The organism is Acidovorax sp. 62 (genome assembly GCF_002754495.1).
GTDB lineage: Bacteria > Pseudomonadota > Gammaproteobacteria > Burkholderiales > Burkholderiaceae_C > Acidovorax.
Window position 1 is genome coordinate 1 of sequence record NZ_PEFJ01000001.1, and the last position, 228,440, is coordinate 228,440.

Below are 228,440 nucleotides of genomic sequence, written 5' to 3' on the forward strand. Positions count from 1 at the left end.
CATCGTGACCCGTAGCATTGAGTCGGCTCAGCGCAAGGTGGAAGCCCGCAACTTCGATATCCGCAAGCAACTGCTGGAATACGACGATGTGGCCAACGACCAGCGCAAGGTGATCTACCAGCAGCGCAACGACATTTTGGACGCATCGGACCTGGCGGACGTGATTGCTGCCATGCGCGAAGACTCCATGACCGACTTGGTGCGCTTGTACGTGCCTGTTGAGTCGGTCGAAGAACAGTGGGACCTGCCGGCACTGGAGAAGGCGCTCAATGAAGAGTGGCAAATCGCCGTGTCGTTGCAAGACATGGTTGCCCAATCAGAGTCCATCACCGACGAAGAAATCCTGGAGCGCGTGGTCAAGCTGGCCCATGCCGCCTTCGATGCCAAGGTGGAGCTGGTGGGGCGTGAGAACTTCACCCAGTTTGAGCGTGCGGTCTTGCTGCAGAGCTTTGACTCCAACTGGCGTGACCACTTGAGCTCTTTGGACTACCTGCGCCAAGGCATCCATTTGCGTGGCTATGCCCAAAAGCAACCCAAGCAAGAGTACAAGCGCGAAGCCTTCGAGCTGTTCCGCCAGTTGATCGACAGCGTCAAGAACGAAGTCACCAAGATTTTGATGACGGTGCAGGTGCAGTCGCCCGCGCAACTCGACGAAGCCGCTCAGCAGTTGGAAGCCCGTGCCGAACACATCTCCAATGTGACCTATACCGCCCCCACTGAAACTGGGGAAGCCCAGACCGTCCCTGAAGGGCAAGCGCTGGGTGGTGATGAAGGGGCTTTTGAAGGCCTGCGTGTGGGCCGCAACGACCCATGCCCCTGCGGTAGCGGCAAGAAATACAAGCAGTGCCACGGCAAGCTGGCCTGATCGCTGATAGGACGGAAACACGGGCTGCGGCCCGTGTTTTCATTTGGATGCCATGTCTTTGCGCATAATCTTCCGCAGTTTTTCTGAAAGAGCACTCTATGCCCGTAAATCTTCTGGCCCCTGTGGCCGCTGACCTGCATCCGATTGCAGGCGTTCGTATTGGCGTGACTGAAGCGGGCGTCCGCAAGGCCAACCGCAAGGACCTGACGGTGTTTTTGCTGGACGAGGGGGCCAGCGTGGCAGGGGTCTTCACGCAAAACCGTTTTTGTGCGGCGCCCGTGCAGGTCAGTCGTGAGCATTTGGCTACTGGCAAAGGCGTCCGCGCCATGGTCATCAACACGGGTAACGCCAATGCCGGTACGGGGGCAGATGGCTTGGCCCGCGCTCGCTCTACCTGCAAGGCGTTGGCTGACTTGTTGAACGTGGCCCCCGAGCAAGTGCTGCCTTTCTCCACCGGCGTGATCATGGAGTCACTGCCCACCGATCGCATTGAGGCAGGGCTGCCTGCCGCGCTGGCCGATGCGCAGACAGGCCACTGGGCCCGCGCCGCAGAAGGCATCATGACGACCGACACCTTGCCCAAGGCTTTCAGCGCGCAGGCTTCGGTGGGTGGTGCCACTGTGTCGATCACTGGCATCAGCAAAGGTGCGGGCATGATCCGCCCCAACATGGCGACCATGCTGGGCTTTTTGGCCACGGATGCATGCGTGGATGCGTCGGTGGTGCAGCAACTGGCCCGCCATCTGGCAGACCGCTCGTTCAACCGGGTGACCATTGACGGCGATACCTCGACCAACGATTCCTTTGTGGTGGTGGCCACCAACAAGGCCGCCCATGCACCGATCACGTCGCTGGACAGCGCTGACGGGCAAGCCCTGTTGGCCGCCATGTTGGGCGTGGCCCAAAAGCTGGCCCAGGCCATTGTGCGCGACGGTGAGGGGGCAACCAAGTTCATCACCGTGCGGGTAGAGGGCGGCAAGACCGGCGAGGAATGCCGCCAGGTGGCCTATGCCATTGCCCATTCGCCACTGGTCAAAACCGCTTTTTACGCCAGCGACCCAAACCTGGGCCGCATTTTGGCGGCTGTGGGCTATGCGGGCATTGCAGACCTGGACCAGACCCGCATCGACCTGTACCTGGATGATGTGCACGTGGCTGTGAGCGGTGGGCGCAACCCCGCTTATCGTGAAGAAGATGGCCAGCGCGTGATGAAGCAAAGCGAGATCACGGTGCGGGTGGTTCTGGGGCGCGGTGAGGCATCAGACACCGTGTGGACCTGCGACTTCAGCCACGACTACGTGACGATCAACGCTGACTACCGTTCTTGATTTGAGACTGATTTGCTATTGATTTGATAGCTTGCTGCGCTTATCTATCAGGCGCTAGGTGCCCATATGAATGAAAAGTTTGAACGGTTGATGGAGCGGGCCGAGCAGCTCATCGGCCGCATCGAATCGGTGCTGCCGCAGCCGCTGTCGGCGCCAGACTGGTCGCAGGCCATTGCTTGGCGTTACCGCAAGCGCAGCAGCGGGCATGGCACGCTGGAGCCTGTGCGGCATGTGGGGGCCATGCAGTTGGCGGACCTGAAGGAAATCGACGGGCAAAAAGAAAAGATCGAGCGCAATACGCTTCAGTTTGTGCAGGGCAAAACGGCAAACAACGTCTTGTTGACGGGGGCCCGGGGCACGGGGAAGTCCTCGCTCATCAAGGCTTGCCTGAATGCCTTTGCCAGCCAGGGGCTGCGTCTGATCGAGGTGGACAAAGCCGATCTCGTGGATTTGCCGGACATCGTGGATGTGGTCTCTGAGCGGCCCGAGAAATTCATCGTGTTCTGCGACGACCTGAGCTTTGAAGATGGCGAGCCAGGCTACAAGGCACTCAAGTCGATTCTGGACGGTTCGGTGGCTGCGGCCACGCCCAATGTGCTGATCTATGCCACCAGCAACCGCCGCCACCTGTTGCCTGAATACATGGCGGACAACCTGACCTACACCCACACCGAAGACGGTGAGGTGCACCCCGGTGAGGTGGTGGAAGAGAAGATCTCGTTGTCGGAGCGCTTTGGTCTGTGGGTGAGCTTCTACCCTTTCAGCCAGGAGGAGTACCTGACCATCGTTGCCCAGTGGCTGGCATCGCTGGGCGTGTCTGCCGCGGCCATTGCTGCAGCGCGCCCCGAGGCGCTGGTATGGGCGCTGGAGCGTGGCTCGCGCAGCGGGCGCGTGGCCTACCAGTTTGCGCGCGACTATGCGGGGCGGGCATGAGGTGCATTCTTCTGGGCCGCTTCGCAGTGCCCAGCAGTCGGCGTGGTGCCATGCTCCCAACGAACGTCGAGGTGAGCCAAGATGAGTGAGACACGCAAACACACCGAAGTGGCGGTTGGCATCTTGCTGCGCAGCGATGGCGCCATGCTGCTATCGACCCGCCCACCGGGCAAGCCTTATGCGGGGTACTGGGAGTTTCCAGGGGGCAAGCTGGAGGCCGGCGAGACCGTGGAACAGGCCCTGCGCCGCGAACTGGAAGAAGAGTTGGGCATCACCATCGGCCCGGCCCAGGTCTGGAAGGTGACCGAGCACGACTACCCGCACGCTTTGGTGCGCCTACACTGGTGCAAGGTGCGCGAATGGACGGGCGCCTTTGAGATGCGCGAGGGCCAGGCCATGGCTTGGCAGCAATTTCCACTGACCGTGGACCCTGTGCTGCCGGGTGCATACCCGGTGCTGGACTGGCTGGAGCAGGAGCAACTCGGTTAATTTGCTCCTGAATTGATAGCTTCTTGCGCTTTGTTGATGGGCGCTAGAGGCTATTTTTTATGAAATTCAGTGCTCTACCCGAGGATCGCCGTATTGCGCATCCAGCGGTGGGGCTTCGGTGGGCATACGGAAGTCTTCACTGGCCCAGGCGCCCAGGTCAATCTGTTTGCAGCGCTCGCCACAGAAGGGGCGGTACCGATTGGCGGGGCTGTAGAGGCTGTCTCCGCCGCAGGTCGGGCACACCACGGTGCGTGTGGCAGAGGGCTGAGGGGCGGTGTTTGGCGGGGTGTCGGCAGCCATGGCGTGCATTTCCAATAGGGGTGGCTTGGCGCTCACGCGCACAGCGTCAATTCGAACGCCGCATCGTCGGTGCACGCATGCAAGCGTTCGTCGGCACCTTGCTTCATCAGCCGCACTGACACGATCAAACGGTTCCCGCTGATTTCAGGGATCAGCTCCAAAGCCGGGTCGATGCGAAGCCGCAGCAGCTGGAAGGTGCGGCCCGCTGGGAGGTTTTGCTGAAATTGGCCGCGCTCAGCGGCCACTTTTTGCGGTACGCCAGAGTCACGCAGCAGCTTGAGCAACACGTAGATGGACTCGGCCAGCGGCGCCAGGGTGGAGGCCCAGTTTTGCAGCGCCTCTTGGCGAACGGCTGCGTCTTTGTGTTGCCAGGCGTAGTACGCCGGAAGGTCAAATCCGCAGGTGCCACCCGGGATGCCTACGCGACTGCGAATGCTCATCAGCCAGTCGTTTTCCGTCAGCGTATGCCCTGCCTTGCCCGATTGCGTGTTGAGTGCGGTGAAGCAGCGGTCCAGCTGTGCGATCACCGCATCCAGGGCCGCTTCCGAGATGGAGGGGTTGCCCCGGTAGCCGTCGAGCTGGTGCTTGTGCTTTTCAATGTCCTTGAGAACATCCGATTTGAGATCGGCGCGGGCCGCCACGTCCATGATTTCAAAGACGGTGACCAGCGCAAAATGGTGATCCAGCGGGTGTGCTCTGGGGATCAGCTCCCCCAGCCGACGGAACAACTGCTCCAGTCGGAGGTAGGTTCTGAGTCGTTCGTTGAAAGGGTATTCGTAGAGGATCACGCTGGCAGGTTCCTGGGCGCAGTGAAATGGGCCTGGCGCTGATGTCGGGGAAGAACGGGCTGGCCAGTGCTTCTAGGGATTGAGGCGCATCATAGCCCGAACAGTGCGGCTGTTTCTGTGGCCAACTGTTGCAAGTCGGCAAGCGCGCAATTATCGCCATTGTCGATCACGATATCGGCCGAAGCCCGCCGAATCCGCCGAGGGGCCTGGGCTGCCAGGATCGACTCCACCGTGGCGCGCTCCAGCCCGTTTCGCGCCATCACACGCTGTATCTGCAGGTGCTCTGGGCAATCCACCACAACGATCGCATCCAGTCTTTGCGCCCATCGGCCAGACTCCACCAGAAGCGGGACATCGAACACGATGACGCGTGCCCCTGAAGCCTCTGCGGCTTGCGCTTGCTGGCTGCTGTGCAGACTGACAAGAGGGTGAACGATGGCTTCCAGTGCAGACTTGGCCTGGGGTGTGCTGTAAGCCAGTTGGCGCATGCGTGCGCGGTCCAGCGCTCCCGTCTCGTCCAGGTACTCCCGCCCAAAGGTCTGGGCTATGGCGTCCATCGCGTCGCCACGGGGGCCTGTGACTTGTCTGGCGATCTGATCGGAGTCAATGATGATCGCGCCATGGATTTTGAGCAGCAGACCGAACGTGGTCTTGCCGCTGCCAATGCCACCTGTCAGTCCGATATGGCGAGCGGATCGCCCCATCTTCAGAGTCCAAATCCACGCAACACGGTGTCCAGTATGGCCTTGGGCCCAGCAATCATCGCGGTGAGACCTGCCCCCACCAAAAAGGGCCCGAAGGGCACATACCCACCTTCGCGCAGGCGGCTGAAGACCTTCATGCCAATGCCCATGATGGCGCCGATGACCGACGACATCAAGATAATGGGCACCAGGGCTTCCCACCCAAACCATGCGCCGAGGGCAGCGAACAGTTTGAAATCCCCGTACCCCATGCCTTCTTTGCCCGTCGCTAGTTTGAATGCCCAGTACACCAGCCACAGCGAGAGATAGCCGGCCGCCGCGCCCATCACCGAGGACGCCAGCGGCACCTGGGTCCACTGCAACACCGACGCCAGCAGCCCCGCCCAAAGCAATGGCAAGGTCAAGTCATCCGGCAACAGCGTCGTATCCCAATCGATAAAAGCCAGTGCGACCAAAACAGCGGAGAAACCGCACCAAGCCAAACCTGCAGGCGTCAGTCCCCAGTGCTGCACGCACCAAAAGAACAGCCCGCCTGTGAGCAGTTCAACCAGCGGATACCGGGGGCTGATGCGGGTGCTGCATTCAGAGCACTTGCCACGCAAAAAGAGGTAGCTGACAACGGGAATGTTCTCGTACCACGCCACTAGATGACCACAGGAGGGGCACCGTGACCGGGGTACCATCAAGTTGAATGCCCCCTGTTGAGCCGGTTCCGTGTCACTGCCAGCCTGCTCGGCCTGAAAGGCTGCAGCTTCTGCAGCCCATTGCCGCTCCATCATTTTGGGCAGTCGATAAATGACAACGTTCAAGAAACTGCCAATGAGAAGCCCAAACAGCGCAGCCAGCCCTGAGGCTGGCAAAGATTCCAGCTCCATTAAACGACCTGACCCAGTTTGAAAATGGGGAGGTACATCGACACCACGATGCCGCCAATCAAGCTACCCAGGAACACGATGATGATGGGCTCCATCAGGCTGGAGAGGCCAGCCACCATTTCGTCCACTTCGGCCTCGTAAAAGTCTGCGGCTTTGCCGAGCATGTGGTCAATAGAGCCGGATTCCTCGCCAATGGCGCACATCTGGATCACCATGGAGGGAAATACCTTGGCGTTGTCCATTGCGACGGTAAGGCTGGTGCCGGTGGAGACTTCTTGCTGGATTTTCTCGGTCGCCGTGGAGTACACCGAGTTGCCAGAGGCACCACCGACGGAGTCCAGCGCTTCCACCAGTGGAACACCTGCTGCAAACATGGTGGCCAAAGTTCGCGTCCAGCGGGCCACGCAGGACTTGTCAATCAGTGCGCCAAAAATGGGCATTTTGAGCAGGAAGCGGTCCATGAATTTCTGCATTTTTTCACTGCGCTTCCAGGCCTGCATGAAAAAATAGAAACCACCGCCAATGATGGTGAAAATCAACCACCACCATTTAACAAATACCTCGCTGATCGCCATCACAAACAATGTGGGTGCGGGTAAATCAGCACCAAAAGAGGTGAAAACCTCTTTGAATGCGGGGATCACGAAAATCATGATCACAGTCACCACCACAAAGGCAACAATGACCACCGAGATCGGATACATCAGAGCTGATTTGATCTTGGATTTGATCGCCTCTGTCTTCTCCATGTAAGTCGCAAGCCGGTCCAGCAGCGCTTCAAGAATACCTGCCGCTTCCCCGGCTTCCACCAAGTTGCAATACAGGCTGTCGAAGTACATGGGGTGCTTGCGAAACGCGGCGTTCAATGAGGTGCCGGTCTCAACATCGGTACGAATGTCATTCAACAGTTTGGTCACGCTGGCGTTGGTGTTGCCACGCCCGACAATGTCAAAAGATTGCAGTAGTGGAACACCGGCCTTCATCATGGTGGCCAATTGCCGGGTGAAGAGTGCAATGTCTTTGGGCTTGATCTTCTTGCCTGAGCGGGTACGCCTCTTCTTGATTTTGGTCGGAAAAACGCCTTGCCGGCGCAGCGTGGCCTGAACCTGGTTTTCGCCGACAGCCCGAATCTCCCCACGCACTACCTTGCCTGCGCGGTCCTTGCCTTCCCATTCAAAGACAAACTCTTTGATGTCTCTCGATGCTGCGGTTGCCATGCTGTTCCCTGTCTATATGTCTGTTATTCGTTGGTCACGGCGAGCACTTCTTCCAGCGAAGTAAGGCCGAGTTTGGCCTTGTAGAGGCCTGATGCGCGCAAGGACCGAACGCCCTCGTTGCGTGCTTGTTCTGCAATTTCGAGGGCGCTTCCATCGCGCAAGATAATGCGTTGAATCTCCTCAGAGATGGGCATCACTTGGTAAATGCCCACGCGCCCTTTGTATCCGTTATTGCACGCGGAGCAGCCCACGGGTTTGTAGGTGATCCAGGATCCATCAATTTCTTCTTCTGTGTATCCGGCCTCCACCAAGGCTTCATGGGGTACATCCGCAGGGGCTTTGCAGTTGGCACAAAGGCGTCTGGCCAAACGTTGGGCAGTGATCAAAATCACACTCGACGCAATATTGAAAGGCGCAATCCCCATGTTGCGCATCCGCGTCAATGTCGTGGGGGCATCGTTGGTGTGCAGTGTGGATAAAACCAAGTGGCCTGTTTGAGCCGCTTTGATGGAAATATCAGCGGTTTCCAGGTCTCGAATTTCGCCCACCATGATGATGTCCGGATCTTGGCGCAGGAAAGATTTCAAGGCCACCGCAAAAGTGAGGCCTGCCTTGTCGTTCACATTGACCTGATTGACCCCTGGAAGATTGATTTCAGAGGGGTCTTCTGCCGTCGCAATGTTGACGCCCGGTTTGTTGAGCAGGTTCAGGCAGGTATATAGAGACACCGTTTTTCCGGAGCCTGTGGGGCCTGTCACCAAAATCATGCCATAGGGGCGACCAATTGCAGACAGGAGGCGCTCTTTTTCCTCAGGCTCATAGCCCAGCGCATCAATGCCCAGCTTGGCACTGCTGGGGTCCAGAATACGGATCACGATTTTCTCGCCAAACAAAGTGGGCAAGGTGCTGACCCGGAAGTCAATCACACGGTCCGGTCCCACCTTGAGCTTCATTTTTCCATCTTGAGGTACTCGTTTTTCGGAGATATCCATGCGAGATATCACCTTGATACGGGAAGCGAGTTTGTCTTTGATCGCAATGGGTGGCGACGAAATTTCCTTGAGCTCCCCGTCAACACGGAAGCGTACGCGGTACTGGTGCTCGTAGGGTTCAAAGTGCAAATCGGATGCCCGCATATTGAATGCATCGAGCAGCATTTTGTGCAAAAACTTAACGACAGGGGCGTCTTCGACCTCATTGGCACCTGCATCAATGGATTCCGGAACCTCCTCCGTAACCGACTCGTCAAAATCGAATTCACCACTGGTCAGGCTCTCCATCGACTCCGTCGTGGACTTTGTGCTCGTTTCGACCAAACGATTGAGCTTATCGTATTCGGCAATGATCCAGTCCACTCCCATTTGGGTTGTGAACTTGATCTTTTCTGCTGCTTCTTGATCGGTGGGGTCTGCGGTGGCGACAATCAGTCGGTTGTTTCTCTTACTGAGAACGACAACCTTGTACGACTGGCAGATTTTTGCATCAAGCAGATCTTTGGGGAGCCGTTGGGGATCAATAGCCTCCAAGTCCAGCAGAGGGGCGCCAAAAACTGCAGAAACCGTGTGCGCCAGATCTGACGCAGAAACGACGCCGGAGCCGGTCAATTCTGCAATAAAGCTGGTGCGATTATTTTGTGACTTTTGGTAAATTTCCTCTGCGGCTTTTTGTGCCAGCTTGCCCGCAGACATGAGCGCCCGCCCCAACCCGGGAAGGGCAATTGCAGAAGCGTCTTTAGGAGCGGTGTCAACAGCAGCCATGTAACCAATAGAGCATTAATGTGAACAGCGGCTCATCCTATCATCGCCCATCGGTTTTGGGCTGTATGGGGGGCTGTGTTGGTGGCTCTACCGCAACGGTGGTGTGTCGCCTGGCTGGGGTGAGCTGTGCCGCTGAAATGCGAGAACTCGGTTGGGGTCTTGTCGGTAATCTGCGCGTCCCCCTCTCGTGATGGGGCCGGTAGATCCGCGCGCTGGCGACTGCGTGCTTTGAGTGGATGCGGAGGCCGTAGGTTGTCCTCGTGCGTGCCCTGATCAAGCCCGGCGCTCGGTCAGTTGGTTTGCCAGTGCGCGCATGCCCTCAGAGTGAGGTGTTGGTGGCAATGTGGCAATGGCCGCAATGGCGCGATGGGCTTCATCGGAGGCTGCTTGGCGTGCGACCTGTAGAGCACCTGTTTGTTTGACGATATCGATGATGGCGGTCAGTTGCTCCGTTGAGCCTTGCTCAATGGCGTGGCGGATGGTTTGCGCTTGTTCTGGCGTGCCGCGTGCCATGGCTGCAATCAATGGAAGGGTGGCTTTGCCCTCGCGCAGATCATCGCCCAAATTTTTACCCATCTCTGAGGCATTGCCGTCATAGTCGAGGACATCATCAATAATTTGGAATGCGGTGCCGAGCGCTTGTCCATAAGTGGCGCAGGCCTCCTCAATCTGTGTCGTGCTTTCGGCCAGAACTGCGCCTAGGCGTGCGCTGGCTTCGAACAGCTTGGCTGTCTTGGAGCGGATGACTTTGAGGTAGTCGGTTTCAGTCAGTGACGCATCGTGCATGTTCATCAATTGCAGGACTTCGCCCTCCGCAATGATGTTGGTCGCCTCGGAGAGAATCTCCATCACCCGCATGCTGCCTGTTTCAACCATCATCTGGAAGGACCGGGTGTGCAGGAAGTCGCCGACCAGCACACTGGCAGGGTTGCCGAAGGTCTCGTTGGCGGTGGCGCGGCCTCTGCGCAGGGTGGATGCATCCACCACGTCGTCATGCAGGAGCGTGGCGGTATGGATGAGCTCTACCACGGCCGCCAAAGTGTGGCGGTGCCTACCCTGGTAGTTCAGTGCCCCACACACCATCAGCAACAAAGCTGGCCGCAGGCGCTTGCCGCCTGCAGCAATGATGTACTGTGAGATTTGCCCCACCAGAGGCACCGTGGACGTCAATCTTTGTCCAATGACTCGATCGACTTCTCGCATGTCCTCTGCAACCAGTGAGAGGGGGGCGCTTGTGGTGGTGGTGGTGGGGATGTTGTCAGTCAAGATGGCGGCTACCGAGAGTGCCCTGAATTATAGGAATGGCTGGACTCGCGCGCGGCGGCTTTGTGGCGGGGGTGATACTTTTTGTGGTCTATGGCATAATCTAAGGCTCTGCAGAAATAGGTCTGCAGAACTCAATTCAAAGAGGCTCACATGTACGCGGTCATAAAAACCGGCGGCAAGCAGTATCGCGTTGCTTCCGGCGAAAAAATTAAAGTAGAACAGATTGCTGCGGACGTAGGCCAGGAAATTGTGATCGATCAAGTTCTGGCAGTCGGCAACGGCGCAGAATTGAAGATCGGCACACCCCTGGTGTCCGGCGCAACCGTGAAAGCCACTGTTGTGGCGCACGGCAAGCACGACAAAGTGCACATCTTCAAGATGCGCCGTCGCAAGCACTATCAAAAACGCCAAGGCCATCGCCAGCAGTTCACTGAGCTGCAAATCGGTGCGATTGCTGCTTAATCAGGAGTCAATGTCATGGCACAGAAAAAAGGCGGCGGCTCTACGCGAAACGGTCGTGATTCCAAGCCAAAGATGCTGGGTGTCAAGGCCTTCGGCGGTGAATTGATCAGCGCTGGTTCCATCATCGTGCGTCAGCGCGGTACCCGTTTCCACCCCGGCAGCAACGTCGGTGTGGGCAAGGATCACACTCTGTTTGCGTTGGTTGACGGGCATGTCTCGTTCGGCACCAAGGGTGCACTGTCCAAGCACACAGTCAATGTGACCCCAGCCTGAGCTTAGCCTCTGGTTGAAGCCAAAGCCCCGCACTGTCGGGGCTTTGTCGTTTTTTGTTTTCGCATTTGGCTGTTCTGGCAAGATGCGCGATTCTCTGATGCGGTCGGCCCCTTGGGGGTTGGATGTTGCGCATCTTTTGGCTGCTGGTATGCCTCTGGTCTTGCCCCTTCTGTGGTGATGGGGTGGGGCCTGGATCTTCTTTGTGTAGGAAGGTCAATCGCACCTAGCCTCTTTTGTAAACTGGATATCCCATGAAGTTCGTCGATGAAGCCTATATTGACATTGCCGCAGGCGATGGTGGCAATGGCTGTGTGTCATTTCGCCACGAAAAATACAAGGAATTCGGCGGGCCCAATGGAGGCGATGGTGGGCGCGGTGGGCATGTTTTCGCTGTGGCGGATCCCAACCTGAACACGTTGGTGGATTTTCGTTACTCACGCCGGCATGATGCCAAGCGGGGTGAGCATGGTATGGGCTCGGACATGTTTGGCGCGGCGGGGGATGACATCACCCTGAAGATGCCTGTCGGGACCATCATCACGGATGCGGAAACGGGCGAAGTGCTTTATGAATTGCTCAATCCGGGTGAAGTGATCACCATCGCCAAGGGCGGGGATGGTGGTTTTGGCAATATGCGTTTCAAAAGCGCCATCAACCGTGCGCCACGCCAGAAAACGCCAGGCTGGCCTGGTGAGAAAAAAAATCTCAAGCTGGAGTTGAAGGTTCTGGCAGACGTGGGGCTGCTGGGGATGCCTAACGCTGGCAAATCGACCTTCATCACCGCAGTCTCCAACGCACGCCCCAAGATTGCGGACTACCCCTTCACGACCTTGCACCCGAACCTGGGTGTCGTTCGCGTGGGGCCTGAGCAGAGTTTTGTGGTTGCTGACATCCCCGGCTTGATCGAGGGCGCCTCGGAGGGGGCGGGGCTGGGGCACCAGTTCTTGCGCCACTTGCAGCGTACCCGTTTGTTGCTGCACGTTGTGGATCTGGCGCCGTTCGATGACGCGGTGGACCCCGTGGCCCAGGCCAAGGCCATTGTGGGTGAACTCAAGAAATACGATGCGCAGCTCTACGAAAAGCCCCGTTGGCTGGTGTTGAACAAGCTCGACATGGTGCCGACGGAGGAGCGCGAGGCGCGAGTCAAGGACTTTGTGAAGCGCTTCAAGTGGAAGGGCCCGGTGTTCGAGATTTCTGCGCTGACGCGAGAGGGTTGCGAGCCTTTGATCCATGCGATCTATCGCCACGTCAAGGCGGAGCAGATGGTCGAAAACACCCCGGTGGAAGTCGATCCTCGTTTTGCGGATGATGCTTCGTCCTGATTTGCTATAAATTTTGTAGCTTGCTGCGCTTATAGATTAAGCGCTTACGGATAAAAAGACCTTCAACATGGTTTCTAGCGTATTGCGTGATGCCCGCCGTATCGTGGTCAAGGTAGGCTCCAGCTTGGTGACGAACGAGGGGCGGGGCCTGGATGAAGCGGCCATTGGCGAATGGAGTCGCCAGCTCGCGGCTTTGGTGCGTGGCGAAGGGGGGGCGCCACGCGAAGTGGTGATGGTGTCGAGCGGGGCTATTGCCGAAGGGATGAAGCGCCTGGGTTGGGTGTCGCGCCCGCAGGAGATCCACGAGTTACAGGCTGCCGCGGCCGTTGGGCAAATGGGTCTGGCCCAGATGTACGAGACCAAATTGCGTGAGCAAGGCATGGGCAGTGCTCAGGTGCTGCTCACGCATGCCGACCTGGCTGACCGTGAGCGGTATTTGAATGCCCGGTCCACCCTGCTGACGCTGCTGCGACTGGGGGTGGTTCCTGTGATCAATGAAAACGACACGGTGGTCACCGACGAGATCAAGTTTGGTGACAATGACACGCTGGGCGCGCTGGTGGCCAATCTGGTGGAGGCCGATGCCCTGGTCATCTTGACCGATCAAAAGGGCTTGTACACCGCAGACCCGCGCCGTGATCCCGCCGCACAGTTTGTGCACGAAGCCAAAGCCGGTGACCTTGCGCTCGAAGCGATGGCGGGCGGGGCTGGGTCCAGCATTGGCAAGGGGGGCATGATTACCAAGATTCTGGCGGCCAAGCGCGCTGCGGGGTCGGGGGCCTCGACCGTGATTGCCTGGGGGAGGGAGCCGGACGTCTTACTGAGGCTCGCGGGTGGCGATGCTCTGGGCACTTTGTTGGTAGCCCAAACCCAAAAGACGCAGGCGCGCAAGCAGTGGATGGCCGATCACCTGCAATTGCGTGGGGCGGTGTTGGTGGATGCAGGCGCCGCTTCCAAGTTGCGGGAGGAGGGGAAAAGTCTGCTGCCCATTGGCATGACCAGTGTGGAGGGTGATTTTTCCCGGGGCGATGTGATCGCTGTGCGAGACCCTGCGGGCATGGAGATTGCCAGGGGTCTGGCCAACTATGCGGCGGCGGAGGCCCGATTGCTGTGTCGCAAGCCGTCCACCGAATTTGAGCGGTTGCTAGGTTACACCGCAGAGGCGGAGATGGTGCATCGCGATAACTTGGTTTTGTCCGCAGTCTGAATTTCGCAAGGGTTCAAGCGAAGTATGGCTCACATGCAAAAGGCCGCCCCCGAAGAATCTCCGGGGGCGGCCTTCTGTCCGTCTGGCGTCTGTTTGGCTCTTGGTCGGTGAAGGTGTGCTTCCCGCTCTCAACTGGGCTGAGACTTTGATGGTGAGATGGACATTGCCAAGGGCGGAATGGCCTCCAGCTCTGCTGGCATGCTGTTTTGCGGATCGGGATCGAAGCTCGCGCCGGGTGGCAATTCCATGCCAGGGTGCAGCAACAGTGAGCCCGTTCTGAACATTGCTGGCGCTGCCTGTTCCGAGTCCCGTGCCCGCATTCCGCTGCGCAGGTAGCGATTGCGTTGGTCGTGCCGGGGCAGGAAGCGGGCCAACTCGGTCAGCGCCATTTCATAGACGCCCCGCTTGAACTCCACCACGACATCCAGTGGCACCCAGTAGTCGTTCCAACGCCATGCGTCAAACTCCGGGTGGTTGGTGGCGCGCAGGTTCAAGTCCCAGTCGTGTCCCACGAGTTGTAGCAGATACCAGATTTGTTTCTGGCCCTTGTAGTGTCCGCGCGCATCGCGGCGGATGTACCGGTCAGGCACCTCATAGCGCAACCAATCCCTTGTGCGGGCAACCAAGCGCACATGGTTGGGCAATAATCCCACCTCCTCGTGCAGTTCCCGAAACATGGCTTGCTCAGGGGTTTCGCCCCGGTCAATGCCGCCTTGTGGAAACTGCCAGCTGTGGGTGCGGATCCGCTTGCCCCAGAACACTTGGTTCTTTTGGTTGAGCAGGATGATGCCGACGTTCGGCCGAAAGCCGTCCCGGTCAAGCATAATCGAACCCCAATTTTTTAAACTGTGTCCATTATGCACGGCGCTATGCGGCCGACAAGAGGACCGGTCTGAATAGACTGAAATCGCTCCGATGAAAGCCTCTCAATTCTTTATCTCCACCCTCAAGGAAGCTCCGGCCGACGCCGAAGTGGTCAGTCACAAACTCATGATGCGGGCGGGGCTGATCAAGAAGCTGGGCGCAGGCATCTACAACTACATGCCCATGGGCCTGAGGGTGATCCGCAAGGTTGAAGCGATTGTGCGTGAGGAGATGAACCGGGCAGGGGCGGTGGAATGCGCTATGCCGGTGATCCAGCCGGCTGAGCTTTGGCAGGAAACGGGGCGTTTTGAAAAGATGGGTCCCGAGCTGTTGCGCATCCGCGACCGCCATGGTCGTGACTTTGTGGTGCAGCCCACCAGTGAAGAGGTAGTGACGGACATTGCGCGGCAGGAACTGCGCAGCTACAAGCAACTGCCCAAGAATTTTTACCAGATTCAAACCAAATTCCGCGATGAACGCCGCCCCCGCTTTGGCTTGATGCGTGGCCGCGAATTCATCATGAAGGACGCGTATTCGTTCGACCGCGACCAGGTGTCCGCCAAAGCCAGCTACCAAGTGATGGCTGCCGCGTACCGCCGTATTTTTGACCGGTTTGGTTTGACCTACCGCGCCGTGGCGGCCGATAGCGGCGCCATTGGTGGGGACCTGAGCGAAGAGTTCCAGGTGATTGCCGCCACAGGCGAAGATGCCATCGTTTACTGCCCTGGCAGCGACTATGCCGCCAACCTGGAAAAGGCCGAGGCCTTGGCCCCACAAGGCCCGCGCGCAGCGGCCGCCCAGGCGCTCGCCAAGACACCAACGCCCGGCAAGAGCACCTGCGCCGACGTGGCCGACCTGCTGGGGCTGCCCCTGCAGCGCACCGTGAAGTCGCTGGTCCTGGCCACCGACACCACCAACGAGCAAGGCGAGATCGTCAAAACCCAGGTGTGGCTGCTGCTGCTGCGCGGCGATCACGACATGAACGAAATCAAGGTCAACAAAGTGCCGGGGCTGGAGAACTTCCGCTTTGCTACTGTGGCCGAGATCGAAGATCATTTTGGCTGCAAGCCCGGCTACCTGGGCCCCATTGGTCTCAAAAAGCCCCTGAAGCTGGTGGTTGACCGCGAAGTCGCCGCCATGGCCGATTGGGTGTGCGGCGCCAACGAGGTGGATTTCCACATCACCGGCGTGAACTGGGAGCGTGATTTGCCTGAGCCCGATGTCGTGGCCGATTTGCGCAACGTGGTGGCTGGCGACCTGTCGCCGGATGGCAAGGGCGAGCTGGCGATTGAGCGCGGTATCGAAGTGGGCCACGTGTTCTATCTGGGCACCAAGTACAGCCGTGCGATGAACGCGACCTTCCTGGACGAAAACGGCAAACCGCAGCCATTGGAAATGGGTTGCTATGGCATCGGTATTACCCGTTTGCCAGCGGCCGCCATCGAGCAAAATCACGATGAGCGGGGCATCATTTGGCCCGACGCGATTGCGCCTTTCACCGTGGTCATTTGCCCCATTGGCATGGACCGCAGCGAAGAGGTAAAGGCCGCCGCTGAAAAGCTGTATGCCGAGATGCTGGCCCAAGGCGTGGATGTCTTGCTGGACGACCGGGGTGAGCGCCCTGGCGCCATGTTTGCCGATTGGGAACTGATTGGTGTGCCACATCGCGTGACTATTGGCGACAAGAGCCTCAAGGACGGTGTGGTCGAATACCAGCACCGCCGCGATGCGGCCGCCACCAAAGTGGCTGTGGCAGACGTGTGGGCCCATGTGAAGGGCCGCATGGCGGTATGACGATGGAGGGTGATGGTGTGCGTGGGGATGTGAGTTTGCAGAAGGAATGGCCGCTGGGCGTGTCGCGCCGGGCTTGTTTGATGGCGGCTGTCGCCCCTGCGGGGTGGCTGGCTGCGCCAGGGCTGGCCCACGCGGGCGGGCAGCTTGAAGAGCCTTTGATGGATTCTGTGCGCACTGCCTTGAGTTCTGCCATTGCCAACCAGGCTCCCCCGGAGCCAGAGTTTTTCTCTACCGAATCGCGCTTGGGCTACCTGCGCTGGCTGGGCACGATGAGTGACCGCCTGCGCAAGCGCAAGCCCGAGTGGGAGGTGCGTCGCGACTTTCTGCAAACCGTGTGGTACGAGTCCAAACGGGCTGGTCTGGACGTATCGCTGGTCATGGGCCTGATCCAGGTCGAGAGCGCGTTCCGCAAGTTCGCTGTTTCTAGCGTGGGGGCCCGGGGCTACATGCAGGTCATGCCGTTCTGGACGCGGGTGATCGGTGATGGAGATGCTGGCAAGCTGTTCCACATGCAGACCAACCTGCGCTTTGGCTGCGTCATCCTGCGCCACTACATTGACCGGGAGCAAGGCGATCTGTTCATGGCCTTGGGGCGCTACAACGGCAGCCGTGGCAAGCCGCCTTACCCCAACGCTGTTTTCTCGGCCCAGCGCAATTGGGTCATGGACGCCAAGACCGCTCTTGGTTGATGGGCAGGCAGGATCAGACCGCGATGGTCTGATCTTCAGCCGTTGCTGTGTGCGCTGCCCGCTTCCGTGCTGGGCTGGCGCGACACCATGACCTGGTCGATGCGGTAACTGTCCACGTCCAGCACCTCAAACTTGAAGCCCCCCCAGGTCACGCTGTCCGTGCGCCGGGGCACACGCCGCAGCATCACCATCAAGAAGCCCGCCAGGGTTTCGTACTCGCCCGCATGGGGCGGCTCGTCCAGGGCCAGCACGCGCAGTACGTCGCTGATGGGGGTCACGCCGTCAATCAACCACGAGTTGTCGTCGCGCTGAACAATCTGCTCTTCGTCGGCAGGGCCCACCACCAGGTCGCCCATCACCGTGCTCATCACATCGTTCAGCGTCACCACACCAACGACCAGGCTGTACTCGTTCACGATCACCGCAAAGTCTTCGTGCACCTGCCGGAACTGCTCCAGCACTTCAGACAGCGTGAGCCGGTCTGGCACGATGAGCACCTTGCGCACCAAGCTGTCATCGGCCAGCGAAATCGGCTGGTTGTTCAGCACCCGCTGGAACAAATCCTTGGCGTCCACATAGCCCACCACATGGTCGATATCGCCTTCGCACACGGGGTACGTCGAAAACGGCTCCGCAGCAATGCGTAGGCGGATGACGGAGTCGGGCTCGTCGCGCAGGAAGAACGCGACCCTATCGCGCGGTGACATGGCGCTGGACACCGTGCGCGTGTCCAGCTCGAACACATTGGTGATGACCTGCTGCTCGCGTGCGGCCAGCACGCCAGCCCGGGCACCTGCTTCCATCATGGCCAGGATGTCATCGGAGGTGATGCGTTCATCGCGCAGCGACGACAGGCCCAGCAGCCTGAACAAGGCATCGGCCCCCCGGCTGTAAAACCACACCAGTGGGCGCAGCAGCGTCATGCACCATGCCATGGGCTGTGCCAGCCGCACGGCCAGGCGCTCGGGCTCGGCCATGCCCAGGCGCTTGGGGAACAGGTCGGCAAACAGAATGAACAGCGAGGTGATGATCAGGAACGAGACCATGAAGCCCGCCGTCTGCGCGGTGGACTCCGCCATCCAGACCTCAAACAGTGCGCTGAAGTGGGGGCTCAAGGCCCCTTCGCCCACGATACCGCCCAGAATGGCCACGGCGTTTTGCCCCACCTGCACCACGGTGAAATAGTCGCCGGGTTGCTCTTGCATGCGCAGCACCCGCTCAGCACGGGGGTCACCCTCATCGGCCATCTGGCGCAGGCGCAGACGCCGCGCTGCGGCCAGCGAGATCTCGGCCATGGAGAAGAAAGCACTGGCTGCGATCAGCAGCACGATGACGAGAAGGCTTTGGGTCATGAATGGTGACAGAGCGTGGCGCTATGGCACACCGGCCCTTGGAGTGTATCTGCCCGTACATGGCCTCCAGCCCGTGGCCAGAGTGCCCCGGACTGGAGGATCGTGCGCGGCGCAGCCATCACCCGCGTACGGGCTGCTCCTGGCGCGTCGCAGAGGTGCGCTTACTGCACAAAGCCCATGCGCCCCCGTGCTGTGGCTGCTTTGGGCAGGTCGCCCACTTCCACGGCCGATCGCCGGTCCAATCGGGCGTTGCCAAAGCCCGTCATCCATGCCCGGCGCATTTCGCGCGGGGGCATGCGGGCCAGGCAGTCCAGCACATCGTCCAGTGGTTCGGGGTCCAGCAGGCGGCCCCAGTCGTGGCTGTGGCGAATGCTTTGGTACAGGTTCAGGGCAATGGTGCGCGCTTGCTCCAGCGAGGGTGCCTCCACCTCAAACACGTTCATGCGGTTGAGGATGGGGTCGGGAATGCCGCGCGTGTCATTGGCCGTGGTGATCCAGATGACCTGGCTCGCATCAATGGCCACTTCGGCAAACTCGTCGGTAAAGCTCTGCGCCGTGTCGTGCTCCAGCAGGCTGTAGAGCGCACCCAGTGGGTCGTACTGTGCATCGCTGCTGGCCTTGTCGATCTCGTCCACTACGATCACGGGGTTGGCGTATTCGCCCTCGATGAGGGCTTCAAACACCTTGCCGGGGCGTGCGCCCTTCCATTGTGCGGACGAGCCCGACAGCAGCCAGCCTGCCGTCATGGAGCTCATGGGCAGCAGGTTCATGCCGGTGCCCAGCAGGTCGGCCAGGTGCTTTGCAAAGTGGGTTTTGCCAATGCCGGGGGGGCCTAGCAGCAGCATCGGGGTCACTTCCAAGCCATCGCTGCTGTCCTGTGCCAGCGCAACGTGGCGTTTGATGTCGTCCAGCACCTCGGTGAAGTTGGGCAGCAGCTCGTACAGGCCACTCATGTCGGGCACGCCCGAGGGCTTGACGTGAAAGCGCTCGGGGCCGCGCTCCAGCATGCGTTCGTAGACGGTGCGCAGGTTTTCGTATTCGCGCTGGCTGCCAGCATCCTGCAGCCGTGCGAGCTTGCGCTCGACATCGCCAGGGTGGAACACATTGCGCATCTGGGCCACCGGCAGGTGCAGTGCGGGGCTTTGGGGAACAAGGCTATGGCTGGTCATTGCATGCTCCTGTGATGTGGGTCACGCACCCATTCAAGCACACAACATGCCGCCCCTCAACGTGGGATAAGCCCTGTGTTGGTGCCACTGTTGCAGGCATGCTGCACGGGGCTCTGCGCAGGCTGCCGCTGTCATGGGGCGCGCCAAAAACAAAGGCCGCCCCAAAGGGCGGCCTGTCTGGCGGCAAAGAGGCGCTGCGGCCTCGGAGGCATCAGCCCTCGGTGCCCAGCACTTGCTTGAGTTCGCCCGATTCGTACATCTCCATCATGATGTCCGAGCCGCCGATGAACTCGCCCTTGACGTACAGCTGCGGGATGGTGGGCCAGTTGCTGTAATCCTTGATGCCTTGGCGGATGGCGTCGTCTTCGAGCACGTTCACGGTGACCACGGCCTTGGGGTCCACGCCGCAGGCCTTCAGGATCTGGATCGCACGGCCGGAGAAGCCGCACATCGGGAAGCTGGCGCTGCCCTTCATGAACAGCAGGATGTCGCTGGATTTGACGAGGGCGTCAATGCGTTGTTGGGTGTCGCTCATGGTGTCGGTTCCATTGGGTTCAAAGCGCAAAAGCGCGATAGCCCACATTATCGTTGTTCGCAACCCAGGCTGCCTGCAGGGCTTTGGGGCCTGCTGCCGTGCCTCCTGGCAAAGCCCTTGGGCTTTACAGCTTGCGCAGCTCGGACTCCAGCTTGTTCAGCGCTTCCACCTCTTTAACCATCTTGGCAGAAATGGCATTGACCTGGTTGAGCAGGCGCTGGCTGGAGACCTGCGTCATGCCGCCCACCGTGGTGATTTCTTTCGGGTGCTGGTCTGCCAGGGCCAGCAGTTCCAACGATGCCGTGAAGATGTTCTGCAGCGCAGGCAGTATGCCCAGCATCAGCTCGCTGTGGCGGGTGACGTACTTTGCATACACCTTGTCGTACACCGGTTTCAGGTCCTCGGGCTGCTTCAATTCAGCCTTGGCTTTGTCGGCTGTAGCGACCAGCGCCCGGATGTCTTGCAGCGCCTGTGGAATGCCGTTGCTGATGGCCGTGATCTGCTCGCGGCGTGCCTTGAGCTGCGCGAGTGACGTGGTCATGCCCACGTCCTGGATCTGTTTGGCCAGGGGCAGGGCTTCCATTTTTTCGATGAACTGGACCACCACGTCGTAGTGCTTGGCATAGTCACCAAACGTTTGGCGCTTGCCTTCGTTGGGCACGGGGTAGGACATGCCACGCGCAGAGAGCACTTCTTTTTCCAGAAACTCAATGAACGCCTTGCGTTCCTTGGGTTCGGAGAAGCAGCCCGTCAGCAGCAGGGTGGGCGCTGCGCACAGGGCGCCAAAGCCGAGCAAGGCGCGACGCCGTGAGGGGTGAAGGAGGGCGGTATGGGCCATGGTGTGGTGCCTTGATGTGAAGAAATCGGGGCTTTGCCGAAGACCTGCACGGCACGTGCAGCGGGGGGGGGGGCAAAGCGATGGCGTCACTGTATGAAAAAAAGCGCACCAGACCCGCGCAGCTCGCTCTTTCAAGGCGCAGGGATCGGCATTTTTTGGCAAATGTGGCCACCTCGATGCCCCGTGTGTGGGGCGCTGCCGACACTGGCAGCCCGCAGAACCCGGGGGCAAGCGGTTGTGGACAGAGGAGACGGTGGCGCGGTAGCGCTAAGCCATCCAGCAGCCGCCTGTGCAGCGGTCCACGCCCGCCAAGTCTGTGCGGCTTTGGACTTGGCGAAACCCCTGCGCCAACAGCAGCGCCTGCACGGCCTGGGCCTGGTCGTAGCCATGCTCCAGCAGCAGCCAGCCCCCAGGCCGCAGGTGGGCGGGGGCCTGGGCGACGATGGTGCGGATGTCATCCAGCCCATCGGTGCCGCTGGCCAGTGCTTGCAGGGGCTCGTGCGTCAGCGCGGCCAGGTGGGGGTCGGCGTTGGCGATGTAGGGGGGGTTGGAGACGATGGCATCGAACACGCCCTGCACGCCCTCCAGCCAGTTGGCCGGCTGAAACTGCACGGGCAAGCCCAGCCGCTTGCCATTGGCCTGCGCCACGGCCAAGGCATCGGCGCTGGCATCCACCGCCAGCACCTGGGCGTCGGCGCGCTGGCTTTGCAGCGCCAGGGCGATGGCGCCGCTGCCGGTGCCCAGGTCCACCACGCGCGGCGATGTCAGCGGGGCAATCACCTCCAGCGCCCAGTCCACCAGCGTTTCGGTGTCGGGGCGCGGGTCCAGCACGCGCGCATCCACCTGCAGCGGCAGGCCATAGAACTCCTTGCGGCCGGTGAGGTAGGCCACCGGCTCGCCCGCCAAACGGCGCTGGCACAGAGCGATGAACTGGGCGTGCACGCCCTCGTCCATCGCATCCGTGTCGTGCGCCAACAGCCAGGCGCGGCCTGCGTCGGGGCGGCCCACGGCGTGCAGCAGCAGCAATTGCGCGTCGATGCGCGCCAGGCCCAGGGTGTGGGCCTGGTTCAGTGCCTGGGCCAGGGTGGGGTTGGTATGGATCACTATGATATTGATAGCTGCTTGCGCTTATCTATCAAGCGCTAGAAGGTAATTTGATTCAAATCTGGTTGGGAGTTAGCCCGTGGTGCCCATCTCCAGCTCTTCGAGCTGCTCGGCTTCGCGTGCGTGGGCCAGGGCCTGCAGCACGTCGCCCAGGTCGCCTTCCATCACGTACAGCAGTTTGTACAGCGTGAGGTTGATGCGGTGGTCGGTGAGGCGCCCCTGTGGGAAGTTGTAGGTGCGGATGCGGTCGCTGCGGTCGCCGCTGCCAATCAGGCCTTTGCGCAGCGCCGCTTCCTTGGCGGCGCGCTCGCTGCGTTCTTTCTCCTGGATACGCGCCTGCAGCACCTGCAGCGCCTTGGCCTTGTTGGCGTGCTGGCTGCGGCCGTCTTGGCATTCGGCCACGATGCCGGTGGGCAAGTGCACCACGCGCACGGCCGAATCCGTCTTGTTGATGTGCTGGCCGCCCGCGCCGCTGGCGCGGAAGGTGTCGATGCGCAGGTCGGCCGGGTTGAGCTTGATGGCCTCGTGCTCGTCGGGCTCGGGCATCACGGCCACGGTGCAGGCGCTGGTGTGGATGCGGCCCTGTGTTTCGGTGGCGGGCACGCGCTGCACGCGGTGGCCGCCAGACTCGAACTTGAGGGCGCCGTACACGCCGCTACCGGAGGGGCCGGACCCTGGCGCGCCTTCAAAGCGCAACACGATTTCCTTGTAGCCGCCCAGCTCGGCCGCGTTCTCACTCACCACCTCCACCTTCCAGCCTACGGTGGCGGCGTAGCGGGTGTACATGCGGGTCAAGTCGCCTGCGAACAGGGCCGATTCGTCGCCGCCCGTACCCGCGCGGATTTCGACAAACGCGTTGCGCGCGTCGTCGGGGTCTTTGGGCAGCAGCAGGCGCTGCAGCTCGTCTTCCAGTTGCAGCAGCTCGGCTTCGGCGCTGGTGATTTCTTCTTGCGCCATCTCGGCCATGTCCGGGTCGGCCAGCATCTCGCGGGCACCGGCCAGGTCGGCTTCGCGCTGCTGGTAGCGGGCGTAGCGGCCTGCAATCTGCGTGACTTCGGCGTGCTCGACGGAAATGCGCCGGTACTGCGCCATGTCGCTCATGATGTCTTCGCGCGAGAGCAAAAAGTCCAGCTCGCCCAAGCGCTGTGCATAGCGCTCCAATTGGCTTCGGAGAAAGGGTTTCATGGCAATTCAGGAAATAGGTTTGCTACGAAATTTGTAGCTGCCAGCGCTTTTTAATCAAGCGCTAGAGGCCGATTTTGTTTGAAATCGGAGTGGCGAGTGAGCAGGCGGGCGCCGCTACTGGCCGTTTTTGCTTTGCGAGCGCAGGAACAGGCGCGAGACGGTCTGGGCCGTCTGGGCGCGCATTTCGGCATCGCCTGCGCGCAGTTCGGCCAGGGTGCCGTGCAACATCTTTTGTGTCAGGCCGCGCGAGAGCGCTTCGAGCACGGCATCCACGTTCTCGCCCTTGGCCAGCAGCTTCTTGGCGCGTGCGATCTCGGCGGCGCGCCACTCGTCCGTTTGGGCATTGAGCTGCTGGATCAGCGGCACCACACCACCGGCCTGGCCGACGGGGCTGCGCAGCTCCATCCAGTGCATGAAGCTTTGCACACCGGCGTCGATGATGGCCTCGGCCTGGGCCACGGCGGCTTGGCGATTGGCCTGCGCGGTTTGCACCACGGTGGCCAGATCGTCTACGGTGTACAGGTACACGTCGCCCAGCGCTTTCACTTCAGGCTCAATGTCGCGCGGCACGGCCAAGTCCACCATGAACATGGGGCGGTGGCGGCGCTTCTTCAAAGCGCGTTCCACAGCACCCAGGCCAATGATGGGCAGGCTGCTGGCGGTGCAGCTGATGACGGCATCGAACTCGTGCAGGCGCTCGGGCAGGTCGGCCAGGCGCATCACTTCGCCGCCAAAGCGGGTGGCGAGCTTTTCGCCGCGCTCCAGCGTGCGGTTGGCAATGGCAATGGCCTTGGGGTTCTTGGCGGCGAAGTGCGTGGCGCACAGCTCAATCATCTCGCCCGCGCCGACAAACAAAATCTTGGTCTCGGAGATGTCTTCAAACAGCTGGCCTGCCAGGCGCACGGCCGCCGCCGCCATGCTGATGCTGTGCGCGCCGATCTCGGTGCTGGTGCGCACCTCTTTGGCCACGGCAAAGCTGCGCTGAAAGAGCTGGTTGAGCGTGGTGCCCAGGGCGCCAGCCGTTTCGGCCGCGCGCACAGCGTCTTTCATCTGGCCCAGGATCTGCGCCTCGCCCAGCACCATCGAATCAAGCCCGCTGGCCACACGGAAGGCGTGGCGCGCGACGAGGCTGTCTTCCAGCGTGTAGGAGTGCGAGCGCAGCAACGCGGGGCTCACGCCGCCGCTGTGGGCCAGCCAGCCCAGCGTGTGGTCCAGCGCAGGCTGCTGGCCAGCGCAGTAAATTTCGGTGCGATTGCAGGTGGAGATAATGGCGGTCTCCACTCCCGGGTGGCTGCCAGAGGTGCCCAAAGACTGGCGCAACCCGTGCAGCGTGGGGGCGATCTGATCGAGCGCGAACGCAAACCTGCCGCGCAGATCGAGCGGCGCGGTGGTGTGGTTGATGCCGAGGGCCCAGACTGCCATGGTGGCGGATTATAAAATCCTTACCTAAACTGCGGCGCCCAGCCTGGGTAAGCCTTGATCTGGGTCAACTGCACACATGGGTCCGCTCGACAGCCTCAACCATCTCCTCAATTTTCTGGCCCCCGCCTTCTGGATGGCCGTGGCCATGGCCGTGCTGGGGCGGCTGGTGCTGCGTGGGCGCGCTACGGGCCTGGGGCGGGGCATGCAATGGCTGTTGGATTTTGGTGTGTGCGCGCTGGTGTTGCTGGCGGGCCTGTGGTTGACGGGGCGCGACGGCAAGATGGCCACCTACGCGGCCCTGGTGCTGGCCTGCGCGACATCGCATGGGCTGGGCCAACGCATCTGGCGTGCCTGAGCGCTTGAGCGCCTAAGCCTTCGGCGCTGTTGCCCAGCCGGGCAGGGTGTTAGTCTTTTGGTTCACACCACCATAACAACCGGAGACACCCCATGAAGCCCCTTGCCGTCCTGCTGACCGCCGCAGCCCTGGCCTGCGCCACGGCTGCCACAGCCCAGACCTTTCCGACCAAGCCCATCCGCATCGTGGTGGGCTTTCCGGCCGGTGGCCCTCTGGACCAGCATGCGCGCCTGCTGTCTGACAAGCTGCAAACCGTGCTGGGCCAGCCCGTGGTGATGGACTACAAATCGGGCGCTGGGGGCACGGTGGGTGCACAAGAGGTGATGAAGTCACCGGCCGACGGGCACACCATCATGCTGGCCAACACGGGGGTGATGGTCATCAACCCTGCGCTGTATAGCAAGCTGTCCTACGCCACGCTCAAAGACTTTGTGCCCGTGGCCCGCACGGCCATGCAGCCGCTGGCCTTGCTGGTCAACCCCAACGTGCCTGCCAAGAACCTGCAGGAGTTCATGGCCTACGCCAAGACACGCCCAGGCCAGGTCAACTTTGGCTCCGCGGGCAACGGCGGCATCAGCCATTTGGTGCCCGAGATGTTCAAGTCCGCCACGGGCCTGTTCATGGTGCACATCCCCTACCGTGGCAGTGCCCCTGCGTTCACCGACCTGATGGCCGGGCAGGTGCAGTTCATGGCCGAGAGCATTCCGCAGGCCGCCTCGTACCACAAGCAGGGCAAGGTGCGCGCCCTGGCCGTGACGAGCCGCGAGCGCAACCCCGCGTTGCCCGATGTGCCCACCGTGATCGAGAGCGGCATCAAGGGCTTTGAGGTGGTCGGGTTCTATGGCTTTTTGGCCCCGGCAGGCACGCCCAAGGAGGCGGTGAACAAGCTCAGCGATGCCTTCAAACAGGTGCTGCAAATGCCGGACGTGAGGAACCGCATGGTCAGCCAGGGGGCAGACCCCGCCTTCATGGGCGCCGATGATTTTGCGGCCTTCCTGGCCGCTGAGATGCCGCGCTGGGCCGAGGTGGTGAAGAAGTCAGGCGCGAAATTGGACTGACCCCCTGAGGCGCTGCGCGCCGTCCCCCCGGAAGGGGGACGCCGCCGGTGGCCCGGCAAAGCCGGTTCCACGGTGGCGCTGGTTTTAGGTGGGGCGTTCAGAGTGCCGCGGGCGAAAACAGGTCTACGCGGTCGGTGATGATGCCGTCGGTGCCCAGGTCGATCAGGCGCTGCGCGGCCCATTCGTCGTTGACTGTGTAGCTCAGGGTGCGCATGCCCAGGGCCTTGACCTGGGCGACCAGCGCCGCGTCCCACAGCGCGTGGTTGCACACGATGGCCTCGCAGCCCAGGCGGCGGGCTTCGTCCAGGCTGCCGTCCCACAGTGCATCGATCAGCAGGGCGCGTGGAATGTGCGGGGCTGTGGCTTGCGCACCAGCCAGCGCCTCGGGCTTGAAGGACGAGAACAGCGGCGGCACGGCCTGGCCTTGCCACAGGCGCGTGGCCGTCTCGCCCACCACGCGGCCGGTGCGTTCTTCATGGCCCGGTGTGGGCTTGATTTCGATGTTCAGAAAGTAGCCGTTGGCGATGCAAAAGCGGGCCAGCGCTTCCAGCGTAGGCACCGCCTCGCCCGCATAGGCGCGTGAGTGCCAGCGGCCTGCATCGAGCTGCGCCAGTGCGCCCAGGCTCAGGTCGCTGCCCGTGCCTTGGCCATTGGTGGTGCGCTCCAGCGTGGCGTCGTGCAGCAAGAAGGGCACGCCGTCGCTGCTCAACTTGGCGTCGCACTCGAACATGCGATAGCCGTGCTGCGCGCCCAGGCGGAAGGCGGCCATGGTGTTTTCAGGGGCCAGCTTGCCTGCGCCACGGTGGGCAATCCAGCGGGGGTAGGGCCAGGAGGGGGCGGTGATCGCGGTCATGGGCAAAGGGTGAAGCGTGGGGCTCAGGCGGGTTCGCCAAACTTGAGCAGGTTGCCGTGGGGGTCGATGACGTAGAACTCGCGCATGCCCCAGTCGCGCAGCTGTGGTGGCGCTACCTGCAGGCCGCGCTGCGCAAAGTCGGCGTGCAGCGCGGCGGTATCGCCCCGCACGTAGCACGAGGTGTTCTCGGCGATGTGGCGCTCGGTGCAGTGCCACAGGTGCAGCTCGCAGCCGTCACGCCGCAGCATCAGGTAGTCGGCCGAGGCATGCAGGCAGTCAAAGCCCAGCCGTTCGGTGTAGAACAGCCGGGACTCTGCCAAGTCCAGCGATGCCAGCACCGGCACGGTGGCGTGGATGCCTGCCATGGGGGCTGTGGGCTCTGTATGGGGGCTCAGAGCCGCTTGCCGGTTTCGGCGTTGAACCAGTGCAGGCGGTCTTCGCGTGGGGCCACGCGGATGGTGTCGCCGGGCTTGGGCGAGGGGCGGCCCTCGTCAATGCGCACGATCATGTTGTCTTCGCCCATGGAGGCGTACACCAGGCGCTCGGCACCCAGCAGTTCGATGGTGTCCACGCGCACTTCCCAGCCGTCGTTGCCAATGTCCATGTGCTCGGGGCGGATGCCCAGGATGGTGCCGGGCTTGCTGTTCGGTGCGTGCTTGAGCAGGTTCATCGGTGGCGAGCCGATGAAGCTGGCCACGAAGGTGGAGGCGGGCGTGTGGTAGACCTCTTCGGGCGTGCCGAACTGTTCCATGTTGCCTGCGTTCATCACGATCATGCGCTGCGCCAGCGTCATGGCTTCGACCTGGTCGTGCGTGACGAACAGGCTGGTGATGCCCAGCTCGCGGTGCAGCTTCTGGATCTCCAGGCGGGTTTGCGCGCGCAGCTTGGCGTCCAGGTTGGACAGGGGCTCGTCAAACAAAAACACCTGGGGCTGGCGCACGATGGCGCGGCCCATGGCCACGCGCTGGCGCTGGCCGCCCGAGAGCTCGCGCGGCTTGCGCTCGAGCAGGTGCGACAGCTCCAGGATCTTGGCGGCCTTGTCCACGCGGGCCTTGATTTCGTCCTTGGGCACCTTGGCGATCTTCAGGCCATAGGCCATGTTCTCGTAGTTCGTCATGTGCGGGTACAGCGCGTAGTTCTGGAACACCATGGCGATGTCGCGCTGGGCAGGTTCCAGGTCGTTCACCACGCGGTTGCCAATGTGCAGCTCGCCGCCGGAGATTTCTTCCAGCCCGGCCACCATGCGCAGCAGCGTGGATTTGCCGCAGCCCGAGGGGCCGACGATGACGACGAATTCGCCGTCCTTGATTTCAGCGTTCACGCCATGGATGACCTGGTTGGCCTTGGGGCCGTGGCCATAGCGCTTGATGATGTTGCGAAGAGAGATGGATGCCATTTTGCTCTTAAATTAATAGCTGCTAGCGCTTGATTGGTAGGCGCTAGCGGCAGATTTTGTTTATTTTTCCGTGTCCACCAGGCCCTTGACGAACCAGCGCTGCATGAAGACCACCACCAGAGCGGGGGGCAGCATGGCCAAGAGGGCCGTGGCCATCACCACGTTCCATTCGTTGCCGGTGTCGCCGCCCGCAATCATGCGTTTGATGCCGATCACCACGGGGTACATGTCTTCCGAGGTGGTCACGAGCAGCGGCCACAGGTACTGGTTCCAGCCATAGATGAACTGGATCACGAACAGCGCCGCGATGGACGTTCGCGACAGCGGCACCAGGATGTCTTTAAAAAAGCGCAGCGGGCCCGCACCGTCGATGCGCGCAGCCTCCACCAGCTCGTCCGGCACCGTCAGGAAAAACTGGCGGAACAGGAAGGTGGCTGTGGCCGAGGCAATCAGCGGCACCGTCAGGCCCGCATAGGTGTTGAGCATGCCCAGGTTGGACACCACCTGGTAGGTGGGGCCAATGCGCACTTCCACGGGCAGCATCAGGGTGATGAAGATCAGCCAGAAGCAGATGCCCTTGAAGGGGAAGCGGAAGTACACGATGGCGAAGGCCGACAGCAGCGAGATGGCGATCTTGCCCACGGTGATGACCATGGCCGTCACGAAGCTGACCCACATCATGTGCGCCACCGGGGCGCTGGAGCCGGGGCCCGTGCCGCCGCCGAACAGGGCGGTTTTGTAGGTCTCCCAGAAATTGCCGCCGGGCAGCATGGGCATGGGCACCTGCACGATGTCCTGCGCCGTGTGGGTGGATGCCACAAACGCCAGGTACAGCGGAAAGCCCACGATGATGACGCCCAGCACCATGATCAGGTGCGAGAACGCCTTTAAGAAAGGACTGCGTTCAACCATTTCAATACTGCACTTTCTTTTCAACGTAGCGGAACTGGATCACGGTGAGCACCACCACGATGGCCATCAGCACCACCGATTGCGCAGCCGATCCGCCCATGTCCATGGCCTTGAAGCCATCGTGATAGACCTTGTAGACCAGGATCGAGGTGTCCTGTCCAGGGCCGCCCTGCGTGGTGGAGTCCACGATGGCGAAGGTGTCGAAGAAGGCGTACACCACGTTGATCACCAGCAGGAAGAACGTGGTGGGCGACAGCAGCGGGAACTGGATGCTCCAGAACCGGCGCCAAGGGCCTGCACCGTCAATGGCGGCGGCCTCGATCAGCGATTTGGGGATGGATTGCAGCCCCGCCAGGAAAAACAGGAAGTTGTAGGAGATCTGCTTCCACACCGCCGCAATCACGATCAGCGTCATGGCGTGGTCGGAATTGAGCAAGTGGTTCCAGTCCATCCCCGATTGGCGCAGCAAATACGCCACCACGCCCAGCGAGGGTGAGAACATGAACATCCACAGCACGCCCGCTACCGCAGGGGCCACGGCGTAAGGCAGCAGCAGCGCGGTTTTGTACACCAGCGCGCCGCGCACGATGCGGTCGGCAAAGATCGCCAGCACCAGCGAGATGCTGATGCCCGACACCGCCACCGCGATGGAGAAGAAGGCCGTTGTCTTGAACGAGGCGAGGTAGCCCGGGTCTTCAAACAGGGTGCGGAAGTTATCGAAGCCCACCCATTCGGTGGACATGCCAAAGGCATCCTGCATCTGGAACGACTGCACCAGGGCCTGGCCCGCCGGCCAGAAGAAAAAGATGCTGATCACGGCCAGCTGGGGGAGCAAAAGCACCCACGGCAGCCATGCAGAGCGAAATAGAACGCGTTTTTCCATAGGGTATCCGTCTGAACAAAACAGCCCGCAGCCCTTGCAAACCGGGGTTTGCGGGGGTGCGGGCCAACGATGAAGGCAAGGGATTCAGGCGCGGGCCTGGCTCCTTCGCCCCATCAAGGGGGTAGCGCTAACGCTTAGCGGTTGGCGCGGGCAAAGCGCGCCAGTTGCTCGTTGCCACGGGTCACGGCGTTGTCCAGAGCTTCCTTGGAAGTCTTCTTGCCGGACCAGATTTGCTCGGTTTCCTCGTCGATGATGGTGCGGATCTGGGCAAAGTTGCCCAGGCGAATGCCGCGTGACTTGTCGGTGGCCTTGCGGATCATCTGCGTCACGGCCACGTCGGTGCCGGGGTTCTTTTCATAGAAGCCCGAGGCCTCGGTCAGCTTGTAGGCCGCCGTGGTCACAGGCAGGTAGCCGGTGCGTTGGTGGCTGGCGGCCTGCACCTTGGTGTCGTTCAGGAAGTTCAGGAAGTCGGCCACGCCTTTGTACTCTTCAGACTTCTTGCCGGCCATGATCCACAGGCTGGCGCCACCAATGGCGGTGTTCTGCGGGGCACCCTTCACATCGGCGTAGTAGGGCAGGGCCGAGATGCCGTAGGCAAACTTGGCTTCCTTGGCCACGCGGGCGTACAGGCCCGACGAACCGGTGATCATGGCGCACTCGCCCGATGGGAACGAGGCGTCGGCGGTGTTGCCACGGCCCTTGTACACAAAGCTGCCTTCCTTGGAGGCCTTGGCCAGGTTCTCAAAGTGGCGCACGTGCAGCGGGGTGTTGATTTGCAGCTGCGCGTCGGTGCCGTCAAAGCCGTTGTTCTTGCTGGCGAACAGCGTGTTGTGCCACAGCGAGAAGCTCTCGAGCTGCGTCCAGCTGATCCAGCTGGTGGTGAACGGGCAGCTGTGGCCGCTGGCCTTGAGCTTGGAGGCGGCTTCAAACACTTCGGGCCAGGTCTTGGGTGGCTTGTTGGCGTCCAGGCCGGCCTTCTTGAAGGCGTCCTTGTTGTAATAGAAGATGGTGGTGGAGCTGTTGAGCGGGTAGCTCAGCATCTGGCCATTGGGGGCGGTGTAGTAACCGGCCACGGCAGACACGTACTGGGTGGGGTCGAACTTGAAGCCACCGTCGGTCAGCACCTTGCCTGCAGGCACGATGGCGCCCTTGCTGGCCATCATGGTGGCGGTGCCCACTTCAAACACCTGGATGATGTGCGGTGCATTGCCTGCGCGGAAGGCGGCAATACCGGCTGTCATCGATTCGTCATACGTGCCTTTGTAGGTGGGCACGATCTTGTACTTGGTCTGGCTGGCGTTGTATTGCTTGGCCAGGTCGTTCACCCAGTCGCCCAACGCGGCGCTCATCGAATGCCACCACTGGATCTCGGTCTGGGCGTGCGCAGGAACGCAGGCGCCCAGGGCGATGGCGGCAGTCAGGGCCAGTTTCTTCAGTTGCATAAATGTTTCTCCAAGGATGGCGTTGGGCACAAAGCGGCCGATGCTAGGCGCGCTGTGTGTCAAACATGTGTCGTTGTCCCATGGTTGCCCGGGCACTCACAACGGTGAAAACCCGTTGCGGCCCTGGCGGTGTGTCCAATTGTGACGCTTGTGTGACTGTCTTGAGATGGATTTGCCCAGACTTGCAAGGTTTTGTGCATTGCACCATGCTTGTCGACCAGCCAGTGCGCGCTGCCCCAGCCACCCCATTTCACTCCACAGGGATTTTCATGACCACCAATTCGCTGGACAAAAGCAAGATCAAATTTTTGTTGCTCGAGGGCATCCACAGCTCTGCCGTAGAGATCCTTCGCGCCGCTGGCTACACCCAGATCGAAACCGTGTCTGGCGCGCTGCCGGACGATGAACTCCAGCGCAAGATCGCTGACGTGCACTTCCTCGGCATCCGTTCGCGCACGCAGCTCACCGAAGCCGTGTTTGCGCAGGCGCACAAGCTGGTGGCCGTGGGCTGCTTTTGCATTGGCACCAACCAGGTCGACCTGAATGCCGCGCGCGAGCGTGGCATCGCAGTGTTCAACGCGCCGTACTCCAACACCCGCTCCGTGGCCGAGCTGGTGCTGGCCGAAGCCATCTTGCTGCTGCGCGGCGTGCCCGAGAAAAGCGCCGTGGCCCACCGGGGCGGCTGGCTCAAGTCGGCCGACAACGCGTACGAGATTCGGGGCAAGACGCTGGGCATCGTGGGCTATGGTTCCATCGGCACGCAGCTGTCGGTGCTGGCCGAGGCCTTGGGCATGCAGGTGGCCTTCTTTGACGTGGTGAGCAAGCTGCCCCTGGGCAATGCGCGCCAGGTGCACAAGCTGCACGACTTGCTGGCGCAAAGCGACATCGTCAGCCTGCATGTGCCCGAGCTGCCCTCGACCGAAGGCATGATCGGCGCGGCCGAGATCGCCGCCATGAAGCCCGGCGGCATCCTCATCAACGCCGCGCGCGGCACGGTGGTCGATATTGACGCCCTGGCCGCAGCGCTGAAAGCCAAGAAGCTGCTGGGTGCGGCCATCGACGTGTTCCCTGTGGAGCCTCGCACCAACAAGGACGAGTTCCAGTCGCCCCTGCGCGGGCTGGACAACGTGATCCTTACACCCCACATCGGCGGCTCCACCATGGAGGCGCAGGCCAACATTGGCACCGAGGTGGCAGAAAAGCTGGTGAAGTACAGCGACAACGGCACCAGCACCTCGTCGGTCAACTTCCCAGAAGTGGCGCTGCCCGCCCACCCTGGCAAGCACCGCCTGCTGCACATCCACCGCAACGTGCCGGGCGTGCTGTCCGAGATCAACCGCATCTTCTCGGACAACCACATCAACATCGCAGCCCAGTACCTGCAGACCAACGAAAAGATTGGCTATGTGGTGATCGACATCGACGCGGCCTCGTCTCCGCTGGCGCTGGACAAGCTGGCGGGCGTGGCGGGCACCTTGCGCAGCCGGGTGCTGTTCTGAGCGTACCCCGGGCGGGGGCAACGGTGGCCCAAGGTTAAAATCCGCGCCACCCCCAAGGCGCCGTCGCCGCAAACCGCTGGATTCGTCCGGTTTTGCGTGGCGGTGTCTTTCTCCCAGCCCCTTCAAGGCCGCCGCCCCGTCTGGCGTTGGCCTGCATGTGCAGCCCGGCCTCCGTGAGGGCCGTGGCGCGCACAAGCGCACAAAGGGGGCGATACACAAGGAATTTCCATGAGCCTCAAATGCGGCATCGTGGGCCTGCCCAATGTGGGCAAGTCCACCCTCTTCAACGCGCTGACCAAGGCGGGCATCGCCGCCGAGAACTACCCGTTCTGCACCATTGAGCCCAACACCGGCGTGGTGGAAGTGCCCGACCCGCGCCTGCAGCAACTGGCCCAGATCATCACCCCCGAGCGCATCGTGCCTGCCATCGTGGAATTTGTGGACATTGCCGGCCTAGTGGCGGGCGCCAGCAAGGGCGAAGGCCTGGGCAACCAGTTCCTGGCCCACATCCGCGAGACCGACGCCATCGTCAACGTGGTGCGCTGCTTTGAAGACGACAACGTGATCCACGTCGCAGGCCGCGTGGACCCGATCGCCGACATCGAAGTGATCCAGACCGAGCTGTGCCTGGCCGACCTGTCCACCGTGGAAAAGGCGCTGAACCGCTACAGCAAGGCGGCCAAGTCGGGCAACGACAAGGAAGCCGCCAAGATCGTTGCGCTGCTCACGCCCATCCAGGCCGCGCTGGACCAAGGCAAGCCCGCCCGCACCGTGCCCGTGAGCAAGGAAGATGCGCCGCTGCTCAAGCCGTTCTGCCTCATCACCGCCAAGCCCGCCATGTTTGTGGGCAACGTGAGTGAAGACGGCTTTGAGAACAACGCGCTGCTCGACCGCCTCAAGGAATACGCCGCCGCTCAGAACGCCCCCGTGGTCGCCATCTGCGCCAAGATGGAATCCGAAATGTCGGAAATGAGCGACGAAGACCGCGACATGTTCCTGGCCGAGATGGGCCAGGACGAACCCGGCCTGAACCGCCTGATCCGCGCTGGCTTCAAGCTGCTGGGCCTGCAAACCTACTTCACCGCTGGCGTGAAGGAAGTGCGCGCCTGGACCATCCGCGTGGGCGACACCGCTCCGCAAGCGGCTGGCGTGATCCACGGCGACTTCGAGCGCGGCTTCATCCGCGCCCAGACCATCGCGTTTGAAGACTTCATCCAATACAAGGGCGAGCAAGGCGCCAAGGATGCGGGCAAGATGCGCGCCGAAGGCAAGGAATACGTGGTCAAGGACGGCGATGTGTTGAACTTCTTGTTCAACGTCTGACGGGATTTACCCCACAGGTTTCTGTCGAAGAGCGTTTGCCTCAACCAAACACAAAGCCCCGCCGATGCGGGGCTTTGTGTTTGCGGCGCCAAGTTAATGCGCAAGCGTGCCTCACATCCGCCCGCTCGGCCGCTCCAGCAGGGGGATGTTGCCTTTTTTGGCCTGGTGCGCAGCGCGGTGCAGGTGCGCCATGAGGTGGCGCAGCACGGCCGAGGGGACGGAGTCGCTGCGCAGGATGGCGCCGACGCGCACGGGGTAGCCGCCTTCTTCCAGCTCGATGGTGGAGAGAAACTGGGAGACAAACGGCAGCCGTGCAATTTGCAGCGGCATCAGCGCCACATAGTCTCCTGAGCAGGCCAGCGACAGCAGGGCCAGGGTGGAATTGACGGTGGCGCCCACAGCGGGGGCGCTGAGGCCGTGGCGCTCAAACAGCAGCTTGGCGTAGCCGGATTCGCTGGTGGAGCCGGTGTACACCCACTGGGCCGATTGCAGGTCTGACAGGCGTCTCGCCTTGGTCCAGGGGCTGCCTTTGCGCACGGTGGGCACCATGGTGGTTTCCATCAGGGGCTCTACATAAAACTCGCCCGTGGGCAGGTCATCGGGGATGCCGCCAATGGTGATGTCCACTTCGCCTGAGCGCAGCTTGTGCAGTTGTGCCACGTACAACTCTTCGCTCACCCGCAGCTTGATGCCCGGAAAGTCGCGCACAAAGGTGCGCAGGGTTTCGGGGATCAGCAGCATCACCGCCACGGGCACGGCGCCCAGGTGCAGCTCGCCGACCAGGCGCCCGTCCATCTGGTGGATTTCATCGACGGCCGCGCGCAGTTCGCGGTGGGCCCGCACGGCACGCTCGTACAGCACCTTGCCCTGGGCTGTGGGTTGCACTCCGCGCGAGGTGCGCATCAGCAAGGTGGCCTCCAGCTCAATCTCCAGCTCGCGGACCATTTTGGTCAGCGCGGGTTGCGATACCCCCACGCGCCGGGCAGCGCCCCGCAGGCTCCCTTCTTCGATCGCGGCCACCAGGGCATTGAGTGTGGTGAGTTTCAAAAGTGTCTCCTGCGCAGTGCTGCCTTGACGTGAGGCAAGCGTTTATGCCCTGACTTTATCAATCACCACAGGTTATCGCGCATGGTGGCTGGTGATCGCCTTGTGGGTGGGGTTTTGCGCTGCTTGGGCTGGGCTTGCGTTGGCTCAAACACAGTGGCGCTCACAGGGGTGAAAACGGGCGGGCCGTCTGCGTTGCATCAAGGCGTATGTCAGCGCGCTTTGATAACGCAGGGTTATCTCGCGCGGCTTCGCAGCATCTGGCTGAAAGCGGCGGTGCTTAGCAGAATGCGCCCTCTCTTGCGGCCCCTGCGGGCTGCGCTAACCACACCTTCAGCGAGACACAACATGGCACGAATCATTGGTGCGATTGCCACGTCACACACGCCAACCATCGGGTTTGCGTTGGACCAAAAAAAAGAGAACGACCCCGTCTGGGCGCCCATTTTTGAAGGCTTCCAACCCGTACAGCGCTGGCTTGCGGAGCAAAAGCCCGATGTGCTTTTCTTCATCTACAACGACCACGTGACCTCGTTCTTCTTCGACCACTACTCGGCCTTTGCGCTGGGTGTGGGCGAGAGCTACCCCGTAGCCGACGAGGGTGGGGGTGCGCGTGACTTGCCCCCGGTGGCAGGGCACTCCGCGCTGGCGCGGCACATTGGGCAGTCGCTGGTGGCCGATGAGTTCGACATGTCTTTCTTTCAGGACAAGGCGCTGGACCACGGCTGCTTTTCGCCACTTTCCATGCTGTGCCCGCACACACCCAGCTGGCCGGTGCAGATCGTGCCGCTGCAGGTGGGGGTGCTGCAGTTTCCGGTGCCGTCGGCACGCCGCTGCTACAAGCTGGGGCAGGCACTGCGCCGCGCCATTGAGAGCTACCCCGAGGACCTCAAAGTGGCTCTGGTGGCCACGGGCGGCCTGTCGCACCAAGTGCATGGCGAACGTGCAGGTTTCAACAACCCCGAGTGGGACCAGCGCTTTCTGGATCTGATTGAAAACGACCCCGAGCGCCTGGCCGACATGACCCAGGCCGAATTTGCGACGCTGGGCGGCATGGAGGGGGCTGAGGTCATCATGTGGCTGGTGATGCGCGGCGCCCTGTCGGCGCGTGTGCGCAAGGTGCACCAAAGCTACTACCTGCCGTCCATGACGGGCATTGCGACGGCCATTTATGAGAACCAGGCCAGCGCGCCCGTGCAGGGCGAGGTCGAGCGCCACCGCGCGCACATGGCCACGCAGTTGCACGGGGCGGGGGCGCTCGCTGGCACGTACCCGTTTGATTTGGCCCGTAGCGTCAAGGCCTACCGCCTGAACTGCTTCTTGCACGGCCTGATTGAGCCCGCGGTGCGCGAGCGCTTTTTGCAAGACCCCGAAGGGGCGTTCGAGGCCGCAGCGCTCACGCTGCAAGAGCGCGAGCTGGTGCGCCAGCGTGACTGGCGCGGCCTCATTCACTACGGCGTGATCTTCTTCATGCTGGAAAAGCTGGGCGCGGTGGTGGGGGTGTCCAACCTGCACATCTACGCGGCCATGCGCGGCCAGACGCTGGAAGCCTTCATGCAAACGCGCAATGCGCCAGGGGCGCTGTATTCCGTGGCAGGCAAGAGCGACCAGAAGCTGGAGTGGAACCGCTGACGGGCTGACCCCACGGCCCCCGCGCAGACCTTTGCACTGAGGCGCGCGGGGAAGCGCTGAAGGGCGCTGAAAAACGCTTTGTCCCATCTTTGCCAACGCATGGGCCACACGTGGCCCGGTGCTGGCGCAGCGATCACCGATTCATCACACCAACAGAGGGGCCACAGGCCCCCGGAGACAAATACCATGCAAACCGCTACCGCACCGGGCCTGCCGGACGCGTCCCACACGCTCGACGTTCGGGCTTTCATCAATCAACGCGCCCTCTCGCGCAACCAGTGGATTCTGGTGTTGCTGTGCTTTCTCATCGTGGCCGTCGATGGCATGGACGTGGCCATCATGGGCTTTGTGGCGCCGTCCATCATTCAGGACTGGCAGATTTCGCGGCTCGCCTTCGGCCTGGTGATGGGGGCTGCCCCCATGGGCCTGGCCGTAGGGGCTTTGCTGGCCGGGCCGTCGTCAGACTGGTGGGGGCGGCGCAAGGTGCTGATCGGCTCGGTGCTGGTCTTTGGCCTGTGCACGCTGTTCACGGCCTGGACGCGCAACACCACTGAAATGGCGGTGCTGCGCTTTCTCACCGGCCTGGGCCTGGGGGCGGCCATGCCCAACACCACCACGCTGTTGTCTGAATACGTGCCCGAGCGCCGTCGCGCCTTCCTGGTGGCGGCCATGTTCACGGGCTTCAACCTGGGCTCGGCCCTGGTGGGCTTTGTGGCAGCGGCGCTGATTCCGCGTTTTGGCTGGCAGTCGGTGCTGGTGCTGGGCGGTGTGTTGCCGCTGGTGCTGTTGCCTTTGCTGTTGGTGTATCTGCCAGAGTCGGCACGCTTTTTGGTGGTGCGCGGCACCGAAACGGCCAAGGTGGCAGGGGTGCTCTCGCGCATGTGTGGCGCCTCGCTGCAAGGGGTGGTGAAGTTTGTCTCTGGCGAGTCCGAGGTCAAGTCGCGCCAGCCCATGGCGGTGCTGTTCTTGCCCGAGTACCGGCTGCGCACGCTCACGCTGTGGGTCACGTACTTCATGGGCCTGCTGGTCATCTACCTCACCACCAGCTGGCTGCCCACCATGATGCGTGACGCGGGCATGTCGATTGACCGCGCCGCCAATGTGACTGCCATGTTCCAGCTCGGTGGCACGGTGGGTGCGTTGGTGGTGGGCTGGCTCATGGGGCGCCTCAACCCCAACCGGGTCATCGCTGGCGCGTATGTGCTGGGGGCGGTGGCGCTGGTGGTGATGGGGCTCAATGGCCTGAACTCGCTCTGGGTGGTGGCCTTCGTGGTGGCTGTGGGCTTTTTCCTGAGCGGTGCGCAGACCGGCCTCAATGGCTTTGCCCCCAGTTGCTACCCCACGCTGGCGCGGGCCACGGGCGTGAGCTGGATGCTGGGGGTGGGGCGCTTGGGCAGCATCCTGGGCTCGTCCATCGGGGGCGTGCTCATGACCATGGGGTGGGGCTTTGAGGGGATCTTCATCGCGCTGGCCGTGCCCGCGATCCTGGCTGGGGGCGCGATTTTGCTCAACCGCCGAGCCGGGGAGTGATTGGCTTTAGCCAAAATGGCCTCTAGCGCTTTTTCTGTAAGCGCTGGCAGCTATCAAATAAATAGCATTTTGGCGGGGCGTACCGGCTTGCCCCCTTTGAACAAGCCCTACAGCCCCACCTGCCCCGGCATGAAGTACAGCAGCACGCTGGTCATCACCAGATAGCGCAGGAACTTGCCCACCGCCATGTACGCCAGGCAGGGCCAAAAGGGCAGTTTGAGCCAGCCTGCCACGGCGCACAGCGGGTCGCCCACGCCGGGCAGCCAGCTCAGCAGGCAGGCGGGGGGGCCAAAGCGGCGCAGCCAGTTCAGGGCGCGCACCTCGGTGGCGCTGCCTCGGGCCCGGTCTACCGCCTTGTGGGCACCCAGGCCCATCCACCAGCTCACGGCGCCGCCCAGTGTGTTGCCGATGGTGGCCACGGCAATGGCGGGCCAGAACAGGTCGGGGTTGAGCTTGATGAGCCCGAACACCGCAGGCTCTGACCCCAGTGGCAGCAACGTGGCCGAGAGGAACGAGACCACGAACACCGTGCTCAGCCCAAACTGCGGCAGGGCCAGCCATTGCAGCAACTGGTGCATCCATATTTCCATAGGCTGGGAGTGTAGGGGGCTGCTGCGGCGGCAACGTCCGAGGACATCGGTGACCCTTGGGGCCTTCTGAAATATTCCGTTGCGTTTTTCATTTGCTGAAATTTTGAGCAGGTACAATCCTGCCTCCTTTTTCAGCATTCGCTGCCCAACCCCTCCCGCACACCCTATGCACATCGGCCAGTTTTCTTTGGCGAATCGCCTGTTCGTCGCCCCCATGGCGGGCGTGACGGACCGGCCTTTTCGCCAGCTGTGCAAGGCGTTGGGGGCGGGCTATGCGGTGAGTGAGATGGTGACCTCGCGCAAGGACTTGTGGAACAGCCTCAAGACCTCGCGCCGGGCCAACCACGAAGGAGAGCCGGGCCCCATTGCCGTGCAGATTGCCGGCACCGAGGCGCAGATGATGGCCGAGGCGGCGGTCTACAACGTAGAGCGCGGCGCGCAGATCATCGACATCAACATGGGCTGCCCGGCCAAGAAGGTATGCAACAAGTGGGCGGGCTCCGCCCTGATGCAGGACGAGGCGCTGGCCGTGTCCATCGCCCAGGCGGTGGTCGAGGCCTGTGCGCCGTTCAACGTGCCTGTCACGCTGAAGATGCGCACTGGCTGGTGCCAGCAGCACAAGAACGCTGTATCCCTGGCGCGTCAGTTTGAATCCATCGGCATCCAGATGCTGACGGTGCACGGCCGCACGCGCGAGCAGGGCTACAAAGGCCAGGCCGAGTACGACACCATCGCCGCCGTGAAAGCGGCGGTGAAGGTGCCCGTGGTGGCCAATGGCGACATCACCTCGCCCGAAAAGGCGCGCGATGTGCTGGCCGCTACCGGTGCCGACGCCATCATGATTGGCCGCGCGGCCCAGGGGCGGCCGTGGATCTTCCGCGAGATCGCCCACTTTCTGGACACAGGCGAGCACCTGGCCCCACCCCTGGTGGCCGAGGTGCGCCGCCTGCTGCTGGACCATTTGCACGACCACTACAGCTTGTATGGCGAGCTGACCGGCGTGCGCAGTGCCCGCAAGCACATTGCGTGGTACCTGCGCGCTCTGCCGGGCGGCGAGGCCTTCAGGCAGCACATCAATACGATAGAAGACAGCGCCACGCAGTGGCAGGCGGTGGCGGATTTTCTGGAAGCCCTGGGCACCCAGATGGACCGCATGCCCGCCGCTACGGCGGCGCTGGTTGAAGCAGAAGAACAAGAGGGATTGCCTGCATGAGCAAACAACATATAGAAGAGTGCGTCCGTGAAAGCCTCCAGGGCTACTTCCGCGACCTGGGCGGTGAAACGCCCGACGGCATGTACGACATGCTGGTGCGCGTGGTCGAGAAGCCGCTGCTGGAGGTGGTGATGAGCCACGCCGAGAACAACCAGTCCCGCGCGGCCGAATGGCTGGGCCTGAACCGCAACACCTTGCGCAAGAAGCTGGTGGAGCACAAACTGCTCTGAGCCGTACCGCAGGTGCCCTCAGGGTCGATTGCTATAAAAAATATAGCTTCTAGCGCTTGTCAGGTAAGCGCTAGAGCCCGATTTAACTTCAAACTTTACCTCCACCATGGCCATGAACGCACTTCTTTCCGTATCCGACAAGACCGGCATTGTTGACTTTGCCAAAGCCCTGCATGCGCTGGGCATCAAGCTGCTGTCCACCGGTGGCACCGCGCAGCTGCTGGCCAAAGAAGGCCTGCCCGTGACCGAGGTGGCCGAAGTCACCCAGTTCCCCGAAATGCTGGACGGCCGCGTGAAGACCTTGCACCCCAAGGTGCACGGCGGCCTGCTGGCCCGCCGCGAGTTGCCTGCCCACATGGCGGCCCTGAAGGAACACGGCATCGACACCATCGACCTGCTGGTGGTCAACCTCTACCCCTTTGAAGCCACCGTGGCCAAGGCCGGCTGCACACTGGCCGACGCCATCGAAAACATCGACATTGGCGGCCCCGCCATGGTGCGCAGCGCCGCCAAGAACTGGGCCGACGTGGGCGTGATCACTGCCGCCGACCAATACGACGCCGTGCTGGCCGAGCTGAAGGCCAACGGCAAGCTGAGCGACAAACTGCGCTTCGCCCTGTCGGTGGCCGCGTTCAACCGCATCGCCCAGTATGACGGCGCCATCAGCGACTACCTCTCCTCCGTCGCGTTCGACGAAGCCAAGCTGTCGGAAACCTACGTGCCCGAGCGCACGCAGTTCCCCGGCCAAAGCAACGGCGCCTTCATCAAGGTGCAAGACCTGCGCTATGGCGAAAACAGCCACCAGCAAGCCGCGCTGTACCGCGACCTGCACCCCGCACCCGGCTCGCTGGTCACAGGCGTGCAGCTGCAAGGCAAAGAACTCAGCTACAACAACATCGCCGACGCCGATGCCGCGTGGGAATGCGTCAAGAGCTTTGACGCCGCTGCCTGCGTCATCGTCAAGCACGCCAACCCCTGCGGCGTGGCCGTGGGCCTGGACGCCCTGGACGCCTACAGCAAGGCCTTCCAGACCGACCCCACCAGCGCCTTCGGCGGCATCATCGCCTTCAACCGCGCGGTGGACGGCGCCGCCGCCGCCCAGGTCAGCAAGCAGTTTGTGGAAGTGCTGATGGCCCCCGACTTCACTGCCGAGGCACTGGAAATCTTCAAAGCCAAGGCCAATGTGCGCCTGCTCAAAATTGCACTGCCCGCCCACGGCGGCACCACGCACTGGAGTCGTGGCCGCAACGCCATGGACGCCAAGCGCATCGGCTCGGGCCTGCTGCTGCAGTCGGCCGATAACCACGAGTTGTCGCTCATCGACCTGAAGGTGGTGACGCACAAGCAGCCGTCGCTGGAGGAAATGTCTGACCTGCTGTTTGCCTGGAAGGTGGCCAAGTACGTCAAGAGCAACGCCATCGTCTTCTGCAAGGGCGGCATGACCATGGGCGTGGGCGCAGGCCAGATGAGCCGCCTCGACTCGGCCCGCATCGCCAGCATCAAGGCCAGCCATGCCAACCTGTCGCTGCAAGGCACCGTGGTGGCCAGCGATGCCTTCTTCCCCTTCCGTGACGGCCTCGACGTGGTGGTGGATGCAGGCGCCACCTGTGTCATCCAGCCCGGCGGCTCCATGCGCGACCAGGAAGTGATTGACGCTGCCAACGAACGCGGCGTGGCCATGGTGTTCAGCGGCGTGCGCCACTTCCGCCATTGATCTGCGCACCGCAAAGCATCCCTGGATTGCTCCATGCATCCAGACGATGACACCCCACCGCCCCGGCCGCGCTGGCTGGGATGGGCGCTGATCGCCTTCGGGCTGCTGATCACCTTGGGCATGCTCAATCTGGGCGTGCGCATGGTGCTCACAGCCAAACCGCCGCAGGCCGAAGCACCGGGGGACGTAGCACCCCAGCCACCGGCCTCAGCAAACCCTACAGCTCCTACGGTTCCTGCAGCCGGGGCTTCAGGGGCCGCAGTAGCCCCCCAAACCACCTCACTCGCCGGGCAAGCCTTGGTGGAAGCCAGTGATTGTTTGCGCTGCCACGGCATGGACCGGCGCTACGTCGGCCCATCCTTCCGCCAGATTGCGGCCCGCTATCAAGACCGCCCCGACGCCGCCGCCTACCTCGCTCGCAAGATCCGCGAGGGCAGTGTGGGTGAATGGGGGCGCACTGTGATGCCTCGGCATCCGCAGGTCACTGAAGTGCAGGCGCATGCGATGGCGCTTTGGGTGCTGGGGTTGCCGATTGCGGAGGGTGGGAGCTCTGCTACCCAGCAGTAATGATCCGGCTTACCTGCGGAGGGATACCGCAGTGCTTGACGATGTCCACTACTAGCAGTGGTGATCGGCTTGTCTACATGGGTCTTTTCACTTCGTTTTCGCGCGACAGAATTGGGCCGCAAGCGGGGCTAGAAGGAGCTCTGCGATTTCAGGGTCCTAGCAAAGAGCAAGTGTTAGGACCGCGGTGAAGCCATGCCCCTTGTTGGCGTCCCCTGGACCTAAAGGTTAGCCTCCGTGCTATTTGCGCGCCAAGTATCTGTGCTTGCCGATGCCGGGAGAGTGAACCACTATTTCTTCGGATGAGAGATCACCGGCGTGATCGCCAAGGAGGTGCTTTCGCACTTGCATGATCACTGTAAGTTCGTTCTGTGTTTCGGTTCTGAGGGTGAGAGCTTGGCCCATTGAGCGATACACATCGGTTGGGAGCCAGAGAGCAAGCTCCCAGGAGAGGCGGTTCAACTGCGCGTACCGCTCAGGCGGATCGGTTTCGGCTAGGTTCGCGGTGGCCGACATGTATTCAGCGACTTTGGCTGCCTGTTCACGTACTCTAACTTCCCATTTCATGGCCTCTAAGACCTTGGCATTCTCAAGTTGCAGTTGCGACTTAAGTCTCTCTGCGATCCAAAGCGAGAGAAGAAACTGGACTACTGCGAGAGCTCCGGCAATTGAGAAGATCGTCTCGATGGAGAAAGTCGCTGGCATTGGTTTCCTTCTGTTGACGGCGGCGGTTAATGTGATATTTCCGCAAAACCTGCGGATGAACTGAGGCGTGGAGGATATTTTGGCGTTTGGTTCGCGGCGCGCTTCTTTGATGAAGCAGGTCTCGCAATAAAAATAGCCTCCTGCGCTTAAAGATAAAGCGCAGGAGGCTATGGTTTTAGTAGCGGTATGGCGCTAAATCAAGCACCAAAATTCATCGGCAACCCCACATAGTTCTCCGCCAGCGAGCGCGAAGCAGCCTCCGAATTCACCAGGTAGTCCAGCTCCGCTTCCTGCATCTTCTGGCCAAAGGCGCCGGTTTCTGGGAAGTGGTGCATCAGCGAGGTGAACCACCACGAGAAGCGCTCAGCGCGCCACACGCGGCGCAGGCACCGGTCGGAGTAAGTGTCGATGCCTGCGCGGGATTTGTCGTTGTAGAAGTCGGCCAGCGCATTCCATAAATAACCCACGTCGCTGGCGGCCAGGTTCAGGCCCTTGGCGCCTGTGGGGGGCACGATGTGGGCGGCATCGCCCGCCAGGAACAGGCTGCCAAAGCGCATGGGCTCGGCCACAAAGCTGCGCAGGGGGGCGATGCTCTTTTCGAGCGAGGGGCCGGTGGTCAGGTGCTCGCGGGCTTCGGGGTCCAGGCGGTTGCGCATCTCGGCCCAGAAGGCGTCGTCGCTCCAGTTCTCCACCTTGTCGGTCAGCGGCACTTGAAGGTAGTAGCGGCTGCGGGTGGCGCTGCGCATGCTGCACAGCGCAAAGCCCCGGTCGGTGTGGGCGTAAATCAGCTCGTGCGCCACGGGCTTCACATCGGCCAGCAGGCCCAGCCAGCCAAAGGGGTAGACGCGCTCGTAGGTGCGGATGGCGCCTTCTGGCACGCTGGCGCGGCACACGCCGTGAAAGCCGTCGCAGCCTGCGATGAAGTCGCAGGTGAGGGTGTGGGTCTGGCCGTCTTTCTCGTAGGTCACACGCGGCGTGGCGCCGTCAAAGTCGTGCACTTTTACGTTGGCGGCTTCATACACGGTGGTGAGGCCTGCGGCGGCGCGGGCGTCCATCAGGTCTTGCGTCACTTCGGTCTGGCCGTAGACCATGACGCGGCTGCCGCCGGTCAAGGCATGCATGTCAATGCGATGGCGTTTGCCTTTGAACAGCAGCTCAAAGCCGTCGTGCGGCAGGCCTTCGGCATGGGCGCGGGCGCTCACGCCAGCCTGGTCCAGCAGGTCCATGGCCACTTGTTCCAGCACCCCGGCGCGGATGCGGCTGAGCACGTAGGCGGGGCTGCGCTGCTCGATGATGATGGCGTCGATGCCGGACTTGTGCAGCAACTGGCCGAGCAGCAAGCCGGCAGGGCCTGCACCGATGATGGCAACTTGGGTTCGCATGTCTCTGTACCTCGTTATGGATCTTGGAAATCAACGGGGTTGAGCGTAGGTTCCCAGGCGTTCTGCGGCCAGTGGCTGGGCTCGATAGCGTGCGATGATCGGTTGCGTTGTGCGATCATCGCGCAGTAATTGACATGTGTCATGAAGCCTGTAGCGGGCTGCTCCCGTTGAAGTGACGGGTGGTCGCGCAGCCGTATGTGGCGTTTTATGGCGCAGGCATCTTTGAACTTCAACGATCCGTTCGGGCTGAGCTTGTCGAAGCCCTGCGCCGCGCTTCGACAAGCTCAGCTTGAGAGGTTTAAGGGGGTTCATGCCGGATCAATAGCGCCTCCGTAGGGGGGCTGTGCAAGGCATCAAGGCACCCCAGCAACTGTAGGAATTCATCCATGGCCACTTTTCCCATCGCCAAGTCCGACCTCATCGAAGGCATGGCCAAAGGCATGGCGGTGCTGGAGAGCTTTGACACCGAGCGCCAGCGGCTCAATGCCACGCTGGCCGCGCAGCGCACGGGCCTGACGCGGGCGGCAGCGCGCAGGCATTTGCTCACGCTGGCGCACCTGGGCTATCTGGAGACGGATGGCAGCTACTTTTGGCTGGCGCCCAAGGTGCTGCGGTTTTCGGGTAGCTACCTGGCATCGGCCCGGCTACCGCGCGTGCTGCAGCCCACGCTGAACCGGCTGGCGGCGCAGACGCAGCAGTCGTTCTCTGCCGTGGTGCTGGACGGGGACGAGGTGGTGATCGTGGCGCGCAGCGGGGTGTATGGCGCGCCATCGCGCACCATGGCCTATGGCCTGCACCTGGGGGCGCGACTGCCTGCGCACCCCACATCGACGGGGCGGGTGCTGCTGGCCGCGCTGCCGGTGGCAGAGTTTGCGCAGTGGCTCAAGGGCTGCACGCTGCAGCGGCTCACGCCCCACACCCTCACGCAAGTGGGCGCCCTGCGCAAGGTGGTGGCCCAGGCGCGGCGCGACGATTTTTGTCTGGCAGTGGAAGAGCACGAGCTGGGCGTGCACGCCCTGGCCGTGCCGCTGCGCAACCTGCAGGGGCAGACGGTGGCGGCCCTCAATGTGGTGGCATCACCCCAGCAAATGCAGGCGCAGACGCTGCAGCGCGACATGCTGCCGCTGCTGCAGGAGGCCGCGCGCGAGCTGCGGGGGCTGCTGTAGCGGCGGGGTGTTGCCTGGCATCGTGTTGGCGGTCCATCCAACCGCCATCAGAACCCAGCCAGAACCCCCACCGTTCGGGCTGAGCCAGTCGAAGCCGAGGCTCAGGCTGCGACGATGCGCCCCACACCCGCAGCGCCCGCCACCACCTTGAGGGACTTGTCCGTGCTGGCGGTGTAGCTGCGGCTGGTGATGGTGCTCACGTACACCCAGTCGGCCCGGCATTCGGTGGCCGTGGCGGTGACCACCATGTAGCCGCGGCGTGAGGTGTCGCAGTATTGCAGCGGGCCAATCAGCTGCTCCAGCGCGCCTGCCAGTGTGGCGGGCTTTTCATTGGGCAGGTATTCCTCAAACCCGGGCGAGGTGACGGACGAGGTGGCGAACTCCACGCCCACGGCCTTGCCGTTCATGTCCAGCAGCTCGTTGGCCCAGGCGTTGTGCGTGTCGCCCGCCAGCACCACCAGGTTTTTGCCCAGGCTGCGCGAGGTGGCCAGCACCGTTTCGCGTGCGGCCTGGTAGCCGTCCCAGGCGTCCAGGTTGTAGGGGATGGAGGGTTGCGCCAGGATGGCCTGCTCTGCGGGCGTGAGGCTGCTGGGGTTGCTTTGCGCACGGGCCACCAGGGCTGCGTACTGGCTGACGCTCACGCCTGCGCCGGGCTGCAGGGTTTCCATGAGGATGGGCGCAGGGATGTTCATGCGTCCCATCAGCACCTGCTGGCCCAGCACCTGCCAGGTGGCGGTGGATGCGGCCATTTGCTGCTGCAGCCACTGCGTTTGGGTGGTGCCCAGTAGCTGGCGGGTGGGGCTGCCCACGGCCGCCGTAAAGCCTGCCGCATCCAAGCCGCTGGCGGTGAAGAACTTGCTGTAGCTCAGTTGCTCGTCGCGGGCGATGACGCGGGTGTCGAGCATGTGCAGGGCCACCAGGTTGCCAAAGGCAAAGCTGCGGTAGATGAGTTCGGGCTGTGCGTTGCGGGTGGGCATCCACTCGTGGTAGGCCTGCATGGCGGCGGCCTTGCGGGCGCTGAAGCTGCCTTCGGTGGCGCTTTGGTGGTTTTCTGCGCCGTCGCGCCAGGTGTCGTTGGCGACTTCGTGGTCGTCCCAAATGGCAATCATGGGCGCGGCGGCGTGCAGGGCTTGCAGGTCAGGGTCGGTCTTGTACTGGGCGTGGCGCTGGCGGTAGTCGGCCAGGCTCAGGATCTCGTTGGCAGGGGCAGACAGGCGGCCCATGGCGCCCGCGTTGGCCGATGCGTAGCCGCCCTGGCCGTATTCGTAGATGTAGTCGCCCAGGTGCACGGTGGCGTCCAGGTCGTTGCGCTTGGCGGCGTCGGCGTACACGTTGAAGTAGCCCGCAGGGTAGTTGGCGCACGAGAACACCGCCAGCTTGACCTGCGCCACGCTGCCCGTGGGCAGGGTGCGGGTGCGGCCGGTGGTGGACGTGGCCGCATAGGCCTTGAAGCGGAAGTGGTAGGCGGTGGCGGCCTTCAAGCCGGTGGCGTCCACCTTGACGGTGAAGTCCTTGCTGGCCAGCGCCGTGGTCTGGCCCTGCGCTACGAGGGTGGTGAAGGTGCTGTCGGTGGCCACTTCCCAATCGACGGGGATGTCGCTGGTGTGGCCTGCGGGGGGCGTCACCCGCGTCCACAGCATCACGCGGTCGGCCAGCGGGTCGCCACTGGCAATGCCGTGGGCAAACTGCACGGCGGGCACATCGTCGCTGCCGCCGCATGCGGCCAAGGGCAGGGTGCCCAGGGCAGCGGCAGCCAAGCCCATCTGGCGCACAAATCGGCGGCGGCTGGGGTGGGCCTCGGCGGCGTCGCGCAGCGGGTGGGGGGAGGAGAGGAGTTTGTCGGTCATGGCGCAGGGCGGAGGGGTAAAGCCCCCGAGACTGCCTGCGCCGCATGACGATGGTGTGAACCGGGCAGAGGGGCTGTCGCCTCTGCTACAGGTTGAAAGAAAATAGGGCTCTAGCGCTTATCCAATAAGCGCTAGAAGCTATCTTTTTTATAGTGTTTTGAACACTTCGCGCGCAGCGGCCACTGTGGCGGCAATGTCGTCGGCCGTGTGGGCGCCGCTGACAAAGCCAGCTTCGTACAGCGCAGGGGCGATGTACACGCCGCGATCGAGCAGGCCGTGGAACAGCTGGTTGAACCGGGCGCTGTCGGTCTTGAGCACGGCGGGGTAGTTCTGGGGCAGCTCGGGCAGCAGGAAGAAGCCGAACATGCCGCCTTCGCAGTCGGCGCTGAAGGGCACGCCTTCTTCCTTGGCAGCTTGCGCAAGACCATCGACCAGCGAGCGAGTGGAGGCCGACAGCGCATCGAAGAAGCCGGGCTTCTTGATCTCGCGCAGCGTGGTCAGCCCGCAGGCGGTGGCCACCGGGTTGCCCGACAAGGTGCCTGCCTGGTACACGCCGCCCAGCGGGGCCAGGTGTTCCATGATGGCGCGCGGGCCGCCGAAGGCCGCCAGCGGCATGCCGCCGCCAATCACCTTGCCCAGCACGGTGATGTCGGGCTTGAAGCCGGGGATGCTCTTGGCGTACACGCTTTGCGCGCTGCCCAGGGCTACGCGGAAACCCGTCATCACTTCATCGAGCACCAGCAGCGCGCCGTATTCGGTGCACAGCTCGCGGCAACGCTGCATGAAGGGCACGCTGGCGCGCACAAAGTTCATGTTGCCCGCGATGGGCTCGATCATCACGCAGGCCAGTTCCTTGCCGTGCAAGGCAAAGGCTTCTTCGAGCTGGGGGATGTTGTTGTATTCCAGCACCAGGGTGTGCTGCACCACTTCGGGCGGCACGCCCGCGCTGGTGGCATTGCCAAAGGTGGCCAGGCCCGAGCCGGCCTTGACCAGCAGCGAATCGGCATGGCCGTGGTAGCAGCCCTCGAACTTGATGAACTTGCTGCGGCCGGTGGCGCCACGGGCCAGGCGAATGGCGCTCATGCCCGCTTCGGTGCCCGAGCTGACGAGGCGGATCATCTCCATCGATGGCACCAGGCTCAGGATTTCTTCGGCCAGTTCCACTTCGCGCTCGGTGGGGGCGCCGAAGCTGAAGCCTTCGAGCGCCGCCTTTTGCACGGCTTCGAGCACCGCAGGGTGGCCGTGGCCCAGGATCATGGGGCCCCAGGAGCCGATGTAGTCAATGAAACGCTGGTCGTTGGCATCCCAGAAGTAGGCGCCTTGCGCGCGCTTGACGAAGCGGGGCGTGCCGCCCACGGCCTTGAAGGCCCGCACCGGCGAGTTCACGCCGCCGGGGATCAGCGCCTTGGCGCGTTCAAACAGGGGAATATTGAGATCAGTGCTTGGTGTCATGGGGGGGCATTACAAAGCCTTCGATGGCCTGTGTTTCGTCAAGGGAATCTGCTTCGCTGTCTTCTGACTCGTCGTCATCGGGCTGGGCCCAGAACATGCGGTCGGGAATGATGTGGCCCATGCCGGGACGAAAGCCTGCGTCCAGGCAGCGGTCCAGGTAGTTCAGGGCTTCACTGGTGGCCTCGCCCAGGTCGTTGCCGCTGCCCACCAGGGCCGTGAGCGCGGCCGAGAGGGTGTCGCCCGCGCCGGAGAAGGTGGCGTCAAACAGCTCGAACTTGCCGCTGCCCAGGATGGTTTGGGGCGAGGCGAGCACGTTTTCGACAAACTGCTCGGGCAGTGGAATGCCGGTGACCAAGGTGTAGGGCACGCCCATCTCGGAGGCCGCACGGGCAATGTCGCGGGCGGTGGGGCTGCGGTCGCTGCTCCAGTCGGGCAGCAGCCAACGCCACAGCGTGCTGTGGTTTCCAACCAACACTGAAGTCTGCGGCAGCAGCAGCTCGCGAAAGGCATCCAGGTACTCGTCAATCAGCTCTTCGCGCCACCAGGACAGGTTGGGCATGTAGGCAATGACGGGCACCTCGTCGTAGTCGGTGGTGATCTCGGCAATGGCGCTGATGTTCTCGGGGCTGCCCACAAAGCCGACCTTGATGGCTTGCACGGGCATGTCTTCCAGCACGGCACGGGCCTGCTCGGCCACGGCCTCGTCATCCAGGCAGAAGTGCTCGAAGATCTGCGCGGTGTCACGTGCGTAAGCGCCCGTGACCACGGCGATGGCGTGACCGCCCACGGAAGAAATGGTGGCAATGTCGCCCGTCAGGCCGCCTGCGCCGCTGGGGTCGCTGGCATTGAAGACCAGAATGCAAGCCGGGCTGGATTCGTCCGATGCGTCGTCACTGTCCAGGTCGTCGGGCGCGGGGGGGAGGGGGTTGTGAGTTGTCATGATCCAGTTCCTGCATCAATGGTGGCATAGAAGCAGCAGCCCGCAGAGATGACTAGATACAATCGTTGCATTCTATGTGAAGGCCCATTAAGCTGTGATCGACTCTAAGACGTGGATGTGTTTGATCTGTGGTTGGATCTATGACGAGGCGGCTGGTTCGCCCGAACATGGCATCGCACCCAACACGCCTTGGGACCAGGTCCCCATGAACTGGACTTGTCCAGAATGCGGAGCACGCAAAGAAGATTTTGAGATGGTGCAGATTTGAAGCGCGGCTCCTGCTGCGGTGTTTATTTTTTCCATCGGGAGCAGTAACAATTGACTACAACAGGCGCATCTTTCAAGGTGCTCGTGGTGGATGACAGCAACACCATCCGTCGAAGCGCCGAGATTTTTCTCAAGCAGGGGGGGCACGAAGTCTTGTTGGCTGACGACGGCTTCGATGCTTTGGCCAAGGTGAACGACTATCAGCCTCAGCTGATTTTCTGTGACATCCTCATGCCGAAGTTAGACGGGTATCAAACCTGCGCGATCATCAAGCGCAACGCCCGTTTTGCAGATACCCCGGTGGTGATGCTTTCTTCCAAAGACGGTGTGTTCGACAAGGCCCGTGGCCGCATGGTCGGCTGCCAGGAATACCTCACCAAACCCTTTACCAAAGACCAGTTGCTGCAGGCTGTGCAGCAATTTGGCAATTCCCAACTAGGAGCGATGTAATGCCCATCCAGAAAGTGCTGGTCGTCGACGACTCGAAGACCGAGTTGATGTTTTTGACAGACCTGCTGCAGAAAAAAGGCATGCAAGTGCGCACGGCAGAAAACGCCGAAGAAGCTTTCCGTCGTCTGGCTGAAGAGAAGCCAGACCTGATCTTGATGGACGTTGTCATGCCTGGCCAAAACGGCTTTCAACTGACCCGTGCCATCAGCCGCGACCCGCTGTATGCCGATGTGCCCATCATCATGTGTACCAGCAAAAACCAGGAAACAGACCGCGTCTGGGGGATGCGCCAAGGTGCCCGTGGCTACATCACCAAGCCGGTGGACCCGGCTGAGCTGCAGTCCAAAATTGACGCACTGAACTGAGGCAGCGGCGCGTTCATGGCCAATCGCGAAGCCCTCCGGGAGCTCCAGGTACGTCTTGCCGGCCGTTTGCAGGCCGCGAGGGTTGAGGGCTTGTCCGTGTCATCCTGGCTGGCAGTCGAATCTGCTGGCCAGTCTTATTTGTTGCCTCTGGCGCAGTCGGGCGAAATTTTCCCCTGGGTTGCTGTGCAGCCTGTGCCCTACACCCAGGCGTGGTTCCTGGGAGTTGCCAATTTGCGCGGTGGCTTGGTGGGGGTGGTCGATCTGGCTGGCCTGCTGGGCTCGTCCGTGCAGCGGACCGAGCAAATGCTGTCGGAGTCCAGTCTGCTGGCGTTCAACGCCGTATTGGATGTCAATGCGGCGCTGCTGGTGGACCGCCTGGCTGGCTTGCGCGGCACGGATGCCTTTGTGTCGTCCGAGGCGCCTCCTGAAGATGCTCCTGCCTTTTTCGGCACTGTCTATGTCGACGCGGGTGGCGTTCGCTGGCAAGAGCTGAATCTCCAAATCCTGTCCCAACATCCCGCATTCCTGAGCATCAGTGCTTGAGTTTTTCTGTAAGGCCGCACCATGTCCGTCGTCAATCAATTTGGAAAACTGTTCAACCGCAAGCCTGCACCGCAAGATGCAGAGCCGGGTGCTGACGGCAACAACGATTTGCTGTCTGCTGGCACCTCCGATGGGGGCACATCGCGTGACCCCTATCAGGTGGATGCCATGAACAGTGTTCAAGGCGAGGGTGACTCTTACTCTCCTGAGGCCGATTCGGCCGACGCCCTCGGCGTTGAAGCAGAACAGATTGTTTTGCCTGTGCTGGGCAGTGCGACAGCGGCTGCGCACCAGCGACGTTTGCTGGCATTGCTGGCCGTGGGCGTGGTGACCCTTGGTGTGATTGCCGCATGGGTGCTGCGCCAAGCCGACCAGTCTGCGCAGCAACTGGCTGCGACCGGGCAGTCCTTGATGCAGTCGCAGCGTTTGGCCAAATCGGTTTCGCAGGCGCTGGTGGGTAGCCCCCAAGCGTTTCCGGACGTGGTGGAAAGCTCGGGCGTGTTGGCCCGTAACATCCGCGCTTTGACCGGTGGTGATGGCGAGTTGGGCGTGCCTGCGCTGGGCGAGCCCTACAAGCCGGAACTGGATGCTGTGAACCCCATGATGGAGCGCGCTGAGCGCAACGCTGGCGTGGTGATGGGCCAGCAAAAGATCCTGACCCAGGTGGGTGACGCTCTGCGCACCATCAACCGCCAGTCGTCCGACCTGCTGGAAATCGCTGAAACAGTGTCTTCCTTGAAACTGCAGCAAAACGCTCCAGCCTCTGAAATCTCTGCAGCGGGCCAGCTGGTGATGTTGACCCAGCGTATCGGTAAGTCTGCCAACGAATTCCAGACCATGGAAGGCGTGAGCCCTGAGGCCGTGTTCTTGCTGGGCAAGGACTTGAACTCGTTCAAGGAAATCGCACAAGGCATGTTGGACGGTAGCCCTGAACTGCGTTTGGCTGCCACCAAGGACGCGCAGACCCGCGAGCAATTGGACGGGCTGGTGAAGCTGTACGAACAGACGCGCACACAAGCCAGCGCGATTCTGGGCAACCTGCAAGGTCTGGTGTCTGCGCGTGAAGCCCAGTCCGCCATCATTGCAGACAGCGAACCACTGCGTCGCCAACTGGAAACGCTGCAAAGCAAGCTGTCTGCCCAAACCGGTGTGGGCGCCGGCCAATTGGCTGCCCTGGTGCTGGCCAGCGCGTTCTTGCTGGTTTGCGGTTTCTTGCTCTCGCGTGTTCAGCTGCTGGACAGCCGTAACCGCCAACGCACTGCGGAAGTTCAACAAAAGGACGCCAAGCGCCAAGAACAGGAAGCCAAGCGCGTCAATGACGCCAACCAGGCCGCTATTTTGCGTTTGATGAACGAACTGCAATCGGTGGCTGAAGGTGACTTGACCCAGGAAGCCACGGTGACGGAAGACATCACCGGCGCTATTGCCGACTCGGTGAACTACACGGTGGAAGAGTTGCGCCAGCTGGTGGGCAGCGTGCAGAACACGGCGACCCGAGTGGCCCAAACAACGGCCCAGGTGGACAGCACTTCGACCGAACTGCTGGCGGCTTCGACCGAGCAGCTGCGCGAAATTCGTGAAACCGGCCGCTCGGTTCTGGACATGGCGACCCGTATTAACGAAGTGTCTACCCAAGCCCAAGAGTCTGCTACGGTGGCCCGCCAATCGCTGCAAGCCGCTGACTCCGGTCTGCAGGCCGTGCAAAACGCCATCGGTGGTATGAACTCCATCCGTGACCAGATCCAGGACACTTCCAAGCGTATCAAGCGCCTGGGTGAGTCCTCGCAAGAGATTGGTGAAATTACGGAGCTGATTTCTGACATTACCGAACAGACCAACGTGCTGGCGCTGAACGCAGCTATTCAGGCCGCATCTGCCGGTGAAGCCGGTCGTGGCTTCTCTGTGGTGGCGGAAGAAGTGCAGCGTCTGGCGGAACGTTCCGCTGATGCGACGCGCCAGATTTCTGCGCTGGTGAAGGCCATTCAGACCGATACCCAAGACGCTGTGGCAGCTATGGAGCGTTCCACGCAGGGTGTGGTGGAAGGTGCGCGTCTGTCTGACTCTGCTGGTACCGCGCTGTCTGAAATTGACCGCGTGTCGCGCCGTCTGGCTGAACTGATCGAGCTGATCTCGTCTTCGACATCCCGTGAAGCCGTTTTGGCCAACGAAGTGGCCGACAACATCCAGCACATTTTTGCGGTGACCGAGCAAACGGGTGAAGGTACCCGCACCACGGCACAACAGGTTCGTGAGCTCTCGCATATGGCCGAAGAACTGCGCCAATCGGTGGCACGTTTCAAGATCGCCTGACGCTAGTCATCAACCAGCTGGCTCTTTGCAGCCGGGGACGAATCCATGTCATCTATTGATGTCAATAATGCACCGGCCGCAGAGTGGACCCACGGAGATCAAGATCTCGGGCCACTGGCTTGGGTGCTTGACGAACTGCGTAAATCCCTCGGCGGGGCCGTCAAATCGATGCGCCGCTTTGTGCGCGATGCTGAACAAGCCCATGAATCGGATCTGGCTTCTCTGGACGCTGGTTCTTTGCGCATTGCAAGGCAGCAACTGCACCAAGCCAGTGGCGCCTTGGAAATGGTGGGCATGGGCCCTACGGCCTTGGTTTTGCGTGCCATGGAATCCGCTGTCCAGAAGTTTGTACAGCGCCCTGAACTCTGCACTGACGATGCTGCTGCCACTATTGAGCGGGCCAGCTTTGCGCTGATCGAGTACCTGGAAAGCGTTCTTGCGGGCAAGCCTGCTTCACCTGTCGCGCTGTTTCCGCAGTACCGCGATGTCCAGGCTCTGGCTGGCGCGGACCGTGTGCATCCGGCCGATCTGTGGCCGGTGGAGCGACGCTTCAGGGAGCCCGACCTGACGGTCACGGCCACCCCCTTGCTCTACGGCGCAGATGCGCGTGCGCGTCTGGATGCAGCGGTTCTGAAAATTGTGAAAACGGGCGACCTCAAGGCCGCTCGCAGCATGCGTGATACCTGCCTGGGGTTCGTGGCAGCACAGCAGGATCGCCAAGCCCGCGCTTTCTGGAAGATCTGTGCAGGCTTCTTCGAAGCCTTCACGGAAGGCCTGTTGCCGCCCGATGTGTACGTGAAGCGTGTCGCGTCGCGCGTGCTCATGCAGTACGCCACGTTGGCCAAGGGTGACACCACCATTGCAGACCGTTTGGTCCAGGACTTGCTGTTCTTTTGCTCGCAAGCCAAGCAATCTGAAAGCGCACAAACGCCTGCACTGCAAGCGGTTCGGCACGCGTTCGCGCTCGACCGCTTCAAGCCCGTTGACTATGAAACTGTGCGGTTTGGTCGTTTTGACCCCGCCTTGCTGGCCCAGGCGCGCAAGCGCATTGCGGCCGCTACGGAGACATGGTCTGCCTTGGCTGGAGGGGACCGTAACAAGGTCAAGCCCGCAGCAGACCAGTTCAGTTTGGTCTGTGATTCGTTGCGCAAACTCAACCCCGGCAGCGAAAGCCTGGCAGTTGCCTTGACGCAAACGATGGAGTCCGTCACCCGCACGGGTGAGCCTCCTTCTGCGGCCCTGGCGATGGAGGTGGCCACCTCGGTGTTGTACCTGCAGGCCGCTTTTGAAGAACTGGACGCAGCCGACGAACAGATGGTGCAGCGCGCCGATCGCCTGGCTGAACGTTTGGCCGCAGTGGGCGCCGGCGCAGAGCCAGAACCTCTGGAACTCTGGATGGAAGAGCTGTACCGCCGTGTCAGCGACAACCAGACCATGGGCAGTGTGGTGGACGAGTTGCGTGCCACCTTGGCCGAGGCCGAGAAGGCCATGGACCTCTTTTTCCGCAGCCCACAAGATACTTCTTTGCTGGCTGCCGTGCCGGGCTTCATGGCGCAGATGCGCGGTGTGCTCTCGGTGCTGGGCCTGGACCAGGCTTCGTTGGCGGTGGTGCGCATGCGCGACACCGTTGAACGTTTGCTGATCAACGAAGTGCCCGAAGACGAAAAGCCCGGCGCCTTTGAAAAGCTGGGCAGTAGCCTGGGGGCCCTGGGCTTCCTGATCGACATGCTCAGCTACCAGCGCGCCATGGCGCGCAAGCTGTTCGTTTACGACGAGGAGTTGGGCGAGCTGCGCATTCTCACGGGCAAGGTGCGTGGTCGCGCCTCGGATGCGCGTGAAGAAACACCTGCCAAGCTGGAAGAACGCGCACCGCTGCCGTTGCCAGACGTCATTCCGCGTTTCCAGGTGGAAGAGCCCGATGGCGTGCCGACCGATTTCTCGCCTTTCCCTGGCGCGATGGACGAGGCACCGGTGCTGGAATCCCCGGTGGAGGCACCGCTGGCCCCCGAGATTTCTTTCGACACAGCCCCCGCGCCTGTGGCCGCTCCGGTTGCACAGCCCGCGCCTGTGGTTCTGGCAGTCAAAGAGCCTTTGGCTGTTGAGGATGAACTGCTGGAAGTCTTCCTGGAGGAAGCCCGTGAAGTCGTGGTCAATGGAACGACGGCGATTGCGGCGCTGAACGACGAACCCGGCAACCTCAGCGAACAAACCACGTTGCGTCGCGCGTTCCACACCCTCAAGGGCAGCTCGCGCATGGTGGGGTTGAATGATTTCGGTGAAGCTGCCTGGTCGATGGAGCAATTGCTCAACGCCTGGCTGGCCGAGCAAAAGCCGATGCAACCTGCCTTGTTGCAGCTGTCATCCGATGCACTGCAGGCCTTTGATCGATGGGCCAGCGACATTGCGACAGGTGCGACAACGCCGTGGCAGTCGGATGCGTTCCGCCGCTCTGCCGACGCCATGCGTCTCGAAGGCGCAGTGGTGCCGTTGGCCCTGCCTGGAGCGGCCGTTGCTGCGGAGCAAGCGTTGCCAGATGCTGTTGCGGCAGCGCCCATTCAGGCTATCGTGCCTGAAGTGCCTGAAGTGCCTGAAGTGCCTGAAGTGCCTGAAGTGCCTGAAGTGGTGGAGGCGGTACTGCCACTCCAGGACTTCCAGTCCACCGAAATTGCCGCAGATGGTTTGCTGCTGAGCGAAAGCGACGAAGTCTTGTTGCCAGAGCCTGTGACGGCCACCGAGGCGGAAGAAATCGACTTCTCTGCGTTCACCTCGGCACTGTCTGAATCTGAACAGCCAGCCTCGACACCTCCAGCCGAGATTGTCTCGGCCCCTGCGGTTGCCGCAGAAGCTGCCAACGATGGTCTTCTGGATTTGTCATTGCCAGACCTTGGCTTCATGGACGCCTCGGCGGCCCCTGCGGTGGCAGAGGAGCCAGCGCTTCCAGAGTTGGAGGCAGTGGCTGCTGAAGCCTTGCCTGTGGTCGAGGAAACGCTCCCTGCGCTGGACATTGAGTTGGTCGAAGCTGCGGCTGAACCCGCAGTGGACGTGTTGTCTGTCGAAGAGACACCGTTGGATCTCACGGTTCCGGACATCGCGGAAGAACCTTTGGTGGTGCAGGACCTGCCTGTTGCCGAAGTGGCAGAGCCTGCCGCCGTGGTGCCCGACGAGGCCAGCGATGCAGATCTGGCCATGGAAGATGTGGCCCGTGAAGAAGCGGTCAAAGTCATTGAGACCCTGCGCATCGGCTTGCCGCTGTACAACGTGTACCTCAACGAGGCCGATGAATGGTCGCGCCGTCTGGTCACCAGCCTGCAGGAATGGGCACTCGAACTCCACGAGCCTGTGCCTGACACCGCTGTAGCCTTGGCGCACTCGCTGGCTGGCAGTTCGGCCACGGTGGGCTTTACGGCGTTGTCCGACATGGCGCGGGTGCTGGAACATGCGCTGCAGCATGTGCAGCTGCAATCCCGTGGTACCGAAGAGCAAGCCGCTGTGTTCATGGCGGCCGCCGAAGACATTCGTCGCTTGCTGCACCAGTTTGCTGCGGGCTTCCTCAAAGAGCCCAGTGCCGAGGTGGTCGAGGCCTTGCGCCAGATTCTGCAGACGGAGATCAACAACACCTTGTCGCCCCCTGACGATGATCTGGAAGACATGCACACGCAGTTGCATGCCGAGCCAGAGTCTGCAGAGGCCGAGGCTGTGTTGGACGATGTCGTGCCGGCGCCAGAAATGGTGGAAGAGCCGGTCGCCGGAGTGCCGGTCGTCCAAGAGCCGGTGGCGCCCGTGGTGGTGCCTCGCCCGGTGGCGCCCGCACTGTCGGTCGTCAAGCGCGATGCCACGCCTGTGGTGATCAGTACCGATGTGGACGACGACATTGATGTGGTCGACGTCATTGATCCTGACCTGTTCCCGATCTTCGAGGAAGAGGCTGCCGAACTGCTGCCCCAATTGGGTGGTGCCCTTCGTCAGTGGGCTGCCCGGCCCGACAATCTCAGCGCGCGCAGTGAAGTTTTGCGTGCCTTGCACACCCTCAAGGGCAGCTCCCGCTTGGCCGGGGCAATGCGTCTGGGTGAAATGGCCCACCGCCTGGAGTCGGCGATTGAGCAGATCGACGTGGAAACGGTCACTGCCGATCAAGTCGAGCCCTTGCAAGCCAGCTTCGACGGACTGGAAGCCAACTTCAACGCCTTGAGTGCCAATGGCGGTCAAGTGCCAGACACTGAGGCAGAGCAACCGGTATCGGACACAGCCGCTGCCCACGCTGCACAGTCGGCTGCGGTGCCTACTGCTGCAAGCGAAGCGATGCCTTCCACGCCTGCGGTGCGCCTGCCTGGCCCGTCGCAGTTGGCGCCCTTGCGTGTGGCGGCTAACCAGTCGGTGCGCGTGCGTGCCCAGCTGCTGGACCGCTTGGTCAACCAAGCGGGTGAGGTGATGATCAGCCGCTCGCGCCTGGATGTGCGCTTGGGCCAGTTCCGCAGCTCGCTCACCGATCTGTCAGGCAACCTGGACCGCTTGCGCCAACAACTGCGCGACATCGAGGTGCAGGCTGAGTCGCAGATGCAGTCTCGCATGGCGCTGGCCAAAGACTCTGCCGCAGGGTTTGACCCGCTGGAGTTCGACCGTTTCACGCGGGTGCAGGAATTGACGCGCATGATGGCCGAGTCGGTGAACGACGTGGCTACGGTGCAGCGCAATTTGCAACGCGCCATGGAAGGTGCCGAAGACGACCTGATCGCTCAGGGCCGCCAAGCGCGTGAGTTGCAGCGTGACCTGCTGCGTACCCGCATGGTGGAGTTTGAAGGCATCGCCGAGCGTTTGTACGCTGTGGTTCGCCAGGCCTCCAAGGAAACCAGCAAGCAAATCAAGCTGGACATCACCGGCGGCTCCATTGAAATGGACCGTGGCGTGTTGGACCGCATGACACCGGCCTTCGAGCACTTGTTGCGCAACTGCGTAGCCCACGGGATTGAAGAGCCCGAAGCCCGCCTGGCTGCGGGCAAGCCGGCCACCGGGACGATCACGGTGGATCTGCGCCACGAAGGCAACGACGTGTCGGTGGAGTTCCGCGATGACGGTGCCGGCCTGAACTTGCCTCGTATCCGCGAGAAGGCTTTGGCCCAAGGGCTGATGGAGTCCGGGGATGAACTGAGCGACGAAGTTGCCGCCAACCTGATTTTCATGCCGGGCTTCAGTACGGCCACCGAAGTGACGGGTTTGTCCGGTCGCGGGATTGGCATGGACGTAGTGCGTGCAGAAATCAACGCCCTGGGCGGCCGTATCGAAACATCCACCCAGGCTGGCCAAGGTGCGGCGTTCCGGATGGTGCTGCCCCTGACCACGGCGGTGACGCAGGTGGTGATGCTGCGCGCGGGTGACCTCGCTGTGGGCGTGCCTGCCAATCTGGTGGAGATCGTGCGCCGCACCTCCGCGCAGGATCTGGAAGAGGCCTATCGCACGGGCTACTTTGACGATGGCCTGGAGCGTGTGCCGTTCTTCTGGTCGGGTGCATTGTTGCAATCGTCTGCCCGCAGTAACGAGCCCGCAGGCAAGACCCGCCCGGTGGTTGTTTTCCGAAGCGCCTCGCAACGCATCGCCATGCACGTGGACGAAGTGCTGGGCAACCAGGAAGTGGTGGTGAAGAACCTGGGGCCACAACTGTCGCGTCTGCCAGGCTTGGCGGGTATGTCGGTGCTGGCGTCGGGTGCGGTGGTCTTGATCTACAACCCAGTGGCGTTGTCCACGGTGTATGGCGATCAGGTGCGTGCGGCCAGTGCAGGGGTGTCCATGCTGGTGGAGACCGACAGCCCTGGTGCACCGAAGGCGCCCACCTCGTCGATGATGGCCGGGCCGAGCCAGGTGCCGTTGATTCTGGTAGTGGACGATTCCATCACGGTGCGGCGTGTGACGCAGCGTTTGCTGCAGCGCGAAGGCTACCGTGTGTCGTTGGCCGCCGATGGTTTGCAGGCGCTGGAACGCTTGCAAGAAGAACGCCCTACCGTGGTGCTCTCCGACATCGAAATGCCCCGCATGGATGGCTTCGACCTGGCCCGCAACATCCGCGCCGACAGCGCACTGCGTGACCTGCCCATCATCATGATCACCTCGCGGATCGCTGAAAAGCACCGCGAGCATGCGATGGAACTGGGTGTGAACCACTACCTGGGCAAGCCTTACTCGGACGAGGAGCTGCTGAGCTTGATTCAGCACTACGCGCGCCTTGCGGCTGCGACTGCCGAGGTGTAAAACCAAGGCCGCCAGTGGCGGTCTTGATGCACCACGCACAAAGGGCGCCCTGCGGGGCGCCTTTTTCATGGGCGGGATGCGGCTGGTGTGGGGCTTTGCCCCACCTGCCGCCTTCGCGGACTCTAGGACGTCGCTGCTTTCACTACTGCATAGCGCTCCAGCGTCCGCTGACGCGCCTCGTCGTGCTGCACGATGGGGTAGGGGTAGGTGTGGCCCAGGCTCACCCCGGCTTCTTGCAACTCCAGCGGCTTGGCCTCCCAGGGGGCGTGCAGCGCGGCGTTGCGCAGGTGGGCCAGCTGCGGCAGATAGCGGCGTATGAACTTGCCGTCCGGGTCAAATTTTTCACTCTGGCTGACGGGGTTAAAGATGCGGAAGTAAGGCTGCGCATCACATCCGCTCGAGCTGGCCCACTGCCAGCCGCCGTTGTTGGCAGCCAGATCAAAGTCATTGAGTTGCTGTGCGAAATACTGCTCGCCCCAGCGCCAGTCAATGCCCAGGTCCTTCACCAAAAAGCTGGCCACCACCATGCGCAGGCGGTTGTGCATGTAGCCGGTCTGGTTGAGCTGTGCCATGGCCGCATCGACCAGGGGGTAGCCTGTTTGCCCATTGCACCAGGCTTGGAACAGCACCTGGGCTGCCTCGCCTTGCTCCCATGCAATGGCGTCGTAGGCGGGCTTGAAGCTGTGCTCCACCACATGCGGGTGGTGGTAAAGGATCTGAAAGTAAAAATCACGCCAGATCAGCTCGCTCAGCCACGTGGTAGCGCCTGGATTGCCCTGCAGTGCCAAGGCGTGCGCGGTGCGGGCCAGCAAGCGGGGCGAGATGGTGCCAAAGCGCAAATGCACGCTCAGGTAGCTTGGTCCCTTCACGGCCGGAAAGTTGCGCGTGTCCTCGTAGCGCTCGATGCGCTGCAGAAAATCGTCAAACAATTGCTGCGCCCCCCGGCTGCCGGTGGGCAGCTTCAGTTGCGCCAGCGCCGTGGGCTCAAAGCCGATATCGCCCAGCGTGGGCACGGGTTGCGCATGGGCCGCAGGCCGGGGCGCTAGGCGGTGCGCGTGGCGCTCCACCGGGTAGCTTTTCAGGTAAAACGCGTTCACCTTGCGCAGCCAGGCATTTTTGTAGGGGGTGAACACGCTGTATGGCGTGCCCGACTGGGTGAGCACCTCGCCGCGCTCCAGCACCGTGTGGTCTTTGTAGGTGTGCAGGGCCATGCCGCTGCGCGCCAGCTGGGTGCGCACCGCGCTGTCACGCTGCAGGGCCTGGGGCTCGTCGTCGTGGTTGGTGAAGACGGCTTGGGCGCCCAGGGCTTGGGCCAGCTGCGGCACCGCATTGGCTGCCGCCGCGTGCAGCACGATGAGGCCTCCCTGGCCATGGCTGCTCAGCTCACGCAGGTGTGCGTCCAGCTCCACCAGCGATTCAAGGATGAACTCCACGCGCCGGTCGGCACGGGGCAGGGGGGCAAGAATGTCGGTATCGAAAACAAACACGCAATGCACTTGCTGGCATTGGGTCAGTGCGTGGTACAGGGCGGCATGGTCCAGTGCGCGCAGGTCGCGTCGGAACCAGACAAGGCCGGTGGCGTAAGAAGGCTCCATGTTCACCGTTAAAATTGGGCAATGTCTTCCGATTCTGCGCCCATCAATCTGACGCATCATTTTTTGATCGCCATGCCCGGTCTTGAAGATGAGTCTTTCGCGCGCAGTGTGGTGTACCTGTGCGAGCACAGCGAACGCGGTGCGCTCGGGCTCATCATCAACAAACCCTCCGATATCACCCTCAAAGGCCTGTTTGACAAGGTCGATCTGTCCTTGCGCCGCGATGACCTGACCCAGACGCCCGTGTTCCAGGGCGGCCCGGTGCAGACCGAGCGCGGTTTTGTGCTGCATGAGCCCATGCTCGCAGGCAGCGAGGCAAACGATGAGTCGGCCTACGCGTCCAGCATGGCCATCCCAGGCGGCTTGGCGATGACCACGTCCAAAGATGTGCTGGAGGCTCTGTCCACCGGCGCGGGACCGCGCCGCGTGCTGGTCACGCTGGGCTATTCGTCCTGGGGTGAGGGCCAGCTGGAGTCTGAACTGGCCGAAAACGCCTGGCTCACCGTCGGCGCGGATTTGTCTGTGATTTTTGACACCCCCGTGCCCGAGCGCTATGACCGGGCCCTGGGTTTGCTGGGCCTGCAGGCCTGGATGCTCTCTCCTGAGGCGGGGCACGCATGACCGGGCTTCCCGTTCAGCCCGCCGTTCCCGCGCAGTTTCAGACTTTTCTTGCTTTTGATTTTGGGCTCAAGCGCACGGGGGTGGCCTCGGGCAACCGACTGCTGCGCACCGCCAGCCCGCAAGAGACCATCAAGGCCGAGGGCGATGCCCGCTTTGCCCAGGTGGCCCTGCGCATCAAAGAGTGGCAGCCTGACGCGCTGGTGATTGGCGTGCCCTACCACCCCGACGGCGCCAGCCACGAGAACACGCAGCGTGCCCTGAAGTTCGGCCGCCAACTGCGCGGGCGCTTTGGCCTGCAGGTGTTTGAGGTGGATGAGCGCTACAGCACCACCGAAGCCATCGCCAGTGGCGCCAAGGACGCCGACGCCGCCTCGGCCTGCATCATCCTGGAACAGTTTTTGAGGAACCTCCCATGACGACTTCTCCTGCCGGCCAGGCCGGCAGCCTCGTGCTCGACGCCGAGGCCCTGTACCGCGAGCTGCTGCGCGGTGTGCGCAGCATGCTGACCCCCACCACGCGCCTGGCGGGCATTGCCTCGGGCGGCGCCTGGCTGGCCGAACGCCTGCAAAAAGACCTGGGCCTGGAAGGGCCCGCCGGGGTGCTGTCTTCGGTCATGCACCGCGATGACTTTGCCCAGCGAGGGCTGGCCGCTGGTGCGCAAACGGCGCTGCCCTTCGACGTGAACGGCGCCAATGTGCTGGTGCTCGACGACGTGCTCTACACCGGCCGCACCATCCGCGCCGTGCTCAACGAGCTGTTCGACTACGGCCGCCCCGCCAGCGTGCGCCTGGCCGTGCTGGTGGACCGGGGCGGGCGCGAGCTGCCCGTGCAGGCCGACTTTGCCGCCGCCCGCGTGGCGTTGCCGGGCAGCCAGTCGCTGGCCCTGGCGCGCAATGACCAGGGCACTTTCCAGTTCCAAGTCCAGGAGGCGTGACCGTGCTGCACAAGCGCAACCCCCAACTCAACAAGAACGGCGAGCTGATCCATCTGCTCTCCATCGAAGGCCTGCCGCGCGACATCGTCACGCACATCCTCGACACCGCCGCCAACTTCGTGAGCGTGAACGACCGCGAGGTCAAGAAGGTGCCCCTCTTGCGTGGCAAAAGCGTGTTCAACCTGTTCTTTGAGAACAGCACCCGCACGCGCACCACGTTCGAGATCGCGGCCAAGCGCCTGTCGGCCGACGTGCTCAACCTCGACATCGCGCGCAGCTCGGCCAGCAAGGGCGAGTCGCTGCTCGACACCATCGCCAACCTGTCGGCCATGGCGGCTGACCTGTTCGTGGTGCGGCACAGCGAGTCGGGGGCACCGTACCTGATCGCCCAGCATGTGGCGCCCCATGTGCATGTGATCAACGCGGGCGATGGCCGCCATGCCCACCCCACGCAGGGGCTGCTGGACATGTACACCATCCGCCACTACAAAAAAGACTTTTCAAACCTCACGGTGGCCATCGTGGGCGACGTGCTGCACTCGCGCGTGGCGCGCTCCGACATCCACGGCCTCACCACCCTGGGCTGTGCCGAAGTGCGCGTGGTGGGCCCGCGCACGCTGGTGCCCAGCGACATGGCGCAGATGGGTGTGCGCGTGTGCCACACGCTCGAAGAAGGTATCAAGGACGCGGATGTGATCATCACCCTGCGCCTGCAGAACGAGCGCATGAGTGGTGCGCTGCTGCCATCGAGCCAGGAGTACTTCAAGAGCTTTGGCCTCACACAGGAGAAGCTGCAGCTGGCCAAGCCCGATGCCATCGTGATGCACCCCGGCCCCATCAACCGGGGGGTCGAGATCGACTCCGCCGTGGTGGACGGCAAGCAGAGCGTGATCCTGCCGCAGGTGACGTTCGGTATCGCTGTGCGCATGGCGGTCATGTCCATCGTTGCCGGAAATGAAGCCTAACCCCCTGAGCCGCTTCGCGTCTTCCCCCAAGGGGGACGCCCCCAGTGGCCCGGCGAAGCCGGTTCCACGGGGGCACTGGCATTCGGTCGGCTGTGGTGCGAATAGCCGGGCAAAATGTTGAGCGGTATGAATGCTATGTATTTAATAGCTGCTAGCGCTTATCCATCAAGCGATAGCGGCCAATTTGGCTTGAAATCATGAAAATCCTGATCCAGAACGGCCGTGTGATCGACCCCGCCTCGGGCCTTGACCAGATTGGCGACGTCGCCGTGGCGGCGGGCCGCATCGTGGGCCTGAACCGCACCCCGGCCGATTTCGCCCCCACCCGCACCATCGATGCGTCGGGCTGCATCGTCCTGCCCGGTTTGGTGGACTTGGCTGCGCGCCTGCGCGAGCCCGGCCATGAGCACGAAGGCATGCTCGAATCCGAAATGGCCGCCGCCGTGGCCGGGGGCGTGACCAGCCTGGTCTGCCCGCCCGACACCGACCCCGTGCTCGATGAGCCCGGCCTGGTCGAGATGCTCAAGTTCCGCGCCGAAAAGCTGCACCAGTCGCGCCTGTTCCCACTGGGCGCCCTCACGCGCAGCTTGACAGGCGAGGTGCTGACCGAGATGGCCGAGCTGACCGAGTCCGGTTGCGTCGGCTTCGGCCAGGCCGAAGTGCCCTTGGCCAGCACCCAGGTGCTGCAGCGCGCCTTGCAGTACGCCGCCACCTTTGGCTACACCGTCTGGCTGCGCCCGCAAGAGATGCACCTGGGCAAGGGCGTGGCCGCCAGTGGCCCGCTGGCCACGCGCCTGGGCCTGTCGGGCGTGCCCGTGGCAGCCGAGACCATTGCGCTGCACACCATTTTTGAACTGCTCAAGACCACCGGCGCTCGCGTGCACCTGTGCCGCATCAGCAGCGCTGCCGGTGTGGAGCTGGTGCGCCGCGCCAAGGCCGATGGCCTCAAGGTCACGGCCGACGTGAGCATCAACTCGCTGCACCTCACCGACGTGGACATCGGCTTCTTTGACAGCCGCGCCCGCCTGTCGCCCCCGCTGCGCCAGCAGCGCGACCGCGATGCGCTCAGCGCTGCGCTGGCCGACGGCACCATCGACGCCCTGGTGTCCGACCACAACCCCGTGGACGAAGACGCCAAGACCTTGCCTTTTGCCGAGGCCGAGCCCGGCGCCACTGGGCTAGAGCTGCTGCTGTCGCTGGCACTCAAGTGGTCGCAAGACCAAGGCGTGCCGCTGCCGCGCGCGCTGGCCGCCATCACCGCCGAGCCCGCCCGCGTGCTGGGCACGGCTCTGGGCACCCTGCAAGCCAGCGTGGGCCAGCTCGTGGAAGGCGGTGTGGCCGACCTGTGCGTGTTCGACCCCCAGGCCGCATGGACGGTGCAGGCCGATGCCCTGCGCAGCCAGGGCAAGCACACGCCCTTCTCGGGTTACGAGCTGCCCGGCAGCGTGCGCGCCACGGTCGTCGGCGGGCAAGTGGCCTTTGAGCGTGAGCCAGGCTGAGTTGGGATTGCGGCGGTGTAGGCAACCCGCAGGCAGGCCCGCACCATGAAGGCCTTGCGTGCCATCTGGCGCATGCTGCGCCTGCTGGGCCATTTGCTCAAGGGGCTGTGGGTGGTCACCCTGCAATTCCCCCGGCTGACGCCCGAGCAGCAATACATCCGTGTGCAGGCCTGGTCGCAGCAGATGCTGGCCTGCGTGGGCATTTCGCTGCGGGTGCAGGGCCAGCCGCCGGTCGGTGGGCCCGTCATGCTGGTGGCCAACCACATCTCGTGGCTGGATATTCCGGTCATGCACGCTGCGCGCCATTGCTGTTTCATCTCCAAGTCAGACGTGCAAGGCTGGCCACTGATTGGCACCCTGGCCACGGCGGCGGGCACGCTGTACATCGAGCGCAGCTCGCGCCGCGACGCCATGCGCATGGTGCGCACCATGCAAGAGGCCCTGGAGCGGCACGAGGTGCTGGCGGTGTTCCCTGAAGGCACCACGGGCGACGGCCGCACCATGCTGCCGTTCCATGCCAATTTGCTGCAGGCTGCCGTGGTGGCCAATGCGCCGGTGCAGCCTGTGGGGCTCCGGTTTGTGGACCTTGCCAGCGGTGCCACGAGTTTTGCGCCCAGCTACATCGGCGACGAAACCCTGCTCGGCTCCATCTGGCGCACGCTCAGCGCCCCCGCCATCGAGGCCGTGGTGACTTACGGCGAGCCCGAAACCCCTCAGGGCCGTGACCGCCGCGCATGGGCGCTCCACCTGCAGGCTGTGGTAGACGGGCTGCGCCAGCAGGGTTGACGCACACCTTCCTGCGCACTTTTACACGGTTTTGCCAACGCACTGCGGCAACCCGTGTGCTTTTGCGGCCAACGTCCACTATCGTCCGCGCTTCCTGTCGCCAGCTTGCGGCGCAGGCCCATTGCACCCGTTCAGCCCTTGTCCCGCGCCCCGCGCAAAGACCAGGCGTCCGTGGCATGAGTCTGTGGCGCTGCTTGCGGTGTGTTTCTTCATTCGCCTGAGGCCCTGTGGTGCCTCCTCGCGAGCCAACCCAGGGCCTGCACATGCCATCCATCATTGACCGCGCCAAGCACCTTCTGCTCCAGCCCCAGCAAGCCTGGAGCACCATCGAGGCGGAGCCCACCGATACGCTCAGCCTGTTCAAGGGCTATGTCATGCCGCTGGCGCTCATCCCCGCACTGTGTGGCTTTGTGGGGATGTCGTTGATTGGTTTCAGCGTGTTCGGGGTGTCCGTGCGCGTGCCCCTGGTCTCAGGCCTGGTCAACATGGTGCTGTCGTATGCGCTGAGCCTGGTGGGTGTCTTTGTCCTTGGGCTGATCATTGATGCGCTGGCACCGACTTTCGGCGGGCAAAAGAGCCAGATCCAGGCCCTCAAGCTGGCGGCCTACTCCATGACCGCCGCCTTTGTGGGCGGTGTTTTCACCCTGCTGCCTGCGCTGTCCATGCTCGGCCTGCTGGCGGCCTTGTATTCGTTTTACCTGCTCTACACCGGCTTGCCGGTGCTGATGAAAAGTGCCCCGGACAAATCACTGGCCTACACGGCCGTGGTGGTGGTGGCCGCCATCGTGATGGGGCTGTTGATGATGGGGGTCAGCTCCCTTTTCACGCGCTCGCACGGCCCCTCGGTGGCGCTTGGCGGGGCTGGGGGCATGACGGTGAGCACCCCTTCCGGAAAAGTCTCGGTGGATGTCGCAGGCTTGGAGGCAGCCAGCCAGAAGATGCAAGAGGCGGCACGCCAGATGGAGAAAGCGCAAAACAGTGAAGCGCTGCCCGCACAGAGCCTGAAAGCGGCCTTGCCACAGCAATTGGGTGGCATGCCGCGCACTGCACTGGAAGTGCAAGACGGCGCCGCATTGGGCCTGCCCACAAGCCACGCCAGCGCCACCTACACCCAGGGTGACCGGCAAGTGAAGGTGGAGATCACCGATGCAGGGGCGCTGGGCCAGATGGCCGCGATGGCTGCAGGCATGGGCCAGTCAGAAAAAGAAGACGAAGTGCGTGTGGAAAAGACCTGGCAAGAGGGCGGTCGCACCTTGCGTCAGCGCTATCACAAGGACAACAGCCACGCAGAGTTCGATGTGGTTCTGAAGAACGGCGTCGTGCTCAGTGCGCGTGCCGACTACATGGATGTGCAGGCGCTGCAGGCCTTGCTGGCGCAGGTGAGCTGGTCTGGCATTGAAGCCCTGGAGCGCAAGGCAAAGTCCTGAACAGCGTGCTGGGTCCTGCGAACTCACATGCGGATTGGCCCACGCATCCGTGGACGGAGCGTGGGTTTGCAGTGGGTCCTGCGCATGGGGCTTGTGCTGGACGTGCCCGCTGGGCTGTCCGCGTTCAAGGCCTTGGCAGTGCGGGCAGCCCGTTACGTATCTGATTGCGCAACGGATCGCGCATCTGAAGCGGCTCGGCCCGCTCCGCAGGCAATACAAACTGGCTGATCAGGTGCGTCAGGTCATTGGCCTGGTGGCGCAGCCCTTCCGATGCGGCAGCAGACTCTTCCACCAGGGCCGAGTTTTGCTGCGTCATCTCGTCCAGCCGCGCCACGGCGGTGTTGATGTCGTGGATGTCGCGGGTTTGCGAATGGGTGGCGGCGCTGATGTCGCTGATCATGCCCGCCACGTTGCGGATCGACTCCACGATATGCCCCATGGTGTGGCCCGCGCCGTTGACCAGGGTGGTGCCGGCTTCCACGCTGTGGGCTGATGAGGCGATCAGCCCTTTGATCTCGCGGGCGGCAGCGCCCGCACGCATGGCCAGCTGGCGCACCTCGGCCGCCACCACGGCAAAGCCACGGCCTGCCTCGCCAGCGCGGGCGGCTTCCACGGCGGCGTTCAGCGCCAGGATGTTGGTCTGGAAGGCAATACTGTCGATCACCCCCGTGACCTCTTCCACCTTGCGCGATGACCGCTGGATGCCCTGCATGGTCTCGATGATTTGGGCCATTGCAGCGCCGCCTTCCTGGGCCACGGCCGATGCCTGGCTGGCCATCTGCTCTGCGCGCTGGGCGGTTTCGGTGGATTGCTGCAGGCGCTGTGTCACCTGCTCCAGCGCGGCGGCCGTCTGTTGCAGGCTTGATGCCGTGCCCTCGGTGCGCTCCGACAGGTCGGCATTGCCCTGCGCCATTTCGTGGGCTGCCAGGCGCACGTTGTGGGCCGATTGGCGCACCTGCGTCACCAGCGTGCGCAGGGCTTCTTGCATGGTGTTGAGCGCCAGCAGCAGCTGGCCCGCTTCGTCCCGTTCGTGGCCCGCAATGTCTTGGCGCAGGTCCAGGCTGGAGACCCGCTGCGCCGTAGCGCTGGCCACGCCGATGGGGCGCGAGATGCTGCGCACCAGCCACCAGGTCAGCACGCTGCCCAGCAACAGCGCCGCCGTGCAAAACAGGGCCAGCGCCCACTGGGCGTTGTGGCTGCGCTGGGCGATGTGGGCGCCTGCGGCGTCAATGGCGTTGCGCTGCGATTGGGCCAGTTGCTGCAAGGCGCCCAGCAGGGCGGCGGCGCTGGGCTCAAAGCGCTCGGCAAACACCTTGCGGATGCGCTCGGTCAGGCCAAAGTCGCGGGCGGTCACCAGCTCCTTCACGGCGACCTGAAAATCCTGCGCTTTGTTCTGGGTGTCGGTCAGCAAGGCCTGCTCAGCAGGGGCCTGTAGGCGGCTGGCCAGTTGGGCAATCAGGTCGCTGTACTGGGCCTGGGTGCGGCCAATGTCGGCCGCCAGAATCTCGCCCACTTCAGGCTCGGAACTCAAGGCCATGGCCTTGTAGCGCTCGGCATTGATGGACTGCAGTCGGTAGGCGTCGGCCACCAGGCGCTCGGTCACCACGTTGTCTTCGATGGCGTGGCGGGTGGCCGCATCGACCGTGCGCAGCGACCAGATGCCTATGGCCGAGCCCGCCAGCGTGAGCAGCAGAACAGCAATGAAAGTGGCCAGCAGGCGGCGGCCCAGGATGTTGGTGGTGCGTGGACGGGTGTCAACAAAAGCGGTCATGGCAGGTGCTTTCGCCCCTTTGTGGCGCATTGCTCAGCCGCTGGTGGCGGCAGGCTGGGCGCCAGCACTGCGGTGCGCAGGTAGGGGGCTCAACGGGCAACATCGCCCAGAGGTATTGGGCCTGCCATTTGTGACAATTTGTTTGCTTTTGAGGCGGGTGTGTGGTGTTTTGCTATTGAAAATATAGCTTTTAGCGCTTGTGTATCAAGCGCTAGAGCACTATTTGATCGTGAACCGCTAGTGCCAGTCAGGCCCCGCGCGCAAACGTCACCACATGGTCCACCTGCGCCTTGATGCCGATCCACTCGCCCACGGCGTGGTCGTGGTGGCTGGGCACATGGGCCATCACCTGCAGGCCGCTGCTCAGCTGCAGGGTGTACAAAAACTCCGAGCCGCGGAACGCCTTGCGCACGATTTGCGCCTGCACGGGGGCCTGGTCGTCGTGCACGATGTCGTCGGCGCGCAGCAGCACATCGCACTCGCCGCCGGGGTAGCTGCTGGGCAAGGGGCATTCGGCCAGGTCGGTCAAATCACCCAGGGGGGTTTGTGCCACTACGTTGCTGCCGCGCTGCACCAGTGTGGCCGGGGCAAACACACCGTGGCCGATGAAGTCGGCCACAAAGCGGGTGGCCGGGCGGTGGTACAGGGTGTAGGCGTCGTCCCACTGGTGCAGGTGGCCTTCGTGCATCACGCCAATCACATCGCCAATGGCAAAGGCCTCGAACTGGTCGTGGGTGACGAACAGCGCGGTGGCCCCGGCCGCCTTGAGGATGCCGCGCACCTCGTGCGCCAGGCGCTCGCGCAGGTCTACGTCGAGGTTGGAGAAAGGCTCGTCCAGCAGCATGAGCTGGGGGCGGGGCGCCAGCGCTCGGGCCAGGGCCACACGCTGCTGCTGGCCGCCCGATAGCTCGTGGGGATAGCGGTTTTCGCTGCCTGCCAGGCCCACCAGCTCCAGCACCTCGGCCACGCGCGCCGCTTGTTGGGCACGCGGCAATTGGTGGATGCCAAAGGCCACATTGCGGCCCACCGAGAGGTGAGGGAACAGTGCGTAGTCCTGAAACACCATGCCAATACGGCGCTGTTCGGGCGGCACGCTGCGCGTGGCGCTGCCCACCACTTCCTTGGTCAGCCGGATCTCGCCGCCCGAGACGGGCTCCAGCCCCGCCACAGCGCGCAGCAGTGTGGTTTTGCCGCAGCCGGAGGGGCCAATCAGCACGCCAATATCGCCTGCATGCAGGCCCAGCGAGACGCCTTGGACAGCCGCCTGTGCGCGGCCCGCGTAGCGCACATCGAGTTGGGAGACCTCTAAAAACATGCCGCCATTCTAGGTGGCTGGGGGCGAATGCTTAAAATTCGCATTTGCATCCTTGCCGTTGCGGTGCTCACACGGGCCTTGCCGCGCACACGGGCGGCTATTGCCGCTGCCTTCTTACCTCGCTTCCACAGATTGTTTGCTTTGCGCCGCAGCCCCTTTGCTTTACGTTCCCTGGCTTTGATCCTACTCGCTGGCGTGCTCGCCTTGCCGGTGCTGGCTGTTTTGGCGTCCTGGTTGCCTTTTGGGCAGGGCGACGCACAGGCGGGCGGCATCCTGCGCGAAATGGCCGCCACCGTGTTGCCGGGCTATGTGCTCACCACGCTGTGGCTGAGTGTGATGGTCGCCCTGGGCGCGGCCGTGGTGGGCACGGGCGCCGCGGCGGCGGTGACGCTGTTTGATTTTCCGGGGCGCCGCACGTTTGAATGGCTGCTGCTGCTGCCCTTGGCCATGCCAGCCTACGTCACGGCCTACGCGTACACCGACTTTTTGCAGTTCAGCGGCCCGCTGCAGGTGGGCCTGCGCAACGCCTTTGGGCTGGAGGGGCGCCTGCTGCCCGAGGTGCGCAGCCTGGGCGGCGCGGTGTGGGTGTTCATCTTTGCGTTGTACCCCTATGTGTACTTGCTGGCGCGCACGGCGTTGGGTGAGCGCGCTGCGCAACTCATGGAGGCTGCCCGCCTGTTGGGCGCGCCGCTGCCGCGCCGCATCCGCGCTGTGGCCCTGCCCCTGGCCCGCCCGGCGGTGGCGGCGGGGGTGGCACTGGTGCTGATGGAAACCCTGGCCGACTTTGGCGTGGCCAGCTACTTCGGCATCCAAACCTTCACCACCGGCATCTACAAAGCCTGGCTGTCGATGGACAACCGCCTGGCGGCAGCGCAGCTGGCCACCATGCTGCTGGTGGTGGTGCTGGCCCTGCTGCACCTGGAGCACCGGGCCCAAAAACGCATGCGCTTTGCCGCCGGGGGGGTGGGGCGTGCGGGCTCATCCGAGGCGCAGCCGCTGGTGCTGCGCGGCGGCTCGCGCGTGCTGGCCTGGGTGGTGTGCGTGGTGCCTGTGCTCATGGGTTTTGTGGCACCCATCGTGTTCATGCTGCGCCCGCTGGCGGCCGATTGGTCGGTGCTGCCGTGGGATCGGTTTGTGGAGTGGGCCTGGCACAGCGTGCGCCTGGGGGGCATCACGTCCGCCATCGCCGTGGCCCTGGCCCTGGTGCTGGCCTTTGCTGTGCGCCGCCGCCCCGATGGAGTGACGCGTGGCGTGGTGCAGCTGGCCAGCCTGGGTTATGCCGTGCCGGGCGCTGTGATTGTGGTGGGCTTGCTGCTGCCCGTGGGCTGGCTGCAGGCGGCGGCGCCGCAGTGGGGCATTGGTGCCCTGGTCACGGCCACGGCGGTGGGCATTGTGTGGGCGTACCTGGTGCGCTTTTGTGCTGTGGCGCTGCAGTCGGTGCAAAGCGGCTATGCGCGCATACCGGCCAGCCTGGACGACTCCGCCCGCATGCTGGGCATGGGGAGTGTGGGGCTCATGGCGCGGGTGCACTGGCCCTTGCTGCGCCGCTCTACCGCTGCCGCCGCGCTGCTGGTGTTTGTGGACGTGATGAAAGAGCTGCCTGCCACCATGGTGCTGCGCCCCTTCAACAGCGACACCCTGGCCGTGGTGGCCTACCAGCTGGCGCGCGACGAGCGCCTGGGTGAGGCCGCATTGCCCTCATTGGCGCTGGTGGCCGTGGGGCTGGTGCCGGTGATCTTGCTGAGCCGTACGTTGCGCAGCAAGGGGTGAGTGGCTGATTTTTAAGCTGCTGTTTGGGGCGCACACCCGCGCAAGGGCTTGGTTGCCACGCCCAATAAAAAAGCTGCCATGGGGCAGCTTTTTTATTGGGCACAGGCGCCGGGGCACCGTGGCGCTTACTCGCTCCAGTCAGAGTGCTTTTCGCACAGCTTGTTGGTTTCCTTGCCTTTGCGGGTTTCCGCAAACTTGACCAAATTGCCCTTGAAGTCATCAGGGGTCTCGTTCCACATGCAGGTGCACCAAGCCTGTGCCTTGGTTTGACCTTTGACAGGGCTTGGCTCATTGCCTCCCTCGTACAAACGGTCAGCGTACGTCAGGCACTGGGCATATTGCTTGTCTCCTGCGGGTGGGCGGTTGTAGCCACCCTGGGCGATGGCAACGCCCGCTGCCAGGGTCATGAGCACGGCGGCTGTGAAAGTTGTGGTTTTTTTCATCGTGTTTTTCTCTGATGGATGAAGCCTGGGGCTTTGGACTGTGGGGCAGACGCCCTGGCACCGGGGTGCGTGGACGAGCCGGCCGCAGTGTAACCATTGGAAACACTTTTGGTAAGCAGAAAACTCCCAGGGTTTCGCCGTGGCAGGCTCCAGGTACGCAACTTGAGCCTCAGTCTTCGCCAGCCCACCACCACACCGGTCAGGCTCAGGGCCGCACCACCCAGGCACAACAAGATCATCACGGCGTCCCACAAGGGGCGGCGCTCCAGCAGGGGCAGCCAGTCCCAACTGTGCAGCATGCCAAACAGCCAGCGGCTGGTGCGTCGGTGGCTGTCGGTGCGGCCCAGCACGGCGCCGGTGTGGGGGGCAATGTGCACCCAGGTGGCATGCGCATCGGCAAACACCACGCGCAGCACCGGCAGGGGCTTGTCGGTGCCGCCGGTCATGGTGTGTGCGGCGCGGTCGTAGTAATGCAGGTCGTAGTCGGTCAGGGTTTCGATGCGTTGTATCGGTGCATCCAGCAAGCGCGCGGCGGCGGCGGCCAGGGCTTCGGGCTCCAGGGTGTAGCGCCGTGCGGTGGTCGCATGTAGCACGGTGGGCGCGCCCGCAGACCCCCAGGCTTGCACCAGGGTGTGGCCTGCGGTGCGCACCCAGCGCAGTTCACGGGTATTCGGGGTGGCGTTGGCCAGCAGGGCCTGCACCGAAGCCAGCGGCGTGTTTGCCGCAGTGCTGATCTGCAGCGCTCCACCGTGCATGGCCGCAGTGCGCAAGGCGGGGGCGCCGCTGTCAAACACCTTCCAGGGGTTCATGGACAGGAGGCCGCTGAAGATCCAGGTGATGGTCACCAGCGCAAACAGCAGGCCCACCGTGTGGTGCCAGCGCAGCATGGCGCCGGGGTAGGGTGAGCGTGCCCCGCTTTTGTAGCGCGGGCCTGCAAAGCGCCAGCGCAGCACGCCAACCACCGTGCCGGTGAGGGCCAGTACCGTGCCGGCGATGGACAGCCAGTTCACGATGTCGGCCCAGTAGGCGTTGAAGGCGTTGCCGCGCAAGGGGTAGAGCCAATGGATCCAGCTGCCGACATAGTTCCACAGCCGCTCGGTGCGCGGTGCATCGCGTACCACCTCGCCCGTGGTGCCTGACACGTAGAGCCAGGTGCCTGCCTCATCGGGCAAGGCCAGCACATGCAGAGGGCGGTGCATGTCCAGCGCCCGTGAGTGGGTGAAGGCGTCCTCGTCCATCTGCCCCAAATGGCGTGGCCCGGCCCCGCCTGCACTGGCCTCAGCAAAGGCTTGGGCCGAAGCCATGGCGTGCTCGGCCGTTACCTCGCGCAGCACGGCGCCGGTGTTGGCATCGATGACCACCGGGGCTGCATTGCGGGTGCGTTTGCCTTGCGCGCCCTCGTCGGGCGCTGCTGGCGTGGCCAGGTACACCGCCCGCCCGCCGCTGGCCACGGCCAGGCGCAACTCCTGCAACGGGCCTGCCAAAGCGGCCGCTTGTAGCGCCTGCGCGGGCTCCAGCGCCACAGGCACGCCGCGCAAGGGCGGCAGGTGTTCCAGGCGCTCGGTGTGCGTGAGCTTGGGGTAGCCCACGTACATCATCACCAAGCCGGAGATGAACCACATGGCAAAGAAGCTGCACAGCAGCACCCCCAGCCAGCGGTGAACCAGATAGAGCCAGCGTTTGGCATGCCGCATGGTGAGCCTCTGCCTCTAAAACGCGGTGTGCAGCGTCACGTCCAGCGTGCGTGGTGCGCCCAGGTAGACCTGGTCGCGTGTCTCTTCTGCGTAGAGGCGGTCGGTGGCATTGCGCACGCGGCCCGTGAGGGTGGTGGTCTTGTTGATCTTCCAGGCCAGCCCCAGGTCCAGCAGCGTGTACGACGGCCAGAACTTGGTATTGGCCGCGTTGCCATACACCTTGCCTATATGGCGCACCCCTGCGCTCGCCGTGACGGTGGGTGTGATGGCATACGACGCCCACAGATTGGCCACTTGCTGCGGCACCAGCTGCGGCACGTTGCCTGCACGCGAGACGGCGCCTTGCACAAAGTTCTCATACCGCGCGCGGATCAGCGACAAATTCCCCTGCAGTTGCCATTGCGGCGTGGGGCGAATGCCCGCTGCCAGCTCGATCCCTTTGGACGACTGCTCGCCCACGAGCACTGTCAGGTTCGGGTTGGATGGGTCTTGCGATGCGATGTTTTTGCGGCGGATGTCAAACACTGCCACCGTGGCGCTGCCCTTGCCACCCCAGAAGTCGAACTTGCTGCCCACCTCGACCTGGCGGCCTGTGGTCAGCTCACTGTTGTTGCGCACATCGGCAAACGACGCCGAAGCCAGCGAGCCCGACGGTGGATCGGCGGCGTTGGAGGCTTGAGCATACAGGTTGGCGCCGGGAGCAATGTCCCACACTGCAGCCAGACGGCCCGTGGTGGGGCTGTAGCTACGGCTGAACGTTGAGGGCGCAGTGGCTGTGATGGCGCGGCGATTCACCAGGTCCAGCGCGATGCGTTCATGCCGCAGTGCGGTGACCAAGTTCACCCCCGACGTAACCAGAGTGCGGTTTTCCAGATACAGCGCGGTGTTGGTGATCTTGTTGTCTTTGTCAGGGGACAGGGCGGGCGACATGCCAGGAATGTCGAAGAAGTTCTCGGTGGTGAAGTTGTACGGATTGACTGTGCTCACGGTGACCGAGGGGCCGAACGGAAAACGCGTCTGCTTGTTCACGCTCACGTCCATACCAAACGCCCAGTCGCTTTTCTTGCCTGCCCACTGGCCTTGGTACGTGCCTTCCAGTCGGTCACCCACCAGCGTCTGGTCGTGCCGCTGCAGGTAAGGCGAGGTGCGGGTGACGGCGGTGTTGGCGGCGTTGAAGGTGTAGATCTCGACGTTGCGGTAGTCGCGCAGCGCGTCGTACACATAGAACGTGTTCTTGAGCTGTAGCGCATCGGACATGCGCCACTGCGCGACAGAGCGCAGCCACTGCACGCGATGCTCATACATGCCGTCAGCGCTGTTGTAGTTCTGAAAGCGCGTTGCAGGGTCAATGGCCAGAGCGCCCACAGCGGGGTTCAGTACCGGGGTGCCCCAGTACGGGCGATCCACATGGTCCTTCTGGTACTCGTAGGCCAGCGTGTGGGTGAGGCCGCCGCCCAGGTCCGACAGCAGCGAGGTTGCCAGCTGCGTGGCCTGGGTTTGGGTACCGTGGGTCCAGCTACCTGCGTCGCGGTGGTTGATGTCGACGCGTGCATAGTGCGCAGGGCTCGCGCTTTGTTCGCCGCCTGCGATTCGGCGGTTCAGCCCCACGGACACCTCTTTCAGGCCGTACGAGCCTAGGCGCAACTGTCCTTCTGCAAAGTCGCTGCGCTCGGCCGTCTTGGTGATGTAGTTGATGGAGCCGCCCACGCCGCCCGAGCCGTACAGGAAGCTGGATGCCCCGCCAATGGCCTCCACGCGGTCGTAGATCCAGCTGTCGACAGCGCGCGTGGCGCTGCCGTACTGCGGGTTGATACCGTTGTAGAGCTGGGCCACCGAGTTGGCGGTGAAGCCCCGGTAGTGCGCAGCCATGGAGCCGGGCGCGTTGTGCGCCACCACGCCAGGGATGGCCCGCAGGATCTCTTGCGTGTTCTGCGCGCCGCGTGCATCGATGGTGGATCGGTCCACCACGGTGACGGAGGCTGGGTTCTCACGCGCCGTCAGGCCCAGACGGCTGCCCGTGTCCACAGGGGTGTCCAGATGGAGTTTGCCGTTGGCCGTGGCGCCGCTGCCCATCACCTCCACCACAGGCAGGGCCGGGAGGGGCTCTGCCGCCGTGGCGTTTTGGGCCTGGGCTGTGGGGGTTGCCAGCATTGGCAACAGGGCCAGTGCCGCCGAAAGGCAGGCACTGAGGGGGCTCAATGGGCCCGGGGAACTCAGGGAGCTCCGTGGGTTGGGAGGCTCCTTGCGGGTGCAAAGGGGGGCATTCAAAAGGGGCAGGCGCACAGCGGCACCCAAGGCCGCAGCGCGGCGCGAAGCAGTGGAAGACATGAATAAGGCACTCTGAAAACGGCAGTGCAGCCACCAGCGGCGCCCAGGATGGCTACTGGGATTGCTGTGGGGGTCTGCCGTGCAAACGAACGAAGGCCTGCGTACCCCACGGCAATGCCGTCAGGCGCACGCAGAAAGCGAACGGATCAGAGGAGAGAGGGTGGGCCGCGCGCTGGCAGCGGCGCCGCTGTGGCTGCAGCGATGCGCGCTGCGGGCACAGGTTGCACTGCGTGGGCCAGCGTGCTGGTGGGCAGCGGGGGCTGGGCAGGGGACGGTGGCGGGGCCCCGTTGGCCTGCGCGCACAGAGGGCAGTCCATGCTTGTCGCGCCCATCTCGACCGCACCGTCGTCGGTTTGCAGCAGCCATTTGATGGCGCCCGAGCCCGAGCAAATGACCTCGAGCGACTGCGGATGCACCAGCGGTGATGCCACCGCCGCGCCGATGGAGGCAACGAACCACGCCAGCACCCACAGGCGCACAAGGCGCAAGAGGAAGAAGGTGCGTGGCAGTGGCATGGCGGGCGATTATGCCGGGCGCTTGGCACGCTGCTTTGCGCTGGCGCAGGGGCTCAGTGCTTCAAAGCGCTTATCGCGCGAGCTCCTCACGCACCGCCGCCACTTGCCGGCGCGATACCGATAGCACCTCTGTGGAGCCTTGCAGGCGCACGGCCCAGCCTTCGCCTTCTTCGGGGTCGTAGTGCTTCTCCAGCGCGCGCAACGCACGGCGGGCCACCAAGGCGTTGCGGTGAATGCGCATGAAGCGTGTGCCGTAGCGCGTCTCCAACTCGCTCAGCGAACCATCCATGATGAAGCTGCGGGTGGCAGTGCGCACGGTGACGTACTTTTGTTCGGCTTTGAAGTACAGCACTTCGGCCAGCGCCAGCCGCTCGGTACGTCCCCGGTCCTGAATGACCAGGGTCTCGCCCTCGGGCACGGTGGAGATGGCGGCCGGGGTGGCAGGCCGCTGCAGGCGCTGCACCTTGGCCAGTGCCTGTTGCAGGCGTTCGCGGCGCACGGGCTTGGTGAGGTAATCCACCGCGTCCAGCTCAAAGGCGCTCACGGCATGGTCGGCGTGGGCGGTGACGAACACCACGGCGGGTGGCTGCGGCAGGGCCTGTATGGCGTGGGCCAGGCACAGGCCGTCTTGCCCTGGCATGTGGATGTCCAACAGCACCACGTCAAACCCGCGCCCCCCTGTGGGGCTGAGCAGGCCCAGGGCTTCGCCCGTGTTGCTGGCCTCGGCCACGGTGGTACGCAGGGTGTCGGCGCAGTCGCTCAGCAGCGTGCGCAAGCGGCTTCGGGCCAGGGCTTCGTCGTCAACGATCAGTATGTTCATGGCGCAGGGCTTTTGGAGGTGGGCCTGGGGGCGGGGCGGCGCGGTTTGCGTTGTGCCTTGCGTGCGGCCAGGGCTTGCTCGGCTTTCAGGGCACGGCGCATGGTGCCTTCTACGGGCAGAGTGATGCGCACTTGGTAGAGGCCATCCTGCACCCCGGCGGTGAATTCGCCCTGCACATCGTGCAGCAGCGCCAGGCGGGCGCGCACATTGGCCAGCGCAATGCCGTGGCCACGCGACATTCCCTCTGTCTTGATGTGCGACGGCGGCAAAGTGTTGGTGATGCGCACCACCACGCGGCTACCGCGCAGTTCGGTCAACACCCGCAGCTTGCCGCCGCGCGGGCTCAGCTCGACCCCGTGCTTGACCGCGTTTTCCACCAGCGGCTGCAGCAGCAGTGGTGGCAGTCGAGCGGCATCGGTGCGTGGGTCCAGGTTCCATTGCACTTGCAGGCGGTGGCCAAAGCGCACTTCTTCAATGGCCAGATAGCGCTTGGCCAGGGTGATTTCTTCGGCCAGCGTGACCGATTCGCCCTGCTCGACAAGCGCATGCCGGAACAGGTCGCTCAGATCCTCCAGCAGCGACTCGGCCTTGGCGGGCTCTTCGCGTACCAGGGCAATGGCGCTGTTGAGGGTGTTGAACAAAAAATGCGGGCGAATGCGCGACTGCAGCTCCGTGAGGCGCGCTGTGGTTGCTGCGGGTGTGCGGCCCCGTGCGCGCAGCACCAGCGCTGCCACCAGCATGGCCGCCAGCAGTGCCCCAGAGGCCGCGCTCGCCAGCCAGGGCGAGGTGCCTGGGGCCACCCCAGCGAGCTTGAGCATGGCGCAGGCATAGGCCCCTGCCAGCGCCCCCAGCAACACCCCCGCGGTGTACTGGTGGGCGGTGCTCAGGCGCTGCAGCATCGTTTTCATGCTGCAGGCCGTGCCCAGCCAGGCCAGCGTGGCGGGCAGGGCCCCGCCAGTAATCAGGGCCACATTGGCCAGCCACTGGTAAAAGGTCTCGGCCCCGAACATGGTGCCCACACCCACCACGGCTTCCACAAACAGCACGGCGCGCAGGACCACGCCCAGTTGGCAGGCGTCAAACACCAAAGCCCGTCCCGCAGGTGCTTTGCCCCCTTGCGCAGACGGCTGCGCAGGCCCAAAAGAGGGCGCTTGTGCCGGAGCGGGGGGCGGGGTCGATAAAATTTGGGTGTTTTGCATTGCGGCATCCGGGCAGTCCGGGTGTCTGAACCATCCAATTATTGCCCTCCCATGTCCTCCAGCCAAGCCAACAACGCCGCGTCTGCGCCATCCCACAACCAGCTTGACACCAAGGCCCAGGCCTGGTCTGCGTTGTTTTCCGAGCCCATGAGCGACCTGGTCAAGCGCTACACCTCCAGCGTTTTCTTTGACAAGCGCCTGTGGCAGGCCGACATTGCAGGCAGCCTGGCGCATGCAGAGATGCTGGCGGCGCAGGGCATCATCTCTGCCTCCGACCATGCCTCCATCCAGCGCGGCATGGCCCAGATCACGTCGGAAATCGAGTCCGGCGCCTTCGAGTGGAAGCTGGACCTGGAAGACGTGCACCTGAACATCGAAGCCCGCCTGACCCAGCTGGTGGGCGATGCGGGCAAGCGCCTGCACACCGGCCGCAGTCGCAACGACCAGGTGGCCACCGACGTGCGCCTGTGGCTGCGCGGCGAGATCGATTTGATTGGCGACCTGCTCAAAGAGCTGCAGGTGTCGCTGGTCGATGTGGCCGAACAAAACGTCGAGGTGATCCTGCCTGGCTTCACCCATCTGCAGGTGGCCCAGCCCGTGAGCTTTGGCCACCACATGCTCGCCTATGTGGAAATGTTCAAGCGCGACGCCGAGCGCATGGCCGACGTGCGCCGCCGCACCAATGTGCTGCCCCTTGGGGCAGCTGCCCTGGCGGGCACCACCTACCCGCTGGACCGCGAGCGCGTGGCCAAGACCCTGGGCATGGTGGATGCGAACGGGTCCCCCATGGTGTGCCAGAACAGCCTGGACGCCGTGAGCGACCGCGACTTCGCCATCGAATTCACCGCCGCCGCCAGCCTGTGCATGGTGCATGTGAGCCGCCTGTCCGAGGAACTCATCATCTGGATGAGCCAGAACTTCGGCTTCATCAAGATCGCCGACCGCTTCACCACCGGCAGCTCGATCATGCCGCAGAAGAAGAACCCCGACGTGCCCGAACTCGCACGCGGCAAGACGGGCCGCGTGGTCGGTCACCTGATGGGCCTCATCACGCTGATGAAGGGCCAGCCCCTGGCCTACAACAAGGACAACCAGGAAGACAAAGAGCCGCTGTTCGACACCGTGGACACGCTCAAAGACACGCTGCGCATCTTTGCCGAAATGGTGGGCGGCCAGCTGAACCCCGCCACCGGCAAGAAGGAAGGTGGCATCACCGTCAACGCGCCTGCCATGGAGCAGGCCGCGCTCAAGGGCTACGCCACCGCCACCGACCTGGCCGACTACCTGGTGAAGAAGGGCCTGCCGTTCCGCGACGCGCACGAAACCGTGGCCCATGCCGTGAAAGCCGCCACCTCGCACAACTGCGATTTGTCCGAGCTGCCCCTGAACGTACTGCAGGGCTTTCACCCGCAGATCGAAAAGGACGTGTATGAGTGCCTGAGCCTGCGCGGCTCGCTCAATGCCCGCAACACGCTGGGCGGCACGGCCCCGGCCCAGGTGCGCGCCCAGTTGGTCCGCCACCGCGCTCGTTTGGCTTGATTTTTGCAAAGCGACACTACCACTTCGGGAGCCTTTGCATGACATCCTTCCTCTCGCGCCGCAGCGGTTTGCTGCGTGCTGCCCGCGCCACTCTGGTGCTGGGTGCCGCCCTCTCGATGGGGCTTGCGATGGCCCAATCTGCCCAGTCGGCCAAGCCGGTGCGCATTCTGGTGGGTTTTCCGCCCGGCGGCGGTACCGATGCCATCGCCCGCCTGCTGGCTGAAAAGCTCAAGGACGAGCTGGGCATGCCCGTGGTGGTGGACAACCGCCCCGGCGCGGGCGGCCAGATTGCAGCCCAGGCGCTCAAGGCATCGCCCGCCGACGGCCACACGCTGTTTCTGTCGCACGACCACACCATCTCCATCCTGCCCCAGGTCATCAAAAACCCCGGCTACGACCCGGTGCATGACTTCGTCTCGGTGGGCGGCTTTGCCACGTTTGTGAACGCGTTCGCTGTCTCGGGCGGCACTCCTGCCAAATCGTTCAACGACTACGTGGCCTGGGTCAAGGCGCAGGGCAAGGGCAAAGGCGCGGTGGGCATCCCGGCCCCGGCCTCCACGCCCGAGTTCCTGGTCAAGCTGGTGGGCGAGAAGTACCAGATCGACCTGGTCTCTGCCCCCTACCGGGGCAGCGCCCCCATGATGGCTGACATGCTGGGCAACCAGATCAGCGCGGGCGTGGCCTCGGTGCAGGATTTCATCGAGAACCACAAGGCGGGCAAGGTGCATGTGGTGGCCGTGCTGGGCACCAAGCGCCAGGCCGCCATGCCCGATGTGCCCACGTTTGACGAGCTGGGCCTCAAGGGTTTTGAAGACCTCCCGTACTACGGCATCTACGCCCCCGCAGGCACGCCGCAGAAGTTTGTGGTCGATTTCTCTAACGCGCTGGCCAAGGTGGTGGCCATGCCCGAGGTGAACAGCCAGCTCACCACCATGGGCCTGACGGTGGGCTACATGACGCCCCAGCAGCTGACCACGCGCCAGAACGCCTACACCCAGGCCTGGTCGCGCATCATCAAGAGCAGCGGGTTTGTGGCGCAATAAGGGCGGCGCCCGCTCATCTTGTCGCGTCTTTGTTATGTCCGCAGTGTGTGCTCTCTGCAACAGGCCGGCGGGGCAGAGGTGCTCCGTCCGCTGAGGTCTGCGGCACAGGTGTCCGCTTTGGTGATTGGTGTGGTCAGACGCGCACTGTGCGCAGTGCGGCTGCCCAGCGGTATCCATGTTTGAATGCAGGGCCGGGGTGCGTGAAGAGGCTTGCGGCGCCCCGGACTTTTAGTCGGTCTTTGTCACCATAGAAAGCTTGCATGCCCACCCACCGCTTGCCTGCCAACTGGATTCAGCATCGCTTCCTGCCTTTGGTGGTGGGCCTGTGCAGCGCCGCGCTGGCCGCAGCGCTGGCGTGGCTGGTCATTGATATATCGCACACCAAGGCGCGCACCGAGATCATGGCGCAGGCCCAAAGCCAGCTGCTGCAAATTCGCGATCGGCTGGACCGCCAGTTGCAGAGCACCCTTTCGGTGCCTGAGACGGTGTCGGCCTTCATTGCTGCGCAGGGGGGCATGTCGCCAGAAATCTTTGCCACCGTGGTGGGGCGACTGCTGGAGCACCAACGTAACATCCGCAACCTGGCTCTGGCGCCTGACAACGTCATCAGCGACATCTACCCCCGTCTGGGCAATGAGCGGGCGCTGGGCTTGCGCTACATGGACAACCCCCAGCAGCGTGGTGCTGTGGAGCGTGCCATCCAGACCCGTCGCACCGTGGTGGCCGGGCCCATCACCTTGGTGCAGGGCGGGCTCGGCATTGTCAGTCGCACGCCCGTGTTTCTCGCCTCCATTCCACAGCCCGCTGTGGTGGCCGAGCCTCGCTTTTGGGGCATCGTCTCCCTGACGGTGAATGCCGACGCCTTGTTTGCTGATGCCGGGTTGAACACCGAGCAGATGGGTTTTCAGATCGCTGCGCGCGGGCTCGATGCCATGGGCGCCCAGGGGGCCGTATTCATGGGCCGCCCGCAAATTTTTGACGAGGCACCCGCCACCTTGGATGTGCCCTTGCCAGGGGGCGGCAACTGGATTTTGGCCGCTGTGCCTGCGGGTGGCTGGCATGCTGCTGGGCGGGTTCCCGCCCTGGTGGTCATGCTGTCGTATGCGTTTGCGCTGTTGCTGGGCTTGCTCAGCGCACGGCTGGTGCGCGCTCACCAGCAGGTGCTGGCCCTTGCCAGCCACGACCGGCTCACCGGCCTGCCCAATCGCCGCCTGTTTGACGACCGCCTTTCGCAGGCCGTACTGACGGCACACCGTGATCAGCGGGCGGGAGCATTGCTGTTGGTGGACCTGGACGGCTTCAAAGGCATTAACGACAGCCTGGGCCACCGCGCAGGGGACCAAGTGCTCGAACGCGTGGCCCAGCGGCTGGCCGGGCTCGCCCGCGCCAACGACACGGCAGCGCGGCTGGGGGGCGATGAGTTTGCCATGGTGTTGAATGCCGTCACGACCCCAGAGATCGCCATGGATGTCGCCGACAAGGTGCTGCTGTCGCTGGTGGCCCCCATTGGTCTGGACGATGGCCAGTACGTGCTTGCCAGCGCCAGCATTGGTGTGGCCTTGTTCCAAGGCGACCCCACGGAGCCGCTCACCGCACTCATTGACCGCGCCGACCGCGCCTTATACGCCAGCAAACGCAACGGTAAAGGCGTGGCCTCTCTGGCCGAGGCGTTTGGCACAACACACCCGGCGCCTTAGACCGCGCATTCAACGGCTTTGCATCGGCTGCGCAAAATGCCCGCAAAATCGCCCGATGTTTTACGCCATACCCCTGGAACACCGCCCCACTTGGCGCAACCCGCCGTGGATGACCGTGCTGTTGATCGTGGTCAACATGATCGTGTTCTGGGGCCCCCAGCGCAGCGAAGAAAATGCCCGCGACCGCGCTGCCACCTACTACGTTTCCAGCCCCTTGCCCGCCATTGAGGTGCCCCGCTTTGTGGCCTGGCTGGAGGAAACCCGCGACAAGCACCTCAAGGAGGCCCGTGCGCTGCAAAAGGCGGGCAACTACCGCATGTTGTTGCGCTGGATGGAGCAGGAAGACGGCTTTCAGCAGCGTCTGAAAAGTCCGGGCTTTGTGCCCTTGCAGGACGCGCACTACATGGACTGGAAGTCCGCCCGCACGCAGTACGAAGGCCGGCTGCCCGCTCCCTTCACCCGCAAGTGGGCGCAAAGCTATGCCAAAGATGCTGAGCTGCGCCCGGTCACCTGGCTCACGGCCACGTTCTTGCACGGCAGCAACGGGCACCTCATCGGCAACATGGTGTTTTTGTTTCTGTTCGGTTTCTCGGTCGAACTGGCGCTGGGGCGCGGCCTGTACCTGGCGTTCTATCTGCTGGGCGGCCTGGGGGGCTCTCTGCTGGCGGGCTGGGCCTATGCGGGCATGGGCAGTTATGGCTTGGGCGCCTCGGGGGCGGTATCTGCCCTGATGGGCATGTATGCCGTGCTGTACCGCTTGCGTCGGGTGCGGTTTTTCTACCAGCTGTTTTTCTACTTCAACTACGTCACGGCCCCTGCGTTGTTGCTGCTGCCCGCGTGGATTGCGAACGAGTTGCTGCAGCACTGGCTCAGCGGCAAGGGCGTGGCCTACATGGCCCACTTGGGCGGCTTGCTCGCCGGGGCTTCGCTCATGGCGCTGGTCATGCTGGTGCGCCGCAAGCCGCTGGAGGTGCCGGTGACGCAGGAGGAGGCCGATGCCGCAGCCGACGATGGCTTTGACGCCCACGTAGCCAGCGCCCAGCGCCTAGCCCAGGGCATGAAGTTTGAACAGGCCTTGGGCCAGTGGCGCGCAGCGGCCAAGCTGCGCCCGCAAGACCAGAAGGTGCTGAGCGCGTGGTTCAAGACGGCGTCGCTGTGGCCCGACAGCGAGGACTTTCACCGCGCTGCGCGGCGCATCTTCCGCCTGCAGGCGCATGACGAGCAGACGCTGCAGTTTCAGCACGCGAGCTATCGCACGTATTTTGAGAAAGCCAAGCCCGGCGCCCGTTTGCAGCCGGAAGACATGGCCCGCTTGTCCCGCCGCTTTGCCCGTGCGCACCAGTGGGGCGATGCGGAGAAGCTGTTCAACGCTTTGCACAAGACGGCGCCTACGCATCCGGAGTTGGGTGAGACGCTGGGCATGTTGGTGTCTGCCCTGTGCCATGCGGGGCGGCGGGAGCAGGCGGCTTTGTTAGGGCCGCAGTTGCAGCAACTGGCACCGGGGAGTCCGGCGTTGCAGGTGTTGGGTGGGGTGTAGGGGGTGGATTGGGGTTGAATTTGGCTCTAGCGCTTGTGGAATGAGCGCTGGCAGCTATTGAATTGATAGTGATTGCGTGCGGCATCTTTCACCCGTTCGGGCTGGGCTTGTCGAAGTCTGGGCTTGCTCGCTGATCTGGTGGCATGCTTGTGCTGAGGGCGGGAGCCGGGGAGTGCGCCCGGCGGCGCAGTAACTTTCTTTCGCGTCGCCGAAAGAAAGTCACCAAAGAAAGGGCGACCCCAAGTCTGCGACCCCTGCGCTTTGCGAAGGGGCAAACCTGCGTCGTGGCGGTTGCGGGGTGCGCCGTGGAACTCGCTTTGCTGCTGCGCAGCGCCGCTCGGACAGCCACGGCGAGTCAGATGACGAAGCATGGGCGCTTCGACGCCCATGCCACCCCGCAACCGCCCCGACGCAGGCGCAGCCACAGGGGGTGGATAGCCAAACAGCCGAACATCCAAACAGCCGTTCGGGTCGTCGCTGCGCTCGACCTGATCGGCCCAGCGCGGAGCGCGTGCGCCCGCGAAGTGGGGCCGAGCGCAGCGATGGCCCGAATGGATGTTGGCTGCCCAGCCCCTCTGTATGCGCCGAGGAGCGCAGCGGCCAGCGGATCAGGGCTCGCGACTGTTTGAGCGCAGTGAAACGAAGCGAGTTTGAGCGAGACCCCGCTGGACGCGAGCACCGCAGGTTGCCCGAAGCGAAGCGCAGGGACGCAGACAGTGGGGTCGCCTTCTTTTGCCTTCTTTTCTTGGCGACGCAAGAAAAGAAGGTGCCCCGCCGGGGGCACATCCCGGCACCCGCCCTTGGCACAGGCATGCGTCCAAACCAGCCCATAAGCCCAGGCTTCGACGGGCTCAGCCCGAACGGGCCGGGGCGTCCAGGCAATCACTATCAATTCAATAGCTGCTAGCGCTTATTCCATAAGCACTAGCGCCTAATTCCACTATCAACCCCCCGCAGCCCCCTGCGGCAAATGGTTACGCAGCAACCAGCGCGTCTCCCGTGTCGCTTCCGCATCCGGGTGGCGGGACTCCAGTGTGGCCAGCACGCGCAGGGCCATGTCGGTGCGGTTCAAGCCCTGCAGCAGCACACGGGCGACCAGCTCGTAGGCGGCGGGCACGCTGTCGTGGTCCTTGAAGCGGCGGTCAAAGCCCTGCAGCACCGCCAAGGCCAGCGAAGCGTCGCCTGCATTCCAGGCGGCCTTGGCCAGGTTCAGGGTGGCGGCGGCGTCTTGCAATACAAAATCGGCATCCTTGCTGCGGCAGGTCTGGAAGGCTTTGATGGCGTCGCTGCTCTGGCCCGAGCGCAGCAGCAGCGGGATGTAGCGCTGCGCGTGGTCCAGCAGCGTGGCGGTCTTGCCTTCGGCCAGCGCCAGCACGCGGTGGTAACGGCGCTGCGCGGGCACTTCCTCGCCCCGGGTGCGCTGCTCTTCGTAGGCCATGGCCACGGCGGCGGTCACGTTGCCTGCGGTGACCAACTCGGCCACCTGGGCGTCGATGGCGTCTTGCTCGATCTGGCGGGGGGTGCGGCGGTCCACCGGGGTTTCGTCGTCGTCCAGGCCTGCGCCGGGCAGCAGGTCAATGCCAAATGCCTCGTGGTTTTGGTACATGGCATAGCCCAGCAGGCTGGCCATGACCCAGCTGAAGTAGATGAGCACCCAGTTGACGATGGGCAGCAGGATCCAGCCCTTGAAGAGCGGCAGCAGCATGCCCAGCGCAATGAAGGTGCCCTGGCTCAGCAAGAAGAGGAACAGGCACAGCAGCAGGTACGTCCAGCCAATGGTGCGCACGGCGTTCCAGGCGTTGGCGGGGTTCAGGGTTTCCGTAAAGCTGCAGGTTTGCACCAGCACGATTTGCGTGGCAGGCAGCAAGAAGCACACGGCCAGCCAGGCCAGGGTGCCCAGGGTGGGGCTCAGGCGCTGCAGCCAGCCCACGACGAAGCCTTGCACCATCAGGATGGCGAACAGCTTCCAGGGCAGGTTTTTCCAGTCGGGGTCCAGCTCGGAGGGGTAGTCCTCGGCCTTGTAGATCCCGCGCGAGCCCAGCGCCGTGACTTTGAAGCCGTAGCGCGAAGCGGCCAGCAGGATGCCGATCTCCAGGATCAGGATGCCCAGCGCGTCGGGCAAAAAGACAATCACCTTGAACAGCATGCTGGACAGCGCCAGCAGCAGGCTGTACATCAGCGGCTTGGATTGCAGCGGAAAGGTGAAGAAGGTGTTGAGCCGCTGCCAGAAAGGCGCGGGCCGTTTGGCGGGCTGGGCAGATGGATCGATGCCCGTTGGACGTGTGGCCATGGTGGTGCTCCCGCCTCCCTGCGCGGGGTGCGCTGCCTGTGCGGGCCCTGTGTGGTGCCCTGGCAGCGCCAATTGTTGCGCGGGAGTATAGGGTGCACACATGTGCTGGCATCTGCAGCACTTTCTCACACATTCACACTCTGGACAGGCGGCGCAGGGTGGCGCCTGAGCGGGTGTATCGGCTACGCTCAGAGCCCTTGCAGGCAAGAGCAAAAAGCACAAATGAAGACACTTTGGAGGAAAGCCCCGGTCAGCGCACTGCTGCTGGGCGGGTTGTTGTGGGCCGCCCAGGCGCAGGCGTTGCAGATCGTCAGCTTCAGCCCGCAGGGCGAGGTGGCGCGGGTGCGCCAGGCGGTGGCCAAGTTCGACGCGGCAGCGGTGAATTTTGGCGACCCCAAGGCGCCCGCGCCCCTGGCCATCAGCTGCAACGACGCTGCAGCCTCCAAGGGCACGGGCCGCTGGACCAGCGAGCGCGAGTGGGTGTTTGACTTTGAAGCCGACCTGCCCCCCGGCATGCGCTGTACGGCCACCGTCAAGCCTGACTTCAAACCAGCCTCTGGCGCCGCATTGACGGGTGCTAAAAGCTATCAATTCAATAGCGGCGGGCCGTTCGTGCAAAGCGTGCGTCCCAATACCTACGAGCAGATCGACGAAGAGCAGTTCTTCGTGCTGCAGCTCAATGGCCCCGCCACCACCGAGAGCGTGCAGGCCAACGTGTGGTGCGCGCTGGACGGGGTGGGCGAGCGCGTGCCCGTGCGCATGATCGAAGGCGCGCAGCGCAGCGACATCCTCAAGTCGCTGGGGCTGGACAAGCGGGCGGCCAAAGACCCGCTGCAGTTTCCGGCACTGGCGTGCAACCGGCGGCTCACCTCGGGCTCGCAACTGCAACTGGTGTTTGGCAAGGGCGTGGCCACGCCCAGCGGCGTGGCGAATGCGGTGGAAAAGCGCTTCACCTACAAAGTGCGCGAGCCGTTCTCGGCCGAGTTCAATTGCGAACGCGAAAACGCCCAGGCTGCCTGCCTGCCGCTGCGGCCCATGGTGCTGTCGTTCAACGCCCCGGTGCCGCGCAAGTTGGCGATGGCGATTCGCCTCAAGTCCGCCAAGGAGACGCTCAAGGCGGTTGCGTATGGGCGCGAAGATGGGGGTGACAAGGATGCCGATGCCTTGGTCAACGGCATTCAGTTCGATGCGCCCCTGCCCGAGCAGACCTCGTTCACCGTGGAGTTGCCCAAGGACTTCAAGGACGCCGCAGGCCGGCCGCTGCGCAATGCCGCCAGCTTTCCGCTGAAGGTGGCTACGGCGGGTATGCCGCCGCTGGCCAAGTTTGCGGCCGCGTCCTTTGGCGTGGTCGAGCGCTTTGCCGAAGGGGCCGACGGCCCGGCCTTGCTGCCTGTGACCTTGCGCAACGTGGAGGCGGGCCTGAAAGTGCAAGGCCTGCAGCCGGGCGGCATGGTGGCGCCGACATCGCTCACACCTCCTACGGGCAAGGTGAGCACGCTCAAGCCGTCCACCGATGCAGACATCATTGCCTGGTTCCGCAAGGTGGCCCGCTACGACAGCTACAACGTCCAGCGCCGCGTGGCCGCCCGGGATGTGAAGGGCCCGCTGCCCAAGGTGGTGGACGATGACCGCGACTACGTGCAAACGCGCATGCTCTCGCTGCTGGCGGGGCAGGGCGGCGTCAAGACGCTGGATCTGCCGCAGGTCACCGGCAAAGAGCTGCGCCCGTTCGAGGTGGTGGGCATTCCGCTGCCACCGGGCTTCCATGTGGTGGAGATCGCCTCGCAAAAGCTGGGCGCCTCGCTGCTGGACGAGCGCCATGGCGAGGGCCGCACCATGTACGTGCGCACCTCGGCCCTGGTCACCAATCTGGGCGTTCACTTCAAGCTAGGGCGTGAAAACGCCGTGGTCTGGGTGACGTCGCTGGACAAGGGCAAGCCCATGCAGGGTGCCAAGGTGCGGGTGTCGGACTGCAACGGGCGCGAGCTGGCCCAGGCCATCACCAACGAGCAGGGCGTGGCGACCATCGAAGGCTTGTCGCCCGTGCCGCCCTCGTGCAACACCAATGAAGACTACGCCCAGGGCTCGTCGGCCTATTTCGTGAGCGCCCGCCACACTGAGGGCGGTGTGGAAGACATGGCCTTCACCTGGAGCGACTGGCAAAAGGGCATTGAGCCCTGGCGCTTCAATGTGCCCACCAGCAGCCAGGCCCAGCCCGACCAGCGCGCCCACACCCTGCTCGACCGCGCCCTGTTCCGTGCGGGTGAGACGGTGTCGATGAAGCACTTCTACCGCCACGAATCGCGCAAGGGCCTGGAGACTCCCAAGTCCGGCCCTGGCACCCTGCTCATCACCCATGTGGGCAGCGGGCAGCAGTTTGAGCAAGCCGTGCAGTGGCGCCGCACGCCCACGGGCGGCTTGAGCGCGATGAACAGTTTCGCCATTCCGCCTGCGGCGAAGCTGGGCCAGTACACCATTGAGCTGCGTGACAATGACAACGACCGGGGCACCATCGCCACCGGCCAGTTCCGGGTGGAAGAGTTCCGCCTGCCCGTGCTGGAAGGGCGCATCGCCCCGTCCGACAGCAAGCCGCTGGTGCGGGCCCGTGCGGTGCCTACCGATGTGCAGATCAACTACGTGGCCGGTGGTGGCGCGGCCAACCTGCCGGTGCGCGTGTCGGCCCTGGTGCGTGACAAGGCGCTGCAGTACCCCGACTACGACATGTTCAGCTTCAACCCCCCGCGCCAGAAGGGCGCTGCGGGGGCATCGGCCGGGGCCGGTGATGACGAGGAAGCCGCCGTCAGCCAGGACGCCCGCGTGGTGGCCGACAAGCTGCCGCTGACGCTGGACAAGAACGGCACAGGCAAGGTGAGCATCGACAACCTGCCCCAGGCCCGCCGCCCGCAAGACCTGCTGCTGGAGGCCACCTACGCCGACCCCAATGGCGAGGTGCAAACCCTGCGCAGCACCCACACCCTGTGGCCAGCGGGCGTGGTGGCTGGGGTCAAGACCGAGGGCTGGGCATCGGCCAGCCAGAAGATCCGCTTCCAGGCCCTGGCCCTGCAGCACAACGGCCAGGCTGCGCCGGGCACGGCGCTGCAGGTGCAGGCCGTGGCGCGCATCACCACCACCACGCGCAAGCGCATGGTGGGCGGCTTCTACAGCTACGACAACCAGACATCGACCAAAGACCTGGGCACGGTGTGTACGGGCAAGAGCGACAGTCGGGGCCTGCTGCTGTGCGAAGCCAAGCTGGACGAGGCGGGCGAAGTGGAGCTGGTGGTGACCGCCACCGACCGCGATGGCAACACCAGCGAAGCCGCTTCGTCCGTGTGGGTCACCCGCCAGGGCGAGCTGTGGTTTGGTGGCGAGGACCATGACCGCATTGACCTGCTGCCTGAAAAGAAGAGTTACCAGGTGGGCGAAACCGCCAAGTTCCAAGTGCGCATGCCGTTTCGCTTTGCCACCGCCTTGGTGGCGGTGGAGCGTGAGGGCGTCATCGAAACCCATGTGGTGCAGCTCAATGGGCAAGACCCCACCGTGAGCCTCAAGGTGCAGTCGGACTGGGGCCCCAACGTGTATGTGAGCGTGCTGGCACTGCGCGGGCGCCTGCGCGAGGTGCCTTGGTACAGCTTCTTTACCTGGGGCTTCAAGGCGCCCACCGAGTGGTGGAGTGCCTTCTGGTACGAAGGCAAGGAATACCAGGCGCCCACGGCGCTGGTCGATTTGTCCAAGCCCGCTTTCCGCCTGGGCCTGGCCGAGATCCGCGTGGGCACCCAGGCCCACCAGATCGATGTGAAGGTGACGGCTGACAAGGAGAGCTACCCCGTGCGCGGCAAGGCGCAAATCACCATCACCGCCACGCTGCCCGGCGGCAAGCCTGCGGCCAATGCTGAGGTGGCGCTGGCCGCCGTAGACCAGGCCCTGCTGGAGCTGATGCCCAACACCAGCTGGAACCTGCTGGAAGCCATGCTGCAGCGCCGTAGCTGGGGCGTGCAGACTGCGACCGCGCAGTCTGAAATCATTGGCCGACGCCACTACGGCAAAAAGGCTGTGCCCGCAGGCGGTGGCGGTGGCCGCTCGCCCACGCGCGAGCTGCTCGACACGCTGCTGCTGTGGAACCCCAATGTGCAGCTCGATGCCAACGGCCAGGCCAAGGTGACGGTGCCGCTCAACGATGCCCTGACCACCTTCAAGATCGTGGCGGTGGCCGATGCGTCTGCGGGCCTGTTTGGCACCGGCAGCACCAGCATCCGGGCGACGCAAGATTTGCAGATCATCAGCGGCCTGCCGCCACTGGTGCGCGAGGGCGATAGCTTCCGTGCGCAGATCACGCTGCGCAACACCACCAAGGCGGCCATGAAGGTCGAAGTGGCACCGCGCGCCACGCTGCTGGAGCTCAAGCCTCAGACCATCGACATTCCTGCCGGTGAAGCCCGCGAGGTGGCTTGGGATGTGACCGCACCCGCGCAGCTGGCGCAGACCCGCGCCGAAGCCATCCTGTGGGAAATCCAGGCGCGCGACACCACGGCGGGCGCCACCGATGCCTTGAAGGCCCGCCAGCGCATCGTGCCTGCTGTACCGCTCACGGTGCAGCAGGCCACGCTGGTGCAGGTGGATGGCAAGTTCGCACTGGACGCTGCCCCGCCCGCAGACGCCATCCCCGGCCGGGGTGGGCTGAAGATGTCGCTGCAACCCAAGTTGGCCGAAGGCCTGCCCGGTGTGCGCGACTGGTGGGCTGCCTACCCGTTTGCCTGCCTGGAGCAAAAGACCAGCAAGGCCGTGGGCTTGCGCGATGGCAAGTTGTGGCAGACCGTGGTGGCGCAGCTGCCCACGTACCTGGACAGCGACGGCCTGGCCAACTACTTCCCGCCACGCAGCGGCGATGCCAACACCGGCAGTGACACGCTCACCGCCTACGTGCTGGCTGCCACGCACGAGGCCGCAGCCATCGACCCCGCCTTTGCTCTGCCCGACGAAGCCCGCGCACCGATGGAGCGAGGCCTGATCGCCTTCATCGAGGGCCGCATCCAGCGCAACTTCTGGAGCCCGCGCAAAGACCTGGACATGCGCAAGCTCGCTGCCATCGAAGCACTGTCGCGCTACGGCAAGGCCCAGGGCCGCATGGTCAGCAGCATCACCATTGCGCCCAATCAGTGGCCCACGCACTCGGTCATCGACTGGGTGAATGTTTTGAAGCGCGTGGCCGATGTGCCCGAGCGCGACAAGCGTTTGGCCGAGGCCATGCAGATCCTGCGTGCGCGCCTGTCGTTCCAGGGCACCAAGCTCATCTTCAGCACCGAGCAGGACGACTACTGGTGGTGGCTGATGCAAAACGGTGATGTGAACACTGCACGCCTGATGCTGGCCGTGATGGACGACCCCACCTGGAAGGACGACATGGGCCGCCTAGCCAACGGCTTCATCAGCCGCCAGCAGGCTGGTGCCTGGCACACCACCACCGCCAACCTGTGGGGCGGCCTGGCGTTGGAGAAGTTCAGCGCCAAGTTTGAAGCCACCCCCGTGGCGGGCGCCACCAAGGCGACCATGGGCGGCAACAACGCCAGCGTGGACTGGAGCAAGGTCGAGCGCATCAAGGCCACCGACGCCAGCGGCGCCACCCACCAGACCACTTGGTTTGGCGCGCCCGCAGCACCGGGCAACCTGAAGAACAACAGCATGTTCCTGCCCTGGGGCAAGGCCGGTGGCAAAGAGGCACTGGAGGTGACCCACCAGGGCACAGGCAAGCCCTGGCTCACCCTGCAGTCGGTGGCAGCGGTGGAGTTGAAGGCGCCGTTTGCGGCGGGCTACTCCATCAAGAAGACCGTGACCCCCGTCGAGCAGGCCAACAAGTCGCTGCCTGCAGGCCAGTACACCCGTGGCGACGTGCTGCGCGTGAAGCTGGAAGTGAACGCCAGTGCCGACATGACCTGGGTGGCCATCACCGACCCGATCCCGGGCGGCGCCACCATCCTGGGCAGCGGCCTGGGCCGTGACTCGGAAATCGCCACGCAGGGCGAAAAGCAAAGCGGCAGCGGCTGGGCCGCGTTTGAAGAGCGCAGCTTTGAGTCCTTTCGCAGCTACTACCAGTACCTGCCCAAGGGCACCGTCACCATGGAATACACCGTGCGCCTGAACAACGTGGGTGACTTTGCCCTGCCCCCCAGCCGGGTGGAGGCCATGTATGCGCCCGAGATGTTTGGCGAATACCCGAATGCACGGGTGAAGGTGGGGGCCGCGAAGTGATAGCCCGCGCGCCCATGTCCAGCAGTTTGCAGCGGCTTGAACCGGCCACTACGGAGACCGTATCGCCATGATCGATCACATCGGTATCACCGCCACGGACTTTGCCAAAAGCCGCGCGTTCTATCAGCAAGCGCTGGCGCCCCTCGGTTATGCGCTGGTGATGGAGGTTTCTGCGGCCCAGACGGGTACCACAGACCACGCGGGTTTTGGTGTTCCGCCCAAGCCGGATTTTTGGATCACCGGCAGCGCGGTGCCACCCACCCGCGTCCATGTGGCATTCCGTGTGGACAGCCGGTTGCAAGTGGACCAGTTTTACGCGGCCGCCCTGGCGGCAGGCGGTCGGGACAACGGCGCGCCCGGTATCCGGGCGCATTACCACCCCCATTACTACGGCGCTTTCGTGCTGGACCCGGACGGGCACAACATCGAAGCGGTGTGCCACGCTCCCGCGTGAAGCCAGAACACGCTGCCCAGGCGTTGCACAGGCAGGCCGTGGCGCCAGTGTCTGCCCGCCGTGCCTGCGCCACATGGCCGCGATCTGGTGCGTGGCTGGTTGTGCTGCTCGCCAGCCTGGTGGTGGCCCCTGTGGCTTGGGCGCTGCCTACCTATGACGAGGTGCGCGCCGACTTCCGACCCTCCGACACGGTGATCCTCTCCGCCGAGGGTGAGGTGCTGCAGCGCCTGCGCACCGATGCCACGGTGCGCCGGGGCCAGTGGGTGCCGCTGGCCGATGTGTCGCCCGCATTGCGCACGGCGCTGGTGCTGAGCGAAGACAAGCGGTTTTTTGAGCACAGCGGGGTGGACTGGCGCGCGGCATCGGCCGCCGCCTGGGGCAACCTGTGGAACCAGCGCACGCGGGGTGCCAGCACCCTCACCATGCAGCTGGCCGGGCTGCTCGATGGGGACTGGCGCCAGGGGCCGGGCGGGCGCTCGGTGGTGCAAAAGATCGGGCAGACGGTGGCGGCGCAGGTGCTGGACCGGCGCTGGCGCAAGGACCAGATTCTGGAGGCCTACCTGAACCTGGTGCCGTTTCGTGGTGAGGTGGTGGGCATTGATGCGCTGAGCCGCACCCTGTTTGGCAAAGCCGCCCATGGCCTGGACGACCGCGAGGCTGCGGTGGCTGCGGCCCTGGTGCGTGCCCCCAATGCCAAGCCTGCGCTGGTGGCGCAGCGGGCCTGCGGCGTGCTGCGTGCCATGCAGCCTGCCACAAAGACTGCCATAGCCCAGCCGCGTGCTGCGCAAACCGACTGCGATGCGCTGGAGCTGTTCACCACCGCTGCCGTGCAGCGCCGTGCCTTTGATGCGACCGAGGGCATCGCACCGCACTTTGCGCGCTACGCGTTGCGCCAACAGGCTGCGAAGGCAACCCAGGCCTCCAGTGCCGGGAACGCTGCTGCCATGGGCACCCCTGCCCAGCAGGTGCTGCGCACCACAGTGCGCGCGCCCTTGCAGCGGTTTGCGGTACAAAGCCTGCAGCAGCAACTGCGCGAGTTGCATGGCCGCAATGTGGAAGATGGCGCCGTGCTGGTGCTGGACAACGCCACTGGCGCGGTGCTGGCGTGGGTGGGCTCATCGGGCGCCTTGAGCCAGGCCAGCGAGGTCGATGGCGTGCTGGCCCTGCGCCAGCCGGGCTCCACGCTCAAGCCGTTTTTGTATGCGCAGGCGATTGCAGAGCGGCGGCTCACAGCGGCGTCGCTGGTGGACGATTCATCGGCGCAGATTGCGACCTCTGGCGGGTTGTACATCCCGCAGAACTACGACCGCCAGTTCAAGGGCTGGGTGTCGGCGCGCACGGCACTGGCGGCCTCGCTCAATGTGCCTGCGGTGCGCACGCTGGTCATGGTCACGCCCGATGCGTTCCACCGCCAGCTGGGGGCACTGGGGTTGCCACTGCGCGAAAGCGGCGACTACTTTGGCTACAGCCTGGCGCTGGGCAGCCCCGAGGTGCCGCTGCTGCAGCTCACCAACGCGTTCCGCTCACTGGCCAACGGGGGGCACTTCAGCCCCACCACGGCCTTGCCGCCCAGCGCCCGCCCGGTGTTCACGACAGCGCTTGATCCGCGTGCCGCCTTCATCGTGGGCGACATTTTGTCGGATGGCAACGCCCGCGCCCGCACCTTTGGCACCGACAGCGTGCTGGCCACCCGCTTTTGGACGGCGGTGAAAACCGGCACCAGCAAAGACATGCGCGACAACTGGGCGGTGGGCTGGTCAGAGCGCTACACCGTGGGCGTGTGGGTGGGCAACGCCAGTGGCGCGGCCATGCACGATGTGAGCGGTACCAGCGGCGCGGCCCCGGTGTGGGCGGCGGTGATGGGCTTTTTGCACGCCCGCCAGCCCAGCCGTGCACCCCGGGCCCCCCAGGGGCTGGTGCAGCAGGCGGTGCGCTTTGGCGCGTCGGGCCCTGCAGAGCCAGGCCGTCGCACGCCCCCCATGCCGCTGGAGGCTGCGCGCCAGGAGTGGTTTGTGCAGGGCACGCAGCAAGCGTTATTTGCTATAAATTATGTAGCTGCTAGCGCTTATTCCATAAGCGCTAGCAGCAAAAATAGTCTTAAATCTGCGGAGATGGCGCCCGAGGCTGCCCGTATCGCGATGCCGGTCCAGGGCACGATCATTGCGCTGGACCCGGACATCCCTCCCCAGGCCCAGCGCCTGCGCCTGAAGGCGAGCGACGACGCGGGCGCCCGCGTGGCATGGCGCATGGATGGCAAAGCGCTGGGCCGGGGGCCGCTGCTGGAATGGCTGCCCTGGCCGGGCCGCCACACGCTGGAGCTGACCGACGCGCAGGGGCGGGTGCTGGACACCGTGCGCTTTGAAGTGCGGGGCGCTGGCGTGGCACCGGGCGCAACCCAGGCAGCGGCACAGCGCGCGCGCTGACCGTTTGCGCGGCGGGCAAAAAACCGACAAAGCCCGAAAAGCCCTCCGAACGAGCCTGCTGACGGCCTCGCAGGGGAATTCGCTCCAACCCTTCGGGCACGGGGCTTTGCGGGCGGTCTGCTGCGCTGCGGTGCTTGCCGGTGGCCGAGCTGAGGGCGGCACTCCGGGCCTCGCATGCCATTGCGCAAAGACCGGTGCGCGACCCTTGGGGGATCGTCCGCAGGCTCTGGGCCTCTCGTGTGCGCAAGCGCCTGAACCGGTGCGCGAAGCCGGTGTTTGCCTGCCAATTTGCACCGATGTGGCGTGGCCTGCTCACTACAATGGGGCATCTCTTCTGTGCGCGGCACCGCCTCTCCATGCCTTTCAATCAGCGTCGTTCTTGCCAAGGCTGCACTGGCGTTTTGTGCAGCACCCTGCAGGTGCTGCGGGGCACGGCTGCAAGCTAGTCAGGCATGCTGCAGTCTCGCAAGTCCCTCTCTCACCGCCTGCTCTGGCTGGCCTTGTTGCTGTCCCTGGGCATTGGCGCCCTGACGGTGCGTACCCTCTGGACGCTGCGCAACGACGAGTGGAACTACGCCCTGCAGGCCAATGCCAACCTGGTGGGCACCCTGTCGCGCTCGCTGGAGTGGACGCTGGACGCTGTGGACCAATCTTTGCTGAGCGTGGCTTCGGAGCTGGAGCGCGTGAAGGACCTGTCTGCGACCGCGCAGTTGCGCCAGCAAGTGCGTTTTGAAGGCCTGATGCGCCTGCAGGGGCTGGGTGATGTGCTGGTGCTCAACGCCCAGGGTGACATCATTCTGGACTCGGGCTTCAGCGAGCCGCGCAAGGCCAATTTTGCAGACCGCGACTACTTCCGCGCCTTCAAGGACGGGCGGCATGAAGGCCTGTTCATTGGCAAGCCGGTGCCCTCCAGGGTGTCGCAGCTGAACTCGCTGCCCATGGCGCGGGCCTATCACACGCCGGACGGTGCCTTCGCTGGCATTGTGCTGAGCGCGGTGCGCTTGAGTTATTTCAACGAGCTTTTCGCTTCGGTGAACCTGGGCGACAACAGCGGCGTCAACCTGTTCCGGGCCGACGGCATCATCGTGTCGCGCTTTCCCTATGGTGATCTGGACGTGGGCAAGAGCATTGCCGGTTCGGCCAACATGCTGCGCTTTCAGCAAGAAAACCAGGGCTCGTTTGTCGGCCTGGCCGAGCTGGACGGCGTGGAGCGCTCTTACTCCTTCACCCGTGTGGGCCGCTTTCCCCTGATTTTGAATGTGGCGCAGGCCCGCTCCACCATCGAGAGCAAATGGACCCGTTCTGCCTGGGGCCTGGGCATGTTCACGCTGCTGCTGATGCTGTCGTGCATGGCGCTGGCCGTGCTGTTCAGCCGCGAGTTGCAGCGCCGCCAGGCGATCAGTGCCCGGCTGCTCCGGGCCGAGCGGGACATGAGCACCATCTTGCACAGCATTCCGTCGGTGGTGGGGTCGTGGGATGCCAACCTGTACAACCGCTTTGGCAACCAGGCGCATGAGATATGGTTTGGCGTGCCGCTGGAGAAGCTGCGCGGCATGCACATGAGCGAGATGCTGGGCTCCAAGCGTTTTGGCTACACCGAACCCCTGCTGCGCAAGGCGCTGGAGGGTGAACCCCAGGTGTTTGAAACCACGTTGACCGACAAGCAGGGCATGGCGCGCCACGTCATCGTTTCCTACACCCCCGAGCGCGATGGCGAGCAGGTGCTTGGCCTGTTCATCCAGCTCACCGACATCACCGACCGCAAGCACATGGAAGACCAGTTGTTTGAGGAAAAGGAGCTGATGCGCCTGACCTTGCAGTCGATTGGCGATGCCGTGGTGTGCTGCAACGCCGCAGGCCACGTGACCTATCTGAACCCCGTGGCCCAGCGGCTGACCGGCTGGCAAGGCTTTGATGCGGCAGGCCGTGATGTGGACGAAGTCATTCGCCTGCTGCCCAGCGATGCGGAGGTGGAGCTGGACAGCCCCCTGCGCACCGCCATGCAGAACGACCGGCCCATGGCGGCCACGCGTGGTGTGGTTGAGCACCGCGCCACCCACCAGCGCTTTGATGTGGAGCTTTCGGCCAGCCCGATTGCCGACCGCCATGGCCACGTGACGGGGGCGGTGGCCGTGTTGCGCGACGTGACGCAGGCCGTGGCCATGGCCGCACGCATGGCGCGGCTGGCGCACTATGACGCGCTGACGGACTTGCCCAACCGGGTGCTGCTGCAAGACCGTGCCCAGCAAGCCATTGCCCAGGCGCAGCGCGATGGCAAGCATGTGGGGGTGTTGTACCTGGACCTGGACGGCTTCAAACAAGTCAACGACGCCATGGGCCACGATGTGGGTGACCAACTGCTGGTGCAGTGGGCGCAGCGCTTGCAGGCTGCTGTGCGCCAGACAGACACCGTCTGCCGCCAGGGGGGCGATGAGTTTGTGCTGCTGCTGCCCGGCATTGGCAACGCGCAACAGGCCACAGTGGTGGCCCGCAAAATCATGGCGCAATGCGAGGCACCGTTCATGCTGCAAGGTGTGGCTGTGCCCATGGGCCTGAGCGGCGGGATCAGCCTGTACCCCGAACATGGGCGCGACCTGGACGAGCTGACCCGCCACGCTGATGCGGCCATGTACGCGGCCAAACAGGCTGGCCGCAACCAGGTGCGCTTGTACGAAGGCACAGGCCAGCCGCCCAGGCTGGTGGTGCAGCAGGCGGCCTTGGCCTGAGATCTTGTTGATGTGACTGCGTACCCGCCGCACGGGTCTGCAGGTGCGTCCTCGGCTTTGGAAATTTGTTGCAAGGCCCCGCAAATAATTTTGATGGCCTGGTGCGGTGGCTGCGTCTACCATGCTGCGCTGTCCCCTTACACGGAGTGAGAGCGTGCCTGACCTGTCCAAAATCACCTGTATCGAAGACCTGCGGGTCGTTGCCCAGCGCCGTGTGCCGCGCATGTTCTACGACTATGCGGACTCGGGCTCATACACCGAAGGCACTTACCGCTCCAATGAGGCCGACTTTCAGGGCATCAAGCTGCGCCAGCGCGTGGCCGTCAACATGGAAGGCCGCAGCACCCGCACCACCATGGTGGAGCAGGAGGTGGCCATGCCCGTGGCCATTGCGCCCACGGGCCTCACCGGCATGCAGCACGCTGATGGCGAAATCCTCGGCGCCAAGGCGGCCAAGGCGTTCGGCATCCCGTTCACGCTGTCCACCATGAGCATTTGCTCCATCGAGGACATTGCCGAGCACACGGGCCGCCACCCGTTCTGGTTCCAGGTGTATGTGATGCGCGACCGCGACTTCATCAACCGCTTGATCGACCGCGCCAAGGCCGCCAACTGCTCGGCCCTGCAGCTCACGCTGGACCTGCAGATCCTTGGCCAGCGCCACAAGGACATCAAGAACGGCCTCTCGGCCCCACCCAGGCCCACCCTCGCCAACCTCATCAACCTGGCCACCAAGCCGCGCTGGTGCCTGGGTATGCTGGGTACCAAGCGCCGCAGCTTCGGCAACATCGTGGGCCACGCCAAGGGTGTGGGCGATTTGTCTTCGCTGTCGTCGTGGACGGCCGAGCAGTTTGACCCGCAGCTCAACTGGGGCGATGTGGAGTGGATCAAGAAGCGCTGGGGCGGCAAGCTGATCTTGAAGGGCATCATGGATGCCGAAGACGCGCGCCTGGCTGTCAACAGCGGTGCCGATGCGCTCATCGTCAGCAACCACGGTGGCCGTCAGCTTGACGGCGCACCATCGTCCATCGCCGCGCTGCCTCACATTGCAGAAGCCGCGGGCAAAGATATCGAGGTGTGGATGGACGGCGGCATTCGCAGCGGGCAAGATGTGCTTAAAGCCCGCGCGCTGGGCGCGCAGGGCACGCTGATCGGCCGCAGCTTTCTGTATGGCCTGGGCGCGTATGGCGAGGCGGGTGTGACGCGCGCGCTGCAGATCATCCAGAAAGAGCTGGACATCACCATGGCGTTTTGTGGCCACACCAACATCAACAACGTCGACAGTAGCGTGCTGTTGCCGGGCACCATTCCTCGCCTTTGACTTGATTGAGAAGGCGATGGCGCCGTTGACAAGCCGCCCTGCTGCAAGCCTCGCTTAAAGCGGGGCTTGTGCTTTCAGGCCCCAGTCAGGGCGATGCGGCCCACAGGGCTTGTCAAGACGCGGCCTTCCAGAGGATGTAGTCGGCCTGGTACTTCACCACTTGCTTTTGCCCCGCATTGCCAGCAGCGCAAGCCATGGCGGGTGCCACGCCGCCCTGTGTGGCCACGCGCTGGATGTAGGTCACGCCCTGCATTGCACCCATGCCCATGGCGGGGTTGGCCTTGACCAGTTGGAGCGGGATGTTGCCCGCACCTGCGGGGGCCACTGCCACCTGCGTGGCCGTGACCTTGGATCCGTCGTTGCTCTCCCAAGTGGCCGGTGGGCCAAAGTAGCGGCCAATGGCTTTGCCTGCGCGGTCCATCAGCTTGGCATCTGGCCCCACAAACACCCACTCAAAGTCGCTGGGCATGTCTTTCTTGGCGCGGCACTCGTAGGTGATGTCGCCCGCCCCCACGGTTTCCATGGCAACGCGTTGGCCTGCGGGCACTTGCACCGCTGCGGGCAGTGTGCTTTGGTTGAATGCGGGCATGGAGGTCATGGGGGCCATCGAGCCGCAGGCCGTCAGGGCGGCGGCTGTGGCCAGCAGGGTCATGGTGATCAAAGGGGTGCGTGCTTGCATGGTGCTTCCTTGGGACGGGTTGGGACAGGGCGCACCGAAATTGCGCTGCAGGCTGGGCGGTCCATACGCTCGATGCGAGCCCTGCAGCTTTTCTTGCGGTGACCAAGGGCTATACGCAGGCCGATGGACGGTGGATTCAAAAAGTTTTTCTTTCTGAAAATTGTTTGGGAAAGGCGGTGTGGGGAGCTCGCAGCCTTGAATCCAAAGGGGCGCTGCAACCGTATTCTGTGTGCAGGCATTGGCGGGGCGGGGTGATGCATCTGTGTGCCCCAACCCCACAGTGCGCGCGGCAGTTGTGCCTGCAACGGCCCATATCCAAGACAATGGGCGCATGAGCACCCTCCACCCCGATCGCGAACTCATGGAACTCATCGACCGCGTGGCAGCGCAAGACGACTCGGCCCTCAAGGCCCTGTATGAGCGCACTTCGTCCAAACTGTTTGGTTTGGCGCTGCGCATCGTGCGCCAGCGCGATGCCGCAGAAGATGTGCTGCAGGACGCCTTCGTGGCCATCTGGCGCGGGGCGGGCAGCTACCGCGCGTCGCTCAGTCCGCCCATGGCCTGGATGGGGCTCATCGTGCGCAGCCGGGCACTGGATGCCCTGCGCAAGCGCACAACCGACCGCAGCGATGTGACCGATGAACTGGACGACCTGCTGTCGGACACGCTGGAGGGCGACGGCGCCAACCCCATGGACGTGACCGAGGCCAGCGAGCAGGCCTTCGCGCTGCACCAATGCCTTGCCAAGCTCGATGGCAAGCAGCGCGAAGTCGTCAGCCTGGCGTATCTGCGCGACCAAAGCCATGGCGAGCTGGCCGAGCAGCTCAAGCTGCCGCTGGGCACCGTCAAGACCTGGATACGGCGTGGGCTGGACCAGTTGCGCAACTGCATGGCGCGTTACGTGTGAGAGGCCCTCTGCTGTGAACATCACCCAACACCCTGAACTGCTGCAGCGCCTGGCGGCCAGCTACGCCCTGGGCACGCTGCGCGGCGGCGCGCGCCGCCGTTTTGAATCCCTGGCCCGCGAACACGCCAGCGTGCGCGCTGCAGCGCTGGTGTGGCAAACCCACTGGTCCGGCCTGGCCGAGCTGCAGCCGGGCAGCACGCCAGACCCGGCCGTGTGGGTGCGCATCCATAACCTGGTGCAGGCCGACAAAGCCCTGCACGCCATGGCGGCAGCACGCATGGAACGCACGGCAGGCCCTGAGCCCGTGGGCTGGTGGCGCACCCTGTGGGTGTGGCGCGGCGCGGCTTTGGCAGGGGCCGTGGCCACACTGGCGGCGGTGGTGGTGGGCCTGCAAGCCCATGGCGGCCTGCAGGCCACCACCAGCGCACAGATTGCCGCCTTGCAACAACAGCTGCAAGCCACGCCGCAGATCCAGTACGTGGCGGTGCTGGCCGACGACAAGGCCGATGCATCCATGTTGGTGACCTTCGATCCGACAAACCACAAGCTGGTGTTGCAGAGGGTGGGGGGCTTTCGGGAAGGTGCGAACCAATCTTTGCAACTGTGGGCACTGCCCCCAGTGGGCGGTCCACGCTCGCTGGGTGTGCTGGGGCATGAAAAGTTGCTTACCCTCACGGCGGGAGAGAGGGACGTTCAACAGGTTCCCACCCTGGCCATCAGTCTGGAGCCCAAAGGGGGCGTACCCAGCGAGACCGGCCCCACTGGGCCGGTGCTGTTCAAGGGCGCGCTCATTCAGCGTGTGCTGTAGCGCGGCCTGAGGGCAAGGTACTTGCCCGAACCGGCAAAGACTGTCGGCAGGTGCTTAGAGCGGCTAAAAAACTCAGCGAAGCGGCTGTGGCTAGGCGTTTCGCCGCAGGCAGTACAAGTAGTACGACGAGGCGAGACAACGACGCCAGGGGAGTTTTTTGAGTCGCTCTTACCGCAAGAGCGGCAGCGACGGCGGCATGTCCGACACCTTGAACACCGCCACCACCCGCACCAGGTCAGATGCCCGCTGGCGCAGGCCATCGGCACTGGCGGACGACTCTTCCACCAGGGCTGCGTTTTGTTGGGTGGAGTGGTCGATGCTCTCCAGCGCCTGGCTCAAGGCCTGCACGCCACTGGCCTGACGGGTGCTGGCGTCGTTGATCTCCGCCATGATCTGGTCCACGCGCTGCACCGCGTCCACGATGTGCGTCATGGTGTTGCCTGCCTGGGTGACCAGGGACGAGCCCAGTTGCACATGGGCCGAGCTGGCCTGGATCAGCGCACCAATCTCCTTGGCTGCCTGGGCACTGCGCTGTGCCAGGGCGCGCACCTCGCTGGCCACCACCGCAAAGCCCCGGCCTTGTTCGCCTGCGCGGGCGGCTTCCACCGCAGCGTTCAGCGCCAGGATGTTGGTCTGGAAGGCAATGCTGTCGATGACCGCAATGATGTCGGTGATCTTGGCCGAAGCGCTGGCGATGTCCGACATGGTGGTCACCACCCGCTTGACCACATCGCCCCCTTCTTGCGCTACGCCGGATGCCCGGCCTGCCAGCTGCTTGGCCTCGTTGGCGCTTTCTGCATTGCGCTGCACCGTGGTGTTGATGTCTTCCATGGTGCCCACGGTTTGCTGGATGGAGGTGGCTTGTTGTTCCGTGCGTACGGACAAATCCTGGTTGCCAGCAGCAATCTCGTGGCTGGCGTTGGAAACCCCTTCCGCTGACATCCGTACCTTGGAGACTACGTCCGTCAACGAGCGCCCCATTTCTTGCAGGGAGAGCAGCAGTGGGGTGAATTCGTCATTGCCCGTATCGCTGGCGTGGGTGGTCAAGTCCCCGTTGGCTGCTCGCTGTGCAATCGCACTGGCTGCACCAACGCGCTTGTGCAGCAACTTGCGCAGCCACCAGGCAAAGCCACTGAGCAACACCACAATGGCACTGAGCGCACACAGCTGTAACCTGAGCGTCAGGTTGACCGCGTCATGGATGCTTTGGATGTCTTCTGTCAGTGCTTCAGTCTGGTACGCCACCGCGTTTTCCAGCCCACTGAGCAAGGCATTGCGCGCCGGAATCGTCTCTTTCACCAGGAAATCAAACGCCTGGTCCTTTTGCCCTTGGGTGATGAGCTGCACATTCTTCTCGCCCACGGCCCAGAACGCATCGTTCAGTTGGGGGATGGCCTTGAACACTGCACGCCCCTTGTCTGAGAAAAGGCGGCGTTCGTAGTCGCGCAGCAACTCGTTCACCATCGTCCGCTTTGCGGCCACGTCGTCCAAGGCTGTTTGCTGTTCAGCAGGGGTGCGCGCCAGCATGGCATGGCGTAGCTGCAAGGATGCGCGCGTGATGTTCAGCTCAATCGCACCGGCCACACGCAGTTGCTGTACGCGGCTGTCTTTGGTGTGCTGCGCGGTCTCTTCCACGGCCGTGAGCTTGGCGTAGCTGAAACCGCCAAAGGCGATCACGGTGCTGGCAAGCCCCGCAATCATCCAGCCAAGTCGTTTTGTGATTCCCATGGAGGCTCCGTACTGCAATCTGTGGAATGATGGCAAATGATAGATGTATTAGGTTTAAAATGCAATCATTGTTATAAATATGATAATTTTGAAATGTGTTGCCTTGGGCTAGCGATCCATAGCAAGCCGCTGAAAGTGCTTTGGGCGAACCGAGCGGTACGCGTTTGCGGGGCGAAATCTGTAGCCCCAGCTTGGGCCAGGCACTGCTGACTGGATGTGTGTAGGGACGTATGACTATGATGTGGACACCGTTACAAACGGTAGTGAATGGGGCGATCTGACATGGTGCTGCCTGTAACTCCTGCTTTCTCCTGCCAGAGGGGCGTTTGTGCGGCGTGGGGGCTGTTGCCCGCGCCCCATCGGCGTCTGTCCTTGCCGCCGAGGTGTGCTGCATGAGCCAAAGCATTCTGATCGTGGACGACAACACCGGCATGGTCCAGCTGATGGCGCGCATGCTCAAAGGGGTTGCCCGCCTGCGTTTTGCCACCCGGGGGGATGAGGCGCTGAAATTGATGCGGGAGTCCGCCCCCGATTTGGTGTTGCTGGACGCAGAGATGCCGGGCATGAGCGGCTATGAAGTGTGTGAGGCCATCCGCGCTGACGCCACGCTGGCCGATATCCCGGTCATTTTTGTGACGGGCCATGGCGAGACCGATGCCGAAGTGCGCGGGCTGGAGGCGGGGGCGGTGGATTTCATCACCAAGCCGGTGAATGAAGCGCTGCTGCTGGCCCGTGTGCGCACGCAACTGCGTCTGAAGTCCATGGCCGACGAATTGCGCAGCATGGCCACCACCGATGGCCTGACCGGGTTGGCCAATAGGCGCCATTTTGATGAGTTGATGCGACGCGAGTGGCAGCGCTGTGCCCGTTCCGGCAGTTCCATTGCGCTGCTGATGGCGGACATCGACCATTTCAAACGCTACAACGACAGTTATGGACACCCCGGCGGGGATGCCTGCCTGCAGGCGGTGGCCAAGGCCTTGACCTTGGTGGCCCGGCGCCCTGCGGATCGGGTGGGGCGTTTGGGGGGCGAGGAGTTTGTGGTGCTGTTGCCTGACACCGATGTGGCCGGAGGGCAGGAGGTGGCCGAGCATGCCGTCAAACTGATACAGGCTTTGGCGTTGCCGCATGTGGCCTCGCTCACGGCGGAGCACGTCACCATCAGTGTGGGCGTGGCGGTGTGCACCGGACAGGACATGGCCCGGCATGACCCGCAGTCGCTCTATAGCGCGGCCGACCATGCCTTGTACGCCGCCAAGGCGCAAGGGCGCAACCGCTGGGCCGCTCAGGTCATGGGCTGAGCCATGATTCGCTACCGGCGCGACACCGTCGCCACGCCCATGGGGTCTGTGGACCGGACGATTCTGATGTCCACGATGGTGCTGTGCCTGACCCTTGCTGTGGCGGCTTTCGCCTACATCCACCAGCAACAGCAAAACATCCAGGAGGTGGGTGAACGGTTTGACCGCCTCAAGAACCGTGTGCTGGGGGAGGTGGGTTTGCGCATGCGGCTGTATGAATATGGCCTGCAGGGCACGCGCGGCATGATGGCTGCGGTAGGGGAAGACCTGAGCTGGTCCTCTTTTGCCCGCTACAGCGCAAGCCGTGATTTTGAGAGCGAGTTTCCCGGAGCCCGCGGCTTTGGCTTTATCCGCAAGGTGACGGCGGACGACCGGGCGCACTTTATGCGCCGGGCCCGAGACGAAATGGGGCCTGACTTTGAGGTGCGGCAGTTGCAACCGCATGTGGGTGACAGCTACATCATCCAGTACATCGAGCCCATGGAGCGCAACCTGCGGGTGTTGGGCCTGGACATTGCTTCCGAACCCGTGCGCAGGGCCACCGCCGTGGCGGCCATGCGGTCGGGTAAGACCACCCTCAGCGCGCCTGTCAACCTGATGCAGGACACGCAGGTGGGCTCTTCGGGGCTGTTGCTGGTGTTGCCGATGTACCGCTATGGCATGCCCACCAACACCGAGGCTGGCCGCGAACTGGCCTTGCTGGGCTGGGTGTATGCACCCTTGCAAATGGATGAAGTGCTGCGCAACCTGGATGCCGAAGAGGCCTTCTATTCCATGTCGCTGCGCGATCGCCTGGCCTCATCGGATGCGTGGCTTTACGGCGGAGAGCTGGCACCCGTGGCAGGCTTCCCCAAGCAGCCGCTGGCGTTGTTGGAGCTGTTTGGCCGGGAGTGGGAAGTCAACCTGCAGCCCACCCAGGAGTTTGTGGACTCTTTGCATTTGCAAGAGCCACAGCGCAAGGCAACGGAGGCTGGCCTGTTTGCCCTGTTGGCCTCGGCCCTGGTGGTCTCGATGGTGTACCTGGGGCAACGCAAGCGGGTGCAGCGGCTGGAGCAGGCGCGCCGCGCAGCGATTGTGGAGGGGTCAGACGACGCCATCATTGTGCAAACCCTGCAAGGCGTGATCACCGACTGGAACGACGGTGCCCGCAGGTTGTTTGGCTACGCTGCAGGCGACGTGCTGGGGCACACGGCGCAAGAGCTGCTGGTGCCTGTGCACCTCAAGGCCGAGGACGAATCCATGCTGGCACGGGTGGCCCAAGGCGAGCATGTCAAAGCCTACGAAACCGTGCGCAGCCACCGCGACGGTAGCTTGGTCGAGGTCTCGATTTCGGCCGGGCCCATTGTGGATGCCGATGGCCGCGTGGTGGGCCTTGCCAAGACCTTGCGCGATGTGCGCGAATCGCGGGCCGCGGCGCGGCGCGTGGCCGAACTCAATGCCACCCTGGAAGACCAGGTGCGCGAACGCACGGGCGACCTGGAGACGGCTCGGCATGCCCTGCAAACGGTGCTGGACGCCATGCCCTCGCAGATCGGGTACTGGGGCCGCGACCTGCGCAATCAGGTGGCGAACCGCGCTTACGGCGACTGGTTTCACATTGACCCTGCCATGGTGCATGGCATGCACCTGAGCGAGCTGATTGGGCAGGACATGTTTGCCATTTCGCTGCCCCACGCCGAAGCCGCCTTGAGCGGCGAAGCCCGCAGCTTTGAGCAAACCCGCCCAGCCACTGCCACCGAGCCCGCCCGCCACATGCTGGTGCACTACCTGCCTGACACGCAGGACGGTGCCGTCAAAGGTTTTTATGCCTTTGTGCATGACGTGACCGAGCTGACCGAAAGCCGCATGCAGTTGGCAGCCGCCCAGCGCGATAACGTTGCGCTGCTGCAAACACTGAACCAGCACGCGATTGTGTCGGTGGCCGACCGCACGGGCCGCATCATCGAAGTGAACGATGCTTTCTGCCACATCTCGGGTTTCCACCGGCAAGAGCTTCTGGGGCAGAACCACTGCATCGTTAACTCGGGCGAGCACGACCGCGCCTTCTGGGTCAGCATGTGGCGCACCATCAGCAGCGGCCAAAGCTGGCGCGAAGAGGTTTGCAACCGTGCCAAGGACGGCATGCTGTACTGGGTAGACAGCGTGGTGGCGCCGTTCATGGATGCGCACGGGCGGGTCGAGAAGTACGTCTCCATCCGCACGGACATCACCAACCGCAAACGCACCGAGCTGGAGCTGCAGCGCACTTTGGCCCTGTTGCGCGCGGTGCTGGAGGCTTCGACCCAGGTGGCCATTGTGGCCACAGACCCCCGGGGCGTGGTGTCGCTGCTCAACCGAGGGGCAGAGCTTTTGCTGGACACGCACGCCGACAAAGTGGTTGGGCAAACGAATGCGCTGGCCTTCTTTGAAGCCGATGTCCTTGCGAAAGATGCCCAGCCCATGGGCGACGAAACGGATGGCGCAGGCGAGTTTGGAGCGCTGCGCCGTGTGGCCCAGTTCCACCAGGCCACGCAGGACCCGCAGACGCAGTGGTTCATGCGGCGGGCCGATGGCGTGCGGGTGCCCGTGTCGCTGGCGGTGACGCGCATGCAGGACGCCAACGGCCAGTTCACCGGCTACCTGGGCATTGCCTCAGACATCCGTTTGCGGCTGGAGCAAGAGCAGTCGCTGCGCGTGGCCATGCAGCAGGCCAACGCGGCCAACGAAGCGAAGAGCCGTTTCCTGGCTAACATGAGCCATGAAATCCGCACCCCCATGAATGCGGTGCTGGGCCTGTCGTACCTGCTGGCGCGCACCGCGCTGGACGAAGAGCAGCAGGGCATGCTTCGGCGTGTGCAGGTGGCCAGCAAGGCCCTGCTGGCGGTCATCAACGACATCCTGGACCTCTCCAAAATCGAGGCCGGCGAGATGGCCCTGGAGCGGGTGCCTGTGGACGTGAACCAGGTCGTGCGCGATGTGGCCGCCCTGATTGACATGCAGGCCCGCGAAAAGGGCGTGGCCTTTGTGGTGGACGTGAACGAACCCGTGCCCCAGCCGCTGGAGGGAGACAGCACCCGCTTGCAGCAGATCCTGATCAACCTGCTGAGCAACGCCATGAAGTTCACCGAGCGTGGCGAAGTGCGCCTGACGGTGCGCCACGAAGCGTTGGGCAGCGGCACCTTCCGGGTGCAAATGAGCGTGAGCGACACCGGCATTGGCATTGCCGAAGACGCTTGCAAGCGCCTGTTTGCCCCTTTTGTGCAGGCCGATTTGTCGACCACCCGCCGCTATGGCGGCACTGGGCTGGGGCTGTCCATCGTCAAGCAACTGGTCGAGATGATGCATGGCACGGTGGAAGTGCACAGCAAGGTAGGCCAGGGAAGCCGCTTTGTCGTCACGTTGCCCATGCACCGGAGCATGGGGCTGCTGCTGCACCGCGAAGCAGCGCCCTCTCTGCCCATGGGGCAGGGGCTGCCGGGCGTGCGCTTGCTGGTGGTGGACGACAACGAAACCAACCAGGAAATTGCGGCCCGCATCCTGCAGGCAGAAGGCGCCGAGGTGGGTGTGGCAGGGCATGGCCAGGCCGCGCTGGATTTGCTGCTGGCCCGCCCGCAGGGCTTTGATGCCGTGCTGATGGATGTGCACATGCCCGTGCTCAATGGGCTGGATGCCACCCGGCAGATTCGCTCCACCCCGAGCCTGGCGGGCTTGCCCGTCATCGGGCTCACGGCTGGGGTGTCTTTGTCGGAGCAGACCGAGGCCATTGGTGCGGGCATGAACGCGGTGGTGGGCAAACCGTTTGACCCGCCCGTGCTGGTGCGGACCCTGTGGCGCTGTCTGCCCGGGTTGGCGCAGCGCGCGGGCGTGGCGGCCGATGCCAATCCGCCCGCCAGCCCGCAGCCCGTGCCCCCTGACTGGCCCACGCTGCCCGGCGTATCGGCTGCACAGTCGCATGCGCGGCTCAAGGGGCATGCACCGCTGCTGTGGCAACTGGTCCGGCGCATCGTGGCCTGCGTGGGCGGCCTGCCCGCGTTGTCCGATGCACCCACCCCGCAGGAGATAGACGCCTTGAAGCTGCCCTTGCACGATCTCAAGGGCATGGCAGGCTCGGTGGGCGCGCAGGCGCTGCACGCCCTGGCATCGCAAGCCGAAGACGCCGCGCGCCAGCAGCAGCCCGAGGTGCTTGCCAAGGTGCTTGCGCAGCTGCAGCCCGCATTGCAGGGCTGGGAGGCGGCGTTGGCGCAGTCCCAGCCCGAGGTGGCCCATGCGCCTGCCCGCCAGAGCGCCGACACGCCTGCTCTCGACCCCGCCACGCTGGCGCGCATCGGCTCGCTGCGCGCCGCCTTGCAACACCGCGACCTGGCCGCGCTGGACGAGTGGGACGCCCTGGCCCCCGCCTTGGCCCATGTGCTGGGCCCCGAGCGGCAGGCCGCACTGCAGCAGCACCTGGATGCCCTGGCATTTGATGAAGCCCTGGCCCTGCTGGACAGCGCCTTGCCTACCGAAGACCTATCGGCTTTCTGAGGCGCTGGCGTTATTTTTTTGCGCCCCGTTGAATCCATGCCGCGCTGGCTTGCGTATTCAAGAGGTGTGCCTAGTGTCCTGCGTTGGAAGTTCGTTGATGAAATAAAGAGGTCGAAATCGTCGTCAGGCAAGGCGCAAACCGCAGCGATAGCCGTAGCGATCGCGAGGATTTGCAACGCAGCATGGCGGCGATGCTCGGCATCTTTATGAAACGAATCTCCAACTCGGGGCACTCGCATGTGCAGTGCCTCTTTCCTGCTTTGGTTCAACCTGTCTGCCCTTGCTTCAGGAGCTTTTCGATGAAAAAACACCTTCTCCCCCTGCTCCTCACTGCCGGTGCACTGGCAGCGGGCGCCGCCCAGGCCGACACGGGCAAGCTGCTGCTCACCGGGGGCGTCAGCTCCATCACCGGCAGTGCTGGCGGCGGCATCACGCCCTGGGCGGTGATTGGCACCAACGCCACAGAGGGGGAGCTGGGCGTGAGCAGCTACGCCACGCGTGCGGGCACGCAGGACTACGCTCTCACCAGCTATGGCGTGGCACTGGGCTACAAAGACCGGGTGGAGCTGTCGCTGGCACGGCAAGACTTTGATGCCGCGCCCGCCTTTGCCTTGAACGGCATTGCCCCCTTTGGCGTGGTGCCGGGCCAGCATATCCAGATGGATGTGCTGGGCCTGAAGGTGAAGCTGGCGGGCGACGCTATTTTGGATGCCGACACCTGGATGCCGCAGATCGCCGTGGGGCTGGAGCACAAACAGGTGCGCCCGGGTTCGCTGCAATCGGTGCTCGACTTTTTGGGCACCCAAACCAGCGGCACCGATGTGTATGTGAGCGCCACCAAGCTGCTGCTGGGGCAGGGCCTGCTGCTCAACGGCACGCTGCGCTACACCAACGCCAACCAAAACGGCCTGCTGGGCTTTGGCTCGGCAGCGCCTGGCAAAAACCGCCGCAGCCTGCAGCCCGAGTTCTCCATCGCCTACCTGCTGCGGCCCAACCTGGCCGTGGGGGCCGAATACCGCTTCAAACCCAACAACCTGCAGGCGCTGGGCGCTGCGGCAGGCCTGGGTGCTGCGCTGCGCGAGGACGACTGGAAGGACCTCTTCATCGCCTGGGCGCCTAGCAAGAACGTATCGCTCACGCTGGCCTACGTCGACCTGGGCCGCATCGTGCCCGGCGTCACCCGTGACCGGCGCCAGACGGGTTACTACCTCTCGGCCCAGGTGGCGTTCTAGCCGCTTTCGCTCGCTTTGCCATCCACGCGACCCCACCTTCGGAGCACACCATGAACACCCACCATTCCCCCTGGGTTTTGGCCACAGCCCTGCTGCTGGCCTTGCCCGCCACCGCCCAACAATCGTCCGCCACACTAGCCATGGCACGCGCCGCCGCGCCTGCCCCCGCCGGGCTGTACCAGGCGCTGGGCGAAAAGCCTGGCATCGCCCGGCTGATGGACGACTTTGTGGACCGTGCCGTCCAAGACCCGCGCATTGGCGCGCACTTTAAGGACACCAAGCCCGCAGCCCTCAAAGAGAGCCTCACAGACCAGATCTGCCAGATCAGCGGGGGGCCTTGCCAATATGAAGGCGCTGACATGAAATCAGCCCATGCCGACATGGACATCACCAAGGGCCACTTCAATGCCTTGGTGGAAGTGCTGCAAGCCGCCATGCACGCCCAGGGCATACCGTTCGCTCAGCAAAACCGCCTGTTGGCGCTGCTGGCGCCCATGCACCGCGACATCATTACCCAGCGTTGACACCATGAAAATATTGTCTATTGCTATGTTTTTTGTAGCTGCTAGCGCTTGTGTATCAAGCGCTAGCGCCGGAAATGTTCAAGTCCAGGTGCTGGACAGGGATGGCAAGCCCGTGCCCGATGCCGTGGTGGTGCTGTACCCCGCAGCGGGCGGCAGCGCGCCCAGCCTGTTGCAGGCCAGCCCCACCATCGAACAAGAGCGCATGCGCTTTGTGCCCGCTCTCACGGTGGTGGCGCCGGGCACCACCATCCGCTTCACCAACCAGGACCGGTGGGACCACCATGTGCGTGGAAACGCCGCCGGGCCTGTGCCCACCGGGGCTGCGGCCAATGAAGGGTTTGAACTGCGGCTGGCGGGCAAGCAAGACGGCCAGCCTGCCCAGTCAGCGGATGTTGCGCTGCGCAGCCCCGGCGTGTTCTTGCTGGGCTGCCACCTGCACGGCTCCATGCGTGGGCATGTGTTTGTGACCGACTCGGCCTGGACGCTGAAGACCGATGCCGACGGCATTGCCCGCTTTGCCAGCGTGCCCGACGGGGCCGCCCAGCTGCGCGTGTGGCATGCCGAGCAGTTGGTGGATTTGCCCCGCAAGGGCCTGCAGGTGCAGGCCGCCCCGGTGCTTGAAACGATGCAGCTGAGCGTGGTGCCGCGCCCACGCCGCCCCGCGCCAGCCCCGGCTGCGGCGGTGCCGAGTGGCAGCGGCACGGCGCCGCATGCGCATTACTGAAAGGGATTGCTGGCCACCACGCGCCGCGCTGTAGCCGCTGCAGGGCCGGTGATGGCGATGGTGATGGCGCTTAGCGGCCGTCGGCGGGTCAGCGCTCGATGGTCTTGTTCCAGCGCGCGTTCCAGGCGGGGCGGTTGGCGTTGATGCTGTCCCAGTCCAGCGTCACGGCGTTCTTCATCCACTGGTTGATCTTGCCCACCTGTTCGGCGCCATCACCCACCACGGGCGCTTGCGGGTTGGTGGGGATTTGGGCGCCAAACTGCAGCACATTGGCCTGTGCCAGGGGGCTCAGCAAAAATTCCGCCAGCTTCTGGGCCAGTTCGGGCTCGCTGTTCTTGGCGATCACGCACTGGGCCGTGAGCAGCACCACCGAGCCCTCCTTGGGCTGGGCGTACTCCACCGGAATGCCCTTGATCTTGAGTGCCGCCACGCCGGTGGGGGTGAGTGGGAAGAGGGCCGCTTCACCCGTTTGCACCATCTCCGAAATCTTGGCCGAGCTGGGGATGTACTCCAGCACATTCGGGCCAATCGTCTTGGCCCAGTTGTTGAAGCCTGGCTCCACGTTCTTGTCGTTGCCGCCCTGGATGCGGTTGAACATCAAAAAGCCGTGCAGCCCGAACGACGACGACGGCATGGACTGGAACACCACCTTGCCCTTGAACTTGGGGTCCCCAAAGTCCATCCACGAGGTGGGCGCTGGCCAACCCTTTTCGGCAAACATCTTGGTGTTGTAGGCAATGCCCGTCATGCCCAGGCTCACGCCGCTGGCCAGGTCGTCCTTGAAGCGCGCGGCGGGGTAGATGTCGTTCAGGTGCGGGTTGGGCTTTTGCTTTTCGCACAGGCCCATGCCCATGGCGCGCACCATGATGCCGTCGTCCAGAAACATCACGTGCATCTGCGGCTTGTCCTTGTTGGCCTGGGCCTTGGCCAGGATGTCGGACGAAGTGCCCGGCACCACCACCACCTTCGCACCGTGCAGCTTTTCAAACGCCGGGAACACGTACTGCGTGTACGCCTTCTCCATCGTGCCGCCATTCATGCCGATGTACAGCGTTTTGGTCTGCGCGGTGGCGGTGCCTGCGGCGGCCACGGCGGTCAGTGCGGCGGCCGTCACAAGGGCGCGGCGGGTGCGGCTGGCAAAGCGGGGGGAGAAGGTCATGGTGGTTTCCTTTCTGGTGGGGAGGGGAGTTTTGTCGGTGGCAAACGGGGTCAGTGGGCAGCGGCAGTGCTGGCCACGTCAGCCACCGTCGTTGGGAGAAATCGCTCAATCGCAAAGGCATCAATCGGCGTGGTGCTGCGGCCATCGCGGGCCAGCTCGGCCAGCACCTCACCCACGCCGGGGCCAATCTGAAAGCCCGCACCGGCAAAGCCAAAGCCATGGATCAGGCCGGGCGTGGTGTGGCTCTTGCCCAGCACCGGCTGGCGGTCAGGCAGATAGCCTTCGGTGCCGCTCCAGGTGCGAATGAAGTGCGCGTTCTTGAGGGCGGGCAGCAGCTCCACCGCCTGCACTGCCAGGGTCGCGATGGCGCTGCGCTCGGAGCGGGCGCGGTCGGCATCCAGCGCCACACCTGCGCCGCCGCCCAGCACCAGATTGCCGCGCGCCACCTGTCGGCAGTAGATGCCGCCGCCCTCCACACCCAGGCTCCAGTGCATGAAAAAGGGCAGGGGCTCGGTAACCGCCATGGCGGGGTGGCCGGAGTGAATGGGCACGGCCTCGCCAAACTGCGCGGCCAGCGCACCGGCCCAGGCACCAGCGCAGTTGATGAGCACGGGCGCACGCACCGCCACGGTGGTGCCCGAGCGCACGGTGAACAGCTGCCCGTCGTGCTCCACCGAGGTCATCGGTGTGCGCTCCAGAATCTGCGCACCCGCGCGCCTGGCCGCCAGCGCAAACGCGGGCGACACCAGGCGCGGGTTGGCTTGACCGTCGTCGGGGCACAGCGAGCCACCCACGGCGCGCCCGCCCAGCCAAGGGCAGCGCTCGCGCAGCGTGGCGCCCGAGATGAGCTGGATGCCCAGGTCAAAGTCGCGGCTCAGGTTGGCGTAGGCTTCCAGCGCGGCCATGTCCGCTTCGCTCCGGCCAATCTTGAAGTGCCCGCTGCGCTGGTATTCGCCATCGGTGCCAATCAGCGCGGGCAGGTCGGCCCACACCTGGTGGGCGCGCTGCGCCAGCGGCAGCTGGCTCACAGGGCGGCCCTGGCGGCGCACGCCGCCGTAGTTCACGCCGCTGGAGCGCGAGCCGCACAGGTCGCGCTCCAGCAGCACCACCGCCACACCTTTGCGGCGCAGTGCCAGTGCGGCCGATGCACCCATGATGCCGCCGCCCACAATGGCAACGTCGGTGTCGATGGTTCGGGTGGCGGTCATGCGCTGGCCTCCGCCTGGGCTTGCAGGTGGATGGGAATAGGCTTGATCGGCGCCTGTCCGCGCAGCCGTCCTACCGTGTCAATCGGCTTGCCTGTGGCGTGGGCCAGGATTTCTGCAGCGGCCACACCGCACATGCGGCCCTGGCAGCGGCCCATGCCCACGCGGGTCTGGGCCTTGAGTCGGTTCATTTCGTCGGCCCCCGCATCGTGGGCGCAGGCGCGTAGCTCGCCTGCCGTGATGTTCTCGCAGCGGCAGACCACCAGCGCATCGGGGGCGTGCGTTGCCCAATCTGTGGGGAAGGGGAAGGCGCGCTCCAGCCCTTGCCGGAAGGGCATCAGATTCGTCAGTTTGCGTTCCAGTTCCGCCGCGCGTGCAGTGCCCACCTTCACACTGTGGTCGGCCAGCAGCGCCAGCGCAGCGCGCTCACCCGCCCATTCGGCCGCATCGGCGCCCATGATGCCCGCGCCATCCCCCGCCAGGTACACGCCGGCCACGCTGGTGCGCCCTGCGCTGTCGCGCTCGGGCAGGTGGGCGCGGTGCATGGGCGCCCAGGCAAAGCGGCAGCCCAGCAGGTCTGCCAGTTGGGTTTCGGACCGCAGGGCGTAGCCAAAGCCCACGGCATCGCAGGGCACGGTGTGCTCGTTCTGGCCGTCGGTCCACACCACGGCATTGACCCGTGTTTCGCCCTCCACGCGAACAGGCCGCACGCCGGTGTGCACCGCCACGCCGTGCGCGCGCAGCCAGCCCACGTAGTACATCCCTTTGGCCAGCACGGCAGGCTGCGTCAGCATGCCGGGCAGGGCGGCCAGTTGGTCGGCAAAGCGGGCGGTGTCCAGCACTGCCGCGACCTTCACCCCAGCCTTTGCACCCGCCTTGGCATATTGGTAGGCCACCAGATACAGCAGCGGTCCGGTGCCCATCAGCACCACGTTGCGGCCGATGGTGCAGCCCTGGAACTTCAGCGCCACTTGAGTGCCACCCAGCGTGTACACGCCAGGCAGCGTCCAGCCTGGCACGGGCAGCACGCGGTCGGTGGCACCGCTGGCCACAATGAGCTGGCCGTAGGGCACCGTATGCGTGGTCTGCGTGGGGCCGTGCAGCACGTCCAGCAGGCCGCTCTGGGCGTTCCACACCAGGCTGTCGGGTTGGTAGTCGATGTGGGCGCGCAGTCCATCGAAGCTGCTGTGTAGCGCCGTGGCGCGTGATGCTTCGGTGCCGTACAGCGTTTGCGCGTTGCGGGCAAAGTGGGCCGGTGGGCGGCGGTAGATTTGCCCGCCGCCACGCGCGGCCTCGTCCATCACCACGGGCCGCACGCCATGCGCCACCAGGGTTTGCGCGGCGCGAATGCCCGCAGGGCCTGCGCCCACAATCACGGGTTGCAAGGTGGGGGCGGTCATGCGGGCGCTCCGGTGGTCAGCTGCATGCCTGCCTGGATGAAGGTGGCGCAAGACCGTAGGCGTTCGCCCGTGGCGGTTTGCACCCAGCAGTCCTGGCACGCGCCCATCAGGCAAAAGCCTGCGCGCGGCTCATGGCTGAACTCGTTGCGGCGCAATTGGGCGCGGTGGGTGAGGATGGCCGTGAGCACCGTGTCGCCTTCGAGCGCCGTGGCGGTCTCCCCATCGAGCAAGAAGGGCACGGGCGCGCGGTCTTTTTCGGCCACGCGGTGGAGCAGAGGTTGGCTGGAACTCATGGTTGCGGTGCTCATTTATTTCCGGCCGACCAGAACGCGATCGAGTCCATACACCCGGTCGAGAATCACCATCGCGCAGGCCGTCAGGGCCACCATCAGTGCCGAGACCGCCGCCATCAGCGGGTCAATCGACTCGGTGGCGTACATGTACATGCGCACCGGCAGCGTCACCGTGCTGGGTGAGGTGACAAAGATCGACATGGTCACTTCGTCAAAGCTGTTGATGAAGGCCAGCATCCAGCCGCCGGTCACGCCGGGCAGGATCATCGGCAACGTGATGCGCGTGAACACCGTGGCCTGGCTGGCGCCCAGCGACAGGGCTGCATGCTCGGCACTGCGGTCAAACCCCACCAGTGCCGCCACCACCAGCCGCAGGGTGTAAGGCGTGACGATGAGCGCATGCGCAAACACCAGCCAGCCAAAGCTGCCCGTGCCGCCCAGCAGCGCAAACAGGCGCAGCAGGGCCACACCCAGCACCAGATGCGGAATGATCAGTGGCGACAGAAACAGGCCGTTGAGAAAGCCGCGCCCCGCAAACTCGTAGCGCGTGATGGCAATGCCCGCAGGCACGGCCAGCACTGTGGCCAGCGTGGCCGATGCCAGCGCCAGCCACAGGCTGTTCCAGAACGACTGCACAAAGTCCGAATGCTCGAACACCGCCTTGAACCAGCGCAGCGAGAACTCGGTGGTGGGCAGCGTCAGCGTGTTGTGCGGCGTGAACGCCACGATGCACACCACCAGCAAGGGGGCGAGCATGAAGGTGATGACCAGCGCGTTGAATGCGAGGGCGAGAGGGCCGTTCTTTTGCATCGTGCTCACCCGAGAGATTTTTTGTAGCGGCCTTCAACCAATCGGTTGTAGCTCAGCATGACCACCAGGTTGGCCACCAGCAGCGTCAGCGCAATCGCGGCGCCCAGGGGCCAGTTCAGTTCGTGTAGGTACTCGTCGTACACCACCGTGGCCACCATCTTCAGCCGCCGCCCGCCCAGCAGGCCGGGAATGGCGAACGAACTGGCCGCCAGGCCGAACACGATGAGGCTGCCGGACAGGATGCCAGGCAGTACCTGCGGCAACACAATGCGCCGCAGCGTGGTGAAGGGCGAGGCCTGCAGAGACAGTGCCGCGTTTTCCACACCCGGGTCCAGCTTCTGCAGCGAGGTCCACACGGGGATCACCATGAAGGGCAGCATCACATGCACCAGGGCGATGACCACCGCGATCTCGGTGTAGAGCATCTTTACCGGGCCGATGCCAACAAGCTGCAGCGCGCCATTCACCAGCCCCTCGGGGCCCAGCAGCATGCTCCAGCCAAAGGCGCGCACCACCACCGACACCAGCAGCGGTGCCAGCACCACCAGCAGCAGGATGGAGCGCCACGGGTTGCCCATGCGGCTCAGGATGTAGGCCTCGGGTGCGCCAATGGCCACGCAGATCAGCGTGACCAGCCCCGCAATCCAGAACGTGCGCCAGAAGATCGTGTGGTAATACGAATCGGTGAACACATGGGCGTAATGCTCCAGCGTGAACTCACCCGCCTTCACCCCGGTGGCCGGGTCGAACGCGTTGAACGACAGCACGGCCGTGAGCGCCAGCGGCACCAGCAGCAACACCGTGAACAGCACCAGCGCCGGGCCGGACAGCCACCAGGGCGCAGCCTTTTTGTGCAGCAAGGTGGTGGCCAGGCTCATGGCGCCACCTCGGCGGCGGTGTCTTCGGCCTCCAGCTCGGCCAGGGCGGTTTCATCGGCGGGCAGCAGGCGCATGCAGTGGTCGGGCCAGTCCACGCCAGTGCGCTCGCCCTCGGCCAGCGCGGCGCGGCCGTCGTTGGGTGCCAGCACCATCAGGTCGCCCACGGGCGTGCCCACGCGGTACAGCCACTGGCTTCCCAAAAAGAAGCGCTCGCACACCTCACCATCGAGCCGGCCCTGCACGGCGGGTACCAGTTGCACCTTTTCAGGCCGCACGCTCAGCAGCACGGCGGCGCCGGGGCGGTAGCGGGCACCGTTGATTTCCACCGTCAGCCCACCCACGGCCACATGCGTGTGGGTGCCATTGGCATGCGTTACCTTGCCCGGCAACAGGTTGGCCTTGCCCACAAAGGTGGAGATAAAGCGCGTGCGCGGGTGTTCGTACACGCGGTGGGGGTGGTCGATCTGCGTGGCGCGGCCGGCCTCCATCACCACCACACGGTCGCTGATGGACATGGCCTCGCTCTGGTCGTGCGTGACCATGATGGTGGTGGTGCCCACCTTGCGCTGAATCTGCCGCAGCTCAAACTGCATCTCCTCACGCAGCTTGGCGTCGAGGTTGGACAGGGGCTCGTCCAGCAGCAGCACGGGCGGCTCGATCACCAGCGCACGTGCCAGGGCCACCCGTTGGCGCTGGCCGCCCGACAGCTCGCGGGGGTAGCGCGTGGCGTGCTTTTCCAGGTGCACCAGGGCCAGCGCCTGGGCCACGCGCTCGGCGCGCTCGGCCTTGGGCACCTTGCGCATTTCCAGCCCAAAGCTCACGTTGGCCGCCACCGTCATGTGGGGGAAGAGGGCATAGCTCTGGAACACGATGCCCAGGCCGCGCGTGTTGGCCTTGGCGTGGGTGATGTCCTTGCCATCGAGCTCAATGCGCCCGCTGGTCACGGGCTCAAACCCCGCCACCATCTGCAGCGTGGTCGTCTTGCCGCAGCCCGAGGGCCCGAGCAGCGACACAAATTCACCCTTTTGCACCGTGAGGTTCATGGCCTGCACCGCGCAGGTGCTGCCATAGAACTTGGTCACATCCGTGAGCTTGAGAAACGACATGGCGAAAGCCTTTCCGGTGGTGGCATCGCACGGGTTGCCTGGGGGCGGTGCGTGCCACCTGCTGTGGAGTTGCATGGAGGGGCTGCGGGCCTTTGGGGTGTTTGCACCGGGGTGGTGCATGCACTGCACAAAGATTGAAGCAGCCGCTTGTTTCAATTGAATCTATTGCAATAAACAAACCAGAACGCTTCGGGTATTCCATTAAACGGAAGTTTTATTGAATTTATTCCGTTCAATGAAATATGATGCCTTTAGTTTGAACAAGCAATTCCACAGGAGCGAGGTATGGAAGCAGCATCAACCGCACCCATCGCTTCAGGCGGCGTACCCCGGGTGTTTGCCGTCATCCGGGCCCTGTCGGCCTTGCAGGCCGAGGGCGGGCGAGTCACCCAATTGGCGCGTGCCGTGGGCCTGACGCAGGGCACCACGCACCGTTTGCTGCAATCGCTGGTGGCAGAGGGCATGGTCGAGCAGGACGAGCGCAGCAAGCTCTACCGACTGAGCATGGACTTCTTCGCATTGGCCGCCAAAGCAGGCAACCCTGGCGACCTGCGCAGCCTGTGCCGCCCCGCGCTGCTGCGCCTGTGCGCCAGCCTGGGCGACAGCATCTTTCTCTTGGTGCGCAGCGGGTTCGATGCCGTGTGCCTAGACCGCAGCGAAGGCCCGTTCCCCATCCGCTCGTTCACCGGCGACATTGGTGGCCGCGTGGCCCTGGGCATGGGGCAGGGCGCCCTGGCCATCCTGGCGTTTTTGCCCGAGGCCGAGCGCGAAGAGGTCATCCGCTTCAACTTGTCGCGCGTGCGCGAGTACGGTGTGTTTGACGAGGTGTACCTGCGTACCGAAATCGAGCGGGTGCGCCAGCTGGGCTACGCGGGCCGCAATACCGGCTTGCTCGAAGGCATGGCCGGTGTGGCCGTGCCGATCTTGGACCGCGAAGGCCGCGCGGTGGCGGCGCTGAGTGTGGGCACCATCTCAGCGCGCTTGAACGATGATCGCTTGCCGACGGTGGTGGAGCTGCTCAAGCGCGAGGCCGCGGCAATTGGGCCGAAGATCAATCCGTTTGATGCGACGCTGCGGCGGCCTGCGCAAAGCCTGTCGAGCGTGCGCTCCGATCACGCCATCCAGCCCGCAGGGCAGGAATAAATAAGCGAAACGCTGGCCCAGCACACCATGACCATGACAACAACGCTGACCATGCCCACCGCAACGATGCCCGATTCGCCCTCTTTGATAGCCCACCCCCACGTCTGCGCAGCACTGGCCGAGGCGCTGTTGGACGACCCTTTCTACCAAGCCGTCACCATCGACCACGCTACTGATCCTGATCGTCGTTTGCAGGTGCTGGCCCACTACTGCGCGCTGGCCATGGATGAAGCCCGTGCCGTGGGCGATGTGCAGGTGGCTGACCCCCACGGCGCCGCGCTGTGGATCACGCCTCACGCGTCAGCCGCAGACAGGGCACATCACAGCGCGGTGCGCACCGGCAGCCTGCGCCAGCTGCTGGGCCCGCGCGGGTTTGACCACTACGAGCGCATCTGCGCCGCCATGGAAGCGCAAGTGCCCGCCGATTTGCACAACGCGTGGTATCTGTCCATATTGGGCGTGCACTCCACCGCGCGCGGCCAGGGGCTTGCACAGCGGCTGTTGTCGTCCACCCTGGCCAGGGCAGACCATGCGGGCGCCGCTTGCTATCTGGAAACCTTCAACCCGCTGAGCGTGCCGTTCTACCGCCGCCTTGGTTTCACCCGTGTGGTGGAGTGTGTGGAGCCGACCACAGGGCGCATCTACCAGCTGATGGTGCGTGCTGCGGCTGCGCACGGTGCCTAGCGCGCGGACCTGTGTCTTGCGCCGCCAATGCCAAGGCCGGGTAACCTAGCGCCCACCAACGCAAGCCTGTTTTGGCTTGCTGTTTTATTGCGCACCCAGGGAGGCCACCTTGACCCGCACCACCACGCCTGCATCTATCGAGTCCGACCTGCCCTATAGCTTTGGCAACCCCGTGCCGCTGACCACGCGCAGCAGCGCGCAGTTGTGGGCCGCCAGCGCAGCGGCCTTTGCGCTGTTGGTGGCAGTGCCCCGCTGGTTGCCGGACCTGTGGGGTGGCGCTTTGGCCGCGCTGCTGTTTGTGGGCGTGCAGTGGGCGGGGCTGCGATGGGCGGTGGGCCCGGCATGGGTGGCGCTGTTCAGGCGACCCCGCTGGCGCGATGTGGCGCTGGGGCTGGCCGCGGTGCCGCTGGTGATCGGCTTGCCCGCGCTGGTGGCGCTATACGCGTTGGGTGAATCGCACCTCAGTGGCAACCCAGGCCTCAACACCCTGGCTACTCTGCCTCTTGGGCAGCTGATAGCGCACCTCGCCCTGGTAGCCGTGCAACTGCTGGGCGAAGAACTGGTCACCATCCTGCCCCTGCTGGCCACCGTGGCCTTGCTGCACCATGCTGGCATGCCCGCCCGTTGGGCCGTGGCCGCGGCATGGGTGGTTACGGCGCTGGTATTTGGCGCACTGCACCTGCCCACCTACCAATGGCATGTGGGCCAGGCCCTGCTGGTCATTGGCACTGCGCGCCTGGTGCTGACGGCAGTCTTCATCTACACCCGCAACCTGTGGGCCAGCACCATCGCCCACATTGCCAACGACTGGACCATCATGGCCTTTGTGCTGGCCTCGGCCCGCAATGCTGCCTGAGCCATTGAACCTGCCCACCGCCGCAAGGAGCTCCTGTGGACTTTCTCAAGATCCTCAAGTCATTTGAAGACTTTGTGTACGAGGCACTGATCTGGCTGATCTTGCTGCCCAAAACCCTGTTGCGCATTCTGCTGCGCCCGCGCCAGATGGTGGCCTACGTACGGGCCGAACAAACCCGCGAAGGCGACGACCGCTACGGCGACGCCATCAGCCCGCCACTGCTGCTCATCCTGTGCGTGCTGGTGTCCCATGTGTTCGACCTGGCCCTGCGCAAACAGGGCAACGCAGAGATGGGCAGGCTGGCAGGCGCTCTGCTCAACTCCGAGCAAAACCTGCTGCTGTACCGCACCATGGCGTTTGGAATCTGGTCTTTGGCGGGCGCCGTCTGGTACATGCGCCACAGCCGCCAGCCCATCCACCGCGTCAACCTGCGCAACCCGTTTTATGAGCAGTGCTACCTGGTGGCACCGTTTGCAATGGCCATGTCGATCAGCACCACGTTCGCACTGTCGGGTGGGCTGCTCTCCGCTGCCGGAGTGGGGCTTGCACTCCTGGCGTTGCTGTGGTTTTTTGTCGCCGAGTGGCATTGGGTGCGCGAGCGCGCGGGGTTAGGCGCGGGTCGTGCAGCCGTGGTGGCTGGAGGGCTGGTGTTGGTGGGGCTGGTGGCGAATACCGGGTTGGGGTATTTGTTGAGGCATTTGTGAGGGGACGTGGCGACCCACGTTGGACGGAGGGGACGGTGCGGAGCGAAAGGGAAGGAACCGGGTATTGACTGCAGCAGGGTGCGGATGGGCTATGTCTGGCGGCCAAATACCGCATCACCTGATGCTTTGCGCGGTTTCCGCAGGCACGTCTCGTCGGCGATAGGAAAATCCCGCGAAGAGAGGAGTTTTTATGAGTTACGTCATTCACCTGTGGGATCAACCCACCCCGGCTACCTGGATGGAGGCGCAGGCAGTCCTGGCTCGGCAGGTCGATCAGCCCGCTCCATCTAACCCGCGGTTTGTAGAGCTTGCGCGACGCATTCACGCCTTCATGCCGGAACTTGCGTCTCACTGGACGCTGGATGCGCCGAATGGTGTTCTTGACGAAATGGTCTGGTCGTTGGGGCTGGCCAGCACATTGCCTGACAACTTCTATCCGCACCTGATCGATGAGGCGGTGGCTTTGGGGCTGAGCGTTTATGACGAGCAGGCCGGGGAGTGCTTTGTGCCTGGGCCCTGGCGGCTTTCCGAGGCGGGCCGTGAGCGCCTGGTTCATCGGCCGATTGCTGCGCCGCCCGTGCCGTCGGGGTTGATCGACGTGCAAGGGCGCTTTCGGGCGCTTGTTTTGCCTCGATTGCAGCCCCATGGTTTTGTTTTGGAAACGCCACCGCCGCGCGGTAATCAGGTGCTGACGCAGCTGGTACGGCACACGCTGTTGGGCGAGCAGTGCATTTTGGTCGAGTGGAGGGGGGACGCGGCCAGCGACTATGTTGCGAGTTTGTTTTGCAGCATTACGCCAGTGTTGCCCGAGCCGGTGGCCAAAATCTGTGCGCCGCAGACCCGCATTCCCTTCGAGGTTGTGGACACTCCGCAAATAAACGCCTTCCTGCACCGCTTCTCGCCTGCGAAGCCGACATCTCGCGGCTACCTCGCCTCGGGGGTGGCCGGACTGGACCGCTTTTTGTCCGCGCTGGCTAGTTGGCTGCAGGCCGAGTTGGTGCCTGTTCTCGATCAATGCAAAACGCGGGAAGATTTCCTCGCGTATGACCTGGCAGAGCCTCGCCATCCCATCTATGTCAGGGCCTATCTCGCCAATCTCGCCTTGGCGCATTGCGCCGGGGTGCCCGATTTGGATGCGCGATTCGATCAGCTCATGCTGCGACGCCGCGCGCAAGGGATGAATCCTGCTCAAATGGCTGCAGCTTTTGAAGCATTGCGTTCGCTTCGCAATACTTGAGGACTCTGTAGCGGGTACCCGCATTGTTTCATCGGCGCCTCACCCCGCGGCGCTGGATGGCCTGACTTACGCCGCCTGCCTTTGCCCCCCACACTCCCCCACCACCCAATCCCTGAACGCCTTCACCAACGGCGTCTGTGCGCGTGTCTCCGGGTACACCAAGTAGTACGCGTCGTCGCTGCTGGTCAGCACGGTGGTCGATAGCTCTACCAGGCTGCCTGCGGCCAGCTCGGGTTCGATCAGGAAGCGGGGGAGCAGGGCGGCGCCCAGGCCGGAGACGGCGGCTTGGGCGATCATGGCGAACTGTTCGGACCGGGGGCCGCGCAGTGCCAGGTTGGTGGGGGCGCCCACCCGTTCAAACCATTCGGCCCATTGGGTGGGGCGGGTGCTTTGCTGCAGCAGCACCACGCGGGCGATGTCTTGCGGGGTGTGTATGCCGTGCTGGTTTTGATAGCCGGGGCTGCACACGGGCACCACTTCTTCGTGCATCAGGTATTGGCACACGGCGCCCGCCCAATGCGGCGCGCCGAAGTGGATGGCGGCGTCGAACGGGGTGCCTGCAAAGTCAAAGGGCTCGGTGCGGGCAGAAAAGTTGACTGTCACGTCCGGGTGCAGCGCCATGAAGCGCGGTAGGCGCGGGATGAGCCAGCGCGTGCCCAGCGTGGGCAGCACGGCCAGGTTGAGCAAACCGTCGGCGCTGGAAAACGCCATGGCCTTTTGTGTGCTGGCCGACAGTTGCTGCAGCACGTTTTGCACATCGGCCGCGTAGACGCGGCCCGCGTCGGTCAGCACCACGCGCTGGCGTACGCGGTGAAAGAGTGCGGTGCCAATCTGCTCCTCCAGTTGGCGGATCTGGCGCGACACGGCACTTTGGGTGAGGTGCAGCTCTTCGGCCGCACGCGACACGCTCTGGTGGCGGGCGGCGGCCTCAAAGGCCAGCAGGTCGGCGGTGGAGGGTAGGAAGGTACGGCGCAGCAGGGTCATGTGGGGTGATTGCGTGGATCATGCGCAGGGGGAATGAGCGGCGTGTGCGGCCTGTGCACTGTTTTGGGTCGCAGCGCTCATGTATCAAGCGCTGGCAGCTCTGCAATTTTCAGGCACTTCATTCTGAATTGTGATCAAGTAGTTCCATTTTTTTGCTATCCAGCCCCCTGGGATTGGCGGATATTGGCGCATTCTTTGCGTAGGTTCTCTTGCGCTGATCTGTTTTTCTGCACCCCCTTCACCTTTGCGAGTCGCCATGTCTGCCACCCTTGCCATCACCCCTCTTGTGTCTGAAGTCGATCAACTGCTGCAACGCCTGGGCGTGCCCCGCGCCGCCTACACCGGCGGCACGCTGGCTGCACGTTCGCCGATCACGGGCGAGGTGCTGGCCCAGGTGCCACAGCAAAGCCCGACCGATGCCACCGCTGCCATCGGCCGTGCGCATGCGGCCTTTTTGGCATGGCGCAATGTGCCCGCACCGCGCCGGGGCGAGCTGGTGCGCCTGCTGGGCGAAGAGCTGCGCGCCGCCAAGGCGGACCTCGGCCTGCTGGTGACCATCGAGGCGGGCAAGATCCCGTCCGAAGGCCTGGGCGAGGTGCAGGAGATGATCGACATTTGCGACTTTGCCGTGGGCCTGTCGCGTCAGCTATACGGCCTGACGATTGCCACCGAGCGCCCCGGCCACCGCATGATGGAAACTTGGCACCCGCTGGGCGTGTGCGGCGTCATTTCGGCCTTTAACTTCCCTGTGGCCGTGTGGTCGTGGAACGCCGCGCTGGCGCTGGTGTGCGGTGATTCGGTGGTGTGGAAACCTTCTGAGAAGACCCCGCTCACCGCCCTGGCCACGCACGCGATTGCGCAGCGCGCAATCGCCAAGTTCGCACGCTTTGGCGCCGACGCACCCGAAGGCCTGCTGGAGCTGATCGTGGGCCAGCGCGACATTGGCGAGGTGCTGGTGGATGACGCCCGAGTGCCAGTGTTGTCGGCCACGGGCTCCACCGCCATGGGCCGCGCCGTGGGCCCGCGCCTGGCAGCGCGGTTTGCGCGCGGCATTCTGGAGCTGGGCGGCAACAACGCCGCCATTGTGGCGCCCACGGCCGATTTGAACCTGGCCCTGCGCGGCATTGCGTTTGCCGCCATGGGCACGGCGGGCCAGCGCTGCACCACGCTGCGCCGCCTGTTTGTGCACGAAAGCATTTACGACCAGCTGGTGCCTCAGCTGGCCAAGGTGTACGCCAATGTGCAGGTGGGCAACCCGCGCACGCCCGGAACGCTGGTGGGCCCGCTGATCGACCGCATGGCTTTTGACGGCATGCAAAAGGCGCTGGAGCAAAGCCGTGCGCTGGGTGCCACAGTGCACGGTGGTGGCCGCGTGGAAGGCATCGGCGGTGCCGATGCGTACTACGTGCGCCCCGCGTTGGTGGAGCTGCAAAAACACGAAGGCCCCGCACTGCATGAAACCTTTGCGCCCATCCTGTACGTGGTGCGCTACAGCACGCTGGACGAAGCCATCGCCATGAACAACGCCGTGGGCGCGGGCCTGTCGTCGTCCATCTTCACGCTCAATGTGCGCGAGGCCGAGTTGTTCATGTCTGCCGCAGGCTCGGACTGCGGCATTGCCAACGTGAACATTGGCCCCAGCGGCGCCGAGATTGGCGGCGCGTTTGGCGGTGAGAAGGAAACGGGCGGCGGGCGCGAAGCGGGATCGGACAGCTGGAAGGCCTACATGCGCCGCGCGACGAACACCATCAACTACTCCACCGCACTGCCGCTGGCACAGGGTGTTACGTTTGACGTGTGAGGGCTCTTGGTTTGAGTGCCAACGCCGTTCGCCCTGAGCTTGTCGAAGGGCTGCGCAGGCACACGCCCTGGCTTCGACAGGCTCAGCCTGAACGGGTGGGGTGTGGTTGGGGCGGGTGGTGTCGCATCCCCCGTTCGCCCTGAGCCTGTCGAAGGGCCGTTGCACCGCGAGATCTTTGAATGAACTCTGATTCTTCCCCCATCGTCATCATCGGCGGTGGTGTCATCGGCAGTGCCATTGCGTACTTTCTCACGCTGCAGCAACCGGGCTGCGAGGTGGTAGTGGTCGAGCGCGACCCGACCTATGCACGTGCATCGTCGGCGCTGTCGGCCAGCTCCATCCGCCAGCAGTTCTCGACGGACATCAACATCCAGATCTCGGCGTTTGGCATCGGGTTTTTGCGCAACGTGGGCACGCTGCTGGCCTGCAACGGCGATGTGCCCGACATCGGTCTGCACGAAGGCGGCTACCTGTACCTGGCCACCCAGGCGGGCGAGGCCACGCTGCGCGAGAACCATGCGTTGCAAAAGCAGTACGGTGCCGATGTGGCGCTGCTCAGCCCGCAGCAACTGGCCGAGCGCTTTCCTTGGCTGGCGCTGCAGGACGTGGTGCTGGGCTCGCTGGGCCTGTCGGGCGAGGGCTGGTTTGATGGCTACCTGCTGTTGACCGCGCTGCGCAAAAAGGCACAGAGCCAGGGCGTGCGCTATGTGGCCGACGAGGCGGTGGGCCTCGACACGGCTGCCAGCGACGGCGTGTTGCATGTGAACGCGGTGCGCTTGCAAAGCGGCGCCGTGCTGCCTTGCCGCTACGCTGTTAACGCCGGTGGCCCCTGGGCGGCCGCCATTGCGGGCTGGGCGGGAATTGATTTGCCCGTGGTGGGCAAGCGCCGCACCGTCTTCAACCTGGCCAGCCCTGCGGCGCTGCCGGGCTGCCCCCTGCTCATCGACACCAGTGGCATTTGGCTGCGGCCCGAGGGCAAGGGCTTCATCTGCGGCTTTGCGCCCGACGCAGACAACGACGCCGACTTTGCCCCGCTGGAGCCCGAGTACGACGCGTTTGACAACCACATCTGGCCCGCGCTGGCCGAGCGCATCCCTGGCTTTGAGGCGCTGCGCATGCAGGGCGCCTGGGCGGGCTACTACGAGATGAACACCTTTGACCACAACGCCATCGTGGGCCTGCACTCGGCGTGCGACAACCTGGTGTTTGCCAACGGATTTTCGGGCCACGGCCTGCAGCAGTGCCCTGCGGTGGGGCGTGGCCTGGCGGAGTGGATGTTGACGGGCGGCTACCAGAGCCTGGACCTGTCGCCGCTGTCCATCGAGCGCATTGCGCGCAACGCACCACTGCTCGAAAAGAACGTCATCTGAGCACCATCGGTACCGCCAGTTTTCCCTCACCCCTTTCTCAACCTGCCAACCACAAAACATACGGAGACAACGACATGGCAATTTCCCGCAAGACCTTCACCGCGCTCGCCGCAGGCCTGGCCCTGGCCTGCATGGCCACGGCCCCCGCGCTGGCGCAGACGGTCACCCAGCCCACGCTGGAGAAGATCAAGGCATCTGGCAAGGCCGTGCTGGGCGTGCGCGAGACTTCGCCGCCCATGGCCTACGCGTTGGGCGCCAACGAAAAATACGTGGGCTACCACGTGGAGCTGTGCGAGCGCGTGCTCAAGGAAATCGCGCCCGACGCCAAGCTCGAATACATGGCCGTGACGGCGCAAAACACCCTGCCGCTGGTGCAAAACGGCACGCTGGACATCGGCTGCGGCCCCACCACCAACAACACCGCGCGCCAGCAGCAGGTGGCGTTTGCGGTGACCACCTATGTGAGCGAAGTGCGCATGGCGGTGCGCAAGGATTCGGACCTGAAGTCCATCAGCCAGCTCGCAGGCCGCACCATTGCGGCATCCACCGGCACCACCGCCGTGCAATTGCTGCGCAAGCAAGAGCGCGCGCTGGGTGGCGCGCCCATCAAGACTGTGCTGGGCAAGGACCACCATGAGAGCTTCTTGCTGCTCGAAACAGGCCGCGCCGACGCTTTTGTGCTCGATGACAACCTGCTGGCCGGGATGATTGCCAACTCCAAGGACCCCTCGGCCTACCGCATCGTGGGCGAGCCGCTGGGTGCCGAGCCCATTGCACTGCTGTTCCGCAAGGACGACCCCACCTTCAAGGCTGCGGTGGATGGTGCGTTAACCAAGCTGATGCAAAGCGGCGAGATGGAAAAGATTTACACCAAGTGGTTTGTGAACCCCATTCCGCCCAAGAACATGAGCCTGAACCTTCCACTGGGCACCACGCTGCGCCAGCTGTTCGCCACCCCCAACGACAAGCCCCTGGAGACCTACCAGCAATGAACGCTGCCATCCCCGCCACAGCCTTCCGCGCGGCCGACCGCCTGGGCGCCATCGGCGTCTCGGAAATCGTGCGCCTGACGCAAGAGGCCAACCAGCTCAAGCGCCAGGGCCAGCCCGTGATCGTTCTGGGCCTGGGCGAGCCCGACTTCGACACGCCCGCACACATCCTGGAGGCCGCGCAGCAGGCCATGGCGCGGGGGGAGACGCACTACACGGTGCTGGACGGCACGGCCGAACTCAAGGCCGCCATCCAGCACAAGTTCAAGCACGACAACGGGCTGGACTTTCAGCTCAACGAGATCACCGCAGGCGCGGGTGCCAAGCAGATCCTCTACAACGCGCTGATGGCCTCGGTGAACCCTGGCGACGAGGTGATCCTGCCCGCGCCGTACTGGACCTCGTATGCCGACATGGTGCTGATTGCAGGCGGTGTACCCGTGGTGGTGCCCTGCACCGAAGCCAATGGCTTTCGCATCACACCCGAGCAGTTGGAGGCCGCCATCACCCCGCGCACGCGCTGGGTGTTCATCAACTCGCCCTCCAACCCCAGCGGGGCCGCCTACAGTGCCGAGCAGCTGCTGCCCGTGCTGGAAGTGGTGGAGCGCCATCCGCAGGTGTGGCTGCTTGCGGACGACATCTACGAACACATCCTGTACGACGGGCGCGCATTTGCCACGCCCGCTGCCGTGCTGCCCTCGCTGCGCGATCGCACGCTGACGGTGAACGGCGTCTCCAAGGCCTATGCCATGACGGGCTGGCGCCTGGGCTACGGCGCAGGCCCCAAGGCGCTGATTGCAGCCATGGCGGTGGTGCAGAGCCAGGCCACGTCGTGCCCTTCGTCCATCAGCCAGGCAGCGGCCGTGGCGGCGCTGACGGGGCCGCAGGACGTGGTGCGGGAGCGCTGCCAAGCTTTCCAGGACCGGCGTGACCTGGTGGTGGCGTCGCTCAATGCATCGCCCGGCCTGCGCTGCCGTGTGCCGGAGGGCGCGTTCTACACCTTTGCGAGCTGCGAAGGCGTGCTGGGCCGCACCACACCAGGCGGCATGCTGCTGCGCACCGATGCCGACTTCTGCGCCTACCTGCTGCGCGAGCACCATGTGGCCGTGGTGCCCGGCGGGGTGCTGGGGCTGGCGCCATACTTCCGCATCTCTTACGCTGCGTCCACGGCTGACTTGCAAGAGGCCTGCGCACGCATCCAACGCGCCTGCCAGGCCCTGTTCTGATTCTGAATTTCTGACCCGATACCGTTGATATGAACACGTCCTCACTCACCCCACGCACCGGCGGCCAGATCCTGGTGCAGCAGCTCATCACCCACGGTGTACAACAACTGTTTTGCGTGCCTGGCGAAAGCTACCTGGCTGTGCTCGATGCCCTGCACGATGCCGACATCGGCGTGACCGTGTGCCGCCAGGAAGGTGGCGCGGCCATGATGGCCGAGGCGCAGGGCAAGCTCACCGGCCAGCCCGGTATCTGTTTTGTGACGCGTGGGCCCGGCGCCACCAACGCGTCGGCCGGTGTGCACATTGCGCACCAGGACTCGACGCCCCTGATCCTGTTCGTAGGTCAGGTGGCGCGCGGAGCGATGGGGCGTGAGGCGTTTCAAGAGCTGGACTACAGCGCGGTGTTCGGCACCATGGCCAAGTGGGTGGTGCAGATTGACGACCCGGCGCGCGTGCCGGAGCTGATCTCGCGCGCCTTCCATGTCGCCACCTCGGGCCGCCCTGGCCCCGTGGTGGTGGCGCTGCCCGAAGACATGCTGACCGAGGCCGCCACTGTGGCCGATGCGTTGCCCTACCAGGTGGCGGAGACCCACCCCGGCGCAGCGCAGATGGCCGAGCTGGCGCAGCGCCTGCAAGCCGCCAAAAATCCCGTGGCCATCCTGGGCGGCAGCCGGTGGTCTGAGCAGGCGGTGCGCGATTTCACCGCGTTTGCCGAAGCGTGGTCCATCCCGGTGTACTGCTCTTTCCGCCGCCAGATGCTGTTCCCGGCCACACACGCTTGCTACGGCGGCGACCTGGGCCTGGGCGTCAACCCCAAGCTGCTGGCGCGCATCAAGGCGTCCGACCTGGTGCTGGTGGTGGGTGGGCGGCTGTCTGAAGTGCCGTCGCAGGGCTATGAGCTGTTCGATATTCCCACCCCCGCGCAGCCCCTGGTGCATGTGCATGCCGATGCGGACGAGCTGGGCAAGCTGTATCGCCCCACCCAGGCCATCCACGCCACGCCACAGGCTTTCACTGCTGCATTGAATTCTGTGCGGCCCACGGCGGCAGTGCCCTGGAAGGCGCACGCTGAAGCGGCCCATGCCGAATACCTCGCCTGGAGCGACCCGGCCCCCATCCGCATCCCTGGCAACCTGCAAATGGGCCAGGTGATGCAGCACCTCAAAGACGTGCTGCCCGCCGACACCATCTTCTGCAACGGCGCAGGCAACTTCGCCACGTGGATCCACCGCTTCTGGCCCTTCACCACCTACGCGAGCCAGCTGGCGCCCACCAGCGGGTCGATGGGCTACGGCCTGCCCGCGGGCGTGGGTGGCAAGCGCCTGTGGCCGCAGCGCGAGGTCGTGATCTTTGCGGGTGACGGAGACTTCCTGATGCACGGCCAGGAATTTGCAACCGCCGTGCAGTACGGCCTGCCCATCATCGTGGTGCTGCTGGACAACGCCATGTACGGCACCATCCGCATGCATCAGGAGCGCGAGTACCCGGGCCGCGTGAGCGCCACGCAACTGAAGAACCCCGACTTCAAGGCCTACGCCCAGGCGTTTGGAGGCCACGGCGAGCGGGTGGAGCGGACGGAAGACTTTGCCCCCGCTTTGGCGCGCGCCCGTGCCAGCGGCTTGCCCAGCGTGTTGCACTGCCTGATCGATCCCGAGGCGATCACGCCCACCGGCACGCTGCAGGGCATCCGCAGCGCGGCGCTGGCCAAGCGATAAATTGATTTATAGAAGTTTGAAAATTACTGATTAATCAACTTCTATGAATAATTTGCCGATGCCAAAATTTGGCTTGATTGGTGTTTTTGATTGAAAATATTCATAGATTTGCTTTAAAAGTGAATTTTGCTACCATCTATGAATGCCAAAGAAAAACACCAGCCCTGCCGAGTACCCGCAGGCCGTCCTGCAGCAGATTGAACGGCTAGGCCAGCACATCGCCATCGCCCGCAAGCGGCGGGGCGAGACGCAGGCCCAATGGGCGCGGCGGCTGGGAGTCTCTCAGCCCACCATGGCACGCATTGAGCGGGGTGATCCGTCCGTGGCCATGGCCAGCTATGTGATGTGTATGTGGCTGGTGAACCCGGCGGTGGCGGTGGCCGATGTGATTGCGCCGCAGAACGACCATGCCGCGCTGGAGCGGGAGGTCACGCGCGTTCGTGGCACGCGCAAAACAGCCAAAGATGCAGCGCGCCCCGGCGCCAGCACAGCAGCCACGCCTGTGCCATCTCGCCCCGTCCCGGCTGCGGCAGTCGGGCTGGCTGCGCTCATGCAACCTCGCCCTGCCAAGGCCCCGCGATGAAGCCGGGCGTGGGGGTGAATGCCCGCAGCTATGTGCCGCAAGACCAGCTCTATCTCTGGGCGTTGGTGAACCCCGCGCAGCCCACCCTGGTGGGCGAGTTGCGTTTGTCCCAGCTCGTGGCCGACTGCGCCACCTTTCGCTATGCCGAAGGCTGGTGGCACTTTCCGCTGAGTGAGGACTTGCCCTTGGTGCCAGGGCAGGCGTTCACCGCAGGTGAGCGAAGCAGTGCGCCCGGCGCCATTGACGATGCCCGGCCCGACCGTTGGGGCGAGCGCATCATCCGCCATGTGGACCGGCCCGCGCGCCTGTCCATTCTGGAGATGCTGCTGTTTGCGGGCGATGACCTGTTCGGCGCGCTGGGTGTTTCGGTCTCTGCAGATCGGTACGTGCCTCGCGCCTTGGGCCCCTATCCCCAACTGCGGGACCTGGCGCAGTTGAGCGCCGCCATGGAAGACCTGCAAACCCAGGCCCCGGTGACCGCTGAGATGCAGCGCCTCATCCAGCCCGGTGTGACGCTGGGCGGCGCGCGCCCCAAGACCCTGCTGCAAACCGATGCGGGGCCTTGTGTCATCAAGTTCAGCGAGCAGGATGATGCGGTGGACACGCCGCTGGTGGAACACGCCACCATGACGCTGGCTGCGCAGGCAGGCATCCGCGTGGCGGCCACCGGCGTGCTGCCTATCCCAGCCCGGCATGGCAAGGCGCGCCATGCGTTGACCATTGAGCGTTTTGACCGTGTGGATGGCTACCGTCTGCATTGCCTGTCTGCCCGCACGGCGCTGCGAGCTGCGCGGCTGCCCGAGAGCTACAGCGCGCTGGCCACGGTGCTGCTGCGCCTGGCCCACCCCGACACGCAGGTGGCGCAGCGTGAAGAGCTGTTCAAGCGCATGGTGTTCAACATCCTCATGGACAACACCGACGACCATGAGCGCAACCACAGCCTGCGCCTGGGGCTGGATGGCTACTATGAACTGACCCCTGCCTACGACGTAGTGCCCACGCTGCAAAACCTTGGCTACCAGGCAATGTCTGTGGGCTTTGCTGGCGCGGAGTCCAGCCTCGAAAATGCGTTGACTGTGCTGAGTGAATTCGGCCTCAAGCGCGCGCGGGCTGTTGAACTCATCCAGCAGGTGGTGCGTGTGGTCGATGGTTGGCTAGCCCACTTTGCACGGCAAGGCGTGGGCCGCGCCGACATGGAGCTGCTGCAGGCCAGCATTGACCGAGAGGCACTGCGGGCCCAACGCAGGGCCTTTGCTTGAGCGCCTGTTCGCGGTTTGCAAGGGGCGTGCGCCGGGTGGTTCGAGCCGGTGCAAGTTGGGTAGGCTAAGCGGGCAAGATGCCCGATGGCCGCAGCGTCTGCACCAGCAACGCCTGCAGCCGGTCTACGGCTTTGGCTCCGCGCGAGGCGCGGCTGCGGTACACGGCGACCTCCATGGGGGCCAGTGGCCCCAGGCCATGTTCGGTGCCCAGCACCTGTAACTGCGGCGGCACGCTGCAGTGGGTGAGGGCGGCCACCGCCAGGCCGCTCTCCACCGCTGCAATCTGTCCGGCCAGGCTGGAGCTGTGATAGACCACCTTGTAACGCCGCCCTTGCTGTGCCAGCGCCTGGATGGCCCCGCGCCGCGCCAGGCTGGCGGATTCGTACACGGCAATGGGCAGCGGGTCGCGCGCCCACACATCGAACTGCGCTGAGCCCACCCACACCATGGGTTCGTGAAACAGCAGCATGCCCCGGCGTGCATGGTCGCGCGAGATGAGGGCCAGGTCCAGATCGCCGTTGGCCACGCGTGGGATCAGCGCGGTGGACTGCTCGCAGTCCAGCTCAATCTCCACCCCGCTGTGGCGCGGTGCAAAGCGCTGCAGCACGGGTGTGAGGTAGCGCGCAGCGTAGTCATCGGGTACGCCCAGCCGCACGCGGCCGGTGAGGGGCGCGCCGTGCATGGCGTCCTGTGCTTCGGCGTGCAGTGCCAGGATGCGGCGCGCGTAACCCAGCAGGGTTTCGCCCTGTGGTGTGAGGTGCTGTTTGCGTGCGTCACGCTCCAGCAGGCGGTGGCCTACGGCGTCTTCCAGCTTTTTGAGCTGCATGCTGACGGCGGATTGCGAGCGGTGCACCTCAGCGGCTGCGCCCGACAAAGAGCCCGCGTCCACCACCGCCACCAGGCATTGCAGCCAATCGAATTGCAGGTCTCGGTATGTCATGGGATGTATTCGATATTCGAACGGATGGGTTTTGAATAATGCGCTTTGCTGGCGATGATAGGCGGCCCACACTGCCGCCATGCGTTCATTGGCCTCTCGTCTCTTGGCTGTGTCTGACCGCCCTGGCTCCCTTGGGTTGCCTTCGGTGGTGTCGGGCACCTTGTGGTTCCTGCTGGGCAATGCGTTGCTGGGCAGCATTGGTGTTTTTGTGCACGAGGCGCAGGCTGCGCCACTCACCACCACCTGGTTTCGGTGTGCCTTTGGTCTGATTGGGCTCACGCTGTGGATGCTTTGGCGTGGGGCGTGGCGCGACCTGTGGGTGGGTTGGCGCGCATTGCCTTGGGTGTTGTTGCTCAGTACCGGCATGTTGGCTAGCTGGTGGCTGTTTTTTACGGCCATGCACCATGTGCCTACGGGCATGGCGGTGGTGCTGTTCCATGTGCAGCCCTTGTGGCTGCTGTTGCTGGGGGCCTGGTGGCTCAAAGAGTCGGTATCGCGCCAGCGCTTGGCTTCTGTGCTGTGCGCCATGGTGGGGCTGGTGTTGGCCACGGGCGTGCTGCAGGGCCAGGCCGCTGCCAGCCCGGGCAGCTATGGGCTGGGTGTGGCGCTGTGCCTGCTGGGGGCGCTTTTCACCGCAGGCGTGACCTTGGTGGCCAAGCGCTTGCAGGCCCTGCCCCTGGGTGTGTTGGCCTGGTGGCAATGCGCGCTGGGTACTGCGGTGCTGTGGCTAGAGCCCTGGCAGCAGGGCTGGCCCGCCTGGGGGGCGGCCTGGGGGTGGTTGGCTGGGCTGGGTTTGGTCCACACGGCGTTAGCCTATACGTTGATGTATGTCGGCATGGCCCGCTTGCCCACAGCGCGTGTGGCGGTGCTGCAGTTTGCCTACCCTGTGGTCGCCATTTGCATGGATGCGGTGTATTTTGATGAGCCACTGCGTGCGCTGCAGGTGCTGGGTGTGGCACTGATGCTGGGTGCCATGGCCCTGGGAGAGCGGCGCAACGCAGCGCGTTGACCGTTGCAGGCCCATGCGTTGGGATGTCAGCAGCCTGTCTTGCCTCCGCGCAAAATAGATGGCGTGACCGCTGAACCCTCCGCAAAGCCCACTGCCGATACCGCTCCTACTGACGCCCCTGCGCCCGTCGGGCGCCGCCGCATTGCGCACCTGGACATGGATGCGTTCTACGCCTCGGTAGAGCTGTTGCGTTACCCGCAGCTCAAGGGCCTGCCCGTGGTGATTGGGGGCGGGCGGCGCAAGGTGGACGACTTGCTGTTGCAGAACCCCGATGGCTCGGGGCCCAGGGAGCCATGTTTCATTCCTGTGGAGGACTTTCCGCTGCTCAAGGACTATGTGGGCCGGGGCGTGATCACCACGGCCACGTACGCGGCGCGGCAGTTTGGTGTGGGCTCGGCCATGGGCATGATGAAGGCAGCCAAGCTGTGCCCGCAGGCGATTGTGCTGCCGGTGGATTTTGAAGAGGTGCGCAAGTATTCGCGCACCTTCAAGAGCGCCATCACCGAGATCGCTCCGGTGATGCAGGACCGGGGCGTGGACGAGGTGTACATCGACTTCACCGATGTACCCGGTGGCCAGCGCGAAGGCGGGCGGGTGCTGGCGCGGCTCATCCAGAAAAGCATTTTTGAAAAGACGGGGCTGACCTGCTCCATTGGCGTGGCGCCCAACCGGCTGCTGGCCAAGATGGCCAGTGAGTTCAACAAGCCCAACGGCATTTCCATCGTTTACGAGGAGGACCTGCAGAGCAAGGTCTGGCCGCTCAATGTGCGCAAGATCAATGGCATTGGCCCCAAGGCGGGCGAGAAGCTGGCGCGGCTGGGCATCGAAACCATCGGTCAATTGGCGGAACAAGATGAGCAGTGGTTGATAGGCCACTTTGGCAAGTCCACCGGGGCCTGGATGCACCGCGTGGCCTGGGGCCGCGATGACAGCCCGGTGGTGACCGAAAGCGAGCCCGTGAGCATGAGCCGCGAAACCACGTTTGACCGCGACCTGCATGCCGTGCGCGACCGGGCCGAGTTGTCGCGCATCTTTACCGACCTGTGCCAGCGCGTGGCGCAGGACCTGCAGCGCAAGGGCTATGTGGGCAAGACGATTGGCATCAAGCTGCGCTACGAAGACTTCAAGACCGCCACGCGAGACCATACGCTGCCCGTGGCCACCAGCGATGCGGCCCTGATCCGGCGCACGGCGGGGCAGTGCCTCAAGCGCGTTCCGCTGGACAAACGCCTGCGCTTGCTGGGGGTGAGGGTGGCCACCTTGCACGCGGCGGGTGCCGCTGTGGATGTGGACGGCCCACATACCCAACCAGATGCAGTTGCACAGAGCCGCAAGGCACGGCAAGCCGACATCCACACTGGATCACTTTTTGAACTGTGAAAACAATGTGAAAAGAAGGCTGTGTGGTGGTTAAACTTGATTGGTATCAAACCGTAACGTCGGCAGTGGGGTAGCTGCGGTGCGCTGAACCAGCGTTTGGCGTGGTGGAGGGCGTATGCGGCAATAACTATGAAGGGGACAGTTGCATGCGCATCAACTTGCCGATCACGCAACAGAATTACGATTTCCCAGGCGATGAGCTGCTGGTTTCTTGTACCAACACCAAGGGTGAGATCACGCACTGCAATGCGGCCTTTGTGCGGGTAAGCGGCTACAGCTATGAGGAGCTGATCGGGCAGCCCCACAACATCATCCGCCACCCCGATATGCCTGCGCCGGCCTACAAGGACATGTGGCGCACCATTGGCCGTGGAGAGCCCTGGACCGGGCTGGTCAAGAACCGCCGTAAAAACGGCGACCACTATTGGGTGCGCGCTAATGTGACCCCCATCATGGAGGCTGGCCACCCACGCGGCTACATGTCAGTGCGCACCAAGCCCAGCGCGCAAGAGGCGGCAGCGGCCGAGGCCTTGTATGCGCAAATGCGGGCAGAGGCCGCATCGGGCCGTGCCAGCCTTCGGCTGGAGGCGGGCGCGCTGCGCAGTGTGGGGTGGCGCGGCGTGGTCCAGCGGCTGGGGCAACTTCCACTCACCCAACGTATGGCCTGGATGCTGCTGTGGTTGGTTCTGCTGGCCATGGTGCCTGACCTGCTGGGCATGCAGGGCACTGCAGCCACGGCTGCAAGGGTGGGGCTTTTGTTGCTGGCTGCGGGCGCGGTGCTGTGGCGCTTTCAGGTGGCGGTGGTGCAAGGCATTGGCGAAGCCAGTCGTTTTGCTGCCGATTTGTCGGGATGCAACCTGACCTCGACCATGCGGGCCGACTGCCCCGAGCCGCTGCGCAGCCTGGTGCACCGCCTGCAGCAAACCCAGGTGAACTTGCGCGCAGTGGTGGGTGATGTGCGCACAGAGGTGCGCCACTTCACCGAGGCTGCTGCAGAGATTGCGCAAGGCAGCCACGATCTGTCTGCACGCACCGAGTCGCAAGCGAGCAGCCTGCAAGAGACTGCGGCATCAATGGAGGAGCTGGCCAGCACCGTGCGCCAGACGGCCGACACTGCGGCCAAGGTGTCGCATGAGAGTGAGCAAAGCAGCCAGATCGCTACCAGCGGCGGGCAGGCCGTGCATGAGCTGGGGACGTCCATGCGGCAGATGCAGCAGTCTTCGGCCAAGATCAATGAGATCGTGGGGTTGATTGAGGGCATTGCGTTTCAGACCAATTTGCTAGCGCTCAACGCCGCCGTGGAGGCGGCACGCGCAGGTGAGCAGGGCCGTGGCTTTGCGGTGGTGGCGGGCGAGGTGCGGGCCCTGGCGCAGCGCAGCGCTGGTGCGGCCAAAGAGATCAGCGGCCTCATCCATGTCACCGTCAACCAGATTGCCAGCGGAGCGCAGCAGATGGACCATGCGGGCGCCACCATTGGAGGGGTGGTGGACGCGGTGCAGCGCGTCAGCACGCTGGTGCAGCAAATCACTGCTGCCACCAAGGAGCAGGCCATTGGCATTGCGCAGGTGAATGAGGCTGTCACGCAGCTCGACACCGTGACGCAGCAAAACGCCGCGTTGGTGGAAGAGTCCACCGCGTCTGCCCAAAACCTCAAGTCCAGCGCACACGCGCTGGGGTTGTCAGTCGATGTTTTTAAGATGAATTGAGCTTGAATCTTTTCCGAATTGTTTCTTGCTAAACCATGGCCCTGCAAAGTACAAGGCCTTGTGGTTGAAAAGCGTCCGATTCGCACAACGGGCGCGATGTGAGCGATTGCTTTAGGTCAATGGCGGGCGGTTGCGCTGCATTTGGCATGCCCGCAAAAGGGCGTTCTCTGGCACCTTGGAGGGCTGTTGCATCTGCTAACAACTGCCAGATGCGCAGATTCTTCAGCCTTCGCCGACCATGCGTACCAACCTCCCTGTCTCCCACAAAGAGTATTTCTTCCCTGAGTCTCAACTGCTGGTGTCCACCACCGACGCCAAGGGCTGCATCACCCACTGCAACACGGCGTTTGCCGAGGTCAGCGGCTACAGCTACGACGAACTCATGGGCCAGCCCCACAACCTGATTCGCCACCCCGACATGCCGCCAGAGGCCTTCAAGGACATGTGGGCCACGGTGGGGCGAGGGCGCCCGTGGTCGGGCATCGTCAAAAACCGCCGGGCCAATGGCGACTATTACTGGGTGGAGGCCAACGTCACGCCCATCCTCGATCACGGCAAGCCTGTGGGCTACATGTCGGTGCGCTTTCGGCCCACGCGCGAGCAGGTGGCGGCGGCCGAGGCGCTGTATGCCAAGGTGGCGCAGCAGCGTGAGAGCGGGCGCCACACCTTCAAGTTGCATGCCGGGCGCGTGCGGCCCCTGGGCTGGCGTGATCTGCTGGGGCCGCTGCACCGCATCACCCTCACGCAGCGACTGGCGCTGGGTGTGGCTGCAGTGCTGGGTGTGGGGGCTTTGCCTGCGGCGCTGGGCATGACCGGGGGGGCTGCCCTGGCAGCGCAGTGGGGGCTCTCCGGCGCGGCGGCGGCAGGCCTGTTGTGGTGGTTTCACTGGGGTGTGGCCAGCGTGCTCGATGAGCTGGATGACTTTGCAGGGGCTTTGGCGGCCTGCAACCTCAAGTCCACCATGATCAAGCCGCACCCGCATGTGCTGGGTTCGCTGATCCGCAAGGTGTGGCAGGTGCAAGTCAACCTGCGCGCCGTGATCGGCGATGTGCGTGCCGAGGTGCAAGTGTTCACGCAGGCCACGACGCACATCTCGTCCAGCGCACAAGACCTGGCGGCCCGCACCGAAGACCAGGCCAGCAGCCTGCAGGAGACGGCGGCATCCATGGAGCAGCTGGCCAGCACGGTGCGCCAGACGGCCGATGCGGCCCGCCAGATTGCCGTGCAGAGCCAGCAAAGCAGCGACATCGCCCAGCAGGGCAGCGCAGCCGTCAGCAGTGCCAATGCGTCCATGCAGGCCATTGAGACGTCGTCGCGCCGCATGGAGGACATCATCGGCATCATCGAAGGCATTGCCTTCCAGACCAATATCCTGGCCCTCAATGCCGCAGTGGAGGCCGCCCGCGCTGGGGAGCAGGGCCGGGGCTTTGCGGTGGTGGCGTCAGAGGTGCGCGAGCTGGCCCAGCGCAGCGCGCAGGCCGCACGCGAGATCCACCAGCTCATCAGCGAATCGACCGGGCAGGTCAGCAGCGGCGCTGACTATGCGGCGCAGGCGCAGGCCACCATTGCCAGTGTGGAGCGATCGGTGCGGCAGGTGAGCCACCTGATGACGCAGATCACCAGCGCCACAGGGGAGCAGTCGATTGGCATTGCCCAGGTGAACGATGCCGTGAACCGGCTCGACAGCGTGACCCAGCAAAATGCCAACATGGTGGACCAGACGGCCGCCGCTGTGGGCGTGCTGAGCGACCGCACCAAGACGCTGTCGCGTGCGGTGCAGGTCTTTCACATGGATGTTTGAGGACAGGCCCAGTCCTGCAATGGGCGCGGCCTGTGCTGCTGCTTCGGGGGCACGCGGCGGAGCCGGGTGCCCCAGCGTTTTACTGCCGCGCCGTGCGCACGTTGGCCGGCAGTGCCTGGGGGTGGCTGGTGCGCAGGGGGTTGATGTCCAGCCCGCCCCGGCGCGTGTAGCGGGCGTACACCATCAGCTTGATGGGTTTGCAGCGCGTCCACACGTCCATGAAGATGCGCTCCACGCACTGTTCGTGGAACTCGTTGTGGTTGCGAAAGCTCACGAGGTACTGCAGCAGCCCCTCCTGGTCGATCTGCGCTCCGGTGTAGCGGATCTGCACGCTGCCCCAGTCGGGCTGGCCGGTGACCAGGCAGTTGCTCTTGAGCAGGTTGCTGGTCAGCACCTCGGTCACCGGGGCTTCGTCAAACTGGGCTTTGAGCAGCTCGGGCGCGGGCTGGTAGTGGGTGCATTCCACGTCCAGGCGGTCCAGGCTCAGGCCGTCCAGCTCGTGCACGGGTTCCTGGTCAAACAGCTCGGGCGCAATCAGTTTCACGCCCACGGTGGCGGGGTGCGGTGCGCCGCGCCACACGGCCTCGCTGATGTCGGCGCGCAGACGGGCCTGTACCTCACTGGCCTCGGCAAAGCGGGTGTTGTTGAAGCTGTTGAGATAGAGCTTGAAGGACTTGCTCTCGACGATGTTGGGCGACTCGCACGGGATGGTGAAGTGCACCAGCGCCACCTGGGGCTTGCCGCGCAGGTTGAGCCACGACACCTCAAACGCCGTCCACAGGTCGGCCCCGAAAAACGGTGGCGCATCGGCAATGCCGATCTCGGCCCGCTTGCCCGCGCGCGGGATGGGGAAGAGCAGCGTCGGGTCGTACTGGTCGGTGTAGGCCGAGGCCTTGCCCAACTGGGATTGTTCAGGGGTGTTGGTCATTTGCTATAAAAATAGTAGCTTCTAGCGCTTGTTAATCAAGCGCTAGAGCATGATTTGATGCTTATTTGAACTCGCGCTCGCGCAGCCACTTGGTGGCGATCCACTTCTCACCCGCAATCACCGGCGCGCCGCCGTGCAGCGTTTGGGTGGAGGGGTGGGGCCGCTCGTAGCTGAAGAACACGGCATTGCCGCGCTGGGGGGCCACTTCCAGGAACACATCGGGGAAGGTGGTGCCGCCGCCTTTTTCAGGCGTGTTGAGGTACATCACCAGCGTGCCCACGCGTTGCCCACCGCGCTTGACGATGGTGGGCGTGCCGGGCTCGCTGGGGTCAAAGTAGTCGTAGTGGGGCTTGTATTCGGCCCCGGGGCGGTAGTGCAGCACTTGCACGCCTTCACCGTTTTCGATGGGCCATTGCAGCAGCTTGGCAATGCGCTCTTCAATGGTCTGCACCAGGGTGCTTTCACCGCGCTGGAAGAACATGCCGTCGCTGGTGCGGTCGTCGTTCACCTCTTCGCCACCCGTCTTGGTGGCCACAGTGAGCGAGCGTGCCATGCGCGGGCTGGCGGCGGCAATCAGGGCATCGCATTCCTCTGGAGAGAGGAGGTTGCCAAACACCACCACGCGGGGTTTGGCCAGCTGCAGCAGCACTTGCACCTGGCGGTCGCCTGCGTCCAGCAGGGCAGGGGAGTCGCCCAGCAAGGGCTCGGGCACCGGCACGGCGCTGGGTTGGCCCTGTTGCACGGCCAGCTCGTTCAGGTGCTCTTGCAGCGTGGTTTCCATGGCGTCTGCGGCCACGTCCTCGTCCCAGCCTGCATCGCGCATGGACTGCAGCACCACAGGGGCCGCAAAACCCGCCTGGGCCTGCTCGATGATCCAGCGGCGCAGCTCGGGGGTGATGGACTGGGCCGAGGGCTTGCGGGTGGTGGCGGTGCTGTGCTGGGCGGGGGATGGGGCCATGGTCGGGACCTCAAACGTGGACAAAACTAAACAGAGGGGCGGGTCAATCGGGCTTGCGCCGGAACACCAGGCGCTCAGGCTCGGATGCTAGCGCGTCAAAGGCGTAGCCCTCCAGGTCAAAGCCTTCGAGCTGGTGCGGTGTGCTCAGCCGTTGGGTGATGGCATAGCGTGCCATCAACCCGCGTGCGCGCTTGGCGTAAAAGCTGATGATTTTGTAGGCGCCGCCTTTCCAGTCCTCAAACACGCATTCGATCACGCGGGCTTTGAGGGCCTTGCGGTCTACCGCCTTGAAGTATTCCTGCGAGGCGAGGTTGACGACCACGGGCGTGGTGTCTGAGCGCAACTGGGTGTTCAGGTGCTCGGCAATCTGGCGGCCCCAGTATTGGTACAGGGTGTTGCCCGCCTCGGTGGTCAGGCGCGTGCCCATCTCCAGTCGGTAAGGCTGCATGCGGTCCAGTGGGCGCAGCACGCCATACAGACCGCTCAGGATCGCGACGTGGCGCTGCGCCCAGTCCAGGTCTTCTGCTCCCAGGCTGCGGGCTTGCAAACCCTCGTACACATCACCGTTGAAGGCCAGCACGGCTTGGCGTGAGTTGTGGGCCGTGAATTGGGGCTTCCAGGCCTGGTAGCGGGCCACATTCAGCGCCGCCAAGGGGTCGCTCAGGTCCATGAGCGAGGCAATGTCTTGCACAGACTTTTCGCGCAGCACTTCAATCAACGCGGTGGACTGGGGCACGAACTGTGGGCGTGTGTGCGGCAGGCTCTCTGGGACGGGGGTGTCGTAATCCAGTGATTTGGCGGGGGACAGCAAAAACAGCATGGTGCGATGGAGGGGCTGGGTGGCTGATGGGTGGATCAGAGCGAAGCTGTGCAGGACTTTGAACAGGTTCTTAGAGAGGCTAACAAAACTCTTCTGGCGTTGTTGCCGCGTCTTGTCGTACTGCTCGTACTGCCTGCGACGCAGCGCATGGCCAGAACCCGCTTCGCTGAGTTTTGTTAGCCGCTCTGAGTGATCCTGCGCCATGCGCTCAACGTCTTATTTTGAGGGATGTGGGCATGGCGTTGGTACCCCTTTGGGCTGCAGCGCTTCATGCCCCGTGTTGGCGCGTTGCCCCCAAAAACAAAGGCGGCCAAGGCCGCCTTTGAGTGGGGACAGCCGCGCTAGACGGCGCGGGCTGTGTGCGCCATGTGTTACGCCGCAGGAGGCTGCTCAAATGGCAGGGTCATGGCGGCCAGGTCGCGGCGGGTTTCCACCAGCACCAGCGGGCCTTCGTCCAACACCACAGCCGGTGGGCGTGCGCGGGGAACGTGCACCGGCTTGGGTTCTGCCGCAATGGCGGCCTGCACGGCAGCGACCTTGTCGCTGTCCGAGTTCACCCACTGCAGCCCTGAGGCGGTGGCCACTTGGTGCAGCGAATCCATCGGCAGCGTGTAGGACTGCACGCGGGGCATGCCCGCAGGCGCCACCGGGGCTGGTGTTGCCGAGGGTACTGTTGCCGGTTTGGCCGCAGGGGTTGCCGCTACAGGCGTTGCCACGGGGGCGGGGGCCACTTGCGCAGGGGCGGCCACTGCTGGCTCTGTCGCCGCGGGTGCCTCTGCCGCCGGGCTGCTGAAGTAGCTGCGGCGTGGTGCATCTTCGGACACGGCCGGGGCAGCGTCTGCTGCTGGGGCTGCGCTCAGTGGCTGGGCCTCTGCGGCGTTGTCACTGCCTTCACGGGGTGCACGTTCGCCACGTTCGCGGCGGTCGCGGCCGTAGCGGTCGCGGGAGCGGCGCTCGCGCCGTTCTTCCGTCGCGGGCGCAGCCGGTGGGGTGGCAACCTCGTTGCCCGTCAGGTCCAGATCGGGCAGCGATGCCATGGGCGATGTGTCCACAAAGTCCATCGCTGGCGTGCTGCGCTCCTGGCCTTCGGCATTGCGCGGGCCGCGTTCACCGCGCTCGCGGCGGCCGCCCTCACCACGGTCACCGCGTTCACGGCGTGGGCCGCGTTCGCCACGTGCTGGTGCTGTGCCGGCATCAGCGCCGTTGGCGTTGACGTTGGCCAGGGCTTCTGCGGGGGCCGCATTTTGCTCACTGCTCAGGGCGGCGTTGGTGCTGCGGCCTTCGGCGTCGCGGCGGCCACGGCCATCGCGACCATTGCGGCCCTCACGTGCCTCGGTGTTGCGGCCTTCGGCATTGCGGCTTTCACCTTCTGGGCGGCGGTCTCCATCGCGCGGGGCACGGCCTTCGGCGCCGCGGTCGTTGCGGCGTCCACGGCCTTCGCTCACATTGCCGGCGGTATCGCGGTTGGCATCGCGGGCGCCGTCACGGCTACCACGGCGGCCCCGGCCTTCGCTGCGGCCATCACGGCGCGATTCGCCGCGTCCGCTGCCGTCGCTAGGTGCTGCAGGCGCAGGTGTGGCCACCGGGGCGGTCGCAGGCGCGGCACCAAAGCCAAACAGACTCTTGAGCCAGGCAAAGAAGCCCTTTTCTTGTGGCACAGCTGCGGCGGGGGCAGGTGCTGGCGCGGCTTGTGCAGCAGTGCCGTTGCGGGGGGCGTGGCCATTGCCATTGCGGGCAGGGCGCGCAGCGCCTTCGGGGCGGGGCTCGGCCACCGGCGCGGGCGCATCGGGCAGCACACCCTTGATGACCGGGGTTTGCTTGTTGGTCGGCTCTTGCGAGCGGCGTGTCACGGCGGTGGGGTCTTCCACGTCTTCGGCCAGCTTGTAGCTTGCGTCGATGTGGTCCAGTCGTGGGTCGTCGTGCTTGAGGCGCTCCAGGCGGTAGTTGGGGGTTTCCAGCGTCTTGTTGGGCACCATCAGCACGCTCACGCGCTGCTTGAGTTCGATCTTGGCGATCTCGGTGCGCTTTTCGTTGAGCAGGAACGAGGCCACTTCCACTGGCACCTGGCAGTGCACGGCGGCCGTGTTGTCCTTCATCGACTCTTCCTGAATGATCCGCAGGATCTGCAGGGCCGACGATTCGGTGTCACGGATGTGGCCTGCGCCGCCGCAGCGTGGGCAGGGGATGGACGAGCCTTCGCTCAATGCGGGCTTCAGGCGCTGACGGCTCATTTCCATCAGGCCGAACTTGCTGATGGTGCCGAACTGCACGCGGGCACGGTCCTGGCGCAGCGCGTCGCGCAGGCGGTTTTCCACTTCGCGGCGGTTCTTCGACTCTTCCATGTCGATGAAGTCGATCACGATCAGGCCGCCCAGGTCGCGCAGGCGCATCTGGCGGGCCACTTCGTCGGCGGCTTCCAGGTTGGTGCGGGTGGCGGTTTCCTCGATGTCGCCGCCCTTGATGGCGCGGGCCGAGTTCACGTCCACGGACACCAGCGCTTCGGTGTGGTCGATCACGATGGCGCCGCCCGAGGGCAGTTGCACGGTGCGGGCATAGGCCGATTCGATCTGGTGCTCGATCTGGAAGCGGCTGAACAGGGCGGCGTCGTCGCGGTAGCGCTTCACGCGGGCGGCATGCTCGGGCATGACGTGCGCCATGAACTGCTGCGCCTGTTCGTAGATATCGTCGGTATCGATGAGGATGTCACCGATGTCGTTGTTGAAGTAGTCGCGGATCGCGCGGATGACGAGGCTCGATTCCTGGTAGATCAGGAAGGCACCCTTGCCACCCTTGGCGGCGCCGTCGATGGCGTTCCACAGCTTGAGCAGGTAGTTCAGGTCCCACTGCAGCTCGGGCGCGGTGCGGCCAATGCCGGCGGTGCGCGCGATGATGGACATGCCGTTGGGGTATTCCAGCTGGTCCATCGCCTCCTTGAGCTCGGCGCGGTCCTCGCCCTCAATGCGGCGTGAAACGCCGCCGCCACGGGGGTTGTTGGGCATCAGCACCACATAGCGGCCGGCCAGCGAGACGAATGTGGTCAGGGCCGCGCCCTTGTTGCCGCGTTCTTCTTTTTCGACCTGGACCAGCAGTTCCTGGCCTTCCTTGATGACTTCATTGATGCGCGCCTGGCTGGGCGAGACACCGGGGGCGAAGTAGCTGCGCGAGATTTCCTTGAACGGCAGGAAGCCGTGGCGGTCTTCGCCGTAGTCCACAAAACACGCTTCCAGCGAAGGCTCGACGCGGGTGACGACGGCCTTGTAGATGTTGCCTTTGCGCTGTTCGCGCCCTTCGATTTCGATTTCGTAGTCGAGGAGCTTTTGTCCGTCGACGATGGCCAGGCGGCGTTCTTCGGGCTGCGTGGCGTTGATGAGCATCCGCTTCATGATGCGATTCCTTCTCGTTGTTTCGCGGACAGCAGCGGCACAGCTCAGTTGCTGTAGCGGGCTGCCACCCACAGTTCCAAACCAATGACAAGCTCTATAGGAGCCGTAAATGCCTGGACTGACGGATCGAAACGAAGGGAATTGCCGGGGATGACTCAGGCTGCCGAGGGTGAACTCAGCACGGGAGGCAAGGGCGCTTGGATGGGGGCGAGTGAGAATGGCGCAGATTTGCTACAAATTTAATAGCTTCTTGCGCTTGCTGGCGGGGCGCTGCGGGCAATTGGACGTGCAGGGCCAGGGGCAAGTGCCGCCGCCACAAAGTCATCATCCATGCCATCAACAACCACATGCTCGCTTCGATCCACCGGCAGACCTGTCCCTGGTAGGGTGCATCTGCCGGCTTGGGGGATTCCGTATCAGTGTTTCAATTTGTCAGCCCGCCGACTGCCGCTCAGGCCATTGCAGGCATCTGGCCCGCAATCTGCGTGTGCGACACCCGCTGGCATCGACCTGCCTGCGCTAGTAGCATGGCTGAGTGGACTAAACTCCAGACAAATCAACCACTTACAAAACAACGCGCAGGTGAAACACATTATAGGGGGCAAACCACCGCTGGACCGGGCCCCGGCTTCCAACCCTCCTGCAGTCCGTCTGGTCGAAGTCGATGAGGATTCGGCGGGGCAGCGGCTTGATAACTTTTTGATACGCCACCTCAAAGGGGTACCGAAAACCCACGTCTATCGCATCATCCGCAGCGGCGAGGTGCGCATCAACAAAGGCCGCGCCAGTGCCGACACCCGGGTGGAGTCTGGTGATGTGGTGCGCCTGCCGCCGGTGCGGGTGTCGGACAAAGTGGCCGAGAAGGCCGAGCGGCCCGCGCCCGCGCGTGAATTCCCCATTCTTCTGGAAGATGAGCATGTGCTCGCTATCGACAAGCCCGCCGGTGTGGCGGTGCATGGCGGCAGCGGCGTGAGCTTTGGCGTCATCGAGCAACTGCGCCAGGCACGCCCCCAGGCCAAGTTGCTGGAGCTGGTGCACCGGCTGGACCGCGAAACCTCCGGCATCCTGCTGGTGGCCAAGAAGAGGTCTGCGCTCACTCACTTGCAAGACCAGTTCAGGGAGCGGGAGACTGGCAAAACCTACCTGGCGCTGGTCACAGGCCCATGGACGGCCAGCAACAAGGTGATCGACTTGCCACTGCACAAATACCTGCAGGCCGATGGTGAGCGCCGGGTGCGTGTCACCACGGCAGATGACCCGGATGGGATGCGTTCCATCACCCTGGTCAAGGTGCGCCAAGCGGTGCCTGCGAGGCCCTTGCAAGGCTTGCCTGCAATGACGTTGCTGGAGGTCACCATCAAGACCGGTCGCACGCACCAGATCCGGGTCCACTTGGCCAGCCAGGGCCATCCCATAGTGGGTGACGACAAATATGGCGACTTTGACCTGAACAAGCGGTTGCACAGACTGGGGCTTAAGCGCATGTTTTTGCATGCGTGGCGGTTACAGTTCAGCCACCCTGCCAGCGCGGAGCGTGTGACATTGAACGCCCCTCTGCCCCCTGAACTGGCAGACTTCATTCCCTCTGCTTGATTGCCTCGCCATGCCGTCCCAAGTCCGTTCGCGCCGCTTTGACCTGATCGCTTTTGATTGGGATGGCACCTTGTACGACTCCACCGCCATCATCGTGCGCTCCATCCAGGAGGCTGTGCGCGATGTGGGCGGCACGGTGCCATCGGACAAGGAAGCGGCCTATGTGATCGGCATGGCCCTGATGCCCGCCTTGGCGCATGCCGCACCGGATGTGCCGCCTGAAAAATACACCGAGCTGGGCAACCGCTACCGGTTTCACTACCTGCAGCACCAGGACGATTTGAGCTTGTTCGATGGCGTGTTGCCCATGTTGTCGGCCCTGCGCGAGCGTGGTCACCTGCTGGCCGTCGCCACCGGAAAAAGCCGCCGTGGCCTTGATGAGGTTTTGCAGGCCGTGGATTTGCGCGGGGTGTTTGATGGCTCGCGCACTGCTGACCAGACGGCGGGCAAGCCCCATCCTTTGATGCTGAAGGAGTTGATGGCAGAGTTTGATGTGCCCCCTGAGCGCTTGCTGATGATTGGCGATACCACCCACGACCTGCAGATGGCCCAGAATGCAGGCTGCGCCAGCGTCGGTGTCAGCTATGGCGCCCACGAGCCCGATGCGTTCCATGCGCTGCAACCGCTGTATGTGGCGCATTCGGTGGCGCAGTTGCACGAGTGGCTGCAGCAGGAGGCTTGAGGCGTGCTGCAGTCTTGCTTTCATCTCTCGCCGCTGCCCAGGAGTGCCGCCTTTGTCTGAGCAGGCTGTTTTGTTGTGTGGCAGCGCAGAGCTGTGCGATAGGGGTATGGCCGTGCCGTTTGATGTGCAGTATGCGGGCCAGGTTTGCCGCGCATTTGCCATTCGGTACCAGGGTGTGGTGCATGCCTACCTGAACCGCTGCACCCATGTGCCCATGGAAATGGACTACCAGCCCAACCGTTTGTTTGATGACACAGGTCAATGGTTGTTGTGTGCCACGCACGGTGCTGCTTATTTGCCCAGCACTGGCCAGTGTGCTGGCGGGCCTTGTAGGGGCGGGCTGGTGAAAATTGCCTTGTCCGAGGCCGGTGGCCAGGTGCACTGGCATACTGCGCACAACCTGCAACCGGTGGCGTTTTAGGGGTTGCTCCCAGGTGCCTTGTTCTGTTCTATTTCCCTGTTTTGTTGCTTGTTTTCTCTGTCCGCAGCGCTGTGCCGGGCCTGTTTCTGGGCCCGGGGTGTCTGCGGGAGGCTTTGAATGACTGATCCACAAAATCCCTCTTCCAATCATCCTGGCAGTGCTCAGGATTCTTTGCCCGCTTCTGATCTGTGGGCTACCCAGGCTGGCGCAGCTGCGCCATCCTCAAGCCCCGGTGGTGCCCCCCGTGCCACGCCGCCTGCCGAGCTTGGCTGGGAGCGTGCCGTGCTGGAAAAGCTCGCGTTGGCCGCGTTGACAGAGCAGCGTGCCGCCCGGCGCTGGAAGATTTTCTTTCGCTTTGCCTGGCTGCTCCTGGTGCTCGCCATTTTTGGCGGCGCGATGATGCAGGCCGCCCCGAGTGCCAACAAGAGCGCCCCCCATACGGCGGTGGTGGACATCAAGGGCGAAATCGCTTCAGGTGCTGAGGCCAGCGCCGAGTTCGTGGTGGCCGCCATGCGCAGCGCCTTCGAAGACGAGGGGTCCAAGGCCGTGGTGTTGTTGATCAACTCTCCGGGTGGCAGCCCGGTGCAGGCGGGCATCATCAATGACGAAATCCTTCGCCTCAAGGCCAAATACAACAAGCCTGTGTATGCAGTGGTTGAGGAGACCTGTGCCTCGGCGGCGTATTACATCGCTGCGGCAGCGGACGAAATCTTTGTGGACAAGGCCAGCATCGTGGGCAGCATTGGCGTGCTGATGGACGGTTTTGGCTTTACCGGCACGATGGAAAAACTGGGGGTGGAGCGCCGATTGCTCACGGCGGGTGAAAACAAGGGCTTTTTGGACCCTTTCAGCCCCCAGACGGAGCAACAGCGTGCGTACGCACAGGCCATGCTCAACCAGATCCATCAGCAGTTCATCGCCGTGGTGAAGTCGGGGCGCGGTGATCGGCTCAAGCCCACGCCGGAGACCTTCAGTGGCTTGTTCTGGACAGGCCAGCAGGCTGTGGAGATGGGCTTGGCGGACAAGCTGGGCAACCTCGACTATGTGGCCCGTGAAGTTGTCAAGGCGGAAGACATCATCGACTACACCCGCCGTGACAATGTGGCTGAGCGTTTAGTGAAGCGCTTTGGCGCGGCGATGGGGTATGGCGCAGCCAAGGCGGCCACTGCCATTGCGGCGCCGCAGCTGCGATAGTTGGGTGCGTCGCTGTCGCCTCGCTAGCGGCGCTGCCAGTGGTGGTTTTCCGAATCTGAACCCCCGGTTGTCTGTGTGGTAGCCGGGGGTTTTGCTTTGGCGTATCGGTTGGGGCGGCGTGGTGGCTGGCCTGCGCTTATCTGCCGATCAAGAACACGGTGGGCGTGCGGTTGTCCACCGGCGCTGCTTTTTGGCGCCATTGCTTGACCGGTTGGCTGTGTATTTGGGATGTTTCCAGCGTCAGCCCGGCGGCCATGGCCAATCGGGTATTGGTTTGCAGGGTCTGGGTCAGTGCTTGCCACAGGGCGGCATTGCGGTAGGGGGTTTCAATGAACACCTGCGTTTGCCCTGTTTTCAGCGCGATGGATTCGAGCTCCTTCATGCGCTGCGCGCGCTCCGGCCCGCTTTGGGGCAAGTAGCCCACAAAAGCAAAGTTTTGCCCGTTCATGCCGCTGGCAGCCAGGGCCAGTAGCAAGGAGACGGGACCTACCAGTGGCACCACGGCAATGCCCAGATCGTGTGCGGCACGCACAATGGACGAGCCTGGGTCTGCCACAGCAGGCATCCCCGCTTCGCTGACCAGGCCGATGTCGTGCCCTTGCAGTGCGGCCGAAAGGAGGGGGCGGGCGTCAAATACGGGGGCGCCTTTGTCGCCATGGTCTCCCTTTTTGTGCACCTCGCGCGGTAACTCTGTAATTTGCTGGGCTTGCACCGGGACTGCGAGGGGTTCCAGTGCATCAATGCGCTTGAGGTATGCCCGGGTGCTTTTGGCGTTCTCGCAAATCCAGTGGTTGAGCCGGGCAGCTTGCAGGATGGTGGATTGCGGCAGCACCTCTTGCAGGGGGGCTAGTGCGTCGCAGCCAAAGTCGAGTGGCGCTGGGACCAGATATAGCCGACCCAGCGCGGCGTTGATCGATGGCGTGCTGGCGACGGGTGCTGGCGATTGGCTCATGGCAGCACCAACCCTGCAGCGCGCAGCATGCGGCAGGTTCGAATCAGCGGCAGCCCGATCAAGGCGGTGGGATCGTCGCTCACGATGGCATCCAGCAGGCTGATGCCCAGGCCTTCGCTTTTGGCGCTGCCAGCGCAGTCGTAAGGCTTTTCGGCCTGCAGGTAACGCTCGATTTCGTCTGGATCGAGGGTTCTGAATTTGACTTCCACTGCAGCCAGGTCTACTTGTTGAAACCCGCTGCTGGCGCACACCACGGCCACCGCGGTTTGGAACACCACCGTCTGGCCGCTCATGGCTTGCAGTTGCAGGGTGGCTTTTTCATGGGTGCCGGGCTTGCCCAGGGGTTCTCCCGCCAGATCGGCCACTTGGTCCGATCCAATGACGATGGCTTGCGGGTGCAGCAGTGCCACGGCCTGCGCTTTGGCCAGTGCCAGTCGCAAAGCCAGTGCGCGGGGGGCTTCGTTGGCTTGTGGGGTTTCATCGACATGGGGGGCGGCCACGTTAAAGGCGATGTTCAGGCGCGAGAGCAGCTCGCGCCGGTAGGGCGAGGTGGAGCCCAATACCAGAGGGCGTGGCAGGGTGGGGGATTGATGCATGCGCTGATTCTCTTACACTGCCGCCATGACCAAGGAATTCTCTCCCGACCGGCTTGACATCAAGGCTTTCGCGCAGGCGGGAGGTCAGCTGTCAGGTCACGACTCGCTTCTGAAATATGAGCGCTTGGCGCAAGAGGCCAAAGGCTTGCACCCGGATTTGCTCGTCGATTGGAAGGTGGCTGGTGAAGTGCGTACCGAGCTGGGGGGCACGGGCCAAGTCTGGTTGCATCTGGCAGTGCACGCCAGCTTCCCGATGGAATGCCAGCGGTGCATGACACCTGTGGATGTACCTCTGGATGTGGAGCGCTCGTTCCGATTTGTGGCTGATGAGGCCACCGCCGAAGCCCTGGATGACGATTGCGATGAGGACTTGCTGGCACTGAGTCGGGAGTTTGATTTGCGTGAGCTGATTGAAGATGAGTTGCTGATGGCCTTGCCTGTGGTGCCAAAGCATGATGAGTGCCCAAGCTCGGTCCCTCTGGCATCGTCGGACGAGGACTTTGAGGCCGCGAACTCAGAAAAGCCCAACCCCTTTGCAGCGCTCGCCTCGCTGCGAAAAGACGAAAAAGGGACATGATTTATTGTTTGGGTTATAATCGAGGGCTTCTCGCGAATCCCCCTCGTGTCTTATTGGGCTGATCGCGTTTTTACCAACCCTATTCAAGACCAGGAGCCATCATGGCAGTTCAGCAAAACAAAAAGTCCCCTTCCAAGCGCGGTATGCACCGCTCGCACAATGCACTGAATGTGCCAGGCATTGCTGTGGAACCTACCACTGGTGAAACCCACCTGCGTCACCACATCAGCCCTAACGGTTTCTACCGTGGCCGCCAAGTGCTGAAGAACAAGTCTGAAGCCTAATTTCAGCACCCATCAAGGCCCGCAACTACTTTGTGTAGTGCGGGCCTTTGTTTTGATCGTCGTATTTTTCTTTCAGCCAAAGCCGTTGGCTGGACAAGTCGCCCATGATCACACTGGCTGTTGACTGCATGGGGGGCGACCATGGCCCCCGCGTCACGCTCGCGGCGTGTCGCCAGTTTCTAGATTCCCACCCCCAAGCCCGTTTGCTGCTGGTCGGCTTGCAGGAGAGTCTCCAATCGTTCTCGCACGAGCGGGCCAGTGTTGTGCTGGCCTCTGAAGTGGTCGCCATGGATGACCCTGTGGAAGTGGCTTTGCGCAAGAAGAAAGATTCTTCCATGCGCGTGGCCATTCAGCAGGTCAAGGATGGAGCGGCCGCTGCGGCTGTGTCCGCGGGCAACACGGGTGCCTTGATGGCGATCGCTCGCTACATCTTGAAAACCTTGGATGGCATTGACCGCCCTGCCATTGCGACCCAGCTGCCCAACGCAAAAGGTGGTGCCACCACAGTGCTGGATTTGGGGGCCAATGTGGATTGCTCGGCCGAGCACCTGCTGCAATTCGCCGTCATGGGGTCTGCGCTGGTGTCAGCCCTCCAAGACGGAGGGGAGCCCACTGTGGGCTTGCTCAATATTGGTGAGGAAATCATCAAAGGCAGCGAAGTCATCAAAAAAGCAGGTGAATTGCTGCGATCTGCGGCCAGTTTGGGTGATCTGAACTTCTACGGCAACGTGGAAGGCAATGACATCTTCAAGGGCACTGTTGACATCGTGGTGTGTGACGGCTTTGTGGGCAACGTTGCGTTGAAAGCCAGCGAAGGTGTGGCTTCCATGGTGGTGGGTGGGCTCAAAAATGAGTTTTCTCGCAATATTTTTACCAAAGCTGCAGCCATCGTTGCTTATCCTGTTTTAAAAGCTTTGATGAAGCGCATTGACTACCGCCGCTACAACGGCGCGGCCCTTTTGGGGCTGCGCGGGCTGGTGTTCAAGAGCCATGGATCGGCGGACGTGCTGGCTTTCGAGCAGGCTTTGAACCGGGCGTATGATGCAGCCCGCAACAACCTGCTCGACCGTGTCCGGACCCGGATTGCGCATGCGGCGCCCCTCCTGGCCCCCGCTGATGTACAAGCCAAGGCCGGTGTTTCGGCGACGACACATTGATGAGACGTTATTCCCGCATCACCGGCACAGGCAGCTACCTGCCTCCACGCCGATTGACCAACGCTGATCTGGTGGCTGAATTGGGCCAGCGTGGTATTGAAACCTCTGATGAATGGATTGTGGAGCGCACGGGCATCCGAGCGCGGCACTTTGCTGAGCCGGACGTCGCCAGCAGCGACCTGGGGCTTGAGGCTGCACGCCAAGCCTTGGAGGCTGCGGGTGTGCAGCCCCAAGACATTGACTTGATCATTGTGGCAACCTCCACGCCAGACATGGTGTTCCCGTCCACGGCTTGCATCTTGCAGAACAAGTTGGGTGCCAATGGTTGCCCCGCGTTTGATGTGCAAGCGGTTTGCAGCGGCTTCGTGTACGCGCTGTCGGTGGCTGACGCGATGATCCAGTCGGGCGCAGCCAGCCGTGCGCTGGTGGTGGGTGCCGAGGTTTTCAGCCGCATTCTCGACTTCAATGACCGCACCACTTGTGTCTTGTTTGGTGATGGTGCTGGGGCGGTGGTGCTGGAGGCTTCTGACAAGCCTGGCATTCTGGCCAGCGACTTGCACGCCGATGGCAAGCATGTGGGCATTCTTTGCGTTCCTGGCAATGTGTCTGGCGGGCACATATTGGGTGACCCTGTCTTGAAGATGGATGGTCAAGCCGTGTTCAAGCTGGCGGTGGGCGTGCTGGAGAAGGCAGCCCATGCGGTGCTACAAAAAGCCGGTCTGACTGAGGCCGACATCGACTGGTTGATTCCCCATCAGGCCAACATCCGCATCATGCAGGGCACGGCCCGCAAGCTGAAGCTGTCCATGGACAAGGTGGTGGTGACGGTGGATCAGCATGGCAACACCTCGGCCGCTTCTATTCCCTTGGCGCTCGATCATGCGGTGCGCAGTGGCCAGGTGACCGCCGGGCAGACGGTGCTGCTTGAAGGGGTGGGCGGCGGATTTACCTGGGGTGCAGTGCTATTGAAAATGTAGCTGCTAGCGCTTTATTGATGCGCGCTAGAGGCTATTTTTATCTGAATATTGCAGAGCTATGAAATCATTCGCATTTGTTTTTCCTGGACAAGGCTCGCAGTCAGTGGGCATGCTGGATGCCTGGGGCGACCACCCGGCGGTGCAGCAAACGTTGCGCGAGGCCTCCGATGCCTTGGGTGAAGATGTGGGGCGTCTTATTCATGAAGGCCCCAAGGAATCCTTGGCATTGACCACCAACACGCAGCCTGTGATGCTCGTGGCGGGTGTGGCCGCTTGGCGTGTGTGGTGCGTAGCGGGTGGGGCCAAGCCATCGGCGCTGGCAGGCCATTCGTTGGGCGAGTATTCGGCTTTGGTGGCGGCAGGTGTGTTGACTTTGGCGCAAGCAGCGCCGCTGGTGCGGCTGCGTGCGGCGGCGATGCAAGAGGCTGTGCCTGTTGGGGTGGGGGCCATGGCGGCCATTTTGGGGCTGGAAGCCTCCAAGGTCATTGCAGGCTGCGCTGAGGCTGTGGTGGCGTTGGGTAGTGGCGAGGTGGTGGAGGCTGTCAATTTCAATGACCCTGCCCAGACCGTGATTGCTGGCACCAAGGTGGGCGTGGACAAGGCCTGTGAGCTTCTCAAGGCAGCTGGCGCCAAGCGCGCCTTGCCATTGCCGGTGTCTGCCCCTTTCCATTCCAGCCTGATGAAGCCTGCTGCGCAGAAGCTGCGCCTGGCTTTGGACGGCTTGGTATTGGCTGAGCCGCAGATTCCAGTGGTCAACAACATTGATGTGGCCGTCTGCATTGATGCGGAACAGATCCGTGATGCCCTCTATCGCCAGGCCTTTGGTCCTGTGCGCTGGGTGGAATGTGTGCAGGCGTTGAAAGCGCGCGGCATCACGCATGTGGTGGAAGCGGGCCCTGGCAAGGTGCTGGCCGGTTTGACCAAGCGCATCGATGCCGAGTTGACGGGCGTGCCCCTGTATGACCCAGCCACCCTGGCTGAAGCGATGGAGATTGTGAAATGACGGATTCGGTAAAAGCAGTGCAGGTGGCCTTGGTGACGGGTGCCTCTCGCGGCATTGGCGCTGCCATTGCCCTGGAGTTGGCCGTGCGTGGCTATCAAGTGGTGGGAACCGCTACGACCGATGAAGGCGCTGCCCGCATTGGTCAGGCGCTGGCGGCTTACCCCGGTTGCCGTGGTGCCAACTTGAATGTCAATGACGTGGCCGCTGTCGAGGCGCTCATGGATGGCATCGTCAAGCAGCAAGGCGGCTTGCATGTACTGGTGAACAACGCGGGTATTACCCGTGACACGCTGGCCATGCGTATGAAGGACGAGGACTGGGATGCTGTGCTCGACACCAATTTGAAGGCAGTCTTTCGCGTGAGCCGGGCGGCCATTCGTCCTATGATGAAGCAGCGTTTTGGCCGCATCATCAGCATCACCAGTGTGGTTGGCGCTTCGGGCAATCCAGGGCAGGCCAACTATGCTGCCGCCAAGGCTGGTGTGGCTGGCATGACGCGTGCACTGGCCCGTGAACTGGGCAGCCGCAACATCACTGTCAACTGCGTGGCACCCGGTTTCATCGAGACCGACATGACCTCCGTGTTGCCCGAAGAACAGCAAAAAGCCCTCAATGCCCAGATCCCGTTGGGCCACATGGGCAAGCCGCAAGACATCGCACACGCAGTGGCCTACCTGGCCTCGAATGAAGCTGGCTATGTGACGGGGCAGGAGTTGCACGTCAATGGCGGCATGTACATGTAATTGAGACAAGTTAACGCCGCTTTATCCCGACGGCGGGCTGATGAGGAGGGAATCTCCTTACCAGCTAGAATCGCGGATTCATTCACAACCCCCAGAGGGAAACCATGAGCGATATCGAAGCACGCGTCAAAAAAATCATTGCCGAACAACTCGGAGTGGAAGAGTCCCAAGTCACCAACGAAAAGTCTTTCGTGGCTGACCTCGGCGCAGACTCCCTCGACACCGTGGAACTGGTGATGGCACTGGAAGACGAGTTCGGCATCGAGATCCCCGACGAAGACGCGGAAAAGATCACCACGGTGCAAAACGCCATCGACTACGCCAACAATCACCAGAAGGCCTGAGCGGCGCCCTGCGCCTGACTCAAGCGATCAGTAGAAGGTTTTCACGCATGAGCCGTCGTCGCGTTGTCGTGACCGGCCTGGGTTGCGTCAGCCCCGTGGGTAACACGGTGGCCGATGCCTGGGCCAACATCCTTGCCGGCAAGTCCGGCATTGACCTCATCACCAAGTTCGATGCGTCGAATTTTTCCTGCCAGATTGCAGGCGAGGTCAAGGGATTGGACCTGGAGTCCTACATCAGCGCCAAAGATGCGCGTGCGATGGACTCCTTCATTCATTTTGGTATCGCAGCAGCAGCGCAGGCTGTGCAGGATGCGGGTTTGCCTACGGGCGAGGCGCTCGATGAAGAGTTTGCCACCCGCATTGCCTGTGTGATTGGTTCTGGCATCGGCGGTTTGCCGCTGATAGAAAACACCCACGTCGAGTACGCCAGCCGGGGTCCTCGCCGTATCACGCCATTCTTTGTGCCTGCCTCCATCATCAATATGGTGGCTGGGCATGTGTCGATGCGTTTTGGTTTCAAGGGCCCTAACCTGGCTGTGGTGACTGCATGTACGACGGGCTTGCACTGCATTGGAGAAGCCGGTCGCATGATCGAATACGGCGACGCTGATGTGGTGGTGGCCGGTGGCACAGAGTCCACGGTGTCTCCGCTGGGCATTGGCGGCTTTGCTGCCATGCGCGCCTTGTCCACCCGCAATGATGACCCCAAGACGGCCTCGCGCCCCTGGGACAAAGACCGCGATGGTTTTGTGTTGGGTGAAGGTGCTGGTGTGATGGTGCTGGAAGAGTACGAACACGCCAAGGCACGGGGAGCAAAAATCTACGCGGAATTGACAGGCTTTGGCATGAGTGCTGATGCAGGGCACATGACTGCTCCCAGCATGGATGGGCCACGTCGCGCCATGCTCAACGCATTGCGTAACGCGGGTATTAATGCCGACCAGGTGGATTACCTCAACGCCCACGGTACCTCAACCCCGCTGGGTGACTTGAACGAAACGAATGCCATCAAGGCCGCTTTGGGTGACCATGCGCGCAACACGGTGGTCAGTTCGACCAAGTCGATGACCGGGCACTTGCTCGGCGGCGCGGGTGGCATCGAAAGTGTTTTCACGGTGCTTGCGCTGTACCATCAAAAGGCGCCACCGACGATCAACATCTTTAACCAGGATCCTGAGTGTGATCTGGACTACTGTGCCAATACGGCGCGTGACATGAAGATCGACATTGCTCTCAAGAACAACTTTGGTTTTGGGGGCACCAACGGCTCGCTGGTTTTCAAGCGGGTTTGATGCACGGATACAAGCTACGTTGCGCTGAGCGCTTGGTGGCCTTAGGGTGGACATTCCATGTTTTTGATGTGGGATGTCTGCCCTTTTATTTTTTGGGGGTGCAGTTGCGAAAGCTTCGGCGGCCTTTGCAGGGGTGGTTGAGCCTGGGTTCGTTGGGCTTGCACTGTGACCGCTTCTGCATTGGTCTGCTGCGACTGCCTTTTTTACGCCCAAACAACAGCCGTCCCGGGATGCCATGATGGTCTCTGCCAAATATACGGCTCCAGCTGTGCGCTACCCTTTTGCAAGGAGTGCTGCATTGGGCTGGCTTTGCGTGTGGCTGGCTGTGGTTTCCGGTGGTGGGGTTGCTTGGTATGCAGCGAGTGTGTGGACTGCAGGGGGTCGAGGTGTCTTTGCCTTGGTGGCGATTGTGGGCTGGGTGATCGCGGCTTTGGGTGCTTTGGGGTACTGGCGGAGGTCTCCGCATGGCTTGTTGGCCTGGAACGGGCAAGTTTGGACCTTACAAGTTGCCGATTCGGAGCAGGCGGGGGTGTCTGAGGAAGGCGCGGCCTTGCGGCAGGCGCCCGCCGTTATTCTGGATTTGCAGTACACGCTGTGGATCCTGGTGTACAGGGATGGCCATGCCCCGCTTTGGTTGTGGCTCGAACGCTCGCAGCGCCCTGAACGCTGGGGTGATTTGCGCCGTGCGGTATATTCGCCCGCCATGCAGGCAGCCCCCATGGCTGTCCAATCTACCGAGGCGCCAAGCCGAGAGCCCTAAGGCGTGATTTCTGAGTGCCCATGAATGTAACCCCGCCTTCCCTTCCTGCAGACAGCGATCTCCAACTGGTGGAGCGCACGGTTGCAGGTGACCAGCGAGCCTACGAGCTGCTGGTCATCAAATACCAAAGGCGCATCGAGCGCCTGATCGGCCGGATGGTGCGCGACACAGATCTGGTGCAGGACATCGCACAGGAGACGTTCATCCGGGCTTATCGGGCGCTGCACCAGTTTCGGGGGGATGCCCAGTTTTACACCTGGCTTTACCGCATTGCTGTGAACACCGCCAAAAAGGCGTTGATGGACATGAAACGCAATCCGGTCATCTCCGAGAACGCCCTCAGAGGCGGAGACGATGAGGATGAAACTTCCCGCGTTGACAATGAACTAACCACCGAAGAAACGCCAGAAACCGTTTTAGCTGCACAGGAAATTGCACGGGTGGTGAATGCCGCTATGGAGGCTTTGCCTGAGGATTTGCGGCAGGCTGTGACGCTGCGCGAGATTGAGGGGCTGAGCTATGAAGAAATTTCGCTGGCAATGAATTGCCCTATTGGCACGGTTCGGTCCCGGATTTTTCGGGCCCGTGAGGCTATTTCTGCGAAAGTGCGCCCGCTGTTGGACAAACAGTCTGGCAAGCGGTGGTGACTGGGGCATGGCTGCGCCTCTTTCCTTTTTTCCGAGAGATGGCTGGGCGAGGTGGCTTTGGTCGGGTGCGGAAGAATGCGATACCGAAGTGTGCAGATCTGTATGTGTGGGGGCTGGTTAGACAGGTGACATCATGGACAAAGATTTGAATCAGTGCGAGCAGTTGTCGGCGTTAATGGATGGTGAGCTCGAAGGCGAGGCCTTGGCTGAGGCCTTGCGCTTGGCCCACGGTGAAGAGAGCCAAGCCACGTGGGAGCTCTACCATCTGGTGGGAGATGTGTTGCGCTCGCCTGAATTGGCTGCACACGCATCGAGTCCCTTGCTCGGGCGCTTGCGGGAGCAACTGGCCCAGGAGCCTGCCGCCGCACGTGTGCCTTTGGTACTGCAATCTGAATCACCGGTGGTGTCTGTCCATGTGCCGCAGCCAGCGGCCAATGCGTCGGTGTTTCGCTGGAAGATGGTGGCCGGTATTGCGTCGATGGCTGCGGTCGCCGCCATCGGTTGGAATTCTGTTGAAGCCTTGAGGGGCGGCGGCGCGCAATTGGCTTCTGCTCCAGTTGCGCCACCGGCTTCGGTGGTGGCTGTTTCGGAAAGGGCTGGGCAGCCTGTGATGTTGCGCGACCCACGCCTGGACGAGCTGTTGCAAGCTCACAAACAATTCGGTAGCACTTCGGCTCTTCAGATGCCTGCGGGCTTTTTGCGCAATGCCACTTTTGAAGAGCCTTCTCGGTAACTCGCCTTGGCTGGTGCAGGGGAGGTCTCTCTTCTGTGTTTCGCAAGCATCCGTGGATCGAATGGCTGGCCTTTGGGGGCGTGTCGCAGTTCTTGCGCTTACCTTGGGGTGGGGTGTGCCCATGGCAGTGGCTGCGGAGTCTTCTGCATCTGCTGCTCCCTTGCCTTCGGCGCAAGCCGTATCGGTGGACCTTGATGTCACGCAATGGATGGCTCACATGCGAGGGGCTGCGTGTCGGCGCTCGTATGTGGGTACTTTTGTTGTGATCTCGGCCACAGGGGCCATGTCCAGCTCCCGCATTGCCCACGCTTGTGATGGGAGTTTGCAAGTGGAGCGTGTGGAAACCTTGTCGGGTGTGCCACGCACCGTATTTCGGCGCAACGGTGAGGTCAGGACCTTCTTCGCATCGTCGCGTACCGTGCGCACGGATCGCAGTGACACCCCAGCCTTGTTTCCACAGCCCTCCGTAGTGGCGGGCACCAAGCTCTCACAGTTCTACGCTGTGCAGCGTTTGGGACTGGAGCGTGTGGCTGGACGGAGTGCGGACGTGCTGTGGCTCAAGCCTCAAGACGATCTGCGGCTGGGCTACCGCATTTGGGCGGACCAGGAAACGGGGCTGGTCATGAAGCTGCAAACCTTGTCGCCCAACGCCAAGGTGATGGAGCAGGCTGCGTTCTCGGAAATTGACTGGAATGCCAGTGTGAAAGCGGAAGACCTGTCACGCGCGATGGACGCTGTGGACGGATTTCAGCGCGTGTCACCTGAGGTCCGCAAGACCTCTGCCCAGGAAGAGGGGTGGGTATTGCGCCAGCCGGTGGAGGGCTTTGTTCCTGTCCAATGCTATCGGCGCACACTGTCTGTAGAGGCCGGTGCACGCAGTGTCTTGCAGTGCCTGTACTCTGACGGCCTAGCGTCTGTATCGCTGTTCATGGAGCCCATGGACGCTACGCGGCACGGTGGTGTGGAGGTGCAGGAGGTCAGCATGGGGGCAACCCAGATGCTGGCGCGCAGAGCAGGTGAAGACACCTGGCTGACCATCGTGGGAGAAGTCCCGCGCAAGACGCTGCACCTTTTCTCTAAGCACTGGGAGCGGTCGCGCTGACCCGTTTCGGTGAACGTGTCTGCCGGTGCATTCACTCGTCTGCCGAGTGTGCTGCCTGTATTGGTCTTCTGTTTTAAAAAAATCGGCTCCCAAATCAGCCCGTATTTGGGAACCTATTCGCTTGGGTGCTCTTCAGAGATGCATTCGTGATTGGTAATTGTTACCTCGATTTGAAAGGCCCATGATGTCTACTCTGGATTGGAAGTTGCTGCGTTCCGTTGCCTTGGCTGGTGTGTTCACTGGCCTGTCTGGGCTGACGGCGTTGGTGCCTGTCTCCGCTGCTGCGCAATCAGCGGTGGTGCGTGGCCTGCCAGACTTTACGGAACTTGTAGAGCTGGCGGGTCCCTCGGTGGTCAATATTCGCACCACCGAGAAAGCCTCAGCCCGCTCTGGGGCTGGTGCGATGGATGAAGAGATGGCGGAATTTTTCAAGCGCTTCGGTGTGCCTATTCCCAACGCGCCGCGCCAGCAGCGCCCACAGCAGGATGAGCAGCCACGCGGTGTGGGCTCGGGGTTCATTCTCACGGCCGACGGCGTTGTGATGACCAATGCGCATGTGGTCGAAGGGGCCGATGAAGTGATCGTGACCCTCGCAGACAAACGGGAGTTCAAGGCGAGGATCGTGGGCGCCGACAAGCGCACGGACGTGGCTGTGGTCAAAATTGAGGCCAGTGGTTTGCCTGCGGTGAAGGTGGGGGATGTCAGCCGCCTGAAGGTCGGCGAGTGGGTGATGGCGATTGGCTCTCCGTTTGGTCTGGAGAACACGGTCACGGCAGGCATTGTGAGTGCCAAGCAGCGTGACACGGGTGACTATCTGCCATTCATTCAGACCGATGTGGCGATCAACCCTGGCAATTCTGGCGGGCCGCTGATCAACATGCGCGGAGAGGTGGTGGGCATCAACAGCCAGATTTATTCGCGTTCTGGGGGGTTTATGGGGATTTCATTTGCGATTCCCATGGATGAGGCGATGCGTGTGAGCGAGCAACTGCGTGCCTCCGGCCGCGTGACGCGTGGGCGTATTGGCGTGCAGATTGGCCCCGTGACCAAGGACGTGGCTGAGTCTCTGGGCCTGGGCAAGGCGCAAGGTGCGTTGGTGACGGGTGTGGAGTCGGGCTCGCCAGCGGAAAAAGCCGGTGTCGAGGCGGGAGACATCATCATCCGCTTTGAAGGCAAGGCGATTGAAAAAGTGGCCGATCTACCTCGCTTGGTGGGCAACACCAAACCGGGTAGCAAGAGCAGCTTGACGGTGTTTCGTCGCGGGCAAAGCCGTGACCTTGCTGTCACCATTGCCGAGATTGAGCCAGACAAAGTGGCGGTGAAAACGACGGACCGTGAGGAGCGCGCCAAGGCTTCTTCGGCTGGGCAGCAAGTGGGGTTGACGGTGACGGAGTTGCCGGAGGCTCAAAAGAAGGAACTCAAGCTCAAGGGCGGTGTTTTGGTCTCGGCTGCTGTCGATGGCGCTGCCAGGGCTGGCTTGCGTGAGGGTGACATCATCCTGGCAATCGCCAATACCGAGGTGTCTGGCGTGAAGGACTTTGATGCCATCTTAGGCAAGGTCGACAAGAGCAAAACCTTGAGTGTGTTGTACCGCCGTGGAGAGTGGGCGCAATACGCGCTGATTCGCCCTGCGCCAGCCCGTTGAATTGGATGATGGCTGTGCACCTGCAGGGATATGCCCCGGCAAGTCAAGCCATTGCACGCTCTCAAAATGGTTTGAAAGTTAGTTGTCACCAACTTAAAATTTGTGCAATTACCGATTTCGATAGAATAGAGCCCGCTCTCAGCGCTTGAATGCATATCGGCGAGGTCTTCCTCCACGATACGGTATGCATGAAAGCCATTCACAGCTGTTCCACAGTTCGCCCACATGTTGTGCACCAATTAAGTGGCGATGCTGTGGATAAACTGTGTGTAAGTATTTTGTTGCAACGTGGCAACGACCCCCGCATGCGGTGGAGCGGGCTGTTTGGTATGGCCTTTTTGCCTACAATGAAGCTCCAACCATCGCAGTTGCCAATGATTGTTGGTTCAGGGCGCGTCGCCATTCGACGCGCCCTTTTTTCTTGTGCGCGCCTTTCTCATCCCATTATTTGACGCTTTTCGTTGATGAATCACATCAGAAATTTCTCCATCATTGCGCACATCGACCATGGTAAGTCGACGCTGGCAGACCGCTTGATCCAGCGTTGCGGCGGGCTTGCTGAGCGCGATATGGAGGCCCAGGTCCTGGACTCCATGGACATTGAAAAGGAACGCGGGATCACGATCAAGGCACAGACTGCGGCGCTGCAATACAAGGCCAAGGATGGACAGGTCTATAACCTCAACCTGATCGACACGCCCGGGCATGTGGACTTTTCGTACGAGGTGAGTCGCTCCCTGTCTGCGTGCGAGGGCGCGTTGCTGGTGGTCGATGCATCGCAGGGGGTTGAAGCCCAGACGGTGGCCAACTGCTACACCGCGCTGGAGCTGGGTGTAGAAGTGCTTCCTGTTCTGAACAAGATGGACCTGCCCAACGCCGACCCTGACAACGCCAAGGCAGAAATCGAGGATGTCATCGGCATTGATGCTGCGGACGCTATCCCTTGTTCCGCGAAAACGGGTTTGGGCATTGAGGAAATCCTGGAGCTGATCGTCGCCAAGGTGCCAGCCCCCAAGGGCAACCCCACGGGCCCTTTGCGCGCCATGATCATTGACAGCTGGTTCGACCCCTATGTAGGGGTGGTGATGCTGGTGCGTGTCGTGGACGGCCGCTTGGCCAAGGGTGAGCGCTTTAAGATGATGGCCACGGGGGCTGTGTACAACGCGGACAATCTGGGTGTATTCACACCGGCCAACCTGGCCTTGGAAGCGCTGGAGGCCGGGCAGGTGGGCTACATCATTGCGGGCATCAAAGAATTGCAGGCCGCCAAGGTGGGGGACACCATCACCCTGGAAAAAAAGCTGCCCAACAACGCCGGACCTGCGACAGAAGCCCTGCCGGGTTTCAAGGAAATCCAGCCCCAGGTGTTTGCTGGTCTGTATCCCACCGAAGCGAGCGAGTACGACTCCTTGCGCGATGCGCTGGAAAAACTCAAGCTCAACGATGCCTCGCTGCACTATGAGCCCGAAGTCAGCCAGGCTTTGGGTTTTGGCTTCCGATGCGGCTTCCTGGGCCTGTTGCATATGGAAATCGTGCAGGAGCGTCTGGAGCGCGAGTTTGATCAGGACCTGATCACCACGGCCCCCAGCGTGGTCTACCAAGTGGTCAAGGCCGATGGTGAAGTCATCATGGTCGAGAACCCCTCCAAGATGCCTGACCAGGGGCGCCTGGAGGAAATCCGCGAGCCCATCGTCACCGTGCACCTGTACATGCCGCAGGACTACGTGGGGCCCGTGATGACGCTGGCCAACCAAAAGCGCGGCGTGCAAATGAACATGGCCTACCACGGGCGCCAGGTGATGCTCACCTACGAAATGCCCTTGGGCGAAATCGTGCTCGACTTCTTCGACAAGCTCAAATCGGTGTCGCGCGGTTATGCGTCCATGGACTACGAGTTCAAGGAGTACCGCGCCTCGGATGTGGTGAAGGTGGACATCCTGCTCAACGGCGAGAAGGTGGACGCTTTGTCCATCATCGTGCACCGCTCACAGTCGCAATACCGCGGCCGCGCGGTGGTGGCCAAGATGCGCGAGATCATCAGTCGCCAGATGTACGACGTGGCCATTCAGGCGGCCATCGGTGCCAACATCATTGCGCGCGAGACCATCAAGGCCCTGCGCAAGAACGTGCTGGCCAAATGCTACGGTGGCGACATCAGCCGCAAGCGCAAGCTGCTCGAAAAGCAGAAGGCCGGTAAGAAGCGGATGAAACAGATTGGCTCGGTGGAGGTGCCCCAAGAGGCGTTTCTGGCCATTTTGCAGGTGGAAGATTGATGCGGTTCATGCAAACTCTCACGTCGCTGATTCTGGCGGCTTTTGCCGGGTACATCGGTGCTTGGTATTTTGGTGCGCTGGAAGGCAACTTTGCCTTGCTGCTGTTTTTGGCCACCGTCGTGACGGGGGCCTATTGGCTGGGCGAACGCTTTTACTTTTTGCCCCAGCGCCGCAAGGCTGCGCAAGCCATCGAAGATGCCGCTGTGCAGCGCCGGGCCGAGCTGGACCGTATGGGCATCCAGAAGGTGGATGTGGACGCCGAAGAAGCCAAGGGCCGCATCCTCATGCAGCCCTGGTGGCTGGACTGGACCGCAGGCCTGTTCCCCGTCATCGTGGCCGTGTTTGTGTTGCGCTCCTTTTTATTTGAGCCGTTCAAAATTCCTTCGGGCTCCATGATTCCGACCTTGCGCGTAGGCGACCTGATCCTTGTGAACAAGTTCACCTACGGCGTGCGTCTGCCGGTCATCCACACCAAGATCACCGAAGGCAACAAGCCCGCACGCGGTGATGTGTTGGTGTTCCGTTACCCTCCGCAGCCTACGCTTGACTACATCAAGCGCGTGGTGGGCGTGCCGGGGGACGAGGTGGCTTATCTGAACAAGCGCCTGACCATCAATGGCAAGCCCGTGCAGACCGCTGCCCAGCCTGACTTTCTGGAAGAAGAAAGCATGCGCTACTTCAAGCAGTTTGAAGAGCAACTGGGCGCGCAACCGCATCGACTTATCAACAACCCTGAAGCTCCTGCGTTTGTGCAAGGTGCCAGCAACTTTGCCTACCGCGAAAACTGCCGCTACAGTGTGGAGGGTGTGGTTTGCAAGGTGCCTGAAGGCCACTATTTCATGATGGGCGACAACCGCGATAACTCCCTGGACTCCCGCTATTGGGGGTTTGTGCCTGAAGGCAATATCGTGGGCAAGGCGTTTTTCGTCTGGATGAACTTTGGCGACTTCAAGCGCATTGGGCCATTTCACTGAGCAGGCCAGTGGCCGTATACAACAGGAGGGTGTTTGGTATGAATTTGCGTTACACAACAGCGCGTGCGCGTCAACGTGGCCTGTCTTTTATCGGTGTCATTTTCATTGGTGTATTGGCTGTGGCGACCTTCGCGATTGGCGGGCAGTCGGTGCCGATTTTTCTGGAGTACCAGGCGATCCGCAAGGCAACTTTGAAGGCATCCAAGGATGGCTCCACGGTGGCAGACATCCGTGCATCGTTTGATCGCGCCGGGGCCATTGACAACATCAGTTCCATTTCTGGCAAGGATTTGGAGATCACCAAGCGCGGTGACAAGACCGTTGTAGGCTTCAAGTACTCCCGCGAGATCGAGTTGGCTGGCCCAGCCTTCCTTGTTTACCGTTTTCAATACCAGACCGAATAATTAGTGCATCCCAGTCTCTCTTCGCTGCAGGCCCGCCTGCAGCATGTTTTTTCCGATCCCTCGCTATTGCAGCGGGCTGTCACCCACCGCAGCTTTTCGGCCGACCACAACGAACGGCTGGAGTTCTTGGGGGACTCTGTCTTGAACCTGGCGGTGGCCAGCTTGCTGTACCAGCGGCTGGCGCAGTTGCCTGAAGGCGATCTTTCCCGGGTGCGGGCCAATCTGGTCAAGCAAGACACTCTGCACCAGCTTGCGCTGCGCTTGAAGGTGTCCGAGGTGCTTCGCTTGGGCGAGGGCGAGTCCAAGTCCGGTGGGCAGCAGCGCCCCTCCATCTTGGCCGATGCCCTGGAGGCCTTGATTGGTGCGGTCTATCTGGATGCAGGCTATGCCGGTGCCGAGGCGCTGGTGCACCGCTTGTTCGAGGGGATGGAGATCAATCCCCAGATGCAGGCCGTGGCCAAAGACCCCAAGACCGCATTGCAGGAGTGGCTGCAGGGCCGCAAAATGAAGCTGCCGCAATACCGCGTGGTGGGCACCGTGGGCGAGGCCCACCGCCAGACCTTCGATGTGGAATGCGACATCACCGAACTGGGGCTGACCGAACGTGGCATCGGCGGCTCCCGCAGGGCGGGGGAACAAGCCGCCGCTGGCGCCATGCTGGCCACATTGAAAGCGAAGAAATTATGAACGATGCTACTAAAAATGTAGCTGCTGGCGCCGAATCTGCGAGCGCGCAAGGCCCGGATGACTTGAATGCCATGCTGGCGGCAGCCCGTGCGGCGGGTGCTGTCAAGGCGGCGGCGGGTGTACCTGCTGCGCCGGTCGATGGCCAACGCTGCGGCCTGATCGCCATCGTGGGCAAGCCCAACGTGGGCAAGTCCACGCTGCTCAATGCACTGGTGGGGCAGAAGATCAGCATCACCTCGCGCAAGGCGCAGACCACGCGCCACCGCATCACCGGCATCCGCACGCTGGGGGCCACGCAGTTTGTGTTTGTCGACACGCCAGGCTTCCAGACCCGGCACAGCACTGCGCTGAACAAATCGCTCAACAAGACCGTGATGGGCGCCATCGGTGATGTGGACCTGATCTTGTTTGTGGTCGAAGCAGGCAACTTCACCCTGGCCGATGCCAAGGTGCTGTCCTTGTTCAAGCCCGGCATCCCAACGCTGCTGGTGGCCAACAAGCTCGACACCGTGAACCGCCGCGCAGAGCTGGCCCCCTGGCTCAAGAGCATGCAAGAGCGCCACCCGTTTGCCGAGTTTGTGCCCATGTCGGCCAAGAACAAGGGTGATGTGGAGCGGCTCTTTGGTATTTGCGAAAAGTACCTGCCAGAGCAAGGCTGGTGGTACGCCGAGGACGAGTTGACCGACCGCAGCGAGAAATTCCTGGTCAGCGAAACCGTCCGCGAAAAGCTCTTTCGCTTCACTGGCGATGAACTGCCCTACACCTCCACCGTGGTCATCGACAAGTTCGACGAAGAACCCAGCAAGGCGCACAAGCGCTTTGTGCGCGTGGCTGCGACCATCGTGGTCGAGCGCGATGGCCACAAAGCCATGGTGATTGGCGAAAAGGGCGAGCGCCTCAAGCGCATCAGCACCGAAGCCCGGCAAGAGCTGGAAAAGTTGCTTGAAGCCAAGGTGTTCCTGGAAGTGTGGGTCAAGGTGCGTTCCGGCTGGGCCGACGACGAAGCCCGCGTGCGCTCCTTCGGCTACGAGTAAGCGCATTCCATCGGCGCCTGCCGTCCTTTCTTTGGGCGGTGGTGCTGGGTCGAATGCCTTCATTGCCACCATCGCCTTTCCTCAAGCCCACCGATACGCCCTCCCGTGGCCGCCGCCAAGCGCATCACCGACGAACCTGCCTACGTGCTGCACAGCTACGACTGGAGCGAGTCCAGTCTGATCCTGGAGGTGTTTTGCCGCCGCCAGGGGCGCGTGGCGCTGGTGGCCAAGGGGGCCAAAAAGCCCACCTCCAATTTCCGGCCCGTGCTGCTGCCGCTGCAGCCACTGTTGCTCACCTACACCCTGGCCGGTGACGGGGTGGGCGACATCCACACCCTCAAAGGCGCCGAGTGGGTGGGCGGGCACGTGATGCCCACGGGCGATGCCCTGCTGTCGGGTCTGTACCTCAACGAATTGCTGCTGCGCCTGCTGGCCCGTGCCGATGCGCATGCGGGCCTGTTTGACGTGTATGCGGGCGTGGTGCGCGTGCTGGCCAGCGAGCATAGCGATGCCCTGGAGCCCGTGCTGCGCAGCTTTGAACTGCTGCTGCTGCGTGAGTTGGGCCTGCTGCCCACGCTCGATGCCGAGACCGCTACCTTCGCCACCCTGCGGCCTGAGGGCCGTTACACCCTGGTGGCTGAAGGCGGCTTGCGGGCGGCCTCCAGCACCGACCGTGCCAGCCTCTGTGGCAACCAATGGCGTGCGCTGCAAACGGCGCTGGACCAAGCCGCCAGCTACACCGCCACGCTGCGCGCCTGTGCCCCTGTGGCGGTCGAACTCAAACCCCAGCTGCGCGCCGTACTGCAATACCATTGCGGCAGCCCGGTGCTGCGCACCCGCCAGCTCATGATGGATTTGCAAAGCTTATGACCACCCACCCACATTCCCGCACCGCACTGTCCGTCAACGTCAACAAGGTGGCCCTGGTGCGCAACACGCGCCACCTGGGCATTCCCAGCGTGACCCGTGCGGCCACGCTGTGCCTGCAGGCTGGGGCGCAGGGCATTACCGTGCACCCTCGGCCCGATGAGCGCCACATTCGTGGCGACGATGTGTACGCCCTGGCCGAGTTGATGAAGGCCTGGCCCGACCGCGAATACAACATTGAAGGCAACCCATCGCAGAACCTGATGGAGTTCATTCGCACCGTGCGCCCTCACCAGGCCACCTTTGTGCCCGACAGCGAAGACCAGTTCACCAGCGACCACGGCTGGAGCTTTCCGCAAGATGCCGAGCGTCTGGCCCCGCTGATCGCCGAATGCAAGGCGCTGGGTGTGCGCGTGAGCCTGTTCATGGACCCGGTGCCCGAGCAAATGGCCGCCGCCCGTGCCGTGGGCGCTGACCGCGTGGAGCTGTACACCGAACCCTATGCCGCAGCCTGGGGTACCCCCCAGCAGGCCGAGCAACTGGCCCGCTACGCAGCAGCCGCCCAGGCTGCGCTGGATGCCGGCCTGGGCGTGAACGCTGGGCATGACCTCAACCGCGATAACCTCGCCGCCTTTGTGCGCGAGGTGCCCGGTGTGCTCGAAGTCTCCATCGGCCATGCACTGATTGCCGACGCGCTGGAACTGGGCTACGCCGCCACGGTGCAGGCTTACCAGGCATGCATCGACGCGGGCTTTAAAGATTGCAATCACTCCTGATTTGATAGCTGCTTGCGCTTATTAATCAAGCGCTAGCTGCATATTGGGCTCAAAACCATGATCTACGGCATTGGCACCGACATCTGCGACGTGCGCCGCATCCGCGAAAGCCTGGAGCGCCACGGCGACCGTTTTGCCGAAAAGGTGCTGGCCGCAGGTGAGCTGGCCGTGTGGCGTGATCGCACCGAGCGCTGGCCCGACCGCGGCCTGCGCTACTTGGCCACGCGCTTCTCTGCCAAAGAGGCCTTCAGCAAGGCCGTGGGGCTGGGCATGCGCATGCCCATGACCTGGCGCCACTGCGAGGTGGCCAAGCTGCCCAGCGGTCAGCCCGTCATCGTGCTGCACGGGGCCCTGAAAACCTGGTTTGAAGAACGCGGCCTGCATGCCCACCTGAGCGTAACGGACGAGACCGATTACGCCGCCAGCTTCTGCGTGGTGGAGCGTTTGGAGGGAAATGGCCCTCCAGCGCTTTCCCTATAAGCGCAAGCAGCTCTTGATTTGATAGCAATTCATCACCCATCCGATCTTCCATGACCGAACACGCCCCCCTCATCATTGACGTAGCCGGCACCGAGCTCACCGCCACCGACCGCCGTCGCCTGGCCCACCCGCTGGTGGGCGGCGTCATCCTGTTTGCCCGCAACTGGGTGGACCGTGCCCAGCTGCTGCAACTCACCAGCAGCATCAAGGCCGTGCGCGACGACCTGTTGATCTGCGTGGACCACGAAGGCGGCCGCGTGCAGCGCTTTCGCACCGATGGCTTCACGCACCTGCCGCCCATGCGCGCGCTGGGCGAGATGTGGATGGATGACGGCAAGGGCGCCAAGGCCGTGCCCGGCAGCGGTGCGCTGCGGGCCACCAATGCGGCCACGGCGGCGGGCTACGTGCTGGGCACCGAACTGCGGGCCTGTGGTGTGGACTTCAGCTTCACCCCGGTGCTCGATCTCGATTGGGGCGAGAGCGGTGTGATTGGCGACCGCGCCTTCCACCGTGACCCGCGTGTGGTGGCCCTGCTGGCTAAGAGTCTGATGCACGGCCTGCTGCAGGCGGGCATGGCCAACTGCGGCAAGCACTTTCCTGGCCACGGCTTCGTCAAAGCCGATTCGCATACCGAAGTGCCGGTGGACAAGCGCAGCCTCAAGGCCATCCTGGCCGACGACGCCGCGCCGTACCCGTGGCTCAGCACCACGCTCACCAGCGTGATGCCTGCGCATGTCATTTACCCCAAGGTGGACAGCCGCCCCGCAGGCTTCTCGCAGCGTTGGCTGCAAGAGATTTTGCGCCGCCAGATGCGCTTTGACGGCGCCATCTTCAGCGACGACCTGAGCATGGAAGGCGCCCGCCGCCTGGACGGCCAGGTGGTGAGCTACACCGCTGCCGCCGTGGCGGCGCTGGAGGCGGGCTGCGACCTGGTGCTGCTGTGCAACCAGAGCCTGGGCGAAGGCCAGGCAGTGGACGAATTGATCGACGGCCTGGCAAAGGCCCAAGCCCAGGGCCTGTGGCAGCCCAGCGTGGACAGCGAATCGCGCCGCCTGGCACTGCTGCCCGAGACACTGCCCCAGCCTTGGGATGAGCTGATGCTGCAGCCTGCGTACATGCAGGCGCTGGACCTGTTGATGTGAGGGAATGACAACGGTAACGCCACCCGAGGGACGGGTGGTGTTGCCAGGGTCAGGTCAAGGCGCGGGGGAGGTTGCCTGAGCTTCAGGGCTAGCGGCTTGGGGCTCTGCGCCCGTGGCAGACACGGCGGGAGCCAAGGTGGCCGGTGAGGGTGGCTCCCCGTGCCAGCGCCGCACCACGCGCTGGAAGATCAGCGCATTCGGTATCTGCACCCAGGCGCTGCCCGGCGGGGTGTTGAATTCTTCCAGCGTGGTGTAGAGCAGGTTCACGTCCACCACACGGCCCTTGGCACCGGGCTTTTCGGCGGTGTCGAGCACCTCGACGTGGTCACCAATGCGAAATGGCCGCACCGTGAAGATGAGCAGCGCGCAGAACAGGTTGGACAGCACGCTCCACGCCGCAAAAAACGCCACGGCGCCCACGGTGGCAAAGCCGGTGAAGGCCGTCCACAGCACGGTGGCCGAGACGCCCAGGCGCTCCAGCACCAGCAGCACAGCGCTGGCCATGATGGTCCAGCGGATGAGCCCGTTGATAGGTACCACCAGCTCGCCGGGCAACTGGTAATGCCGTGCCGCCTTGCGCACCAGCCGCCGCAGCAGCCCTTGCAGCAAGAATGCGACCAGCATGATGCCCAGGATCTGGCCGCCGGGCACGATCACCTCCAGCCAGTCTTGCACCCACTCCGGCAGGCGGTGTTTGGGAATCGCCATGGATATCCGAGGTAACGCGGTCCGTGGATCAGCCTTCGCGGCGCAGGGCCGGGAACAGGATCACGTCGCGGATGCTGGGGCTGTCGGTCAGCAGCATCATCAGGCGGTCAATGCCAATGCCGCAGCCGCCGGTGGGGGGCATGCCGTATTCCAGAGCGCGCACAAAGTCGTGGTCGTAGAACATGGCTTCGTCGTCGCCGCTGTCCTTGGCGGCCACCTGGGCGTGGAAGCGTGCGGCCTGGTCTTCGGCGTCGTTCAGTTCGCTGAAGCCGTTGCCAAATTCGCGGCCGGTGATGTACAGCTCAAAGCGCTCGGTCACCTCGGGGCGCGTGTCGTTGGCGCGGGCCAGCGGGCTGATCTCGGTGGGGTGCTCCATGATGAAGGTGGGCTGCCACAGCTTGTCTTCCACGGTTTCTTCAAAGTAGAACACCTGCAGGCTGGCCAGCGAGCGGGTGGAGAGCTTGTCCTTCTCTTCCGACATGCCCAGCTTCTTGAGGGCGCTGATGAGCCAGGCGGCATCGTCCACATGGGCACCGGCTTCGGTGTACTGGAAGATGGCTTCGCGGATGGTCAGGCGGGCAAACGGCTGGCTCAGGTCCACCTCGCGGCCGCCGTAGCTCAGTTGCAGCGAGCCCGTGGCCTTCAGTGCCACTTCGCGGATCAGCTTTTCGGTGTATTCCATCAGGTCCTGGTAGTTCCAGTACGCGGCGTAGAACTCCATCATCGTGAACTCGGGGTTGTGGCGCACCGAGATGCCTTCGTTGCGGTAGCTGCGGTTGATTTCAAACACGCGCTCAAAACCGCCCACGATCAGGCGCTTGAGGTACAGCTCGGGCGCAATGCGCAAGAACATTTCTTGTTCCAGCGCGTTGTGGTGCGTCACAAATGGCTTGGCATTGGCGCCGCCCGGGATGGGGTGCAGCATGGGCGTCTCGACTTCCAGGAAGTCGTTTTGCACCATGAATTCGCGCAGCCCTGCCACCGCCTTGCTGCGGGCCACAAAGCGCTTGCGCGCCTGCTCGTCGGTGATCAGGTCCACATAGCGCTGGCGGTACTTTTGTTCCTGGTCGCTCATGCCGTGGAACTTGTCGGGCAGCGGGCGCAGGCTCTTGGTGAGCAGGCGCAGGCTGGTCACCTTGATCGACAGCTCGCCGGTCTTGGTCTTCATCAGCGTGCCTTCGGCACCCACGATGTCACCCAGGTCCCAGTGCTTGAAGGCGGCGTACAGCTCTTCGCCCACGGCATCGCGGGTGATGTAGAGCTGGATGCGGCCACCGGTGTCGCCCAGCGAGCCGTCTTGCACGGTGGCAAAGCTGGCCTTGCCCATCACGCGCTTGAGCATCATGCGGCCGCCCACGCTCACGGTGACGGGGTTGGCTTCCAGCGCCTCGGCGTCTGCACCACTGTGCGCGGCTTGCAACGCCGCGGCCTTGTGGACGGGCTTGAAGTTGTTGGGGAACGCCACGGCGCCGCCCTGGGCCTGGGCTTCACGCAGGGCGCGGAGCTTTTCGCGGCGCTCGGCGATGAGCTGGTTCTCGTCTTGGGGGGCGGGGGCGTGGTTCTGTTCAGACATAGGGGCTGGGTGCAGTGGCTGCAGGGCTTTTGGAAGGGGCCACGGCGCGCAAGGGGCGGCAGTGGGGTGGCTATCGGCGCTGTAGGGGGCGAAATCAGCGGGCTGAGAAGGATGTCCTTGCACAGCCGAACCGGTGATTTTAAGGTTTCTGTGGGCCCGCTGGCGCACTGAACACGGCAGCGGCCGTGCGGGCAATGATGCGCAGGTCCAGCCACAGGCTACGCTGCTGCACATATTGGCAGGCATATTGCAGCTTGGCGGGCAAAATTTCTTGCACGTAGGCCCGCTCGGGGTCGCTGCTGCGCGCCAGTACTTCGCTCTCGTCCCGGTACGCCAGCGAGGCCAGGTCGGTGATGCCAGGGCGCACGCTCAGCACCTGCGCCGCCACCTCGGCGGGGTACAGCGCCACGTACCTGGGCACCTCAGGCCTCGGGCCCACCACGCTCATGTCGCCGCACAGCACGTTGGCAAACTGGGGCAGCTCGTCGAGCTTGGTGCGGCGCAAAAATCGGCCCGCGCGGGTGATGCGCGCATCGGCCCCGACGGTGATCTGCGGCCCCGCAGCCTCTGCGCCAGCGCGCATGGTGCGGAACTTGTAGATGCGAAACAGCTGCCCATGTCGCCCCACGCGCTCTTGCTGGTAGATGACCGGGCCGGGCGAGTCGCGGCGCACCCATAGCGCAATCACGGCCAGCAGCGGTGCTAGCAGCAGCAGCACGGTAGCCGAAAAGGCAATGTCAAAAGCGCGCTTGATCCACATGATGGGTCGGTGGGTGGGCAGACTTCTTCAGGCCAGCAGCTCATGCAGCGCGGCAATCACGCGCTCCTGGTCCGCATCGCCCATGGCGGTGAACAGGGGCAGGCTCACCATGGTGTGGTAGGCGGCATCGGCTTGCGGAAACTGCTCGGGTGTAAGCTGGTAGCGATCGCGCCAGTAGGGGTGGCGGTGCAGCGGCACATAGTGCACGCTGGTGCCAATGCCCCGGTCTGACAGGCCCTGGATCAGCGCATCGCGCCCGATGCGTGCCTGCGGCGCCAGGCGCACCACGTACAGGTGCCAGGCATGCACGTCGCCAGATGGGGCTGTGGCGGGCAGTACCAGGGGCAGGCTGACCAGCGCAGCGTGGTAGCGCTGGGCCAGTTGCTCGCGCTGCTGCACAAACTGCGGCAGGCGTGCCAGCTGCTGCACACCCATGGCGGCGGCCACATCGGTCATGTTGTATTTGAAGCCGGGGGCCACCACTTCGTAGTACCAGGCCGGGGTCTTGGAGGTGAAGCGGTCAAACGCATCGCGGTTCATGCCGTGCAGGCGCATCACGCGCATGCGCTGGGCCAGGGCGGCATCGCGCGTCACGGCCATGCCGCCTTCGCCGGTGGTGATGGTCTTGTTGGCGTAGAAGCTGAACACCGTCACATCGGACTGCAACTGCCCCACCAGCGTGCCGCGCCAGGTGGTGGGCAGTGCATGGGCTGCGTCTTCCACCACCTTCAGGCCGTGCTCTTTGGCAATCGCCAGGATTGCGTCCATGTCGCACGCCAGGCCACCGTAGTGCACGGGCATGATGGCCTTGGTGCGGGGCGTGATGGCGGCGCGGATCTTTTCCGGGTCGATGTTCAGCGTGACCGGGTCCACGTCCACCAGCACCGCGTCGGCCCCCAGGTAGCGCACCACCTCGACGGTGGCGGTGAAGGTGAGGGTGGGGGCAATCACCTCGTCCCCCGGGCCAATGCCCAGGGCTTCCAGCGCCAGGTGCAGCCCGGCCGTGGCCGAATTCACGGCCACGCCCTGCAGCCCGCCACCCAGGTAGTCCACAAAGTTCTGCTCAAACTGGCGCGTGACCGGGCCGGTGGTGACCCAGCCAGAGCGCATGGCCTCGGTCACAGCGGCAATTTCGGCGTCGCCAATGTCGGGGCGGGCGAAGGGGAGGAAAGGAACAGATGATTCAGTGTTGCTCATGTCAAAAATCCAGCACTTTGTATGAAACCCCGGGGCGGCAGAACTCGCACAGTCCAGGCCAGTGGCCCCCGCACAAGGGCCGCCCCGCCGTGCTGGGGGCGTCTCCCCGCCCGCGTCGCGCAGCGATGCGAGAGCGGGGGGAAGGCGCGCAGCGCCACAGGGGGGTGATTCATCTTTTACGGCCAATGGGGTAGTACTCCAGCCCAGTGCTGCGCATCGTGTCGGGCTCAAACAGGTTGCGCCCGTCAAACACCACTGGGTGCTTCAGCGTGGCGGCAAGGTGGGCAAAGTCAGGGCTGCGAAATTCCTTCCACTCGGTGACAATGACCAGTGCATCCGCGCCTGCCAAGGCCGCATCGGCCTGGGGTGCGTAGTACAGGTGCGGCCGTGGGCCCAGCACGGCTTGCGCTTGCAGCATGGCCTGGGGGTCATAGGCCACCACTTCAGCGCCTCGGGTCAGCAGTTGCTCTATCACCGTCAGGCTAGGCGCTTCGCGCATGTCGTCGGTGCCGGGCTTGAAGGCCAGGCCCCACAGCGCAAAGCGGCGGCCTTGCAGGTCGGGGCCAAAGCGGGCGATGATTTTGTCGGTCAGCACCTGCTTTTGCCGCTGGTTCACCGCCTGCACGGCTTGCAGAATCTGCAGCGGCTGGCCCGCGCTTTCGCCCGTCTGGATCAGGGCGCGCACATCTTTGGGAAAGCACGAGCCGCCGTAGCCGGTGCCCGCATACAAAAAGTGCGTGCCAATGCGCGGGTCGGTGCCGATGCCGGTGCGCACCTGCTCAATGTCCGCCCCCAGCTTTTCGGCCAGCAGGGCCAGCTCGTTCATGAAGCTGATGCGCGTGGCCAGCATGGCGTTGGCGGCGTACTTGGTGAACTCGGCGCTTCGCACATCCATCTCAATCAACCGCTCACGGTTGCGCATGAAGGGGGCGTACAGCGTGCGCATCAGGGCGGTGGCGTGCTCGTTGTCGCTGCCCACGATCACCCGGTCGGGCCGCATGAAGTCCTGCACCGCAGAGCCTTCCTTGAGGAACTCGGGGTTGGACACGACGGAAAAGTCGGGCGACAGCCCGCGCGCCGCCAGCGCCTGCGCTACCTCCTTCGCCACGGCATCGGCCGTGCCCACGGGCACCGTGCTCTTGTTGATGATGAGCTTGTAGCCCTGCATCCGTTCGGCCACGGCCCGTGCGGCGGCCAGCACATGCTGCAGGTCGGCCGAGCCGTCCTCGCTGGGCGGTGTACCCACGGCAATGAACTGCAGCAGGCCGTGCGCCACGGCGGTGTCGATGTCGGTGGTAAAGCGCAGGCGCCCGGCTTGGGCATTGCGCGCCACCACATCGCCCAGGCCGGGCTCGTGGATGGGCATCTCGCCCCGGTTCAGCGCGGCGATGCGCTGGGTGTCCAGGTCCAGGCAGACCACCTGGTTGCCCATTTCTGCCAGGCAAGCGCCAGTGACCAGGCCCACGTAGCCGGTGCCGATAACGGTGATTTTCATGACGGTAAAGCTTCTGGCCCTGCGCTGAGGGCCGGTTTCACCGCCCAGGTCAGGCGGTGGGTGCGCAAGAAGGGTAGCAGCGTGGCGCAGGGCGCAATCAGGCCTCCAGGCAGGCGGCGTGCCACGGGCGGTGCCAGCGTGATGCGTTGTGAATGCAATTGTGCTTGCGGGAATAGTCGCCGCACTTCGGTCAGCGGCACGCCCTGCACATCGGGGTTGCGCGGGTTGTTGACGACAAAGTCGTACACCAGCACGCCACCACCGGGGGCCACCCATTGCCACATCTGCTGCGCAAGCGCAGTGCGAAATTCGGCGTCGAGCAGTGAGCTGAACAGGGTGAACGCGAGCACGGCCTGCTGGCTGCCGGGGGCGATGGTGGCGCTTGCGGCATCGCCTGCATGGATGGCCAGCGCGGCGGGCAAGGTGGCACGGGCCTGGGCGGCGCGCTCTGGCAGCAATTCCAGCCCTTGCAGGCGCTGGGGCTGGGCGCCCAGGCGCACCAGGTCATGCAGGTTGCCGCCGCTGCCACAGCCCACTTCGGTGATCTGCAGGCCCGCCAGGCTTTGCCAGCCGTGCGTGCGCCACAGCTGCACCATGGCGCGCAGCCGCTCTTGCTGGGCCTGCAGGGCTGAGGCGCTGGCGTACAGGCTGTAGTGCTGCGCGTCGGCCACCGCATTGCGCCGCGCGTAGCGGGCCTGCACGGCAGCGGGTTCGTGTGGAGGTTCTGTGGGGCTCATGGCAAACGCTTGCAGGGGCTTCAGCGCGTGATGCGCGCAAACTGGGCCGAAGGCTGGCGGCCGCGCAGCACGTCCCACAGGCCGCGCCAGGTGCCCAGGCCATAGGCCAAGTGGTAGGCCGCAATCACCACCGGCAGACGCGCCAGGGTGTGCCACTGGCGTGCCGCCTGTGCGGCCAGCACCGAGGCAGCGCCCACATAGCCGCCGTACGCTGTCAGCAGGGCCACCAGCGGCAAGGCATTCCAGGGGCTGATGGCGAGCAGGCCCACCAAAGCCGCCACAAAGGCGGCAGGCACCAGTTGCCGCACAGAGCCCGGCTGACCATGCTTGCGCATGACAAAGGGGCGCCAGTAGCCATATTGCCGCTGCTGCGCAAACAGGTGGCGCAGCGAATCGCGCGGCCGGTAGCTCGATTGGATGCGCCCGCTTTGCCAGATGCGTGCACCGCCCAGGCGCAGCCGCAGGTTGTGCTCGTCGTCCTGGTTGCGCACCAGGGCTTCGTCAAAGCCGCCAAAGCGCTCCAGCGTGGCGCGGGGCCAGCAGCCCAGGTACACGGTGTCTACGGGGCCCTCGTAGGCTTTGTTGCGCGACAGGGCCCCGCCCACCACCCAGCGGCTCTGGAAGGCCGTGGCGATCGCACTGCCCATGGCTCCGCGCCCCTCGGCCACCCAGGGGCCGCCCACGTTGTCGGCCCCGGTGCGCTCCAGCGTGGCCAGGCACTGGGCCAGGTAGTCGGGTGCAAACTGGGTGTGCACATCCAGCCGCGCCACCACGCTGCCGCGCGCCAGGCGCAGGCAGGCGTTGAGCCCGGTGGAGACGATGCGGCCAGGGTTGTCCACCCAGCGCAGGCGCGGGTCGGCCGCGCAGCGCTGCTGCAGCCGCTCGCGCGTGCCGTCGTCGCTGCAGCCATCGGCCACCAGCACTTCCATTTGCCAGCCTGCGGGCAATTGCTGCTGCAAGGCGCTGTCGCAAAAAGCGTCGATGTGTGCGGCCTCGTTGCGGCAGGGCACGATGACGCTGAGCAGCTGGGGCTGGGCGGGGTGGGTGAACATGGTTGCTATATTTTATGTAGCTGCTAGCGCTTTATCTGATTGCCCTAGCGGCCTATTTCTTGTTAATTGGCGTTGGTGCTGACGATGTTGGTTACTGGACGCTGCAGCAGCCCACGGTAGAGCGCATCCATGCGGTCCATTTGCATGGCTCGGTCGCCCTCTTGCTGAATGCGTTGGGCGTTGTGCTGGCCCGCAGCATGGGCTGACGCATCGTCTTGCGCCAGGGCGGCCAGCTTGCGCGCCAGAGCGCTGCTGTCCTGTGCGGGCACCAGCCATTCGGCTTGCAGCCACTGTGCGTTGGCCTGCAGCTTGGTTGCCACCACGGGCAGGCCGCAGGCCATGCTTTCGAGCACCGAGACCGAGGTGGCGTCTTGCGTGGGCACTGAGACCGAGACCTTGCACCGGGCCAGAACCCGGGCCATGCCAGCGTCGTCCAGCCGTCCGTGAAAGGTCACTGCTTCGCCCAAGCCCCGGCGGGCGACTTGCTCGCGCAGCGCGGCCTCCAGGCTGCCGCCGCCCAGCAGGTGCAGGTGCACAGGCAAAGCGGGCTGCTGTGCCCGCAGGTGCGCCACGGCATCGATGATGGTGGCGATGTTGTAGTTGGGCTCCCACGAGCGCAGGCTCACGATCTCAAAGCCGGGTTTGTCTGGCCAAGGCGCAGGCGCGAAACGCGCCAGGTCCACGCCCCAATGGATGCAGTGCACCGCAGCGCGCGGGTGGTAGCTGTGCGCGGCATCGACCAGGCTTTGCGAATCGCCGGTGATGAGGTCAGCGCGGCGCAGCGTCCAGCCGGTGAGCCAGCGCATCCACGGGCTGGTGTGCGGCGTTACCAGCAAGTCGCTGCCCCAGGCGGTCATCACCAACGGGCGGTGGCCGCAGCGTGCGCCCAGGTAGCCGTACGACGTGGTGTAGTGCGCGTGCACGATGTCGGGGGCCAGGGCCTGCACGGCGCGGCGTGCCTCGCCTGCGCGCAACAGCCACTGGGCCGAGCGGTGTACCGGGCGCAGCACATGTTGCTCCACGCCCTCAATGGGCGCTGGCCGCGCGGTGACCAGCGACACGCGGTAGCCGCGCCCCTGCATCTCGCGCGCCCAGCGCTGGATGTGGGGGCTGGTGGCATCGCCCAGCAGGCACAGGTGGATGGGGGGCATGTCAGGCGTGGTCAGAAGGAGGTGTGGATGTGGGCGCGGGCGAGGTGGGCAGCGTGCCAGCCCAGGCAGCGTAGTGCGCCTGCATCTCGGGGTATTGCGCCAGCAGGGCGGCATCGCGTGTGCGCACATCGCCCACCACGCGGGCGGGCTGCCCCGCCACGATGGCAAAGTCTGGCACCTCGCCGCGCACTTGGGCATAGGCGCACACCACAGCCCCCTTGCCGATGCGGCTGCCCGCTTCGATCAGGCTGTGCGGGCCGACAAAGGCATAGGCGCCAATGTGCACCGGTGCCTGCAGGTAGCCGGGGCGTGCAGCCGCCGCGCTTGCATGCGCCGCATAGCTGCGCCCCATGAGGCGCACGGCCCGGTGCGAGCTGTGGGTGACGATGCTCACAAAGTTGGTGATCTGCACACCTTCGTCGATGCGCAGGCCGCCTGCGGCGTCCAGAAAGTTGAAGTGGCCGATGAACACATGGTCTGCGAGCTGCAGGCCCTCTTCGCCCTCAATGCAGGTGCTGGGCGCGATGCGGGTGTGGGGCAGGGGCGTGCCTTGCGCGGTGCGCTCGCCAAACACCATGCGGTAGAACAGCGCCTGCCACAGGCGGCGGCGCCAGCGGTTAAGCCAGGCTTTCATCGCGTCCTTCATGGGGGATGTCCTTCCAGGTGGCCAGTGCCCAAAAATAGTAGCCAAAGTACAGCAGCATGGAGGTTGAAATGCCCCAGGCCGCGCCAGTGAGCCCACCCAGCGCCAGGCCTGCCAGCAGTCCTGCAAAAAACGCCACCTGGCCCACCAGCGCCAGGCGCAGCGCCCAGGCCTGGGCCTTCCATGCCAGTGTGGTGACGGCCAGGGGCGATGCAATGAAGTGCAGCGCAATATAGGGGGCCAGGGCCCGGGCCAGCTCGCCCGCCCCCGCCCAGCGCGCGCCAAAAAAGGCGGTGAACAAGGCCGGCCCCCACAGCAGCAGCACGGCGGCCATGGGCAGTGCGATGGCGGCCAACAGCCGCATGCTGTGGTGCACGGCCTGGCGTGCCGCCTGGGCGTTGGGGGCCTGCACCAGCCGGGGGTACAGCGCTTGCGACAAAGCCCCGCCCAGCAGGCTGGCGGGCGCCTTCAGGTAGCGCAGCGACATGGCCCACAGGCCTGCGGCCGCGTCGCCCGACCAGGCGGTGACGGCCAGCAGGGTGAGCGTGTCTTGCAGTGCGCCCACAAACGCATGGGGCGTGTTGAGCAGTGGGAAGTCGCGGTGGCGCAGCGCCATGGCGCGCAACGCGGGCCATGGGGCGCGCAGACAGGCCGCCCAGCCGCCCAGCGGGGCAGGCCGCGCCAGCAGCCAGGCGGCCAGCAGCGCTGTGGCGATGGCGCCTGCGCACAGCCCCCATAGCCCCCACCGCTCTGCCAGCGCGTTGGATTCGGTGTGCCCTGTAGGCCCCAAAAGCCACCAGCCCAGCGCCAGTTGCAGCACAGCGCCCCCACCGTACTGCACCAGCCGGGCGGTGGACAGCAGGCTAAAGCGCTCTGAGCGCGTTGCCCACATCGTGAGCCACTGGGTGGCCCCCAAGGCCAGCACCGCCAGTGGCAGCAGCCAGTAGGCGGCCATGCCGCTGCGCCAGGCCAGCACGCCAGCAGCGCACAGCGTGGCCAGGCCCACGGCGGCTAGCACATGGCCGCACAGCGCCATCAGCTGCGCGGCCTCGGGCTCGGCGCGCTCCAGAGGCAGGGCGTATTCATAGCGTGCACAGGCCACCACGGCCACGTTGGTGGCCAGGGCCCACAGCAGGGCAAATTGGCCGAAGGCCTCGGGCGAATAGGTGCGGGTGAGCGCGGGCCCCAGCAGCAGGGGCAGGGCGTGGGCGGCCACGCTGCCGGTGAGCAGCGTGGCGGTGGCTTTGAATAGCCCTTGGGTCATGCCACCTGTTCAGTCATGCCGCCTGCGCAGCCACTTCGGGTGGGTCGGGCTGATCGGGCTGGTAGCCCGGCACCAGGGTGTGCAGCAGCGCCCGCATGCCGTCGGGGTCGTTGGCCAGCGCAGCCGCCTGCAGGCGGGTCAGCAGGGCACTCAGCGTGGCCCAGTCAAAGCGCTCCTCTTGCGCCCGCAAGATGCGCGGGTGCGCTGTGGGCAGGGGGTTGTCGCCAATCAGCAGCTCTTCGTAGAGCTTCTCGCCCGGGCGCAGGCCGGTGAAGGTGATGGCGATGTCGCCGCTGGGGTGCTGTGCGTCACGCACCGTCAGGCCCGCCAGGGTCACCATGCGCTCGGCCAGTTCGCGGATGCGGATGGGCTCACCCATGTCAAGCACAAACACATCCCCGCCCTCGGCCATGGCGCCCGCTTGCAGCACCAGCTGGGCGGCTTCGGGGATGGTCATGAAGTAGCGGGTGACCTCGGGGTGCGTCACGGTGATGGGGCCGCCGTGCGCGATTTGCTGGCGAAACAGCGGGATCACGCTGCCGCTGGAGCCCAGCACGTTGCCAAAGCGCACCATGGAAAAGCGGGTGGGGCTGCGCCAGGGGACGTGCGCGGTGTTTTCTTGCGGGATTGCAAAGGGGGGCTGCGTGGCGTGGGCCATGGCTTGCAATACCAGCTCGGCCACGCGCTTGCTGGCCCCCATCACATTGGTGGGGCGCACGGCCTTGTCGGTGGAGACGAGCACAAAGTGCTCCACGCCTTGTTCCAGCGCCACGCGCACCATGTTCAGGGTGCCAAACACGTTGTTCTGGATGCCTTCGGCCGCGTTGGCCTCGACCATGGGCACATGCTTGTACGCAGCTGCGTGGTAGATGCAGACGGGGCGGTGCAGGCGGCACAGCTCGGCCATGCCCTGCCGGTTGTTCACGCTGGCCAGCAGGGGCGTGAGCTGGGTCTGGACCACGCCTTGGTGTGCGAGGGCCTGCAGCTCCTGGTGGATGCTGTAGAGCGCAAATTCACTGTGATCGACCAGCAGCAACTGCGCAGCACCCAACTGCGCCAGTTGGCGGCACAGCTCGCTGCCAATGCTGCCGCCCGCGCCGGTGACCAGCACCACCTGGCCCGCGATGTGTTGCTGCATCAGGGGCAGGTCGGGGGCCACGGGCGCACGCCCCAGCAGGTCTTCAATGTCCAGGTCCTGGAAGTCGGTCACCGTCACCTTGCCGCTGGCCAGGTCGGTCAGGCCAGGCAGGGTGCGGATGCGCACCGGCAGCGGGCGCAGGCTTTCGATGATCTGCTGGCGCCGCTGGCGGGGCACGCTGGGCAGCGCCAGCAGCACGTCGGTGATGCCCAGGCGCTGCACCGTGGCGGGCAGGGCCTCGGGCGCATACACGCGCACACCGTTGATGCTGCGGCCCGCTTTGCTGGTGTCGTCGTCGGCAAAGGCCAGCAGGTGGTAGCTGCGCGCGCTGACCAGCCCCGCTGCGGTTTGCGCCCCGGCTGTGCCCGCACCGTAAATCAGCAGCCGGTGGGGGGCTGCCGCGGTGCGCCCCGCCAGCCACAGCCAGCCCAGCGAGCGGCTGGCGCCCACCAGCAGCAGAAAAATCACCGGCTGCAAAATGCCCACGCTGCGCGGAATCCCCTCCCACTTGCCGATGAGCAGGGTGAGCAGCAGGACTGCGCCGTAGATGGCCACGGCCTTGCCGGTGGTGAGCAGGGCCTGGATGCCGGTGTAGCGGAAGATGGCGCGGTACAGCCCCAGGTTCATCAGGATGGGAAACGCCAGTGCTGGGGCCAGGGCGTAGGCAATCCACTGCTTGCCCTCAGGCCAGTGCAGGGTGTCCAGCCGCAGGGTGAAGGCCACCCACATGGCAAACAGGCCCATGCCTGCGTCCAGCGCGGCCACAAACAGGCGCTTGGTGCTGCGGGGCCAAGAGAGTATGTGCTGCAGCACCGCGCGGTCGTCCAGGCCCTGCATGCTCACTGCGCAATGCCCGTGCGTTCCAGTACGTCGCCGACCAGCTCCAGCCGCACCAGCGGGTTGTCCAGCTCCATCAGGCGCTGCTTGAGCTCCATGGGCACGGGCAGCAGCTCGCACCAGCGGTTGGCCACCCAGCCGCAGTCGTCCAGTTGCTGCGGGGTGGGCAAGATGGCGGTGGGGTTGAGGGCATCGCGTGCGTGCAAGCTGTGCAGCACCTGCATCAGGGCCGTGGCGGTTTTCTTCAGGTCGTCGGGGATGGCGATGCTCATGTCCCGGTCCAGCTGGCCCACGTTGGCAATCCACAGGCCGTGCACCAGGTGGTTGCGCTGGGTGATGCGAAACCGCTCCGTGCCCCGGCACAGCAGGGTGATCAGCCCGGGCTGCGGCATGTCCAACTGGTCAATGATGGCGAGGGTGCCCACGTCGTGAAACTGCTCATCGGGGGCGCCGGCCTGCCGCACCTCGTTGCCCTGGGTGAGCGACACCACGCCGAAGGGGGCGCCGGTCTGGTGGCATTTGCGCACCATGTCGAGGTAGCGCACTTCAAACACGCGCAAGGCCAGCAGGCCGTCGGGGAACAGCACCGAAGCCAGCGGGAAAAGGGGCAGGGAAGAGAGGGTCAGCGTTTGGGTCATGGGCAGGGCCTTGGAAGCTGCTCAAAGTGGTCTGCGTTGGGTGGCGGCATCGGGCGCACACCAGGCGGGCAGGGGTTGCATCCTGGCCAGCGGGTGCGCCCCGCAGGCCGCGGCTGGGCGTGCATCGCACCCCCTGTGGAGTGGCGTGATGCCCGGGCGGCTGCCGCAATCCCCCAGACGGCGAGGAACAGTTTCTCAGGTCGCTATCATCCCACGGCGCTGCCCACTTTCGCTGGGTGCGCCTTTTCATTCCCTCACGCCCATGCTCTACCAGATCGCTACGTTGTTGCTTGATGTCATTGGTGGCCTGCTGACCGGGGCCTGCCTGCTGCGTCTTTACATGCAGTGGCAGCGTGTGCCGTTCTCCAACCCCGTGGGAGCCCTGGTGTTTGCGTTGACGGACTGGTTCATCCTGCCGCTGCGGCGGCTGATTCCGCCCACTGGGCGCTGGGATGTGTCGAGCTTGGTGGGGGCGCTGCTGGTGCAGCAAGTGCAATACGGTCTGCTGTGGCTGATTGCGGGCGGTGCGATCTCCGGCACGGTGGTGCCACTCATGGCGGCCTTTGGTCTGATGCGTGTGGCCATTTCTGGCCTGATCGGCCTGTTGATCGTGCATGCCATCTTGTCGTGGGTGCAGACCCGTTCGCCCATGGCCGATGTGATCGGCCGCCTGTGCGCCCCCTTGCTGCGGCCCGTGCAGCGGGTGATTCCGCTGATTGGGGGGCTGGACCTGTCACCCCTGGTGCTGCTGGTGCTGCTGCAGATCGCGATGATCGTGCTGGGGCATTTGCAGGCAGCGGCGTTGACGGGGGTCTTGCGGTTTTGAGGACGCAGCGCGGCTTCTGCCGACGTAACCAACCTCTGCAAGCCTGGGGGTTTAAACAAAAATAGCTGCTAGCGCTTATGGATTAAGCGCTAGAAGCTATTGAATTGATAGCAATTTAATAGCATGCCCCTTTGGCAAGGGGCCGCAGATTCACATCACAGCGTCGGCTGGCAGGCGCTGCAGCATGGCCAGGCTGCTGGCCACGGTGTTGCGCAGTTCGCGGCGGTCACAGATGAAGTCCACGGCGCCCTTGGTCTGCAGGAACTCGGCACGCTGGAAGCCCTCGGGCAGCGTCACGCGCACGGTGGATTCGATCACGCGGGGGCCTGCAAAGCCGATCAGCGCCTTGGGCTCGGCAATCACGATGTCGCCCACAAAGGCAAAGCCAGCGCTCACGCCGCCCATGGTGGGGTCGGTCAGCACGCTGATGTAGGGCAGGCCCTTCTTGGCCAGACGGGTCAGCGCCGCATTGGTCTTGGCCATTTGCATGAGCGACAGCAGGCCTTCTTGCATGCGGGCGCCGCCCGTAGCAGTAAAGCAGATGAAGGGCACCTTCTGCTCAATGGCGGTTTCTACGCCACGCACAAAGCGCTCGCCCACCACGGAGCCCATGGAGCCACCCATGAAGTCAAACTCGAAGCACGCGGCGACCACATTGATGCTCTTGACCGCGCCGCCCATGACGATGAGCGCGTCGGTCTCGCCTGTGTTCTCCAGGGCTTCCTTCAGGCGCTCGGGGTACTTGCGGCTGTCCTTGAACTTGAGGGCGTCCACGGGCAGCACTTCCTGGCCGATTTCATAGCGGCCTTCGGCGTCCAGAAACGCATCCAGCCGCGCGCGGGCGCCGATGCGGTGGTGGTGGCTGCAATGGGGGCAGACGTTCTGGTTCTGTTCCAGATCGGCCTTGTAGAGCACCGTTTCGCAGCTCGGGCACTTGATCCACAGCCCCTCGGGCACCTGGCGGCGCTCGGTGGGGTCGGTTTGCTGGATCTTGGAAGGCAGAAGTTTTTCGAGCCAGGACATGGTGTTTTCCTCTGTAAGAATGGGGCAGCGGCACGGCCTTGACGCTAGCACGGGTCCAAAGATCAGTGCTCCCGCGCAAGGGCCGCCCCGCCGCGCTGGGAGCGTCCCCCTTAATGTGCGCAGCACAAGAGAAGGGGGAAGCGGCAAAGCCGCTCAGGGGGATGCCCTCTATTTTATGCGTCGAGTGCCTTACGCACCCCGCGAAGGAAGTCCACCGTGATGGGGACCACCTTGGCGTGCTCCTGGTCTTCAATGAGCTGGATGATGCGGCTGCCGATGACCACGGCGTCGGCCACCTTGCCAATCGCCTGGGCCGTGGCCGCATCGCGGATGCCAAAACCCACGCCGACGGGAATCTGCACGTGCTGGCGGATGCGGGGCAGCATTTGCTCCACCGCTGCCGTGTCCAGCGCGCCCGAGCCCGTCACGCCCTTCAGCGACACGTAGTACACGTAACCACTGGCCACGCGGGCCACCTGGGCCATGCGCTCATCGGTGCTGGTGGGGGCCAGCAGGAAGATCAGGTCCATGCCGTGGGCACGCAGATCGGCCGCAAATGCCTCGCACTCTTCGGGCGGATAGTCCACGATGAGCACGCCGTCCACCCCGGCCTCGGCAGCATCGTGCACAAAGGCGCTGCCAGTTTCAGCCTTGCCGTGCTTTTGGTCGTAGCGCTCCACCGGGTTGGCGTAGCCCATCAACACGACGGGGGTGGTGGTGTTGCGTTTGCGGAATTCGCGCACGTGATCCAGCACCTGCACCATGCCGATGCCCATGCTCAGGGCCTTTTCGCCCGCTTTCTGGATGACCGGGCCATCGGCCATGGGGTCTGAAAATGGCACCCCCAACTCAATCACATCGGCGCCTGCCTCCACCATGCCGTGCATCAGGGCAGGGGTAATGTCTGCGAAGGGAAAACCTGCTGTGACGTAGGGAATCAGCGCCTTGCGGCCTTGGGCTTTGAGTGCTGAGAAGGTTGCTTCGATGCGGCTCATTTGACCACCTTGATGGGTTGCTCGCCACCCTTGACGGACTGCCCCTGGCAGCTGGGGCGGCAGTAGAAGTCGGCGCCGCTGAGGTCGGCCACCGTGCCAATGTCCTTGTCGCCGCGACCGGACAGGTTGACCAGGATGGACTGATCTGGGCGCATCGTCTTGGCCAGCTTCATGGCGTAGGCCACTGCGTGGCTGGACTCCAGCGCGGGGATGATGCCCTCGGTGCGGCACAGATAATGGAAAGCGTCCAGCGCTTCCTTGTCGGTAATGCCAACGTATTCGGCCCGGCCGATCTCTTGCAGCCAGGCGTGTTCCGGTCCCACGCCTGGGTAGTCCAGGCCCGCGCTGATGCTGTGGGTTTCGGTGATTTGGCCGTTGTCATCCTGCAAGATGAAGGTGCGATTGCCGTGCAGAACGCCCGCGCTGCCTTTTTGCAGCGATGCGGAATGCTTGCCCGAGTCCAAGCCTTCACCCGCAGCCTCCACGCCAATGAGGCGCGTCTTTGCAAACGGAATGTAGGGGTGGAAGATGCCCATGGCGTTGCTGCCACCGCCCACGCAGGCGATGACGGCGTCGGGCTGTTCGCCCAGCACCTTCTGCTCGGTCAGCATGGCGGGCATCTGTTCAATGCACTCCTTGCCGATCACGCTCTGGAAGTCGCGCACCATCATGGGGTAGGGGTGCGGCCCCGCTACGGTGCCGATGATATAGAAAGTGTTGTCTACATTCGCCACCCAGTCGCGCATGGCGTCGTTCAGTGCATCTTTCAGGGTCTTGCTGCCAGACTCCACAGGCACCACGGTGGCGCCCAGCAGCTTCATGCGGTACACGTTGGGGCTTTGGCGCTTCACGTCCTCTGCGCCCATGTACACCACGCATTCAAGCCCATAGCGGGCGCAAATGGTGGCTGTGGCCACGCCGTGCTGGCCTGCGCCTGTCTCGGCAATCACGCGGGGCTTGCCCATGCGCTTGGCCAGCATGGCCTGGCCGATCACGTTGTTGATTTTGTGCGCGCCTGTGTGGTTCAGGTCCTCGCGCTTGAGGTAAATCTGCGCGCCGCCCATCTCGCGGCTGGTGCGTGCGGCATGGTAAATGGGCGAGGGGCGGCCCACAAAATGCTTGAGTTCGTAGTGGAATTCCGCCAGAAATTCAGGGTCGTTCTGGTAGCGGGCGTAGGCCTCGCGCAGTTCCTGGATGGCGTGGGTCAGGGTTTCGCTGACAAAACTGCCGCCGTAGGGGCCAAAGTGGCCGGAAGCATCAGGTTGCTGATAGGAGCTCATGGGGGTTCTTTGCAAGTTGGGCATCGGCCGCACGCACGGCGGCAACGAAGCGTTGGATTTTTTCGGCGTCCTTGATGCCTTTGATGGGCTTGCCATCGGGGCCATCGGCTTCGACGCCGGAGCTGACATCAACCGCCAGCGAGAGGCCTCGCGGGCGGACTTGCAAAATGCCATCGGTCACGTTTGCAGGCGTGAGTCCACCAGACAAAACGAGGTGAGAGCTGACGCTTGGTGGAAGTAGTGACCAATTGAATGCCTTGCCGCCGCCGCCATAGCCGTCGACATGGGCGTCGAGCAGGATGGCTTGGGCGTGTGAAAAATCCTGGGCGTATTTTACGAGGTCAAAGTGTTCAGCCCCATCGCCTAGGGGTATGCGTGCAGCGCGCAAAAACGGACGCAGGCCCTGGCCGGTGGCCTGCAGGCAATCGGCCGGTGTCTCATCACCATGAAACTGCACGATAGCGCCCGTCACCATTGCGCTGGCAGCTTCTATTTTTGTAGCAGTCTCGTTGACGAAAAGCAGCACGGGTGTCACGAACGGGGGCAAACGTCGAGCCAGTTGTGCCGCCCGCTCGGCCGACACCGCCCGTGGGCTGGGGGCGTACAGCACAAAACCCACCGCGTCGGCACCGGCCGCCACGGCGGCATCCACGTCTTGCTCTCGAGTCAGACCACAGATCTTGATGCGCGTGCGGGCTGCGGGTGGCGAAGGAGGGCGTGTGTCTGTCACCAAGGCGTGGTTCGTCATGGCAGCCAATCAAAAGGAGGGGTGCGGTCGGGCAGATTCCAGCTGGCATCGTAGACGGGCCCGAGAAAGTACAGCCCGTCTGGCGAAAAGGTGGGGGCCGCTGCATCGCGCGAGCGGGCCTGCAGCACCTGCTGCATCCAGTCTGCAGGCTGCTTGCCCATGCCAATGGCCACCAGGCACCCCATGATGTTGCGGATCATGTGGTGCAGGAACGCATTGGCTTCGAATTCAAACCGCCAGTAGCAACTGCCCCAGTCCAGCTCCGGGTGCGGTGCAGATGGCCGGTTGCAGGAGATGTCGATGCGCTGCAGCGTTTTGACCGGTGACTTGGCCTGGCAGGCCGATGCCCTGAACGATGTGAAATCATGCTCGCCCAGCAGCGCACTGGCGGCCTGGCGCATGGCATCGCCATCGAGCGGGTGGTACACCCAGCCCACGCGGCCCGCATCCACGCTGGGGCGCACTGGCGATTGAAGCAGCACGTAAGCGTAGCGCCGCGCCGTAGCGCTGCCGCGCGCATGAAAGCCCGGCGGCACATGCCGGGCCCACTGCACCGCGATGTCTGGCGGCAAAAAAGTGTTGGTGCCGCGCACCCACGAGGCATCGGGGCGGCGCAGGGGGGTGTCAAAGTGCACCACCTGCATCAGCCCGTGCACGCCGCTGTCTGTGCGGCCAGCACACAAAGTGCCTACCGCATGCGTAGCAAAGCGGCCCAGGGCCGCTTCTAGCTTGTCTTGAATGGTGTTGCCAGACAACTGGCTTTGCCAGCCGTTGTAGGCATGGCCGTTGTAACTGACCCCCAACGCCACCCTCACAGTGGGGTTGGGGGGCTGCGCTGGGTGGCTCAGGTGCTCTGGCGGGGCGTCTGCCTGCATCAGCCCAATTCAGCGAGCAAACGCTGGGCACGGGTTTTGAGCGCGCCCGTGGCTTCCGCCACGACTTCCTCAATCAATGTGCGGGCACCGTCGGTGTCGCCGATGGCGTTGAACTCTTCTGCCAAGGCCAGTTTGGTGGCCAGCGGATCGTCGTGGGCAGCAGCTTCGCCATCATCGTCGTCGTCCATGGGGGCCGACGCAGTGATGATTTCTTCGCTGACCACAGGAGCGGCGGGCTGTGCTGGGGCCGTGAGGTCCAGAGACAGGTCACCCAGATCGAACTCCAGAGCGTTGGCATCAGGTGCACTGGCGGACAGCGGGGTCAGCGCCGACGGCAGCATGGTCAAGTCGTCCACCGAGTTCAACGTGTGGGCCGCTTCGGCCATGGGCGCGCGGGCGGTCTCGGGTTCGTCGTCCAAGTTGGGCAGGGCCAAATCAGGCGCCAGGCCCGAGGCTGCCGCGGCAGCCGCAAAGCCTCCGGCTGCAGGCGCATCGGTCAGTGCGTCATCGGGCAGGTCCAGGTCCAGGTCCAAGTCCAGGTCAGAAGGCAAGGCCGCACCCGCTGCGCCCACGGCACCAGGCATGGTCGAGGCAAAGACGCCCGCAGGAGCCTGGTCTGCGCTACCGCCTGGGCGGCCGCCGGGTTGGTACAACGGGTTTTCAGGGTCCAGTGTGCGGCCCAGGTCGGCAATGCGTGCCCAGTCAGGGCCTTCGCCTTGGGTGAGTTTGAACACATCACCTGCCACAGCTTCCAGGGCCTTGCGGTCTTGGCGCTTGGCGTAGATTTCGCCTAGCTTCACATGCACCGAGACGCGGGCGGGGTTGTGGCGAACGGCTTCTTTCAGGATTTCTTCGGCCTGCAGGTCGCGGCCATAGGCCAAGTAGACGTCGGCTTCGGCCACGGGGTCGACATCGCCACCCGCATCCAGCTGGCTGGGCGAGTAGGCCATGGACGAGCCACCCGTGGTCATCTCGCTGTTGGCCGTGTCAATGCGCTGGCCACCGCTGGCACCGAAGAACGAATCGGGCTGGATGCGGCTTTCGAGGAAGGAGCTGTCCACTCCGTCGGCATTGCGGCGGCGCTGCACGACCCGGTACACCCCAAAGCCAGCCAGCAAGGCCAGCAGGCCGCCACCGGCCAATGGGATCATGGGGTCGTCGAACAGACCCGAGAAGAAGCTGGGTTCTTCAATGGGTGGTGGTGGAACCGGTACGGGCTTGGGTGCCACGGGGGCAGACGCTTGCGCAACTGGTGCCGATGCAGCATCCGACGCTGCAGAGGCTGCTTCAGCAGGCACGCTGGCGGCTTCCGCAGGCACTGCGGGCGCTGATGCAGGGGCTTCGGGTGCGGTGGGCGTGGCTGGAACGCTGGGCGCCTCGACCTTGATGGCGGCGGGGGCACTGGCGGGCGCAGCCGCTGCGGGGGCTGCTCCGGCCGCCGACGCTGCACTGACCTTGTTCAGGTCGCTGATGTTCTTCGACAGCTCGGCCATGCGGGCGTTGGCCTCGCTGGCTTGCTTGTCCTTGGCCAATTGGTCTTCTGCGGCCTTCTGGCCTTTGAGCGAGCCCTTGGAGATGGTCAGCTTGTCTGGGGCGGCGGTGGCGGGCTTGCGGTCTTCGACCTGTGCCTGCACCTTGCCGCTGGCAGAGCGTTCTGCCGAGGCCACGGTGGTGCTCGGTGCGGAGTCTGCCAGCTTGCGGCGGAAGGTGTTGAAGTCGCGGCTTTGGGCCGACAGAATTTGGCGTGCTTCGCTGGTAGGCACCGATTTGACGGTGGCCTCATCAGGCATTTGCAGCACGGCACCGGCGCGCACGCGGTTCACGTTGCCTTGGATGAAGGCATCGGGGTTGGTGCGCATCATGGCGACCAGCATCTGGTCGAGCGACACATCTGCGGGGCGGTGGGCGTTGGCGATGCGGCCAGCGGTGTCGCCGGCCTTGACGGTAACGCCATCGCCAGAGGCGGGCGCCGCTGCAGGGCGGGGTGCCGGTGCTGCACGGGGTGTGGCAGGCGCAGCAGCAGCAGCAGGTGTAGCGCGAGAGGCTGGTGCAGGGCTTGCGGCCTGTGCAGCCACTTGGGGCGATGCCGTCACGGTGGGCGCAGCGCGGCGCAGTGCTGGCGGGTCAAACAGCATGGTGTAGCTGCGAACGATCTTGCCTGTGCCCCAGGTGGTGTCCAGCACCAAATCGACAAAGGGCTCGTTGACGGGGCGATCGCTGGTGACGCGCAGCACGGCGCTGCCATCGGCGCGGCGTTGCAGCTGCACCTGCAAGGCGTTCATCAGGGGGGTGAACTCCATGCCCTGTGAGCGAAACACTTCAGGCGATGCCGTGGAAGTGCGCAGGGTTTCGGCTTCGGCCGGGGTGATTTGCGGCACGTCAATTTCTGCACGCAGGGGCTCGCCCAGCGCCGATTGGACTGTGATGCGGCCCAAAGCCAGAGCAGATGCTTCGCTGGTGTAAAAACCGGCAGAGACCACGGCCGCGGCCGCTAAAGCTGAAAATTTCCAACGATGCATGTTTGCCATCAACTGATTAGGTTTTGCGGCTCGGTCGAGCGGTGCTGTTTTTCTCATGATCTGGTTCCCGCCCCGGCGCGTGAAAATATGTAAAAAGCACCATAGCAGCAATGTTTTGCACTGACAAGCTGAGGTGGTGCCGAAGCTTTGGTCCGCCGCATTGCGCCCCAAATTGGTGCAAAAACATGTTGCCAAACGGCAACGTGACGTAACTGGTTGTTTCCCGCCCATTTATGAAAAAAGCGCGCAAAACCGAAGTTTTGCGCGCCTGCGGTGCGGCAGCCGGATCAGGCGGCCAGCAAAATGCGCAGCATGCGGCGCAATGGCTCGGCAGCGCCCCACAGCAATTGGTCGCCAATGGTGAAGGCGCCCACATATTCAGGGCCCATCGCCAGCTTGCGGATGCGGCCCACCGGGATGGTCATGGTGCCCGTCACGGCCACGGGGGTCAGGTCCTTGATGGTGGCTTCGCGGGTGTTGGGCACCACCTTCACCCACTCGTTGTCGGCGGCGATCATGGCTTCGAGGTCGGCTACGGGCACATCCTTCTTGAGCTTGAAGGTCAGGGCCTGGCTGTGGCAGCGCATGGCGCCCACGCGCACGCAGAAGCCGTCCACGGGAATGGCTGCAGAGCTGAAGCCCTCGCCCAGTCCAAGGATCTTGTTGGTTTCGGCCATACCCTTCCACTCTTCCTTGGATTGGCCATTGCCCAGGTCCTTGTCGATCCAGGGGATCAGCGAGCCGCCCAGAGGCACGCCAAAGTTGGCGGTTTCGGCGCCGGTCAGTGCGCGCTGCTTGGCGATGACCTTGCGGTCGATTTCCAGGATGGCGCTCTTGGGGTCGTCGAGCAGGGATTTCACTTCGGCATTCAGCGTGCCGTATTGGGTGAGCAATTCGCGCATGTGCTGCGCGCCGCCGCCCGATGCCGCCTGGTAGGTCTGGGTGCTCATCCACTCGACCAGCCCGGCCTTGTACAGCGCGCCCACGCCCATCAGCATGCAGCTCACGGTGCAGTTGCCGCCCACCCAGTTCTTGCCGCCGTGGGCCAGCGCGTCCTTGATGACGGGCATGTTGACGGGGTCCAGGATGATGACCGCGTCTTTTTCCATGCGCAGGGTCGAAGCAGCATCGATCCAATGGCCGTTCCAGCCTGCGGCGCGCAGCTTGGGGAAGACTTCGGTGGTGTAGTCGCCGCCTTGCGCTGTGATGATGATGTCGCAGCGCTTCAAGGCGTCGATGTTGAATGCGTCTTGCAGTGTGGTCTCGTTCTTGGCCTGCGCGGGGGCTTTGCCGCCTGCATTGGACGTGGAGAAGAACAATGGCTCAATCAGATCGAAGTCTTTTTCTTCGATCATGCGGTCCATCAACACCGAGCCGACCATGCCGCGCCAGCCGACCAAACCTACCAACTTGCTCATTTCAACGCCCTTTCAGATTAAGAAACAGTGCCAGACCAGACTGTTTGCCCCGGCTCGTCTGGCCAGGGAGGGCGCACGACGGTACCGGAGCTGGATCAGCCCTTAATAATGGTCGTGGTTTTGGTGGTGATTGCGCGCACAGCCACGCCTGCCAGGGCGGCAGTAGCGGTGTTCAGGACGAACGGGCGGGCGGCAAACATGGGTGTGGATTGTAGCGGCATGTGGCGGAGAGTCATGAAATGCGGGAAAAATTCGCACTTTCATGGCCCGTGTGGGCTGCGCTGCAGTACGGTGCGTCCAGGATGCCCGCATTGTTGTGGGGAGGAGAGGATTGCATGATGTTCGTACGCCGACTAGCGATGGCGCTGGGTGCGCTGGGTTGCATGTTCTTCTCGTTGGCATTTGTGGTGTCGTTTGCCTCCCCAAATCTTGTCGAGCAGGTGGCCAAGCAGGTCATCCGCCAAGAGGTGGAAAAGCGGGTGCGGGAAAAGATCGACGCGCTCGATGAAAGCTTTTTGCTGGGCCAAGCACAGGTGTTGGCGCGCGGACAGTCCGAGCGAATTGCGCAAGCCCAGAGGGCGCTGGCGCAACAGCTTCCTGAGCAGCTTTCGAGGGTGATCGCCGAGATGGTGGACCTTGATTGCGAATGCCGCAAGAAGGTTGAATTCGGGATTCGCGGTGGGCTGGAGGGTGAGGTGGCGAACGCATCCGTCATTCGCGAAAAGCTTGCAGTACTCATCCGCACCAAGTACATGGAAACCGCCCGCCAGGTCGTGCGCGAGTTCCGCATCTTCACAGGCACCAACGCGCTAGTGTTTGCGCTCCTGGTAGCGGCCGTGCTGCTCAAGCCCCGGGCGGGGCTGCATCTGCTGCCTTCAGCCACGCTGCTGCTGGCGGCGGCGCTTGTGACGGGGTATCTGTACCTCTTCAACCAGGATTGGCTGCACACCCTGGTGTTCAATGACTTTGTGGGGTGGGGCTATCTGGCCTACCTGGGAGGGGCGTTTGCCTTGCTGGGTGATGTGGTGCTGAACAAGGCCCGCGTAACGACGGAGGTGCTCCGTCTCGTTCTGGACGCAGCGGGCAGTGCCGTCGAGGTGGTGCCGTGTTGATGTGATGCAAAGAAAAAAGGGGCCGTGTGGCCCCTTATTTATTCGCATCAGTGGCGGGTTCACCCCAGCGCCTTCACCACCGCATCCCCCATTTGCGCCGTGCCCACCTTGGTGGTGCCTTCGCTGTAGATGTCGGGCGTGCGCAGGCCCTGGGCCAGCACCTTTTGCACGGCGGCTTCGATGCGCTGGGCGGCGGCTTCCTGGTTCAGGCTGAAGCGCAGCATCATCGCGGCCGAGAGGATAGTGGCCAGCGGGTTGGCCACGCCCTTGCCAGCGATGTCGGGGGCGCTGCCGTGGCTGGGCTCGTACAGGCCCTGGTTGCTGCTGTTCAGGCTGGCCGAGGGCAGCATGCCGATGGAGCCCGTCAGCATGGATGCTTCGTCGCTCAAGATGTCGCCGAACATGTTGCCGGTCACCACCACGTCAAACGCCTTGGGCGCCTTGACCAGTTGCATGGCTGCGTTGTCCACGTACATGTGCTGCAGCTCGACGTCGGGGTATTCCTTGTGCACGTCGGTGACCACGTCCTTCCAGAACTGGAAGGTTTCCAGCACGTTGGCCTTGTCCACGCTGGTGACCTTCTTGTTGCGCTTGCGCGCGGCCTGGAAGGCGACGTGGGCGATGCGCTCGATCTCGGGGCGGCTGTAGCGCATGGTGTCGAAGGCTTCTTCGGCACCGGGGAAGTGGCCATCGGTGGCCACGCGGCGGCCGCGCGGCTGGCCGAAGTAGATGTCGCCAGTCAGCTCGCGGATGATGAGGATGTCCAGGCCCGCGATCAGTTCGGGCTTGAGGCTCGACGCGCCCACCAGTTGCTCGTAGCAGATGGCCGGGCGGAAGTTGGCAAACAGGCCCAGGTTTTTGCGCAAGCCCAGGATGGCTTGTTCGGGGCGCAGGGGGCGGTCTAGCTTGTCGTACTTCCAGTCGCCCACGGCGCCGAACAGGATGGCGTTGGCTTCCTTGGCGAGCTTGAGGGTGGACTCGGGCAGCGGGTGGCCATGGGCCTCGTAGGCGGCGCCGCCGACCAGGGCGGATTCCATTTCGAACTTCAGGTCGAGTGCCTTGAGAACCTTGACGGCCTCGGCCACGATTTCGGTACCGATGCCGTCACCCGGCAGAACTGCGATTTTCATTGTCTGGTGCTTTACTTTTGATAGCTGCCAGCGCTTATCAGATAAGCGCTAGAGGCCATTTTTGCTTGATTGCTTGAAATCTGAATCAGGAGACCATCGAGTGCGCAAGCCAGGGCTTGGTGGCCAGGCGTTGGGCTTCAAAGGCGCGAATCTTGTCGGACTGGCGCAGGGTGAGGCCGATGTCGTCAAAGCCGTTGAGCAGGCAGTACTTGCGGAAGGCCTGCACCTCGAACGGAATCTCTTCGCCCTGGGGGCGCACGATGACTTGGCGCTCTAGGTCGATGGTGAGCTGGTAGCCGGGGAAGGCGTGCACTTCGTCAAACAACTGGACCACCGTGGCCTCGGGCAGCACGATGGGCAGCAGGCCGTTCTTGAAGCAGTTGTTGAAGAAGATGTCGGCAAAGCTGGGCGCAATGACGGCACGAAAACCGTACTGGTCCAGCGCCCACGGCGCGTGCTCGCGGCTGGAGCCGCAGCCAAAGTTCTTGCGTGCCAGCAGTACCGAGGCGCCTGCGTAGCGCGGCTGGTTCAGCACAAAGTCGGGGTTGGGCTTGCGGCTGGCGGGGTCTTGGCCGGGCTCGCCGTGGTCCAGGTAGCGCCACTCGTCAAACAGGTTCACGCCAAAGCCGGTCTTCTTGATCGACTTGAGGAACTGCTTGGGAATGATGGCGTCGGTATCGACGTTCTCGCGGTCCATGGGGGCCACAAGGCCCTTGAGCAAGGTGAATTTCTGCATGGGTGCCTTGTTTATTTGTTGGCGGCGCGTTCGAGTGCGCCCCCTGCCCGTTGAACGTCCTGGCCTACGCCCTTGACGGTGTTGCACCCGACCAGCAGCAAGGCGGCAGACAGTGCGATGAGGGTTGCGGCAATTTTCTTCATGGCGAGCTCCTTCAGGCGAATTGGCGAATGTCCACAAAATGACCGTGCACGGCGGCGGCTGCTGCCATGGCGGGGCTGACGAGATGGGTCCGGCCACCAGCGCCCTGGCGGCCTTCAAAGTTGCGGTTGCTGGTGGATGCGCAGCGCTCGCCCGGCTCCAGGCGGTCGGCGTTCATGGCCAGGCACATGCTGCAGCCGGGTTCGCGCCATTCAAAGCCTGCGGCCTTGAAGATCTGGTCCAGGCCTTCGCGCTCGGCCTGCTCTTTGACGAGGCCTGAGCCGGGTACCACCATGGCCAGCTTCACATTGCTGGCCACCTTGCGGCCCAGGCTTTTCACCACGGCGGCGGCTTCGCGCATGTCTTCGATGCGGCTGTTGGTGCAGCTGCCGATGAACACTTTGTCGATGGTGATGTCGTTGATCGCCTTGCCGGGCTGCAGGCCCATGTAGGTCAGGGCACGCTCGATGGCGCCGCGCTTGTTGGCGTCCTTTTCCTTGTCCGGGTCGGGCACGCGGGCGTCAATGCCCAGCACCATTTCGGGCGAGGTGCCCCAGGTCACTTGCGGCTGGATGTCGGCAGCGTCGAGCTTGACCACGGTGTCGAACTTCGCGTCGGCGTCCGAATGCAGCGTCTTCCAGTACGCCACGGCCTGGTCCCATTCCACGCCGGTGGGGGACAGGGGGCGGCCCTTGACGTATTCGATGGTCTTGTCGTCCACCGCCACCAAGCCGGCGCGTGCGCCGCCTTCGATGGCCATGTTGCACACGGTCATGCGGCCTTCCATGCTCATGGCGCGGAAGACGGAGCCTGCAAATTCAATGGTGTAGCCCGTGCCGCCCGCAGTGCCGATCTTGCCGATGATGGCCAGCACCACGTCCTTGGGCGTCACGCCCTTGGCCAGCGTGCCATCGACCTGCACCAGCATGTTCTTGGCCTTCTTGGCCAAGAGGGTTTGCGTGGCCATCACATGCTCGACCTCGGACGTGCCGATGCCGTGGGCCAATGCGCCAAATGCGCCGTGCGTGCTGGTGTGGCTGTCGCCGCACACCACGGTCATGCCGGGCAGGGTGGCGCCGTTTTCGGGGCCGATCACGTGCACGATGCCTTGGCGCTTGTGCATGAAGGGGAAGAACGCAGCGGGTGTGATCTGCGCCATGTTGTCGTTCAGCGTGGTGATCTGCTCTTTGCTGATCGGATCGGTGATGCCGTCGTAGCCTTGCTCCCAGCCGGTGGTGGGCGTGTTGTGGTCGGCCGTGGCCACGATGGAGCTGGTGCGCCACACCTTGCGGCCGGCTTCGCGCAGGCCTTCAAAGGCCTGGGGGCTGGTGACTTCATGCACCAGATGGCGGTCGATGTAGAGGATGGACGTGCCGTCTTCCTCGGTGTGGACAACGTGTTCGTCCCAGATCTTGTCGTAGAGGGTGCGTCCCATGGCTTGGTCTTCTTTCAGGTGGGTCAATGATTTTAGTGAGGACTTGCGCAACTTGGGATGCAGCAACGGCCTTTGCTGTGGGCGCGCCTCCTGCCGGGGTCCTGTTTTGCGTCAGTCATGTCAGTGCTGCGGTGCCGATTCGGGCGAGGCCTCGGCGGGCTGCGCCGGGGCTGGTGTCGTGGTGTGTCTCGGGGCTTCGTGTTGGGCTTGGTGCGGGGCCGTGAGGTGCTCGACCAGCAGGCGGGCCGTGACGGGCAGCGCGTCAAAGTCGCGGGCCACCACGCGCAGTTCGCGGTGGGCCCAGTCGTCGGTTAGCGGAATGGCTTGCAGGCGGCCCACCCCGCGCATCAGCGCAAAGGCTCGGTCGGGCAGCAGGCCCACGCCCAGGCCGTTGTCGATCATGCGGCACATGGCATCGAGCCCCGTGACCTGGATGCGCTGGCGCAGCGGGCGCGCGGCAGCAGCAGCGGCGGCGCGCATGGCCAGGCTGATGCTGCTGTTGGCGTGCAGGCCCACAATGTCCCAGTCCAGGACTGCTTCAAAATCAATAGCGCCTAGCGCAGCTAATTCGTGCCCTGTGGGCACAACCAGCACCAAACGGTCGCAGCGATAGGGGCGGCTGGGCAGCTCTTGCACGCCACCGCTGCCCTGGCCCACGTTGCAGATGCCCAGGTCGGCGGCACCTTCTTGCACCGCGTGCAGCACGTCGCTGCTCAGGTGCTCCTGCAGGTCGATCTTGATCTGGCTGTGCTCGCGGGCAAAGGCGCCCAGGTCTTCGGGCAGAAACTGGAAGATGGCCGAGATGTTGGCGTGCATGCGCACATGGCCGCGCACGCCTTCGGCGTATTCGCTCAGCTCGCCCTGCATGCGCTCCAGCCCAAACAGCACGGTGCGGGCATGGTGCAGCAGGCTTTCGCCCGCGGGGGTCAGGGTCACGCCACGGCTGTGGCGGTAGAGCAGGGCGGTGTCCACGGCGGCCTCCAGGTCGGACAAGCGCTTGCTCACGGCCGATGCGGCGATGAATTCGCGCTCGGCCGCGCGGCCGATGCTGCCCAGCTCACACACCGCCACAAACAATTGCAGCGATGTGAGGTCAATGCGGCGCGCAAAGCTGCGCTCGGAGCTTTTCATCTTGTGGGGGCTTAGAAGGCTTTAAGTCTTCTTGTTTTGCGAAGACTCTGCATTTTCTACCCATTTTTCAAACCACGCCATCGTTGAATGCGATGAATTGCATCGCTTGAAGCGCCTCTCGGAGGCACGGCTTTCAAAAACAATAGCGGCTAGCGCTTGTATTCATTGGGTTTCAATATGAAATACCTTTTAAAACCATATGAATAAAGCGCTAGCCGCTCATCTTTTTGATGTGCCGCTGTGCGCAGCGTACACCGCGTGCTCAGAGGCTCACGCTGCTGCCATGTTCCGGCACCTGGGCGGACCAGCGCAGTTCGTGCGCAATGCGCTGGCGCAGGTGGTCGGCCGCACCCATTTCGCCGTGCACCACAAACACCTGCTCCGGGGCGTGCTCCATGCTGCGCAGCCAGGCGATGAGCTGGTTGCCATCGGCGTGCGCCGATGCCGAGCTGAGCTTGACCACCTCGGCGCGCACCGCCACGTCCTGGCCGTGGATGCGGACGGATTTTTCTCCATCTGCCAGCCGTGCACCGCGCGTGCCAGGGGCCTGGTGCCCGGTCAGGATGACCATGTTGCGGTGGTCGCCCGCGTGCAGGGCCAGGTGGTGCAGCACGCGCCCGCCCGTGGCCATGCCGCTGGCCGCCAGGATGACCCTGGGGCCGTGCAGCCGCGCCAGGCCTTTGGATTGCTCGGGTGTTTGCACCATGGTCGCGCCATGCTCCAGCGCATTCACCTCGCGGGCATTGAGGCGGTGCTCGCCCAGGTGGTGTTGGTACAGGCCCGTGGTGCTCACGGCCATGGGGCTGTCCAAAAACACCTTGAGCGAGGGTGGGATGACGCCCTGTGCCTTGAGCAAGCCAATTGCATGTAGTACCACCTGCGCCCGGCCCACGGCAAACACCGGCACCACCGCCACGCCCCCGCGTGCGGCCAGGCGTGCCAACGCAGGGCCCAGCTCGCTGAGCAGGTCTTCGGCAGGGTGCTCCCGGTCGCCGTAGGTGGATTCGATCAGCACCGTATCGGCAGCGGGCGGGGCATCGGGCGGGTTCATCAGCATGTCGTCGGGCCGCCCCAGGTCGCCCGAGAACAGAATGCGCCGCCCGCCCACCTCCAGCAGCACACTGGCCGCGCCCAGGATGTGCCCGGCGTTGGAGAAGGTGGCGTGCCAGCCTGGCAGGGGCTCAAAGCGGTGGTGCAGCGGGTGCGGCTTGAACTGCTTGAGGCTGTGCAATGCGTCGAGCCGCGTGTACAGCGGCAGGGCGGGCGCGTGGCTGCTGAGGTTGTGGCGGTTCAAAAAGGCGGCGTCTTCCTCCTGCAGGTGCCCGCTGTCGGGCAGCAGGATGGCGCACAGGTCGCGGGTGCCTGGGGTGGCGTGCACGTTGCCGCGAAAGCCATCGCGTGTGAGCAGCGGCAGGTAGCCGCTGTGGTCCAGGTGGGCGTGGGTGAGCACCACGGCGTCGATCTGCCCCGGCTCCAGCGGCAAGGGCTGCCAGTTGCGCAGCCGCAGCTGCTTGTAGCCCTGGAACAGCCCGCAATCGATCAGCAGGCTTTTGCCGTTGTGGCGCACCAGGTATTTGGAGCCGGTGACGGTGCCCGAGCCGCCCAGGAAGGTGATGTTCACGCCCATGTGTGTCCCCCATTGCTGCAGAGCCCCCATGGTAGGCCTGTCGTGGGCTGCCAGCCTGTCGTGCATGGGCTTGCTTGATGCGCATCAAGAAGACAGCGCCGTGCATGAAAAAAGCGACCGGGCACAGGGCGCGGTCGCTTCAGGGTGGGGCACGCCCAAGGGCATGCCGGTGCGGGGGTCAGCTGAAGAAATTCTTCAACCGGTCCGTCCAGCTCTCGCCGCTGGGGGAGTGGCGGCCACCGCCCTTTTTCAGCGAATCTTCCAGCTCGCGCAGCAGCTTGCGTTGGTGCTCGGTCAGCTTCACCGGTGTCTCGACGGCAATGTGGCAATACAGGTCGCCGGGGTAGCTAGAGCGCACGCCCTTGACGCCCTTGCCGCGCAGGCGGAACTGCTTGCCCGCTTGCGTGCCTTCGGGGATGTCGATGGCGGCCTTGCCTTGCAGGGTGGGCACTTCGATCTCGCCGCCCAGCGCAGCGGTGATGAAGCTCACCGGCACTTGGCAGTGCAGGTCGTCGCCGTCGCGCTCGAAGATGTCGTGCTTCTTGATGCGGATTTCGATGTACAGGTCACCCGGTGGGCCGCCGTTGGTGCCTGGCTCGCCGTTGCCGGTGCTGCGGATGCGCATGCCGTCGTCGATGCCCGCAGGAATCTTTACTTCCAGCGTCTTTTGCTTCTTGATCTTGCCCTGGCCGTGGCAGGCCGTGCAAGGCTCAGGAATGATCTTGCCCGTGCCGCGGCAGTGCGGGCAGGTTTGCTGCACGCTGAAGAAGCCCTGGCGCATCTGCACGGTGCCAGAGCCCTGGCAGGTGCCGCAGGTCTTGGCACTGGTGCCGGGCTTGGCGCCACTGCCGTGGCAGGTGTCGCAAGAGTCCCAGGAGGGAATGCGAATCTGCGCATCCTTGCCACGTGCGGCTTCTTCCAGTGTGATCTCCATGGCGTAGCTGAGGTCGCCGCCACGGTACACCTGGCGCCCACCAGCCCCGCGCCCACGTCCGCCTTGCTGGCCGAACATGTCGCCAAAGATGTCGCCAAAGGCCTCGGCAAAGCCGCCAAACCCCTCAGCGCCCGCGCCGCCGGGGCCGCGCATGTTGGGGTCCACGCCTGCGTGGCCGTACTGGTCGTAGGCGGCGCGCTTTTGCGGGTCAGAGAGCATCTCGTAGGCCTCTTTGGCCTCCTTGAATTTCTCTTCGGCAGGCTTGGCGGCATCACCCTGGTTGCGGTCGGGGTGGTGCTTCATCGCCAGCTTGCGATAAGCCTTCTTGATTTCTTCGTCCGAGGCGTTTTTGGCAACGCCCAGGATTTCGTAAAAGTCTCTTTTCGACATGGTGCTCTTGGCCCGGTTGGAACAGGAACGCCGCGCAAGCCTTAGAACCTGTTTGTCAGGCTCTTCGGGCCCCGCGCGGCGGCTGGGGTCAGCGGGGAGGCGTTCAGCCCTTCTTGACTTCCTTCACCTCGGCATCGACCACGTTGTCGTCGTCTGCAGGCTTGGCCGAAGACGCCGAGGCAGATGCACCCGCACCGTCAGCACCGCCTGCGGCCTGGGCCGCCTGGGCTGCCTGCGACTCGGCGTACATCTTCTCGCCCAGCTTCTGGCTGGCGGCCATCAGCGCCGTGGTCTTCTCGTCGATCGAGGCCTTGTCTTCGCCCTTTAAGACCTCTTCCAGCGCCTTCACAGCGGTGGTGATGGCCTCTTTTTCAGCAGCGTCGAGCTTGTCGCCATGCTCGGCCAGGCTCTTGTTCACGCTGTGCACGGCGGCCTCGCCCTGGTTCTTGGCTTGCACCAGTTCCAGCTTCTTCTTGTCGTCGGCGGCGTTCAGCTCGGCATCTTTCACCATTTGCTGGATTTCTTCTTCCGACAGACCGGAGTTGGCCTTGATGGTGATCTTGTTTTCCTTGCCGGTGCCCTTGTCCTTGGCGCCCACGTGCAAGATGCCGTTGGCGTCGATGTCGAACGACACTTCGATCTGTGGCGTGCCACGGGCTGCTGGTGGGATGCCTTCGAGGTTGAACTCACCCAGCAGCTTGTTGCCCGATGCCATTTCGCGTTCTCCCTGGAACACCTTGATGGTCACGGCAGGCTGGTTGTCGTCGGCCGTCGAGAAGGTCTGTGCGAACTTCGTCGGAATGGTCGTGTTCTTGGTGATCATCTTGGTCATGACGCCGCCCAGGGTCTCGATGCCCAGGGACAGGGGGGTCACGTCCAGCAGCAGCACGTCCTTGCGGTCGCCCGACAGCACTTGGCCCTGGATCGCAGCGCCCACGGCCACGGCTTCGTCAGGGTTCACGTCCTTGCGGGGGTCCTTGCCGAAGAATTCCTTGACCTTCTCTTGCACCTTGGGCATGCGGGTCATGCCGCCGACCAGGATCACGTCGTGGATGTCGGACACCGACACGCCAGCGTCCTTGATGGCCACGCGGCAAGGGGCGATGGTGCGCTCGATCAGCTCTTCCACCAGCTGTTCCAGCTTGGCGCGGGTGAGCTTGATGTTCAAGTGCTTGGGGCCCGAGGCGTCTGCCGTGATGTAGGGCAGGTTGATGTCGGTGGAGGCCGAGTTCGACAGCTCGATCTTGGCCTTTTCAGCGGCTTCCTTCAGGCGTTGCAGGGCCAGGACGTCCTTGGACAGGTCTACGCCTTGCTCTTTCTTGAACTCGCTGATGATGAAGTCGATGATGCGCTGGTCGAAGTCTTCGCCGCCCAGGAAGGTGTCGCCGTTGGTCGACAGCACTTCGAACTGCTTTTCGCCGTCCACGTCGGCGATTTCGATGATGGACACGTCGAATGTGCCGCCGCCCAGGTCATACACGGCGATCTTGCGGTCACCCTTTTCGCTCTTGTCCAGGCCAAAGGCCAGGGCAGCGGCGGTGGGCTCGTTGATGATGCGCTTGACGTCCAGGCCGGCGATGCGACCGGCGTCCTTGGTGGCTTGGCGCTGTGCGTCGTTGAAGTACGCGGGCACGGTGATGACGGCTTCCGTCACGGCTTCGCCCAGGTAGTCCTCGGCGGTCTTCTTCATCTTGCGCAGGATGTCGGCAGACACTTGTTGGGCCGACAGCTTGTTGCCGCGCACTTCGATCCAGGCGTCGCCGTTGTCGGCGGCCACGATCTTGTAGGGCATCAGGTCGATGTCCTTTTGCACTTCTTTTTCGGTGAACTTGCGGCCAATCAGGCGCTTGACTGCGTACAGCGTGTTGCGCGGGTTGGTCACGGCCTGGCGCTTGGCCGAGGCGCCGACGAGGATCTCGCCGTCTTCCTGGTACGCCACGATGGAAGGCGTGGTGCGCGCACCTTCGCTGTTCTCGATCACGCGCGTGGTGTTGCCTTCCATGATGGAAACGCAGCTGTTCGTCGTGCCCAGGTCAATACCGATGATTTTTCCCATGTTCTTCTCCGCAATGTTGGAATGATTTGGATGGCTAGTAACTTGTGGATAACTTGCGTTGCTTCAAGTCGTCCCTCTCGATTTATCTAGAAAAATTTACTTGGGCGCCGTGACCGTGACCAGGGCGGGGCGCAGCACGCGCTCGGCAATCACATAGCCTTTTTGCAGCACAGCCACCACCGTGTTGGCTTCCTGGTCGGCGGGCACCACGCTGATGGCCTGGTGTTGATGGGGGTCAAACTTGGTGCCCGCTGCGGGGTTGATGGCCAGCACCTTGTTGCGCTCCAGGGCCGAGGTCAGCTGGCGCAGGGTGGCGTCGGCGCCTTCGCGCAGTTGCTGGGGGGTTGCCTCCTTGATGGCCAGGGCGGCGTCCAGGCTGTCGGCCACGGGCAGCAGGCTTTCGGCAAAGCTTTCAATGCCGAACTTGCGGGCCTTGGCCACTTCGTCATCGGCACGGCGGCGGGCATTTTCTGCCTCGGCCTTGGCGCGCAGAAATTGATCGGCCAGCTCGGCACTCTTGGCCTTGAGCTCGGCCAGCTCGCCTTGCAGGCGCGCCATTTCGTCAGAGGTGTTGGCCGCCATGGCTGCTTCCACTTCTTCGGGGGATGGGGCGGCTTGTGTGGTGTGGTGCTGGCTGTTGTCTGACATGTCGAAGTCTTTGTGAATAAAAACAGTACGCGCGGAAGGTTGGGCGGCTTTTGCACATTTCAAGTCGGGTACATGGATGAAACCACGTTTTGGCTGCAAATGCGTGATTTTGGACGCGCAGTGCAGGGTGCCGAAGCCCGTGAAAATCCTGCCAAGTGTACAAGCGCCAAAGTGCGAGTTATAATTTACGGCTTTGCCTTGCCACACCGCTTCTAGACGCAGCGGGTGGTGTCATCCAAAAGGAGTCTGCATGCGTCATTACGAAATCATTTTGTTGATCCATCCGGATCAAAGCGAACAAGTTCCAGCCATGCTGGAGCGCTACAAGGGCATGATCACCGCTGGTGGTGGCAAGGTGCACCGCGTGGAAGACTGGGGCCGCCGTCAACTGGCGTACCTGATCAACAAGCTGGCCAAGGCCCACTACCTGTGCGTGAACATCGAAGCCGACCAGGCTGTGATGGCTGAACTGGAACACGCGTTCAAGTTCAACGACGCCGTGCTGCGCCACCTGACGGTTCAGAAGAAGAAGGCCGACACGGGTCCATCTTCCATGATGAAGACCGTTGAGCGCGAAGAAGCCCGCAAAGCCAGCCAAGCTGAATACGCAGCTGCTGGTGGCGAACGCGGCGAGCGCTGATCCATCCTCGTTGGAGTGGAGAACCGCGTTGTTTTGACCGCTTGTATCGCAGAGGCTGAGTCCCTGCGCTACACGCCCGCCGGATTGCCTGCCATCACCCTGCGGCTCGAACACGAGTCACAGCAAACCGAAGCAGGCCATCCACGCGAAGTCAATGCGGCCATGAAAGCTGTTGCCTTTGGTGCAATGGCAGAGCGTCTGGCACGGCAGAACATCGGAAGTCTCTGGACTTTCTCTGGATTTCTCGCCACCCCACGCAATGGCAAAAACGCGGTGCTGCATATCCAGGATATTCAACAAAATTAATTTTCAAGGGGTCCGCAATGGCCACGTTCAAGAAGTTCAACAAAGACAAGCGCCCAAAGCGCAACACCCAGTCCCTGCTGTTCAAGCGCAAGCGCTTTTGCCGCTTCACGGTGACGGGCGTTGAAGAAATCGACTACAAGGATGTCGACACGCTGCGCGATTTCATCGCCGAAAACGGCAAGATCATCCCCGCACGCCTGACCGGCACGCGCGCCATTTTCCAGCGCCAGCTGAACACCGCCATCAAGCGCGCTCGCTTCCTGGCCCTGGTGCCTTACAGCGACCAGCACAAGATCTAAGGAGCACAACCCATGCAAATCATTCTGCTCGACAAGGTTGTGAACCTCGGCAACCTCGGCGAAATCGTCAAGGTGAAAGACGGCTACGCCCGTAACTTCCTGATCCCCGCTGGCCGCGCCCGCCGCGCCACGGAAGCCGCCAAGGCTGAGTTCGAAGCCAAGCGCGCTGAACTCGAAAAGGCCGCTGCTGCCAAGCTGGCAGAAGCCCAAGCCCAAGGCGAAAAGCTGGCTGGCACCACCGTCAAGCTGACCCAAAAGGCTGGCGTGGACGGCCGTCTGTTTGGTTCTGTGACCAACCACGACATCGCTGAAGAGCTGAACAAGCAAGGCTACAAGGTCGCTAAGGCCCAGATCCGCCTGCCCAACGGCCCGATCAAGGTCGTGAGCGAAAGCACCGTGAACGTTGCTCTGCACACCGACGTGGTGGTGGAAGTGACTGTTTCGGTCTACGGCGAAACTGCCTGATTCACCTCAGGTGACCCGTCAAAAAGCCGCCTTCGGGCGGCTTTTGTCATTGGGTCTGCAATAGTTGTACAGGATGGCCCACAGGTCATCCACGGATTACCCACAGGCTTATCCCTGCTGGCCTGCTTCACAGGCGCGGGGGGTAGCATTCAGGCCTCGTTCGGAGAACTTTCCCATGTCCGCTGTCTTTCCCCCGCTAGATGACCAAGGCTTCGCCACCCCCAGTGCCCAGGACGGCGAGGTGGCACGCCTGCGCATTCCGCCGCATTCGGTGGAGGCGGAATCCAGTGTGCTGGGGGGCTTGCTGCTGGACAACAACGCGTGGGACCGTGTGGGTGACTTGCTGGCGGAGAGCAATTTTTACCGCCATGAGCACCAGCTGATTTTCACGGCCATCAGCAGTCTGATCAATGGCAGCAAGCCTGCTGATGTGATCACGGTGTTTGAGCACTTGCAAAGCTTGGGCAAGGCCGACGAGGTGGGCGGGCTGGCTTACCTGAACAACCTGGCGCAGTATGTGCCCAGTGCCAGCAATATCCGCCGCTATGCGGAGATCGTGCGCGAGCGTGCCATCTTGCGCAAGCTGGTCACGGCCAGCGACGAAATTTCGACCAATGCCTTCAATCCGCAGGGCAAAACGGTCGAGCGCATCCTGGACGAGGCGGAAGCCAAGATCTTCGCCATTGGCGAAGAAGGCTCGCGTACCAAACAGGGCTTCCAATCGCTCGACACCTTGGTGATCGACCTGCTCGACCGAGTGCAGGAAATGGCAGACAACCCGGTGGACGTGACCGGTGTGCCTACGGGTTTTGCCGACCTGGACCGCATGACATCGGGCCTGCAGGCGGGTGACATGGTGGTGCTGGCAGCGCGCCCATCTATGGGCAAAACCTCGTTTGCGGTGAACATTGCCGAGCACGTGGCGCTCAACGAAGGCCTGCCTGTCGCTATCTTCTCGATGGAAATGGGTGCTGCCCAATTGGCGGTACGTATCGTGGGCTCGATTGGCCGGGTGAACCAGGGCAATTTGCGTACCGGCAAACTCACGGACGACGAATGGCCGCGCCTGACCGAGGCGATTGAAAAACTGCGCACGGTGTCACTGCACATTGACGAAACTCCCGGCCTCACGCCAGGTGAGCTGCGCGCCAACGCCCGCCGCTTGGCGCGCCAGTGCGGCAAGCTGGGCTTGATCGTGGTCGACTACCTGCAGCTCATGAGCGGCTCGGGTGCGGGCAGTGCCGACAACCGGGCCACGGAGCTGGGTGAAATCTCCCGGGGTCTGAAGATGCTGGCCAAGGAGTTGCAGTGTCCGGTGATTGCGCTGTCGCAGCTCAACCGTTCGGTGGAGCAGCGCACCGACAAGCGCCCCATGATGTCTGACTTGCGTGAATCGGGCGCTATTGAGCAGGATGCGGACATCATCATGTTCATCTACCGCGACGACTACTACAACAAGGACAGCAAGGAGCCGAACGTGGCCGAGGTCATCATTGGCAAGCAGCGTAACGGCCCCACGGGGACGGTGAAGCTGTTCTTCCAGAAGAACCAGACCCGCTTCGAGAATCTGGCCATGGGTTCGGGTGACGATTACTAATAAAAATAGCTCCTGGCGCTTATGGAGTAAGCGCTAGGAGCTATTGAATTTATAGCAAATGGGCCGTGGGGCTCGGGGTATGCTGGCCGGTGGTTGCTACTGCTTGAACGTCCACACCAGCAGCCCGATGCAGGTGCATGCCAGTACGGTGACAACCAAGGTCAAGCGGTGGTTGCGTTGGCGCAAGTCCTCTACCGCCTGTATCACCTGGGCGTTTTGCTGAGCGAGGGACTGGATCAGCGCGGCCCCGTCCAATTGCTCCTGCTCCAACTGGAGCACGCGTTCCCGCAAGTGCCGCAGTTGTACATCGGTGGGCAAGGTGGGCTCGGTGCCAGCGTCTGCAATGGAGCCTGTGGCCGTAGCATCCGCTTTGCCCTTGCGGGTAGCGCCCAGCAGCTTTTTGGCGGCTTGCAGGATCTGGGGCGTTGCCTCAATGACATCGCCCCAGGGCACCAGCTTGAGCGCGGTGACCCAGCCCACCATGGTCAGAGCACCTCGCTGGCAAAGTCTGCCAGGCGTGAGCGTTCACCACGCGCCAGCGTGATGTGCCCGCTGTGTGGCCAGCCCTTGAAGCGGTCCACCGCATACGTCAGGCCGGAGGAGCCTTCGGTGAGGTACGGCGTGTCGATCTGCGCCAGGTTGCCCATGCAGATGATCTTGGTGCCGGGGCCTGCGCGGGTGATCAGTGTCTTCATCTGCTTGGGCGTCAGGTTCTGCGCCTCGTCGATGATCACGTACTTGTTCAGGAAGGTGCGTCCGCGCATGAAGTTCATGCTCTTGATCTTTATGCGGCTGCGGATCAGCTCGTTGGTGGCCGCGCGGCCCCATTCGCCCGCATTGCCGCCATCGCCCTTGGCCAAAAACTCCAGGTTGTCATCCAGGGCGCCCATCCAGGGGCCCATCTTCTCTTCTTCCGTGCCGGGCAGGAAGCCGATGTCCTCGCCCACGCTCACGGTGGCGCGGGTCATGATGATCTCGGTGTAGCGGCGGTCGTCCAGCACCTGGGTCAGGCCTGCTGCCAGGGCCAGCAGGGTCTTGCCGGTGCCGGCGGTGCCGGTCAGCGTCACGAAGTCGATCTCGGGGTCCATGAGCAGGTTCATGGCGTAGTTCTGCTCGCGGTTGCGCGTGCTCACGCCCCACACGGCATTCTTGGCAGAAGCGTAGTCCTTCAGGGTCTGCAATACCGCTGTTTTCTCGCGGATTTCACTCACGCGCGCAAACAGGCTGGGCTCGCCGGGGGCTTCAAAGTACACGAACTGATTGATCATCAGCTGCGGCACGATGGGCCCGCCAATGCGGTAGTAAGTGTGGGCACCGCTTTGCCAGCTTTCCACATTCTTGCCGCTCTTGGCCCAGAAGTCGGGCGGCAGGGCCAGCACGCCGGCGTACAGCAGGTCGCCGTCTTCCAGCGTCTTGTCGTTCTGGTAGTCCTCGGCGGTCAGGCCCAGCGCGCGGGCTTTGACGCGCATGTTGATGTCTTTGGAGACCAGTACCACCTCGCGCGGTGCATGCAGCTTGCGCAGAGCTTCCACCACGCCCAGGATCTGGTTGTCTGCCTTGCCCTGGGGTAGGCTGGTGGGCAGGCTGTAGTCCAGTGGCACGGTCTGGAAGAACAGGTGGCCGCCTGCAGCCCGTTGGCCTGTGGAGTCCAGCTTGAGGCCCTTGGCCATGTCGGCGCCCTGGGCTGCCGCCAGCGCATCGAGCGTGCGGCTGGCTTGGCGGCCATTGCGGGCCACTTCGGTCATGCCCTTCTTGTGGCCATCCAGCTCCTCCAGCACGATCATCGGCAGGAAGATGTCGTGTTCTTCGAAGCGGAACAGGCTGGTCGGGTCGTGCAGCAGCACGTTGGTGTCCAGCACGAACAGCTTGGCGGGGCCTTGGGTGCGGGCTTTTTTGCCGCGAGGCGCTGCCTCGGTTGGCGCGGGGGGCGGCGCCGCACTGGGTGTGGCCGCCTTGCTGGGGGCGCTGCGGCGGGTGGCGGGCGCTGGCTTGGGGGGTGTCGCTGCGGCTGTTGTTACGACCGGCGCGCTTGCGCTGGCTTTGCTGCGGGCCGTGCTTGCGCGCGCGGTGCTCGCAGCGGGGGCTACGGCTGCGGTGCCTGCTTCATCGGCGTCTGGTTCGCTTGACGCAGCGCGGGTGTTGGTGCGAGACGGTGTGGCTTTGTTGTCATAGGCCTCTGGTGAGAGCAGGGCGGCGCGTCGGCTGGGGGCGGGTGGCAAGGGCATGGTGTGCAAAGGCCTCAGACAAGGGGGTTCAAAAAGCAAAAAGCCGCCTGGAGGCCAAGGCGGCTTTTGAATGGGGTGGAAGTCGTTGCAAGGTGCAAGGGCATTGACCCATTATGCCCATTCCTTGTGACGGCGCGATCAACGCGCCGGCTTGGTGTGGGGCTGTTGCAAACAGGTGCCGTGATCAGGCGGCCTTCTTGAGTGCTTTGATGGACTTCACGGCCTTCAGGACTTCGTCCACATGGCCCGGCACTTTCAGGCCACGCCATTCTTGCACCAGCAGGCCATCGGGGCCGATCAGGAAGGTGCTGCGCTCAATGCCCTTGACCTTCTTGCCGTACATGATCTTGTTTTTGACCACGCCGAACATGTGGCACATTTTTTCTTCGGTGTCAGCGATCAACTCAAAGGGGAGTTCCAGCTTTTCCTTGAAGTCGTCGTGCGACTTCATGTTGTCACGCGACACACCAAACACGGCTGCGCCGGCCTTGGCAAAGTCTTTGTACTTGTCGCGGAACTGCATGGCCTCGGTGGTGCAGCCCGGGGTGTTGTCCTTGGGATAGAAGTACAGAATCAGAATCTGGCCCGTGTGGGAGGTGTTGGACACCTTGATCCCGCCGGTGGCGTTGGCTTCAAATTCAGGGAGGGGTTTGTTGACAACGATCGCCATATCACTTCAATCTCTCAGGATGTAGTCGTTGATAAGTCGGGGGAGCGGGTGTGTTATTGCTTTTGGTGGTGCCCCCGACCGCAACCCGCGATTTTACCCCGAAAATGATACTAGGCCAAATGCTTGGCCTGTATGTATGTACATGGCTGCATAAGCATGTATGAAATTTGCACGCTCAGGTTGCGGGCCGTTATGCGGTTTCCAGGATGAGAGCTGCCACCACGTTGCGCCCTTCGCCCGCCAGAATGTTGTAGGTGCGGCAGGCGGCGGCCGTGTCCATGGTTTCCAGTCCCAGTCTCTTGGCCATCAGGGGTTGCAGCCAAGCGGGGTTGGGAAAACGATTGCGCACGCCGCTGCCAAAGATGACCAGCTCGGCTTCCAGCGACGCCAGGTACTCAAAGTGTGCCGGGGTCAGGGCTTCAAAATGCGCGCAGTCCCAGGCTTGCAGCAGGCCGCTGGAGCCCACGATCAGGCTTTGGGTGTGTTTGGTGCCGTCCACGCCAATCCATCCGGGGCCATAGCCGTGAATCGTCTGGGCACTGGATTTGTCGGGTTGGAATTTCATGGTGTGCTGAGGGCGCTGTGTGAGGGGCCGGGCCTTGGTGGGCCGTCGCTTCAGGCCAGTGTGGGTGGGCTGAACTGTGGTCAAATTATAGGTTTCGCCAAGGCACGCCGTGCCTGGGTCGGCCTTTGTCCCCACGCCATTTCCGCCCGCCATGAAAACCGTCAAGAAATCCGCCAAGCTCGCCAACGTGTGCTACGACATCCGGGGGCCCATCATGGATGCGGCCAAGCAGATGGAGGAGGATGGTCACAAGATCATCAAGCTCAACATTGGCAACCTCGCCGTTTTTGGTTTTGATGCCCCGGAAGAAATCCAGCAAGACATGATTCGCAACCTGCCCAATTCGGCAGGTTACTCGGACAGCAAAGGCATTTTTGCCGCCCGCAAGGCGGTGATGCACGAGACGCAAAAGCAGGGCATCAAGGGCGTCACGCTCGACGATATCTACTTGGGCAATGGCGCCAGCGAGCTGATCGTGATGGCCACCAACGCATTGCTGGACGATGGTGATGAGCTGTTACTGCCCTCGCCAGACTACCCGCTGTGGACGGCTGCGGCCAGCCTGTCAGGCGGCACACCCGTGCACTACCTGTGCGACGAGGCCAATGGCTGGATGCCCAATTTGGACGACATCCGCGCCAAGGTCACGCCGCGGACCAAAGGCATTGTGGTCATCAACCCCAACAACCCTACGGGGGCCTTGTACTCCGAGGAATTGCTCCTGGGCATTCTGGCCATTGCCCGCGAGCATGGGCTGGTGGTGTTTGCCGACGAGGTGTACGACAAGGTGCTGTACGACGGCGCAAAGCACACCGCTTTGGGTTCGCTCAGCGAGGATGTGCTCACCCTCACCTTCAACTCCTTGTCCAAAAGCTACCGCTCGTGTGGCTACCGCGCGGGCTGGCTGGTGGTGTCGGGCGACAAGAAGCCCGCCAAAGATTACATCGACGGGCTGAACATGCTCTCGAACATGCGCCTGTGTGCCAACGTGCCCGGGCAATGGGCCATCCAGACTGCGCTGGGTGGCTACCAGAGCATCAACGACTTGGTGTGCGAAGGCGGGCGCTTGCGCAAGCAGCGTGACCTGGCGTATGAGCTGATCACCGCCATCCCGGGGGTCACGTGTGTGAAGCCGCGCGCTGCCCTGTACATGTTCCCGCGCCTGGACCCCGCCGTGTACCCCATCCAGGACGACCAGCAGTTCTTCCTGGAGTTGCTGCAAGAAACCAAGGTCATGCTGGTGCAGGGCACGGGCTTCAACTGGGGGGCGCCAGACCACTTCCGCATCGTGTTCCTGCCCCACGAAGACGACCTGCGCGAAGCCATTGGCCGCGTGGCGAAGTTCCTGGAGCAGTACCGCAAGCGCCAGCAGGTGGTGGCGGCCTAATTGGGCGCATCGCCCCCTGGACTCTCTGTGGAGCCGCATCGCATGGTCTCGCGTGTTGTGACTCGACCCCGCCTGCCGCATGTGCTGGGCGCCCTGGCCTTGGCCTCGCTGACGGCCGGGGCCCAGCCGGCCAGCCCGGGCACGGTGGGTTTTTCGTACAAGGACTGGGGCTTGCAATGCGACAACACCCGCACCTGCCGGGCTGCGGGCTACCAGTCTGAGGCGGGAGATTCGGACCCTGTCTCTTTGCTCTTGACCCGCAAGGCGGGCCCCGATGCGGCGGTAGAGGTGCAACTGCAGGTCTATACCGAAAAAGCCAGTCCGGCCGCGCTGCACTTCAGAGTGGGCAAATGGTCGTTGCCCGCCCTGGATGGCAACAGCCCCTCTGTACCCGCAGCCCAGGTGCCCCGCTTGCTGCAAGAGCTGGTGCGTGCCGAAGAGGCCACCGTGACCGCAGGCAAAGACAAGTGGGTGCTCTCACTGGCTGGGGCGGCAGCGGTGCTGCTCAAGATGGACGAAGTGCAGGGCCGCATCGGCACCCCGGGGGCGCTGGTGCGCAAAGGCAGCAAGCCTGAGTCGTCCGTCTTGCCCCCCGTGCCCGCGCCGGTGCTCAAGACCGTCAAGCCGGTGCCCGCACGCAAGGGCGACGCAGCCCTGCTCAAGCCCCTGCTCGCAGCATTGGGGCCCGCAGCCTTGCAGGACCAGTGCACCGGCGGCACGCCCGAGGCCGATGTGATGAAGGTGCATCGCCTGACCGACCGCAGGGTGCTGCTGGAGGTGCCTTGCGGCATGGGCGCCTACAACTTCAGCAGCCTGCTTTTCATGGCCAATGACCGCCCGCCGTACCAGCCCAAGCCGCTGGACGACGTGGATGGCGAATTTGACGCAGAGACCGGCACGGTGCATTCGTCCATGAAAGGGCGGGGCATTGGCGACTGCTGGTGGGTGCGCGAGTGGCGCTTTGATGGCAAGGGCTTCGTGCTCAGCGGCGAGCATGGTGACGGCATGTGCCGAGGCTTCCCGGGCGGTGCCTGGCAGCTTCCGGCGTACGTGACCCAATGACGCGTCTGCTCCACCGGATGCTGCCCTGGTGTGGGCGGGGCCTGGGCATGTGGCTGGCCTGCGGCCTGCCAGCCCTTGCGGCTGCTGGTGCTGGTGAAATGCCGGCCCAGCCTGAATATGTCTACTCCACGCCTTTGCGCTCCGATGTGCTGCCCCGCGCCGTGTTGCGCGCCTATGTGCAAACGGTGGATGAGGTCCATGCGTCGCACTACGCAGCGCGTGCCAGCCATTTCTGCTTTGTGCAGCAATCGGCCAGCGATCGCCCCGGCGCGGTACCTCTGGTGTGGATGGTCTGGTACGAAGATGGCCGGATTCAATCCTTGGGTGATGCCGCATCCCGCCCCAGGGTAGGCAATGAACTCACCCCCCAGGAAGAGGGGCGCATGCTGGCACTGGCAAAATCGCTCCGTTTGGCAACCGATGTGGTCCCCACCTTGGCCGACATTGCAGGCAGCAGCTACCTGGTGGAGCAAGCCTGGGTCGACCGGCTGATCGGCCACTGCCGCACCCTCGGGCGCAAAGTCACCTTGGCTGCGGCCCAGAAACCCCGGCCTACAAAGCCCGGCCAGCCTTTGGCGCACAGCCCCGTTTTTCGCAATACACACTGATTTCAACCCTTCATCCGCAGGTAAAACCGCATGAAACCCATCCAAGTAGGCCTGCTAGGCATCGGCACCGTCGGCAGCGGCGTGTTCAACGTGTTGCAACGCAACCAAGACGAAATCAGCCGCCGCGCTGGCCGTGGCATTGAGATCGCCATGGTGGCCGATCTGGACGTCGAGCGCGCCAAGAGCGTGGTCGGCCCCAGCGTGCAGGTCGTCAACGACGCCCGCGCCATCATCGCCAACCCCGACATCGACATCGTCATTGAGCTGATCGGTGGCTACGGCGTCGCCAAGGCCCTGGTGCTAGAAGCGATTGCCGCGGGCAAGCATGTCGTCACCGCCAACAAGGCGCTGCTGGCCGTGCACGGCACCGAGATTTTTGCCGCTGCGTCCGCCAAGGGCGTGATGGTGGCCTTCGAGGCCGCCGTGGCCGGGGGCATCCCCATCATCAAGGCGCTGCGCGAAGGCCTCACGGCCAACCGCATCCAGTGGATCGCCGGCATCATCAATGGCACCACCAACTTCATCCTGAGCGAGATGCGCGACAAGGGCCTGGACTTTGACGTGGTGCTCAAGGAAGCGCAACGCCTGGGCTACGCCGAGGCCGACCCGACCTTCGACATCGAAGGCGTGGACGCCGCACACAAGGCCACGCTGATGAGCGCGATTGCGTTCGGCATCCCGGTGCAGTTCGACAAGGCCTACGTTGAGGGCATTACAAAACTCGGCGCGGCCGATATCAAGTACGCCGAGCAACTGGGCTACCGCATCAAGCTGCTGGGCATCACCAAGCGCGCTGAGAAGGGCATTGAGTTGCGCGTGCACCCCAGCCTGGTGCCCACCAAGCGCCTGATTGCCAATGTGGAAGGCGCCATGAACGCCGTGGTGGTGCAGGGCGATGCCGTGGGCACCACGCTGTACTACGGCAAGGGCGCGGGCAGCGAGCCCACCGCCAGCGCCGTGATTGCCGACCTGGTGGACATTGCCCGCCTGCACACCGCCGATCCAGAGCATCGCGTGCCGCACCTGGCCTTCCAGGCCAACACCCTGGCCGACGCCATGGGCGCCCTGCCTGTGCTGCCCATGAGCGAGGTGGTCACCAGCTACTACCTGCGCTTGCGCGTGGCTGACCAGGCCGGCGTGCTGGCCACCGTCACGGGCCTGCTGGCAGGCGCTGGCGTGAGCATCGACGCGGTGCTGCAGCGCGAAGCCGACGAAGTGGGTGGTGAAGGTTCCACGCAGACGGACCTCATCATCCTGACCCACGACACCCGTGAAGGCACGATGGATGCCGTGATCGCCCAGATGCAAGCGCTGCCCACGGTGCTGGCGCCCATCACCCGCATCCGCAAGGAAGAGCTGAACTGAGCTCAGCGCCCAGCGCCAATCCCCGTCATGCAAGCTTGTCGCCATGCCAACCCTCGTTGCAGTTCTCACTCTGGTGGCTTTGCTCAAGCTGTCGCAGGTCGAGTTGCCGCGCTGGCATCTGGCGTTCTGGTTCGGGCTGCTGGTGGGGTTGGCGCTGATGGGCGCCATGCCGCGCCTGCAGGCGCTGGCCAATGGCGTCGGCAGCTTTCTGGCCGCGTGGCTTTACTTTGCGCTGCTCGAGCGCACCGACAATTACGAGGACAAGCCACTGCACTGGCTCATCCTGATCGGCGGCTTCGTGCTGCTGATCGCTTCACGTTTTTACATTGATATCCGCGTGTACGGCATCAGTCTATGACGCACTCAGACGGGACCTTTTCATGAAATACCTCAGCACCCGCGGCCACGCAGACCGCAAACAGTTTTGCGACATCCTGCTCGAAGGCTTGGCGCCCGATGGCGGGCTGTACTTGCCCGAGAGTTATCCCAAGATCACTGGCGCCGCATTGACCAAGCTGCGCAAGGCTTACCACGAGCAAGGCTACGCCGAACTGGCGTTCCAGATCCTGTCGCTGTACATCGACGACATTCCCGCTGCAGACCTCAAGGCCATCTGCGCCAAGACCTACACCGCTGAAGTCTTCGGCACCGGCGAGATCGTGCCCCTGCGCCACCTCGAAGACGGCCTGTGGCTCGAAGCCCTGTCCAACGGCCCTACGCTGGCCTTCAAGGACATGGCCATGCAACTGCTGGGCAACCTGTTCGAATATGAGTTGGGCCGCCGTGGCGAGCAGCTCAACATCCTGGGTGCCACCAGCGGCGACACCGGCAGCGCGGCCGAATACGCCATGCGCGGCAAAGAGGGTGTGCGCGTGTTCATGACCAGCCCGCACGGCCGCATGAGCGCCTTCCAGCAGGCGCAGATGTTCAGCCTGCAGGACGCGAACATCCACAACATCGCCATCGAAGGCGTGTTTGATGACTGCCAGGACATCGTCAAGGCCGTCTCCAACGACCACGCCTTCAAGGCCAAGTACAAGATCGGCACCGTCAACTCCATCAACTGGGCGCGCCTGTTGGCGCAGGTGGTGTACTACTTTGCGGGCTATATCCAGGCCACCGAGACCAACGACCAGAAGGTCAGCTTCACGGTGCCCTCGGGCAACTTTGGCAACGTGTGCGCAGGCCATGTGGCGCGCTGCATGGGCCTGCCGATTGCCAAGCTGGTGGTGGCGACCAACGAGAACGATGTGCTCGACGAGTTCTTCCGCACTGGCGTGTACCGCGTGCGCAGCAGCGCCGACACGCACGAAACGTCCAGCCCGTCGATGGACATCAGCAAGGCCAGCAATTTCGAGCGCTTCATTTTCGACCTGCTGGGACGTAACGGCCAGCGCACGAACGCGTTGTTTGCCAAAGCGCTGCCCGCCTACGGCCGTTTTGACCTGAGCGCCGAACCGCTGTTTGCCGATGCCGCCAAGAAATACGGCTTTGAAAGTGGCAAGAGCACCCATGCAGACCGCCTGGCCACCATCAAGGACAACTACGAGCGCCACGGCGTCACCATCGACACCCACACTGCCGACGGCGTGAAGGTGGCCCGCGAGCACCACAAGGACCCCAAGGTACCCATGATCGTGCTGGAGACGGCCTTGCCCATCAAGTTTGCCGAGACCATCCAGGAAGCCCTGGGCCACGCGCCCGAGCGGCCCGCCAAGTTCGACGGCATTGAAAACCTGCCCAAGCGCGTGCAGGTGATGCCCGCCGATGTGGACTTGGTCAAAGCCTACATCGAGCGCCACTGTGCGCCCGCTGTGCTGGGCTGATGGCGGCGTGCCCGTGCCGCCCCGCTGCGCCTGTGTGGGCGAGCGGGTGCGGTGATGGGCCCAGATTTTGAATAAAAAATGCCCCTAGCGCTTGCTGGATAAGCGCTAGCAGCTATAAATAGCATAGCTAATCAAGGAGCATTGGATGAAGGTTGTAGGCTTTGCCGGGTTCTCCGGCAGCGGCAAAACCACCCTGGTCGAGCAACTCATCCCCGAGCTGCGCATGCGCGGCCTGCGGGTGTCGGTGGTCAAGCACGCCCACCACAGCTTCGACATCGACCACCCCGGCAAAGACACCTACCGCCACCGCGAGGCCGGGGCCTTTGAAGTGGTGGCCGCCTCTGACAAGCGCCTGATGCTGGTGCGCGAGTTTGAACAACCCGCTGAGCTGAGCGTGCACCACCTGCTGGCCGAGCTGTACCAGGGCGTGGACTGGGTGCTGGTGGAAGGCTTCAAGGAAAGCGACCTGCTCAAGATCGAAGTCTGGCGCGCCCCTGAGCCCGGCCAAACGGCCAAGCCCGTGCGCTACCCCGAGGACGACTTTGTGGTGGCCGTGGCCACCGATGCGCCCACCCAGTTGCCCGAGCCCACGCAGCTGCCCCTGCTGGACCTGAACGCCCCCGCGCAGGTGGCCGACTGGCTGCTGCAATACGCCGACCGTTTTGACTACGACTGGGAACTGCACGGAGGCCTGCTGCGATGAACGCTCCCCAAAAAACCCGCCCGCCCCTGAAGCCTCTGGACAGCGCCCTGGCCGACCTGCTGGCCCAGGCGCAGCCTTTGGCAGAGACAGAGACGGTGGCCACCTTTGACGCAGACGGCCGCGTGCTGGCACAGAACTGCACCTCGGCCCTGCATGTGCCGCCGCTGGACAACAGCTCCATGGACGGCTACGCCGTGCGCTGCGCTGACGTGGCCACCGCAGGCGTGGTGTTGCCTGTGTCTCAGCGCATCGCCGCAGGCAGCGCAGGCGAGCCATTGGCCCCCGGCACGGCGGCCCGCATCTTCACCGGCGCGCCCGTGCCTGCCGGGGCCGATGCGGTCTTGATGCAGGAGGACTGCGAAGCGATCGCCACCGCCGAAGGTGGCGTGGCTGTGCGCATCAACGCCGTGCCCCAGCCCGGCCAGTGGATTCGCCGTGCGGGGGAAGACATTGCGCGTGGCACCGTGGTGCTGGCCGCAGGCACGCGCCTGTCGCCGGCCGAGCTGGGCCTGGCGGCCAGCATTGGCCTGCACCAGTTGCAGGTGGCGCGCCGCCCGCGTGTGGCTTTGTTCTCTACGGGCGATGAGCTGGTCATGCCCGGCGATGTGCCGCCCGAGCAAATGCCCCCGGGCGCCATCTACAACAGCAACCGCTTTTTCTTGCGCGCCATGCTGCTGCGCCTGGGCTGCGAGGTGACCGACTTCGGCATCGTGCCCGACCGGCGTGACGCCACCATCGCGGCGCTGCGTGAGGCCAGCGCCGCGCACGACCTGATCCTGACCAGCGGCGGCGTGAGCGTGGGCGAAGAAGACCACATCAAGCCCGCCGTCGAATCCCTGGGCCGCCTGGATCTGTGGCAGATCGCCATGAAGCCGGGCAAGCCCTTTGCGTATGGCACCGTGGGCCAGGCCCACTTCATGGGGCTGCCGGGCAACCCGGTGTCCAGCTTCGTCACCTTCGGGCTGCTGGTGCGGCCCTTTGTGCTGCGCCTGCAGGGGGTGAGTGATGTTGCTCCTAAAAGAATAGCTGCTACCGCTCGTTTCGATTGGCCCAGGGCCGATAAACGCCGTGAGTTTTTGCGCGTGCGCCACCACGCAGAAGGTGGGCTGGAGCTGTTCAACAACCAAAGCTCGGGCGTGCTCACCTCGGCCGCCTGGGGCGATGGCGTGGTGGACAACCCTGCGGGCCAGACCATTGCGGCGGGCGACACGGTGCAGTACATCGCGTTCTCGGAGCTGCTGTCATGACAGCGCGCCCGCACGCTTTCCATCTTGAAATGTTCCGACGATGAAAACCATCACAGTCCGCTACTTCGCCTCCATCCGCGAGGCCATTGGGCAAGGCAGCGAGTCGGTTCAAACCCCGGCCGCCAATCTAGGCACCTTGCGCGATGAACTCATCGCCCGGGGCGGCGCCCACGCCACCAGCCTGGCCCGTGGCCGGGCGGTGCGCATGGCGCTGAACCAGAACCTCAGCGACGAAGCCGCCGTGCTGGCCGATGGCGCCGAGGTGGCTTTTTTCCCGCCCGTGACGGGCGGTTGATAGACCCAGTCAGGCCACGTCAGGGGACTAAAATCCCCCGACTTTGCCCTGGTCTAGCCCTTGCTCAGCGGGCGTCCAGCCAGTTTTTGAGCGGCTGGCTCGCCCAGGCCTTGGCTTCTTCCCCCACAAACATCTTGGGCGCCGATGCCGCCAGGCGCTTGCGCTTTTCCTGGGCCTGGATGGACTTCTGGGCCACGCCCATCCAGTCCGCGATCGACAGTTGCTCGGCGCCCGCCTGGTTGAACAGCGCGTCGGCAAAGAAGGTGTGCTCGCCGGGGTACTGGCATTTGAAGGATGTCTTGTGCACGTCGGTGGCCGTCAGCACCACGCGGTTGGGCGCGCGCAGGGGCTCCAGAAAGGCGCCGCTGTAGCAGGCAGACAGCACCACCAGCGTGGGCGTCTTGGCCAAGGGGGCCAGCGCATCGCTCAGGGTGCGGGCGGTCAACGGGGCGGCGTTTTTGCCTGCGATGTTGATGTTCAGCGTGCCGGGGTTGGCGTGGGTGGAGATCAGCAGCATCACCCGGTCTTGCGGCCGGGCCACTTCGGCCATCTTGGTCATCACCAGTTCAAAGTTTTCCTGCGTGGCTTGGGGCCAGTCACTGGCCTGGTCGCGCGCAGGGTTGGCCAGCTTCAGGATGAGCGCGTTGGGGTCGATTTGTTTGGCCAGCTTTTCGGCGGCCAGCACGTCGTTGCGGAAGGCCTTGGCCTGCGAATGCATGGCAAAGCCCGCAAAGATCAGCCGGGGTGGTGGCACGGGGGCGGGTGCTTCGGCTGCTGGGGGCGGGGGTGGTGCCACGGGCTCTGGCACCGGCTCGGGGGCGGTAGCGCAGCCCGTGGCGAGCAGGGCGGCACCCAAGGTGGCATAGAGGGCCGTGGCAGACAGAAGACCCCGGCGGGAGGAGGCGAATGCAGTGGAGGGCATGGTCGTTGTTTGGCGAAAAGTGGTGAATGGATGCGTGGCCTGCAGGCTGCAGGCGCTGCGGCTATGGGTTTGTTTGGCCGGGCAGGGCCTGGCGTCCGGCGTGGCACTGAGCCCCGCGTGGCTGGCTGCGGTGTCCGGTGGCGGGGCCCCGGTAGCGGCCAGCGCCGTATCGTAAGTGACGGTAAAAAGGGCCCTGCGCCCTGTAACCGGGTACTTGTTACAGGTTTTTGGGGGTCTAGGGCAGGCGCATTCAGCGCTACCAGCTATGAAAACGATAGCGATGTAACACAAAAGCCGGCGCATGCGCCGGCTTCAAGGATGTGTGGCATTTGTCACAAAAACCACAGATGGGAGAGACGCGGGGGCTCTGTGAACAGGTTCTTAGCCCCCCGTCATGGCCTTTGTCAGGCCATGGCCGCTGCGGGTGCCAGGGGCAAGCCCGGTTGTGCCAGCCGCTGGGCATGCCGCCACGCCCGGCGCAGCACCGGGGGTGACCAGGCCTCTTCCGGGATCAGCAAAAAGCGCTGGGCGCGCATCGTGCGGCCCAGGGCGATCTGGCTGGTGACCACCGCCATGGGGATGGCCAGGGCCAGCGGCACGCCCACGGGGGCCAGCCACAGCAGTGCGCCGCTGTCGATGGCGCCAATGCCTGCGGCCAGCAGGGCGATCACGGCGGTCATGGGCGCGAGTTGGGCCATGGCGTGGCGCCAGGGCACGGCCTGGGCCTCGCGCGGGGGCGACTTCCATTCCAGCGCGATGCCGGTGAGGGCCACCAGCACGAACAGCGAGTGCGCCAGCATGCGCACCGGCGCTTGCAGGATGGCCAGGGTGCTTTCCAGTGCCGCGCTTTTGAGCAGGCTGAAAGCGCCGCCGTACTGTGCTTGTTCTTTGCGCATGAAGACCGCCAGCACGCCCAGCACGCGGGGCAGGAACAGCATGCTCAGCGTCCAGGCCCACAGCGCCAGCAGCTCGGCGGGCAGGATGTGCCAGTCGGCCAGCACGGGTGCGCCAGACACCCACAGGGCCGTGCCCAGCGTCATGAAGGCCAGCCACAGCGGGGCCGACAGGTAGGCCATGGCGCCGGTCACAAACATCGAGCGGTGCACGGCGTGCAGCCCTGGCTCGGCCATGAGGCGTGCGTTTTGCAGGTTGCCCTGGCACCAGCGGCGGTCGCGCTGCAGCTCGGCCAGCAGGTCGGGCGGTTGCTGCTCGTAGCTGCCCACCAGGTCGGCCACCAGCCACACGTGGTAACCGGCGCGGCGCATCAGGGCGGCTTCGACAAAGTCGTGACTCATGATGCCGCCCGACAACCCGCCCTTGCCCGCAATGGGCGCCAGCGCGCAGTGCTGCATGAAGGGCGCCACACGGATGATGGCGTTGTGCCCCCAGTAGTGCGATTCGCCCAGCTGCCAGAACTGCATGCCCAGCGTGAACAGCCGCCCGGTGACGCGCGATGCAAACTGCTGCGCACGCGCATGCAGCGTGACATGGCCAATGGCCTGTGTGGCCGTCTGGATGATGCCGGCCTGCGGGTGGGCTTCCATCAGCTTGGTCATGGAGACGATGCAGCTGCCGCTCATCACGCTGTCGGCATCCAGCACCACCATGTACTTGTAGTCCTTGCCCCAGCGGCGGCAAAAATCGGCCACGTTGCCTGCCTTGCGGTGGGTGCGGCGCTTGCGCAGGCGGTAGTACACCTGCACCTGGGGTTGCTGGCCGTTGGCGGCCAGTGCGGTGCGCAGGTCTTCCCAGGCAGCGCGCTCGGCACGGGCGATGTCGCTGTCGTAGCTGTCAGACAGCACGAACACATCAAACGTGGCGCCATGGCCTGTGGCCGCCACCGATTCGCAAGTGGCGCGCAGCCCGGCAAACACCGTGGCCACGTCTTCGTTGCAGATGGGCATGATGATGGCGGTGCGGGCCTCGGGCGCCAGCGCGTGGTCCGCCACGCTTTGCGCCGACAGCGCATGCCGATCGCCCCGCAGCATGACCCAAAAGCCCATCATGCCGGTGACAAAGCCCGACACCACCCATGCCGACAGCAGTGCAAACAGCGCAATCTGCCCGTAGCCCAGCCAGGCGTTGTCGTAGTGCGGCTGCACCTGGGCAAACAGCAGGCTGGCCAGGATGGTGCTGGCCAGCACCAGCAGCGCAAAGGTCCAGCGGCGACGCTGTGCTGCGGCTTGCCAGGGTTGGGGTGCTGGCTCGGGTTGCGGTGTGTGGGCGGCGGCGGTGCGGCCTGTCAGCGCACGGCCGATGCTTTTCCAGAAGCCTTGCCAGGGCACGGCGGGCATGGAGCCCCGGTGCACGGGTGGCGCCGTCACGCTGTTGGGGTGGCGTGTGGCGCGCAGCGGGCTGCGGCGGCTGGCGATCGGCGTGCTCTGCGCGGGCACCGCACTGCGTGGGTAAGACGCGCCCTTGCGTGCCAGCCCCTCAGTGGCCGCGAGCAGCATGGTGGTCGAATGGGCCTGCAAACGTGTTGCGGGCCGGCCTACTCGGGAAGAATGACGTGGGTCCATGTTTCGCTCACAGCGTGTTGAAGGTGTTGAAGGAAGGCGCGCAGCTCAATGGGCTGGTTGCCCTGCAGGCGTTCAATGCGCAGCGTCATGCGCCATTGGCCTGTGGCCGGGTTGCGGTACACGCCGCTTTCGAGCACGCGGGCGTTGGCATCGCTGGTCACCACGGCCTTCACGGGCGCATCGGCGGGCAGGTCTTGCAGCGCGGGGCCTGCAAAGTCGATCACGTACTGCACCTGCTTTTGCAGGGCTTCAGGGCTTTGCTTTGTGTAGCCCACGCCCTTGCGTGACTGGGTGGCCCAGGCGCTGGGGGGGCGTTGCTGTCCGGCGCCCTGGTCGCCTTGCCAGGCCAGCTCGTAGCGCACCTCCAGCGGGGTGCCGGGCGGCGGCAGTTGCTGGGGCACCCAGTAGGCAACGACGTTGTCGTGGGTCTCGTCGGGGGTGGGCAGCTGCACCAGCTCCACGCGGCCGGGGCCCCAGGGGTGCAGGGGGCGCACCCAGGCGCTGGGGCGGCGCTCGTAGCGGGCTTCCACGTCTTCGTAGCTGCTCCACTGCCGGTCGCGCTGCATCAGGCCAAAGCCTTGGGGGTTGGTGGTGGCAAACGAGGTGACGAGGGGCTGCTTGGGGTTTTGCAGCGGGCGCCAGAGCCATTCGCCCTCGCCCGTGGCCACCATCAGGCCGTCGGAGTCGTGCACCTCGGGGCGGAAGTCGTCCTTGCGCGGCTGGTTCTCGCCAAACAGGAACATGCTGGTCAGCGGGGCAATGCCCAGCGTCTTGATGGGGCCTGCGCCACTGCCACCGCCGCGCACAAAGATGCGGGCCGTCACCGTGGTGGTGGTTTGCGCGCCGGGGCGGATGTCAAAGCGGTAGGCGCCAGTGGCGCGGGGCGAATCCAGCAGCGCATACACCGTGGCCTGGGTGTCACCGGGCTGTGGCCGCACCAGCCAGAACTCGGTAAAGCGCGGAAATTCCTCCCCCTGGCCGCCCACGGTGTCGATGGCCAGGCCCCGGGCCGACAGCCCATATTGCTGGCCCGCGCCCAGCGCACGGAAGTAGCTGGCGCCCTGGAAGACGGCCAGCTCGTCCTTGTAGTCGGGTGAGTTCAAGTGGTAGTGCAGGCGAAAGCCCGCAAACCCCAGATCGCCCCAGGTCTGGGGCTTGACGGCGTTCTTGCCGTAGTCAAAGTCTGCGGACCGGTAAGGGATGTGGCGGGTGCCTTGTGGCGACACCTCGTTGATGAGCACCGGCTCGCGCTGGTACAGGCCCAGGTGGAAGAACATGGCCTCAAATGGCAACTGTGACGGCAACTGTGATGGCGCCTGCGACGGCTCGGTACGGGTGCGCCACAGGGCGCGCTCGGGCCGCCAGCGGATGTCGCGCACCTGGTCGTAGTCCATGGCCTCCAGCTCGGGGGGCAGGCGCACGTTCATGGCGCTGTAGGGTTGGGCGGCGCGCTGCTTGGCCAGTTGGGTGATGGCGTCCAGGTCCATCGCTTGGGCCGACGCGGCCGTGGCCAGCAGTGCTGCGCACAGCGCCAGCACGGGCCGTGCAGCCCGGGTCGAGGGGCGCACGGATGGATAAAAAGCGGCTTGCATACCAGCACTAGGGCAAACCCTGTGCCAGCTTGGAAAAGTGCTTTTAAATCAGAGGCTTAGGAGTGGGTCTGCACGTAAGCAATTGTGCAGAGGGGGCCAATGGGCGCCTGGCAGGGGAAATGGCTGTGTTTTTGTCGCCGTGTGGCGACAGAGGTGGAACGTGCGGGAGAAAAGTCCCAATGAATCAACGCATTACTCGTGTCGCTCTTCAGCGACATCGTCGACCGCCACCCCGTCGGCCTTGAACTGGCCCGGCG

General features: G+C 63.7%; 200 protein-coding genes (1 of these 200 running past the window's edge). 109 read left to right on the forward strand and 91 right to left on the reverse strand.

Annotated elements, in window-relative coordinates; all coding sequences use genetic code 11:
* From CLU86_RS00005 to CLU86_RS00020, 4 genes are all read left to right on the forward strand, one after another.
* The coding region (locus CLU86_RS00005) for an SEC-C metal-binding domain-containing protein (protein ID WP_199175068.1) at positions 1 to 865 on the forward strand (865 nt) is incomplete at its 5' end.
* 98 nt (positions 866 to 963) lie between these two features.
* The gene (gene argJ / locus CLU86_RS00010) at positions 964 to 2,193 is read left to right on the forward strand and encodes a bifunctional glutamate N-acetyltransferase/amino-acid acetyltransferase ArgJ (RefSeq protein WP_099740130.1); all 1,230 of its coding nucleotides are present in this window, start codon (positions 964 to 966) and stop codon (positions 2,191 to 2,193) included.
* 66 nt (positions 2,194 to 2,259) lie between these two features.
* A complete protein-coding gene (locus CLU86_RS00015) occupies positions 2,260 to 3,126 on the forward strand; it encodes an ATP-binding protein (protein ID WP_099740131.1) in 867 nt (288 codons plus the stop codon).
* Between the two features lie 81 nt (positions 3,127 to 3,207).
* Positions 3,208 to 3,615 carry an NUDIX domain-containing protein gene (locus CLU86_RS00020; RefSeq protein WP_099658050.1) on the forward strand — a complete coding sequence of 136 codons (408 nt, stop codon included), beginning with the start codon at positions 3,208 to 3,210 and terminating at the stop codon, positions 3,613 to 3,615.
* A gap of 66 nt (positions 3,616 to 3,681) precedes the next feature.
* Here the strand turns inward: CLU86_RS00020 and CLU86_RS00025 are convergent, their stop codons facing one another.
* From CLU86_RS00025 to CLU86_RS00055, 7 genes are all read right to left on the reverse strand, one after another.
* On the reverse strand, positions 3,682 to 3,915 hold the full coding sequence (locus CLU86_RS00025) for a DNA gyrase inhibitor YacG (protein WP_099743186.1): 234 nt from the start codon (positions 3,913 to 3,915) through the stop codon (positions 3,682 to 3,684).
* A 32-nt stretch (positions 3,916 to 3,947) separates the two neighbouring features.
* The gene (gene zapD, locus CLU86_RS00030) at positions 3,948 to 4,703 is read right to left on the reverse strand and encodes a cell division protein ZapD (RefSeq protein ID WP_099740132.1); all 756 of its coding nucleotides are present in this window, start codon (positions 4,701 to 4,703) and stop codon (positions 3,948 to 3,950) included.
* A gap of 89 nt (positions 4,704 to 4,792) precedes the next feature.
* Positions 4,793 to 5,407 (reverse strand): dephospho-CoA kinase, encoded by a 615-nt coding sequence (gene coaE, locus CLU86_RS00035; protein ID WP_099740133.1) that lies wholly within the window; start codon positions 5,405 to 5,407, stop codon positions 4,793 to 4,795.
* Between the two features lie 2 nt (positions 5,408 to 5,409).
* The gene (locus tag CLU86_RS00040; protein WP_099740134.1) at positions 5,410 to 6,282 is read right to left on the reverse strand and encodes an A24 family peptidase; all 873 of its coding nucleotides are present in this window, start codon (positions 6,280 to 6,282) and stop codon (positions 5,410 to 5,412) included.
* Positions 6,282 to 7,499, reverse strand: a complete 1,218-nt coding sequence (locus CLU86_RS00045) for a type II secretion system F family protein (RefSeq protein ID WP_099740135.1) — start codon at positions 7,497 to 7,499, stop codon at positions 6,282 to 6,284. Before CLU86_RS00045 ends, CLU86_RS00040 begins: the two co-directional genes overlap by 1 nt.
* A gap of 23 nt (positions 7,500 to 7,522) precedes the next feature.
* A complete protein-coding gene (gene pilB, locus CLU86_RS00050; protein WP_099740136.1) occupies positions 7,523 to 9,256 on the reverse strand; it encodes a type IV-A pilus assembly ATPase PilB in 1,734 nt (577 codons plus the stop codon).
* A 273-nt stretch (positions 9,257 to 9,529) separates the two neighbouring features.
* Complete coding sequence (locus CLU86_RS00055; protein ID WP_199175167.1) at positions 9,530 to 10,459, reverse strand: polyprenyl synthetase family protein; 930 nt, start codon at positions 10,457 to 10,459, stop codon at positions 9,530 to 9,532.
* Positions 10,460 to 10,672: 213 nt separating this feature from the next.
* Here CLU86_RS00055 and rplU point away from each other — a divergent pair, with 213 nt between their 5' ends.
* The 4 genes from rplU to proB all read left to right on the forward strand — a co-directional run bounded on the left by rplU (position 10,673) and on the right by proB (position 13,786).
* Entirely contained in the window at positions 10,673 to 10,984 is a 312-nt protein-coding gene (gene rplU / locus CLU86_RS00060) for a 50S ribosomal protein L21 (protein ID WP_010462012.1), read from the forward strand.
* A gap of 15 nt (positions 10,985 to 10,999) precedes the next feature.
* Complete coding sequence (gene rpmA / locus CLU86_RS00065; RefSeq protein ID WP_026437555.1) at positions 11,000 to 11,257, forward strand: 50S ribosomal protein L27; 258 nt, start codon at positions 11,000 to 11,002, stop codon at positions 11,255 to 11,257.
* Positions 11,258 to 11,508: 251 nt separating this feature from the next.
* Positions 11,509 to 12,579 (forward strand): Obg family GTPase CgtA, encoded by a 1,071-nt coding sequence (gene cgtA, locus CLU86_RS00070; protein ID WP_099740137.1) that lies wholly within the window; start codon positions 11,509 to 11,511, stop codon positions 12,577 to 12,579.
* Between the two features lie 67 nt (positions 12,580 to 12,646).
* Positions 12,647 to 13,786 (forward strand): glutamate 5-kinase, encoded by a 1,140-nt coding sequence (proB, locus tag CLU86_RS00075; RefSeq protein WP_099740138.1) that lies wholly within the window; start codon positions 12,647 to 12,649, stop codon positions 13,784 to 13,786.
* A gap of 128 nt (positions 13,787 to 13,914) precedes the next feature.
* Here the strand turns inward: proB and CLU86_RS00080 are convergent, their stop codons facing one another.
* Positions 13,915 to 14,610 (reverse strand): RNA pyrophosphohydrolase, encoded by a 696-nt coding sequence (locus tag CLU86_RS00080; RefSeq protein ID WP_099740139.1) that lies wholly within the window; start codon positions 14,608 to 14,610, stop codon positions 13,915 to 13,917.
* A gap of 91 nt (positions 14,611 to 14,701) precedes the next feature.
* On the opposite strand from CLU86_RS00080, the gene CLU86_RS00085 reads away from it, so the two are divergent.
* Both CLU86_RS00085 and CLU86_RS00090 read left to right on the forward strand, forming a co-directional pair.
* Positions 14,702 to 16,444, forward strand: coding sequence for a proline--tRNA ligase (locus CLU86_RS00085; protein WP_099740140.1), 1,743 nt, complete (start codon positions 14,702 to 14,704; stop codon positions 16,442 to 16,444).
* A 2-nt stretch (positions 16,445 to 16,446) separates the two neighbouring features.
* Entirely contained in the window at positions 16,447 to 17,133 is a 687-nt protein-coding gene (locus CLU86_RS00090; RefSeq protein ID WP_099740141.1) for a lytic transglycosylase domain-containing protein, read from the forward strand.
* A gap of 35 nt (positions 17,134 to 17,168) precedes the next feature.
* On the opposite strand, the gene CLU86_RS00095 is transcribed toward CLU86_RS00090, so the two are convergent.
* The 7 genes from CLU86_RS00095 to hemA all read right to left on the reverse strand — a co-directional run bounded on the left by CLU86_RS00095 (position 17,169) and on the right by hemA (position 24,738).
* Complete coding sequence (locus CLU86_RS00095) at positions 17,169 to 18,485, reverse strand: hemolysin family protein (protein ID WP_099658061.1); 1,317 nt, start codon at positions 18,483 to 18,485, stop codon at positions 17,169 to 17,171.
* 161 nt (positions 18,486 to 18,646) lie between these two features.
* Positions 18,647 to 19,654, reverse strand: coding sequence for an AAA family ATPase (locus tag CLU86_RS00100; RefSeq protein WP_099740142.1), 1,008 nt, complete (start codon positions 19,652 to 19,654; stop codon positions 18,647 to 18,649).
* A gap of 211 nt (positions 19,655 to 19,865) precedes the next feature.
* Positions 19,866 to 20,189 carry a Grx4 family monothiol glutaredoxin gene (gene grxD / locus CLU86_RS00105; protein ID WP_099659025.1) on the reverse strand — a complete coding sequence of 108 codons (324 nt, stop codon included), beginning with the start codon at positions 20,187 to 20,189 and terminating at the stop codon, positions 19,866 to 19,868.
* 124 nt (positions 20,190 to 20,313) lie between these two features.
* Positions 20,314 to 21,027, reverse strand: coding sequence for a DUF3053 family protein (locus CLU86_RS00110; RefSeq protein WP_099740143.1), 714 nt, complete (start codon positions 21,025 to 21,027; stop codon positions 20,314 to 20,316).
* 267 nt (positions 21,028 to 21,294) lie between these two features.
* Positions 21,295 to 22,131 carry a peptide chain release factor N(5)-glutamine methyltransferase gene (gene prmC / locus CLU86_RS00115; protein ID WP_099740144.1) on the reverse strand — a complete coding sequence of 279 codons (837 nt, stop codon included), beginning with the start codon at positions 22,129 to 22,131 and terminating at the stop codon, positions 21,295 to 21,297.
* 72 nt (positions 22,132 to 22,203) lie between these two features.
* A complete protein-coding gene (gene prfA / locus CLU86_RS00120; RefSeq protein ID WP_099740145.1) occupies positions 22,204 to 23,316 on the reverse strand; it encodes a peptide chain release factor 1 in 1,113 nt (370 codons plus the stop codon).
* A 114-nt stretch (positions 23,317 to 23,430) separates the two neighbouring features.
* Positions 23,431 to 24,738: a glutamyl-tRNA reductase gene (hemA, locus tag CLU86_RS00125; RefSeq protein ID WP_099740146.1), complete on the reverse strand. Its 1,308-nt coding sequence runs from the start codon at positions 24,736 to 24,738 to the stop codon at positions 23,431 to 23,433.
* Between the two features lie 76 nt (positions 24,739 to 24,814).
* Here hemA and CLU86_RS00130 point away from each other — a divergent pair, with 76 nt between their 5' ends.
* A complete protein-coding gene (locus CLU86_RS00130) occupies positions 24,815 to 25,093 on the forward strand; it encodes a hypothetical protein (protein WP_099658067.1) in 279 nt (92 codons plus the stop codon).
* Positions 25,094 to 25,185: 92 nt separating this feature from the next.
* Positions 25,186 to 26,151 (forward strand): tripartite tricarboxylate transporter substrate binding protein, encoded by a 966-nt coding sequence (locus CLU86_RS00135; RefSeq protein WP_099740147.1) that lies wholly within the window; start codon positions 25,186 to 25,188, stop codon positions 26,149 to 26,151.
* Between the two features lie 97 nt (positions 26,152 to 26,248).
* Here the strand turns inward: CLU86_RS00135 and ugpQ are convergent, their stop codons facing one another.
* From ugpQ to ugpB, 6 genes are all read right to left on the reverse strand, one after another.
* Complete coding sequence (gene ugpQ, locus CLU86_RS00140) at positions 26,249 to 27,004, reverse strand: glycerophosphodiester phosphodiesterase (RefSeq protein ID WP_099740148.1); 756 nt, start codon at positions 27,002 to 27,004, stop codon at positions 26,249 to 26,251.
* 23 nt (positions 27,005 to 27,027) lie between these two features.
* Positions 27,028 to 27,369: a VOC family protein gene (locus CLU86_RS00145; protein WP_099740149.1), complete on the reverse strand. Its 342-nt coding sequence runs from the start codon at positions 27,367 to 27,369 to the stop codon at positions 27,028 to 27,030.
* 26 nt (positions 27,370 to 27,395) lie between these two features.
* A complete protein-coding gene (locus tag CLU86_RS00150) occupies positions 27,396 to 28,400 on the reverse strand; it encodes a sn-glycerol-3-phosphate import ATP-binding protein UgpC (protein ID WP_099658070.1) in 1,005 nt (334 codons plus the stop codon).
* Positions 28,401 to 28,460: 60 nt separating this feature from the next.
* The gene (ugpE, locus tag CLU86_RS00155; RefSeq protein WP_099740150.1) at positions 28,461 to 29,312 is read right to left on the reverse strand and encodes a sn-glycerol-3-phosphate ABC transporter permease UgpE; all 852 of its coding nucleotides are present in this window, start codon (positions 29,310 to 29,312) and stop codon (positions 28,461 to 28,463) included.
* Position 29,313: 1 nt separating this feature from the next.
* Complete coding sequence (ugpA, locus tag CLU86_RS00160; protein ID WP_099740151.1) at positions 29,314 to 30,195, reverse strand: sn-glycerol-3-phosphate ABC transporter permease UgpA; 882 nt, start codon at positions 30,193 to 30,195, stop codon at positions 29,314 to 29,316.
* A gap of 134 nt (positions 30,196 to 30,329) precedes the next feature.
* Positions 30,330 to 31,637, reverse strand: a complete 1,308-nt coding sequence (gene ugpB, locus CLU86_RS00165; RefSeq protein WP_099658073.1) for a sn-glycerol-3-phosphate ABC transporter substrate-binding protein UgpB — start codon at positions 31,635 to 31,637, stop codon at positions 30,330 to 30,332.
* 269 nt (positions 31,638 to 31,906) lie between these two features.
* Here ugpB and serA point away from each other — a divergent pair, with 269 nt between their 5' ends.
* Both serA and ychF read left to right on the forward strand, forming a co-directional pair.
* Positions 31,907 to 33,136 (forward strand): phosphoglycerate dehydrogenase, encoded by a 1,230-nt coding sequence (gene serA / locus CLU86_RS00170; protein ID WP_099659026.1) that lies wholly within the window; start codon positions 31,907 to 31,909, stop codon positions 33,134 to 33,136.
* A 228-nt stretch (positions 33,137 to 33,364) separates the two neighbouring features.
* Positions 33,365 to 34,459, forward strand: coding sequence for a redox-regulated ATPase YchF (ychF, locus tag CLU86_RS00175; protein WP_099658074.1), 1,095 nt, complete (start codon positions 33,365 to 33,367; stop codon positions 34,457 to 34,459).
* A gap of 111 nt (positions 34,460 to 34,570) precedes the next feature.
* On the opposite strand, the gene CLU86_RS00180 is transcribed toward ychF, so the two are convergent.
* The gene (locus tag CLU86_RS00180) at positions 34,571 to 35,506 is read right to left on the reverse strand and encodes a LysR family transcriptional regulator (protein WP_099740152.1); all 936 of its coding nucleotides are present in this window, start codon (positions 35,504 to 35,506) and stop codon (positions 34,571 to 34,573) included.
* Positions 35,507 to 35,851: 345 nt separating this feature from the next.
* Between CLU86_RS00180 and CLU86_RS00185 the strand changes: the two genes are divergently transcribed.
* Together CLU86_RS00185 and CLU86_RS00190 are read left to right on the forward strand one after the other, a co-directional pair.
* The gene (locus tag CLU86_RS00185) at positions 35,852 to 37,135 is read left to right on the forward strand and encodes a gallate dioxygenase (protein ID WP_099740153.1); all 1,284 of its coding nucleotides are present in this window, start codon (positions 35,852 to 35,854) and stop codon (positions 37,133 to 37,135) included.
* A 186-nt stretch (positions 37,136 to 37,321) separates the two neighbouring features.
* Complete coding sequence (locus CLU86_RS00190) at positions 37,322 to 38,665, forward strand: aromatic acid/H+ symport family MFS transporter (RefSeq protein WP_099740154.1); 1,344 nt, start codon at positions 37,322 to 37,324, stop codon at positions 38,663 to 38,665.
* A gap of 107 nt (positions 38,666 to 38,772) precedes the next feature.
* Here the strand turns inward: CLU86_RS00190 and CLU86_RS00195 are convergent, their stop codons facing one another.
* Positions 38,773 to 39,255, reverse strand: coding sequence for a YqaA family protein (locus tag CLU86_RS00195; protein WP_099740155.1), 483 nt, complete (start codon positions 39,253 to 39,255; stop codon positions 38,773 to 38,775).
* A 166-nt stretch (positions 39,256 to 39,421) separates the two neighbouring features.
* Here CLU86_RS00195 and dusB point away from each other — a divergent pair, with 166 nt between their 5' ends.
* The 4 genes from dusB to CLU86_RS00215 all read left to right on the forward strand — a co-directional run bounded on the left by dusB (position 39,422) and on the right by CLU86_RS00215 (position 42,979).
* Entirely contained in the window at positions 39,422 to 40,468 is a 1,047-nt protein-coding gene (gene dusB, locus CLU86_RS00200) for a tRNA dihydrouridine synthase DusB (RefSeq protein WP_099658076.1), read from the forward strand.
* Positions 40,465 to 40,698, forward strand: coding sequence for a Fis family transcriptional regulator (locus tag CLU86_RS00205; protein ID WP_099658077.1), 234 nt, complete (start codon positions 40,465 to 40,467; stop codon positions 40,696 to 40,698). The genes dusB and CLU86_RS00205 overlap by 4 nt, the downstream gene beginning before the upstream one ends.
* Positions 40,699 to 40,804: 106 nt before the next feature.
* The gene (gene purH, locus CLU86_RS00210; RefSeq protein WP_199175069.1) at positions 40,805 to 42,412 is read left to right on the forward strand and encodes a bifunctional phosphoribosylaminoimidazolecarboxamide formyltransferase/IMP cyclohydrolase; all 1,608 of its coding nucleotides are present in this window, start codon (positions 40,805 to 40,807) and stop codon (positions 42,410 to 42,412) included.
* Positions 42,413 to 42,445: 33 nt separating this feature from the next.
* Entirely contained in the window at positions 42,446 to 42,979 is a 534-nt protein-coding gene (locus CLU86_RS00215) for a c-type cytochrome (protein ID WP_099740156.1), read from the forward strand.
* A gap of 237 nt (positions 42,980 to 43,216) precedes the next feature.
* Here the strand turns inward: CLU86_RS00215 and CLU86_RS00220 are convergent, their stop codons facing one another.
* Both CLU86_RS00220 and pobA read right to left on the reverse strand, forming a co-directional pair.
* Positions 43,217 to 43,681 carry a hypothetical protein gene (locus tag CLU86_RS00220; protein ID WP_099740157.1) on the reverse strand — a complete coding sequence of 155 codons (465 nt, stop codon included), beginning with the start codon at positions 43,679 to 43,681 and terminating at the stop codon, positions 43,217 to 43,219.
* 197 nt (positions 43,682 to 43,878) lie between these two features.
* Entirely contained in the window at positions 43,879 to 45,063 is a 1,185-nt protein-coding gene (pobA, locus tag CLU86_RS00225; RefSeq protein ID WP_099740158.1) for a 4-hydroxybenzoate 3-monooxygenase, read from the reverse strand.
* Between the two features lie 386 nt (positions 45,064 to 45,449).
* Here pobA and CLU86_RS00230 point away from each other — a divergent pair, with 386 nt between their 5' ends.
* Positions 45,450 to 46,229: an IclR family transcriptional regulator C-terminal domain-containing protein gene (locus CLU86_RS00230; RefSeq protein WP_099740159.1), complete on the forward strand. Its 780-nt coding sequence runs from the start codon at positions 45,450 to 45,452 to the stop codon at positions 46,227 to 46,229.
* A 101-nt stretch (positions 46,230 to 46,330) separates the two neighbouring features.
* Here the strand turns inward: CLU86_RS00230 and CLU86_RS00235 are convergent, their stop codons facing one another.
* The 3 genes from CLU86_RS00235 to CLU86_RS00245 form a co-directional block, all read right to left on the reverse strand.
* Entirely contained in the window at positions 46,331 to 48,076 is a 1,746-nt protein-coding gene (locus tag CLU86_RS00235; protein WP_099740160.1) for an alkaline phosphatase, read from the reverse strand.
* A gap of 147 nt (positions 48,077 to 48,223) precedes the next feature.
* Positions 48,224 to 49,528 carry a glutamate-1-semialdehyde 2,1-aminomutase gene (gene hemL / locus CLU86_RS00240; RefSeq protein ID WP_099740161.1) on the reverse strand — a complete coding sequence of 435 codons (1,305 nt, stop codon included), beginning with the start codon at positions 49,526 to 49,528 and terminating at the stop codon, positions 48,224 to 48,226.
* Positions 49,512 to 50,468, reverse strand: a complete 957-nt coding sequence (locus CLU86_RS00245; RefSeq protein WP_099740162.1) for a bifunctional hydroxymethylpyrimidine kinase/phosphomethylpyrimidine kinase — start codon at positions 50,466 to 50,468, stop codon at positions 49,512 to 49,514. The genes hemL and CLU86_RS00245 overlap by 17 nt, the downstream gene beginning before the upstream one ends.
* Positions 50,469 to 50,562: 94 nt before the next feature.
* Between CLU86_RS00245 and CLU86_RS00250 the strand changes: the two genes are divergently transcribed.
* Genes CLU86_RS00250 through CLU86_RS00275 form a run of 6 tightly spaced genes read left to right on the forward strand, consistent with a single transcriptional unit; the run spans position 50,563 to position 60,643 of the window.
* Positions 50,563 to 50,736, forward strand: a complete 174-nt coding sequence (locus CLU86_RS00250) for a rubredoxin (RefSeq protein ID WP_099658085.1) — start codon at positions 50,563 to 50,565, stop codon at positions 50,734 to 50,736.
* A gap of 50 nt (positions 50,737 to 50,786) precedes the next feature.
* Positions 50,787 to 51,185, forward strand: coding sequence for a PleD family two-component system response regulator (locus CLU86_RS00255; RefSeq protein ID WP_044398823.1), 399 nt, complete (start codon positions 50,787 to 50,789; stop codon positions 51,183 to 51,185).
* The gene (locus CLU86_RS00260) at positions 51,185 to 51,550 is read left to right on the forward strand and encodes a PleD family two-component system response regulator (RefSeq protein ID WP_044398821.1); all 366 of its coding nucleotides are present in this window, start codon (positions 51,185 to 51,187) and stop codon (positions 51,548 to 51,550) included. Before CLU86_RS00255 ends, CLU86_RS00260 begins: the two co-directional genes overlap by 1 nt.
* Positions 51,551 to 51,565: 15 nt before the next feature.
* Positions 51,566 to 52,093, forward strand: coding sequence for a chemotaxis protein CheW (locus CLU86_RS00265; RefSeq protein ID WP_099658086.1), 528 nt, complete (start codon positions 51,566 to 51,568; stop codon positions 52,091 to 52,093).
* A gap of 21 nt (positions 52,094 to 52,114) precedes the next feature.
* Positions 52,115 to 54,403, forward strand: a complete 2,289-nt coding sequence (locus CLU86_RS00270) for a methyl-accepting chemotaxis protein (RefSeq protein ID WP_099658087.1) — start codon at positions 52,115 to 52,117, stop codon at positions 54,401 to 54,403.
* Positions 54,404 to 54,448: 45 nt separating this feature from the next.
* A complete protein-coding gene (locus CLU86_RS00275) occupies positions 54,449 to 60,643 on the forward strand; it encodes an Hpt domain-containing protein (protein WP_099740163.1) in 6,195 nt (2,064 codons plus the stop codon).
* 122 nt (positions 60,644 to 60,765) lie between these two features.
* Here CLU86_RS00275 and CLU86_RS00280 read toward each other — a convergent pair whose 3' ends face one another.
* The gene (locus CLU86_RS00280; RefSeq protein WP_099740164.1) at positions 60,766 to 62,238 is read right to left on the reverse strand and encodes a deoxyribodipyrimidine photo-lyase; all 1,473 of its coding nucleotides are present in this window, start codon (positions 62,236 to 62,238) and stop codon (positions 60,766 to 60,768) included.
* Between the two features lie 21 nt (positions 62,239 to 62,259).
* Here CLU86_RS00280 and CLU86_RS00285 point away from each other — a divergent pair, with 21 nt between their 5' ends.
* The 7 genes from CLU86_RS00285 to CLU86_RS00315 all read left to right on the forward strand — a co-directional run bounded on the left by CLU86_RS00285 (position 62,260) and on the right by CLU86_RS00315 (position 68,470).
* Positions 62,260 to 62,859, forward strand: a complete 600-nt coding sequence (locus tag CLU86_RS00285; protein WP_099658090.1) for a YqgE/AlgH family protein — start codon at positions 62,260 to 62,262, stop codon at positions 62,857 to 62,859.
* On the forward strand, positions 62,856 to 63,275 hold the full coding sequence (gene ruvX / locus CLU86_RS00290; RefSeq protein ID WP_099740165.1) for a Holliday junction resolvase RuvX: 420 nt from the start codon (positions 62,856 to 62,858) through the stop codon (positions 63,273 to 63,275). Before CLU86_RS00285 ends, ruvX begins: the two co-directional genes overlap by 4 nt.
* Positions 63,272 to 63,793 carry a bifunctional pyr operon transcriptional regulator/uracil phosphoribosyltransferase PyrR gene (gene pyrR / locus CLU86_RS00295; protein WP_099740166.1) on the forward strand — a complete coding sequence of 174 codons (522 nt, stop codon included), beginning with the start codon at positions 63,272 to 63,274 and terminating at the stop codon, positions 63,791 to 63,793. The genes ruvX and pyrR overlap by 4 nt, the downstream gene beginning before the upstream one ends.
* Before the next feature lie 2 nt (positions 63,794 to 63,795).
* Entirely contained in the window at positions 63,796 to 64,758 is a 963-nt protein-coding gene (locus tag CLU86_RS00300; RefSeq protein WP_099659029.1) for an aspartate carbamoyltransferase catalytic subunit, read from the forward strand.
* A gap of 197 nt (positions 64,759 to 64,955) precedes the next feature.
* Complete coding sequence (locus CLU86_RS00305; RefSeq protein ID WP_099740167.1) at positions 64,956 to 66,257, forward strand: dihydroorotase; 1,302 nt, start codon at positions 64,956 to 64,958, stop codon at positions 66,255 to 66,257.
* Between the two features lie 45 nt (positions 66,258 to 66,302).
* Positions 66,303 to 67,043 (forward strand): 1-acyl-sn-glycerol-3-phosphate acyltransferase, encoded by a 741-nt coding sequence (locus tag CLU86_RS00310; protein WP_099740168.1) that lies wholly within the window; start codon positions 66,303 to 66,305, stop codon positions 67,041 to 67,043.
* A 263-nt stretch (positions 67,044 to 67,306) separates the two neighbouring features.
* The gene (locus CLU86_RS00315; protein WP_099740169.1) at positions 67,307 to 68,470 is read left to right on the forward strand and encodes a Yip1 family protein; all 1,164 of its coding nucleotides are present in this window, start codon (positions 67,307 to 67,309) and stop codon (positions 68,468 to 68,470) included.
* Positions 68,471 to 68,594: 124 nt separating this feature from the next.
* Here the strand turns inward: CLU86_RS00315 and CLU86_RS00320 are convergent, their stop codons facing one another.
* Entirely contained in the window at positions 68,595 to 70,241 is a 1,647-nt protein-coding gene (locus CLU86_RS00320) for a methyl-accepting chemotaxis protein (RefSeq protein ID WP_099743189.1), read from the reverse strand.
* A gap of 247 nt (positions 70,242 to 70,488) precedes the next feature.
* Positions 70,489 to 71,556 carry an ABC transporter ATP-binding protein gene (locus tag CLU86_RS00325; protein WP_099740170.1) on the reverse strand — a complete coding sequence of 356 codons (1,068 nt, stop codon included), beginning with the start codon at positions 71,554 to 71,556 and terminating at the stop codon, positions 70,489 to 70,491.
* Positions 71,557 to 71,697: 141 nt separating this feature from the next.
* On the opposite strand from CLU86_RS00325, the gene CLU86_RS00330 reads away from it, so the two are divergent.
* Entirely contained in the window at positions 71,698 to 73,326 is a 1,629-nt protein-coding gene (locus tag CLU86_RS00330; RefSeq protein ID WP_099743190.1) for an iron ABC transporter permease, read from the forward strand.
* 125 nt (positions 73,327 to 73,451) lie between these two features.
* On the opposite strand, the gene CLU86_RS00335 is transcribed toward CLU86_RS00330, so the two are convergent.
* From CLU86_RS00335 to CLU86_RS00360, 6 genes are all read right to left on the reverse strand, one after another.
* Positions 73,452 to 73,769: a hypothetical protein gene (locus CLU86_RS00335; protein ID WP_099740171.1), complete on the reverse strand. Its 318-nt coding sequence runs from the start codon at positions 73,767 to 73,769 to the stop codon at positions 73,452 to 73,454.
* Positions 73,766 to 75,463, reverse strand: a complete 1,698-nt coding sequence (locus tag CLU86_RS00340) for a peptidase (RefSeq protein WP_099740172.1) — start codon at positions 75,461 to 75,463, stop codon at positions 73,766 to 73,768. The genes CLU86_RS00335 and CLU86_RS00340 overlap by 4 nt, the downstream gene beginning before the upstream one ends.
* Before the next feature lie 15 nt (positions 75,464 to 75,478).
* The gene (locus CLU86_RS00345) at positions 75,479 to 77,614 is read right to left on the reverse strand and encodes a TonB-dependent siderophore receptor (protein ID WP_233194714.1); all 2,136 of its coding nucleotides are present in this window, start codon (positions 77,612 to 77,614) and stop codon (positions 75,479 to 75,481) included.
* Between the two features lie 323 nt (positions 77,615 to 77,937).
* Positions 77,938 to 78,306 carry a DUF2946 family protein gene (locus tag CLU86_RS00350; RefSeq protein ID WP_099740173.1) on the reverse strand — a complete coding sequence of 123 codons (369 nt, stop codon included), beginning with the start codon at positions 78,304 to 78,306 and terminating at the stop codon, positions 77,938 to 77,940.
* Positions 78,307 to 78,376: 70 nt separating this feature from the next.
* Positions 78,377 to 79,126: a LytTR family DNA-binding domain-containing protein gene (locus CLU86_RS00355; RefSeq protein ID WP_099740174.1), complete on the reverse strand. Its 750-nt coding sequence runs from the start codon at positions 79,124 to 79,126 to the stop codon at positions 78,377 to 78,379.
* The gene (locus CLU86_RS00360) at positions 79,123 to 80,325 is read right to left on the reverse strand and encodes a sensor histidine kinase (protein ID WP_099740175.1); all 1,203 of its coding nucleotides are present in this window, start codon (positions 80,323 to 80,325) and stop codon (positions 79,123 to 79,125) included. The genes CLU86_RS00355 and CLU86_RS00360 overlap by 4 nt, the downstream gene beginning before the upstream one ends.
* 51 nt (positions 80,326 to 80,376) lie before the next feature.
* On the opposite strand from CLU86_RS00360, the gene argH reads away from it, so the two are divergent.
* The 4 genes from argH to CLU86_RS00380 all read left to right on the forward strand — a co-directional run bounded on the left by argH (position 80,377) and on the right by CLU86_RS00380 (position 86,141).
* A complete protein-coding gene (gene argH, locus CLU86_RS00365; protein ID WP_099740176.1) occupies positions 80,377 to 81,864 on the forward strand; it encodes an argininosuccinate lyase in 1,488 nt (495 codons plus the stop codon).
* Between the two features lie 38 nt (positions 81,865 to 81,902).
* Positions 81,903 to 82,907, forward strand: coding sequence for a Bug family tripartite tricarboxylate transporter substrate binding protein (locus CLU86_RS00370; protein ID WP_099740177.1), 1,005 nt, complete (start codon positions 81,903 to 81,905; stop codon positions 82,905 to 82,907).
* A gap of 260 nt (positions 82,908 to 83,167) precedes the next feature.
* Positions 83,168 to 84,604, forward strand: coding sequence for a diguanylate cyclase domain-containing protein (locus CLU86_RS00375; RefSeq protein ID WP_099740178.1), 1,437 nt, complete (start codon positions 83,168 to 83,170; stop codon positions 84,602 to 84,604).
* 55 nt (positions 84,605 to 84,659) lie between these two features.
* Entirely contained in the window at positions 84,660 to 86,141 is a 1,482-nt protein-coding gene (locus tag CLU86_RS00380) for a rhomboid family intramembrane serine protease (protein ID WP_099740179.1), read from the forward strand.
* A gap of 943 nt (positions 86,142 to 87,084) precedes the next feature.
* On the opposite strand, the gene CLU86_RS00385 is transcribed toward CLU86_RS00380, so the two are convergent.
* A complete protein-coding gene (locus tag CLU86_RS00385; protein ID WP_099743192.1) occupies positions 87,085 to 88,431 on the reverse strand; it encodes a tol-pal system YbgF family protein in 1,347 nt (448 codons plus the stop codon).
* Between the two features lie 222 nt (positions 88,432 to 88,653).
* Between CLU86_RS00385 and CLU86_RS00390 the strand changes: the two genes are divergently transcribed.
* The 5 genes from CLU86_RS00390 to CLU86_RS00410 all read left to right on the forward strand — a co-directional run bounded on the left by CLU86_RS00390 (position 88,654) and on the right by CLU86_RS00410 (position 101,601).
* Positions 88,654 to 94,677 (forward strand): alpha-2-macroglobulin, encoded by a 6,024-nt coding sequence (locus tag CLU86_RS00390; protein WP_099740180.1) that lies wholly within the window; start codon positions 88,654 to 88,656, stop codon positions 94,675 to 94,677.
* 67 nt (positions 94,678 to 94,744) lie between these two features.
* On the forward strand, positions 94,745 to 95,131 hold the full coding sequence (locus tag CLU86_RS00395; RefSeq protein WP_099740181.1) for a VOC family protein: 387 nt from the start codon (positions 94,745 to 94,747) through the stop codon (positions 95,129 to 95,131).
* 95 nt (positions 95,132 to 95,226) lie between these two features.
* On the forward strand, positions 95,227 to 97,554 hold the full coding sequence (pbpC, locus tag CLU86_RS00400) for a penicillin-binding protein 1C (protein WP_099743193.1): 2,328 nt from the start codon (positions 95,227 to 95,229) through the stop codon (positions 97,552 to 97,554).
* A 452-nt stretch (positions 97,555 to 98,006) separates the two neighbouring features.
* Complete coding sequence (locus CLU86_RS00405; RefSeq protein ID WP_099740182.1) at positions 98,007 to 100,280, forward strand: diguanylate cyclase domain-containing protein; 2,274 nt, start codon at positions 98,007 to 98,009, stop codon at positions 100,278 to 100,280.
* A gap of 154 nt (positions 100,281 to 100,434) precedes the next feature.
* Positions 100,435 to 101,601, forward strand: a complete 1,167-nt coding sequence (locus tag CLU86_RS00410) for an alpha-hydroxy acid oxidase (protein WP_099740183.1) — start codon at positions 100,435 to 100,437, stop codon at positions 101,599 to 101,601.
* Between the two features lie 112 nt (positions 101,602 to 101,713).
* Here CLU86_RS00410 and CLU86_RS00415 read toward each other — a convergent pair whose 3' ends face one another.
* Positions 101,714 to 102,280, reverse strand: coding sequence for a DUF3455 domain-containing protein (locus CLU86_RS00415; RefSeq protein ID WP_369803793.1), 567 nt, complete (start codon positions 102,278 to 102,280; stop codon positions 101,714 to 101,716).
* 331 nt (positions 102,281 to 102,611) lie between these two features.
* Here CLU86_RS00415 and CLU86_RS00420 point away from each other — a divergent pair, with 331 nt between their 5' ends.
* Together CLU86_RS00420 and CLU86_RS00425 are read left to right on the forward strand one after the other, a co-directional pair.
* The gene (locus tag CLU86_RS00420; protein ID WP_099658113.1) at positions 102,612 to 103,187 is read left to right on the forward strand and encodes a sigma-70 family RNA polymerase sigma factor; all 576 of its coding nucleotides are present in this window, start codon (positions 102,612 to 102,614) and stop codon (positions 103,185 to 103,187) included.
* Positions 103,188 to 103,200: 13 nt separating this feature from the next.
* A complete protein-coding gene (locus CLU86_RS00425; RefSeq protein WP_099740184.1) occupies positions 103,201 to 103,995 on the forward strand; it encodes an anti-sigma factor domain-containing protein in 795 nt (264 codons plus the stop codon).
* 168 nt (positions 103,996 to 104,163) lie between these two features.
* On the opposite strand, the gene CLU86_RS00430 is transcribed toward CLU86_RS00425, so the two are convergent.
* Positions 104,164 to 105,723 (reverse strand): methyl-accepting chemotaxis protein, encoded by a 1,560-nt coding sequence (locus CLU86_RS00430; protein ID WP_099740185.1) that lies wholly within the window; start codon positions 105,721 to 105,723, stop codon positions 104,164 to 104,166.
* 392 nt (positions 105,724 to 106,115) lie between these two features.
* On the opposite strand from CLU86_RS00430, the gene CLU86_RS00435 reads away from it, so the two are divergent.
* From CLU86_RS00435 to CLU86_RS00455, 5 genes are all read left to right on the forward strand, one after another.
* A complete protein-coding gene (locus CLU86_RS00435; protein WP_099740186.1) occupies positions 106,116 to 107,024 on the forward strand; it encodes a diguanylate cyclase domain-containing protein in 909 nt (302 codons plus the stop codon).
* Between the two features lie 3 nt (positions 107,025 to 107,027).
* Complete coding sequence (locus CLU86_RS00440; RefSeq protein WP_099740187.1) at positions 107,028 to 111,527, forward strand: PAS domain S-box protein; 4,500 nt, start codon at positions 107,028 to 107,030, stop codon at positions 111,525 to 111,527.
* 299 nt (positions 111,528 to 111,826) lie between these two features.
* Positions 111,827 to 112,759: a DUF3034 family protein gene (locus CLU86_RS00445; protein ID WP_099740188.1), complete on the forward strand. Its 933-nt coding sequence runs from the start codon at positions 111,827 to 111,829 to the stop codon at positions 112,757 to 112,759.
* A gap of 50 nt (positions 112,760 to 112,809) precedes the next feature.
* On the forward strand, positions 112,810 to 113,283 hold the full coding sequence (locus CLU86_RS00450; protein WP_099740189.1) for a group 1 truncated hemoglobin: 474 nt from the start codon (positions 112,810 to 112,812) through the stop codon (positions 113,281 to 113,283).
* Positions 113,284 to 113,287: 4 nt separating this feature from the next.
* Positions 113,288 to 114,007: a plastocyanin gene (locus CLU86_RS00455; protein WP_369803794.1), complete on the forward strand. Its 720-nt coding sequence runs from the start codon at positions 113,288 to 113,290 to the stop codon at positions 114,005 to 114,007.
* 88 nt (positions 114,008 to 114,095) lie between these two features.
* On the opposite strand, the gene CLU86_RS00460 is transcribed toward CLU86_RS00455, so the two are convergent.
* From CLU86_RS00460 to CLU86_RS00490, 7 genes are read right to left on the reverse strand one after another with little or no spacing between them, the layout of a single operon-like run.
* Positions 114,096 to 115,166 (reverse strand): ABC transporter substrate-binding protein, encoded by a 1,071-nt coding sequence (locus CLU86_RS00460; RefSeq protein WP_099740191.1) that lies wholly within the window; start codon positions 115,164 to 115,166, stop codon positions 114,096 to 114,098.
* A gap of 50 nt (positions 115,167 to 115,216) precedes the next feature.
* Complete coding sequence (locus tag CLU86_RS00465; RefSeq protein WP_099740192.1) at positions 115,217 to 116,374, reverse strand: FAD-binding oxidoreductase; 1,158 nt, start codon at positions 116,372 to 116,374, stop codon at positions 115,217 to 115,219.
* Complete coding sequence (locus tag CLU86_RS00470; RefSeq protein WP_099740193.1) at positions 116,371 to 117,771, reverse strand: NAD(P)/FAD-dependent oxidoreductase; 1,401 nt, start codon at positions 117,769 to 117,771, stop codon at positions 116,371 to 116,373. The genes CLU86_RS00465 and CLU86_RS00470 overlap by 4 nt, the downstream gene beginning before the upstream one ends.
* Positions 117,768 to 118,064, reverse strand: a complete 297-nt coding sequence (locus CLU86_RS00475; RefSeq protein ID WP_233194715.1) for a (2Fe-2S)-binding protein — start codon at positions 118,062 to 118,064, stop codon at positions 117,768 to 117,770. Before CLU86_RS00475 ends, CLU86_RS00470 begins: the two co-directional genes overlap by 4 nt.
* 15 nt (positions 118,065 to 118,079) lie before the next feature.
* Entirely contained in the window at positions 118,080 to 118,874 is a 795-nt protein-coding gene (locus CLU86_RS00480; protein ID WP_056061258.1) for an ABC transporter permease, read from the reverse strand.
* Positions 118,875 to 118,879: 5 nt separating this feature from the next.
* Positions 118,880 to 119,752: an ABC transporter permease gene (locus CLU86_RS00485; protein WP_099740195.1), complete on the reverse strand. Its 873-nt coding sequence runs from the start codon at positions 119,750 to 119,752 to the stop codon at positions 118,880 to 118,882.
* Entirely contained in the window at positions 119,749 to 120,858 is a 1,110-nt protein-coding gene (locus CLU86_RS00490) for an ABC transporter ATP-binding protein (protein WP_099740196.1), read from the reverse strand. The genes CLU86_RS00485 and CLU86_RS00490 overlap by 4 nt, the downstream gene beginning before the upstream one ends.
* Before the next feature lie 285 nt (positions 120,859 to 121,143).
* On the opposite strand from CLU86_RS00490, the gene CLU86_RS00495 reads away from it, so the two are divergent.
* The 5 genes from CLU86_RS00495 to CLU86_RS00515 all read left to right on the forward strand — a co-directional run bounded on the left by CLU86_RS00495 (position 121,144) and on the right by CLU86_RS00515 (position 125,482).
* Positions 121,144 to 122,001 carry an IclR family transcriptional regulator gene (locus CLU86_RS00495; RefSeq protein WP_099740197.1) on the forward strand — a complete coding sequence of 286 codons (858 nt, stop codon included), beginning with the start codon at positions 121,144 to 121,146 and terminating at the stop codon, positions 121,999 to 122,001.
* A gap of 27 nt (positions 122,002 to 122,028) precedes the next feature.
* Positions 122,029 to 122,685 carry an N-acetyltransferase gene (locus CLU86_RS00500; protein ID WP_099740198.1) on the forward strand — a complete coding sequence of 219 codons (657 nt, stop codon included), beginning with the start codon at positions 122,029 to 122,031 and terminating at the stop codon, positions 122,683 to 122,685.
* Between the two features lie 109 nt (positions 122,686 to 122,794).
* Positions 122,795 to 123,541, forward strand: coding sequence for a type II CAAX prenyl endopeptidase Rce1 family protein (locus tag CLU86_RS00505; protein ID WP_158236285.1), 747 nt, complete (start codon positions 122,795 to 122,797; stop codon positions 123,539 to 123,541).
* A 35-nt stretch (positions 123,542 to 123,576) separates the two neighbouring features.
* Positions 123,577 to 124,245: a hypothetical protein gene (locus CLU86_RS00510; protein ID WP_099740200.1), complete on the forward strand. Its 669-nt coding sequence runs from the start codon at positions 123,577 to 123,579 to the stop codon at positions 124,243 to 124,245.
* Between the two features lie 190 nt (positions 124,246 to 124,435).
* Positions 124,436 to 125,482: a hypothetical protein gene (locus CLU86_RS00515; protein WP_099740201.1), complete on the forward strand. Its 1,047-nt coding sequence runs from the start codon at positions 124,436 to 124,438 to the stop codon at positions 125,480 to 125,482.
* Between the two features lie 66 nt (positions 125,483 to 125,548).
* On the opposite strand, the gene CLU86_RS00520 is transcribed toward CLU86_RS00515, so the two are convergent.
* Entirely contained in the window at positions 125,549 to 126,466 is a 918-nt protein-coding gene (locus CLU86_RS00520) for a LysR substrate-binding domain-containing protein (protein ID WP_199175070.1), read from the reverse strand.
* A gap of 256 nt (positions 126,467 to 126,722) precedes the next feature.
* Here CLU86_RS00520 and CLU86_RS00525 point away from each other — a divergent pair, with 256 nt between their 5' ends.
* The 7 genes from CLU86_RS00525 to CLU86_RS00555 all read left to right on the forward strand — a co-directional run bounded on the left by CLU86_RS00525 (position 126,723) and on the right by CLU86_RS00555 (position 135,409).
* Complete coding sequence (locus CLU86_RS00525; protein WP_099740202.1) at positions 126,723 to 128,267, forward strand: aldehyde dehydrogenase family protein; 1,545 nt, start codon at positions 126,723 to 126,725, stop codon at positions 128,265 to 128,267.
* A gap of 179 nt (positions 128,268 to 128,446) precedes the next feature.
* Entirely contained in the window at positions 128,447 to 129,637 is a 1,191-nt protein-coding gene (locus CLU86_RS00530) for an FAD-binding oxidoreductase (RefSeq protein WP_099740203.1), read from the forward strand.
* 74 nt (positions 129,638 to 129,711) lie between these two features.
* A complete protein-coding gene (locus CLU86_RS00535; protein WP_099740204.1) occupies positions 129,712 to 130,629 on the forward strand; it encodes an amino acid ABC transporter substrate-binding protein in 918 nt (305 codons plus the stop codon).
* Positions 130,626 to 131,852 (forward strand): pyridoxal phosphate-dependent aminotransferase, encoded by a 1,227-nt coding sequence (locus CLU86_RS00540; protein WP_099740205.1) that lies wholly within the window; start codon positions 130,626 to 130,628, stop codon positions 131,850 to 131,852. Before CLU86_RS00535 ends, CLU86_RS00540 begins: the two co-directional genes overlap by 4 nt.
* A 29-nt stretch (positions 131,853 to 131,881) precedes the next feature.
* Positions 131,882 to 133,567, forward strand: coding sequence for a thiamine pyrophosphate-binding protein (locus CLU86_RS00545; protein ID WP_099740206.1), 1,686 nt, complete (start codon positions 131,882 to 131,884; stop codon positions 133,565 to 133,567).
* Positions 133,568 to 133,709: 142 nt separating this feature from the next.
* Complete coding sequence (locus CLU86_RS00550; RefSeq protein ID WP_099740207.1) at positions 133,710 to 134,150, forward strand: helix-turn-helix transcriptional regulator; 441 nt, start codon at positions 133,710 to 133,712, stop codon at positions 134,148 to 134,150.
* Positions 134,147 to 135,409 (forward strand): type II toxin-antitoxin system HipA family toxin, encoded by a 1,263-nt coding sequence (locus tag CLU86_RS00555; RefSeq protein ID WP_099740208.1) that lies wholly within the window; start codon positions 134,147 to 134,149, stop codon positions 135,407 to 135,409. Before CLU86_RS00550 ends, CLU86_RS00555 begins: the two co-directional genes overlap by 4 nt.
* Positions 135,410 to 135,473: 64 nt before the next feature.
* On the opposite strand, the gene CLU86_RS00560 is transcribed toward CLU86_RS00555, so the two are convergent.
* Positions 135,474 to 136,349 carry a LysR family transcriptional regulator gene (locus CLU86_RS00560; protein ID WP_099740209.1) on the reverse strand — a complete coding sequence of 292 codons (876 nt, stop codon included), beginning with the start codon at positions 136,347 to 136,349 and terminating at the stop codon, positions 135,474 to 135,476.
* Between the two features lie 79 nt (positions 136,350 to 136,428).
* Between CLU86_RS00560 and CLU86_RS00565 the strand changes: the two genes are divergently transcribed.
* The 4 genes from CLU86_RS00565 (at position 136,429) to CLU86_RS00580 (ending at position 142,245) form a co-directional block, all read left to right on the forward strand.
* Positions 136,429 to 137,358 (forward strand): DMT family transporter, encoded by a 930-nt coding sequence (locus tag CLU86_RS00565; protein WP_099740210.1) that lies wholly within the window; start codon positions 136,429 to 136,431, stop codon positions 137,356 to 137,358.
* Positions 137,359 to 137,514: 156 nt separating this feature from the next.
* On the forward strand, positions 137,515 to 138,738 hold the full coding sequence (locus CLU86_RS00570) for a DNA polymerase IV (RefSeq protein ID WP_233195180.1): 1,224 nt from the start codon (positions 137,515 to 137,517) through the stop codon (positions 138,736 to 138,738).
* Between the two features lie 146 nt (positions 138,739 to 138,884).
* Positions 138,885 to 140,444 carry a PAS domain-containing methyl-accepting chemotaxis protein gene (locus tag CLU86_RS00575; RefSeq protein ID WP_099740212.1) on the forward strand — a complete coding sequence of 520 codons (1,560 nt, stop codon included), beginning with the start codon at positions 138,885 to 138,887 and terminating at the stop codon, positions 140,442 to 140,444.
* A 238-nt stretch (positions 140,445 to 140,682) separates the two neighbouring features.
* Entirely contained in the window at positions 140,683 to 142,245 is a 1,563-nt protein-coding gene (locus tag CLU86_RS00580; protein ID WP_099740213.1) for a methyl-accepting chemotaxis protein, read from the forward strand.
* A 79-nt stretch (positions 142,246 to 142,324) separates the two neighbouring features.
* Here CLU86_RS00580 and queF read toward each other — a convergent pair whose 3' ends face one another.
* From queF to CLU86_RS00600, 4 genes are all read right to left on the reverse strand, one after another.
* A complete protein-coding gene (gene queF / locus CLU86_RS00585) occupies positions 142,325 to 143,173 on the reverse strand; it encodes an NADPH-dependent 7-cyano-7-deazaguanine reductase QueF (RefSeq protein WP_099658138.1) in 849 nt (282 codons plus the stop codon).
* Between the two features lie 61 nt (positions 143,174 to 143,234).
* Positions 143,235 to 144,131 carry a 2OG-Fe(II) oxygenase gene (locus CLU86_RS00590; protein ID WP_099658139.1) on the reverse strand — a complete coding sequence of 299 codons (897 nt, stop codon included), beginning with the start codon at positions 144,129 to 144,131 and terminating at the stop codon, positions 143,235 to 143,237.
* A gap of 43 nt (positions 144,132 to 144,174) precedes the next feature.
* On the reverse strand, positions 144,175 to 144,951 hold the full coding sequence (gene yaaA / locus CLU86_RS00595) for a peroxide stress protein YaaA (protein ID WP_099740214.1): 777 nt from the start codon (positions 144,949 to 144,951) through the stop codon (positions 144,175 to 144,177).
* 371 nt (positions 144,952 to 145,322) lie between these two features.
* Positions 145,323 to 148,334 (reverse strand): Rne/Rng family ribonuclease, encoded by a 3,012-nt coding sequence (locus tag CLU86_RS00600; protein WP_099740215.1) that lies wholly within the window; start codon positions 148,332 to 148,334, stop codon positions 145,323 to 145,325.
* A gap of 582 nt (positions 148,335 to 148,916) precedes the next feature.
* Here CLU86_RS00600 and CLU86_RS00605 point away from each other — a divergent pair.
* The 4 genes from CLU86_RS00605 to CLU86_RS00620 all read left to right on the forward strand — a co-directional run bounded on the left by CLU86_RS00605 (position 148,917) and on the right by CLU86_RS00620 (position 152,224).
* Positions 148,917 to 149,927 (forward strand): RluA family pseudouridine synthase, encoded by a 1,011-nt coding sequence (locus CLU86_RS00605; protein ID WP_099740216.1) that lies wholly within the window; start codon positions 148,917 to 148,919, stop codon positions 149,925 to 149,927.
* A gap of 10 nt (positions 149,928 to 149,937) precedes the next feature.
* Complete coding sequence (locus tag CLU86_RS00610) at positions 149,938 to 150,609, forward strand: HAD family hydrolase (protein WP_099740217.1); 672 nt, start codon at positions 149,938 to 149,940, stop codon at positions 150,607 to 150,609.
* 106 nt (positions 150,610 to 150,715) lie between these two features.
* Positions 150,716 to 151,030 carry a Rieske 2Fe-2S domain-containing protein gene (locus CLU86_RS00615; RefSeq protein WP_233194716.1) on the forward strand — a complete coding sequence of 105 codons (315 nt, stop codon included), beginning with the start codon at positions 150,716 to 150,718 and terminating at the stop codon, positions 151,028 to 151,030.
* Positions 151,031 to 151,147: 117 nt separating this feature from the next.
* On the forward strand, positions 151,148 to 152,224 hold the full coding sequence (locus CLU86_RS00620; RefSeq protein WP_099740219.1) for a S49 family peptidase: 1,077 nt from the start codon (positions 151,148 to 151,150) through the stop codon (positions 152,222 to 152,224).
* 136 nt (positions 152,225 to 152,360) lie between these two features.
* Here the strand turns inward: CLU86_RS00620 and CLU86_RS00625 are convergent, their stop codons facing one another.
* Both CLU86_RS00625 and CLU86_RS00630 read right to left on the reverse strand, forming a co-directional pair.
* A complete protein-coding gene (locus CLU86_RS00625; protein ID WP_099740220.1) occupies positions 152,361 to 153,176 on the reverse strand; it encodes an SAM-dependent methyltransferase in 816 nt (271 codons plus the stop codon).
* Positions 153,173 to 153,772, reverse strand: coding sequence for a Maf family nucleotide pyrophosphatase (locus CLU86_RS00630; RefSeq protein ID WP_099658147.1), 600 nt, complete (start codon positions 153,770 to 153,772; stop codon positions 153,173 to 153,175). Before CLU86_RS00630 ends, CLU86_RS00625 begins: the two co-directional genes overlap by 4 nt.
* A 25-nt stretch (positions 153,773 to 153,797) precedes the next feature.
* Between CLU86_RS00630 and CLU86_RS00635 the strand changes: the two genes are divergently transcribed.
* The 22 genes from CLU86_RS00635 to nagZ all read left to right on the forward strand — a co-directional run bounded on the left by CLU86_RS00635 (position 153,798) and on the right by nagZ (position 173,673).
* Positions 153,798 to 154,349, forward strand: coding sequence for a DUF177 domain-containing protein (locus tag CLU86_RS00635; RefSeq protein WP_099740221.1), 552 nt, complete (start codon positions 153,798 to 153,800; stop codon positions 154,347 to 154,349).
* A 101-nt stretch (positions 154,350 to 154,450) separates the two neighbouring features.
* Positions 154,451 to 154,633 carry a 50S ribosomal protein L32 gene (rpmF, locus tag CLU86_RS00640; protein ID WP_005794249.1) on the forward strand — a complete coding sequence of 61 codons (183 nt, stop codon included), beginning with the start codon at positions 154,451 to 154,453 and terminating at the stop codon, positions 154,631 to 154,633.
* Between the two features lie 104 nt (positions 154,634 to 154,737).
* The gene (gene plsX, locus CLU86_RS00645; RefSeq protein ID WP_099740222.1) at positions 154,738 to 155,790 is read left to right on the forward strand and encodes a phosphate acyltransferase PlsX; all 1,053 of its coding nucleotides are present in this window, start codon (positions 154,738 to 154,740) and stop codon (positions 155,788 to 155,790) included.
* Positions 155,790 to 156,767, forward strand: a complete 978-nt coding sequence (locus CLU86_RS00650) for a beta-ketoacyl-ACP synthase III (protein ID WP_099740223.1) — start codon at positions 155,790 to 155,792, stop codon at positions 156,765 to 156,767. The genes plsX and CLU86_RS00650 overlap by 1 nt, the downstream gene beginning before the upstream one ends.
* A 58-nt stretch (positions 156,768 to 156,825) precedes the next feature.
* Positions 156,826 to 157,770: an ACP S-malonyltransferase gene (gene fabD / locus CLU86_RS00655; RefSeq protein ID WP_099740224.1), complete on the forward strand. Its 945-nt coding sequence runs from the start codon at positions 156,826 to 156,828 to the stop codon at positions 157,768 to 157,770.
* On the forward strand, positions 157,767 to 158,513 hold the full coding sequence (gene fabG, locus CLU86_RS00660) for a 3-oxoacyl-ACP reductase FabG (protein ID WP_099658152.1): 747 nt from the start codon (positions 157,767 to 157,769) through the stop codon (positions 158,511 to 158,513). The genes fabD and fabG overlap by 4 nt, the downstream gene beginning before the upstream one ends.
* A 104-nt stretch (positions 158,514 to 158,617) precedes the next feature.
* A complete protein-coding gene (gene acpP, locus CLU86_RS00665; RefSeq protein WP_044397886.1) occupies positions 158,618 to 158,857 on the forward strand; it encodes an acyl carrier protein in 240 nt (79 codons plus the stop codon).
* 47 nt (positions 158,858 to 158,904) lie between these two features.
* A complete protein-coding gene (gene fabF, locus CLU86_RS00670; RefSeq protein WP_099740225.1) occupies positions 158,905 to 160,149 on the forward strand; it encodes a beta-ketoacyl-ACP synthase II in 1,245 nt (414 codons plus the stop codon).
* 780 nt (positions 160,150 to 160,929) lie between these two features.
* Entirely contained in the window at positions 160,930 to 161,556 is a 627-nt protein-coding gene (rpoE, locus tag CLU86_RS00680; protein WP_099658155.1) for an RNA polymerase sigma factor RpoE, read from the forward strand.
* 133 nt (positions 161,557 to 161,689) lie between these two features.
* Positions 161,690 to 162,289: a sigma-E factor negative regulatory protein gene (locus CLU86_RS00685; protein ID WP_099740227.1), complete on the forward strand. Its 600-nt coding sequence runs from the start codon at positions 161,690 to 161,692 to the stop codon at positions 162,287 to 162,289.
* A 208-nt stretch (positions 162,290 to 162,497) separates the two neighbouring features.
* Positions 162,498 to 163,391, forward strand: a complete 894-nt coding sequence (locus CLU86_RS00690; RefSeq protein WP_099743196.1) for a MucB/RseB C-terminal domain-containing protein — start codon at positions 162,498 to 162,500, stop codon at positions 163,389 to 163,391.
* 181 nt (positions 163,392 to 163,572) lie between these two features.
* Positions 163,573 to 165,036, forward strand: a complete 1,464-nt coding sequence (locus CLU86_RS00695) for a DegQ family serine endoprotease (protein WP_369803795.1) — start codon at positions 163,573 to 163,575, stop codon at positions 165,034 to 165,036.
* Between the two features lie 188 nt (positions 165,037 to 165,224).
* On the forward strand, positions 165,225 to 165,488 hold the full coding sequence (locus CLU86_RS22510; RefSeq protein WP_143226631.1) for a hypothetical protein: 264 nt from the start codon (positions 165,225 to 165,227) through the stop codon (positions 165,486 to 165,488).
* Positions 165,489 to 165,500: 12 nt separating this feature from the next.
* Positions 165,501 to 167,309 carry a translation elongation factor 4 gene (gene lepA, locus CLU86_RS00700; RefSeq protein WP_099740228.1) on the forward strand — a complete coding sequence of 603 codons (1,809 nt, stop codon included), beginning with the start codon at positions 165,501 to 165,503 and terminating at the stop codon, positions 167,307 to 167,309.
* On the forward strand, positions 167,309 to 168,283 hold the full coding sequence (gene lepB / locus CLU86_RS00705) for a signal peptidase I (RefSeq protein ID WP_099658158.1): 975 nt from the start codon (positions 167,309 to 167,311) through the stop codon (positions 168,281 to 168,283). The genes lepA and lepB overlap by 1 nt, the downstream gene beginning before the upstream one ends.
* A gap of 38 nt (positions 168,284 to 168,321) precedes the next feature.
* Entirely contained in the window at positions 168,322 to 168,687 is a 366-nt protein-coding gene (locus tag CLU86_RS00710) for a DUF4845 domain-containing protein (protein WP_099740229.1), read from the forward strand.
* A gap of 3 nt (positions 168,688 to 168,690) precedes the next feature.
* Entirely contained in the window at positions 168,691 to 169,374 is a 684-nt protein-coding gene (rnc, locus tag CLU86_RS00715; protein WP_099740230.1) for a ribonuclease III, read from the forward strand.
* A complete protein-coding gene (era, locus tag CLU86_RS00720) occupies positions 169,371 to 170,408 on the forward strand; it encodes a GTPase Era (protein ID WP_099740231.1) in 1,038 nt (345 codons plus the stop codon). The genes rnc and era overlap by 4 nt, the downstream gene beginning before the upstream one ends.
* Positions 170,409 to 170,513: 105 nt before the next feature.
* On the forward strand, positions 170,514 to 171,278 hold the full coding sequence (gene recO / locus CLU86_RS00725) for a DNA repair protein RecO (RefSeq protein ID WP_099740232.1): 765 nt from the start codon (positions 170,514 to 170,516) through the stop codon (positions 171,276 to 171,278).
* On the forward strand, positions 171,275 to 172,051 hold the full coding sequence (locus CLU86_RS00730; protein ID WP_099740233.1) for a pyridoxine 5'-phosphate synthase: 777 nt from the start codon (positions 171,275 to 171,277) through the stop codon (positions 172,049 to 172,051). The genes recO and CLU86_RS00730 overlap by 4 nt, the downstream gene beginning before the upstream one ends.
* 57 nt (positions 172,052 to 172,108) lie before the next feature.
* Entirely contained in the window at positions 172,109 to 172,531 is a 423-nt protein-coding gene (gene acpS / locus CLU86_RS00735) for a holo-ACP synthase (RefSeq protein ID WP_099740234.1), read from the forward strand.
* A 50-nt stretch (positions 172,532 to 172,581) separates the two neighbouring features.
* Entirely contained in the window at positions 172,582 to 173,673 is a 1,092-nt protein-coding gene (gene nagZ / locus CLU86_RS00740; RefSeq protein ID WP_099740235.1) for a beta-N-acetylhexosaminidase, read from the forward strand.
* A 54-nt stretch (positions 173,674 to 173,727) separates the two neighbouring features.
* On the opposite strand, the gene CLU86_RS00745 is transcribed toward nagZ, so the two are convergent.
* The 12 genes from CLU86_RS00745 to CLU86_RS00805 form a co-directional block, all read right to left on the reverse strand.
* On the reverse strand, positions 173,728 to 174,381 hold the full coding sequence (locus CLU86_RS00745; protein WP_099740236.1) for a mechanosensitive ion channel family protein: 654 nt from the start codon (positions 174,379 to 174,381) through the stop codon (positions 173,728 to 173,730).
* A gap of 28 nt (positions 174,382 to 174,409) precedes the next feature.
* Complete coding sequence (gene lysS / locus CLU86_RS00750; protein WP_099740237.1) at positions 174,410 to 175,954, reverse strand: lysine--tRNA ligase; 1,545 nt, start codon at positions 175,952 to 175,954, stop codon at positions 174,410 to 174,412.
* Positions 175,955 to 176,093: 139 nt separating this feature from the next.
* Entirely contained in the window at positions 176,094 to 176,714 is a 621-nt protein-coding gene (locus CLU86_RS00755; RefSeq protein WP_099740238.1) for a sugar transferase, read from the reverse strand.
* Between the two features lie 27 nt (positions 176,715 to 176,741).
* Entirely contained in the window at positions 176,742 to 177,911 is a 1,170-nt protein-coding gene (locus CLU86_RS00760; RefSeq protein WP_099740239.1) for a DegT/DnrJ/EryC1/StrS aminotransferase family protein, read from the reverse strand.
* Positions 177,912 to 178,080: 169 nt separating this feature from the next.
* On the reverse strand, positions 178,081 to 179,406 hold the full coding sequence (locus CLU86_RS00770; RefSeq protein ID WP_099740240.1) for a UDP-glucose/GDP-mannose dehydrogenase family protein: 1,326 nt from the start codon (positions 179,404 to 179,406) through the stop codon (positions 178,081 to 178,083).
* Entirely contained in the window at positions 179,403 to 180,143 is a 741-nt protein-coding gene (locus CLU86_RS00775; RefSeq protein ID WP_099740241.1) for a methyltransferase domain-containing protein, read from the reverse strand. The genes CLU86_RS00770 and CLU86_RS00775 overlap by 4 nt, the downstream gene beginning before the upstream one ends.
* A gap of 20 nt (positions 180,144 to 180,163) precedes the next feature.
* On the reverse strand, positions 180,164 to 181,195 hold the full coding sequence (locus CLU86_RS00780) for a glycosyltransferase family 2 protein (RefSeq protein ID WP_099740242.1): 1,032 nt from the start codon (positions 181,193 to 181,195) through the stop codon (positions 180,164 to 180,166).
* Positions 181,196 to 181,257: 62 nt separating this feature from the next.
* Entirely contained in the window at positions 181,258 to 182,346 is a 1,089-nt protein-coding gene (locus tag CLU86_RS00785) for a glycosyltransferase (RefSeq protein WP_099740243.1), read from the reverse strand.
* A gap of 1 nt (position 182,347) precedes the next feature.
* A complete protein-coding gene (locus CLU86_RS00790) occupies positions 182,348 to 182,980 on the reverse strand; it encodes an acyltransferase (protein WP_099743198.1) in 633 nt (210 codons plus the stop codon).
* Positions 182,964 to 184,253, reverse strand: a complete 1,290-nt coding sequence (locus tag CLU86_RS00795) for a lipopolysaccharide biosynthesis protein (protein ID WP_099740244.1) — start codon at positions 184,251 to 184,253, stop codon at positions 182,964 to 182,966. The genes CLU86_RS00790 and CLU86_RS00795 overlap by 17 nt, the downstream gene beginning before the upstream one ends.
* A 13-nt stretch (positions 184,254 to 184,266) precedes the next feature.
* Positions 184,267 to 186,228 (reverse strand): nucleoside-diphosphate sugar epimerase/dehydratase, encoded by a 1,962-nt coding sequence (locus CLU86_RS00800; RefSeq protein ID WP_233194717.1) that lies wholly within the window; start codon positions 186,226 to 186,228, stop codon positions 184,267 to 184,269.
* A gap of 2 nt (positions 186,229 to 186,230) precedes the next feature.
* Complete coding sequence (locus CLU86_RS00805) at positions 186,231 to 186,866, reverse strand: LON peptidase substrate-binding domain-containing protein (protein WP_099740245.1); 636 nt, start codon at positions 186,864 to 186,866, stop codon at positions 186,231 to 186,233.
* A 262-nt stretch (positions 186,867 to 187,128) separates the two neighbouring features.
* On the opposite strand from CLU86_RS00805, the gene CLU86_RS00810 reads away from it, so the two are divergent.
* Complete coding sequence (locus CLU86_RS00810) at positions 187,129 to 187,692, forward strand: YggT family protein (protein WP_099658176.1); 564 nt, start codon at positions 187,129 to 187,131, stop codon at positions 187,690 to 187,692.
* 150 nt (positions 187,693 to 187,842) lie between these two features.
* Here the strand turns inward: CLU86_RS00810 and accD are convergent, their stop codons facing one another.
* The 7 genes from accD to asd all read right to left on the reverse strand — a co-directional run bounded on the left by accD (position 187,843) and on the right by asd (position 196,550).
* Positions 187,843 to 188,715: an acetyl-CoA carboxylase, carboxyltransferase subunit beta gene (gene accD / locus CLU86_RS00815; RefSeq protein WP_099659040.1), complete on the reverse strand. Its 873-nt coding sequence runs from the start codon at positions 188,713 to 188,715 to the stop codon at positions 187,843 to 187,845.
* 173 nt (positions 188,716 to 188,888) lie between these two features.
* A complete protein-coding gene (gene trpA / locus CLU86_RS00820) occupies positions 188,889 to 189,710 on the reverse strand; it encodes a tryptophan synthase subunit alpha (RefSeq protein WP_099740246.1) in 822 nt (273 codons plus the stop codon).
* Positions 189,707 to 190,990, reverse strand: a complete 1,284-nt coding sequence (gene trpB, locus CLU86_RS00825; RefSeq protein ID WP_099740247.1) for a tryptophan synthase subunit beta — start codon at positions 190,988 to 190,990, stop codon at positions 189,707 to 189,709. The genes trpA and trpB overlap by 4 nt, the downstream gene beginning before the upstream one ends.
* Positions 190,968 to 191,738 carry a phosphoribosylanthranilate isomerase gene (locus tag CLU86_RS00830; protein WP_099740248.1) on the reverse strand — a complete coding sequence of 257 codons (771 nt, stop codon included), beginning with the start codon at positions 191,736 to 191,738 and terminating at the stop codon, positions 190,968 to 190,970. Before CLU86_RS00830 ends, trpB begins: the two co-directional genes overlap by 23 nt.
* A complete protein-coding gene (gene truA, locus CLU86_RS00835; RefSeq protein ID WP_199175170.1) occupies positions 191,735 to 192,553 on the reverse strand; it encodes a tRNA pseudouridine(38-40) synthase TruA in 819 nt (272 codons plus the stop codon). Before truA ends, CLU86_RS00830 begins: the two co-directional genes overlap by 4 nt.
* Before the next feature lie 59 nt (positions 192,554 to 192,612).
* Positions 192,613 to 195,132 carry a FimV/HubP family polar landmark protein gene (locus tag CLU86_RS00840; protein WP_099743200.1) on the reverse strand — a complete coding sequence of 840 codons (2,520 nt, stop codon included), beginning with the start codon at positions 195,130 to 195,132 and terminating at the stop codon, positions 192,613 to 192,615.
* Positions 195,133 to 195,419: 287 nt separating this feature from the next.
* Positions 195,420 to 196,550 (reverse strand): aspartate-semialdehyde dehydrogenase, encoded by a 1,131-nt coding sequence (gene asd, locus CLU86_RS00845; RefSeq protein ID WP_099740250.1) that lies wholly within the window; start codon positions 196,548 to 196,550, stop codon positions 195,420 to 195,422.
* Between the two features lie 269 nt (positions 196,551 to 196,819).
* Here asd and CLU86_RS00850 point away from each other — a divergent pair, with 269 nt between their 5' ends.
* Complete coding sequence (locus tag CLU86_RS00850) at positions 196,820 to 197,662, forward strand: hypothetical protein (RefSeq protein ID WP_143226632.1); 843 nt, start codon at positions 196,820 to 196,822, stop codon at positions 197,660 to 197,662.
* Between the two features lie 59 nt (positions 197,663 to 197,721).
* Here the strand turns inward: CLU86_RS00850 and leuB are convergent, their stop codons facing one another.
* The 9 genes from leuB to grpE all read right to left on the reverse strand — a co-directional run bounded on the left by leuB (position 197,722) and on the right by grpE (position 207,890).
* Positions 197,722 to 198,792 carry a 3-isopropylmalate dehydrogenase gene (gene leuB, locus CLU86_RS00855; protein WP_099740252.1) on the reverse strand — a complete coding sequence of 357 codons (1,071 nt, stop codon included), beginning with the start codon at positions 198,790 to 198,792 and terminating at the stop codon, positions 197,722 to 197,724.
* Between the two features lie 85 nt (positions 198,793 to 198,877).
* A complete protein-coding gene (gene leuD / locus CLU86_RS00860; RefSeq protein WP_099740253.1) occupies positions 198,878 to 199,528 on the reverse strand; it encodes a 3-isopropylmalate dehydratase small subunit in 651 nt (216 codons plus the stop codon).
* 11 nt (positions 199,529 to 199,539) lie between these two features.
* Positions 199,540 to 199,671: an entericidin A/B family lipoprotein gene (locus tag CLU86_RS00865; RefSeq protein ID WP_099658184.1), complete on the reverse strand. Its 132-nt coding sequence runs from the start codon at positions 199,669 to 199,671 to the stop codon at positions 199,540 to 199,542.
* A gap of 11 nt (positions 199,672 to 199,682) precedes the next feature.
* A complete protein-coding gene (leuC, locus tag CLU86_RS00870; RefSeq protein WP_099659042.1) occupies positions 199,683 to 201,104 on the reverse strand; it encodes a 3-isopropylmalate dehydratase large subunit in 1,422 nt (473 codons plus the stop codon).
* Between the two features lie 120 nt (positions 201,105 to 201,224).
* Positions 201,225 to 202,235, reverse strand: coding sequence for a LysR family transcriptional regulator (locus CLU86_RS00875; RefSeq protein WP_233194718.1), 1,011 nt, complete (start codon positions 202,233 to 202,235; stop codon positions 201,225 to 201,227).
* Positions 202,236 to 202,497: 262 nt separating this feature from the next.
* Positions 202,498 to 203,862 (reverse strand): MBL fold metallo-hydrolase, encoded by a 1,365-nt coding sequence (locus tag CLU86_RS00880; RefSeq protein WP_099658185.1) that lies wholly within the window; start codon positions 203,860 to 203,862, stop codon positions 202,498 to 202,500.
* A gap of 178 nt (positions 203,863 to 204,040) precedes the next feature.
* Positions 204,041 to 205,186, reverse strand: a complete 1,146-nt coding sequence (dnaJ, locus tag CLU86_RS00885) for a molecular chaperone DnaJ (RefSeq protein WP_099658186.1) — start codon at positions 205,184 to 205,186, stop codon at positions 204,041 to 204,043.
* 103 nt (positions 205,187 to 205,289) lie between these two features.
* Positions 205,290 to 207,242 (reverse strand): molecular chaperone DnaK, encoded by a 1,953-nt coding sequence (dnaK, locus tag CLU86_RS00890; protein ID WP_099740254.1) that lies wholly within the window; start codon positions 207,240 to 207,242, stop codon positions 205,290 to 205,292.
* A gap of 96 nt (positions 207,243 to 207,338) precedes the next feature.
* Complete coding sequence (grpE, locus tag CLU86_RS00895; protein WP_099658188.1) at positions 207,339 to 207,890, reverse strand: nucleotide exchange factor GrpE; 552 nt, start codon at positions 207,888 to 207,890, stop codon at positions 207,339 to 207,341.
* Positions 207,891 to 208,140: 250 nt separating this feature from the next.
* On the opposite strand from grpE, the gene rpsF reads away from it, so the two are divergent.
* From rpsF to dnaB, 5 genes are all read left to right on the forward strand, one after another.
* On the forward strand, positions 208,141 to 208,530 hold the full coding sequence (gene rpsF / locus CLU86_RS00900; protein ID WP_094285575.1) for a 30S ribosomal protein S6: 390 nt from the start codon (positions 208,141 to 208,143) through the stop codon (positions 208,528 to 208,530).
* A gap of 15 nt (positions 208,531 to 208,545) precedes the next feature.
* Positions 208,546 to 208,836, forward strand: a complete 291-nt coding sequence (gene priB / locus CLU86_RS00905) for a primosomal replication protein N (protein WP_099740255.1) — start codon at positions 208,546 to 208,548, stop codon at positions 208,834 to 208,836.
* A gap of 17 nt (positions 208,837 to 208,853) precedes the next feature.
* The gene (rpsR, locus tag CLU86_RS00910; RefSeq protein ID WP_005795932.1) at positions 208,854 to 209,135 is read left to right on the forward strand and encodes a 30S ribosomal protein S18; all 282 of its coding nucleotides are present in this window, start codon (positions 208,854 to 208,856) and stop codon (positions 209,133 to 209,135) included.
* Positions 209,136 to 209,147: 12 nt separating this feature from the next.
* On the forward strand, positions 209,148 to 209,600 hold the full coding sequence (gene rplI / locus CLU86_RS00915) for a 50S ribosomal protein L9 (protein WP_010463838.1): 453 nt from the start codon (positions 209,148 to 209,150) through the stop codon (positions 209,598 to 209,600).
* Positions 209,601 to 209,775: 175 nt separating this feature from the next.
* Complete coding sequence (dnaB, locus tag CLU86_RS00920; protein ID WP_099740256.1) at positions 209,776 to 211,197, forward strand: replicative DNA helicase; 1,422 nt, start codon at positions 209,776 to 209,778, stop codon at positions 211,195 to 211,197.
* Between the two features lie 96 nt (positions 211,198 to 211,293).
* On the opposite strand, the gene CLU86_RS00925 is transcribed toward dnaB, so the two are convergent.
* The 4 genes from CLU86_RS00925 to CLU86_RS00940 all read right to left on the reverse strand — a co-directional run bounded on the left by CLU86_RS00925 (position 211,294) and on the right by CLU86_RS00940 (position 214,657).
* Positions 211,294 to 211,680: a hypothetical protein gene (locus CLU86_RS00925; protein ID WP_099740257.1), complete on the reverse strand. Its 387-nt coding sequence runs from the start codon at positions 211,678 to 211,680 to the stop codon at positions 211,294 to 211,296.
* Positions 211,681 to 211,682: 2 nt separating this feature from the next.
* On the reverse strand, positions 211,683 to 213,422 hold the full coding sequence (locus CLU86_RS00930) for a PhoH family protein (protein WP_099743201.1): 1,740 nt from the start codon (positions 213,420 to 213,422) through the stop codon (positions 211,683 to 211,685).
* 184 nt (positions 213,423 to 213,606) lie between these two features.
* Positions 213,607 to 214,092, reverse strand: coding sequence for a peroxiredoxin (locus CLU86_RS00935; RefSeq protein WP_099658192.1), 486 nt, complete (start codon positions 214,090 to 214,092; stop codon positions 213,607 to 213,609).
* Positions 214,093 to 214,282: 190 nt separating this feature from the next.
* Positions 214,283 to 214,657 (reverse strand): Mth938-like domain-containing protein, encoded by a 375-nt coding sequence (locus tag CLU86_RS00940; protein WP_099743202.1) that lies wholly within the window; start codon positions 214,655 to 214,657, stop codon positions 214,283 to 214,285.
* A 151-nt stretch (positions 214,658 to 214,808) separates the two neighbouring features.
* Between CLU86_RS00940 and CLU86_RS00945 the strand changes: the two genes are divergently transcribed.
* From CLU86_RS00945 to moaD, 9 genes are all read left to right on the forward strand, one after another.
* A complete protein-coding gene (locus tag CLU86_RS00945; protein ID WP_099658193.1) occupies positions 214,809 to 216,044 on the forward strand; it encodes a pyridoxal phosphate-dependent aminotransferase in 1,236 nt (411 codons plus the stop codon).
* Positions 216,045 to 216,101: 57 nt separating this feature from the next.
* Positions 216,102 to 217,106 carry a DUF1176 domain-containing protein gene (locus CLU86_RS00950; protein ID WP_233194719.1) on the forward strand — a complete coding sequence of 335 codons (1,005 nt, stop codon included), beginning with the start codon at positions 216,102 to 216,104 and terminating at the stop codon, positions 217,104 to 217,106.
* Positions 217,103 to 217,714, forward strand: coding sequence for a hypothetical protein (locus tag CLU86_RS00955; protein ID WP_099740259.1), 612 nt, complete (start codon positions 217,103 to 217,105; stop codon positions 217,712 to 217,714). The genes CLU86_RS00950 and CLU86_RS00955 overlap by 4 nt, the downstream gene beginning before the upstream one ends.
* Positions 217,715 to 217,744: 30 nt before the next feature.
* Positions 217,745 to 219,079, forward strand: coding sequence for a homoserine dehydrogenase (locus CLU86_RS00960; RefSeq protein WP_099658196.1), 1,335 nt, complete (start codon positions 217,745 to 217,747; stop codon positions 219,077 to 219,079).
* A 73-nt stretch (positions 219,080 to 219,152) separates the two neighbouring features.
* A complete protein-coding gene (locus tag CLU86_RS00965; protein WP_233194720.1) occupies positions 219,153 to 219,437 on the forward strand; it encodes a response regulator in 285 nt (94 codons plus the stop codon).
* A 22-nt stretch (positions 219,438 to 219,459) separates the two neighbouring features.
* Positions 219,460 to 220,905, forward strand: coding sequence for a threonine synthase (thrC, locus tag CLU86_RS00970; protein ID WP_099740261.1), 1,446 nt, complete (start codon positions 219,460 to 219,462; stop codon positions 220,903 to 220,905).
* Positions 220,906 to 221,050: 145 nt separating this feature from the next.
* Positions 221,051 to 221,608 carry a molybdopterin-guanine dinucleotide biosynthesis protein B gene (mobB, locus tag CLU86_RS00975; protein WP_099740262.1) on the forward strand — a complete coding sequence of 186 codons (558 nt, stop codon included), beginning with the start codon at positions 221,051 to 221,053 and terminating at the stop codon, positions 221,606 to 221,608.
* Positions 221,605 to 222,855: a gephyrin-like molybdotransferase Glp gene (glp, locus tag CLU86_RS00980; RefSeq protein ID WP_099740263.1), complete on the forward strand. Its 1,251-nt coding sequence runs from the start codon at positions 221,605 to 221,607 to the stop codon at positions 222,853 to 222,855. Before mobB ends, glp begins: the two co-directional genes overlap by 4 nt.
* 40 nt (positions 222,856 to 222,895) lie before the next feature.
* Complete coding sequence (gene moaD / locus CLU86_RS00985) at positions 222,896 to 223,150, forward strand: molybdopterin converting factor subunit 1 (RefSeq protein ID WP_099740264.1); 255 nt, start codon at positions 222,896 to 222,898, stop codon at positions 223,148 to 223,150.
* A 64-nt stretch (positions 223,151 to 223,214) separates the two neighbouring features.
* Here moaD and CLU86_RS00990 read toward each other — a convergent pair whose 3' ends face one another.
* The 4 genes from CLU86_RS00990 to CLU86_RS01005 all read right to left on the reverse strand — a co-directional run.
* Complete coding sequence (locus CLU86_RS00990) at positions 223,215 to 224,072, reverse strand: C13 family peptidase (protein ID WP_099740265.1); 858 nt, start codon at positions 224,070 to 224,072, stop codon at positions 223,215 to 223,217.
* Between the two features lie 404 nt (positions 224,073 to 224,476).
* A complete protein-coding gene (mdoH, locus tag CLU86_RS00995) occupies positions 224,477 to 226,525 on the reverse strand; it encodes a glucans biosynthesis glucosyltransferase MdoH (RefSeq protein WP_099743203.1) in 2,049 nt (682 codons plus the stop codon).
* 38 nt (positions 226,526 to 226,563) lie between these two features.
* On the reverse strand, positions 226,564 to 228,183 hold the full coding sequence (locus tag CLU86_RS01000; protein ID WP_199175071.1) for a glucan biosynthesis protein G: 1,620 nt from the start codon (positions 228,181 to 228,183) through the stop codon (positions 226,564 to 226,566).
* 192 nt (positions 228,184 to 228,375) lie between these two features.
* On the reverse strand, positions 228,376 to 228,440 hold the end of the coding sequence (locus CLU86_RS01005; RefSeq protein ID WP_099740266.1) for a sigma 54-interacting transcriptional regulator. The gene runs 1,366 nt beyond the window's last position; 65 of the gene's 1,431 nt are visible here — the last part of the coding sequence; its start codon lies off the right edge, out of view — the gene reads right to left on this strand; it ends in the stop codon at positions 228,376 to 228,378.

Bases quoted from the DNA above. Each gene is read 5' to 3' on its own strand.
- CLU86_RS00695 (WP_369803795.1), top strand. From the start codon at position 163,573: ATGATGTCTACTCTGGATTGGAAGTTGCTGCGTTCCGTTGCCTTGGCT.
- lepB (WP_099658158.1), top strand. From the start codon at position 167,309: ATGCGGTTCATGCAAACTCTCACGTCGCTGATTCTGGCGGCTTTTGCC.
- CLU86_RS00350 (WP_099740173.1), bottom strand. From the start codon at position 78,306: ATGCCACTGCCACGCACCTTCTTCCTCTTGCGCCTTGTGCGCCTGTGG.
- CLU86_RS00525 (WP_099740202.1), top strand. From the start codon at position 126,723: ATGTCTGCCACCCTTGCCATCACCCCTCTTGTGTCTGAAGTCGATCAA.
- CLU86_RS00875 (WP_233194718.1), bottom strand. From the start codon at position 202,235: ATGAAAAGCTCCGAGCGCAGCTTTGCGCGCCGCATTGACCTCACATCG.
- CLU86_RS00565 (WP_099740210.1), top strand. From the start codon at position 136,429: ATGCGTTCATTGGCCTCTCGTCTCTTGGCTGTGTCTGACCGCCCTGGC.
- CLU86_RS00310 (WP_099740168.1), top strand. From the start codon at position 66,303: ATGAAGGCCTTGCGTGCCATCTGGCGCATGCTGCGCCTGCTGGGCCAT.
- accD (WP_099659040.1), bottom strand. From the start codon at position 188,715: ATGTCCTGGCTCGAAAAACTTCTGCCTTCCAAGATCCAGCAAACCGAC.
- fabD (WP_099740224.1), top strand. From the start codon at position 156,826: ATGAAATCATTCGCATTTGTTTTTCCTGGACAAGGCTCGCAGTCAGTG.
- CLU86_RS00340 (WP_099740172.1), bottom strand. From the start codon at position 75,463: ATGCGGCATGCCAAACGCTGGCTCTATCTGGTTCACCGCTGGCTGGGG.
- CLU86_RS00305 (WP_099740167.1), top strand. From the start codon at position 64,956: ATGAAAATCCTGATCCAGAACGGCCGTGTGATCGACCCCGCCTCGGGC.
- CLU86_RS00430 (WP_099740185.1), bottom strand. From the start codon at position 105,723: ATGGGAATCACAAAACGACTTGGCTGGATGATTGCGGGGCTTGCCAGC.
- CLU86_RS00490 (WP_099740196.1), bottom strand. From the start codon at position 120,858: ATGTCGTTTCTCAAGCTCACGGATGTGACCAAGTTCTATGGCAGCACC.
- CLU86_RS00100 (WP_099740142.1), bottom strand. From the start codon at position 19,654: ATGACCAGCCATAGCCTTGTTCCCCAAAGCCCCGCACTGCACCTGCCG.
- CLU86_RS00780 (WP_099740242.1), bottom strand. From the start codon at position 181,195: ATGTTCACCCACCCCGCCCAGCCCCAGCTGCTCAGCGTCATCGTGCCC.
- CLU86_RS00620 (WP_099740219.1), top strand. From the start codon at position 151,148: ATGACTGATCCACAAAATCCCTCTTCCAATCATCCTGGCAGTGCTCAG.
- cgtA (WP_099740137.1), top strand. From the start codon at position 11,509: ATGAAGTTCGTCGATGAAGCCTATATTGACATTGCCGCAGGCGATGGT.
- CLU86_RS00150 (WP_099658070.1), bottom strand. From the start codon at position 28,400: ATGGCATCCATCTCTCTTCGCAACATCATCAAGCGCTATGGCCACGGC.
- pobA (WP_099740158.1), bottom strand. From the start codon at position 45,063: ATGCGAACCCAAGTTGCCATCATCGGTGCAGGCCCTGCCGGCTTGCTG.
- CLU86_RS00025 (WP_099743186.1), bottom strand. From the start codon at position 3,915: ATGGCTGCCGACACCCCGCCAAACACCGCCCCTCAGCCCTCTGCCACA.
- CLU86_RS00575 (WP_099740212.1), top strand. From the start codon at position 138,885: ATGCGCATCAACTTGCCGATCACGCAACAGAATTACGATTTCCCAGGC.
- CLU86_RS00385 (WP_099743192.1), bottom strand. From the start codon at position 88,431: ATGGCCACACGTCCAACGGGCATCGATCCATCTGCCCAGCCCGCCAAA.
- argJ (WP_099740130.1), top strand. From the start codon at position 964: ATGCCCGTAAATCTTCTGGCCCCTGTGGCCGCTGACCTGCATCCGATT.
- CLU86_RS00800 (WP_233194717.1), bottom strand. From the start codon at position 186,228: ATGCAGGGCCTGGACGACCGCGCGGTGCTGCAGCACATACTCTCTTGG.
- dnaK (WP_099740254.1), bottom strand. From the start codon at position 207,242: ATGGGAAAAATCATCGGTATTGACCTGGGCACGACGAACAGCTGCGTT.
- CLU86_RS00945 (WP_099658193.1), top strand. From the start codon at position 214,809: ATGAAAACCGTCAAGAAATCCGCCAAGCTCGCCAACGTGTGCTACGAC.
- CLU86_RS00710 (WP_099740229.1), top strand. From the start codon at position 168,322: ATGAATTTGCGTTACACAACAGCGCGTGCGCGTCAACGTGGCCTGTCT.
- CLU86_RS00375 (WP_099740178.1), top strand. From the start codon at position 83,168: ATGCCCACCCACCGCTTGCCTGCCAACTGGATTCAGCATCGCTTCCTG.
- CLU86_RS00040 (WP_099740134.1), bottom strand. From the start codon at position 6,282: ATGGAGCTGGAATCTTTGCCAGCCTCAGGGCTGGCTGCGCTGTTTGGG.
- moaD (WP_099740264.1), top strand. From the start codon at position 222,896: ATGAAAACCATCACAGTCCGCTACTTCGCCTCCATCCGCGAGGCCATT.
- prfA (WP_099740145.1), bottom strand. From the start codon at position 23,316: ATGAAACCCTTTCTCCGAAGCCAATTGGAGCGCTATGCACAGCGCTTG.
- lepA (WP_099740228.1), top strand. From the start codon at position 165,501: ATGAATCACATCAGAAATTTCTCCATCATTGCGCACATCGACCATGGT.
- CLU86_RS00880 (WP_099658185.1), bottom strand. From the start codon at position 203,862: ATGGGCGTGAACATCACCTTCCTGGGCGGCTCGGGCACCGTCACCGGC.
- rpsR (WP_005795932.1), top strand. From the start codon at position 208,854: ATGGCCACGTTCAAGAAGTTCAACAAAGACAAGCGCCCAAAGCGCAAC.
- CLU86_RS00745 (WP_099740236.1), bottom strand. From the start codon at position 174,381: ATGGCGATTCCCAAACACCGCCTGCCGGAGTGGGTGCAAGACTGGCTG.
- CLU86_RS00260 (WP_044398821.1), top strand. From the start codon at position 51,185: ATGCCCATCCAGAAAGTGCTGGTCGTCGACGACTCGAAGACCGAGTTG.
- fabG (WP_099658152.1), top strand. From the start codon at position 157,767: ATGACGGATTCGGTAAAAGCAGTGCAGGTGGCCTTGGTGACGGGTGCC.
- CLU86_RS00755 (WP_099740238.1), bottom strand. From the start codon at position 176,714: ATGTGGATCAAGCGCGCTTTTGACATTGCCTTTTCGGCTACCGTGCTG.
- CLU86_RS00865 (WP_099658184.1), bottom strand. From the start codon at position 199,671: ATGAAGAAAATTGCCGCAACCCTCATCGCACTGTCTGCCGCCTTGCTG.
- serA (WP_099659026.1), top strand. From the start codon at position 31,907: ATGACCACCAATTCGCTGGACAAAAGCAAGATCAAATTTTTGTTGCTC.
- trpA (WP_099740246.1), bottom strand. From the start codon at position 189,710: ATGAGCCGCATCGAAGCAACCTTCTCAGCACTCAAAGCCCAAGGCCGC.
- CLU86_RS00630 (WP_099658147.1), bottom strand. From the start codon at position 153,772: ATGCATCAATCCCCCACCCTGCCACGCCCTCTGGTATTGGGCTCCACC.
- CLU86_RS00435 (WP_099740186.1), top strand. From the start codon at position 106,116: ATGAGCCAAAGCATTCTGATCGTGGACGACAACACCGGCATGGTCCAG.
- CLU86_RS00015 (WP_099740131.1), top strand. From the start codon at position 2,260: ATGAATGAAAAGTTTGAACGGTTGATGGAGCGGGCCGAGCAGCTCATC.
- rpsF (WP_094285575.1), top strand. From the start codon at position 208,141: ATGCGTCATTACGAAATCATTTTGTTGATCCATCCGGATCAAAGCGAA.
- CLU86_RS00445 (WP_099740188.1), top strand. From the start codon at position 111,827: ATGAAAAAACACCTTCTCCCCCTGCTCCTCACTGCCGGTGCACTGGCA.
- acpS (WP_099740234.1), top strand. From the start codon at position 172,109: ATGATCTACGGCATTGGCACCGACATCTGCGACGTGCGCCGCATCCGC.
- CLU86_RS00625 (WP_099740220.1), bottom strand. From the start codon at position 153,176: ATGAGCCAATCGCCAGCACCCGTCGCCAGCACGCCATCGATCAACGCC.
- CLU86_RS00265 (WP_099658086.1), top strand. From the start codon at position 51,566: ATGGCCAATCGCGAAGCCCTCCGGGAGCTCCAGGTACGTCTTGCCGGC.
- CLU86_RS00320 (WP_099743189.1), bottom strand. From the start codon at position 70,241: ATGACCGCTTTTGTTGACACCCGTCCACGCACCACCAACATCCTGGGC.
- CLU86_RS00580 (WP_099740213.1), top strand. From the start codon at position 140,683: ATGCGTACCAACCTCCCTGTCTCCCACAAAGAGTATTTCTTCCCTGAG.
- grxD (WP_099659025.1), bottom strand. From the start codon at position 20,189: ATGAGCGACACCCAACAACGCATTGACGCCCTCGTCAAATCCAGCGAC.
- ychF (WP_099658074.1), top strand. From the start codon at position 33,365: ATGAGCCTCAAATGCGGCATCGTGGGCCTGCCCAATGTGGGCAAGTCC.
- CLU86_RS00045 (WP_099740135.1), bottom strand. From the start codon at position 7,499: ATGGCAACCGCAGCATCGAGAGACATCAAAGAGTTTGTCTTTGAATGG.
- rpmF (WP_005794249.1), top strand. From the start codon at position 154,451: ATGGCAGTTCAGCAAAACAAAAAGTCCCCTTCCAAGCGCGGTATGCAC.
- CLU86_RS00345 (WP_233194714.1), bottom strand. From the start codon at position 77,614: ATGCTGGCAACCCCCACAGCCCAGGCCCAAAACGCCACGGCGGCAGAG.
- CLU86_RS00685 (WP_099740227.1), top strand. From the start codon at position 161,690: ATGGACAAAGATTTGAATCAGTGCGAGCAGTTGTCGGCGTTAATGGAT.
- era (WP_099740231.1), top strand. From the start codon at position 169,371: ATGAACGATGCTACTAAAAATGTAGCTGCTGGCGCCGAATCTGCGAGC.
- CLU86_RS00360 (WP_099740175.1), bottom strand. From the start codon at position 80,325: ATGCAAAACACCCAAATTTTATCGACCCCGCCCCCCGCTCCGGCACAA.
- CLU86_RS00190 (WP_099740154.1), top strand. From the start codon at position 37,322: ATGCAAACCGCTACCGCACCGGGCCTGCCGGACGCGTCCCACACGCTC.
- rplU (WP_010462012.1), top strand. From the start codon at position 10,673: ATGTACGCGGTCATAAAAACCGGCGGCAAGCAGTATCGCGTTGCTTCC.
- CLU86_RS00215 (WP_099740156.1), top strand. From the start codon at position 42,446: ATGCATCCAGACGATGACACCCCACCGCCCCGGCCGCGCTGGCTGGGA.
- CLU86_RS00935 (WP_099658192.1), bottom strand. From the start codon at position 214,092: ATGGCGATCGTTGTCAACAAACCCCTCCCTGAATTTGAAGCCAACGCC.
- CLU86_RS00775 (WP_099740241.1), bottom strand. From the start codon at position 180,143: ATGAGCCCCACAGAACCTCCACACGAACCCGCTGCCGTGCAGGCCCGC.
- CLU86_RS00615 (WP_233194716.1), top strand. From the start codon at position 150,716: ATGGCCGTGCCGTTTGATGTGCAGTATGCGGGCCAGGTTTGCCGCGCA.
- CLU86_RS00795 (WP_099740244.1), bottom strand. From the start codon at position 184,253: ATGACCCAAGGGCTATTCAAAGCCACCGCCACGCTGCTCACCGGCAGC.
- CLU86_RS00760 (WP_099740239.1), bottom strand. From the start codon at position 177,911: ATGAGCAACACTGAATCATCTGTTCCTTTCCTCCCCTTCGCCCGCCCC.
- CLU86_RS00460 (WP_099740191.1), bottom strand. From the start codon at position 115,166: ATGACCTTCTCCCCCCGCTTTGCCAGCCGCACCCGCCGCGCCCTTGTG.
- CLU86_RS00940 (WP_099743202.1), bottom strand. From the start codon at position 214,657: ATGAAATTCCAACCCGACAAATCCAGTGCCCAGACGATTCACGGCTAT.
- CLU86_RS00555 (WP_099740208.1), top strand. From the start codon at position 134,147: ATGAAGCCGGGCGTGGGGGTGAATGCCCGCAGCTATGTGCCGCAAGAC.
- trpB (WP_099740247.1), bottom strand. From the start codon at position 190,990: ATGAGCTCCTATCAGCAACCTGATGCTTCCGGCCACTTTGGCCCCTAC.
- fabF (WP_099740225.1), top strand. From the start codon at position 158,905: ATGAGCCGTCGTCGCGTTGTCGTGACCGGCCTGGGTTGCGTCAGCCCC.
- CLU86_RS00930 (WP_099743201.1), bottom strand. From the start codon at position 213,422: ATGCCCTTGCCACCCGCCCCCAGCCGACGCGCCGCCCTGCTCTCACCA.
- CLU86_RS00840 (WP_099743200.1), bottom strand. From the start codon at position 195,132: ATGCATCGTTGGAAATTTTCAGCTTTAGCGGCCGCGGCCGTGGTCTCT.
- CLU86_RS00790 (WP_099743198.1), bottom strand. From the start codon at position 182,980: ATGAAAGCCTGGCTTAACCGCTGGCGCCGCCGCCTGTGGCAGGCGCTG.
- CLU86_RS00055 (WP_199175167.1), bottom strand. From the start codon at position 10,459: ATGCGAGAAGTCGATCGAGTCATTGGACAAAGATTGACGTCCACGGTG.
- CLU86_RS00590 (WP_099658139.1), bottom strand. From the start codon at position 144,131: ATGGCCCCATCCCCCGCCCAGCACAGCACCGCCACCACCCGCAAGCCC.
- glp (WP_099740263.1), top strand. From the start codon at position 221,605: ATGAACGCTCCCCAAAAAACCCGCCCGCCCCTGAAGCCTCTGGACAGC.
- hemA (WP_099740146.1), bottom strand. From the start codon at position 24,738: ATGGCAGTCTGGGCCCTCGGCATCAACCACACCACCGCGCCGCTCGAT.
- ruvX (WP_099740165.1), top strand. From the start codon at position 62,856: ATGACCGGGCTTCCCGTTCAGCCCGCCGTTCCCGCGCAGTTTCAGACT.
- CLU86_RS00545 (WP_099740206.1), top strand. From the start codon at position 131,882: ATGAACACGTCCTCACTCACCCCACGCACCGGCGGCCAGATCCTGGTG.
- CLU86_RS00095 (WP_099658061.1), bottom strand. From the start codon at position 18,485: ATGACCCAAAGCCTTCTCGTCATCGTGCTGCTGATCGCAGCCAGTGCT.
- queF (WP_099658138.1), bottom strand. From the start codon at position 143,173: ATGACCAACACCCCTGAACAATCCCAGTTGGGCAAGGCCTCGGCCTAC.
- purH (WP_199175069.1), top strand. From the start codon at position 40,805: ATGGCCATGAACGCACTTCTTTCCGTATCCGACAAGACCGGCATTGTT.
- CLU86_RS00480 (WP_056061258.1), bottom strand. From the start codon at position 118,874: ATGCAAAAGAACGGCCCTCTCGCCCTCGCATTCAACGCGCTGGTCATC.
- asd (WP_099740250.1), bottom strand. From the start codon at position 196,550: ATGAGCAAGTTGGTAGGTTTGGTCGGCTGGCGCGGCATGGTCGGCTCG.
- mdoH (WP_099743203.1), bottom strand. From the start codon at position 226,525: ATGCTGCTCGCGGCCACTGAGGGGCTGGCACGCAAGGGCGCGTCTTAC.
- CLU86_RS00220 (WP_099740157.1), bottom strand. From the start codon at position 43,681: ATGCCAGCGACTTTCTCCATCGAGACGATCTTCTCAATTGCCGGAGCT.
- CLU86_RS00315 (WP_099740169.1), top strand. From the start codon at position 67,307: ATGCCATCCATCATTGACCGCGCCAAGCACCTTCTGCTCCAGCCCCAG.
- CLU86_RS00205 (WP_099658077.1), top strand. From the start codon at position 40,465: ATGAGCAAACAACATATAGAAGAGTGCGTCCGTGAAAGCCTCCAGGGC.
- CLU86_RS00570 (WP_233195180.1), top strand. From the start codon at position 137,515: ATGGATGCGTTCTACGCCTCGGTAGAGCTGTTGCGTTACCCGCAGCTC.
- leuD (WP_099740253.1), bottom strand. From the start codon at position 199,528: ATGCAGAAATTCACCTTGCTCAAGGGCCTTGTGGCCCCCATGGACCGC.
- CLU86_RS00730 (WP_099740233.1), top strand. From the start codon at position 171,275: ATGACCACCCACCCACATTCCCGCACCGCACTGTCCGTCAACGTCAAC.
- lysS (WP_099740237.1), bottom strand. From the start codon at position 175,954: ATGTCTGAACAGAACCACGCCCCCGCCCCCCAAGACGAGAACCAGCTC.
- CLU86_RS00540 (WP_099740205.1), top strand. From the start codon at position 130,626: ATGAACGCTGCCATCCCCGCCACAGCCTTCCGCGCGGCCGACCGCCTG.
- ugpE (WP_099740150.1), bottom strand. From the start codon at position 29,312: ATGGTTGAACGCAGTCCTTTCTTAAAGGCGTTCTCGCACCTGATCATG.
- CLU86_RS00275 (WP_099740163.1), top strand. From the start codon at position 54,449: ATGTCATCTATTGATGTCAATAATGCACCGGCCGCAGAGTGGACCCAC.
- CLU86_RS00420 (WP_099658113.1), top strand. From the start codon at position 102,612: ATGAGCACCCTCCACCCCGATCGCGAACTCATGGAACTCATCGACCGC.
- CLU86_RS01000 (WP_199175071.1), bottom strand. From the start codon at position 228,183: ATGCAAGCCGCTTTTTATCCATCCGTGCGCCCCTCGACCCGGGCTGCA.
- dnaJ (WP_099658186.1), bottom strand. From the start codon at position 205,186: ATGTCGAAAAGAGACTTTTACGAAATCCTGGGCGTTGCCAAAAACGCC.
- CLU86_RS00650 (WP_099740223.1), top strand. From the start codon at position 155,790: ATGAGACGTTATTCCCGCATCACCGGCACAGGCAGCTACCTGCCTCCA.
- plsX (WP_099740222.1), top strand. From the start codon at position 154,738: ATGATCACACTGGCTGTTGACTGCATGGGGGGCGACCATGGCCCCCGC.
- CLU86_RS00690 (WP_099743196.1), top strand. From the start codon at position 162,498: ATGGCTCACATGCGAGGGGCTGCGTGTCGGCGCTCGTATGTGGGTACT.
- CLU86_RS00450 (WP_099740189.1), top strand. From the start codon at position 112,810: ATGAACACCCACCATTCCCCCTGGGTTTTGGCCACAGCCCTGCTGCTG.
- CLU86_RS00130 (WP_099658067.1), top strand. From the start codon at position 24,815: ATGGGTCCGCTCGACAGCCTCAACCATCTCCTCAATTTTCTGGCCCCC.
- CLU86_RS00270 (WP_099658087.1), top strand. From the start codon at position 52,115: ATGTCCGTCGTCAATCAATTTGGAAAACTGTTCAACCGCAAGCCTGCA.
- CLU86_RS00520 (WP_199175070.1), bottom strand. From the start codon at position 126,466: ATGACCCTGCTGCGCCGTACCTTCCTACCCTCCACCGCCGACCTGCTG.
- pyrR (WP_099740166.1), top strand. From the start codon at position 63,272: ATGACGACTTCTCCTGCCGGCCAGGCCGGCAGCCTCGTGCTCGACGCC.
- CLU86_RS00560 (WP_099740209.1), bottom strand. From the start codon at position 136,349: ATGACATACCGAGACCTGCAATTCGATTGGCTGCAATGCCTGGTGGCG.
- CLU86_RS00110 (WP_099740143.1), bottom strand. From the start codon at position 21,027: ATGGCCCATACCGCCCTCCTTCACCCCTCACGGCGTCGCGCCTTGCTC.
- CLU86_RS00335 (WP_099740171.1), bottom strand. From the start codon at position 73,769: ATGAAAAAAACCACAACTTTCACAGCCGCCGTGCTCATGACCCTGGCA.
- CLU86_RS00600 (WP_099740215.1), bottom strand. From the start codon at position 148,334: ATGAAGCGGATGCTCATCAACGCCACGCAGCCCGAAGAACGCCGCCTG.
- CLU86_RS00925 (WP_099740257.1), bottom strand. From the start codon at position 211,680: ATGGTGGGCTGGGTCACCGCGCTCAAGCTGGTGCCCTGGGGCGATGTC.
- acpP (WP_044397886.1), top strand. From the start codon at position 158,618: ATGAGCGATATCGAAGCACGCGTCAAAAAAATCATTGCCGAACAACTC.
- CLU86_RS00230 (WP_099740159.1), top strand. From the start codon at position 45,450: ATGGCCACTTTTCCCATCGCCAAGTCCGACCTCATCGAAGGCATGGCC.
- CLU86_RS00770 (WP_099740240.1), bottom strand. From the start codon at position 179,406: ATGAAAATCACCGTTATCGGCACCGGCTACGTGGGCCTGGTCACTGGC.
- CLU86_RS00515 (WP_099740201.1), top strand. From the start codon at position 124,436: ATGAGTTACGTCATTCACCTGTGGGATCAACCCACCCCGGCTACCTGG.
- CLU86_RS00325 (WP_099740170.1), bottom strand. From the start codon at position 71,556: ATGTTTTTAGAGGTCTCCCAACTCGATGTGCGCTACGCGGGCCGCGCA.
- CLU86_RS00090 (WP_099740141.1), top strand. From the start codon at position 16,447: ATGGAGGGTGATGGTGTGCGTGGGGATGTGAGTTTGCAGAAGGAATGG.
- CLU86_RS00280 (WP_099740164.1), bottom strand. From the start codon at position 62,238: ATGGAGCCTTCTTACGCCACCGGCCTTGTCTGGTTCCGACGCGACCTG.
- CLU86_RS00955 (WP_099740259.1), top strand. From the start codon at position 217,103: ATGACGCGTCTGCTCCACCGGATGCTGCCCTGGTGTGGGCGGGGCCTG.
- leuB (WP_099740252.1), bottom strand. From the start codon at position 198,792: ATGAAAATCGCAGTTCTGCCGGGTGACGGCATCGGTACCGAAATCGTG.
- leuC (WP_099659042.1), bottom strand. From the start codon at position 201,104: ATGGGACGCACCCTCTACGACAAGATCTGGGACGAACACGTTGTCCAC.
- CLU86_RS00530 (WP_099740203.1), top strand. From the start codon at position 128,447: ATGAACTCTGATTCTTCCCCCATCGTCATCATCGGCGGTGGTGTCATC.
- CLU86_RS00805 (WP_099740245.1), bottom strand. From the start codon at position 186,866: ATGACCCAAACGCTGACCCTCTCTTCCCTGCCCCTTTTCCCGCTGGCT.
- CLU86_RS00145 (WP_099740149.1), bottom strand. From the start codon at position 27,369: ATGGCAGGCATCCACGCCACCGTGCCGGTGCTGGCATCGCTGGACTTG.
- CLU86_RS00415 (WP_369803793.1), bottom strand. From the start codon at position 102,280: ATGCAAGCACGCACCCCTTTGATCACCATGACCCTGCTGGCCACAGCC.
- CLU86_RS00355 (WP_099740174.1), bottom strand. From the start codon at position 79,126: ATGAACATACTGATCGTTGACGACGAAGCCCTGGCCCGAAGCCGCTTG.
- rpmA (WP_026437555.1), top strand. From the start codon at position 11,000: ATGGCACAGAAAAAAGGCGGCGGCTCTACGCGAAACGGTCGTGATTCC.
- CLU86_RS00185 (WP_099740153.1), top strand. From the start codon at position 35,852: ATGGCACGAATCATTGGTGCGATTGCCACGTCACACACGCCAACCATC.
- dnaB (WP_099740256.1), top strand. From the start codon at position 209,776: ATGTCCGCTGTCTTTCCCCCGCTAGATGACCAAGGCTTCGCCACCCCC.
- CLU86_RS00455 (WP_369803794.1), top strand. From the start codon at position 113,288: ATGAAAATATTGTCTATTGCTATGTTTTTTGTAGCTGCTAGCGCTTGT.
- CLU86_RS00470 (WP_099740193.1), bottom strand. From the start codon at position 117,771: ATGACCGCCCCCACCTTGCAACCCGTGATTGTGGGCGCAGGCCCTGCG.
- CLU86_RS00245 (WP_099740162.1), bottom strand. From the start codon at position 50,468: ATGACAACTCACAACCCCCTCCCCCCCGCGCCCGACGACCTGGACAGT.
- CLU86_RS00475 (WP_233194715.1), bottom strand. From the start codon at position 118,064: ATGAGTTCCAGCCAACCTCTGCTCCACCGCGTGGCCGAAAAAGACCGC.
- CLU86_RS00635 (WP_099740221.1), top strand. From the start codon at position 153,798: ATGACCAAGGAATTCTCTCCCGACCGGCTTGACATCAAGGCTTTCGCG.
- yaaA (WP_099740214.1), bottom strand. From the start codon at position 144,951: ATGCTGTTTTTGCTGTCCCCCGCCAAATCACTGGATTACGACACCCCC.
- CLU86_RS00020 (WP_099658050.1), top strand. From the start codon at position 3,208: ATGAGTGAGACACGCAAACACACCGAAGTGGCGGTTGGCATCTTGCTG.
- CLU86_RS00085 (WP_099740140.1), top strand. From the start codon at position 14,702: ATGAAAGCCTCTCAATTCTTTATCTCCACCCTCAAGGAAGCTCCGGCC.
- CLU86_RS00960 (WP_099658196.1), top strand. From the start codon at position 217,745: ATGAAACCCATCCAAGTAGGCCTGCTAGGCATCGGCACCGTCGGCAGC.
- thrC (WP_099740261.1), top strand. From the start codon at position 219,460: ATGAAATACCTCAGCACCCGCGGCCACGCAGACCGCAAACAGTTTTGC.
- coaE (WP_099740133.1), bottom strand. From the start codon at position 5,407: ATGGGGCGATCCGCTCGCCATATCGGACTGACAGGTGGCATTGGCAGC.
- CLU86_RS00465 (WP_099740192.1), bottom strand. From the start codon at position 116,374: ATGACCGCCACCCGAACCATCGACACCGACGTTGCCATTGTGGGCGGC.
- CLU86_RS00370 (WP_099740177.1), top strand. From the start codon at position 81,903: ATGACATCCTTCCTCTCGCGCCGCAGCGGTTTGCTGCGTGCTGCCCGC.
- CLU86_RS00610 (WP_099740217.1), top strand. From the start codon at position 149,938: ATGCCGTCCCAAGTCCGTTCGCGCCGCTTTGACCTGATCGCTTTTGAT.
- CLU86_RS00235 (WP_099740160.1), bottom strand. From the start codon at position 48,076: ATGACCGACAAACTCCTCTCCTCCCCCCACCCGCTGCGCGACGCCGCC.
- CLU86_RS00380 (WP_099740179.1), top strand. From the start codon at position 84,660: ATGTTTTACGCCATACCCCTGGAACACCGCCCCACTTGGCGCAACCCG.
- CLU86_RS00550 (WP_099740207.1), top strand. From the start codon at position 133,710: ATGCCAAAGAAAAACACCAGCCCTGCCGAGTACCCGCAGGCCGTCCTG.
- ugpB (WP_099658073.1), bottom strand. From the start codon at position 31,637: ATGCAACTGAAGAAACTGGCCCTGACTGCCGCCATCGCCCTGGGCGCC.
- CLU86_RS00810 (WP_099658176.1), top strand. From the start codon at position 187,129: ATGCTCTACCAGATCGCTACGTTGTTGCTTGATGTCATTGGTGGCCTG.
- CLU86_RS22510 (WP_143226631.1), top strand. From the start codon at position 165,225: ATGAAAGCCATTCACAGCTGTTCCACAGTTCGCCCACATGTTGTGCAC.
- dusB (WP_099658076.1), top strand. From the start codon at position 39,422: ATGCACATCGGCCAGTTTTCTTTGGCGAATCGCCTGTTCGTCGCCCCC.
- mobB (WP_099740262.1), top strand. From the start codon at position 221,051: ATGAAGGTTGTAGGCTTTGCCGGGTTCTCCGGCAGCGGCAAAACCACC.
- rpoE (WP_099658155.1), top strand. From the start codon at position 160,930: ATGAATGTAACCCCGCCTTCCCTTCCTGCAGACAGCGATCTCCAACTG.
- CLU86_RS00830 (WP_099740248.1), bottom strand. From the start codon at position 191,738: ATGACGAACCACGCCTTGGTGACAGACACACGCCCTCCTTCGCCACCC.
- CLU86_RS00990 (WP_099740265.1), bottom strand. From the start codon at position 224,072: ATGCCCTCCACTGCATTCGCCTCCTCCCGCCGGGGTCTTCTGTCTGCC.
- CLU86_RS00195 (WP_099740155.1), bottom strand. From the start codon at position 39,255: ATGGAAATATGGATGCACCAGTTGCTGCAATGGCTGGCCCTGCCGCAG.
- grpE (WP_099658188.1), bottom strand. From the start codon at position 207,890: ATGTCAGACAACAGCCAGCACCACACCACACAAGCCGCCCCATCCCCC.
- CLU86_RS00405 (WP_099740182.1), top strand. From the start codon at position 98,007: ATGCTGCAGTCTCGCAAGTCCCTCTCTCACCGCCTGCTCTGGCTGGCC.
- CLU86_RS00785 (WP_099740243.1), bottom strand. From the start codon at position 182,346: ATGCCCCCCATCCACCTGTGCCTGCTGGGCGATGCCACCAGCCCCCAC.
- CLU86_RS00395 (WP_099740181.1), top strand. From the start codon at position 94,745: ATGATCGATCACATCGGTATCACCGCCACGGACTTTGCCAAAAGCCGC.
- CLU86_RS00440 (WP_099740187.1), top strand. From the start codon at position 107,028: ATGATTCGCTACCGGCGCGACACCGTCGCCACGCCCATGGGGTCTGTG.
- proB (WP_099740138.1), top strand. From the start codon at position 12,647: ATGGTTTCTAGCGTATTGCGTGATGCCCGCCGTATCGTGGTCAAGGTA.
- argH (WP_099740176.1), top strand. From the start codon at position 80,377: ATGTCCTCCAGCCAAGCCAACAACGCCGCGTCTGCGCCATCCCACAAC.
- CLU86_RS00135 (WP_099740147.1), top strand. From the start codon at position 25,186: ATGAAGCCCCTTGCCGTCCTGCTGACCGCCGCAGCCCTGGCCTGCGCC.
- CLU86_RS00485 (WP_099740195.1), bottom strand. From the start codon at position 119,752: ATGAGCCTGGCCACCACCTTGCTGCACAAAAAGGCTGCGCCCTGGTGG.
- CLU86_RS00535 (WP_099740204.1), top strand. From the start codon at position 129,712: ATGGCAATTTCCCGCAAGACCTTCACCGCGCTCGCCGCAGGCCTGGCC.
- pilB (WP_099740136.1), bottom strand. From the start codon at position 9,256: ATGGCTGCTGTTGACACCGCTCCTAAAGACGCTTCTGCAATTGCCCTT.
- CLU86_RS00080 (WP_099740139.1), bottom strand. From the start codon at position 14,610: ATGCTTGACCGGGACGGCTTTCGGCCGAACGTCGGCATCATCCTGCTC.
- rplI (WP_010463838.1), top strand. From the start codon at position 209,148: ATGCAAATCATTCTGCTCGACAAGGTTGTGAACCTCGGCAACCTCGGC.
- ugpQ (WP_099740148.1), bottom strand. From the start codon at position 27,004: ATGACCGCGATCACCGCCCCCTCCTGGCCCTACCCCCGCTGGATTGCC.
- CLU86_RS00500 (WP_099740198.1), top strand. From the start codon at position 122,029: ATGACCATGACAACAACGCTGACCATGCCCACCGCAACGATGCCCGAT.
- ugpA (WP_099740151.1), bottom strand. From the start codon at position 30,195: ATGGAAAAACGCGTTCTATTTCGCTCTGCATGGCTGCCGTGGGTGCTT.
- CLU86_RS00285 (WP_099658090.1), top strand. From the start codon at position 62,260: ATGTCTTCCGATTCTGCGCCCATCAATCTGACGCATCATTTTTTGATC.
- hemL (WP_099740161.1), bottom strand. From the start codon at position 49,528: ATGACACCAAGCACTGATCTCAATATTCCCCTGTTTGAACGCGCCAAG.
- nagZ (WP_099740235.1), top strand. From the start codon at position 172,582: ATGACCGAACACGCCCCCCTCATCATTGACGTAGCCGGCACCGAGCTC.
- CLU86_RS00495 (WP_099740197.1), top strand. From the start codon at position 121,144: ATGGAAGCAGCATCAACCGCACCCATCGCTTCAGGCGGCGTACCCCGG.
- CLU86_RS00390 (WP_099740180.1), top strand. From the start codon at position 88,654: ATGAAGACACTTTGGAGGAAAGCCCCGGTCAGCGCACTGCTGCTGGGC.